Source organism: Paraburkholderia silvatlantica, assembly GCF_003096715.1.
Classification (GTDB): domain Bacteria; phylum Pseudomonadota; class Gammaproteobacteria; order Burkholderiales; family Burkholderiaceae; genus Paraburkholderia; species Paraburkholderia silvatlantica.
In genome coordinates this window covers 1-227,114 of sequence record NZ_QEOL01000006.1, presented here as the reverse complement: position 1 = coordinate 227,114, position 227,114 = coordinate 1, and the positions used below count along the sequence as shown (strand labels likewise).

Sequence of the window (227,114 nt, the reverse complement as noted above, 5' to 3'; positions counted from 1 at the left end):
GGCGGCGACAACGCCGTGGTGATCGCGCTCGCCTGCCGCGACCTGCCTTCGCAGCAGCGCATGCGCGGCATTCTGTGGGGCACCGCTGGCGCGATCGCGCTGCGCGTGGTGCTGATCGCATTCGCCGTGGTGCTGCTCAACGTGCCGTTCCTCAAGTTCGCCGGCGGCCTGCTGCTGCTGTGGATCGGCGTCCGGTTGCTCGCGCCCAGTCAACTCGAGCACGCCAACGTGAAGCCTGCCGAGAAGCTGATGGGCGCGATCAAGACGATCGTCGTCGCCGATGCGGTGATGAGCCTCGACAACGTGGTCGCGATCGCGGGCGCAGCCGAAGCGGCCGATTCGCGCCATCGCATCGCCCTGGTGATCTTCGGGTTGATGGTGAGCATTCCGCTCATCGTGTGGGGCAGCCAGCTCGTGCTCAAGCTGCTCGACCGCTACCCGGTGATCGTGACGCTCGGTGCTGCGCTGCTCGGCTGGATCGCGGGCGGGCTCATCGTCAACGACCCCGCCGGAGACCGCTGGCCGCTGCTCGATACGCCCGCGGCCGAATACGGCATGAGCGTGGCGGGGGCAGTCTTCGTCGTCGCGCTCGGGACCTGGCTCAGGCGCCGCAACGCGCGGCGCGGCACGGCGCAGGGGCCACAGTCGCACTGAGCGCATAGGGCTGTGCCATTGTGCCTGGGCCATCTGGCCGACTGCTGCGCAAAGCGAGCCGCCGATACGATCAAGACGCCTGTTCACGACTGTGAGCAGGCGTTTCTTGTTTCAGGAGCCCTGACGATGACCGTATCCGCACTTCCCATGAGCGCGCCGCCGCGCAACAGCTGCGCGTGTTTTGCCAGACTTTCGCGCATCGCAAGCATTGCCGGGCGCTGGACTGCGCACGGCTTCACGCTGATCGAACTGATGATCGTGCTCGCGATCGTCGGTGTGATCGCCGCCTACGCCATTCCCGCGTACCAGGACTACCTCGCTCGCAGCCGCGTGGGCGAGGGCCTGTCGCTCGCGGCTTCCGCGCGCCTTGCCGTGGCGGAGAACGCCGCGAGCGGCAACGCGTTCGGCGCGGGCTACACGGTGCCGCCCGCTACGCGCAACGTGCAGTCGCTGCACATCGACGACACGACCGGTCAGATCACGATTGCCTTCACCTCACGGGTGGCGCCCGAGGGCAGCAACACCATCGTGCTTGTGCCCTCGGTGCCCGACAACGCGGATGCGCCCACGGCGCGCGTCGCGCTCGCGCAGGGCAGCGTGCAGGGCGGCACGCTCACGTGGGAGTGCTTCGCGGCGGGCAAGACGGCTTCGTCCCTTGGCGCGCCCGGCGCGGGCCCATCGCCGGAGGACGCCGCGACGCTGGCGGGCAATCTCGCGCCGCCGGAGTGCCGCGCATAAGGTTTGCGCATCGGTGCGGGAGCAACCGTGAGCGCTTGCGAGCCTGGTCGCGCAGCGCATGCCGATGCGGCCCAACCGGCCGCACCCGCACAGCGGGGGAAAAGTTTTGTATAGTGCCCCGTTGCTGAACGCCCCCGCCCAACCATGCCTTCCAATTTTGCGCGTTACCTTACGTTCGTCTTGCTGGCCCTCGCGTTGACGCTGCCCTATGCGGTCGTCAGCCACACCTATCCGATTCCGACTTTCTACGCGGAATTCGTTGCACTGACACTTTATGTGCTGATGGGCGCCGCGACGTTGCTGCTCGTTCGTCCGGCGCGCGCGGGCGAGAGCTTCGCGTCGCCCACGGTCGCGCTCGTGCCGCTTTTATTCGGTCTGCTGCTGATCGTGCAGACGTTCGCACTGCCGCTCGCCGAGCCTTCGATGAACTGGCTCGGCGCGGGTTATCTCCTCGCCGCGTTCCTGGCGGCGCACGCGGGCTACACCATCACGCGGGCGCGCCTCATGCGGTCCGCGCTCGTGTGGGGGGCGTTCGCGCTGCAGTTCGGCGGCCTTTTCGCCGTGTTCACCCAGGTGATCCAGCTCTTTCACCTGGAGACAAAGGTCACGCCGCTCGTGGTGGCGTACAACATTACCGTCGATCGCCGGCCGTTCGGCAACATGGCGCAGGCCAATCACCTGGCCACGTATATTGCCTTCGCGATGGCGGGTGCGATGTACCTCGTGCTCACGCGGCGTCTGAACGTCTTGCTCTGGGGCATGCTGACCGCGATCTATTCTGGCGGTCTCGCGCTCACGGTGTCGCGCGGGCCGTGGCTGCAGATGGGCGTCATTTTCGTGGCGGGTCTGTGGATCGCGCTCACGGGCTGCCGCAGCGAAGCCGACGAGGGCCGCGGTGCGCTCGCGCAAGGCCTCGCATCGGCTGCGGGCCCGGGCCCGGGGCGCCAAGCCGGCGGCGTGCGCGCCTGGATCATCCCCGTCGTGCTCGTGCTGATCTTTTTCGGCATGAATACGTTCGTGCGCTGGGCCAACGTCCACTACGGCCTGGACCTTGCGCAGTCGGCCGCCGAGCGCATGAAAGACGCCAGCCAGATCGCGCCGCGCCTCGCGCTGTGGCGCTACGGCTGGACGATGTTTAAGTCGCATCCGGTGCTGGGCGTCGGCTGGGGCGATTTCCCGGTGCATCAGTTCGAGCTGGTGCGCTCGCTTGGCGGCGTCGAGATCGCCAACAACGCGCACGATATCTTCCTCGACCTGCTCGCGAAGACCGGCCTCGTCGGTCTTGCCATCGTCGTGATCGGACTCGTCGCGTGGTTCGTGCGCGGGCTGCGCGCGCCGCACACCGCCGAGCGCGTGTTTGGCTTCATGCTGATCGGCGTGCTCGTCATGCATGCACTGGTCGAATATCCGCAGCAGTACATGTTCTTCCTGCTGCCGGCGATGTTCGTGTTCGGTCTGCTGGAGACGAAGCCGCTGCGTGTCGTGCCGTCGCGCGTCTCGCTCGGCGTGTATGCGGTGGTCGTGTTCGGCGGCGTCGCGGCGCTGTACCCCGTGCTGCGCGACTACAACCGCGCCGAGGTGCTGTATTACGGACAGCACCCGGCGCGCGACTACGGCGACGATCCTTCGCGCCTGTTCGGCGCGTGGGGCGACTACGGCATGGCCACGCTGCTGCCGATGGATGCCGCGAGCCTGTCGAGCAAGCTTTACGCGCACCAGCGCGCCATCGCGCTGTTGCCCGGCGAGACGGTGCTGCGCCGCTACGCGGTTTTGCAGGCGCTCGACGGCGATACGGCGGGCGCATTCGATACGGTGGAGCGCCTGCGCATTTTCGCAACGGAATTGCACGACTGGCAGACGCAGCTCGCTTCGCTCTACGGCCTGCTCGACGAGCAGCCCACGCTCGCCGGCTTCAAGGCGCAACTCGTCAAGAAATACGGGACGCCGGCGAAGTCGGTCGAACAGGACGACGAGGACGATTCGGACGATTGAGCCTCAGGGCCTGTGCGCCAAGTGGCGGCGAGCCGGCTCGCCGCCGCGTTCTGAGCCGCAGCTGGTGCAATCAAAACTCGGAGTATTTCGCGGCGCTGCCTTTCGCCTTCTCCACGGGATAGCGCTGCGCGTTCAGCTTGAGCTTTTCCGCTGCCGCATCGACCAGATCGATTCCGGCGGTGTGCGCGACCAGCAAGAGGTAGATGAACACATCCGCGCACTCGTGCTTGAGATGCGTGAGTTGGGCCGGATCGGCGAGCTGTGCGTCGATCTGCGCATCGGTCTTCCACTGGACCGTTTCCAGCAACTCGCCGGCCTCGATGCTCGTGGAGACGATCAGGTTGCGCAACGTGTGAAACGGCTTCCAGTCGCGCTCGTCGCGGAAGGCCAGGACCTGCGCCAGCAGTTCGTCGAGCGTCATGGCGTCAGCGCTCCGCCACCCAATCCCCCGACTTCCCGCCGTGCTTTTCCAGCACGCGCACATCGGTGATCGTCATGCCGCGATCGACGGCCTTGCACATGTCATAGACGGTCAGCAGTCCGACCTGCACGGCGGTCAGCGCTTCCATCTCCACGCCCGTGCGGCCGAGCGTTTCCACCTGCGCCGTGCAGTGAACCCCAGGCAGCGCTTCGTCGAGTGCGAAGTCGACTTTCACTCGCGTGATGGCGAGCGGGTGGCACAGCGGAATCAGATCCGAAGTGCGCTTCGCCCCCTGGATCGCGGCGATGCGCGCAACGCCGATCACGTCACCTTTTTTCGCGTGACCGTCGCGGATCAGCGCGAAGGTTTCCGGCAACATGCGGATCGTGCCGCTCGCGAGCGCAATGCGCTTCGTCTCTGCCTTGCCGCCGACATCGACCATATGGGCGTCGCCGGCTGCGTCAAAATGCGTGAGTTCGGGCATGGTGGTTCTTCCTTGAGGGGTACCTATCTTAACAGTGCCGCACGCCGCGATTTCCATACGTCTTGCCGCGCCGCAAGGGTTGTAAGGCGGGCTACAATCGATGGGTTGGCGCAAGCGAGCAGGTGGTCCAGGTGGTCCGCACCGGGCGCGCCGCCGCGTCAGTGTTCCGTATTTCCCGATCCTGTCATCAATGCGTCTGAAACGGCTGCTTGCTGCATGGTTGTGCGCGTCGCTCGCGGTTTCGCCGCAAGCGTACGCGCAGGCGTCGAGTGCCGCCGTGCTCGATCCCGGCGTGGCACGACCGTTGGCCACGCAGCCCGCCCCGGCCCCCTCCAGCCCTGCACCGAATGCGGCCAATGCGGCCAATGCGGCGCCCCCGCTCGTCAGCGGCCCGTTCGACGACACGGCGGACCCTGTCATCCCCGCCTCGATCGCGCAGGGCGTGTTCGGCACGTACGGCGGCGCGCAGAGCCGCTTCTCGGCCTCGGCTCAATCCAGCGCATCTTCCGCGAGCGGCAACGCCAGCGTGCGCGCACCCGCCTGGGTGCCGCAGCTGCCCGATCTCGGCGATGGTTCGGGCGGCGGGCTCACGCCGCAGGCCGAGCGCCGCATCGGCGAGCGCGTGATGCGCGAGATCCGCCGCGACCCCGACTATATCGGCGACTGGCTCGTGCGCGACTACCTCAACTCGGTCGCCGCGCGCCTGGCTGCCGCCGCGAGCGCCCAGTTCATCGGCGGCTATCGCCCCGACTTCGATCTGTTTGCGATCCGCGACGGCCAGATCAATGCGTTTTCGCTGCCGGGCGGCTTCATTGGCGTGAACTCGGGGCTCATCGTCGTCACGCAAACGGAGTCCGAACTCGCCTCCGTGCTCGGTCACGAAATGGGCCACGTATTGCAGCGGCACATCGCCCGCATGCTTTCGCAGAGCGAGCGCACGGGTCTTGCCGCGCTGGCGGGCGTGCTGTTCGGCATTCTCGCAGGCGTGCTCGCGCATAGCGGGGATCTCGGCGCCGGGATTGCGCTCGGCAGCCAGGCGTATGCGGTGGACAGCCAGCTGCGTTTCTCGCGCGCCGCGGAGCACGAGGCCGATCGCGTGGGCTTCCAGCTGCTCGCGGGTGCGGGCTACGATCCGTGGGGCATGGTGGCGTTTTTCGAGCGGCTCGAGCGCGATTCGATGGAGGACACGGGCGTGCCGGCCTACGCGCGCACGCACCCGCTCACCGGCGAGCGCATCGCCGACATGCAGGACCGCGCGCGCCGCGCCGCTTACCGCCAGCCGCACCAGTCGCCCGAGTACGGTTTCGTGCGCGCACGCGTGCGGGTGCTTCAGGACCGCACGCGCAACGAGTACATCGACGAGGTTTCGCGCCTGCGCTCGGAGCTCGAGGACCGCACGGCGCTCAACGTCGCCGCGAACTGGTACGGCATGGCTTACGCACAGATGCTGCTCGAACGCTACGACGATGCCGCGGCGTCGCTCGCGAACTCGCGCGCGGCGTTCGCGCAGTTCGAGGCCGCGGACGGCAGCAAGACACGCAATTCGCCGAGTCTCGACGTGCTTGCCATCGACATCGCGCGCCGCGCAGGCCGCACCGACGACGCCGTGCGGCTGGGGCAGGCCGCGCACAAGGCGTGGCCGGGCTCCCACGCGGCCACCGATGCGCTGCTGCAGGCGCTGATCGCGGCGCGGCGCTTCAAGGAGGCGCAGACGCTCGCGCGCAGCGAAACCGAGGCCGAACCGCAGCAGGACGCGTGGTGGCTCTATCTGGCGCAGGCGAGTGCCGGACTCGGCGACGCGCTCACGCAGCATCGTGCGATGGCGGAGAAGCTGGCGCTCGACGGCGCCTGGCCCTCGGCCATCCGTCAGCTCAAGGAGGCGCGCGACATGAAGTCGGTGGGCTACTACGACCTGTCGACGATCGAAGCGCGTTTGCACGATTTCGAGGCGCGCTACAAGCAGGAGCGCCAGGACGAGAAGGATGAGGGCCGCGGCTGACTCTGCACTCTGAGTCCGCACTCAGTCTGCGGATGCAGGCGGCGCGCCGCTCGCACTGTGCTGCGCGGTCTGCGCTTCGCGCCCGGCGCGCGCCGGGCTCGTCACGAAGGCAAAGCGCGTGCTCACGTCGGCGCGCTTGACCGGCTGCAGCGGCAGCGCAGTGTCGGCGCGCCAGTGGAACGTGCCGCTGTGGGCGTCGTCCGCGAGCGTGGCGTGGTCAGCGAAGAGATCGAGGTCGTGGTCGTGCAGCAGCGCCGCACGCGGCGGCGTGCCCGCATCGGCGAAGATCACGCTGCCCGCTTCGTCGAGGTAGGCGGCCACGGGCTCGAATGCCTGGCCGCCCTGATCGGTGAGCGTCAGCGCGTCGCCGCCGCCGTCAGGACCCGTGGCGAGACGCACGATCCACGGCGTGTATTCGAGCTCGACGTACACGCGCTGCGGCCCGTTCTGGAAGTACCACTGGCCATGTTCGTCGCGCTCGTAATTGCGGTTGATGAAGCCGAGCAGCGCTTCGTGGCGGATCGCCGTGCCGGGTGCGTTCTGTGCCTGGGCGGCCTCGTCGCGCATGCGCCAGTTGCCGCGCGCGTCGAGCAGCAGCCAGCCCGTGCAATGCGGGACGTTGGGCCAGCGCGCGAGCGCTTGTTTGACGATGTCATCCATGAGAGACGAAAGGCGAGAGATAAGCGAATACGCGCTGCGAAAGCCAGTCGCTGCGGCCAGGGAACGGGCCCGTCATGAAGCCGACGTGGCCGCCGTGCGCGGGCTGATCGAGCTCGACGGCGGCGCTCACTTCGTGGCGCGCGGGCAGCGCATGGTCCGGCAGGAACGGATCGTTGCGCGCGTTCAGAATGAGCGTGGGGACGGCGATTTCGCCGAGCTTCGGGCGGATCGTCGCCTGGGTGTAGTAGTCGTGGGTATCGCGAAAACCGTGCAGCGGCGCGGTCACGACATTATCGAATTCGTACATCGTGCGGCTGGCGAGCACGGCTTGCGCGTCGAACAGGCCGGGGTACTGCTCGAGCTTCTGGAGCGCCTTCACCTTCAGTGTCTTCAGGAAGCTGCGCGTGTAGACCATGCCGAAGCCCTGCGTCAGCATCTCGCTGCCTGCATGCACATCGAGCGGCGTGGAGATCGCGGCGGCGGCGGCGACAATCGCGGCGTCTTCGCGACGCTGCGCGAGCCAGTGCAGCAGCACGTTGCCGCCGAGCGACACGCCCGCGACGACGAGCGGCCCTGGGTGGCGGGCGGCGAAGCGGCGCAGCACCCAGTCGACTTCGGCAGAGTCGGCCAGATGGTAGAAGCGCGGCAGCAGGTTCAACGGACCGCTGCAACTGCGAAAGTGGGGGATCGCCGCATGCCAGCCGCGCGCCTGCGCGGCGGCGGCGAGCGCGCGCGCGTAGTGGGAACTCGAGCCGCCTTCCAGACCGTGGAACAGGACGAAAAGCGGGGCGTCGGGGGCGTTGTGTGATTGCGCACCGGCAAGCCTCGCGTCGAGCCAGTCCACTTCGATGAAGTCGCCATCCGGCGTGTCCCAGCGCTCGCGCCGGTAGGCGGGCGCGGGCAGGCGCGAGAACAGCGCCGGCACGATGGTCTGGATGTGCGCACCGGGCAGCCAGAACGGCGCGCGGTAGTCGTTGTCGTAGTGGGCGCCGAGCAGGGCAGTCTGGGCTTCGAGCGCGGCCGCGACGCGGGCTGCTTCGCCGGGCCTGCTGGTGTCGTCGGTCGTGCTCATCACTGCCCCCTGCTTTGCGCCCTTATGTCAGTGCAGCGCGCCCTGGCCGTGGCGCAATCTGGCCGAAAACTGGGTGGCTGCGTCGTCGGGCATGCGGCTCGCGTGAATGTGCGCAATGCGCCACTCGCCGCGCTCGTGAACCATCACGTAGGTCGTGAAGACCATGGCGGGAATCGCACCGGGATCGACCGGGCGGTGCGCTTCCACGATCGCGTAGACCACGGTCCCGAGGCTGTCGTACACGCGGATGTCGAGCGGCTCGATCGACACCGGCGCGGCTTCGAGCTGCGCGGCGAGGCCCGCGCGGATGCTCGGCAGGCCGTGCAGATGCGCGCCCTGCGCCGTGATGCAGCTCACGAACTCTTCATCGATCCACAGACCCATCAAGCTGTCGATGTTGACTTCCGCGACGGCCTGGTAGTACGCGTTGAGGGTGTCCGCGGCGGCTTCGAAGATGTGGGCAAAACGTGGCATGGCTCGTTGGTCTTGTGCGCTCGGTGTTGCATTCGGCGTCTACCTGGGCGCGGGTTGGCGATTGATCGGTTGCGTCGCTGCGCGGCTGTCGATGCGTGCCGCGCGTTTGCCGCGAGCATGCCGCTTTCGCGAGACAGGCCTGTGACGTGCTCCGATGCGGCGCTTCGGTCCCTCGCGCGCCTCGATGCCTCTATTGGGCGCGCGCAACGCGCATGGCGTCCGTTGCGTGGCGCACATCCGTTGGTGTGCGCGATGTTTTCAGCGTGGCGGGCGGCACATAGCCGCCCAGCGCTGCCGGCGATGTCCGTTGCTTATCGCTGGCTTATCGCTGCCCGAGCAGCATGCCGCGCAGATCGCCGAAAACCTGCTCCGGGCTCAGTTCGCGCAGGCAGTTCAGATGCCCGAGCGGACACTCGCGCGCAAAGCAGGGACTGCATTCGAGATGCAGCCATTGTACCTTTGCAAGCTCGGACAAGGGCGGCGTGTGGCGCGGATCCGTCGAACCGTACAGCGCGACGAGCGGCCGGCGCAGGGCGGCGGCCACGTGCATCAGGCCCGAATCGTTGGTCACCACGGCGTTCGCGCGCGAGATCAGTGCGCACGCCTCGCCGAGCGCGGTTTGCCCGCACAGGTTGCGCACGTTCGGCGCGCGATCGGCAATGGCCTGGGCGAGCGGGGCGTCCTTCGGCGAGCCGAGCGCGACGATCTGCGTGTACGGGAACGACTGGCCCACCATCTTCGCGAGCGCCGCGAAATGCTCGGGCGGCCAGCGCTTGGCAGGGCCGTACTCGGCGCCAGGGCAGAACACGAGCAGCGGTACGCGCGTATCGAGGGTAAAGCGCGCCGACACGCGCGACGCCTCGTTCGGGTCCGACTCGAGGCGCGGCATCGGCAGATCGTCGGGCACGGTCGCGCCGGGCGCGTAGGCGAGCGCGGCGTAGTGCCTGACCATCGGCGCTCGCTCGTCCTTCGGCGGATTCGCATGGCGCACGTTCAAGAGGCCGTAGCGGTTCTCGCCCGTGTAGCCGATGCGCAGCCCGACATTGGCGAGCCACGGGATCAGCGCGGACTTGAGCGAATTGGGCAGCACGTAGGCGGCGTCATAGCGCTCGGCGCGCAAGTCGCCCGCGAGCTGCCAGCGGCGCAGCAGTTGCAGCTTGCCGTGGCCGAGGTCGGTGGCGTAGACGTCGCGGATCTCGGGCATGCGCTCGAGCACGGGCGCAACCCAGGTTGGCGCGAGCGCATCGATCTGAATGCGCGGGTGCAGTTTCACGAGCCGCGAAAAAAGCGGCTGCGCCATCAGTGCGTCACCGATCCAGTTCGGTGCGATTACCAGCGCGCGGCGCATCGGGAGTCAGGGTCCGGAGAGGGTAAAGGTTGCACGTGCGGCTTGCCCGCCTGGGCCCGGCTTGGGGCCGGCCTGGGGACGTAGTGGGCCGCGCGCGGAACACGGTTGGGAAAAGGGCGACGCGCCGCGCGCCGATCAACGGGCGGCGGCACATCAAGACGCGCCGCCGCATGCACGGCGGCGCGCCGCGAGTCAGGCGAAACGCGTCAGTGGCCGTGGACGACCTCGCCCGCGCGCAGCTTGTAACGCGTGCTGCAGTACGGGCACTTCGCTTCGCCGTGCGTCACGTCGAGGAACACGCGCGGGTGGTTGCTCCAGCGCGGCATCGACGGATTCGGGCAGTAAGCGGGCAGATCCTTGGCCGACAGTTCGACCAGCGGCATTTCCTTGATTTCGCTCATGAGGACGATTCTCTGTGTAGCTGTGGGGTCCGGGCGAAAGAGCGCCCGGACCTTTATGTCTTAGACCTTCGCGAGCCAGTGCGCGTACTTCTCGCTCTTGCCCGAAACGACGTCGAAGAAGGCCGATTGCAGCTTCTCCGTGACCGGGCCGCGCGCGCCGTTGCCGATGGTGCGGTTGTCGAGCTCGCGGATCGGCGTGACTTCGGCGGCGGTGCCGGTGAAGAACGCTTCGTCGCAGGTGTACACCTCGTCACGCGTGATGCGTTTTTCGATCACCGGAATGCCCATGTCGCGCGCGAGCGTGATGACCGTGTCGCGCGTGATGCCGTCGAGGCACGACGAGAGGTCCGGCGTGTACAGCTTGCCGTTGTTCACGAGGAAGAAGTTTTCGCCCGAGCCTTCCGAGACATAGCCGTCCACGTCGAGCAGGAGCGCTTCGTCGTAGCCGTCGGCGGTGGCTTCCTGGTTGGCGAGGATCGAGTTCACGTACCAGCCCGACGCCTTGGCGCGCACCATCGACACGTTCACATGATGGCGCGTGAACGACGACGTCTTCACGCGGATGCCCCTGGCGAGGCCGTCTTCGCCGAGATAGGCGCCCCACGGCCATGCGGCGATGGCCACGTGAATGGTGTTGCCCTTGGCCGAAACGCCGAGCTTTTCCGAGCCGACCCAGATGATCGGGCGGATGTAGCACGACTCGAGCTTGTTCGCGCGCACGACTTCGAGCTGCGCGTCGGCGAGCGTCTTCGCGTCGAACGGCACGTCCATCTGGAAGATCTTGGCCGAATTGAGCAGGCGCCTGGTGTGCTCGGCGAGGCGGAAGATGGCGGTGCTGCCGTCGGCGGTCTGATAGGCGCGTACGCCTTCGAAAACCCCCATGCCGTAGTGCAGCGTGTGGGTCAGCACGTGAATGTTGGCGTCGCGCCAATCAATCAGCCTGCCGTCCATCCAGATCTTGCCGTCGCGGTCGGCCATTGACATACGATTCTCCAGACAAGTGCAGTAAATATCGGGCTTATAGAGGGGCTTCGCCGCGCGCCGCATGGCTGCGGTTGGCAAAGAGAGCTATTTTAGCGTCATTTGATGCCTTCCAGCGCGCCCGCGGGCACGTGGGGCGGGGTTTTCGGGCGATTTTAGGGTCGTTTCGCGCCGCTTCTGGCCGAATTTTTTTCAGCCTGAGCGTGTGCTGCTGCGCAGCAAATGGCGGGAACGCCCGCCCGGCGAGCAGCGGCTGCCCAAATACGGGAGATTCGCCTGAACACGTCTCAGATCGTCCTGGCTATCAGCTAAAATACCGATCTCGCAATTCGATGCCGGCTCGTGCCAGCGACGCGCAGCGACATGGCGGCCCGGGACAGTCGCACCGGATCCCGCGCCGTGCCGTTGAGCACGTCTTGCCGCGCCAGAACGAGGCCCGCGGCGCCGCATCGCCTTGCCACTGCCTTCCCACCATCAAGATGACATGCCCATGAACAAGGTTCTGCGTCTTTCCGCTCTGATCTCCGAAGGCAAATTGAAGGGCAAGCGCGTATTCATCCGCGCCGACCTGAACGTGCCGCAGGACGACAACGGCAACATCACCGAAGACACCCGCGTGCGCGCCTCGGTGCCTGCCATCAAGGCCGCACTCGACGCCGGGGCGGCCGTCATGGTCACCTCGCACCTGGGCCGCCCGACCGAAGGCGAATTCAAGCCCGAGGACTCCCTCGCGCCGGTCGCGAAGCGCCTGGCCGAACTGCTCGGCCGCGACGTGCCGCTGGTCGCGAACTGGGTTGAAAACGGCGTGGCCGTCGAGCCGGGCAACGTGGTGCTGCTCGAAAACTGCCGCGTCAACAAGGGCGAGAAGAAGAACTCGGACGAGCTTTCGCAAAAGATGGCGAAGCTCTGCGACATCTACGTGAACGACGCGTTCGGCACCGCGCACCGCGCCGAAGCCACGACCTACGGCATCGCGAAGTACGCGGGCGTCGCCTGCGCAGGCCCGCTGCTCGCGGCCGAACTCGACGCGCTCGGCAAGGCGCTCGGCGCGCCCAAGCGCCCGCTCGTGGCGATCGTGGCCGGCTCGAAGGTCTCGACCAAGCTCACCATCCTCAAGTCGCTGGCCGAGAAGGTCGACCAGCTGATCGTCGGCGGCGGCATCGCCAATACGTTCATGCTGGCTGCGGGCCTGAAGATCGGCAAGTCGCTTGCCGAAGCCGATCTGGTGGACGAAGCGAAGGCCATCATCGAAGCGGCGCGCGCACGCGGCGCCTCGGTGCCGATCCCGACCGACGTCGTGACCGCCAAGGAATTCTCGCCGACGGCCAAGGCCGAGACGAAGAACGTGGCCGACGTGGCCGACGACGACATGATTCTCGACATCGGTCCCGTTACCGCCAACGCGCTCGCCGCGCAACTCGCGCAGGCCGGCACGATCGTGTGGAACGGTCCGGTCGGCGTGTTCGAGTTCGACCAGTTCGGCAACGGCACGAAGACGCTCGCCGATGCGATCGCCAGTTCGGGCGCGTTCTCGATCGCCGGCGGCGGCGACACGCTCGCCGCCATCGCGAAGTACCACATCGCCGACAAGGTCAGCTATATCTCCACCGGCGGCGGCGCCTTCCTCGAATTCCTCGAAGGCAAGAAGCTGCCGGCGGTCGAAGTGCTCGAAACGCGGGCGGCTGGTTAAGTGGCGCCGCGAGTCCCGGGCGCGAAATCGGCAAACGCCGCCGCCATGAGCAAACTTCCTCGTGCAAGCGCACAGAAGCCGCGCAGCGCAGCCGGGGCCGCAGCAAAACAGAAGGGGCGCGCAGCGCCCCAGGCAGGAACGGATAAGGCGAGGGCGGACGCGACGCCCGCCGCCGCTGTCGCTGCTGAAACGGACCTTGCGGCGACGCAGTCGACTGCTGAATCGACAGCCGCACGGAATCCGGCAGGGCGCCCAGCCACGCCCGCATCGAATACGACTACGCATGAAAAAAGCGCCGCAACGGCTCAGGTGAGCCCCGCGGCGCCCTCCAAGAAAGCGACGCCGGGCTCACCCGGTGCGCGTTCCGGCGCATCCGCACCCGCGGCGCAGCCGGCCAGCACTTCTCGCAGCAACGGTTTTCCCAGCGATCCTATCCAGACGAGGAGACTCATGCATCGCGCCACCAAGATTGTCGCCACCATCGGTCCGGCTTCCAGCACGCCGGACATCCTGCTGAAAATGATCCGCGCAGGACTGGACGTGGTGCGCCTCAACTTTTCGCACGGCACCGCCGACGACCATCGTCAGCGTGCTGAAATGGTGCGGGACTGCGCCCGCCAGGCTGGCCGCGAAGTCGCGATCATGGCGGACCTGCAGGGCCCGAAGATTCGCGTCGGCAAATTCGAGAATGGCAAGACGGTGCTCGAGCCGGGCCATCCCTTCATCCTCGACGCCGAATGCGAGCTTGGCAATGACGAGCGCGTCGGTCTCGACTACAAGGACCTGCCGCGCGACCTGAAGCCGGGCGACGTGCTGCTGCTCAACGACGGTCTGATCGTGCTCGACGTTTCGCGCGTGATCGGCAGCGAGATTCATACGGTCGTGCGCGTGGGCGGCGACCTGTCGAACAACAAGGGCATCAACCGCCAGGGCGGCGGCCTCACGGCGCCGGCGCTCACCGCGAAGGACATGGAGGACATCCGCACGGCCATGTCACTGGGCGCGGACTTCGTCGCCGTGTCGTTTCCGAAGAACGCTACCGACATGGAAATGGCGCGCCAGCTCGCCAACATCGCGGGCGCACCGTACGGCATCAAGCCGAAGATGATCGCGAAGATCGAGCGCGCCGAAGCGATTCCGGCGCTGCAGGAAATTCTCGATTCGTCGGACGGCGTCATGGTCGCGCGCGGCGACCTGGCCGTGGAAGTGGGCAATGCCGCCGTGCCGGCGCTGCAAAAGCGCATGATCCGCATGGCGCGCGACTCGAACAAGCTTGTCATCACGGCCACGCAGATGATGGAGTCGATGATCCACGCGCCGGTGCCCACGCGCGCCGAAGTCTCGGACGTCGCCAATGCCGTGCTCGACGGCACGGACGCGGTGATGCTTTCGGCCGAATCGGCGGCGGGCAAGTACCCGGTGCAGACCATCGAGGCCATGGCCGCGATCTGTCTGGAAGCGGAGAAGTCGGAGCAGTCCGAGCTGGACAAGGATTTCCTCGACCGCACTTTCACGCGCATCGACCAGTCGATCGCCATGGGCGCGCTGTTCACGGCCTACCACCTCGGCGCGAAGGCGATCGTCGCGCTCACCGAGTCGGGCTCGACCGCACTCTGGATGTCGCGTCACTGGACCCATGTGCCGATCTTCGCGCTCACGCCGCGCGCGGGCAGCGAGCGCGCCATGTCGCTCTACCGCAATGTCACGCCGCTGCACCTCGACACGAGCAGCGACCGCGACACGGCGCTGCAGCAGGCCATCGAGGTGGTGGTGAGCAAGGGCTACGCGGCGCGCGGCGACATGGTCGTGCTCACCGTGGGCGAGCCGATGGGGCAGCCGGGCGGCACGAATACGCTGAAGATCGTGCGCGTGGGGGATGTGCTGTAACTTCGGTGCTGTAACAGCGGTGCTGCACGTTCTGTCTGTATTCTCGCGGCGATTTTTTTCGCCTTATTTTCGCGACTCCCGAAAATAAATGCGGCCGGCGCCGACTGGTATCACACTGGTATCGGATCGGCGCCAGATCGGTGCCATTTAGAGGTCTTTTCCCCGCAATTGCAGCCCGTACGCCGTGGAAACGGCGCGCGGGCTGTCAACTCTTTTTGCACCTTCTCGCGCTTTTGACGCTCCGATACGCCAATTTCATGCCAGTTACGTGCCTGGCGCCGGGAACGGACGCGCTTCGCGATAAAATCACGCCATCGAGCCCGCGGCAGGTCACGCGGGCGGCGGTTGCCAGGCCGCCCTCGACCGGCTGCGCAAGACAGCCGGCGGCAGAAGCATTTCGTTTCAAATCAAAGGAGTAGCAACAATGCCTCTCGTATCAATGCGTCAACTGCTCGACCACGCGGCTGAACACGGTTATGGCCTGCCGGCGTTCAACGTGAACAACCTGGAACAGGTCCAGGCGATCATGGAAGCCGCGGACCAGGTCGGTTCGCCGGTGATCATGCAGGCATCGGCCGGCGCGCGTAAGTACGCGGGTGAGCCTTTCCTGCGCCACCTGATCGAAGCCGCGGTCGAGTCGTATCCGCATATTCCGGTCGTGATGCACCAGGACCACGGCCAGTCGCCGGCGGTCTGCATGGCGGCGATCCGCAGCGGTTTCACCAGCGTGATGATGGACGGGTCGCTCGAAGCCGACGGCAAGACGGTCGCATCGTACGAGTACAACGTCGAAGTCTCGCGCAAGGTCGTCGAAATGGCGCACTCGATCGGCGTGACGGTCGAAGCGGAACTGGGCGTGCTCGGTTCGCTGGAAACGATGAAGGGCGACAAGGAAGACGGTCACGGCGCCGAAGGCACCATGACGCGCGAGCAGCTCCTGACGGACCCGGAGCAGGCCGCCGATTTCGTGAAGCTCACGCAGTGCGACGCGCTGGCCATCGCCATCGGCACCTCGCACGGCGCGTACAAGTTCTCCAAGAAGCCCACGGGCGACATCCTGTCGATCCAGCGCATCAAGGAAATCCACGCGCGCATTCCGAACACGCACCTCGTGATGCACGGTTCGTCGTCGGTGCCGCAGGAACTGCTGGCCGAGATCCGCGAATTCGGCGGCGACATGAAGGAAACGTACGGCGTGCCGGTGGAGGAGATCCAGGAAGGCATCCGTCACGGCGTGCGCAAGATCAACATCGACACCGACCTGCGCCTGGCGATCACGGGCGCGATCCGTCGCTATATGTATGAAAACCCGTCGAAGTTCGACCCGCGCGACTACCTGAAGCCGGCTCGCGAAGCCGCGAAGAAGGTGTGCGTGGACCGCTTCCTCGCGTTCGGCTCGGAGGGCCAGGCCGGCAAGATCAAGCCGGTCGCGCTCGACAAGATCGCCGGGAAGTACAAGTCGGGCGAATTCGCGCAGATCGTTCGCTAAGCGGGCTTCTGCGTCGGGCGCGCTGCACCGCCGCGCCTGAAGTTGTCAAAACGTCGCCGTTTCCGCCTGTTTTGGGGGAACGGCGATGGGTTTTTCCGGGAAATTTGCCAGTTTTTGGTTTACCCTCGCATTACCTTCGGTTTTACGGTTTCCTGGCGCGGTGGGAGCCGCGATGCTGGACCGAACCCGCCTCCGTTTCGATTGTCCTTTTAGCGAATCACGACGATGTCTACCCTCTACGAATCCACGCTCCGCTCGCTGCCGCTTCTCGGCCGCGGCAAGGTCCGCGACAACTATGCCGTGGGCAACGACAAGCTGCTGATCGTCACCACCGACCGTCTGTCGGCGTTCGACGTCATCATGGGCGAGCCGATTCCGCGCAAGGGCGAGGTGCTCAACCAGATGGCCGACTTCTGGTTCGAAAAGCTCAAGCACGTCGTGCCGAACCACCTCACGGGCGTGGCGCCCGAGACCGTGGTCGCCGCCGACGAAGCCGATCAGGTCAAGGGGCGCGCCGTGGTGGTGAAGCGCCTTGAACCGATCCTCGTCGAGGCCGTGGTGCGCGGCTATCTGGCCGGCAGCGGCTGGAAGGACTATCAGGCAACGGGCGCCGTGTGCGGCGTCGAACTGCCGCCGGGCCTGCAGAACGCCCAGAAGCTGCCCGAGCCGATCTTCACGCCGGCGGCGAAGGCCGAAATGGGCCATCACGACGAGAACATCACATACGAAGAAATGGAGCGCCGCATCGGCACCGAGCTGTCGCGCACCATCAAGGAAATTTCGATCAGGCTGTACAAGGAAGCCGCCGACTATGCGGCCACGCGCGGCATCATCATCGCCGACACGAAGTTCGAATTCGGTCTCGACAATCACGGCCAGCTGTATCTGATGGACGAGGCGCTCACCGCCGACTCGTCGCGCTTCTGGCCGGCCGACCAGTATCAGGTGGGCTCGAACCCGCCGTCGTTCGACAAGCAGTTCGTGCGCGACTGGCTCGAAACCCAGGACTGGAAGAAGGAGCCGCCGGCGCCGAAGCTGCCCGACGACGTGATCGCCAAAACATCGGCGAAGTATCAGGAGGCGCTCGAGCGTCTCACGGGTCAAAAGCTCGCGTGAGCGAGAAGAGGGAAGAAGGAAGCACAATGAGCGAAGTTCAGACGGCTCACCAGCATGCGGCACCGCTCGTCGGCGTGTTGATGGGCTCCAGCTCCGACTGGGACACGATGAAGCACGCGGTCGCGATCCTGCAGGAGTTCGGCGTCGCGTACGAGGCCAGGGTCGTCTCGGCACACCGCATGCCCGACGAGATGTTCGAGTACGCGGAAAAAGCGCGCGAGCGCGGCCTGCGCGCGATCATCGCCGGCGCGGGCGGCGCGGCGCATCTGCCGGGCATGCTGGCGGCCAAGACCACGGTGCCCGTGCTGGGCGTGCCGGCGGTCAGCAAGTATCTGAAGGGCGTGGATTCGCTCCACTCGATCGTGCAGATGCCCAAGGGCGTGCCGGTCGCGACCTTCGCCATCGGCGAGGCGGGCGCGGCCAATGCGGCGCTCTTCGCCGTCTCGATCCTGAGCGTGACCAACACCGAATACGCGAACAAGCTCGCGGCTTTCCGCGTGCGCCAGAACGAAGCGGCGCACGCCATGGCGCTGCCCCCGCTTTGATCGCCCCGCTTTGATTGTCCCCACGCGCCGCGGCCATCCCGCGGCCGACCACGAAGATGACTCCTGACAATTCACCGGTTTCACCGATTCTGCCCGGCGCCTGGCTGGGCATGGTGGGTGGCGGCCAGCTCGGCCGCATGTTCTGCTTTGCCGCGCAGGCGATGGGCTACCGCGTCGCCGTGCTCGATCCCGACGCGACGAGCCCCGCGGGCACCGTGGCCGACCGCCACATCTGCGCCGCATACGACGACGAAGCGGCGCTCACCGAACTCGCGCGCCTGTGCGCGGCCATCTCGACCGAGTTCGAGAACGTGCCCGCGGCGAGCCTCGACACGCTCGCCAGGTCGACCTTCGTGAGCCCGGCCGGGCGCTGCGTGGCGGTGGCGCAGGACCGCATCGCCGAGAAGCAGTTCATCGCGGCGGCCGGCGTGCCGGTTGCGCCGCACGTGGTGATCGAGTCGTCGCAGGCGCTCGCCGGCATCGACGACAAGGCGCTCGCCGCCGTGCTGCCGGGCATTCTCAAGACCGCGCGCATGGGCTACGACGGCAAAGGCCAGATTCGTGTTTCCAACGCGGATGCAGTGCGCGAGGCGCACGCGTCGCTCGGCGGCGTGCCGTGCGTGCTGGAAAAGCGGCTGCCGCTGAAGTTCGAGGTGAGCGCGCTGATCGCGCGCGGCGCGAACGGCGCGGCCGCGGTCTATCCGCTCGCGCAGAACACGCACCGCAACGGCGTGCTTTCGCACACCATCGTGCCCGCGCCGGACGCAAGCCCCGCGCTCGTGCAGCAGGCCCAGCAGGCGGCGATCCAGATCGCGGCCAAGCTCGGCTATGTGGGTGTGCTGTGCGTGGAATTCTTCATCCTCGAAGACGGCTCGCTCGTCGCCAACGAAATGGCGCCGCGTCCGCACAACTCGGGCCACTACACGACCGACGCGTGCGCGACGAGCCAGTTCGAGCAGCAGGTGCGCGCCATGACGGCCATGCCGCTCGGCGACACGCGCCAGCACTCGCCGGCCGTGATGCTGAACATTCTCGGCGACGTGTGGTTCCCCTGTGCCGTCGGCGAGGCCAAGCCCCAGAAGGGCGCCGCGCCCGTCACGCCGCCGTGGGACCAGGTCGCCGCGATGCCGGCTGCGCGCCTGCATCTGTACGGCAAGGAGGAGGCGCGTCCGGGCCGCAAGATGGGCCACGTGAACTTCACCGCGCCGACGCTCGACGAAGCGCGCACGGCCGCCCGCGACTGCGCGCGCCTGCTGCACATCGTCACGAGCTGAGGTTGGGCCCGAAGTTGAGTCATGCCATGTCCGATCAGCAGAACGCGCCGCACGACGGCACGCCGTCTCTGAGCGCAGCCGACATCGAGCACGCCGCCGCGCTGCTCGACGCGGGCGAACTGGTCGCCTTCCCGACCGAGACCGTCTACGGTCTGGGCTGCGATGCGGCGAGCCCCGCGGCGGTCGCGCGCATCTATGCGGCCAAAGGACGGCCGGCGAACCATCCGGTGATCGTGCACTTGCCGCCCGGCGGCGATCCGCAGTACTGGGCCGCAGCGTGGCCGGAAGCGGCGCAAAAGCTCGTCGACGCGTTTTGGCCAGGCCCGCTCACGCTGATCGTGAAACGCCACGAACGCATTCCCGACGCCGTGAGCGGCGGGCAGGATTCGGTGGGGCTGCGCTGCCCGTCGCATCCGGTCGCGCAAAAGCTGCTGGCAGCGTTTTCCGCGCGTCGCGGCGGCCACGGCGGCGTGGCGGCGCCGTCGGCGAACCGCTTCGGCCATGTGAGCCCGACCACGGCGCAGCACGTGCGCGACGAATTCGGCGCGGCCGTGCATGTGCTCGACGGCGGCGCATGCGACGTGGGCATCGAATCGACGATTCTCGACCTCTCGCGCGGATTTCCCGCGTTGCTGCGGCCCGGCCACGTGACGCCGCACGACATCGCACGCGTGCTGGGAGAGGCGCCGCGCTTGCCAGACGGCTCGGACGCCACGGCGCCGCGCGCCTCGGGCACGCTCAAGGCGCACTACGCGCCGCGCACGCCGCTCGCGCTGCTGCCGTTCGAGGCGCTGGAGCCGCTGCTCGCGGCAGCCCGCGATGCGGGCGAAACGGTCGCGCTCGTGGCGCGCGCCTCGCGCGCGGGCGTTTGGGCGCAGGCCCAGGGCGTGCATTTCGTCGCCGCGCCGGAAGAGCCGCAGGACTACGCGCGTGAGCTGTATGGCTTGCTGCGCGCGCTCGATCGCGCGAATGTCTCGCGCATTCTCATCGAGAAGCTGCCGGAGACGATCGAGTGGATCGCGGTCAACGACCGGCTGGGCCGGGCCGCGGCGGCGTTCGAGGCGCAGCGGTAGGGCCGGCACGGTTTCCCGCGTTCAATGAAAAACACCCCGCGAGCCTGACGGCGCGCGGGGTGTTGTTTCGTGCACTGGAAGATCCGGTGCAAGCGACGCGTACCAGGGATCAGGGCGCCTTGCCGATGCCCGCAGCAGCGAGCTGCGTTTCGACGTACGTCGCGAATTGCGAGTGCAGTGCCGTGGTCGGGTGCACGAGATCCGCGAACATGTAGGTCGTGGGCGCGTTGGCCGTCGTCAGCGTTTGCGGCGAGCAGAACAGCGACATGCCGAAGCTTTGGCCGTAGGCCGCGGCATACGCGTTGATGGTGGCTTGCGGCGTCGTGGCCGGGTTCAAGCCGAGCGTTGCCTGCGGGTTGGCGAGCGCGTAGTTGGTCGCGCTGTTCGTCATGGCCGTGAGGTTGCAGGCCGTATCCGTGTTCGTCACGGTGAAGCCGAGGCTTGCCGCGTTCGCGATCGACTGGTCGAGCCACGAGAACGTATCGACCAGCACGACCTTCTTCGCCTGCACGTCGGCTGCGCTCGCCTGGATCAGCGTCAGGTTGTACATGGCCGAAATGAGCGAGAGCGCCTGGTCGGCCGAGGCCGCGGAGCCGGGCGTCGCGCCGACGGCAGCATCGGCCTTCAGGGCTGCCGGCGTCTTGCCGATGTCGGGCACCGTGACGAGGGCGATCTTCGGATTGCCGGGGACGATGTCCGCATGGACGAGCGCGCCCAGCGTGCCCGCTGCCGTGATGACCGAGGCGATCGACGAGAAGGCGGCCGGATTCGCCTTATAGAGGCCAAGCGCAACGGCCGCCGGCGCGAGTGCCGTGGCCTGGGCCTGGGTGAAACCTTCCGCCATCAGGGTCGCAACGGCAGTGGGGCCGTTCGCGGCGACAGCGGCCGAGAAATTGTTCGCAACGAGTGCCGCGCCGAACAACGCCAGTTTCGTCGGGCTGCCGTCGGCAGGCACGTCCAGCAGGTTCAGGATTTCATTCGAGCCGCCTTCCACGAGCACGAGCTGATTCGAGTTGAAGCTGCCGTGCTGCGCCAGATACTGCTGGAGCTGCCACGTAACCGGCTGCTCGCTCGCGGCGGCAATCACGGCGCTGGTATTCGCAACGCCGCCGCCCGTCACCAGCGCGCCGCCCTGCGCATAGTCGAGCCCGCCCGTTGCCGTGAGCGGCAGACCGAAGCCGCCTTCGAAGGCCGGCGACAGCGTGTTGCCGAAGTACTCGGACACATGCTGCGCCCAGACTTCGCCCGGGTTGGTCGTGAAGCGTCCGCCGCCGAAGCCCGGCAGAATCTGCTCCGAATACGTGCCCGCGTCGGTCAGGCTCGTGCCGAACGCCACCACCTGCATGTTGACGCCCGACGGCGGCGGCGTGCTCGCGTTGTTGTTGCCCCCACTGCCGCCACCGCAAGCGGCGAGCAGCGCAAAGGCGGCGCTCGCGGCAGCGATCTGGGTGGCGCGCAACAGCGTACGGTGTCTCGGTCCTTGATGCTTCATATTCACTTCATCTCCTCTGTGTGTGGCCTTTGATGCCATGCTTGCCTACTCATGCAACGGCTGCTCGCGGCACGAGCAGCCGTTGTCGATGTTGTTCTCTATCGCCGGCCTTGCATGCACCCCCCTGCATGCGGTTGCTCCAGGGTAAGCGCCAAGGCCGACAGACTACGCAATCTCTCAGCGACTGCGCGACCCGAACTCACCCTCAGTGTTGTTTTCCGGCACGCAGTGGCGCTCGCACCAATCGGGCGGCGCGAACAGCGCGGCGAGACGCGAGCGGGAGTCGGGCATGCGCGCAAAATCCCGCGCCATCGCGAGCCATTCATGAAATGTCGCCTTGAGCGGATTGCATGATGCAAGCGGCTTGACGATGCCGTAATCGGGCGCGTCCTGCGCGTCTTCGTCGACATAGCTGCCGAACAGGCGGTCCCAGATCGCGAGCACACCGGCGTAATTGCGATCGACATAGCGCGCGTTGCGCGCGTGATGGACGCGATGCATCGACGGCGTGTTGAACACGTATTCGAGCCAGCCCAGCTTGCCTACTGCCTGGGTGTGCACGAAGAACTGGAACGCGAGATTGACGAGCACGATCGCGACGATCTGCTCCGGCGCGAAGCCGAGCATGGCGAGCGGAATCCAGAATACCCACATGCCCGCCACGGGATACATGAGGCTCTGGCGAAACGCCGTGGAAAGGTTCAGGCGCTCCGACGAATGGTGGACGACGTGCGCGGCCCAGAGCCAGCGCACGCGATGGCTCGCGCGGTGAAAGACGTAGTAGAGCAGGTCCTGCGCGATAAAGAGTGCGAACCACGCGACGAGCCCCGGCTGCCACGAAACGAGCCGGAAGTGCCGGTGGACATAGGCATAGACGGGCACCGCCAAGAGCCACGCAAGCTTGTCGGCGCCCTGGTGCATGAGCGCGAGCGCGGCGTTGCACAGCGTGTCGGACCAGGCATAGCGGGCGCTGTCGGGGGTGTCGTTCGATGCAGCGCGCGGCCGCGTGCGGGAGAGATGCCACGCCTCCCAGCCGATGCAGGCGAGAAACACGGGAGCGAGGGCGAGCAGCAGCCATTGCGCATCGAACTGCACGAACGTCGTCCTCCTTGTCCCGTGGGCGGCGCTGGCGGGCAGCGCGGCGGTTGTCGTCTCATGTCTCGTCGGCCGCGTTGGTGCGCAATCGTATGTGTTCGTACGCGCGCGCGGCTCGATTGCCGTGCGCGTATGACAGATTTTTATGACGCGCCTTCGGCCTTTGCCCGTCAGCGTACACGCCTCGCGCCCAGGACGGGCGGCGCTTTGCTAGAGGAAAACTTCGAGCCCCGCGCGCGGCGGCGGGCTCGGGCGAGCCGCACGGGGGCAGGTCCGCGGCGCCCGCCCGACGTGCACAGAGCGTGTTCGCCGCGTGCAATCGGCGTGCGCTCAGCGCATGGTCAACGTGTGGTCAATGCGCGCCGCGTTGCCGGGGCGGCGCCTTGTGCGTGGCCTTCGCGAACTTCGACGCCTTTGCCGCGCGCCTCGGATGCGGCTCGACGTACACGGGCTTTTCTTCGGGCATGCCCTTGTAGACCCACTCGAGCAGCGCGTCGTGCGCGGCGCGTGCGGCTTCGGCGTGCGGGTCGTTGATGAGGCTCGCCACGATCCAGCTCTCGCCGTTCTCTGCCGCCACGTAACCGGCGATGGCACGCACGTCGCGCAGCGTGCCCGTCTTGATATGCGCGTTGCCTTCCACGCCCGCGTTGGTGAGGCGGTTGCGCATCGTGCCGTCCACGCCGACGATCGGCAGCGAGTCGATGAACACCTGCGCGACCGGGCTCGCGTTCGCGTTCTGCAGCAGGTTGGCGAGCGAGAGCGCGCTGATGTGCTCTTCGCGCGAGAGGCCGCAACCGTTGTCGAGCACGAGCTCGGGCATGTTCAGGCCGCTGCGCCGCAGGAACGCATTGACGGCCGTGGCGGCCTTGGCCGTCGTCGCAGGCGGTTTGCCCTCGACGGCGCCGAGCGTGAGGAACAGATTGCGCGCCATCACGTTGTTGCTGAACTTGTTGATGTCGTGCACGACGTCCGCGAGCGGTGGGCTCTGGTGCACGGCGAGAAGACGCGCGCGCGGCGGCACGACCCCTTCGCGCACCGCGCCGGCCGGCGTGGCGAAGAGGCTGCCGCCCGTTTGCTGCCCGGTTTGTTGCCCGGTTTGTTGCCAAAGCGCGAGGAAGCCGTCAGCGAAGAACGTGCTGTGGTCCACGGGCGCGGCCATGTTGAGCGTGCGCTCGCCGCAGCGCATGGCGTAGCTGCCCGCGAAGCTCGCCGTGACGACGCCGTTGCCGCCGGGCGAAACCTGCGGGCTCGGCAGCAGGCCGCCGCACGCGCCGGCGCGCTCGCGGATCTGGTTGTCGATCTGCCACTGCGCAACGGGCGGCACCACGTCGATCGACACCCCCTCGCGGGAGGGCGAGAACGTGAACGAGACCGACTTGAACGCGTACATCAGCGGATCGGGCCCGACGTTGTAGGGCGCGCTGTCGTCGCCGTCGAACGAGGGCAGGTCGCGCGTGGACGGATCGAACTCGCTCTTGTCGAGCACGAGCGAGCCGTCGATGCGCGCGACGCCCGCTGCGCGAATCTTCTGCACGAGGTCGATCAGCTGTTCGGGCACGAGCTTCGGGTCGCCCGTGCCCTTGATATAGAGATTGCCGTGCAGCGTGCCGCTCGCATCGACTTCGCCGTCGGTATAAGCGCTCGTTTTCCAGCGATAGTCGGGACCGAGCATCGCGAGGCCGCTCCACGTCGTGACGAGTTTCATCGTCGAGGCGGGCATCATCGGCTGGCCGGCATTCACCGCGACGCTGGGCTGGCGGTCGCCGACCTTTTCGATCACCACGCTGACCGACGAGAGCGGCACGTGCGCGCGCTCGAGGCCCGCCATCACAGTGGGCGGCAGCACGGTCGTCACGTTGACCGTGGGAATGCGCGCGCCTGCGGGCTGCGCGTACGCGGCGGGCGCGGCGGCGAAGCTCGCGGCGAGCGTGGCGCAGGCCAGTGCGAGGGCGAGCGGTCGAGGCAGGCGCGGTGTGGCGGCGAGGTGCGTGCGGTCGGTGCGCGAGGCAGGCAGTCTGAACAAGGAGCGTAGGCGGGACAGCGAAGCGGGCGGCATGAAAAGCGTTCGGGCGAGTGCAGGGGCGGTGCTTGGGCCGGGCGCGGCGCTCGGCAAGCGGGGACTCGCCGGTGCTGCGCGCGGGCGCGAAAATCAGGGCGGCGTGTGATTCGTGGCGCGCTCACGATGCGCTCGCTTGAACGTACCGTACCAGCCTGCACGTGCGCATCGCGGCCGAATCACGAGTCTTGCGCCGCAAAAGCGCACATTGTAAAGACCTCGCGCCGCATGCGCGCATTGCAGCAAGAAAACGTTGCACATTGCGTGGCGTCATTTAAACACCGCCCTCAACGCCCGCCACTGCATCGCGGCCGGCTGCGCGCCGCAGCGCCGCGGCGCCCCTGTTCAGGCGCTAGAATGCTCGCATCGTCATCCACTTACGCAGCGCGGCGCAGCACCGCCGCCCGGCCAACATTACGATGCGCATACTGCTAGTCGAAGATGACCGCATGATCGCCGAAGGCGTGCGCAAGGCGCTGCGCGGCGAGGGCTTTGCGGTCGACTGGGTCGAAGACGGCGACGCCGCCCTCTCGGCCGCGAGCGCGGATTCTTACGATCTCATGCTGCTCGATCTCGGATTGCCGCGACGCGACGGTCTCGACGTGCTGCGCACACTGCGCGCGCGCGGCGCGGCGCTGCCCGTGCTGATCCTCACCGCGCGCGACGCCGTGGCCGACCGCGTGAAGGGGCTCGACGCCGGCGCGGACGACTACCTCATCAAGCCCTTCGATCTCGACGAACTGGGCGCCCGCATGCGCGCGCTGATCCGCCGCCAGGCGGGCCGCAGCGATTCGACCATCCGCCACGGCTCGATCACGCTCGATCCGGCTTCGCACCAGGTCACCCAGGACGGTTCGCCCGTTGCGCTCTCGGCGCGCGAATTCGCGCTGCTCGAGGCGTTGCTCGCGCGTCCGGGCGCCGTGCTCTCGAAAACCCAGCTCGAAGAGAAGATGTACGGCTGGGGCGAAGAGATCGGCAGCAATACCGTCGAGGTCTATATTCACGCGTTGCGCAAGAAGCTCGGGGCCGATCTGATCCGCAACGTGCGCGGCCTCGGCTACATGATTGCCAAAGACGCATGAAGCAGGAAATCAGGCGCGGCCCTGCATGGGAGCGGACTACGTGCCACAGCGCTAACTCCGGATCGACAGGGAGACCCCTTTAGCCGATGAGTTCCATCCGACGACAACTGCTGTTCTGGCTGCTCGCGATCATGGTCGCGGGCGTGGGGCTCGCGGGCTGGCTGATCTATCGCCAGGCGCTCGCCGAAGCCAACGAGCTGTTCGACTACCAGCTGCAGGAAATCGCCGAGGCGCTGCCCTCCGAGCCATTCAACGAGATCCTCAGTTCGCGCGACACGGGCGACGAAGGCATCGTGCTGCAGATCTGGAATCGCAACGGCGTGCTCATGTACTACTCGCATCCGCGTGCGCCGCTCGCGCCGCGCGCGGAACTCGGCTTTTCGACAGAGCGCACCGATCGCGGCGACTGGCGCGTGTATGGCGCGATCGTCGGCGACAATGTCGTGCAGCTCGCGCAGCCCGTTTCCGTGCGCAACCGGCTCGCCGCGAACGTCGCGTTGCGCACGCTCTGGCCGCTCATCGTAGTGCTGCCGTTTCTCGGCATCGCGGTCTGGATCATCGTGGGGCGCGGGCTCAGGCCGCTCTCGCGCGTCGCGCGCGCGCTCGATACGCGTCATCCCGAAGCGCTCGACCCGATGCCTGAAGAGCGTCTGCCGCGCGAGGTCACGCCGCTCGTGCATGCGTTGAACGCGCTGCTCGAACGCCTCGCGCAGGCCATCGACACGCAAAAGGCCTTCGTCGCCGATGCCGCGCATGAGTTGCGCACGCCGCTGGCGGCCGTGCAGATCCAGGCGCAACTCGTTGCGCGCGCAAAGGATGACGAAACGCGCCGCGAAGCACTCGGCGATCTGCAGGCGGGCGTGACGCGCGCCACGCGGCTTGCCGAGCAGCTGCTCGCACTCGCGCGTTCCGAGCCCGACGGTCATGCGCGCGCGCAGAACATCGATCTGCATGCACTGCTCGATGATTGCGTGCTCAACTATGCGCCGCTCGCGCAGCAGCGCGGCGTGGATCTCGGCATCGAGGAAAGCACGGCGGCGAGCGTGTTCGGCGACGCCGATGCATTGCGCGTGATGTTCAACAACCTGCTCGACAACGCGACCAAATACACGCCCGCGGGCGGGCGCGTGGACGTGAGCCTCGCCGTCGTCGACGGGCGTCCGCGCGTGCGCATCGCGGACAGCGGGCCGGGCATCCCGGAGGACGAGCGCGCGCGCGTGTTCGATCGCTTTTATCGCGTAGGCGCGGGCGCGGATCGCGCGCGCACCGATATCGCCGGCACGGGCCTCGGGCTCGCTATCGTGCGACGAATCGCGGATCAGCACGACGCGACCATCACACTCGGCGATTCGCCCGCCGGCGGCCTGCTCGTGGACGTGCGGTTGTGACCTTGCATCGCCCGCAAATGCCCGCCGCGCGGGCGTTCGCGCGATTATTGCGATTTCCGCCTGCTTAAGACTCCTTTAAGCGACACGGCTTACTCTTCGGTACGTCGTGATGAGTACCCCGCGCAAGGAGTCCGCAATGAATACCAAAGTTCTTTCCCGCAGTGCCGTGGCAGCCGCCGTGGTCGTCGCATTGTCGGCGGGCTACGTAGCAGGGCACCGCGATCTGCCTGCTCCGCAGGTCATTTCGCAGGCACAGGCCGCAGCGATGATGCCCGCCGAAGCCGCAGCCAAGACCGGCATTCCCGACTTCTCGGGTCTCGTGGAAACCTACGGGCCCGCGGTGGTCAACATCAGCGCCAAGCACGTCGTGAAGCAGACGGCGCTGCGCAGCGGCGGCAGCGGCCCGCAACAGCTGCCGATCGATCCGAGCGATCCGTTCTACCAGTTCTTCAAGCACTTCTATGGCGGCGCGCCCGGCATGGGCGGCGGCGACAATGGTCCGCAGGCGGACCAGCCGAGCGCGAGCCTCGGCTCGGGCTTCATCATCAGCCCGGACGGCTACATTCTCACGAACGCGCACGTCGTGGACGGCGCCAACGTCGTGACGGTGAAGCTGACCGACAAGCGCGAATACAAGGCGAAGGTCGTCGGGGCGGACAAGCAGTCGGACGTCGCCGTGCTCAAGATCGACGCGAAGGATCTGCCGACCGTGAGGATCGGCGACCCGCGTCAAAGCAAGGTCGGCCAGTGGGTGGTGGCAATCGGCTCGCCGTACGGTTTCGACAACACGGTGACCTCGGGCATCATCAGCGCGAAGTCGCGTTCGCTGCCGGACGAAAACTACACGCCGTTCATCCAGACCGACGTGCCGGTCAATCCCGGCAATTCGGGCGGCCCGCTCTTTAATCTGCAGGGCGAAGTAATCGGCATCAACTCGATGATCTACTCGCAAACGGGCGGCTTCCAGGGCCTTTCGTTCGCCATCCCGATCAATGAGGCAATCAAGGTCAAGGACGAACTCGTCAAGACCGGCCATGTGAGCCGTGGGCGTCTCGGCGTCGCGGTGCAATCGATGAACCAGACGCTCGCCAACTCGTTCGGCATGGACAAGCCGCGCGGCGCGCTGGTGAGTTCGGTGGACGCGAGCGGTCCGGCGGCGAAGGCGGGTCTGAAGCCCGGCGACGTGATCCTGTCCGTGAACGGCCAGGCCGTGGACGATTCGTCCGATCTGCCTTCGCTCATCGCGGGCATGAAGCCGGGCACGAAGGCCGATGTTCAGGTGTGGCGCGACAAGAGCACGAAGGACCTTACTGCGACCATCGGCACGCTGGGCGACGCGAAGGTGGCTTCGAACGACGCACCGCAGGCGCAGATGCAAGGGCGCCTCGGTGTCGCGGTGCGCCCGCTCACGCCGGAAGAGAAGAGCAACGGCTCGCTCGACCACGGTCTGCTCGTCGAGCAGTCGGGTGGGGCGGCCGAGAATGCGGGTGTCCAGCCCGGCGACGTGATTCTCGCCGTGAACGGCCGCCCGGTGACGAGCGCCGATCAGCTCAAGCAAATGGTTTCGAAGGCTGGCAACAGCATTGCGCTCCTGATCCAGCGAGACGACGCACAAATTTTTGTGCCCGTCGATCTCGGCTGATCCCTGCTGTCGCGAATCCGGCTCCGTGCGCCGGATTCGCGGCGAGAGCAGGTTTCATCACGTTGTACCTGTGCTGCCGCCGTTGGCCCTGGGCCCCGGCGGCAGCGGTTTTTGGGGCGCACAAGCCTTCGGCGCGCGTTGATCGGGCATGTCCCTTGCTGAAGGAGGGGATCGGACTCACTGAAAGGAGCGATCGATGAAGCGTTTGCACAACTCGCGCCCCATCCATACGACGGCTTACGCGACGATCCTCGCGGCTACGCTCGCTCTCGGCCATGCGGGCGGCGCGGCGGCGCAGGAGGCCGATGCCTCCGGCACCGTCGGCGGCACGACCACCGACACTACGAGCGCCGGCAACACCAATGGCGGCGGCATGCCGCAAGTCCAGCAGCAGGGCGACGTGTCGTTCGTCTCCGGCGGCGTGGGCCTCGACGAATCCAGGGCGCTGCTCAGCGCGCAGCGGGAGTGGCCGCTTGCGCTGCGCTTTACCCAGCGCGGCGGCGAGTACGTCGCGGACGTGCGCGTGCAGATCACCGATTCGCACGGCGCAAGCGTGCTCGATACGACTTCGCGCGGGCCCTATATGCTCGTCAGGGTGCGTCCGGGCCGCTATAGCGTGCACGTGAGCCATGCGGGCGTCGACAAGACGAGCACCGTGACGGTGGGCTCGAACGGCGGCGCGCGGGCGGCGTTCATCTGGTAAGGCGCCTTGCCGGGCCAGGCCGCCTTTGGGCGCTGCCCCACGCGCGCCGCGCAGAAGATTCACGCAGCCTGGCCAAGTTTGGCCGATAATAAAGCCGAGGCAAGGCGCCGCAGGCGCCGCCGACCAACAGGGGAGCCGAACATGGCGGTCGAACCGGATGCGGACCATCGCATCGAACTCGTCGCGAACCGTCACCGCGTGCGCGTGATTCATGGCGGCATCACTATTGCCGATACGCTGCGCGCCGTCACCCTTTGCGAAACCGGCTACCCCGACGTCTTCTACTTTCCGCGCGCCGACGTGAACATGGCGCGGCTCGAACGCTCCGGACAGACCTCGCATTGCCCGTTCAAGGGGGAGGCGACGTATTTCCATTTGCGTACCGAAGACGGGCGCGTCGACGACGCGGCCTGGAGCTACGAAGCGCCGCTCGATGACGCACGCGGCATCAAGGGGTATCTGGCTTTCCACGCAACTCGCGTGGACCGGATCGACCAGACCTCCTGAAAAGGCCGGTAGCTTGCAAAGGGGAGCCGCCATGGAACTGAACGATGCGCTGAGAATTCCGCTCGAACCGGCCGCCGTCTGGGCGGCGCTGCAGGACGTGGCGCTCGTGCGCGCGAGCATGGAGCATTGCGAGTCGTTCAGGCGGCTCGGCCCCGGCGAATACGCGATCACGCTCACGGTGCCGCTCGGGCCGCTGCGCGCACGCTACGAGGTGCGCGCCCACATTGCCAATGATACGGCGCAGGTGCCGCTCACGCCCCGGCGTGTGCTGAGCTTTCGCGCCCGCGCGGACGGCATCGGCTCGCTGCGCGGCCAGATCGACGTCGCGCTGCGCCCCGAAGAGCGCGCTGCGACGAGGGAGCCGGGTACGGGCAAGGACGTGGACACGCGGATCGACTACTCGGTGTGGGCCACGCTCACGGGACCGCTTTCCGAGTTGCCTGCGCGCCAGATCGAGAATGCGCTGCACGAACTCGCCGACGACTTTTTTACGGAGTTCTGCGCCGTGGTTGCGGTCAAGCATGGCCAGGCGCCGAACCGCGTGGCGGGCGAGCCGCCGCGCCGGCAGCATGTCTTCCTGCGGCCGATCAACCTCGCCGGTCTTGCCCGGCGCGCGCATATCCTGCCGCAGCACCATGCGGGCGGAACACTCTCGGGCCGCGCCGCAAGCATGCTGAATCACGAGCCGCCGCCGCACGCCATGCCGTATTGGGCGTGGGCCGCGATGATCTTTTTCGTCGCGCTGCTTCTGTATGCGGCGCGCTGGTTTACTGCGGCCTGATTACCGCGACCTGAATTCGGCGGCGGGTGGCGTGCCGCCCGCCGAACCGCCCGTCGAAACCGCTCACGCCCCTCGAAACTCCCGCCGCCACGCCGACGGCGAAATCCTGAACGCCTCCACGAAATGCTGACGCAGCGACGCGGCCGAGCCGAAGCCCGCACGCTGGGCGATCGCGTCGATCGGCTGATCGGTGCTTTCGAGCAACTGCTGCGCGCGGGCGAGGCGTTCGCCGAGCAGCCACGCGCCCACCGTCGTTCCCGTCGTCGAGCGGAACTGGCGCGTGAAGGTACGCCGGCTCATCAGAGCGCGCTGCGCGAGCGAGTCGAGTGTGTGGGGCGCGTCGAGATGGGCGCGAATCCAGTCGAGCAGACCCGGCAGCCGCTCGCCGCTCCCCGCCGCCGCGAGCGGCTGTTGCACGTACTGGGCCTGATTACCCTGGCGATGAGGCGGCACGACGAGCCGCCGCGCCACGTAGTTCGCGGCGCCGGAGCCGCACAGGCGCCGCATGAGATGCAGGCAGCAGTCGAGTCCCGCCGCCGTGCCCGCCGAGGTGAGCAGGTCGCCGTCGTCGATGTAGAGCACGCCGGGATCGAAGCGCACGGCCGGAAAGCGCTGCGCGAAGTCGTCCGCGGCGGCCCAGTGCGTGGTGCCCGGGCGGCCGTCGAGCAGGCCCGCATGCGCGAGCACATAGGCGCCGAGGCATAACCCGACGAGGATCGCGCCGCCCGCGTGCGCTTCGCGCAGCGCGTCGCAAAGCGCGGCGGGCGGCGCTTCGTGGGTGTCGCGCCAGCTCGGCACCACGATCACGTCCGCGCCGCGCAGCCCCTCGAGGCCCTGCGGCGCGCCGATCGTAAAGCCTGCCGTGGTCGTGAGCGTGCCGGGCTCCGCCGCGCAGACGGCGAGTTCGAACGGCGGCACGCCGCCTTCGCTGCGGTCTTCGCCGAACACGACGCAAGGCACCGAGAGATGGAACGGGCTGATGCGGTCGAAGGCGATCACGGCGATGCGCAACGGGGCCGGTGAAGGAGTCTGACGGGGAACGGCGGCCATGACGAGTCCCGAAGATGAATGGCCCGATTCTAGCGAAAGTTGTCATTCGGGCCACTGTTGCGTGGGCGCCTGCGGCGCCACAATCCCGCCATCGACTTCGCGTCTTCGGACCGGTCGGTTCCTTTCAACCCCTGGAGGCATGCCATGTCCGCGAATCCGCGCCGGGCGCTCGTCGTGATCGACGTGCAGAACGAATATGTCAGCGGCGATCTGCCGATCGAATATCCCCCCATCGAGACGTCGCTCGCCAATATCGGCCGCGCGATGGACGCCGCGCGCGCGGCCGGCGTGCCGGTCGTGGTGGTGCAGAACTTCGCCCCGGCGGACTCGCCGCTCTTCGCGCGCGGCAGCGCGGGCGCCGAACTGCATCCGGTCGTGGCCACGCGCGAGCGCGATCACTACGTCGAAAAAGCGCTGCCGAGCGCCTTCGCCGGCACCGATCTCAAAGCCTGGCTGGCCGGTCGCGGCATCGACACGCTCACGGTGGTCGGCTACATGACGCACAACTGCGACGCCTCGACGGTGTTCGAGGCGACTCACGCGGGTCTTGCCGTGGAGTTTCTGGCCGATGCGACCGGTTCGGTGCCGTATGCGAACGAGGCGGGAACGGCTAGCGCCGAGGAGATCCACCGCGTGTTCGGCGCGGTGATGCACACGCGCTTCGCCGCGGTCGTGAGCACGGATGCCTGGCTTGCCGCCGTCGAAAAAGGCGTGCCGCTCGCGCGCGACAACATCTACGCGTCGAATCGACGGGCCCGCGCGAACCGCGTGCCGGCCTGAGCGGTCAGGAAAAAGGCGGCCTCGTCAGCGGGCCGCCTCGATCGATCCGGGATGCGCGCGCAGTAGTCAGGCGTCCGGCTCGCTCGCGCCGACGCGCAGCGACGGGCTGAAGCGCAGCGCGTCGAGCATCGCGTCGACGTGCCGTTCGGCGTTGCTCGCCACGTCGAACACGTCCGGCAGGATCGCCATATCGCGCAGCGCGCCGCCTATGAACGAATGGAGCACGCGCGAAGCGCGCTTGGGGTCGAGGTCGACAGGCAACTGGCCCTTCGATATCGCATTGCGCAAACCCTGCTCGATGCTCGCGAGACCCTCGCGCATATCGGTCTGATGGCGCGCCATCACGGGGCCCATCTCCTCGACGAACTCGCACTTCAGGAACAGGATCTCGAACACGCGGCGGCGGCGCACGTCGGTTGCCGTATTGCGCAGACACAGAATGCAAAGATCGCGCATGCGCCCGAGCGGGTCGGGCTCGCCGGGATCCGTCGACGCCACCTTCAGCTCGTCGAGCGGCAGCACCACGCGGTCGAACATGGCCGTGAACAGGTCGCCCTTGTTCTCGAAATGCCAGTAAATCGCGCCGCGCGTCACGCCCGCGGCCTGGGCGATATGGGCCAGCGAAGTGCGCGACACGCCCTTCTCATAGAAGACGTGTTCGGCGGCGTCGAGGATCCGGTTGCGCGTCTCCAGCGCTTCCTCTTTCGTTCGGCGGACCATTTTGTAATATGAATGCGTTGCAGCGGGTTAGGGGGAATCAATGTATTTGGGGTGCGAACCGTAATGTATTGATTTGTAATATAGAGACGATGCGTGGATCGCTCCTGAAGTACCCACCAACGGTTACGTAACGTCCTTTTACATTCGTTCGCGAATGTATCTATAATAGCACCCCACCACTTGGGTGCCTCAAGTGGTGATGTCCGGTTAATATCCGTCCTTGGCCAAGTGGTCGTAGAAACCCCAATGCGCGACGCCCCTCGCGGCGGCGCGCGGCAGTATCGCCCGGACGGATGTGCAGACCGGAACGCGCCTTTCTAGAAGAAGTACCGGGTTTATCCGTCAGGTATTGGCCAGATGCTGGCGTGCGTGGTCGTCCTCCTCGTTGCAGGACGCCGCACGCTTTTATTGTCAGTTATAGACAGAGGTCGCTCCATGCGCGTCGAACGGGTTCCATTCCGCCTAATCAGTGTCGCGACGGCTGCCATCGTGCTCGCAGCCTGCGGGCAAAAGCAGTCGGCGCCGCCGCCGCAAACTCCCGAAGTGGGTATCGTTACCGTCCAGCCGACCGCCGTGCCGGTCGTCTCCGAGCTTCCGGGCCGTACCAGTGCCTATCTCGTCGCGCAAGTGCGCGCCCGGGTGGACGGCATCGTCCTGCGCCGCGAGTTCACCGAAGGCGCGATCGTGAAGGCCGGTCAGCGGCTCTACAAGATCGACCCCGCGCCGTATATCGCCGCGCTCAATACCGCCAAGGCCACGCTCGCCAAGGCGCAGGCCAACCTCGTCACGCAGAACGCGCTGGTTTCGCGCTACAAGGTTCTGGTGCAGGCCAACGCCGTGAGCAAGCAGGACTACGACAACGCCGTTTCCGCGCAAGGCCAGGCGGTAGCGGACGTCGCCTCCGGCAAGGCCGCCGTCGATACGGCGCAGATCAACCTCGGCTATACCGACGTCGTTTCGCCGGTCACGGGCCAGGTCGGCATCTCGCAGGTCACGCCGGGCGCCTACGTGCAGGCGAGCGCCGCGACGCTCATGTCGACGGTTCAGCAGCTCGACCCGATGTATGTCGACGTCACGCAGTCGAGCCTCGAGGGCCTGAAGCTGCGCCGCGCGATCCAGGAGGGCCGCCTGTCGACCAACGGCCCGAATGCCGCGAAGGTCTCGCTCGTGCTCGAAGACGGCCGCGTGTACGCGCAGAAGGGCAAGCTCCAGTTCAGCGACATCACGGTCGACCAGACTACCGGCTCGGTGACGGTTCGCGCGCTCTTCCCGAACGCCGACCGCGTGCTGCTGCCGGGCATGTTCGTGCGCGCGCGCATCGAAGAAGGCATCAACAACAACGCGTTCCTCGTGCCGCAGGTGGGCGTGCTGCACGACCAGAAGGGCCAGGCTTCGGTGTACGTCGTCGGCAAGGACGACAAGGTCGTGCCGACGCCGATCGTCACGTCGGGCACGCAGGGCCAGGACTGGGTCGTGGAGAGCGGCCTGCAGGCCGGCGACCGCGTGATCGTGCAAGGCGCCGACAAGGTCAAGCCGGGTGTGCAGGTCAAGCCTGTCGCGGCGCAACTGCCGCCGCCGCCGCCGCCGGGCGCGCCTTCGGCCGACATGGCGACCGCTTCGGGCTATGCGAACGCTGCCAGCGCCGCGTCGGGTCCCGCTGCGGGCAAAGGCGGTGCCTCGGCTGCGCCTGCCGCCTCTGCCGCGCAATAACCGGGAGCCTGCTTCATGGCAAAGTTCTTTATTGATCGCCCGATCTTTGCATGGGTGATCGCCATCATCCTGATGCTGGCGGGCGTGGCATCGGTGTTCACGCTGCCGGTCGCGCAGTATCCGACCATCGCGCCGCCTTCCATCCAGATCAGCGCGAACTATCCGGGCGCGTCGGCCAAGACGGTGGAAAACACGGTCACGCAGGTGATCGAGCAGCAGATGAGCGGTCTCGACCACCTGCTGTACATCTCGTCGACTTCCGACGACTCGGGCACGGCTACCATCACGCTGACCTTCGCGGCGGGCACCAACCCGGACATCGCGCAGGTGCAGGTGCAGAACAAGCTGCAGCTCGCCACGCCGATCCTGCCGCAGGTGGTGCAGCAGCTCGGTATCAGCGTGACGAAGTCGAGCAGCAGCTTCCTGCTGGTGCTCGCGTTCGTGTCCGAAGACGGCAGCATGACCAAGTACGACCTCGCGAACTACGTGGCGTCGAACGTGAAGGACCCGATCAGCCGGATCGACGGCGTGGGTACGGTCACGCTGTTCGGCTCGCAGTACGCGATGCGCGTGTGGCTCGATCCACACAAGCTCACGAACTTCCAGCTCACGCCAACCGACGTCACAGCCGCGATCACCGCGCAGAACGTGCAGATCGCGGGCGGCCAGCTGGGCGGCACGCCGGCGGTGGCGGGGCAGGCGTTCCAGGCGACCATCACCGAGTCGACGCTGCTGCAAACGCCTGAGCAGTTCGGCAACATCCTGCTGAAGGTGAACCAGGACGGCTCGCAGGTGCGCCTGAAGGACGTGGCGCGTATCGGTCTGGGCGGCGAAAACTACAACTTCGACACGAAGTACAACGGTGCGCCGACGGCCGGTCTCGGCATTCAGCTCGCGACGGGCGCCAACGCGCTGCAAACGGCGAAGCTCGTGCGCCAGAAGATCGACGACCTCTCGAAGTACTTCCCGCACGGCCTCGTCGTGAAGTACCCGTACGACACGACGCCGTTCGTGCGCCTGTCGATCGAGGAAGTGATCAAGACGCTGCTGGAAGGCATCGTGCTGGTGTTCCTCGTGATGTACCTGTTCCTGCAGAACCTGCGCGCGACGTTGATTCCGACGATCGCGGTGCCGGTGGTGCTGCTCGGTACGTTCGCGATCATGGCGGCGGTGGGCTTCTCCATCAATACGCTGTCGATGTTCGGCCTCGTGCTCGCCATCGGCCTGCTGGTGGACGACGCGATCGTGGTCGTGGAGAACGTCGAGCGGGTGATGGTGGAAGACGGCCTGGGGCCGAAGGAGGCCACCCGCAAGGCCATGGGCCAGATCACCGGCGCACTGGTGGGCGTGGCGCTCGTGCTCTCCGCGGTGTTCGTGCCGGTGGCGTTCTCGGGCGGCTCGGTCGGCGCGATCTACCGGCAGTTCTCGCTTACGATCGTGGCGGCGATGGTGCTGTCCGTGCTCGTCGCGCTGATTCTCACGCCGGCGTTGTGCGCGACCATCCTCAAGCCGATCCCGAAGGGCCATCACGAGCAGAAGAAGGGCTTCTTCGGCTGGTTCAACCGCACGTTCGAGACGAGCCGCGACAAGTACCACAACGGCGTGTACCACGTGATCAAGCGCTCGGGCCGCTGGCTCATCATCTATCTCGTGGTGATCGTCGCGGTGGGCATGCTGTTCGTGCGCCTGCCGAAGTCGTTCCTGCCCGATGAAGACCAGGGCACGATGTTCGTGATCGTGCAGACGCCCGTGGGCTCGACCCAGGAAACGACGGCACGCACGCTCGCCAACATCCAGAACTGGCTGCTCAAGGACGAAGCCAGCATCGTCGATTCGGTGTTCACGGTGAACGGCTTCAGCTTTGCGGGCCGCGGCCAGAACTCGGGTCTCGTGTTCGTGCGGATGAAGGACTACAAGCAGCGTCAGCACGCGGACCAGAAGGTCCAGGCGCTGGTGCGGCGCATGTTCATGCACTACGCGGGCTACAAGGACGCGATGGTGTTCCCGGTGAATCCGCCTTCGATTCCTGAACTCGGTACCGCGTCGGGCTTCGACTTCGAACTGCAGGATCGCGCGGGTCTCGGTCACGAGAAGCTGATGGAAGCGCGCAACATGCTGCTCGGCATGGCTGCGAAGGATCCGACGCTCGCACTCGTGCGCCCGAACGGCCTGAACGACACGCCGCAGTTCACGATCGACATCGACCGTGAAAAGGCCGAGGCGCTCGGTGTGACGGCGGCCGCGGTCGACCAGACCTTCTCGATCGCCTGGGCGTCGGCCTACGTGAACAACTTCCTCGATACGGACGGCCGTATCAAGAAGGTGTACGTGATGAGCGACGCACCGTTCCGCATGACGCCGGAAGACTTGAACAACTGGTATGTGCGCAACAGTGCGGGCGGGATGGCGCCGCTCGGCTCGGTCGCGAGCGGCCGCTGGACCTTCGGTTCGCCGAAGCTCGAGCGCTACAACGGTATCTCGGCCGTGGAAATCCAGGGTCAGGCGGGCCAGGGCAAGTCGACCGGCCAGGCCATGACGGCGATGGAGCAGATCGCGGCGAAGCTGCCCGCGGGTATCGGCTACGAATGGACGGGCCTGTCGTACCAGGAACGCCAGTCGGGCTCGCAGGCGCCGATCCTGTACGGCATCTCGATCCTCGTCGTGTTCCTGTGTCTCGCGGCGCTGTATGAAAGCTGGTCGATTCCGTTCGCGGTCATCATGGTGGTGCCGCTCGGCGTGCTCGGCGCGCTGCTGGCGGTGACCTTGCGCGGCCTCGAGAACGACGTGTTCTTCCAGGTGGGTCTGTTGACCACCGTGGGTCTCTCGGCGAAGAACGCGATTCTGATCGTGGAGTTCGCGCGCGACCTGCAGGCCGAAGGGAAGATGGGACCGATCGAGGCGGCGCTCGAAGCATCGCGACTGCGTCTGCGGCCGATTCTCATGACGTCGATGGCGTTCATTCTCGGCGTGCTGCCGCTCGCGATCAGTAACGGCGCGGGTTCGGCTTCGCAGCACGCCATCGGCACGGGCGTGATCGGCGGGATGATCACGGCCACGTTCCTCGCGATCTTCATGATCCCGATGTTCTTCGTGGTGATTCGCGCGAAGTTCGCCGGCGAGAAGGAAGACGCGGACACGGCGCTTGCACACTACGAAGAGCACCACGCGCACGACCACGACGAAGACAACGGCGCGAATGGTGGCGGCGCCGGTGGCCAGGGCGGCACGGGTGGCAACGACCGTGGTCGCGAAGGTGGCAACGGCGGCGGCAGCAACGGCGACGGCCCGGGCAAGGAAGGACATTGAGATGCATAAACTATCCGTAATTGCAGCGGGCGCCGCTGCGTTGGCCGCCGCGCTTCTCGCGGGCTGCACGATGGAGCCGTGGTACCACCGGCCCGAAGCGCCGGTGTCGCAGAGCTTCCCGCAAGGCGGCGTATACGCGACTCAGCCAGTCGCTGCGGGGGCGAATGGTCAGAACGGCCAGCCTGCCCCCAGCGCCAACGGCGCCCCGGCGACCGACATCGGCTGGCGCGAGTTCTTCGTCGATCCGCGCCTGCAACAGCTCGTGGACATCGCGCTGAAGAACAACCGCGACCTGCGCGTCTCGGTGCTCAACGTCGAGGCGGCGCGCGCGCAGTATCAGATCGTGCGCGCCGAGCTGTTCCCGGCGATCAACGGCGTGGGCACGGACACGCGTACGCGCGTGCCTCGCGACCTGCAGACCGCGCCGAACAATCCGTACAGCGTCTACAACGTGGGCGTGCAGGCGTCCTGGGAACTGGACTTCTGGGGGCGCATCCGCAGCCTGAAGGACCAGGCGTTGGCGCAATACCTCTCGACGGCGTATGCGCGCAAGGCGGCGGAGATCACGCTGGTTTCGGAAGTCGCGGACCAGTACCTGACCATGCTCTCCGACGACGACCTGCTCAAGGTCACGCAGGAAACGCTCAGGACAGCGCAGGACTCGTACAACATCACGAAGGCGCAGTTCGAGACGGGCACCGGCACCGAGCTCGATCTGCGTCAGGCGCAAACGGTGGTCGAGAACGCGCAGGCCAACCTGCAGGCGCAACTGCGGGCGCGCGCCCAGGCCGAGAACGCGCTCGTGCTGCTGATCGGCGAGCCGCTGCCGGCGGATCTGCCGCAAGGTCTGCCGCTCGACGGCCAGGCCCTGCTCAACGACATCCCGGCAGGGCTGCCTTCGGATCTGCTCACGCGTCGTCCGGACATCATGCAGGCCGAAGAAGCGCTGCTCGCGGCAAACGCCAATATCGGCGCGGCGCGTGCGGCGTTCTTCCCGAAGATCTCGCTCACGGCGGCGTTCGGCACCGAAAGCCTGTCGCTCGGCGGGCTCTTCAAGGCCGGCACGGCGGCGTGGAGTTTCGTGCCGCAGATCACGCTGCCGATCTTCGAAGGCGGGTCGAACATCGCGAATCTGCAACTCGCGAATGTCGAGAAGCGCATCGAGATCGCCAGCTACGAGAAGTCGATCCAGTCGGCCTTCCGGGAAGTGGCCGATGGGTTGGCCGCGCGCGGCACCTACGACGAGCAGATCGCGGCGCTCGAGCGCAGCACCTTCGCGAGCCAGCGCTCGCTCACGCTTTCGGAGTTGCGCTACAAGAACGGCGTGGACAGCTATCTGCCGGTGCTCACCGCGCAGACGAGCCTCTACACGGCGCAGCAGTCGCTCATCACGGCGCGCCTCGCGCGGCTGACCAACCTCGTCGATCTGTATCGCGCGCTGGGTGGCGGCTGGATCGAGCACGCGGGCGAGACGCCGCGCGCGCCTGACGCGCCGGTCGATTACGGCGCGGCCAGCGCGCCGGCGGCGGCTTCGGCTGCAACGGCGGGGTAAGCAAGCGGCGTCACGGCTTGCGCAGCAGGAAACAGGAACGCCACGGGAGACCGTGGCGTTTTATTTCGCGAGTCAGAAGAAGGGCGAAAAGCGGGCAAAAAAAGCGCCATGGTTTCCCATGGCGCCGAACCAGCAAAAGACCCCTCCCGCATGTGTGCAGATGAACACCTGCGAGCGGGACACCTCTCGCGTCAACTCAATACGTTCAAACCCGGTTCGATTACCTCAGTGAGATCGACTCAGTGCGCGGCCGAGCGCGGCATTTCGTGGCCCGCCTGCGGCGCCTCGCCTGCATCCGGACGGCCTTCGAGATCGTGCCCGGCGCGGCGGATGGCGCGCTCGGCGGCTTTCTCGCTCTTCGCACCGTTGAAGATCAGGTTCAGCACCACCGCCGAAACCGAAGCGAGCAGGATGCCGCTGTGGAGCAGCGGCGAAAGCGCGGGCGGCAGCCTGGCGAAGAAGTGCGGCGACACGACCGGCACGAGGCCGAAACCCACGCTCACGGCCACGATGAAGAGGTTGTGCTGGTTCCTCACGAAGTCCACGCGCGAGAGTACCTTGATGCCGTTCGCCGCCACCATGCCGAACATCACGATGCCCGCGCCGCCCAGCACGAAGGCGGGCACGGAGGCGACCATCTGCGCCATCTTCGGAAAGAGGCCGAGCAGCACGAGGATCACGCCGCCCATTGCGCACACATAGCGGCTCTTCACGCCCGTCACGCCGATGAGGCCCACGTTCTGCGAGAACGACGTATGCGGAAACGAATTGAAAATGCCGCCGATCATCGTGCCGAGACCGTCGACACGCAGGCCGCGCACGAGCGTGGCCTGATCGACGGGGCGCCCGACCATATCGCCCACGGCGAGGAACATGCCCGTCGATTCGATGAAGGTCACGAACATCACGATCACCATCGTCGCGATCGGCAGGATGTGGAACTTCGGCATGCCGAAGTGAAACGGCATGACGATGCCGACCCACGGCGCGCTCGCCATGCCTTCGAGGTTCACGCGGCCGAGCGCAAGCGCGATGGCAAAGCCCGCGACGATGCCGAGCAGCACCGAGATATTGGCGATGAAGCCGCGCCCGAACTTGTTGATGAGCAGGATCAGCATCAGCACGAGCAGCGAGAGGCCGAGGTAGATGGGGTTGCCGTAGTCGGGGTTGCCCACGCCGCCCGCGGCCCAGTTGATGCCCACTTCCATCAGCGAGAGGCCGATCACCGCGATCACGGTGCCCACCACGACAGGCGGGAAGAAGCGCAGCAGCTTGCCGATCATCGGCGCGATCACGATGCCGATCGCGCCCGCCGCGATGGTCGAGCCGAAGATGTCGAGAAGGCCGAGCGAGGGATGGGTGCCGATGGCGATCATGGGACCCACCGAGGCGAACGTGCAGCCCATGATCACGGGCAGGCGGATGCCGAAGATCCACAGGCCGAGCGTCTGGATCAGCGTGGCGATGCCGCAGGCGAACAGGTCGGCGCTGATGAGGAAGGCGACCTGGTCCTTCGGCAGCCCGATCGCGCCGCCGACGATGAGCGGCACGGCCACCGCGCCTGCGTACATCACGAGCACGTGCTGGATGCCGAGTGTCAGCAACTGGCTAAACGGCAGGCGCTCGTCGCAGGGGTGGACCTGCTTGTGCCCAGATCGCTGGGCGGCCTGGTCCTCAATGCCCTTGGCTTGCATGTCGTCTGTCTCCGTCTCTCTGTTTAAGGATATGGCCTCCAAGGTATGCGGTAAGAAAACAGGCAACAAGACCGCTGGAGACTATTCCGTGCTTTCCGGCGACGATATGCACCCTTCGGGATGGCCGGGCCACATAAGGGTAGGATCGGCGCGCGTGGCGCCATCATGATGGCCACGCCAGGCGCCGGTTCGGACCGCGCGCGCCGCGGTGCAACGCGGCTAGCCCCCTGTTTGCGGTGGCTGAGCGCCTGCGCGCGGTGAGCGCCGCGGCGCGGGCGTGGCGGTGCGGCGCCGCGACGGAACGTGTGCGGGCAGGTCGAGCCCAGGCTGGCGATGCCCAGCGGGCCATGCCGCATATGGCAGCGCCGTTATGATTTCTATTTCGAATGCGGAATGTGAGCCGTTTTGCATCGCGCGCACACGCACCGGGTTAACCCGCGAACAGGCGGTTTTCGCGTCGAAATCGGCTATGTTGCGCGCGGATTTGCGGCAGGTGCGCCAAGCCCGCTTAACGCGTATTCGGTACCGCGCATCTCGCCCTTATGATGGCTTTTTCCGTCCTCACCCACCTCGTACACCGTTTCCCATGAGCCCATCGCAGACGCGTTTCCTCGGTATCGACCTCGGCACCGGTTCACTCAAGCTTGGCGTCATCGATGGCGACGGCGTCGAGCGCGCCGCCGCGAGTGTGGCCTACGCGCTCGAAACACCGCAGCCCGGCTGGGCCGAGATCGCCGTGGACCGCTGGTGGGACGCGCTCGTCGCGGCCTGCGCGCGGCTGCCCGAGAGCGAGCGCGCGGCGGTGCGCGGCATCGGCTTTTCCGGACAGATGCACGGTGTCGTGCTCACCGACGAAGCGGGCCGCGCGTTGCGCCCCGCGATGCTCTGGCCCGACACGCGCGCGCATGCGCTGCTCGTTGCCTGGCCCGACGACGCCGGGCATGCGCAGCCCAACCCCGTTGCGCCTGGCATGGCGGGGCCGTTGCTGCGCTGGGTCCTGCAGCACGAGCCGCAAGTCGGACAAGCCGCGCGCTGGGCACTGCAGCCGAAAGACTGGCTGCGCGTGGCGCTGGGTGGCGCAGTCAAGGCCGATCCGTCGGACGCGTGCGCGACAGCGCTCGCCGCACCCGACGGCGCGTGGGATTTCGCGCTGATCGGGCGGCTGGGATTGCCGGCGCGGTGGTTCGCGCCGCCGGCCGCGTCGCACGAAGCGAGCGGCACGCTTGGCGCGCAAGCCGCACAGGCGCTCGGGCTGCCGGCCGGCATCGTGCTCGCGACGGGCGCGGGCGACACGCCTTGCGCCGCCTTCGGCAGCGGCCTGGCCGACGACGGCGACGCGCTCCTCACGACGGGCACGGGCGGCCAGATCGTCGTCACCGCGCGCAGCGAGCCGCCCGCGCGGCGCGGGCTGCATCGCTACCGCTCGGCGACGGGCGGCTGGTACACCATGGCCGCCATGCAGAATGTGGGCGTGGCGCTGGAAGCGGCACGCGGCTGGCTGGCCTACGACTGGGCTTCTGCTTACGCGGATGCGTTCGCCGTGCCGCCATCGGCGACGCTCGCGTTCCTGCCTTACCTGAGCGGCGAGCGCTCGCCGTGGCTCGACCCGGCGGCGCGCGGCGGCTGGCTCGGCGCTTCGCTTGGCGACTCGCGCGGCTCGCTTATGCGCGCGGCGTTCGAGGGCGTCGCGTTCGCATTGCGTGCGGGCCTCGACGCCGTGCGCAGCACCCATGAAGCCGCCGCTGGGGGCACGCGGGATGCGCGCAGTGTGCCGACGCTCAAGCTCGCTGGCGGCGGCTCCGTGGACGCGCGCTGGCAGCAGTTGCTCGCCGACACGCTCGACGCGGATCTTTACGCGATCGACTGCCCGAACGCAGCGGCGCGCGGCGCCGCGATGCTGGGCGGCCTCGCCTGCGGGCACTGGCGCATGAGCGACCTCGCGGCGCTTGCGCCGGCCGCGACGCGGGTGGCGACGCCGCGCGAGGACGCCGCGCTCGCGCAGCGCTATGCGCGCTTCATCGATCTGTACGGCCGCGTGCGAACCTGGTTCCCACCGGCGTCGTGATGCGGTGTATCAGCAAAAAGGCGTCGCCACCGCGCGGGGCAACGCCTTTTTCATGGCGCGTACAGCGTGCCAGCGCAAGCCCGTTATGAAAGTGAACAGGCCCTAGCGACGCCCGATCAGACTCGCGCCGTAGACGAGCGCGGCGAGCGCGGTGATCCAGAAGCTGGTGGGCCAGTCGGTGTAGAACGCGAGCGTCACGCCGAGCCATGCCTGCACGAGCGCAAGCAGCGCGGCGAGCACGAGGCCGGTCGAGAGGCGCGTGGTGAGATTCTGCGCGGCGGCGGCGGGACCGACCATCAGCGTAAAGACGAGCAGCACGCCGACGATCTGCGTGCACGCGGCCACCGCGAGCGCGGCGATGGCGAGGAACAGCATCGAGACCGCGCGCAGCGACACGCCCTTCGCTTCGGCGAGTTCGGGTTGCAGCGAGGCGAACAGGAGCGGCCGCATGATGGCGGCCAGCGCAGCCAGGCTCGCCACGGCGAGGGCGGCCAGCACCCCGAGCGTCTCGCGGTTCACGCCCAGCACGTTGCCGAACAGCAGCGCCGTGACCTGCGTGGCATACGACGTGAAGAAGTGCAGAAACAGCAGGCCGAAGCCGAGCGCGAGCGAAAGAATCACGCCGATCGCGACATCGCGGCCCGCGAGCTTTTCGCCGAGCGCGCCCATCGAAAGGCCGGCGGCGAGCGTGAAGCCCACCATGCCCCACATCGGCGAAACGCCAAGCAGCACGGCGCCCGTCGCACCCGTGAAACCCACGTGCGAGAGCGCGTGGCCCGCGAAGGTCTGACCGCGCATCACGAGGAAATAGCCCACCACGCCCGCGAGCACCGCGACGATGCCCGACGCCGCGAAGGCGTTCACCATGAAATCGTATTCAAGCATCGTGCGTGTGGCCGTGTGTGTTGTCGTTGTTGTTGCCGTGGGCCTCGCCATGACTGTGGCCGTGATCGCCGTGGTCATGGGCATGGTCGTGCTCATGCTCGTGGTCGTGCTTTTCGACTTCCACGTCGCCCGACATCACGAAGATGCGGCCCTTCATGCGCATCACGTCGATCGGCGAGCCGTAGAGGCGCGAGAGCACGGGCGCGGTAATGACTTCATCCACGCTGCCGAGCGCGGCCACGCCGTTGCCGAGATAGAGCACGCGGTCGAGCGCGTTCAGGAGCGGATTCAGCTCGTGCGCGGAGAACAGCACCGCGATGCCGAGTTCGCGCTGCACGCGGCGCACGAGTTCGACCACGCCGCGCTGGTGGTTGGGGTCGAGGCTGATGAGCGGCTCGTCGAGCAGCAGCAGCTTCGGGTCGCCGAGCAGGCATTGCGCGAGCAGCAGGCGCTGGCGCTCGCCGCCCGAAAGCTCCGAAAGCGGGCGATCCGCAAGCGCGCTCGCACCCACGAGATCCAGCACGCGCGCAACGTCGGCGCGCGTGGCGGCGTCGGCGCGCGGCAGACCCCAGCGGTGGCCGTCGGCGGCCATCGCCACGAAGTCGCGGCCGCGCACGCGGCGGCTCGCGAGCGCCGTGCGCGTTTGCGGCATATAGCCGATTTTCGCGTTACCGCGCGCGACCGGCTCGCCCAGCACGCGGATCGCGCCGTGCGAGGCCGGCACGAGGCCGAGAATCGCACGCATGAGCGTGGTTTTGCCCGCGCCGTTCGGTCCGAGCACGCCGATGAATTCGCCCTGGTTCACCGCGAAGTTCGCGTCGCGCAGGATCGTGCGTTCGCCGAGCGCCAGCGTCACGCCCGCCAGCGTGAGCACAGGCGTGGGCGCGCGGTGCGCGCCGTTGTGCTGTGCGTTGTGCGATGAAGCGATATCGGTGGGCGAAGGCCCGGCCCCGGTCATGACGTCTGTCCTTGCTGAATACGGTTAGTGTTGCCCTGGTGTTCCCATTGCCAGCGCCTTGTCGAGCGAGTCGAGCTGCGCGAGCATCCACTGCTGGAAGTTCACGCCGGCCGGCTGCGTCTCGGTCACGCTCACGGACGGCACTTTCGACTGCTTCGCCAGCGCCAGCATGCGCCGCGTGAGCGCCTCGGTCGCCTGGCTGTTATAGATCAGCACGCGCACGCGACGCTCGCGCAGGTCGCGCTCGAACGCGGCGATGTCCGAGGCGCTCGCCTCGGTGTCGTTCATCGTCGCGAGCTGGAAGCGCAGGTTGCGCATGTCGAGGCCGATCGCATCCGACATATAGCCGAACACCGGCTCGGTGGCCGTGACGGGCTGCCCCTGGTAGCGCGCACGCAGTGCCGCGACCTTGGCGTCGACCGGCTGCAGCGAGGCGAGGAACGTTGCCAGGTTGGCATCGTACACGCTCTTGTGCGCGGGGTCCGCTGCGCCGAGCGCGGCGCTCACGGCGCGCGCCACGGCGGGCATGGTCTTCGGGTCGTACCAGAGGTGCGGATTGTCGCCCGCTTTCTTGCCGACGAGGTCCGCCGCGACGATCGTCGTGCGGCTGGTGCCGCTGGTGCCGCTTTTGCTGGCCCCGGTGGCGCCGAGCAGCTTCGTCATCCACGGGTCGTAATCGGCGCCGTTGTACACCACGACGCGCGCATTCTGGAGCGCGCGGGCGGTCTTCGGGCTGGCCTCGAAGAGGTGCGGATCCTGGTCGGGGTTGCTCAGGATGCTCGTCACGTCCACGTAATTTCCGCCGATCTGCCTGGCGACGTCGCCGTAGAAGTTCTCCGCCGCAACGACGGCAATCGTGGCGCTGCCCGCCTGCGCCGCCAGGGCCGCGCTCGCGCCGCCGAAAGTGGTGCCCAGCGCGAGAGCCAGCCCGGCCGCGAGGCGCGCGAGCGTGAAGCGACGGCGCGCGAGCGTTGCGGCAGCCCGGGGCGAGCAGTTGGCGCGGCTGAACGTGATCATGGTTCTATCCTTGTCTATGGGGATATAGGGAGCCTGAAGGCGGACGCGGGCGCGGGCGCGTCGGCGTCGCGAAGGCGAGATGATATAACGTATCACTCCGGTTGGCGAGTCAGCTCGACATCCGGTCAAGGGGCTGGATCTCCAGGGCGCAGCCAGTCGAGGCTTGCGCGTCGCACCATCGAAATCTCGCCCAATCGCGTTTGTTCGCCTTGACAGTCTCCGACTCGTATCCGATCATTCGATCAACAACAGAGCAAATGCTCACATGTCGGGCGATCGCTCAGCGGCTCCTCTGGAGTGTCTGCCGGGCCCGCCCCACACGAACGAAATTGGAGACAACCTGTGGCACACACCGCGACCCCAGCGGCCGGACGTTTGCAGGACAAGGTAGCCGTGCTGACCGGCGCGGCGAGCGGCATTGGCGAGGCGGTCGCCCAGCGCTATCTGGACGAAGGCGCGCGCTGCGTGCTCGTCGACGTGAAGCCCGCCGGGTCCGTCGCCCCAACGCTCGCCGCCGCATACCCCGAGCGCGTGCTCGCGATCTGCGCCGACGTCACGCGCCGCGAGGACATCGATCGCATCGTGCAGAGCGCGGTCGAACGCTTCGGCCGCATCGACATCCTCTTCAACAACGCGGCGCTCTTCGACATGCGCCCGCTCCTCGACGAATCCTGGGACGTGTACGACCGCCTCTTCGCGGTGAACGTGAAGGGGATGTTCTTCCTGATGCAGGCCGTGGCGCGCCGCATGGTCGAGCAGGGCCAGGGCGGCAAGATCATCAACATGTCGTCGCAGGCGGGCCGCCGCGGCGAAGCGCTCGTCTCCCACTACTGCGCAACCAAGGCCGCCGTGCTGAGCTACACGCAGTCGGCGGCGCTCGCGCTGGCGCCCCATCGCATCAACGTGAACGGCATTGCACCGGGCGTGGTCGACACGCCCATGTGGGAGCAGGTCGACGCGCTCTTCGCACGCTACGAGCATCGCCCGCCCGGCGAGAAGAAGCGCCTCGTGGGCGAGGCGGTGCCGCTCGGGCGCATGGGCCTGCCCGAAGATCTCACGGGCGCCGCGCTCTTTCTCGCCTCCGCCGACGCCGACTACATTACCGCGCAGACCCTCAACGTCGACGGCGGCAACTGGATGAGCTGATTTTTCCCGCAACCCTCGCCGCAACCCTTGCGCAACGCATCACGACAGCAGCACGGCTGCAGCAAGACATAACGCAACGAACAAGGAGACAACGTCATGAAGCCAGCAATGAAGACCGCCGCAAAGTGCATAAGTCGAGCGCTGAGTGCGGGTGCGCTCGTCGCCGCGGCGAGCGCCGCGCACGCGCAGACCGTCACGATCGCCATGTTGAACAACCCGGACATGATCGAGCTGAAGAAGCTCTCGCCGGCCTTCGAAAAGGCCAATCCGGGCATCAAGCTGAACTGGGTGATTCTCGAAGAAAACGTGCTGCGCCAGCGCGCGACGACCGACATCACGACCAACAGCGGCCAGTTCGACGTGATGATGATCGGCACCTACGAGGCGCCGCAATGGGGCAAGCGCGGCTGGATCGTGCCGATGACGAACCTGCCTGCAAGCTACGACCTCGACGACGTGGTGAAGACTGCGCGCGACGGCCTGTCATACAACGGCACGCTCTATGCGCTGCCGTTCTACGTCGAAAGCTCGATGACGTATTACCGCAAGGACCTGTTCGACAAGAAGGGCCTCAAGATGCCTGAGCAGCCGACCTATGACCAGATCAGGGACTTCGCCGACAAGCTCACCGACAAGTCCGCCGGCACCTACGGCATCTGCCTGCGCGGCAAGGCCGGCTGGGGCGAGAACATGGCGTACGTGACGACGGTCGCGAACACCTTCGGCGGCCGCTGGTTCGACGAGAAGTGGCAGGCGCAGCTCACCTCGCCCGAGTGGAAGAAGGCGGTGAACTTCTACGTCGACATGCTGAAGAAGGACGGCCCTCCGGGAGCCAGCTCGAACGGCTTCAACGAAAACCTCACGCTGATGTCCTCGGGCAAGTGCGCGATGTGGATCGACGCGACGGTGGCCGCGGGCATTCTCTATAACAAGCAGCAGTCGCAGGTGGCCGACAAGATCGGCTTCGCGGCCGCGCCGACCGAGGTCACGCCCAACGGCGCGCACTGGCTGTGGTCGTGGGCGCTCGCGGTGCCGAAGTCGTCGAAGTCGCAGGACGCCGCGAAGAAGTTCATCGAATGGGCCACGTCGAAGGAGTACGTCCAGATGGTCGCGCAGGACGAAGGCTGGGCCTCGGTGCCCTCGGGTACGCGGATTTCGACCTATCAGAATCCCGAGTACAAGAAGGCCGCGCCGTTCTCCGACTTCGTGCTGAAGGCGATCCAGACCGCCGATCCGAATCATCCGACCGCGAAGCCGGTGCCGTACACGGGTATCCAGTTTGTCGGGATTCCTGAGTTCCAGTCGTTCGGTACGGTCGTGGGCCAGAGCGTTGCGGGCGCCGTGGCGGGGCAGATGAGCGTCGATCAGGCGCTTGCCGCCGGTAACGCCGCTGCCAACCGCGCCGTGGCGCAAGCCGGGTATCAGAAGTAACTGCGAGAAGTCACTGCGAGAAGTCAGACTGCGCCGTTCAGGCAGTCGATGTCGTAGCGCGAGCGCGCGCCGTGCCACCCGGCGTGGCGCGCACCCTCGCGACAGCCGATGCCGCGCCGTGCCCCCGCACAGGCGCGCAACCGAGAAGGGTGGTCCTCATGCGTCATCTCCATCTCCCCATGCCTATATTCAATCGAGCGCGCACGCCACAGAAACCGCAGCAGGTCGAATCGCGCCGCTCGGCCTCACGCTGGCTCGTGACGCCGTCCGTAGCGGTGCTGCTGCTGTGGATGACGATCCCGCTCGCGATGACGATCTGGTATTCGTTCACGCGATACAACCTGCTCAACCCCGATCTCAAAGGGTTTGCGGGCTTCGACAACTACAGGTTCCTCGCTACCGACCCCTCGTTCGTGCCGTCGATCGTGCACACCATCGAGTTGATCGTGGCGGTGCTCGTTATCACCGTGGTCGGCGGCGTGCTGATGGCGGTGCTGTTCGACCGCAAGTTCATCGGTCAGGGCGTGGCACGCCTGTTCGCGATTGCGCCGTTCTTCGTGATGCCCACGGTGAGCGCGCTGATCTGGAAGAACATGATCCTGCATCCGGTGTACGGCCTCGTGGCCATCGCGATGCGCTCGATCGGCATGACGCCGATCGACTGGTTCGCCGTTTATCCCCTTACTGCGGTCATCATGATCGTGGCGTGGCAGTGGCTGCCGTTCGCGTTCCTGATTCTCTTCACGGCGATCCAGTCGCTCGACCAGGAGCAGAAGGAGGCCGCGAAGATCGACGGCGCCGGCCCGATCGCCTTGTTCTTCTATATCACGCTGCCGCACCTGCGGCGCGCGATTGCCGTTGTCGTGATGATGGAAACCATCTTCCTGCTCTCGATCTTCGCCGAGATCTACACGACCACGGGCGGCGGTCCCGGCAACGCGACCACCAACCTCACTTACCTGATCTACTCGATGGGCCTGCAGCAGTTCGACGTGGGCATCGCTTCGGCTGGCGGCATTCTCGCCGTCGTGCTGGCGAACATCGTGTCGTTCTTCCTCGTGCGCATGCTCGCGCGCAACCTCAAAGGGGAGTACGAAAAATGAGCCAGATTACCGCTACGCCCGCGCAATCGCCCGACGCGGTCAACCATTCGTCGCCGCTGCAGTTCGTCGGGCGCGTGCTGCCGGGGCTCCTTGCCTGGCTGATCGCGATCGCGCTGTTCTTCCCGATCTTCTGGATGGCGATTACGGCGTTCAAGACCGAGCAGCAGGCCTATATCCCGACGATCTTTTTCGTGCCGACACTCGAGAGCTTCAGAGAGGTGTTCGCGCGCAGCAACTACTTCGCGTTCGCGTGGAATTCAGTGCTGATCTCGGCCGGCGTGACGATCGTCTGCCTCATTCTCGCCGTGCCCGCAGCCTACGCGATGGCGTTCTTCCCGAACAAGCGCACGCAGGGAATTCTGCTGTGGATGCTCTCCACGAAGATGATGCCTTCGGTGGGCGTGCTCGTGCCGATCTATCTGCTGTGGAAGAACTCGGGGCTGCTCGATACCGTGAGCGGACTGGTGATTGTCTACACGCTCATCAATCTGCCGATTGCCGTCTGGATGGCGTACACGTACTTCAACGAGATTCCCAAGGACATTCTCGAAGCCGGGCGCATGGACGGCGCGGCCACCTGGCAGGAAATCGTCTATCTGCTCATGCCGATGGCCGTGCCGGGGCTCGCTTCCACCGCGCTGCTGTTGATCATTCTTTCGTGGAACGAAGCGTTCTGGAGCATCAACCTCTCCAGTTCGAACGCCGCGCCGCTGACGGTGTTCATCGCGTCGTACTCGAGTCCCGAGGGGCTGTTCTGGGCGAAGCTCTCCGCGGCATCCTTGCTCGCGGTCGCGCCGGTGCTGATCGTCGGCTGGCTTTCGCAGAAGCAACTGGTGCGCGGCCTTACCTTCGGGGCAGTCAAGTAATGGCGAATGCGATGGCCATTCAAGCCCTGATCTGCGATTGCGACGGCGTGCTGATCGACAGCGAAGCCGTGGCGGCCCGCGTGCTGGTGCGCGAACTCGAAGCGCGCTGGCCCGGCGTCGACGCGGCGCCCGTCGTCATGCCGCTGCTCGGCCAGCGTATCGAGCGCGTGCTGGGCGGCGCAGGCGCAGCGCTCGGGCGCAGCCTCACCGCCGCCGACGTCGATGCGATCCGCGTGGCCGCGGAGGCGCAAGCGCGTGAGGCGCCGCTTTTCCCGGGCGTCGTGGCGGCGCTGGAAGCGGTGGCGCTCACCAAGGCCTGCGCGAGCAACAGCTACACGCAGGTGGTGCGCGAGGTGCTGGCGCGCAACGGACTCGATCGCTTCTTTGGCGCGCGCGTGTACTGCGCGGATCTCGTCGCCCGGCCGAAGCCCGCGCCCGACGTGTATCTCGCGGCGGCGCAGGGCATGGACGTCGCGCCCGCCGCGTGCCTCGTGGTCGAGGACAGCGTGACGGGTGTGAGTGCGGCGTGCGCGGCCGGCATGACGGTGCTCGGCTTCGTGGGCGGCACGCACGTGGGCGGCGACGCGCACGCGCACGAGTTGCGCGAAGCGGGTGCAATTGAAATCTTCGACGACATGACGACGCTGCCCGCTCGGGTGGCGCACTGGATGAACCAGGCGCAAACGCGTTCGAACTGAACCGGCTTAGGCAGATTTAGACAGAAACGGAGACACATCATGGCAAGCGTGATTCTTAGAGACGTACTGAAGCGCTACGACGACAACGAAGTGCTGCGCGACGTGAACCTCGACATCGGCGACGGCGAATTCGTCGTGTTCGTGGGCCCGAGCGGCTGCGGCAAGACCACGCTCATGCGCATGATCGCGGGGCTGGAGGACATCAGCGGCGGCGACTTGACGATCGACGGCACGCGCATGAACGACGTGCCGCCGGCCAAGCGCGGCATTGCGATGGTGTTCCAGTCATACGCGCTGTATCCGCACATGACGCTCTACGACAACATGGCGTTCGGCCTGAAGCTCGCGGGCGCGAAGAAGCCCGAAATCGACGTGGCCGTGAAGAACGCCGCAAAGATCCTGCATATCGACCATCTGCTCGACCGCAAGCCCAAGCAGCTCTCGGGCGGCCAGCGCCAGCGCGTGGCGATCGGGCGCGCGATCACGCGCAAGCCGAAGGTGTTCCTGTTCGACGAACCGCTCTCGAACCTCGATGCCGCGCTGCGCGTGAAGATGCGCCTCGAATTTGCGCGCCTGCACGACGAGCTCAAGACGACGATGATCTACGTGACGCACGATCAGGTCGAAGCGATGACGCTCGCCGACAAGATCGTCGTACTCTCGGCGGGGAACGTCGAACAGGTCGGCAGTCCGAACCGCCTGTATCACGCGCCGGCCAATCGCTTCGTGGCGGGCTTCATCGGCTCGCCGAAGATGAATTTCCTCGACGGCACGGTGCAGCAGGCCGGCAGCGACGGCGTCGTCGTGCGCTACGAGACGGGCGAGACGCAGAAGGTGGCCGTCGAGCCGGGCAAGGCTCGCGAGGGCGACAAGGTGACGGTGGGCATCCGCCCCGAGCATCTGCACATCATGACGGGCGCGGAAGGCGTGAGCGCGAAGGCGATGACGGTCGAGTCGCTCGGCGACGCCGCTTACCTTTACGCCGAATGCGCGGTTGCGCCCGATGGCCTGATCGCGCGCATTCCGCCGCTGGAGCAGCACGAGCGCGGCGAGGCGTTCAAGGTGGGCTCGACGCCCGACCATTGCCATCTCTTCGACGCGAACGGCCAGGCGTTCGAGCGTCGCTTCGCGCAGCAACTCGCTGCGTGAATTCACTGGCTTGCCGGACGCACCGCCTCGAAGGAGGGTGAGGCGGTGTCTTGTGTGGCGAGGTACCTGAGGTTGCCTTTGTTAGCCCGCTTCGTGCGGGCTTTTTTTCGCCTTGCGCAGGTCTTGGCGTTCGATCGCAGCGCGCGCGCACAGCTCGTCGGTGACGAGCCCGGAGAGCCAGCCGCCGTTGAGCGCCGCGATCACCGCTTCGCGCTTGCGCGCGCCGCCGGCGAAGCCGATGGTCGGGCGGCGTGGCGGCGAATCGAGGTACACGCTCGTGACGCGGCGGCCCGTGGTCGAATCGACGCGCTTGCCGGCCGCGTCGATCGGCAGGCCGAGCATTTCGGCCACGGCGCCCCGGCCCATCAGTTCGCGCACTTCGTCGGAGGTGATGAAGCCGTCCTCATGCAGCGGGCAATGCTCGCCGATGTTGCCGATGCCGACGAACGCGACATCGGCCTCGCCCGAAAGCGATTCGACGATGCGATAGAGCCGGTGATTGCACCACTGCGCGCGCTCGGCCTCGCTATCCGCGATGAGCGGTGCAGGCAGCAGAAAGTGCTTGCCACCCGTCTTCTCGGAGATATGCAGTGCGACGTCGTAGCGGTTCGACGAGCCGTCCTGGGCGATCGCGCCCACCATCGAAACGAGCCGGTGCTGGGGCCGCTCCAGTTGCGCGATCTGATCGACCGCGGCCTTGAGCGTGCGCCCGCTGCTCACGGCCACCACCATCGGCCGCTCTTCAGTGAGGTAGCGCTCCATCACCTGCGCGCCCGCGACCGCGAGCTTGCGGTCGATTTCCTCGGGCGTGTCGTTGTCCACGGGCACCACTTCGCAAACCGAAAGGCCGTAGCGCTTCGAAAGCGCGTCGGCGAGCGCGAGGCAGTCGGCGAGACGATGATCGACGCGCACGCGAATGAGGTTCTTCTCGACCGCGAACGCGACGAGGCGCTGCGCGACCGGGCGCGACACCTGCAGCTTCTCGGCGATTTCGTTCTGGGTGTTGCCGGCCACGTAGTAGAGCCAGGCTGCGCGGGTCGCGAGATCGAGTTTTTCGGTGGACTTGGGCACGGTGGGGGTCGGAGCGGGAATCGAGGCCGAAGTTGACTTGACGGACGCTATCGCACGACCTACGCGAGGCGCTCGCGCGAGGGTTCGAAGAGCGGGCGCACGTGGCGGTACAGCGCGCGGTAGGCGGTGAGCCGCTCGCGCAGCGCCGCGTGGCGCGCGGCATTCGGCGCGTATTCGGCCACCACGGGCGGCTTGGTCAGCACGTCGCGCGCATTGCCGCCCGCCGCGAGCCAGCCGAGGCGCGCCGCGCCGAGCGCCGCACCGGTCTCGCCGCCGCCGTGCTGGCGCGTGGGCGTGTTGAATGCGTCCGCAACCAGTTGCGCCCAGTAGCCGCTGCGCGCGCCGCCGCCCAGCATCGACAGCGCGCCGACTTCGGTGCCGGCCGCCGCGAGCGCGTCGAGACCGTCGGTGAGCGCGAGCGTCACGCCTTCGAGCACGGCGTAGCCGAGCAGCGCGCGATCGGTCGCGTGCGTCATGCCGAAGAACACGCCCTGCGCATACGGGTCGTTGTGCGGCGTGCGCTCGCCCGAGAGATACGGCAGGAAGAGCGGGGCTTCGGCGACGGTTTGCGCTTCGAGCTGTTCGACTTCGGCGAGCAGCGTGGGCTCGTTGGTGCCCGTGAGCTTGCAGACCCAGCGCAGGCAGCTCGCCGCCGAAAGCACGACGCTCATCTGGTGCCAGCGGTCGGGAATCGCGTGGCAGAACGCATGCACGGCCGAAGCGGGATTGGGCCGGAAGCGGTCGCCCACCACGCACAGCACGCCCGAGGTGCCGAGCGAGACGAAGCCGTCGCCGGGCTGGGTGGCGCCGATGCCGATGGCGCTCGTTGCGTTGTCGCCGCCGCCCGCTGCCACGACCACGTCCTCGCGCAGACCGAACTCGCGCGCGAGCGCGGGCAGGAGCGTGCCGGACGGCGCGCTGCCTTCGGCGAGCGCGGGCATTTGCGCGCGCGTCATGTTGCAGGCGTCGAGCAGCGCGTCGGACCAGTCGCGTTTGGCCACGTCGAGCCAGAGCGTGCCCGCGGCATCCGACGGATCGGAGACCTTGCCGCCGGTGAGTTGCAGGCGCAGATAGTCCTTCGGCAGCAGCACACAGGCCGTTGCGCGAAAGATCTGCGGCTCGTGGCGCGCGACCCACAGCAGCTTGGGCGCGGTGAAGCCCGGCATGGCGAGATTGCCCGCAATGCGATGCAGCTGCGGAGCGCGTGCTGTCAGCTCGGCGCACTCGTCCACCGCGCGCATGTCGTTCCAGAGGATCGCGGGGCGCAATACGTTGTCGTGCGCGTCGAGCAGCACGGCGCCATGCATCTGCCCCGAAAGGCCGATGCCGCGCACCTGCGCGAATTCGTGCGGATGCGCCTCGCGCAGCGCGGCGAGCGCGCGGCGCGTGCCGTCCCACCAGTCGGCCGGATTCTGCTCGGACCAGCGCGGGTGGGGGCGCGAGACGGCGAAGGGCGTGCCGGCAGTGCCGACCACGCGGCCGTCGGGCGCGAGCAGCAGGACTTTCACTTCGGAGGTGCCGAGGTCGATGCCGAGATACATAGGCGCGCTGAAGTCGTGAAGAGAGTTGCGCTACTTTAGCCGCGCGCCGGGCGCGGCGCCATGCGCGCCGACCCGGAGGGCGCGCGTGGCGCGGGTGTGATGGATGACGCCGCGGGATGGCTTCAAACGCTGCAGCCGCGCGAGGCGAGCCACTGGTCGACGCGCGTGAGCGCGCCGCGCACCGCGCCGCCCAGGGTCGGATTGCCGGCGAGGCCGCCCCACAGCAGCTTGTCGCCGAGAAAGGCCGAAACGGGGTCGCCGCTGTCGAACATGCGGTGCACCGCGGCTTCGTCCATCACGCCGTCCTGGTAGCGGTAGGGCAGCGTGCCCTTGTGCCAGCGTTCCAGAAAGCGCAGGAAGAGCGCGGGCAGCATGGCCGTGGCGGCGGGCGTCGCGCCCCCGGCAATGCGTTGCGCGAGCGTGGGCGCGATGAAGCCGGGGATCTTCGAGTAACCGTCGGCGGCCACGCGCTGGTTCGTGTCCTGGATGTACGGATTGCTGAAGCGTTCGAGCACGACGTCGCGATACTTCGCGAGATCGAGCGGGCTGGGCGTGAGGCAGGCAATCACATCTTCGCTCACGTATTCGCGCGCGAAGGTGCGGATGTCGGCATCGTGGGTGCCTTCGTGGATGAAGTCGAGCCCCACGAGCGTGCCCGCCCACGCAATGCAGCTGTGCGTGGCGTTGAGGATGCGGATCTTCGCCTCCTCGTAGGGCATCACCGATTCGACCATCTCGGCGCCTGCGCGCTCCCAGGCGGGCCGCCCCGCGCAGAAGTGATCCTCGATCACCCACTGGATGAACGCCTCGCCCATCACCGGGCAGGCGTCGTCCACGCCGGTTGCGGCCTTCACGCGCTCGCGCACGTCGGGCGTGGGGCGCGGCGTGATGCGGTCGACCATGGAGTCGGGGCAAGCCGTGTTCGCGTCGAACCAGTCGCGCAGATCCGTTGCGCCGCGCAGCGCGAGGAACTCGCGCATGCCCGCGTGAAAACGCTTGCCGTTGCTGCGCAGGTTGTCGCAGGTCTGCAGCGTGACGGCGGCCCTGCCTTCGCCGGGGTTCTGTGCCATGCGCGCTTCGAGGATCGCGGCGAGCGCGCCGTAGATCGTCGTGCGGCCGCCCTTGAGGTCGGCGGCGAGGTCGGGGTTCGCGGTGTCGAGGCGGTCGTGCTCGTCGAGGTAGTAGCCGCCTTCGGTCACCGTGAACGCGATGATCTTGCAGTTCGAGTCGGCGCCGGCGTCGATCAGGCTCGCGAGATCGGCGGACCACGGCAGCACGCGCGTGATCGAACGGATCGTCTCGTACGCGCGCTCGCCCTGCGGCGTGACCGTTTCGAGCGTGTAGGCGCCGTTCTGCGCGGCCAGCGCGTCCATCACGGCGTTCATGTCGGAGCGGATGTTGCCGACAGTGAGCGACCATGCGGCCTCGTCGGGCTTGCGCGTGAGGTTCACGCGATGCAGGTACCACGCCTGATGCGCCCGGTGAAACGACCCGGCGCCGATGTGCAGGATCACGTTCGCATTGCTGCGTTCGGTGTTCATTCGGTGTCTCCTTACTCAAAGCGGCCGATCGGCTCAAGCCTGAGCAATTGCTCTAATGATGAACGAATGATCGTATCCGGTCGAACGAAAGTCAAGCGGGCGAGGGCGGATTTCGGTGGCGCGCTGCGGCGGGCGATTGCGCGTGCGCAGCGCACGGACGTGCGCCGCCTGCGGGCTGAGCGGGGATGCTGTGGCGCACAAAGGCGCCCCGGGGGAGAAAGCGGGAAAAAGGGGCAGGGGGGCAGCGGCCTCAGCCGCCGATCTGCGCAACCGCCGCGACGGCCTGTGCGCCCGCATCCTGCGCGCAGCAATCCACGACGATGCGCTCCGGCATCGCGCGCAGCCACGTGAGCTGACGCTTGCAGAGCTGGCGCGTGGCGAACACGCCTTTGTCGCGCATGGTGTCGTAATCGACCTCGCCGTCGAGGTACTCCCAAACCTGGCGATAACCCACGCAGCGCATGGAGGGCAGGTTGGGGTTCAGGTCGCCGCGCGCGCGCAGCGCCTTCACCTCGTCGATGAGACCGCCTGCGAGCATCGCGTCGAAGCGCGCTTCGATGCGCGCGTGCAGCACACCGCGATCGGACGGCTCGAGCGCGACGGGCACGAAGCGGTAGCGCGCCGCTTCATCCTCGCGCGTGGAGGGCGTGGCGAGCAGCACCGACATCGGCTGCCCGCTCAGCATGAAGATTTCGAGCGCCCGCTGGATGCGCTGGGAGTCGTTCGGGGCGAGGCGTGCGGCCGTGGCCGGGTCGACTTGCGCGAGGCGGGCATGCATGGCGGGCCAGCCGTCGCGCGCGGCTTCGGCGTCGAGTTGTGCGCGCACGGCCGGATCGGCCGAGGGCAGGTCATTCAGGCCTTGCGTGAGCGCCTTGTAGTAGAGCATCGTCCCGCCCACGAGCAGCGGCACGTTCCCGCGCGCGACGATCTCGCCCGTCACGCGCAGTGCGTCGGCGCGAAAGTCGGCGGCGGAATAGGCATCCAGCGGATCGACGATGTCGATCAGATGATGCGCGGCCGCCGCGCGTTCCTCGGCGGTCGGCTTCGCTGTGCCGATATCCATCTCGCGATACACGAGCGCCGAATCGACGCTCACGATCTCTACTGTGTGCCCGCGCGCCGCCGACTGCGCGGCATAGGCCAGTGCCGCGGCCGTCTTGCCGGAGGCCGTTGGGCCGAGCAGACACGCGACGGGCAGTGCTGCATCTGCTGGTTTCGCGGACTGCGTCATTGACCGCGCATGAAGAGCCGATCGAGATCGGCGAGCGTGAGCTGGTACCAGGTCGGCCGGCCGTGGTTGCACTGGTCGGCGCGCTCGGTGGCTTCCATCTGGCGCAGGAGCGCGTTCATTTCGTCGAGCGTGAGACGCCGGTTCGCGCGCACCGCGTGATGGCACGCGAGCGTGCCGAGCATCTCGTGCTGGCGCTCGGTGAGCACGCGCGAGCCGCCGTATTCGTGCAGGTCGGCGAGCACGGCGCGCGCGAGGGCCTGGAGATCGGCATCCTTGAGAAGCGCGGGCACCGCACGGATCGCGATCGAGGTGGGCGAGAGCACGGCGAGATCGAAGCCCAGCGCTTCGAGCGTGGCCTTTTCTTCCTCGACAGTGCCGGTTTCGACGGGATCGGCCGTCATCGAGATCGGGATCAGCAAGGGCTGCACGGCGAGCGAGCGTTCGGCGAGGGCCTGCTTGAACTGCTCGTACAGGATGCGCTCGTGCGCGGCGTGCATGTCGACGATCACGAGGCCGCGCGCGTTCTGCGCAAGCACGTAGATGCCGTGGACCTGGCCGAGCGCGAAGCCGAGCGGATGGTCCTCGCCGGCTTCGAAGGCGGCGTGCGGGGCACCGGCGGCGAATGCGCCGGCTGCGCCGTCTTGCGCCTGCGGCACGGTCGAACCCTGCGCCGTGCCGGCGCCGACATCTTTGCGGCCGAACAAGGCGTCATAAAGCGCGAGCGGCTGCGCGACAGGCAGGCTGCCCTGCGTCATGCGCGACTGGCGCAGCCAGGTGTTGCCGCTGCCCGCGCCGGCACCGCCTGGGTTTGCAGAGCCAAAACCAGAAGCACGCGAGAGCGCGCCACCCGCGCCGCCGCCGAAGCTGCTCGCCACGCTCGCGGTGCCGAACTTGCCGTCGGCGCCGAAGCCGGGCGCCGCGCCTGCGCGTGCGGAGTCGGTTGCGCCCGAAGCCAGCCCGACCGAGGCGCCCAGCACCCCGGCGCCAGGCAGCGCCCGCGGCTCGATGAGCGCGGCGGCATGGCCACCCGAGGTGGTCTCGGGCGAGGCGCCCGCGTGGCGCGCGAGCGCGCGCTGCACGGCATGAAATACGAACTGGTGAATCGAGCGCGAATCGCGGAAACGCACTTCGATCTTCGAAGGGTGCACGTTCACGTCGACGGCTTCGGGCGGCAGGTCGAGGAACAGCACGTACGACGGATAGCGGTCGCCGTGCAGCACGTCCTCATAAGCCGAGCGCACCGCATGCGTGAGCAGCTTGTCGCGCACGAAACGGCCGTTCACGAAGAAGTACTGCTGGTCGGCACGGTTGCGGCTCGCCGTGGGCAGACCCGCACAACCGTACACGGCGAGCGGCCCGGCGCGCTCGTCGAGCGGCAGATGCGCCGTGGCGAACACTTCGCCGAGGATCTTCGAGACGCGCGTGGCCGGATCGCTCGCGTTCCAGTGCTCGACCGCGCGGCCGTTGTGCAGCACCGAGATTGCGACGTCCGGGCGCGCGAGCGCGCTGCGGCGGATCATCTCGAGGCAGTGGCCCAGTTCGGTCTGCTCGCTCTTCAGGAACTTGCGGCGCGCGGGCGTGTTGAAGTACAGCTCGCGCACTTCGATGGTCGTGCCCTGGCCGCCCGCAGCCGGCGAGATCGCGCCGGTGTGCCCCTCGATCTTCACGGCGTGCGGCGCATCGGCGCTGCGGCTCGTGATCGACATCTCGGCTACCGAGGCGATCGACGCCAGCGCTTCGCCCCGGAACCCGAGCGTCGCGACGCTCTCCAGTTCGGCGAGCGAGCGGATCTTGCTCGTGGCGTGGCGCATGAGCGCGAGCGGGAGTTCGGCTTCGGGAATGCCGCAGCCGTCGTCGGCGATGGAGATGCGCTTGACGCCGCCCTCGTCGAGCACGATGCGCAGCGTGCTTGCGCCTGCATCGAGTGCGTTTTCGAGCAGTTCCTTGACGACCGAGGCGGGCCGCTCGACCACTTCACCCGCGGCGATCTGGCTGATGAGCTGGTCGGGCAGCGCCTGAATCGCGCGCGCGGGCTGCGCGGCGCGCGACGCGGCTGCGGCGCCTGTCGTCCTTGCAATGTCCGCGGCGTTGGCGGAATCCGGCACGGCGCCGATGGGTTCGGAATTCGAAGACATGCGCGCAATTATAGCGAGTCGGCGCGGCGCGACCCGATGCGCAACTGCGCCCCTAAAACCGCCATCCAGGGCCTGTTATTGGCGTGAACAGGCCCCGGCGGCGCTTTGTGCGCCAATTCACCGAAATTGGCGGGATTTTTTCGTGGCGGTGTGGCACTTTCGGTATCATGGCGCGGTCAATCCGGCTTCTCGCGCAACGCTGGGCGAACGCGCTTTTTCAGGCGCGCGGCCCACGACCAATAAGGGACACTTTTGGATACGCTTCTGCAGTTCGTCAATCTTGTCTTGCACATCGACAAGTTTCTCGGTGTCTTCATCCAGCAATACGGCGGCTGGGTCTACGCGGTGCTGTTCCTGATCGTGTTCTGCGAAACCGGCCTCGTGGTGCTGCCGTTCCTGCCCGGCGACTCGCTGCTCTTCATCGGCGGCGCGTTTGCCGCCACGCATGAAATGAATCTCGGCCTGCTGATCGTCCTGCTGCTCGTTGCGGCGGTGCTCGGCAATACGGTGAACTTTCTGATTGGGCGCGCCATCGGGCCGAAGGTGTTCAATACGCACATTCCCGTGCTCGAACGTTTTCTCGATCGCGCAGCGCTGCAGAAAACGCACGAATTCTACGAGCGCCACGGCGGCAAGACCATCGTGCTCGCGCGCTTCATTCCTGTCGTGCGTACGTTTGCGCCGTTCGTGGCGGGCGTCTCGCAAATGCCTATGCGGCGCTTTCAGTTTTTCACGGTCACGGGTGCGCTGTTCTGGGTGTTGCTGCTCGTGCTGCTCGGCTACTTCTTCGGCAACATTCCGTTCATTCGCCAGTACCTCAACGTGATCGTGCTCGTCGGCATCGGCGCGGCGATCGTGCCGATCCTGATTGGCGGCGTGTGGAAGATGCTGCGCAAGAACTCGCGCGGCGGCGCCGTGCGCAAGCCCAACGGCGGTTGAGCGACCGGCGCTTTCAGGCCGCAACGCAATGAAAAACGGCATCGCCTGCGAAGGCGATGCCGTTTTGTTTTGGGTGCGCGTCGAACGCGGCGCGCTAGGTGCCCACGCGGCGAATGATCGAGGGCGTTTCGGGTGTCGGGTAGCCCGCCTCCTTGAAGGTTTCGACGATCGCGCGGTTGGTGTCGAAGTACACCTGCCAGTAGGTGTCGTTGTTCGTGTAGGGCCGCACGGCCAGCAGCGGGCCTTCGGGCGTGAACGAGAGAATCTCGACGTCGGGCGGCGGTTCCTGCGAAACGTTCGGAATTCTCGCGATGGCGGCGCGCAGGCGGCTGGCGGCATCGACGGGATCGACGCCGTTGGCGATCTTCGCGGTCAGCTCCACGCGGCGCACGGGCGTCGCGCTGTAGTTCGAGATGGTGTCCGAGAAGATCTTGTTGTTGCCGACGATGTTGACCACGTTGTCCGGCGAGATGATGGTCGTGCCGAAGATGCCGAGCTCCTTCACGGTGCCCGTCACGCCCCCGGCCGTCACGAAGTCTCCCACCTTGAACGGGCGCAGCACCTGCATGAACACGCCCGCCGCGAAATGCGCGAGCAGGCCGCCCCACGCCGTACCGATGGCGAGGCCGAGACCGGCGAGGAGCGCCGCGAACGAGGTGGTCTGCACGCCGAACACCTGCAGGATCGCGAGGACCAGCAGCAGGTTCAACACGGCGGCGAGGATCGAACTGAGGTAGTGCGCGAGCGTGGGGTCGACGCGCTCGTTGCGCGCGAGCACCTTGCGCAGCACCCCGGCGACGAGGTTGATGGCCCAGCGCCCGATGATCCACAGGACGATCGCCGCCACGACCTTGGTCCCGAAGTCGATGCCCCGGGTCATGATGAATACGCGGATGGTTTCGAGATCCAAAATGCCCTCGCTTGTGTCGTTGATTGAGCCTGGAAGACGTGCAACTGACGTCGGCGGGAGCATGACGGGCGCCGTGGTTCGCGCCGTCTGTCCCTTGGCGCATTTATAGGCGAAGCGGCGAAAGCGTGCATCCAGCGTGCCCGGCGGTCTCAGGGTTGGCCCTGCGCACGGTGCGTGCGGTCCTCGTTCGCTTGATGCGGCATGCATGGCCGATCGGCTGTATCGTTGCGCGATCGATCCCGACACGAACCGACACTAAACAGGCCCGCCATGAACCTTCCGAACACCGATCTCCATCTCATCACCGTGAAGCTCGACGAACTGCGCCCCACGCAGATCACGGTGGGCTTTCGGGAGGTGAACGCCAAGCGCGCGCACTGGCAGGCGCTCGACAAGAAAGGGCGCGCGGCGGCGATCGACTCGCACTGGTTTCCCGCCGTGCTCGGGCCGAAGTCGCGCTACTACGTGGTCGATCATCACCACCTCGGCCGCGCGTGGCTCGAAGAATCGGTGGAGAGCGTGCGGGTGACTGTACTCAAGGATCTCTCGTGGCTCGAGCCCACCATCTTCTGGCGCATGATGGAGCACAACCAGTGGGTGCATCCGTTCGATGCGGCAGGCGAGCGCTGCGAATTCGAGCGGTTGCCGAGGCAGCTTCTCGGTCTTGCCGACGACCCGTATCGCAGCCTCGCGGGCGAGCTGCGCACGTCGGGAGGTTACGCGAAGGACACGACGCCGTTCAGCGAATTCCTGTGGGCCGACTATCTGCGTCGTAAGGTATCCGAAACGCGCCTGCGCAAGGACTTCGACGCGGCGCTCGCCGATGCGCTTGCGCACGCGCACGATCCCGATGCGCGTTATCTGCCGGGCTGGTCGGGCGTGGTGCCTGCCACGCCGGCAGGAGCGCCGATGGCGGCGCCGGCCAAGGCGGCCAAGGCGGCCAAGGCGGACAAGGCGGACAAGGCGGACAAGGCGGACAAGGCGGACAAGGCGGACAAGGCGGACAAGGCGGACAAGGCGGACAAGGCGGACAAGGCGGACAAGCCTGCCAAGGTCAGGAAGGGCTGAAGCGATTCAGGCGTGCGCGGATTGCGTGCGTACAACGCGCACGCGCATCGCTCACGCGCCAAATCAGCGGGCGTCGGGCAGCAGCGCCTGCGGCGGCGTGCCTTGCGTGAGGTAGTGGCAGAGCCACTCGCTGGCGGGGCCGCGCGCCGCGTCGGTGCGATGGATCAGCGAGATGTTGTAGCTGACCGAGCGCCGGTCCGCGAGCGCGACGCGCACGAGCCGCCCGGCTTCGAGATCGGCTTCCACGAGGTGCCTGGGCATCGATCCCCAACCGAGGCCGGCGAGCAGCAGCCGGTGCTTGGCGCCGAGGTCGCCGAGCTTCCACGCGCGATTGCTGTACACGCCGAAGTTCTGGCCTTCCGTGAGGCGGCTGCGGTCGGTGAGTACGAGTTGCGTGTGCTCGCGTGCATCCGAAATGCGCACGGGATGCTGCGCCTTGGCGAGCGGATGGCAGGGGGCGGCCACGAGTACGAGTTCCACGGTGCCGATCGACTGGGCCTCGATCACGTGCGGCCAGTTGTGGTTCGGTCCGCTGATACCCACCGCGCAGTCGCCGTCGAGCACGAGCTTGAGCACGCCGCCAAGCGCTTCCATGGTGAGATTCAGGGCGACGGTGGGAAACGTGAACGCGAACGCCTGCAGGGCCTCGACGAGGCGCTGCGACGGAAACATTACGTCCACGGCCAGCGAAACCTCGCCCTCGAGCCCCCTCTGCAGGCCGGCCGCCTTGGCGTTAAGCTGACCCATGAGCAGATCGAGGCGGCGCGCGTCGGCGAGGATCGCGCGGCCTGCGGCCGTGAGTTCCGGCTTGCGCTTGCCGCGCTCGAACAGCGCGACGCCCAGCAGCGCCTCGAGATTGGCGATCGTATAGCTGACCACCGACTGTGCGCGGTCGAGCTGGCGCGCCGCCGCCGAGAAGCTGCCGGTTTCGGCGACGGCGATCAGCGCGCGCAGCTGCTCGAGGCTAGGGGAGCGGTCCGAGGTGCGGTCCACGAGAAACGGTCCTTTTCGATCTATCGAAAAAGTGGATGATAACCATCCATTCTAGACGATTGTTTGAATAGGTTTGGCCGGGTAAAGTGCACACCTCGAATATTGGAGTCGTATGCCGATGAACCCTACCGTCAAGCCCGCCGGCCGCTATAACGGCGTTGCCATGCTGCTGCACTGGCTGATCGCCGCGCTGATCGTCTGGGGCTTTGCGCTCGGCTGGGTCATGACCGACATTCCCGGCATCACGCCCACCAAACTGCGCTACTTCTCGTGGCACAAGTGGATTGGCGTGACCGTGCTCGCGCTTGTGCTCGTGCGCATTCTGTGGCGCGTCACGCACACCGCGCCCGCGCTGCCTGCCTCCATGCATGGCTGGGAACGGCTTGCCGCGCACCTGGGCCACACCGCGCTTTACGTGCTGATGGTCGCGATTCCGGTGACGGGCTACCTCTATAGCTCGGCGGCCGGCATTCAGGTCGTGTACCTCGGCATCTGGCCGCTGCCCGTGCTGATCGGCCCCGACACCGCGCTCAAGGGCGTGCTGCGCCTCGTGCATATCTCGCTGAACTACACCTTGCTCGCCGTGGTCGTGCTGCACGTGCTCGCCGTCATCAAGCACCAGTTGATCGACCGCCAGAACATCCTCGCGCGCATGCTGCCGTTCGGCACGCCGCGCGACTGACTTTGCGGCGCGCATGCACCGTATCCATTTCCCGATGCCTTCCACCTTGGACCGACTGCCCATGATCCAGCGTCTTGCCCATACCGCTTCCGTCGTCGCGCTCGGCGCGTCGCTTGCCGCCGGCGCGGCTTTTGCCACGACCTTCGCCACGAGCGCCAACGCCGCGGCCGAAGCCGCGAAGAACTCCGTGAGCGCCGTGTTCAAGCAGATGAACGTGCCGGTTGAAGGCCGCTTCAACCACTTCACCGCCGACGTTCGCTTCGATCCGGCGAACGTTGCGGCATCGAGCGCGAAGCTCGACGTCGAGGTGGCGAGCTTCGACCTCGGCGCGCCGGAATACAACAAGGAAGTCGCCGGCGACGAGTGGTTCGACGCCTCGCATTTCCCGCACGCGACCTTCGTCTCCACGCAGATCAAGCCCGGCGCGAACGGCGCGTTCACGGTGGCCGGCAAGCTGACTATCAGGGGCAAGACGACGGACGTCGTCGTGCCGGTGCAGTACCGCAAGGATGGCGCCAACCAGGTGTTCGACGGCACGCTGCCCATCAAGCGCCTCGCGTACGGCATCGGCTCGGGCGAGTGGAAGGACACCTCCATCGTCGCCGACGACGTGCAGATCAAGTTTCACATCGTGTCCGCCGCGCACTGACGCGCGAACGGCATCGCTTTTTCACCCCGTTTCTTTCGCACCAGGAATCGATTCATGAAGACCACGATTTTCGCCGCGGCCGTTGCCGCCTCGCTCGCCGCTTTCGTCGCTACGCCCGCGCTCGCAGCCGCCACGACCTATAACCTCGACCCGATGCACACGTATCCGAGCTTCGAAGCCGATCACTTCGGCGGCGTATCGGTGTGGCGCGGCAAGTTCACGAAGAGCTCGGGCACGGTCACGCTCGATCGCGCGGCGAAGACGGGCACGGTGGACGTGACGATCGACGCATCGTCGATCGATACCGGCAATGCGAAGCTCGACAAGCACGTGAGCTCGGCTGAGTTCCTCGACACCGCAAAGTACCCGACGGCCACCTACAAGGGCACGTCGATCCGCTTCGACGGCGACAAGCCCGTGGAAGTGATCGGCACGTTCACGCTGCATGGCGTGACGAAGCCGCTGAACCTGAAGATCGACTCGTTCAAGTGCTTCCAGAACCCGATGCTCAAGCGTGAAGTGTGCGGCGCGGACGCATCGGCGCAATTCGACCGCGCGGACTACGGCGTGAACTGGGGCCAGTCGTATGGCTTCAAGACGGCTACGACGCTGCAGATCCAGGTGGAAGGCATCAAGGCGGACTGAGTTTGCGCGCGGCATGGGCCGCGCGTCGCTCGATGCGAAGCCCGTGCGCTGTCAGGCACACGGGCTTTTTTTGCTTCTGGCAGCGATAAGGATGACGAAGTGTCGTCAGTGAATCGGCGACGTTGCGTGCGTGCCGCGCGGCGACAGCGCGACATCGACGACATGCGAATGCCAGATGCCGCAGGTGGCCTTCACGGGAACCCAGGCGTACTTGCCGCGGACTTTGGCGAAGGCGCGCAGGTGGATTAGCGTGTCGATGGACGGGACCGGTGTGAGCGAGTCGCTTGCGGCGGGTGCGGGCGTGGCATCGACGGGCGCGGGCTGCTCGATCTTCGCCGAGAGCGCGCGCCGGTCGGGCACGAGCAGCGAGTCGTAGCGCTGCGCCTTGTGCACCCACTGGTCGAGCGCGGCAACGCAATTGACGACGGCGTCCGGCACGCGAATGCGGCGCAGGTATGCGTAGTCCTCGGGTGGCGGCTGGATTTGCGCCTGAACGCGCAGACTGAGCCAGAAAAGCGCGAGCAGGGCGCAGGCAAGGGTCGTGAACTTCATGATGACGTGGCCTGTGCAGCGGGGGATAGGACGGCGGGGGAGGACGCAGTATACATGCTGGGCGCAGGCTCGCGTGTCGTACGCTGCAAAGCAAAAAGCCCAGTCCGAAGACTGGGCTTTTCTGATTCTTTGGTAGGCCGTACGGGATTCGAACCTGTGACCAACGGATTAAAAGTCCGCTGCTCTACCAGCTGAGCTAACGACCCAAAAGAGAAGCGGGATTATAGCGGCGAGCGGTCAATACGTCAACCTTTGCCGTCATAAAACCGATGGAAGCGCCCGGAGCACGCCGTGCCCCGGGCCTTCCCTGTACGCGAGAGGCGCATTTTGCGGCGCTGGCGACACGCCGGCGCCCGTCACGCCAAAACCAGCCAGCAGCGCTTATTTGAGCTGTGAAAGCTTGCTCTGCGCCGTCTGGGCAACATCCGAGTTGCCGTACTGCGAAACGACCTGCTCGAGCGTGCGTTTGGCCGCAGCCTTTTGCCCCTGCTCGATCTGATTGTTCGCAATGGCCAGCAGCGCCTCGGGGGCGCGCGGATGCTGCGGATATTTGTTGACGACGTTCTGCCACGTCGCGGTCGACCCCTTGTAGTCCTTAAGCGCATAGAGCGCGTTGCCGAGCCAGTACTGCGCGGTCGGCTGGTAAGGACTCTGCGGGAACTTCGCGATGAAGCTGCGGAACGATGCAGCCGCGTTCTTGAAGTCGCCGTTGCGGAACTGCTGCGAAGCGGCGTTGAACGCGTCCATCTCACCCGGCTGAACCGTGCCTTGCACGCCGTCTACGGTCTCCTGCTGCGGCTCGAACTTCTTGAGTCGCGTGTCGAGATCCGTGTAGTAGTCCTTCTGTTGCTTCTGCAGGGTCGCCAACTGGTTTGCCATGTCCTCGTTCTGTCCGCGCAGCGTCGCGACCTGCTGGTTGAGCTGGTCGAGATGGTTGGACTGATCGAGGATCGTGCGTTGAGCGGCGGACAGCTGGCTGGACAGGCTGTCCGTTTTCGCGCGCAGGTCGAGAATCGCCTGGCGCGCCTGATCGTCATCGAAGATACCGGCGTGGGCCGGCAGCGCCGCGAAGGCGACGCCAGCCACGCAGGCGGCTGCGGCTGCGCGCAGCGGGGAGAAACGGTGCGACATACGCCCCTTCATCCAATGCTCAATTACTGTTGATACACGAGGTCAGCACGGCGGTTCTGTGCCCACGATGCTTCGTCGTGGCCCGTTGCGACCGGCTTTTCCTTACCGAGGCTCACAGCTTCCATTTGCGAATCGGGCACACCCATCAGCGAGAGGGCGCGACGGACCGCTTCAGCACGCTTTTGACCCAGCGCCAGGTTGTATTCGCTCGTGCCGCGCTCGTCGGTGTTGCCCTGGATCAGGACGTGACGTTCCGGGTGCGTCTTGAGGTACTGTGCGTGAGCTTGCAGCAGCGACTGGTAGTCGTCCTTGACGGCGTAGCTGTCGAAATCGAAGTACACGCTGCGCTTGGCGAGCGGGCTGTTCGGGTTGTTCAGCTCATCGACGTTCACCTGGGCGACCGCGTTCGGGTTCGGCTGGGTGTTCATCGCACCGGCGTTCGGGTTCGTTTCCTTGACCCCCGACTTGCACGCTGCCAGTGCACCGATCATCAAAACGGCCAAGGCCAGGCGTACTTTCTTCGACATCATTTTTGCTCTCCTGAAGTGTTATTGCATGAAAGGACCCCAGGACGGCTCGCGTACGCTGCCGCCCTGAACGGACAGGATTTGCCGCGTACGACCGTCGGTCGATACAGCGGCCAGCACGCCACGGCCGTTCACCTGTGTGGCGTAAAGAATGTACTGACCGTTCGCCGCGAAGCTGGGCGATTCGTCATGTGTCGTGTCAGTGAGCGCCGTGGCGACACCGGACTGCAGATCCTGAATGTACAGCTTAAATCCGCCGCCCGTGCGTGAGATGTACGCCAGTTGCTTGCCGTCCGGGCTGACCTTCGGGCTCGTATTGTAGTTGCCGGTGAACGTCACACGCTGTGCCGCGCCGGCGCTTTCGCCCTGGGCCGGCATCTTGTAGATCTGCGGCTGGCCGCCGCGATCGCTCGTGAAATAAATCCAGCGTCCGTCAGGAGAGTAGTTGGGTTCGGTGTCGATCGTCGTGCCTTGCGTGAGGCGGTGCAGGCCGGAGCCGTCGGCATTGACGGCGAAGATCTGCGTGTTGCCCGTGCGCGACAGTGCCACCGCGAGCGTGCGGCCGTCGGGAGACCAGGCCGGCGCCGAATTGTTGCCCTTCTGGTCCGAAATGATCACGCGGCGACCCGTCGGCAGGTCATGCACGTAGACGATCGGCTTCTTCTTTTCGAAAGATACGTAAGCGACCTTGGTGCCGTCCGGCGACCAGGCCGGCGAGATGATCGGCTCGGGACTTGACAGCGCGATGTGCGCGTCTTGTCCATCGGAGTCCGAAACCTGCAACTGGAAGCGGCCGCCCGTCTTGATCACGTACGAAAGACGGGTGGCGAACACGCCGCGATCGCCGAGCAGCTTCTGATAGATGTAGTCCGCAACCTTGTGCGCGCTCATGCGCAGACCGCTTGCCGGGCTCGTGAGCACGAGCCCGCCGAGGCTTTCGCCCTTCACGGTGTCGTAGAGCTTGAAGCGCACTTCGTACTGGCCGTTGGCGAGCTTGTTCACGCTGCCCGCAACGAACGCATTGGCGCCCTTGGCTTTCCAGCTGCCGAGGTCGACGGAGTCGTTCTCCGAGATCGGTGCGCTGCCGGCGTCGATATTGGTGAATTTTCCGCTGCGTTGCAGGTCAGCGCGCACGATAGCCGCGACCTGCTCGGGCGAATTCGCTTCACCGGCAAAGTTAGCCGTGGCGATGGGGAACTGGGTGGAGCCCACGCCGGTGACGAGGACGTTGAGTTGTGCGTTCGCCGCGCCGCCCGCCGTGATCAGGCAGGACGCGACGAGGGTTCGCAGGCCAAGCTTCGTCATCAATGTCATGCTGTGATATTTCCTGAAAAAAGCAATTTTGTCATAACGCGCAACAGCAGACTGACCCGAAAACGTTCGAATCGTTCCTTTTTTTAGCCACTGTTGCGCGCCGGCTTTCCTCAACCTTTCCGCGCCTTGCGCTCTCCATTAGCCTGCCGGGCGCAAGGTGATCTTGAAGCTCGAAGGCGTTTTGCCATCGGTATCGACCGGCATCGGATCCGAGCGCTGGACCGCCCGCAACGCGGCGTCGTCCCACGACGAGTTGCCGCTGCTGCGCGTAATCGTCGCCGAAAGCAGTGTGCCGGTCGGCGAGCAACGCACCGCGATCTCCGTCTCGAGCCCCGACGTTTCGCCCGACCACACGATGTTCGGGCGCACGCGGCGGCGCACCTTGTCCGCATATCCCGGCGACGTTGCGTTGCCGCCCGAGCCGCTGCCCGTGCCGCTCTTCGCAAGACCGTTGCCGCTCGTGCCTTCGCCGCCGCCCATCGCGCCTTGCATCTGCGCAATGCGGGCGCGGCGTTCCGCGTCGAGCTTCTTCGCCTGGGCCTCAGCCTGGGCCTTCGCCTTGGCGGCCTTCTCGGCGTCGGCTTTCTTCTGCGCGTCGAGCTTCGCCTGTTTCTGCTGCTCTTCTTCCTGCTGCTGCTTCCTGAGCGCGTCTTGCTGCTGTTGCTGCTTTTGCTTCTCTGCCGCGGCTTGCTGCTGTTCCTGCTGCTGCTTGAGCTTTTCCGCCTTCTGCTGAGCCGCGAGCTGCGCAGCCTGCTGGGCCGCGAGCTGCTGCTGACGCTTCGTTTCGGCTTCCTGCTGGGCTTTCAGACGCTGCTGCTCGGCCAGTTGCGCCTCGCGCTGCGCTTCCTGCTGCTTACGCTTTTGCTGTTGCAGCGCGATGTCGGCTTCCTCGGTTTGCGGCGGCGGCGGGGCAGGGGCGACCGGCGCGGGCGGCGGCAGCGGCTTGGGTGTCGACAGGTCCGGCACCTCGGTCCACAGTTCCGCCTCTTCGCCCGCCGGCGTGCTGTTCTGCCAGTGGATGCCGTGATAGAGGAACAGGCCGAGCAGCACGTGCATGAGCACCGCGAGGGCGATAGCACGTCCCGTGCCACGCTCTCGCGGAGGCTGCAGCGGATACGAATCGTTCTTGCGGATCATTGCGATTTGACGAGCAGTCCGACACGCTTGACGCCATGCGACTTCAGGTCGGACATCACGTTCATCACCGTCTCGTATTTGACGGACTTGTCGGCGGCGATCACGACGGGCTGGTCGGGATGGCTTTGCTCGCGATCGGCGACGAAGCCGTTGAGATCGGCGCGCGTCATGGTTTGCTGCTGCGTGGCGCCGGAGTCATCCTTATAGCGTACGCTCAGATTGCCGTCGGGGCGAATATTGACGACGACGGGCGGAACCTGCTGCTGCTGCGACGCGCCGCCGACGGTCGGCAGATTGACGATGGACGGCGCCACGAGCGGCGCGGTCACCATGAAGATCACGAGCAGCACCAGCATCACGTCGATGTACGGCACGACGTTGATGTCGGCCATCGCACGGCGCGAGCGGCTGCCTCGCATGCTCGAACGGACTGAGCCTCCCATCTTCGACTCCTGGCTTCCTGAAGATTAGTGGGCCTGACGCTGCAGGATATTCGAAAACTCTTCGATGAAGGTTTCGAAGCGGATCGCCAGACGGTCGATGTCGTGCGCGTAGCTGTTGTACGCGACGACCGCCGGAATGGCGGCGAACAGACCGATAGCGGTCGCCGTCAGCGCTTCGGCGATGCCGGGCGCGACGTTCGCGAGCGTGGCCTGTTGTACGTTCGCGAGACCGCGGAACGCGTTCATGATCCCCCAGACCGTGCCGAAAAGACCAATGTACGGGCTCACCGAGCCGACCGAAGCGAGGAACGAGAGGTTTGCCTCGAGCGCGTCCATTTCGCGCTGGAAGGCGGCGCGCATCGCGCGGCGGGCGCCGTCGAGCACGAGGCTCGGATCGTTCAGGCGCTTCTCTTTCGCCTTCAGGAATTCGCGCATGCCCGACTCAAAGATACGCTCGAGCGCGCCGATCGTGTGACGGTTGTTGGCTGCGCTCTGGTAGAGCGCCTGCAGGTCGCCGCCTGACCAGAAGTCGCGCTCGAAGCGCTCTGTCTGGGACCGCGCCCGGCGGATCGCAAACCACTTGCGGAAGATGAAAGTCCAGGAAATCAGCGACATGAGCAGAAGAAGCCCCATCACCGCCTGTGCCAGTATGCTCGCATTAAGAACGAGAGAAATGATCGACAGATCTTGTGTAGTGTTCATATAGGTTCGTTGTGACGTCCCGAAAGGGGCGAGCGGCTGCAAGACAACGCAAAGCTTCCCGTAGGCGGTTGGGAAGCTCCCGCGCCGTCGCGGCCGAACCCTGCTTGGTCCTGCATTGACCGGCGCGAGTTCACTGGCGTCGTATCAACGGTAATTACTGCACTGCCGTTGACACGGCGTACAGATCTTTCTGGGGTCCACGCTGCAAGGCTTCATGAACGGGGGCCGGAATGGGTGCGGGCCGCATGGCCGTGCTGTCGACGCAGGCGACACGAATGGTGCCCATGGCGAGCAGCGTATTTTCGCGCCACGCTTCCTGCATGAAGTCGACCGAGGCGCGGCCCAGCTTCTCGACGCGGCTCACGGTGGTGACGACGTCGTCGAGGCGCGCGGGCGCCCGGTAGTCGAGCGCGGTGCTGCGCACGACGAAGAGCACGCCCGTTTCCCCGGCGAGCCGACGCTGATCGACGCCGCACGCGCGCAGCCATTCGGTGCGCGCGCGTTCGAAGAACTTCAGGTAATTCGCGTAAAACACGATGCCACCGGCGTCGGTGTCCTCGTAGTAGACGCGCACCGGCCACGTAAAGCCGCGCCCGGCCGGTGACGACGCCGCACCCGGCTTGCTGGTGGAATTTTCCATGCCGCGCATTCTACCGGAACGCGAGGCCCCTACGTCTTTCGTACGACTGACGCAAGTATTAAATTTGTAAGGTAATTTTAGCCGCGGTGGATACTGGTGCCGGCAAACGTCTGGGCAACGGGCATCAGTTCGATCGTGTTGATGTTGACGTGCGCGGGGCGCGTGGCGATCCAGTAGATCGAATCGGCGATGTCCTCGGCCGTGAGCGGCTGCACGTCCTTGTAGACGCTGGCCGCCCTGGTGTCGTCGCCGCGAAAGCGCACGTTCGAGAACTCGGTGCCGCCGCACAGGCCCGGCTCGATGTCGGTCACGCGCAGTGCAGTGCCCGCGAGGTCTGCGCGCAGGTTCAGGCTGAACTGACGCACGAAGGCCTTGGTCGCGCCGTAGACATTGCCGCCAGCGTAGGGCCAGCGGCCCGCCACCGAGCCGAGATTGAAAATGTGGCCGCGGTTGCGCTCGACCATGCCGGGTAAAAACGCGTGAGTTACCTGCACGAGGCCCGTGCAGTTGGTGTCGATCATGGTTTCCCACTCGTCGAGGTCGGCCTTCTGTGCCGGCTCGACGCCGAGCGCGAGGCCGGCGTTGTTGACCAGCACGTCGACGCCGGCGAACGCGGGCGGCAGCGCGCCGGGCGCGGCTTCGACCGCGGCGCGGTCGCGCACGTCGAGTTCGACGGGCAGGAGGGCGTCGCCCAGTTCGGCGGCGAGGGCGTCGAGGCGGTCCTTGCGGCGGGCGGTGGCGACGACGCGATGTCCGCCCTTCACGAAGGCCCGGGCGATGGCGGCGCCGAATCCCGCGGACGCGCCGGTGACGAAAACGATCATGGTGGCTCTCTGGTTGGTAGAAGGCGAGGAAAGGGAAGAGCCTACTTGCAATGCCGCATTGCGGCAAGAAAGGGACAGTACGCGCGCGGCCCGCGTGACCGGGGTCACTGCCCGTCGCGCCACAGGCCGCAGGGCGCCCGAGTGCGCTGGGGGCGGGCGGTTGCCTATTCCCTGCCGTTCCAATACACTAACGCGCTCAATCCCTGCGTGACTGGCGATAGGGTCCCGGAATGGCGGCATTAGCGGTAGCAATGCGTTCGTTATTGGGGATCCAAGGTGGAACAACCCACCGTGAAGCGCAGGGTGCCGTTTTGCCGTTCGCCTGGGCAGCCTGATTTCGCGCGCTTTCGTTAGCGCTGCCGGGGCTGTCCTGCCTCGCGTGTGCGGCACCTCCTTTCGCCACGTCAAGGCTGGCCTCTTCGCCAGCAGCGCCGCGTACCCGCTACGCGTTCCGCGCGAGACCCGGTCAACCTGAACACACTTAACGGAATCCGTATGTTTGACAGAGCCGAAAGCACCATCGCCAACGTCGATCCCGAACTCTTCAAGGCGATCGAACTCGAGAACCGCCGCCAGGAAGAGCACATCGAGCTCATCGCGTCGGAAAACTACACTTCGCCCGCGGTCATGGCCGCGCAGGGTTCGCAGCTCACCAACAAGTACGCCGAAGGCTACCCCGGTAAGCGCTATTACGGCGGCTGCGAAAACGTGGATATCGTCGAGCAGCTCGCGATCGACCGCGTGAAGCAGCTGTTCGGCGCCGAAGCCGCGAATGTCCAGCCGAACTCGGGCTCGCAGGCCAACCAGGGCGTGTTCTTCGCCGTGCTCAAGCCGGGCGACACCATCATGGGCATGAGCCTCGCCGAAGGCGGCCACCTCACGCACGGCATGGCGCTGAACATGAGCGGCAAGTGGTTCAACGTCGTGAGCTACGGCCTCGACGCCAAGGAAGACATCGACTACGACGCGCTCGAAAAGCGCGCGCACGAAACGAAGCCGAAGCTGATCATCGCGGGTGCGTCGGCATTCGCGCTGCGTATCGACTTCGAGCGCATCGCCAAGGTTGCCAAGGCGGTAGGCGCGTACTTCATGGTCGACATGGCGCACTACGCCGGCCTGATCGCCGCGGGCGTCTACCCGAACCCGGTGCCGCACGCCGACTTCGTCACCACGACCACGCACAAGAGCCTGCGCGGCCCGCGCGGCGGCGTGATCCTGATGAAGGCGGAATTCGAGAAGCAGATCAACTCGGCCATCTTCCCGGGCATTCAGGGCGGTCCGCTCATGCACGTCATTGCCGGCAAGGCCGTGGCGTTCAAGGAAGCGCTCTCGCCGGAATTCAAGACCTACCAGCAGCAAGTGGTCGAGAACGCGCGCGTACTGGCGGAAACGCTGGTCAAGCGCGGTCTGCGCATCGTTTCGGGCCGCACGGAAAGCCACGTGATGCTGGTGGACTTGCGCGCCAAGCACATCACCGGCAAGGCAGCGGAAGCCGTGCTCGGCGCCGCGCACATCACGGTGAACAAGAACGCGATCCCGAACGATCCGGAGAAGCCGTTCGTGACGAGCGGCATCCGTCTCGGTTCGCCGGCCATGACGACGCGCGGCTTTGGCGTGAAGGAGGCCGAGCAGGTGGGCAACCTGATCGCCGACGTGCTCGACAATCCGGAGGACGCCGCGACGATCGAGCGCGTGAAGGCGCAGGTCGCCGAGCTGACGAAGCGTTTCCCGGTTTACCGCTAAGCCACGCGATAACCCATGCGCTGCCCCTTTTGCCGGCATGAAGACACGCAGGTCGTCGACTCGCGCGTGTCCGAAGACGGAGCCGCGATCCGCCGCCGCCGCCGCTGTCCGGCCTGCGACAAGCGTTTCACGACGTATGAGCGGGTCGAACTGGCGATGCCGGCGGTCGTCAAGAAGGACGGCAGCCGCACGGAATTCGACCGCCGCAAGATCGTGGCGAGCATGCAACTGGCGCTGCGCAAGCGCCCGGTTGCGGCCGATGCGATCGACGCGGCGGTTGCCCGTATCGAGTATCAATTGCTCGGCAGCGGCGAGCGCGAAGTGCGCAGCGAGCGCCTTGGCGAGCTCGTCATGGGCGAGTTGCGCGAACTCGACAAGGTCGCGTTCGTACGGTTTGCTTCGGTGTACCGACGCTTCGAGGACGTCTCCGAATTCGAAGACGTGATCGAGGAATTCCGCCGCGCGGGTGCTGCCAACAACCACGCGAAAAAGCGCTGAGCGCATTCGCATTTTTCTTCCCCCCTGCCAGGCCGCTGTCGTTACGCTTGCATTCTCGCGAGCCGACGCTGCGCGCACCAGCTAGCCGTTCGGCTAATTGTTTCGTTTCGCTTTCGTCCGTAGATTGATGACAATCCGCTCGAACTAAGGATTGCTCATGAAGTACGGAGGATTCACGCTCATTGAGACGATGGTCGTCATCGTCCTGCTGGCGATCTGCGCAACGGTTTCCACGCCCGTTTTCACCGCGTGGCGTGTGCGCGATCAGGTCGACGCGCGCGCCAACGCCATGCTCGGCACGCTCGCCTATGCACGCAACGAGGCGATACGGCGCAGGTCGCGCGTTACCGTTTGCCGCGTCGACGCCGCGCGCAATTGCCTCGAGGCGGCCAAAGCGTGTCCGTCCGGCATTGCCGACTGGTCCTGCGGCTGGGCCGTAATGATCGAGCGCGCCGGAGCCGCTATCCCGTTGCGCATCCAGCCGGCGCTCGAGGCGATTTCCGTGGCGTCGGGGCTCACTGCCATCACGTTTTCGCCGCCGGCAGGGCAGACCATCGGCAGCTTGCGCAACTTCGAGATTGCCCCGCGGGCGCCATCGGCGGCACAGCGCGGCGCGGGCTGGCGTCGCTGCATACGCATCGCGCAGGGGGGCCGGGCACGCATCAGCGACGGCGCATGCTCGGGGGCGTCATGAGCTGCGCCAGCGAGCGCAGCGCGTGCGGGTCGACGCTGCTGGAAGTCGCCATTGCGCTCGGAGTCATGGCGGTGTGCGGGCTCGGCCTGATGAGCACGCAGCTCGGGCTGGTCCGCCACGCGCAACTGGCGGCGGCGCGCGAGCGCGCGGTGTTTGCCGCCGACGCCATGGCCGAAGCTGCACGCGCGGCAGGGGCAACGCCCGTCGCGATTGATCGATGGAAGGCGCTGACGGCGAGCGTCGTGCCCGATGGACGGCTAACTACGTCGAGCGCGGGTGGCGACGCATCGATCGCATCTGTGAGTTGGGCGGCGACACCGCTCGGCGCAGCGTCGGGATCGACCGCGGTTTCGCGGGTTGCGCCGTGTCTCGATGTCGCGGCGGCCGCCGGGCGCGCCTGCGTCGCCCTGGCGTTTCTGCGATGAACAAGCGTTTCGCCCACGTGTGCCAGCAGGGCGGCCACACGCTGCTCGAACTGACGATCGCCGTGGCGCTGGGCCTTGTGGTGACGCTTGGCGCGCTCTCGGTTTATCGCACGCAGCGTCAGGCCTACGCGCAGGCGAGCGACGCCGCGCGCATCCACGAGGCCGGCATGAATGCGTTGATGCTGATCGGCGAGCAGATCCAGATGGGCGGCTTCGTTGCCGCGGACGCGCGCTCGCCGTTGGGCGGCCCAGCGATCTTCGGCTGCGCTGCGGGGCGCCCGACCGGCACCGACGCGGCGCTTGGCTGCGAGCCGCTGTCGAGCCGCTCCGACGGGTTAGCCGTGCGCTATCAAGGCGACAGCGTCTCGACGTGGCCCGCCGCAAACGGCCAGGTTACCGACTGCCTTGGGCAGGCGGTTGGCGTGGCAGGCGTGGAAATCGTGAACCGCTATCACGCCAGAGTGAGCGGGTCGACCGGCGAGAGCGAGCTTTACTGCGAGGGCTCCGGCAAGGTCGGCACGGCGCAGCCGCTCGTCGAGGGCGTCGAGCGTTTACGGCTGCGCTACTGGACGGCGGGCGCGGCGCAGGCGGCCGAGGCTTCGGCGCTCGCGCGCGATCAGTGGGCGTCGGTCGTGGCGGTCGATCTGTGCGTGCAGGTGCGCGGGGCGGCTTTTGCGCGGCGCACGCGCTATGTCGATTGCGACGGGGTGCAGGTGGTCGGCACGGATGGGCGAGCGCGACAGGCGTTCTGGCGGCACATCGTGCTGCGTAATGTTTGGCCGGCAGCGCCATGAGAACGAGCCTGTGCGGGAGGCGTTGCACGCGTGTCGCACGTCGCGGCGTGGCGCTCCCCGTCGTGCTGCTTGTCGTCGCGATGATGCTCGTGACCTCGGCGGCGTGGTTCGAGGCCGCGCTGCTGGCGCGGCGCAACGCAGATGTCGTCGCCGATCATCTGCAGTCCTTCCATGCCGCCGACGCGGCTCTCGTCTTGTGCTCGCGTGCGCTGACGAATGGCGCGCTGGCCGTGCCTGCAGAGGCCGCGCAATTCGGCGAGCCGCAAGTCTGGCGGCGGCAGGACAGCTTCGAGCGGCAGGCGATCGCGCCCGTTGCCGCGTGGCCGGGGTACGTGCGCTCGCCGCAGTGCATCGTCGAGGCCTGGCGCATCGAGAGCCGTCCGCTGATTCGCGCGTATCTCGTCACGGCGCGAGGGTTCGGCGCATCGGAAGACACGCAAAGCTGGCTGCAGGACCTGTTGGTTTTCGACGCCGCGGATGACGCGACACGCGCCGAGCATCACTGGCGTCGCGTCGTCGCGAGGCCCTTTTGACGAAGCAAACGGGAGGAAAGGTGAAGAGCAACCGGGACAACGCGTTCACACTGCTCGAACTGGTCATCGCGCTGGCGGTGGCCGCTGTCGTCGCGGCCTTCGCGTTGCCGGGGTGGAGCGCGCAGATCGCGCGGGGACATCGCATCGACGCTGTCGCCGCGCTCTATCGCGCAGCGCAACTCGTCGATGCGCAGAGCGCGTCGATGGCGTCTTTGCCTACGGGATTCGATCAGGCTCCGCCGACGGGAACACCCGTCTACCGCTTGCGCCTCATGCCCGCCAGCGATTCCAACGGCGGCTACGCCCTCATAGCCGATCCGGTGGAAACCGGACCAATGCGTGGCGACGCTTGCGGCGCTTTCGTACTCGACGCAACCGGCGCGCGTAGCAACCACGCTGGGGACGGCGGCGCTGTCGCGGCGGCTATCCAAATGTGCTGGAGGGACAGGTGAACGCCCAGGCGCGCGAAACGGTCGGCGGTCAGCCCGTGAGGTCGTCTTCGTCGGACCTGTCGCGGGCAGGCGGGGTCGCCGAGGCGCCGCGCTGGCGTCGCACCTGCTGCCATACGCGATACGCTTCCCACGCCGTAAAGGCGAGGCCGCCCCACTTGATGACGGGGCGCGCAGCCGAAACGATGCTCGTACGCAGCGGCTTCGCCACGATGAGCGAGATGAGCGAACTGACCAGCGGATATTCCTTGAGCAGGCTGCCGAGACCGGAAGCCACACCGCCGCGCGCACCAGAGCGGCCGAATCCGGGTACCACGAAGCGCAGCCAGCTGAAGTTCGTGACCGTCGCGCGGATGTCCACGAGCGCTTCGGCCATTTCGGCGCGCTCCACGCTCGCTCGCACGAGCAGCAGTTCCTTGCGCAGCGCGCGCAACTGCGGCGTCGAGAGGTCGTGCGAGCGGCCACGGGGGGGGCGAAAGGCGGTGTCCGGTCGGGGTTGGTTCATGGCGTCGGCTCGCGGCTAGGGGTGGCGCAGGGCGTCTCGGTCTTTCTCGAATTCCTCGAGCGTCGCCTGGAAGACGAGCGGCGCGGTGTGTAGCCCGCGACGCGCCTTCAGACCGCAGAAAATCGCCGCGATCGCATAGACGATCGTGAGACCGGCGAGCGCCTCCCAGCGGTACGTGTCCCAAAAGGCGATGGCAACGAGCGCCGTGAGCGCGATCAGGGCGAGCATCGCGAACATCATCCCCGCGAGGCCGAGGAAGAGCACGCCGATGAGGCGGTCCTTCTCCTCCGCGAGTTCGATGCCGATCAGTTCTAGCCGCGTCTGTAGCATCGCGGACGCGGAGCCGAGCAGTCGGCGCAACGGCCCGTGTTCGTGTCGCTGCGAGTGGGTGTCAGTCGTCATGGCGATGGCAGGTAGCGCAGGCGGATGCCCGAGCAATGCGCAAGAAAAAACGGCGGGCTGGAGCGCCCGGCGAGACCACTCAGTGCGGCGGGCCGCGTCAGCAAAAAGCTTTCAGCCACCCGCTGCCAGCGGCTGCTCGTGCGCGCCGCGCGGGGACGCCCAGCCCACCCGCGTGGCGCGGCGAGCGCGGACTTATTTGCGGTTGATCAGCAAACCGACCAGCACGCCCACGCCGGCGGCGATCCCGATCGACGCCCACGGGTGCTCGTGGACATAGTCGTCGGTGGCACGCGCGGCTTTCTTGCCTTTCTCGACCACGACCACCTGGACGTCGGCGGCCTTCTCCTTTGCCTGCTTCAGACGCGAGAGTGCCGTTTCGCGCAACTCCGAAGCGCGCTCGCCCGTAGCGCTCGCTGCCTGCTTGAGCAGATCCTCTGCATCCGCGAGGACGGTTTTGATATCGGACATCAGCCTCTCCTTGTTGACCTCTGACATTGACTGGCTCCCATCGTGTCACATCACGCGTGAATCGTAACAAAGATACGGGCGCTGGCAAGCGTGACGCGCCGCCACGACCTGTAAATCCGCACGATCCGTTCCTGCAAGCGTGCATGAACGGGGTTCTGCATCCTGTTCACAAAAAAATCGCGGGTTGAGAGTCATTGATTTGATCCGGCACCTAAAGTTTCCTCCAATCGGTTCAAAATTACAAAAACTCATACCGGTGTGAGGCAATGTTTGTTCGCGGGGCGCGACCAGGGCCTGTATGCTTGAGTGTTGTAAACGCCCACTGGATCAACGGGCCGCGCGCACCGTTTCGATCAAACCTCATTCACCTCGTCCAAAGGAACCGCACCATGAGTCTACGTCTTGGCGATATCGCACCCGACTTCGAGCAGGATTCGAGCATTGGCCGCATCAAGTTTCACGAGTGGCTCGGCAATAGCTGGGGCGTGCTGTTTTCACACCCGGCCGACTTCACGCCGGTCTGCACGACCGAGCTTGGCCTGACCGCGAAGCTCAAGGACGAGTTCGAGAAGCGCAACGTGAAGACGATCGCGCTTTCGGTGGACAGCGCCCAGTCGCACAACGAGTGGATCAAGGACATCAACGAGACGCAGGCCGCGAACGTCGGCTTCCCGATTCTCGCGGACGGCGACCGCAAGGTGTCCACGCTGTACGACATGATCCATCCGAATGCGAACGAGACGCTCACCGTGCGCTCGCTCTTCGTGATCGATCCGAACAAGAAGGTGCGCCTCATCATCACCTATCCGGCGAGTACGGGGCGCAACTTCGACGAAGTGCTGCGCGTGATCGACTCGCTGCAGCTCACCGACAACTACCAGGTCGCGACGCCCGGCAACTGGAAGCAGGGCGACGACGTCGTGATCGTGCCGTCGCTGAAGGACGAAGAAGTCCTCAAGCAGAAGTTCCCGAAGGGCTACAAGGCCCTGCGTCCGTATCTGCGCATGACGCCGCAGCCGAACAAGTAAGCCGTTCGGCTAACGTCCACGCGAGACGGGCGCCAAAACAGAAACGCCGCACGAAACGAATCGTGCGGCGTTTTTTGTGCGCCGGCGACGCCGGGCAGGGCGGCGATCAGAAGAACGCCTGAATGCCCGTTTGCGCGCGGCCGAGGATCAGCGCGTGGATGTCGTGCGTGCCCTCGTAGGTGTTCACCACTTCGAGGTTCACGAGGTGACGCGCCACGCCGAACTCGTCGGAAATACCGTTGCCGCCCAGCATGTCGCGGGCGAGACGTGCGATGTCGAGCGACTTGCCACACGAGTTGCGCTTCATGATCGAGGTGATCTCGACGGCCGCCGTGCCTTCGTCCTTCATGCGGCCAAGACGCAGGCAACCCTGCAAGCCGAGCGCGATCTCCGTTTGCATGTCGGCGAGCTTCTTCTGAATCAGCTGGTTCGCGGCAAGCGGGCGGCCGAACTGCTTGCGGTCGAGCACGTACTGGCGCGCGGTGTGCCAGCACGATTCCGCGGCGCCGAGCGCACCCCAAGCAATGCCATAGCGCGCCGAGTTCAGGCAGGTGAACGGACCGCGCAGGCCCTTCACGCCCGGCATGATGTTTTCTTCCGGCACGAACACTTCGTCGAGGACGATTTCGCCGGTGATCGAGGCGCGCAAACCCACCTTGCCATGGATGGCCGGCGCCGAGAGACCCTTCCAGCCCTTCTCGAGGATAAAGCCGCGGATGTCGTCCCTGCCGTCTTCCTCGAGCTTCGCCCAGACGACGAACACGTCGGCGATCGGCGAGTTCGTAATCCACATCTTCGCGCCCGAGAGCGAGTAGCCGCCGTTCACCTTCTTCGCACGCGTGACCATGCTGCCCGGGTCAGAGCCGTGGTTCGGCTCCGTAAGCCCGAAGCAGCCGATCCATTCGCCGCTGGCGAGCTTGGGCAGGTACTTCTGCTTTTGCGCTTGCGAGCCGAATTCGAAGATCGGCACCATCACGAGCGACGACTGCACCGACATCATCGAGCGATAGCCCGAGTCGATGCGCTCCACTTCGCGCGCGATCAGGCCATAAGCCACGTAATTGAGGCCGGGGCCGCTATATTGCTCGGGGATCGTCGGGCCGAGCAGGCCGACTTCGCCCATCTCGCGAAAGATCGAGGCGTCCGTCTTTTCGTGGCGGAACGCTTCCAGCACGCGCGGAGCGAGTTTGTCCTGAGCGTACGCGGCGGCGGCGTCGCGCACCATGCGCTCCTCTTCGGTGAGCTGCTGGTCGAGCAGAAGCGGGTCTTCCCAATGGAACTGGGCATGTGCGGCCATGGTGTCTCTCCTTTCCTCAAATCCTTGAAATGGGCGAATTTGCGCTTGACGCGAGTTCCGCTAAGCGGAACAATGTTTTGCAAATTGACTTGAGTGTAGCACCAAGGCGTCCATGTCCGCATCCGGAATGACTATGACTTCATTTTTTTCTTCTTCGCTGGCCGAGGGGCCGATCGACGAGCGCAAGTTCGTCGTGGCGCTCGCCCGCGGGCTCGACCTGCTGCGGGCGTTCCGTCCCGGCGAAACGCTGCTCGGCAACCGCGACTTCGTGGAGCGCACGGGCCTGCCCAAGGCGACCGTGAACCGGCTCGCGTACACGCTCACCGTGCTCGGCTACCTGCGCTTTGACGAATCGCTCGGCAAATATGCGCTCGACGCCGGGGTGCTGTCACTCGGCTTCGCGCTGCTATCGGGCACGGACACGCTCGAACTCGCACGCCCGCATATGCGCGCGTTCGCGCGCGAGGTGGGCGCCGCGGTGTCGCTGGGGTGCCGCGACGGCCTCGACGTGATCTATCTCGAGACGATCCGCAGCGAGACCGCGCTCACGCTCGGCCTCGCGTCGGGTTCACGGCTGTCCATGCTCACGAGCTCGATGGGCCGCGCGTATCTGGCCGTGCAGCCCGTCGATGTGCGTACGGCGTTGTTCGCGGAACTGGAGAAGGCAGCGGGCACCGAAGGGCCGGCGTTGGTGGAGGCCGCGAAACGCGAGATCGAGGTGTTCGGCAAGGAGGGGTGCTGCTATTCGTTTCGCGACTGGCACGAAGATGTCAACGCCGTGGCGGTGCCGTTTCGCGAGCCGCGCGAGCGTCGCTGGCTCGTGCTCAGTTGCAGCGGCCCGGCTTCGTCGATGGGGCCCGAGGTGTTTCGCGAGCGCGTGGCGCCGCTTTTGAAGTCGCTGGCGCGTCGTCTTGGCGAAACGGTGTAATGCGCGGGCCGCGAGCCGCGGCAGGCACAAAAAAGCCGACCTTCGGGTCGGCTTCTTCATGATGGCGTAGGCGAGGCTCAGTGGTTCAAGCGGCCGAGCAGCAGGAACTCCATGAGCGCCTTCTGCACGTGCAGGCGGTTTTCCGCCTCATCCCAGACCACGCTCTGCGGGCCGTCGATGACCTCGGCGCTCACTTCCTCGCCGCGGTGCGCGGGCAGGCAGTGCATGAAAAGCGCATCGGCGTTGGCGCGGGCCATCATCGGCGCGTCCACGCACCAGTCTGCGAAGGCCTGCTTGCGCGCTTCGTTTTCGGCCTCGAAGCCCATGCTGGTCCAGACGTCGGTCGTGACGAGGTCGGCGCCGTCGCAGGCGTCGTGCGGGTCCTCGAACACTTCGTAGAACGGCTTGCTTTCCGGCGCGACCAGCGCCGGATCGAGCGGATAGCCCGGCGGCGTGGAGATGCGCAGCCTGAAGCCGAGGATCTGCGCGGCTTCGATCCACGTGTAGAGCATGTTGTTGGCGTCGCCGACCCACGCCACGGTCTTGCCGCGGATCGGGCCGCGGTGCTCGTAGTACGTGAAGATGTCGGCCAGCACCTGGCAGGGGTGGTACTCGTTCGTCAGACCGTTGATGACCGGCACGCGCGAGCTTTCGGCGAAGCGCTGCAGGATGTCCTGGCCGAACGTGCGGATCATGATGATGTCGACCATGCGCGAGATGACCTGCGCCGAATCTTCGATCGGCTCGCCGCGGCCGAGCTGCGTGTCGCGCGTGTTCATGAACACGGCGTGGCCGCCCAGCTGGAAGATACCCGCTTCGAACGACAGGCGCGTGCGCGTGGAGCTCTTCTCGAAGATCATCGCCAGCGTGCGGTCGTGCAGCGGGTGATAGGTTTCGTAGTTCTTGAACTTGCGCTTCAGGATGCGCGCGCGCTCCAGCACATATTCATATTCGTCAAGGGAGAAATCCTTGAACTGCAGGTAATGGCGTATGGTCCGGGAGGTCATGAAACAAAAACGGCGCCCGACACGGCCTCGAACTGCAGGATTGGGCCGGCGACGCCGCTGCGGTTGGTGGTAAGTCAAAGCAGCATAAAGGATTTTGCGCATTTTGACGAGTTGCCCAAAATTTAGGCAGGGTGCTTTGGCGCATGGCGGGCGGCGCATTTGCGACGGCTTTTGTGACGGGTTCGCGGGCATCGCAAGGGCCCGGATCCAGCCTTTCAAGTGCCTTGTGTGCACTGCGTCAAAACGGTCAGTGCGCTATAATCTCAGCGATTTCTTAGGCACGACAAACGGGCCCTGAACGTGCGCGATGGCAAGGTGGGCAACACCTCGCGGCCGCGGCAGGCAAGCCCGCGGGCGCGGCCTGTGCGCTGACTGGCAGTGCGCCGCGAAGTCGTCCTGTCGATCCCGTTGCGAGGCCTGCTTGTGACACGCGTCGGCGGCGATTTTCGAGACTTCACGCCAGGCGGGGTGCGCGGCAGCCGTTTCCTGGCCATCGGACTGTCCATGCGTGTGGCGGCGGGCGACCCCCGCGGCCGGTGTTCCGCGGTACCCGCGCGGGCGCAGCGCTCGTGCCGCCGTTACACGCTGCAAACGCACCCAGCAGCTACACACACAGGTACTCCTGCATGGCCGACGAAGCTCCAACCGAATACTTCATTCAAGGCATCACCAGCACGGGGAAGAAGTTTCGTCCGAGTGACTGGTCGGAGCGCCTCGCCGGGGTGATGTCGAGCTTTGGTCCGAAAGCGTCGGCCAATGCTCGCGGCCCGAACGCCTATCTGCGCTACTCGCTCTATGTGCGTCCGACGATGATCGGCGACCTCAAGGTCGTCGTGCTGGATTCGCGCCTGAAGGACGTCGAGCCGATGGCCTTCAATTTCGTGATGAACTTCGCGAAGGACAACGACCTCGTTGTGACCGAGGCGTGCGAACTGCCTCACGACCACGCCACGCAGCAAGCCAACGTGCGCTAACGGCACGGCAACGGGCGGACCCGCTTCGGCGGGTCTTTTTATATCCGGCAGGAACAAAAAAACCCGCCGAAGCGGGTTTTTTGTGGTGCAGCTCAAAGAGTCGACTGCCAGCCGTGGCCGGCGTCCGAATCTTTACTGCGCGGCTTGCATTGCCTTGACGGCAGCAGCCAGGCGGCTCTTATGGCGAGCGGCCTTGTTCTTGTGAACGATCTTCTTGTCGGCGATGATGTCGAGCGTCTTGCCCGATGCCTTCAGAACTTCGGCAGCCTTTGCCTGGTCGCCAGCATCGATTGCCTTGCGAACAGCCTTGATGGCGGTGCGGAACTTCGAACGCAGTGCCGAGTTGTGCGAGTTTGCCTTCGCGGCCTGACGGGCGCGCTTGCGTGCTTGTGCGGAGTTTGCCATTGCGATTCCTTGTGATTGCGGAGCGCGGTCCTACCGACGCTCTTTGCCTGGATTCGAACGACCGGCAGCGATGCCTGAGACGTTCAAAACGGTATTTGCCGGCTGAGTTTTGCTCCTGAGTCTTGCTCTGAGTTTTACCCAACCAGCCGCGCCTTTTGTGCCGGAGCGGGTTTCTGCCCCTTTTTGCCCCCTTTCCAAGACGCGTTTCGAGCCCCTGAGAGAACTCGAATCTATAAGTATAGCAACAGAGTCATGCGGCTGGCAATCACAGTGCGATAGCGAAGACAAGCGCTGCCGTACGTGAACGCCTTTCACATAACACGGTCACAATCAGCGCGCCTTCTCTTGCCTCCCGCTCGCCTGCGCCGTCGCGCGGGGTTGTGCGCCGACCTTTGCGCTGCGCATCCGCGATGGAGCGGACGACGCCCGTATAATGACCGCCCCATGAATCTATTCCGAGCCCTGCTGACAGTCAGCGGCTTCACGCTGCTGTCGCGCGTGACCGGTCTGGCCCGAGAAACGCTGATTGCACGCGCCTTCGGTGCGAGCCAGTACACCGACGCTTTCTACGTCGCGTTTCGTATTCCCAACCTGCTGCGCCGCATCTCGGCGGAAGGCGCCTTTTCGCAGGCGTTCGTGCCGATTCTGGCGGAGTTCAAGAACCAGAAGGGCCACGACGCCACGCGCGCGCTCGTCGACGCCACTTCGACCGTGCTCGCCTGGGCGCTCGCGGTCCTCTCGCTGATCGGCATTTTCGGCGCGTCGTTCGTCGTGATCGTGGTCGCTTCGGGCTTGAAGAGCGACGGGCAAGCGTTTCCGCTCGCCGTCACGATGACGCGCATCATGTTCCCCTATATCGTGTTCATCTCGCTGACGTCGCTCGCGTCGGGCGTGCTCAACACGTACAAGCAGTTCTCGCTGCCCGCGTTCGCGCCGGTGCTGCTCAACGTGTCGTTCATCACGGCGGCCGTGGCCTTCGCGCCGCATATGAAGCAGCCCGTCTACGCGCTCGCGTGGGCCGTGATCGTGGGCGGCGTGCTGCAGTTCATCGTGCAGTTGCCGGGCTTGAAGCGCATCGACATGATGCCGCGCATCGGCCTGAACCCGCTCAAGGCGCTTGCGCACAAAGGCGTGAAGCGCGTGCTCGCGAAGATGGTGCCTGCCATGTTCGCCGTCTCGGTCGCGCAGATCAGTCTCATCATCAACACCAACATCGCCTCGCGTCTGGGGCCCGGCGCGGTGTCGTGGATCAACTACGCCGACCGCCTGATGGAGTTCCCGACGGCGCTGCTCGGCGTGGCGCTCGGCACGATCCTGCTGCCGAGCCTCTCGAAGGCGCACGTCGATGCCGATCCGCACGAGTACTCGGCGCTGCTCGACTGGGGCCTGCGCGTGACGTTCCTGCTCGCCGCGCCTTCGGCCGTCGCGCTCTTTTTCTTCGCCGAGCCGCTCACGGCCACGCTCTTTCACTACGGCAAGTTCGACGCCACGTCCGTCGTCATGACGGGCCGCGCGCTCGCGGCGTACGGAGTGGGGCTCGTCGGCCTCATCCTCATCAAGATCCTCGCGCCCGGCTTCTATGCGCGCCAGGACATCAAGACGCCAGTCAAGATCGGTGTGGGCGTGCTCATCGCCACGCAGATCAGCAACTACATCTTCGTGCCGATCTTCTCCCACGCGGGCTTGACGCTCTCGGTCGGCCTCGGCGCCTGCATGAACGCGCTGCTGTTGTTCATCGGGCTGCGCCGCCGCGGCATCTATATGCCGTCGTCCGGCTGGACCACGTTCTTCGTGCAGCTGCTCGGGGCATGCCTCGTGCTGGCCGGGGCGATGCACTGGTGCGCCACCAGCTACGACTGGATCGCGCTGCGTCACGAACCGCTCGCGCGCATCGCCTTGCTCGGTGCGTGCCTCGTGCTGTTCGCGGCGCTATATTTCGGTATGCTTTGGCTGATGGGCTTCAAATACGCGTACTTCAAGAGGCGGGCGAAGTGACCACGATGACTACGCGGGTTCTGGATTATTTCAGCGCGCTCGTTGCCGACGACGAGAGCCTGCCGCTCACCGAGGCGGCGCTGGCGATCGCGCAGGACGCTTATCCCGATCTCGATCTGCAAGGCACGCTTGCCGAGATCGACGAACTCGCGCTGCGCGTGCGCCGCCGCATGCCCGAAGGCGCGGACGTGCGCCAGCAGGTTGCCGTGCTCAACCGCTGCTTCTTTCGCGAGATGGGGTTCGCGGCCAATCTCAACGACTTTCTCGACCCCGAAAACAGCCACCTGAACGCCGTGCTCAAGCGCCGGCGCGGCATCCCCATTTCGCTCGCGGTGCTGTATCTGGAAATGGCGGCCCAGCTCGGTCTGCCGGTGAAAGGCGTGTCGTTTCCGGGGCATTTTCTGTTGCGCGTGGCGTTGCCCGAAGGCGACGAGATGCTCGATCCCACCACGGGCCGCACGCTCACCGAGTCCGACATGGTGGAGATGCTCGAACCGTTCGTGGCCAACGCCGGCGATTCCGTGGCGCGCGCGCTGCGCATGCTGCTCGAGCCGGCCACGCGCCGCGAGATCGTCGCGCGCATGCTGCGCAACCTGAAGTCGGTCTATCTGCAGACGGAACGCTGGCAGCGCCTGCTGGCCATCCAGCAGCGGCTCGTGATCCTGCTGCCGCAGAACGTCGAGGAAGTGCGCGATCGCGGCTTCGCTTATGCGCGGCTCGACTATCTGCGCCCGGCGCTCGAAGACCTCGAACACTATCTCGACGAGCGTCCGGACGCGGAAGACGCGACCGTCGTCGAGTCGCAGCTGCATGAGTTGCGCCAGCGCACGCTCGATAACGACTGAAGCCTGCGGCCGTGCCGCAAACAAAAAGAAGCCCGTGACGAAAATCGCGGGCTTCTTTTCTTGCGCGCGGGGCGGGCGCGCCGTTACTTCGGCTGCATGCGGATCGCGCCGTCCAGGCGGATCACCTCGCCGTTGAGCATCGGATTCTCGACGATCTGCTTGACGAGCATCGCGTACTCATCCGGCTTGCCGAGGCGCGGCGGGAACGGGACCATCGCGCCGAGCGCATCCTGGACCTCTTTGGGCATGCCGAGCAGCATCGGCGTTTCGAAGATGCCGGGCGCGATCGTCATCACACGGATGCCGCTGCGCGAAAGGTCGCGCGCGATCGGCAGCGTCATTGCGACGACGCCGCCCTTCGACGCGGCGTAGGCCGCCTGGCCGATCTGGCCGTCGTAAGCGGCCACCGAAGCCGTGTTGACGATCACGCCGCGCTCGCCGCCCTCGCTCGGCGCGCTCTGGGCGATGGCGGCCGCCGCGAGGCGGATCATGTTGAAGGTGCCGATCAGATTGACCGAAACGGTCTTCGAGAACGTGTCGAGCGGATGCGGGCCGTCCTTGCCTACGGTCTTCACGGCGGGTGCGATGCCCGCGCAGTTGACGAGGCCGCGCAGCGTCCCGAGCGCGGTTGCCGCGGCCACGGCGCGCGCGCCGTCGTCCTCGTTCGCCACGTTGCACTTCACGAACGCGCCGCCCAGTTCATTCGCAAGCGCGTGGCCAGCGTCCTCGTTGAGGTCGGCGATGACGACCTTGCCGCCTTCGGCCTCGATCAGACGCGCGCTGGCCGCGCCAAGCCCCGACGCACCGCCGGTGATGAGAAATACGTTGCCGCGGATCTGCATCTTTCGTCTCCTGTGTTGTGGCCGTGCCGTCTCGCGCGCAGGGGAAATCGGCGCGAGGCTCGGCAAAAACAGAACGGGCCGGCTGGCGCCGCGTCCCGAAACCGCTCGGGAGTGCGGCGCCAGCCGGCCCGCAGGCAAACCGGCAAGTGTGCCGAAACCGGCTTCGGGTCGGATTTCGACCCGCTTACTTGAGCGCTTCGAATGCGCGCTCGCGAATTTCGTCGACGCTGCCGAGGCCCGAGATGGCGCGATACTGCGGCGCCTTCAGGCCGTTTTCCTCGCCGCGCTTCGCCCAGTCGCTGTAGTAGGCGATGAGCGGCTTGGTCTGGGCGACGTACACGTCCAGACGCTTGCGCACCGTTTCTTCCTTGTCGTCGTCGCGCTGGACGAGCGGTTCGCCCGTCACGTCGTCCGTCATGTCCACTTTCGGCGGATTGAACTTGACGTGATACGTGCGGCCCGAAGCCGGGTGCATGCGGCGGCCGCTCATGCGCGTGATGATCTCGTCGAACGGCACGTCGATCTCGAGCACGTAATCGATCGCGACGCCCGCCTGCTTCATCGCTTCGGCTTGCGGCAGCGTGCGCGGGAAGCCGTCGAACAGGTAGCCGTTCTTGCAGTCGGGCTCCTGGAGGCGCTCCTTCACGAGATTGATGATGAGCTCGTCGGTCACGAGTTCGCCGGCGTCCATGAATCGCTTCGCTTCGAGGCCAAGCGGCGTACCGGCCTTGACGGCCGCGCGCAGCATGTCGCCCGTCGAGATTTGCGGAATGCCGAACTTTTCCTTGATGAAGGTTGCCTGGGTTCCCTTGCCCGCGCCCGGGGCGCCCAACAGGATCAAACGCATGTGAACAATCTCCGATCTGTGTGAATTCTTGCGGCGCGGCGGCTGCCCCGCACGCGCGGTGGGGCGGCATCGTCGTGCGTCTCCTCGCCCGTTCGCTCACGGCCATCGAGGCAGTGCTGGCGGAGGCGACGGCGTGTCCCGCGCAGCTTTCGCCCGGTGTTCATGACTCGCACTGGACACGGGGTGGCGCTGCAAGACGGTGCCGAAAAGCGGGGAAACCCCGACGCACAAAGGCTTTAGACGGCTCGCGCAAACAATTGATTATGCCATGGGATTTTTGCCCCACGGACGGAATTAAGGCCGGTATAACGCCTGCACTCGGGCGAGGTCGGCGGGCGTGTCGACGCCCGGCGCAGGTGCCTGCGCCGTCACGAGCACCGCGATGCGCTCGCCGTGCCACATCGCGCGAAGCTGTTCCAGCGCCTCGACCTGCTCGATGGGCGAATGCGCGAGCGAGGGGTAACTGCGCAGGAATTTCGCGCGGTACGCGTACAGGCCGATGTGGCGATAAACGGTCGCGGGAGCCGGCGGGGCGGGCATTGCGCCGAGATCGAGGCGCGCCGGCGACCAGTGCGGCTGCCATGCGTCGCGGGCCCAGGGAATGGGCGCGCGCGAGAAGTAGAGCGCAACGCCGCGTGCGTCGAGCACGACCTTCACGACGTTCGGGCTGAAGATTTCGTCGGGCGCCGTGATGGGATGTGCGGCGGTGGCGATCGCGCATTCGGGATGCGCGGCGAGGTGCGACGCAACGTCGCACACGAGCGCGGGGTCGATCAGCGGCTCGTCGCCCTGGACGTTGACCACGATCGTCTCGTCGCTCCAGCCGTAGTGCTCGGCGACCTCGGCGAGGCGGTCGGTGCCCGACGGGTGATCGGCTCGCGTGAGCACGGCCTCGAAACCGTGGGCGCGGGCCGCGTCGAGCACGCTCTGGGCGTCCGAGGCGATCAGCACCTGCTGCGCGCCCGAATCGCGCGCGCGCTCGGCCACGCGCACCACCATGGGCTTGCCGCCGATGTCGGCAAGCGGTTTGTTGGGCAGCCGCGTGGACGCGAGACGCGCCGGGACGACGGCGATGAAGGGTTGCACGGGAGCGGTCATGGCCAGTTGGAGCTAGGGCAGGAAAGGGGATGGGGGAAGCCGTTTCAGGAGACCCCGCCTTGGGGGACGCACCGGGGGCGGCGCGAGTGACCCGGATTCGAGCCGGGAGGGCGAGGTGAGTGGCGTAAGCGGCGCGAGCGGCATAAGCGGCATAAGCGGGGGCGAGTGAGCGCGATCGCGGCCACCCGGCACCGCCCGCGCGCCTTACGCGGCGCTGGGTCCGTGCGGATCGACCGGCGTGCCTTCCACGGTTTGACGCGCTTCGTCGACCAGCATGACCGGAATGCCGTCGCGGATCGGGTAGGCGAGCTTGTCGGCGTTGCAGATCAGCTCCTGCGCGGCGCGGTCATAGCTGAGCGGGCCCTTGCAGATCGGGCAGACCAGGATTTCAAGCAGACGAGCGTCCACGGAGTTTCTCCACAACCAGGGTAATAAGGCGATGATCGAGCGCGGCTTCGACGGGGACGGCCCAGATGCGCGCGTCGTTCCAGGCCCCCAATTTTACTGCATCCTTTTCGGTGACCAGGATCGCGTCGGCGCTGACGTCGGCGAACGGGTTGGTTGCGTAGGCGTAGTGGTCGGGCAGCGGCAGGGTTTGCGGCGCGAGGCCGGCCGCGCGCAGCGTCGCGAAAAAACGCTCCGGCGAACCGATGCCGGCCGCCGCTACGACGCGCAGCGCGCCCTGCGATTCTTGCGTGAGTGCGCCTTGTCCCGGTGCGGCCGCGCCCGCGCTTGCGGCAAACTGCGCGAGCGGACGGCGCAGCGCCGGATTGGCGAGATGCCAGGCGTCGCCGGGTTCGAGTTTTAGCGCGAACGTATTGGGCCAGGCCGGCAGCGCCCGCTCGAACGGATTGTTCACCAGCGTGGCGTCGCGCCGGCGCGAGAGCGGCTCGCGCAGCGGGCCCGCAGGCAGCAGAAAGCCATTGCCGCCCAGACGATGGTCGAACACCACGATCTCGACGTCGCGCACGAGGCGGTAGTGCTGCAGGCCGTCGTCGCTCACGATCACGTCGACGTCGGTATGGGCGCCGCACAGTGCCGTGGCCGCCGCTACCCGGTCGGGCGAGACCCAGACGGGCACGCCCGTGCGGCGGGCGATCAGCAGGGGTTCGTCGCCGCAAAGGCGAGCGGGCGTATCCGCGGTGACGGGCGTGGGGCGGCCGATTTTCGCGCCGTACCCGCGCGAGACCACGCCCGGCGAGAAGCCCGCGGCGCGCAGCGCCTCGACGAGCGCGATCACCGTGGGCGTCTTGCCGGTGCCGCCCACGGTCACGTTGCCGACCACCACCACGGGCACGCCCACGCGCACGCGCTTGAGCCAGCCCGCCGCAAAGGCGGCGCGGCGCGCACCGCTCACGGCGGCGAACACGGCGGCGAGCGGCGTGAGCGCCCACGCGAGCGCGCCGCGGCGTTGCCAGGCGTGCGCAAACTGCGCTTCGAGGCGTTCCTTGAGACTGGAGACGGGGCCGCTCATCGGCAATTTGCGCGCGAAGCGCCGCACGCGGCATGCGGCAAGCAGACAGGCAGGGCGGGCATCGGGTCGGTTCTCCGGTTCGAGGTGAGCGACAAGCAAGACGGCAGACGAATGACCTGCGCATGCGAGCGCCCGGCGCTTCGCGTGATACGGCACAGGCGCTCGTGAACCCGGCACTCTAGCGCGGGTAGGCGTTAAGCGGCAAGTTGCCGGGCCGCACGCAACTGTCGGTTGCCTGCAAGGCGCGCGAAATGCCCGAATGCCAGAAAAATCGACGCCTGTGGATAACTTTGTGGAGAAGTCGGTCCCGGGAAGGCGCAAAGGCCCATTCTTCGGCCTCTCCATCGGCCTGTAAGGATGTTATATCGATAAAAAACATATAAAAATCAACGGGATGAGCTGTTTTTTCAGCGTTTGCGGGCCGGCTGCGGTCATCATGCCGCATGACAGCGCCGATGTGGACACTTCGCGGGGCTTGCGGTCTGGGTCCCATTCGTGCTGGACTACCGCCCCCCGAACGGTCTATCGTCTGTCCGGCCAAGGTTCCTCCACACCCTTTCGCATGCTATCCGACCGCTTCTCCGCTTCCTCCGCGCCTTCGGGCGACGTCGTCGTGCCGGTCTCGGCGCTCAACCGGGCGATCGCCTCGATGCTCGAGCGCACGTTCCCACTTGCATGGATTTCCGGCGAAGTTTCCAACTTTACGCGTGCCGCGAGTGGCCACTGGTATTTCTCGATCAAGGACGCCCAGGCGCAGATTCGCTGTGTGATGTTCCGCGGCCGGGCCCAGTACGCCGAATTCACGCCGCGCGAAGGCGACCGCATCGAAGTGCGCGCGCTCGTCACGATGTACGAGCCGCGCGGCGAACTCCAGCTGAACGTCGAGGCCGTGCGGCGCACCGGCCAGGGCCGGCTCTACGAAGCCTTCCTGCGGCTGAAGGCGCAACTCGAGGCCGAAGGGCTCTTCGACCCCGGGCGCAAACGCGCGCTGCCCTCGCATCCGCGCGCCATCGGCGTGATTACGTCGATGCAGGCCGCCGCGCTGCGCGACGTGCTGACCACGCTGTGCCGCCGCGCGCCGCACGTGCCGGTGATCGTCTATCCCGCGCCGGTGCAGGGCGCGGGCTCGGCGGAAAAACTCACCGCGATGCTGGAAACCGCGAACGCGCGCAACGAGGTGGACGTGCTCGTGCTGTGCCGCGGCGGCGGCTCGATCGAGGACCTGTGGTCGTTCAACGACGAAGCGCTTGCACGCGCGATTGCGGTCAGCGCCATTCCCGTGGTGAGCGGCGTGGGGCACGAAACCGATTTCACGATCGCCGATTTCGCCGCCGACGTGCGCGCGCCGACGCCAACTGGCGCGGCTGAACTCGTCAGTCCGCAGCGCACGCTGCTGCTGCGCGACCTCGACCAGCGCCATGCCGCGCTCGCACGCGATTTCGGCCGTCTGCTCGAGCGGCGCGCGCAGCAGCTCGACTGGCTGGCGCGCCGGCTCGTTTCGCCCGTCGAACGGCTTGCGCAGCAGCGCACGCACTTGCGCCAGCTGACGCTACGGCTCGCCTCGGCGGGCTCGCGTGCCAGCGCCGAGGCACGAGCACGCCTGAACGTCATGCAGATGCGCTGGCAGCGCGCGCGGCCCGACCCCGCCGCGCAGCGCGCCCAGCTGGAGTCGCTCGGACGGCGTCTGGACGGCGCCTTCGCGCGAGCGCGCGAGCGCGAAGCGGCGCGCCTTTCGGAACTCTCGGCGCGCCTCGAGGTGTTGAGCCCGCGGCGCACGTTCGAGCGCGGCTATGCGGCGCTGCTCGACGCGCAAAGCGGCGCAGCCGTGCGCTCGCCCGCCACGCTCAAGCCGGGCAAGCGCCTCACCGTGCATCTCGCCCAGGGCAGCGCCGACGTCGCGCTTGCCGATGTCCAGCCGCGCCTCGCCGACGGTTTCTGACCTGGGCTCGCAGCCGGCCTGTCGGGCCCGTCGTTTGCTGCTCAGTCAGGCACCGGCGCAATCGTCCGATTGCTTCGCCTCGACAATGAGTCGTGGCGGCGAACGATTGTTGCAGTCCCGTTGCAGGACGTTTGCATGCCGATTTCACGGAGATTGCAACGCGATTGCAGCCGTCTTGCCTGCGCGCGAAGCGGGCATGGAAAGCGCGGCATGGAAAGCGTTGTTCGGGCGCCGGATCGGCGAAAAACCGCACGTCGGTTCGTTCGGAAAAGCCCCGCGCAAGCGATCTCCGGCATAAAGGCCGCTCGTTTGCGGGGTTATTCCAACTCGCCTACAATCGAGTGCTCCATGCCGGCGAATTTGTAGAACTTCACGCAGAACTCCCCATAACACGACGAAGGAACCGCATCATGTCATTTACGCTCCCGCCGCTGCCGTTCGCGAAGAACGCCCTCGCTCCGCACATGTCGGAAGAGACGCTCGAGTTCCACTACGGCAAGCACCACCAGGCTTACGTCACGAATCTGAACAACCTGATTCCGGGCACCGAGTTCGAAAAGCTCTCGCTCGAAGAGATCGTCAAGAAGTCGTCGGGTGGCGTGTTCAACAACTCGGCGCAGATCTGGAATCACACGTTCTTCTGGAACAGCCTCTCGCCGCAGGGCGGCGGCGCACCGTCGGGTGCGCTCGGCGACGCGATCAACGCGAAGTGGGGCTCCTACGACGCGTTCAAGGAAGCCTTCACGAAGGCTGCCGTGGGCAACTTCGGTTCGGGCTGGACGTGGCTCGTGAAGAAGGCTGACGGCTCGCTCGACATCGTCTCGACCAGCAACGCCGCCACGCCGCTCACGACCGACGCGAAGGCGCTCCTCACGATCGACGTGTGGGAACACGCTTACTACATCGACTACCGCAACGCGCGTCCGAAGTTCGTCGAAGCGTTCTGGAACATCGTGAACTGGAACTTCGCAGCGCAGAACTTCGCGTGAGTTTCGCGTGAGTTTCGCGTGGGTTTCGCATAATACGAAGCCCTGTTCGCTGCGCCGCACTGGCTGCGGCACATGCAAAAAGCCCTCGATGTGAATCGAGGGCTTTTTGTTTTGCGCGAAGCGTTTTACACAAACGGACTTACGCAAACGCGGCGATGGCTTCCTGCGTCGAGCGCACGTGGCCCATATGGCGGAACATTTTCTCGAACGCGAAGCGATGCATCTCTTCACTGAGACCCGACGTGGCGTCCTCGACGAACACCAGTTTGAAGCCGAGATCGAACGCCGCGCGCGCGGTGGATTCGACGCCGAAGTTCGTCGCGATGCCGCCGATCACGATGGTGTCGATGCCGCGGCGGCGCAACTGCTGCTCGAGGTTGGTGCCGTAGAACGCGCCCCATTGGCGCTTCGCGACGATCACGTCCTCGGGTTGCGCGCCGATTTCGGGCACGAGTTCGGAGGCTTCGGCCGGCGCGGGCGGCGTATCGGGCGTGCGGCCGGGCGCGTCGGCGGGCAGCGCGAGCAGTTCGTTCAGGAGCACGTGCACCCAGACGACGGTGCCGCCCCTGGCACGCAGGGCGTCGGCGAGCGGTTTGGCGTTGGCCACGACCTGCGCGCCGCTATAGGGCGCGATCTGGCGGCCTACGATGCCGTGCTGAAGGTCGATCATCACGAGCGCCGTGGTGCGCGCGTTCAGTGAAAGTGCTTGCGTCATGGTTCACCTATATGTGAGGATGGCTTCACATCATCATACATGAATGTGAAGGAGGATTCAGATATGGCGGCGGACCCGCTCGCGCGCAAGGAGGCGCAAAAGGAACCGGCACGCGAAAACGCCCGGCGCGTGCCGCGCCAGGAGCGCGCGGCGCGCACGGTCGGCGCACTGCTCGAAGCCGCGGGCGATGCCTTCGCCGGGCGCGGCTTCGAAGCGGCGACGATGACCCAGATCGCGCAGCAGGCGGGCGTTTCGGTCGGCGCCGCGTATCAGTACTTTCCGAACAAGGAGGCACTGGCCCTTGCGCTGCGCAAGCGCTACGGCGACGAGATGGACGCACGCTGGAGCGCGCTCATCGCCGCGCACGACGATGCAGGCAAGCTGCCGCTCGCGCAGCTGGTCGAGCGTCTGTTCGACCTGATGGTCGATCTGATGCACGACTATCCCGCGTACTTGCCCCTGCTTTCCGTGCCGCTCGGCTTCAGGCGCGACGCGGCCGTGCGCAATCTGCTGCGCCAGCGCTTCACGGCGCTCTTCCTGCGCTATCAGCCGGCGCTTGCGTCCGACGAGGCCTATCGCGTGGCCGAAGTCATGCTGCAGGTCATCAAGAGCCTCAACCCGCTATACGCCGCGGCGAAGCCGAAGGAGCGCAAGCTGCTGGTCGCCGAGTACAAGGGCGTGCTGGCGGCGTGGCTCGCCGTGCGGCTCGCGTGAAGCCGCGAGCCGCCGACACCGCGCCTTAGCGCAGCAACGGGTCGTCGCGCGACTCGAGCACGCGGTCGATCAAGCCGTACTCGGCGGCCGCCTCGGCCGACATGAAGTTGTCGCGGTCGCTGTCGTGCGCGATCTGCTCGATGCCGCGTCCGGTACGCGCGGCGAGCATCGCGTTCAGGCGCCCGCGCAGGTACAGGATCTCGCGCGCCTGCAGCTCGACATCGGCCGCGGTGCCCTGACCGCCCCCCGAAGGCTGATGGATCATGATGCGTGCGTTAGGCAGTGCGAAGCGTTTTCCCTGCGCTCCCGCGGCGAGCAAAAACGACCCCATGCTCGCGGCGAAACCCGTGCACAGCGTCGAGACATCGGGCTTGATGAACTGCATCGTGTCGTAAATGGCGAGTCCGTCGTAGACCGAGCCGCCCGGCGAGTTGATATAGAGGCTGATGTCCTTGTCCGCGTTTTCCGCTTCGAGAAAGAGCAGTTGCGCGACCACGAGACTGGCGCTTTGTTCGGTCACCGGGCCGACGAGGAACACGATGCGCTCGCGCAAGAGGCGCGAGTAGATGTCGTAGGCGCGCTCGCCGCGCCCCGAGGTTTCGATCACGGTCGGGACGAGATTGAGCGCGCTCGGCGGTAATGCTGCATGATTCAGTGCGAAGGATGGCATGACTGGCCTCGTGTTTTTTCCGTTGACGGCGCGATTGCACCGCTGCTGCCATGACGTCCGGCGCAGCCCGCGCGTGACGCAAATATTTTTGCGTGCGACTGTCACGCCGGCCGCGTGCCGAACGTCATGAGGGAAACGGGCGAAAGCGAACGCATGGCGAAGGAGCGAAGCGAATGACGCGGGCGATCGACACAATCGAAGGAACGAGTCTGGCGGGCGCCGGGCGCAATGAGGCTGCGACCCCAGTGAGCGGCGAGGCCGGGCCCGGCGCAGCAGCCTGGACCGACGCGCGCCGCGCCGCCGCCTTCGGCGAGGCGCGCGGGCGGCTCATTGCGCTGGCCGCACGCGTGCTGGGCAGCCGCGCGGAGGCCGAGGACGTCGTGCAGGACGCGTGGTTTCGCTGGCGCGACGCCGATGCACAAGCGTTGCGCGCACCGCAGGCATGGCTTGCCACCGTCACCGTGCGCCTCGCGATCGACCGGCTGCGGCGCTTGCGTCGCGAGCATGCGGGCGAACACGAGGCCGCATGGCTCGACGACGCGTCTCCGTCGGCGGAAGAGGCGGGCTTGCGCGCGCGGCGCTTCTCGGACGCGCTGCTGCTTCTGCTCGAAAGGCTGGGACCGCTCGAGCAGGCGGTGTTCGTGCTGCGCGAGGCCTTCGACTGCGACTACGCGCAGATCGGCGCGCTCACCGGCTGCACGAACGAGCACTGCCGGCAGATCGTGCGGCGTGCCCGGCTTCGGCTCGCCCGCGAGGCTGCGCCGCAGGCGATGCCACCCGACAAAGTGCAGCACGCGCGCACGGTCGAGCGTTTGCGCGATGTGCTGCACGCACAGGATCGCGCGGGATTGATGGACTTGCTCGGCGTGACGGCAAACGCGCTGGTTGCGGCGAGCGTGGGCGAAGCGGCTCAAAATCAGGCCCCGCAAGAAGCACCCGCCGCGCGCGTTCTGCGCGCCGAAGCGCTTGCGCTGGACGGCGAGCCCGGCGTGGCGCTCGTCGCGCAGGACGGCGCGCTCGCGGCCTGGCTGCATGTGCGCGACGACCGCTGCGGGCTGCCCGAGCCGGTCGTTTGTATTGCGGCGATGGAAGAGGGGAGCGCGGGGCCGGCCAACCGGCTCCAGGCGGTCAACCGGGCTTTCGGCGGCGACGCGGTGCGCAAGATGCTGGCCCGGCTCGCCTCGAGCGATGGCGCGGCGTGCGTGTCCACCCTCGGCGTCACCGTTCGCGCGTCCACCGCTCACGGCTGCGCGACGCTGTTCGCACAGCCGCTCGTCCTCGCGTGAGCCTCAGCCTGAACGCACGCTAGCCGCGCAGGGCGGCGTCCCAGTTGATATCGACGCACAGCACCTGTACGCCGTGTTCCGTCTGCAATGCGACCGACGCCGTGACGCACAGGTGCGCCTCGTTGATCGACAGATAGGGGGGCGTGAACTGCACGCGGCCCGGCGCCCTCATCGCACCGATGAAGTACGGGCGCCGCTCCCAGCTCGCGCCTTCCGAATGCAGCAGCGGCCGGAAGCGCTTGGCGCGCTGCGACGTGCGGCCGTCGGGCAGCACGTTGTCGCCGATCTGGCGGCCCGAGCCGTCGAGCAGGAAGCAGCGCGCCGTGTCGTCGAGGCCGAGCAGCGGCAGCGTGGCGTCGCTCATGTTCGCGCCTTCGGCCAGCTGCTTCGCCGCCGCTTCGATGGCGCTCACGTACGGCGCGAGACGCGCCGACTGCGCACGCTCGCGCGCGGCCACGCGCTCGCGCAGGCGAGCCGAAAGATCGTCCATGAGCTGCGCGGCCCTGGCGGGCGGCACCGGCTCGACGTCGGGCCGCGCGAAATACGCGCCCTGCACGAAATCGGCGTTGCTCTCCAGCGCGATCAGCGCGTCGCGCTCGGTCGAAAGGCCGCCCACGAGCACGAGCTGTCCCGACTCGTGCAGCATCGAGACGAGCCCCGGCAGCACGCGCTCGATATGCGCATGGCGGCTCGCCTGGGCAAGCAGGCTGCGATCGAGCGTGACGATGTCGGGCCGCAGCTGCCACACGCGGTCGATGTTCGAATGCTTGGCGCCGAAGCCATCCAGCGCGATCACGAAGCCTGCCTTGCGCAATCCGTCGATGATTTCCGCGAAGCGCGAATTTTCGCCGCCCGCCTGTTCCGACACTTCCAGCACCACGCGCTGCGGCTGCAGGCCGAGCGCCTTGAGGCCGGCGAGCAGGGCGTCGCCGTAGCTCGTGTCCATGAGCGCGGCGGGGTGCAGGCTCAGAAAGAGCCATTCGTCATGCGAATCGAACGCGTTGAAGTTGCCCAGATGCAGCGATTCCGCGAGGCGCCCCAGTTCGAGCAGGTCGCCGCGGCGCGCCGCCTGCGTGAACACCTCCTGCGAGGGCGCCTGCTGCCCGTGCTCGTCATGCGCGCGCAGCGACGCGTGATAGCCGATCGCGCGCCGGTGCGCGACCGAAAACACGGGCTGGAACACGCTGAAGACGGTGTAGCCGCCGTACAGCACGGTGCGGCGGGCACCTTCTTCGCCGGCGATGGGGCGAGACTGGAAGCCGGGGGGATCGAGGTCGATCATGCTGGTCATTTTCGTTTCGATGTCGCGCGGGACGGACGTGACGGACGGGACGCGTGAGCGTCAAGTTTACAGGATAGGACAGCAAAAAGTATGCGAGTCCCAAGTCCCGTGGCCATTTGCCTGTGCGAGGGCGCACGCTGTTTCGGGATGGCGTGCGGATTGGTGCGCGAACCCGGCGCGAACCCGGGCGACGCACGGCCGCGAGGCGCGCCGCACCTTTGCGGTGCGCGCGCCGGCGGCGAAGATGCAGCCGCAACGACCGCCGCAAGGGCTGCGGCCCCCGGCTTGTCAGGTCCGCTGTCAGGTCCGCTCGGACGGATCGGTCTTCTTCGCGGTGCGGCGCAGGTCCGGGGAGAGCTGCGCGAAGATCCACGACGACCCCGCCGTGATGATGCCCACGCAAATGAAGGTCGCGTGGAATGCCGGAATCACGTTCTCGCCAGTCTTGTGGCCGATGATGCCCGTGAAGGTGGTGAGCAGCGCGCCCGCGACGGTCACGCCGAGGCTCATCGAGAGCATTTGCACGAGCGAAAAGAGGCTGTTGCCGCTGCTCGCGCCGCCCGTGCCGAGATCCTTGAGCGTGAGTGTGTTCATCGCCGTGAACTGCATCGAGTTCACGGCGCCGAATACCGCCAGTTGCGCGATGCGCATCCACAGCGGCTCATTGGGCGTGGAAAGCGCGAAGCTCGCCATCATGAGGCCCACGAGCACCGTGTTCGAGACCAGCACGCTGCGGTAGCCGTAGCGCATGATGAGATACGTCACGAGGCGCTTGGAGAACATGCCCGCGGCGGCCGTGGGCAGCATCATGAGCCCGGCCTCGAAGGCCGTGTAGCCGAGCGCGACCTGAAGCAGCAGCGGAATCAGATACGGCATCGCGCCGCTGCCGATACGCGCGAACAGGTTGCCGAGCAGGCCCACGCTGAACGTGTGGATCTTGAACAGATCGAGCGAAAAGATCGGCCGTGGCGTGCGCACCGCGTGCAGCCCATAGGCCACGAACGCGGCAAGCGAAAGGATGAAGAGCACGAGCACCGTGGCGTGCTGGATGCCGAACTCGCTGCGGCCGTCGAGCGCGAATGAAATCGCGAGCATGCCGATGACGAGCAGCAGGTAACCCGGCAGGTCGAAGCGCGGCGTGTCGGGGTTGCGGCTGTCGGGCATGAAGATGAAGGTGGCGACGCAGCCCACCACGCCCACCGGCACGTTGATGAGAAAGATCCAGTGCCACGAGGCGATCTGCACGAGCCAGCCGCCGAGGGTCGGGCCGATGAGCGGGCCTATCAGCCCCGGAATCGCCACGAACGAGAGCGCGGGCAGATAGCGATCGGCGGGAAACGTGCGCAGCACGGCAAGACGGCCGACCGGCAGCAGCATCGCGCCGCCCACGCCCTGCGCGACGCGCGAGACTACGAGCTGGTTCAGCGTATGCGCGCTCGCGCACAGGAGCGAACCGACCGTGAACACGAAGATCGCGCCGAGGAATACGCGACGTGTGCCGAGCTTGTCCGCGAGCCAGCCCGATACGGGGATCATCACCGCCATCGTGAGCGAATACGCGATGACGACTGATTGCATGCGCAACGGTAGTTCGCCAAGGCTTCTCGCCATCGCCGGCAATGCCGTGTTGACGATGGTCGAATCGAGGGTCTGCATGAAGAAGCCCGTGGCGACGAGCCACAGCATCACGGACAACGAGCGGGGCGAAGGCGTGGTGCTGGACGCAGCGATGGATTCGGACATGGGCGAAGAGAGGGGCGCGCAGGCAAGCGCCATTGTAGGGAAAACGGCGTGCCCATGCAGACAGCCGGGCCCGCCGCCGCGCATGTGGCGCAGGTGGCGCAGGTGGCGTACGTGGCGCGTGCGCCGGGGCGGGCGGCGCCTGCGCGTTCATCCGGGCAGACGCGCCGCCGCCGCGAAGAATGCCTGGGCGCGCGGGTCGAGCGTGAGCGCCACGTTGATGCGGATCCACGGGCTCGTCTCGCCTTGCGGGCGGAAGTGGCTGCCCGGCGAGACCGCCACGCCGAGCGGCTCGCCGCAGGCTGCGAGGCGTGTGGAATCCTCCACGTGCGGCACGCGTGCCCAGACGAACTTGCCGCCCGTTTGCGCATAGCCGCGCGCCGCGCTCGCCGCGGTCGACGACGACGCCGAAGCAACGCTGCCGAACAGCTCCCACCCATGCGCTTCGAGTGTGCGCGTGGCGGACCCTTGCGCTTCGGCGATGCGCCGGCGCAGCCGTTCGAGATATTTGCGATACGCGCCGCGCTCGAGCAGCGTGGCGGCCACGGCCTGCGTGAAGCGCGAGCCGCTGATGGTGGTGAGCGCCTTGATGGCCGCGAGATCGCGCACGATCGCCGGGCTGGCCACCACGTAGCCCACGCGCAGCGCCGAGGAGAGCGTCTTCGAGAGGCCGCCCACGTACACGACGTGCTCGAACTGGTCGAGCGCCGCGAGGCGGTCGGTGGGGTCGGCCTGGAAGTCGGCGTAGATGTCGTCCTCGACGATCGTGAAACGGTGCTCGCGCGCGAGCTGCAGCAAGCGGAACGCGACAGGCGGCGAGATCGTCGAGCCGGTCGGGTTGTGGAACACGGTGTTGACGAAGAACGCGCGCGGATGGTGCTCGGCGAGCATCGCGTGCAAATGGTCGAGATCGGGACCGCTTGCCGTGCGGCGGATGCCCACGAGGCGCACGCCGTGCAGTTTGAGCAGGCCGTACAGGTTGTAGTAGCCGGGGTCCTCAACGAATGCCGTGTCGCCGGGCTTGAGCATGTAGCGCATGAGCAGGTCGAGGCCTTCGCTCGCGCCTTCGGTAATGAGGATCTGCTGTGTCTCGGCGGCGATGCCAAGCGGCGCGAGCCGGTTGCGCAGATGCTCGCGCAGCGTGGCGTCGCCTGTTGGCGTGCCGTAGTCGACGAGGCTCGCGGGGTCGCTGCGCGACACATGACGGATCGCCTGGCCGAGCGCGTCGATGTCGCGCCACGCCTGCGGGATCGAGCCGCTGTCGAGCTGCAGCAGCTCGCCCTCGCGTTCGAGCTGGCTGAGCAGATGGCCCGATTCGTCGGCGGCGTTCGAGAGGTCGCAGGTGCCCATGCCGGAGAGTCCCGCGCGCGCGTGCTCGCTCACGTAAAAGCCCGAGCCGTGGCGCGAGTCGAGATAGCCGAGCGAGACGAGCCGGTCATAGGCCTCGATCACGGGAAAGCGGCTGATGGCGTAGTCGGCGGCGAACTGCCGGATGGACGGCAGGCGCGAGCCCGGGTGCGCCGCGCGCGAGCGGATCCACGTCTGCACGCCGGTGACGATCTGGTCGGTGAGCGGCACATCGCTCGCGCGGTCGAGTTCGAGTTTCATCTGGGTCTCGCTGGGTATGCCGCCTGGGTTTGCCGCCTGGGTTTGCCGGTTGAGGCTGCGGTTCGAAACGGCAGTGACTGTCCGGTTTTTTGGCTGCACAGTTCCAGATGAACTGTTCGGAACTGTACATGGGATCGGGTGTCACTGACCGCAATAATGCTCCTACCGGGAAGGCGCTTCAAGTCCTTGTCAGCCAGCCTTCCTGTGGCCGTCCGAGGGGACTCGGCGGCCGGTCTGCAAGGAGCACGGCAATGCGCGAAATCCGAATCTTCGAACTGGAACATGGCGAGCCCGTCGAAACCTGGCGGCTCGCGCAGCCCATGCAATTGCATGTGAGCGAAGGCGAACTCTGGCTCACGATCGCGGGCGACGCCGGCGACTACTGGCTGCGCGCCGGCGAGTCGATCGGGCTCGCCGCGGGCGTGCGCGTGCATGTGAGCGCGGGCCGTGAAGGGGCGCGTTTCGTGCTGGCGCTGGGCGGCGCAACCGCCGCTGCGCCAGCGTGGACGGTGGCGCCGGTCGACGTGGAACGCGTGCGCGCGGCGGGTGCGAGCGGTGTCGCGGCGCGCATCGGCGAGGCGTTGCGCGGCTGGGTGCAGCGCGGGCAGTGGGGTGTCCGGGCGGCGGGTTGAGCCGGGTCGACCCGGGTTGACGCTGCCGTTCGTGCTACGCGATGTGCCGCGCGGCATGCGCCGTATCGCTCGCCATTTCCCCCACGTAGCGTGCGCGCGGACGGATCAGCCGGCCGTCGGCGGCCTGTTCGAGCGCATGCGCGATCCAGCCCGTTACGCGGCCCGCGGCGAACAGCGTGAACGCCGCTGCGCGAGGCAGCCCCAGTACGCGCTCGATGGCCGCAAGCGCGTAGTCGAGCGTCGGCCGCGCGCCGCTCGTCTCGGCCACGGCCTGGGCGAGCGCGTCGACTTCGTCCATGGGCGAGCGCGCCGGCGCGCGTTGTGCGAGCAGGTCCAGCAACAGGCGCGCGCGCGGGTCGCCAGCGGGATAGAGCGGGTGGCCGAAGCCGGGGAGCGGCACGGCCGCGCCGAGTTCGTCGGGCGCGAGACGCTCGGCGAGATAGCGATGCAGGTCGTCGGCGCGCGCGGCTTCGTCGAAGAGCGCAGCCACACGCGTGGTTTCGCCGCCGTGGCGCGGCCCGGCCAGGGCGGCGAGGCCACCTGTCGCCGCGCCGAACAGATGCGTGCCGGTCGAAGTGATGCAGCGCACGGTGAATGTCGACGCGTTCAGTTCGTGGTCCGCGCACAGCACGAGCGCGGCGCGAAGCAGGTCGGTTTGCGCGCGCGAGCGCACGCCCCACGCCTCGCCTAGCTGGCGGTGCAGCGGCTCGCCCGACGGTGCGGCGGAAACGAGCGCCGCCGCGAGCAGGCGCATGAGCATCGCACCGGTGTCGATTTGCGCGTCGCGGCCCTGCGCCCAGATGCGCGGCATCTGCGCCGCGGCGGCGGGCAGCAGCACGAGCGCACGTTCGAGCGGGGTGTGCCCGCTCCAGAACTTCAGCCATGCCGACCATTGCGCGGCCGCGATGGGCGCCTCGGGCGCCTGCAGCACGCGGCGTGGCGCGCATTGCCACAGCAGCGCCGCGACCTCTTCGAGCGAGGCCTGACGCGCGAGCGCGATGGCGTCCTCGCCGCGATAAAAGAGCTTGCCGTCGGCGATCAGCGTGATCGACGATTCGAGCACCGGCACGCCCCAGTCGAGCACCTTCTGCGCGATCTTGCCCGCGCGCTTGCCGTCGGCCTTGCGGCGCGCGAGGCGGCGCACCTCGGCGGCGTCGTAGCGGTTGTGGCGGCCATGGGGCGAGGGCGCCGAGGCGATGAGTCCGCGGCTCACATAGGCGTAGAGCGTGGCGCGGCTGATGCCGAGTTCGGCAGCGGCTTCTTCCGCGGTCATATAGCTGGACATGGTGGCCCGCCTCCTGAAACCGGAGAAATCAATCTATGTTGATCATGATAATCAAGATTGATCGGGGATTCGAGCGGCGCGACGATGCGTGACATCGCTTTGTCTCGTTTTCTCCTCGCTTTGTTCGCACAAGGACTGCACGCCATGACGCCACGCGACGCGCTCGAACACCTCTGGATGCTGGCGGGCTGCGACCCGTCGGCGCTCGACTGGCTCGACATGGCAGGCGCCGATCCGGGCCTGCCGTCGATCTTTCGCGTGGGCACGCTCGCGGCGGCGAGCATTGGCGCGGCAGGGCTCGCGGCGGCGCAACTGCACGCGCTGCGCACGGGCCGCCAGCAGCGCGTGGCGATCGACGTGCGCCGCGCGCTCGCCGCGTTTCGCAGCGAGCGCTATCTGAGCGTGGACGGCAAGCCGCCCACGGAACTGCGTCACCCGGTGACGGGCCACTTCCCGACCGGCGATGGCCGCTGGATTCAGCTGCACGCGAACTTCCCGCATCACCTCGCGGGCATCCTGCGCGTGCTCCAGTGCGCGGACGACCGCGACGCCGTGGCACGCGCGATCCTTGGCTGGGAAGGCGCGGCGCTCGACGACGCGCTCGCCCAAGCGGGCCTGTGCGCCGCGCTCGTGCGCGCGCCGCGCGAATGGGCCGCGCACGAGCAGGCGAAGGCGGTGGCGAGCCTGCCGCTGTTCGAGATCGAGCGTATCGGCGACGCACCCGCCGAGGCGCCGCGAGCGGGCCCGGCAGTGGCCACAACCGCGCGCCCTCTGGAAGGCGTGCGCGTGCTCGACCTCACGCGCATCATCGCGGGGCCGGTGGCGGGGCGCACGCTCGGCCAGCACGGCGCGGACGTGCTGCTCATCAACGGCCCGCATTTGCCGAACATCGCGCCGCTCGTGATCGACAACGGCCGCAGCAAGCGCTCGGCCACGCTCGACCTGCGTGACGCAGCCGCGTGCGAGCAGTTACGCGCACTGGCGCGCGACGCCGATGTGTTCGTTCAAGGCTATCGGCCGGGCACGCTCGCCGCGCGCGGTTTCGCGCCCGCAGCGCTCGCACAGGTGCGGCCCGGCATCGTGTGCGTGTCGATCAGCGCGTATGGGCATCGCGGGCCGTGGCGCGAGCGGCGCGGCTTCGATAGCCTCGTGCAGTCGGCGAGCGGCATCGTGTGGGCCGAGAGCGCCGCCGCAGCAAGACATGGCAACGGCGCAGCAGGTGGGCAGCCGTTCGCCACGGCCCGCCCGCTGCCGTGCCAGGCGCTCGATCACGCTACGGGCTATCTCGCCGCGTTCGGCGCGATGGTCGCGCTCGCGCGGCGCATGCGCGAAGGCGGCAGCTGGCACGTGCGCCTTTCGCTCGCGCAAACGGGCCGCTGGCTGCAGACCATGGGCATGCTCGAAGACGGCCAGCAGGCGCCCGAGGTGCGCGCTGCCGATCTCGCCGATTGTCTGGAGGAAATGGATTCGCCGTTCGGGCGCGTGCGTGCGGTGGCACCCGCCGAGCGGCTCGAACTCACGCCTGCGTTCCATGCGCGGCCGCCGGTGCCGATCGGCCGCGACGCGCCGGTATGGAACGACTAGGCGTTGCCGCGTTTTCGCGCGCTACTTGCGCAATTCCGCGACGAAATCGTAATAGTCGTTACGGCAGTAGGTATCGGTGAGTTCGATGGCGTGCTGATCGGCGGTATAGCCCACGCGCGTGATGAGCAGCAGCGCGTCGTTGGGCGCGATGCTCATCTGCCGCGCGATTTCCTCGCTCGCGTTCACCGCGCGAAAGTGTTGCAGCGCGCGCACGATCGAAAGCCCGCGCTGTTCGAGAAAACTGTAGAGCGAGTCGCCGATTGCATTCGGGTCGGGAATCAGCGCCGCCGGGAAGGTGGAGTTCTCGACGGCCATGACGATGCCGTCGGCCAGACGCAGGCGCTTTAAGCGCGTGACGGCCGCTGCCGGCGAGAGCCCGAGCTGGATCACCTCATCGCGGCTCGCGGGCTGGATTTCGCGCGAGAGCCAGCGCGAGCTCGGCGTGAAGCCGCGCTGACGCAGCATCTCGCTGAAGCTCGTGAGGCGCGAGAGCGGGTCTTCGATGCGTGGCGTGATGAAACTGCCCGCGCCTTGCGTGCGGCGAATCAGGCCCTGCTCGACGAGCAGCGCGATCGCCTTGCGCGCCGTGATGCGCGAAACGCCGAGCGATTCCGCGAGTACGCGCTCCGAAGGCAGGGCTTCGCCCGCGTTCCAGCGATTGTCGTGAATGGCAAGGCTCAGCTTGCGCGCGAGCTGCAAATAGAGCGGCGTGTCGTTGTCCGGGTCCGGGCGCAGGTCGCGCCAGCGGTCTTCCGTGGGTGCGTTCATGGGAGGCAGGCATGAAAGGCGAACGGCAATTTTATGTCATCGATGCGCGATCGCGGAAATGAACGGCTTGCGAGAGTGCGTATGACCGCATTGCGCGCGAGGCGATACACTGGCCGTTCTTTGCCAGTCAGCGCCGTTGCAGCGCGCAGAGGGAGATCATGACGACCGATATCGCAAGCGTGGCGTTGCCGGACGGCGAACGCATTCCGAAGCTCGGGCAGGGCACATGGGAAATGGGCGAGCGCAGCGCGCACCGCGCGGCGGAAATCGCCGCGCTGCGCGAAGGCGTGGCGCTCGGCATGACGCTCATCGACACCGCCGAGATGTACGGCGACGGCGCGACCGAGCGCCTGGTCGGCGAGGCCTTGCAGGGCCTGCGCGACGAGGTGTTTCTCGTGAGCAAGGTGTATCCGCACAACGCGAGCCGCAGCGGGGTCGCGCGTGCGTGCGAGGCGAGCCTGAAACGCCTGGGCACCGACCGGCTCGATCTCTATCTGCTGCACTGGCGCGGCGGGGTACCGCTCGAAGAGACGGTCGAAGGGTTCGAAGTGCTCGTGCGCGCAGGCAAGATCCGTCACTGGGGCGTGAGCAACTTCGACACCGACGACATGGAGGAGCTGTTCGCCACGCCTCGCGGCGACGCGTGCGCGACCAACCAGATTCTCTACAACATCGCGCGGCGCGGCGCGGAATTCGACCTGCTGCCGTGGAGCGCGGCGCATCGCATGCCGGTGATGGCGTATAGCCCCGTCGATCACGCGCGCTTGCCGAGGCGTTCGCCGCTCGACGACATCGCTCACGCACACGGGGTGTCGGTCTATCGCGTGGCGATGGCGTGGGTGCTGGGTCAAAGCGGGGTCTGTGCGATTCCGAAGGCCGCTCGCGTGGAGCACGTGCGCGACAACCGCGCGGCGCTCGATCTCGTGCTTGGCGCCGAAGAGCATGCGGCGCTCGACGCGTATTTCAAGCCGCCGCGCAGCAAGCGTGAGCTGGAGATGCTGTAGGGCGTGAGTGGGGCACGCTGCTCGCGCGCGGTCATGGTTCGCGCCGGCGTATGGCGAGCGGACAGCCGCGGTGGCCGCCTGGGAACGCCACGCGCATCGCGCATCGCGCATCCGGCGACCGGCCCACGGCGGCGGTGCCCGGCCGGGGGACCGGGACGCCGCCGCCGACGCCAGGACTGGCGCGCCTGGCCGTCGCGCCAGATCGGAGTGGCTGCAGCGGTTTGCCTGCACCGCCGTACAGGTTCAATGGCCGCTGCCATGGCCGCCACCGTGTCCGCCGCCGTACCCGCCGCCCGGGCCGCCCGACGGTCCACCTTTGCCGAATCCTCCTCCGAAGCCGCCGCCGAATCCGCCGAAACCTCCGCCGAAGCCGCCTCCGAATCCGCCTCCGAATCCGCCCGAAGGGCCGCTTGCCGATCCACCGTGGCTGCCGCACCCACAGCCGCCTGAACTGCCGCCGCTGTTGCTTCCGCCACCGCTGTTGCCACCGCCGTTATTGCCGCCGCCGCTGTTGCTTCCGCCACCGCTGTTGCTTCCGCCACCGCTGTTGCCACCGCCGCTGTTGCCACCACCGCTGTTACCACCACCGCTGTTGCTACCACCGCTGTTACTACCGCCGCTGTTACTACCACCGTTGTTGCCACCGCCGCCACCTTTCCCACTGCCGCCTTTCCCGCCGCCGGAGTTGCTGGAACCGCCTCCCGAACCGCTCGGTCCCGTCCCTCCCACGCCAGAGCTGCCGCTGCGGCCGAGCCCTCCCACGCCAGAGCTGCCGCTGCGGCCGAGCCCTCCCGTGCTGGCCGTCGCGGCGCCCGCGCCGCTGCTGCTGCCGCTGCTGCCGCTCGACGAACCCGAGCCGCCATGGGCGCCGCCGTTGCCCCGGAAACACGCGCCGCCCGCACGGCTGATGCAATCGTGCGGCGCGAACACCGTAGAAATGTCGCTCGCCAGCGTCGCTGAATCGGACTCCGAATCAGTTGTCGACAGGGTGCCTGTGGCAGGCGATTGCGCAGCAGCCGGCGCGCTGAAGGCTCCGAAGCCCTCGGCCCCGCTCGCCGGCAAAGGTGCATCGGCGAGCAGGATCACCGGATTGATGACATCGCCTGCGGCGTGCGCCGCGATCGCGGGGAACAACACGCCCGCGCCCACGGCACACATGCCTGCTCCCCGTCTGATCAAATAGCAGTACCGGTAAATACTGGTCTTTTTCATCTTGTTCTCCCCGCAGGGCGGCAGCGTGATGCGCTGTCGTCTCCCGTGCTCCCGCGCAGGCCGCACGCCTTGTGCGCATGCGCCGACTCCGTCAGGCTCTCCACTCGCTTCGCGCCGGCATGTCAGGTTCGATCCAGCTGAAGCGGTACTCGCCAAACAAAAGGCACCCGGTCAGGCCGCGCGCAAGACGACCGGTTTGTGCAGGACTGCTTGTGGATTGTCGGAACCCATCGCGTGGGACGGCAGATTACAAGCGCGTCGAGCGGCCGGTCATTCGTCCGCCCGGTGCGGCGACCCGCGCGTGACGGGGCCGATTGCACTGAATGCACTGGATTGCAGCGGCCGGATGCCTGATGCCGATGTAGCCAGTTTTGTGCCATCGGCGGGGGAAGGGCGTGCGGGGTGGACTTGACAATCGATGCGTCGCCCGCGTGGCAGAAAAAGCGCGGAAAACGTTACGGCGTTGAAACGCGCGTGCTGAATGGCGCGCTTCTCGTTGCGAAAGCGGACAACGCGGACAACGCAACGAAGCCCGATGCGATATGCGCGCTATCGCACCGTCAGGTCGCCGCTTGTGTGTCTTTGGTGGCGCTCTGTTGTGCGCGCAATTCGTCTACGGGAATGTGGCAGAGAATGCGATGGCCGCCGCCTGCGTCGGCGAGCGGCGGGGGCGCTTCGTCGCAAATGGCGCCGAGCTTGCGCGGACAGTGCGCGCTGAAAATGCAGCCGCGCACCGTGGCTTGCGCGCCGTTGGCCGTTGCCGCGCCGAGCGCGCGCGCGGCCAGCAGCGTTTCTGTATATGGATGCCAGGGGCCGTCGAACACCGCGCCAGCCGGGCCGCTTTCCACCACGCGGCCCGCGTAGAGCACGACGATGCGATCGGCGAGATAGCGCACGACATCGAGGTCGTGCGAAATGAACAGGTAGCTCACGCCGCGCTCGCGCTGCAGGCGCGCGAGCAGGTTGAGAATCGCCGCCTGCACGGAGACGTCGAGCGCCGAGGTGGGCTCGTCGCAGATCACGATGCGCGGCTCGCCCGCGAACGCCTGGGCAATCGCCACGCGCTGCTTGAGCCCGCCCGAAAGCTGCCGCGCGCGCGCCACGAGATAGCGCGCCGGCACGCGCACGGCCTCGAGCAGTCCCGCGATGCGCGATTCGTCCGAGGCCAGGCGGGCTGCCGACGCGTCGTCGTGCGGCCGGGACAGCGCGCGCGCGATCAGCCGCTTCACGGGCAGCGCGCGATTGAGTGAGGCGTCCGGATGCTGGAACACGACGCGCAGCGCCGCACGCTCGTCGGCTCGGCGCCGTGCGACGTGGGCGTGCAGGCGCTTGCCGTCGAGCTCGACGGCGCCGCCCGCATCGGGCGCATACAGGCCGAGCAGCATGCGCGCGAGTGTCGTCTTGCCGCTGCCCGATTCGCCCACGACGCCGAGCGTCTCGCCCGCATGCAGCTCGATCGATACGCCGTCGAGCGCGCGGACGGCTTGCGCGCCGTGTCCGAAGGTGCGCGAGACATCGAGCGCCCGCAACACGACGCGCGCTTCGGCCTCGCCATTCGACGGGCCATCGTTCGAGATCTGCGAACCGTCGCCGCCTCCGATCAGATTCCCGAACGGCAATTCGAGCGCGCGTTCGTGATAGTGGCAGCGCGACATCTGCTCGCCGTGCGGCGACGTCATGCGATGCGGCGGCGGCGCTTCCACGCGGCAGCGCGCGTCGGCGAGGCGACAGCGCGGCGCGTAGATACAGCCGGGCGCACTCGCGCCAGGTGCAGGCAACTCTCCCGGTATCGTGTCGAGCGCGCCCGCATGCTTGTTGCGCCCGTGCGCCGGCAGGCAGCGCAGCAGGCCGACCGTGTAGGGATGGCGTGCGCGCTCGAACACGTCGCGCGTCGCGCCTTCCTCCACGAGCCTTCCCGCGTAGAGCACGCCCACGCGCTCGCACATGCGCCCGATCACCGCGAGGTCGTGGCTGATGAGCAGCACCGCCATGCCCAGTTCCGCACGCAGCTTTGCGATGAGGTCGAGCACCTCGGCCTCGACGGTGGCGTCGAGGCCCGTGGTCGGTTCGTCGAGAATCAGGAGCGCGGGGTTCGACGCGAGCGCCATCGCAATCACCACGCGCTGCTGCATGCCGCCCGAGAGCTGATGCGGGTAGCTCGCCAGCACGCGGCCCGGATCGGCAATGCGCACGCGTTCGAGCATCGCGTGCGAGCGCGAGCGGGCCACGCTCGCATCGGCGCCCGCGGCTTCGAACGCTTCGTTCAGCTGGCGGGCAATCGTGAGCGTGGGGTTGAGCGCGCTGGCGGGGTCCTGATAGACCATCGAAACGGCGTTGGCACGCAGCGTGCGCAGGCCGTCGGCGTCGAGCGCGAGCACATCGTCGCCCGCGATCGCGATGCGCCCGGCCTTCACGCGGCCGTTGCGCGGCAGATAGCGCAGCGCGGCGAGCGCGACCGTCGACTTGCCGCAGCCCGACTCGCCTACGAGCCCATACGCTTCGCCGCCCCGGATGCGCAGCGAGACGTCGGTGAGCACGTCGCGGTCGCGCCCGCGCACGCGGTAAGCGACGGTGAGGCCGACGAGCGCGAGCGCGTCGTCGTCGCGCGGTGCGCTGAAAGTGGCGAGAGCGGGCCGCGAAGAAGCGGGGCGGTTCACGATTGGAGCACCTCGCGCAGGCTGTCGGCGATCAGGTTCACGGCCACCACGAGCGAGGCGATGGCGAGCGCGTCGAATGCCACGGTCCACCATGCGCCGCCCGCGAGCAGCGTGTACGACTCGGCGAGCGCGAGCCCCCAGTCGGCGGACGGCGGCTGGATGCCGAAGCCGAGGAACGAGAGCGTCGCCACCGCGAAGATCGCATAGCCGAGACGCACCGTCGCCTCGACGGCGATAGGCGGCCAGACGTTCGGCAGAATCTCCGTGAACATCACGGCGAACGCATTCGCGCCGCGCAAGCGGGCCGCCGCCACATAGTCGAGATGGCGCTCGGCGAGCACCGCCGCGCGCACCGTGCGCGCGATGAGCGGCGCGAACGTGATGCCGATTACGAGCACCACGGCGAGATTCGAGGCCCCCACGGCCGCGAGCACGAGCAGCGCGACGATCACGAGCGGCAGCGCGAGCACGGCGTCGAGCGTGCGCGCGACGAGCGTGCCGAATGCGCCTTCGAAGTAGCCCGTGACGAGCCCGAGCGCCGCGCCTGCGAGCGTGCCGACGAGCGTGGCGAGCGGCGCGATCGTCAGAATGTCGCGCGCGCCCACGATCACGCGCGAGCAGATGTCGCGGCCGAGCGCATCGGTGCCGCACCAGTGCGTAGGGTCCGGCGGCAGGAGCGAACTGAGCGGATCGGACGCGTAGGCGTCGTGCGGCGCGAACCACTGGCCCGCGAGCGCGCAGACGATCCACCACAGGAGGATCAGCGCTCCCGCGACGAACGAGGGCGAGCGCAGCAGCAGATGCAGCGTGTCGCGCACATGCGTGCCGGCGAGCGCTTCTGCGCCAGGTTCGCCCGGCGGCCGCGCATCAGGCGGTTCGCCGCCCGGGGAAATTGCTTCGGAAGCCATATCGTTTATCCACCTCCCGGCGAACGCAGGCGCGGGTCGAGGAACGCGTGCAGGGCGTCGGCGGCGAGATTGGCGAGTGTGTAGACCGCGCCCACCGCGAGCACGCCCGCTTCGAGCAACGGGAAGTCCTTGGCCTTCGCGGCGTTGAAGATGAGGGAGCCCACGCCCGGATAGCGGAACAGCGACTCGACCACGACGAGCCCGCCGATCAGATAACCGAGCTGCGTGGCCGCTACCGTCACGCTGGGCAGCAGCGCATTGCGCAGCACGTGCCGCACGATCACGACGTGGCTCGGCAGCCCCTTGAGAATCGCCGTGCGCGTGTAGTCGGCGTCGAGCGCCGTGATGGTGCCCGCGCGCGCGATGCGCGCGAGATAGCCGAAGAACACGAGCACGAGCGGCAGCACGGGCAGCACGAGATGCCGCAATGGCTCGAGCACGCCCGCGCCGCCGGGCGCGGTGGCCTCCGCGGTGGCCTCGATGGGCAGCCAGCGCAGCCACACGCCGAAGATGAGGATCAGCACGATCGACGAGACGAACTCCGGCACGGCGCTCGCGCACAGGCCGCCCGTGCTGATCGCCCGGTCGATCAGGCGGCCTTCGTGCAGCGCCGCCCATACCCCGGCCGCAATGCCGAGCGGCACCACCACCACGAACGCCAGCAGGCCGAGCTTCGCTGACTGCAGGAGCGCGTCGCCCACGAACGGAGCCACGGGCTCTTTGTAGCTCCACGACATGCCGAAGTCGCCGCGCAGCGCATGCGTGATCCACGAGACGTACTGGTCGAGCACCGGCCGGTCCGCGCCCAGCTCGTGATTGAGCGCGGCCACGGCGCGCGCGTCGGCGAGCGGGCCCAGCACGGCGCGGCCGATGTCGCCGGGCAGCAGCTGGCCGCCCGCGAACACGAGCACCGAAAGCAGCCAGAGCGTGAAGATCGCCCAGGCGGCGCGCTGGCCGAGAAAGCGCGCGATGCCCGCGCGCGGGGCGAATGCGCGTGCGGCGCCGGTCAGATTCGATATGGGCGGGTGCTCAGTAGCCATCGGACCTCCGTTTCGGGAGCGCTAGCCTCGCGTGCCGGTTCAGGCGGCGAGCGTCGCGCGGTCGAAATAGAGCTGGGCGAGCGCCGTGAAGCGCACGCCCGAAAGCGCGGCGCGCTGTGCGATCAACTGGTCGTAGAAGTACGGGATGATCACGGGCGTCTCGTCGAGCAGCAGCGTCTGGATCTGCCTCGCCACCTGCTTCTGGGCCGCCACGTCGAGCGTCGCCGCGAACTGCGCGACCAGCTTGTCGTACTGCGCGTTGCGAAAGTGCGCAGCATTCCACGTGCCGCCCGAAGTGAGCGGCGCGTTGAGAAACACGTTCGGCACGCCGCGGTGCCCATAGTCGGTCATGCCGAGTGGCGAGTCGAGCCAGTCCGATTTGCCGAACGTGCCCGCACCGTAGTATTGCGACTGGCTTTCCACCTTGAGCGTGATCCGTATGCCGACCGCCTTCGCCGCGTTCTGCACGACCACGGCGAGGTCCGGTATCTCCATGTACTTCTCGGTCGTGAGCGTCACGTCGAAGCCGTTGGGCATGCCTGCCTGCGCGAGCAACTGGCGCGCCTTCGCGACATCGATTTTGCGCTGGGGGACGTCGGTTGCCGTGGAGGGGAAGATGGGCGCGAACGGACTGTCGTTGCCCACCACGGCGCGGCCCTTGAACAGGCCGCGCACGAGCACGTCGCGATCGAGCGCAAGCGCGAGCGCCTGGCGCACGCGCTTGTCCCTGAACGTGGGCGAGTCGTTGCGCATGTGGATCTGGCGGTGCGCGCTCGAGCGCACGCCGAGCACCTTGAAGTCGGGATTGTTCAGGACACCGATGCCGCCCTGCACGGTGAAGGTGCCCATCACGTCGGCCTGGTGGCCTTGCAGCGCGAGCAACTGCGCCTGCTCGTCGGCGTAGAAGGCGAACTCCACGCGCGCGGGCAGCGACTTGCCGCCCCAATAGTCGGGATTGCGCACGAAGCTCACGCCGCGCCGCGCCTCGAATTTGTCGAGCTTGAACGGCCCGGTGCCGATGAAGCTCTTTTCGTAATTGCCCGCATAGTTCGCGGGCAGCATCACGGCGTTGTAGTTGTCCGAAGAAACGTAGTAGGCAAAGTTGCCATTGGGCGCATCGAGGTGGAACTCGACCGTGTGATCGTCGACCGCCTTCGTGCCGCCTTTGGAGAGCACGCCCTTGAGCACCGAGAGCGCCGCCGAGCCGGTTGCCGGGTCGGCGAGGCGATCGAAGGTCGCCACCACGTCCTTCGCGCCGAACGCCTGGCCGTCGTGGAATTTCACGTTGGGGCGCAGCTTGAACGTCCAGACGTCTGCTTTGGCGTTGGCTTGCCACGAGAGCGCGAGGGCGGGTTGCAGATGGCCTTGCGCGTCGTCGTTGGCGAGAAATTCGCCGGTCTGGTTCAGGAGACACAGCGCGCCCGCATCGGTCACGGTGAGCGGATCGACGGCGCCCGCGGGCATCAGATGCGCCACACGGATCGTCTGCTCGCCGGGTTTCGCCGCGCCCTGGGCGAGCGCGCCGCGCGGCACGGCGAGTCCTGCAAACGCAGGCAGTGCCGTGAGGCCCACCGCGCTTGCATAGCGCAGCAGCTCGCGGCGCGTGAGGCGGCCGGCAGCGAATTCGTCGAGTGCGTGGTTGCCGTGATCGCCGGCCTCGCGCCGCAGCGCTTCGAGGCGGGACGGGTCGGAGACGTCAAGCGGACGGCGGGACTGCGGTCGTTTCATCGGTGCGGGTTTCCGTGCGATTCCGTTCAGGGGACGCGCGAGGCCCGGGGGGGCGCGCGACGGCGGCATGCGGTACGGCAGACGACGAATGGGTGCAGCAAGGTGAAACGATTGACGGGGCTATCGGACGCACCCGGGGCGCATCAGGAGCGCAATAGCTGGGCCTAGTTTACGCGCTTTCGGCAAACGAGGCGAAGGGTAGGGTTTCGCGGGGTTGCGCGCGCGTGGCGCGCCGTGCAGTCGTCAGCGGGGCGCGAGTGTGCTAGCGGCCCGCGGCAGGCCGGCGCCAGCGATGGAACAGCACCGAGCCGATCCAGCAGGCAATGAACGCCGCGACGATGCCGTAGCCCAGCTCGCCGAAGCGCTCGTTCAGGCCGGCGATGAGCGTCCATGCGCCGCCGCTCGCCCCGAGCTTGCCGGCGATGAGTCCGAGCGCTTCCACGCCGCCGATCACGATCGCCACGAGCGCCGAGACGAACGTGATGCTCGCGTTGTAGTAGAGCTTGCGCCTCGGGTCGTCCATGGCCCAGCCGTAGGCGTGGACCATCAACACGTTGTCGGTGGAATCGACGAGGGTCATGCCTGCTGTGAAGAGCGCAGGGAACACGAGAATCGAATAGAGCGGCAGGCCCTTGCCCGCTTCGGCGGCGGCGATGGCGAGCAGGCCGATTTCAGTGGCCGTGTCGAAGCCGAGGCCGAACAGCACGCCCACGGGGTACAGGTGCCAGCTCTTCGTGACGAGCGCGAAGAGCGGCCTTAGCGCGCGCGAGAAGAGGCCGGCGGGCGCTGCGGCGGCGAGTGCTGCGTCGTCGCCTTGCTGCGCGCGGCGGTAACGCAGCCACACGTCGCGCAGGATCACGAGATTCACGCCTGCGAGCACGAGCAGGAACGTCGACGAAACGAGCGTGCCGATGGTCGCGCCGATTTCGTGGAACCGCTCGAAGCGGCCATGCAGCGAGAGCGCCGTGAGCGCGATGCCGAGCGTGGCGACGATTACGACCGTCGAATGGCCGAGCGAGAACGCGAGTCCCACGCCGAGCGGGCGCTGCCCCTGCTGCATGAGCTTGCGCGTGACGGCGTCGATGGCGGCGATGTGGTCGGCGTCCACCGCGTGGCGCAGGCCGAAGCCGTAAGCGAGCGCCGCCGTCCCGAGCAGCAGCGGATAGTGGCGAAACGCGATCAGCGCCCACGCCCACGCGCCGAGATTGGCGGCGATGAGCGCGGCATAGAGCGCAATCAGGCGGGCGCGGAGCGGGGCTGCGGGTCTCGTCATCGTGTCGTCATTGCGTCGTGGAAGGCGGTATGGGCGGCCGGGCGCTCAATGGCCGTGCGGATGACGGTGGATGGGGTCGACCCAGTACACGGTTTCCGGGGCTTCGACGGCGTCGATGTTCAGGTTCACCACGACGGCCTCGTTGTCGCTGCGCACGAGCACGCATTCGAGCGGATCGTCGGTGCTCGCGTTGATCTCCTGGTGCGGTACGTAGGGCGGCACGAAGATGAAGTCGCCCGGACCGGCCTCGGCCGTGAACTCCAGATGCTCGCCCCAGCGCATGCGCGCGTGACCGCGTACGACGTAGATCACGCTTTCCAGCGCGCCGTGATGATGCGCGCCGGTCTTCGCGTTCGGATGGATCGTCACCGTGCCGGCCCAGATTTTCTGCGCGCCCACGCGCGCCGCGTTGATCGCGGCCGCGCGGTTCATGCCGGGCGTTTGCGCCGTGTTCGTGTCGAGCTGATCGCCGCGTATCACCTTGACGCCGTTTTCGCGCCAGTCGACGGGCGCGTCGTCGTGCGGATGGTCGTGGTCGTGACTCATCGTCGTGTCTCCTTGACAGTGGGCCTCGCAGCGTTATCGCCGCATTGTGGCATGGTCAAAATTGCATCGCGCGCCTGCAAAAAAGCCCGTCCGCGGGGGACGGGCTTTCGTGCGCACAGCAACGCCTGCAGGTCGCCTGCAGGTCGCCTGCGTGTTGCCTCCGCTACGCCTTCTTCGCGTTGATCACCGCTTCGGCCACGTTCTGCGGGGTTTCTGCGTAGTGCTTGAACTCCATCGTGTAGGTGGCGCGGCCTTGCGTGAGCGAGCGCAGCGACGTGGAGTAGCCGAACATCTCCGAGAGCGGCACTTCGGCGCGCACGATCTTGCCGCCGCCGCCCGCGATGTCCTCCATGCCCTGCACGATGCCGCGACGGCTCGACAGATCGCCCATCACGTTACCCATGAAGTCTTCGGGCGTCTCCACTTCCACGGCCATCATCGGTTCGAGCAGGATTGGCCTGGCCTTGCGCATCGCTTCCTTGAAGGCCATCGAGCCGGCCATGCGGAAGGCGTTTTCGTTCGAGTCCACGTCGTGGTACGAGCCGAACGTGAGCGTGACCTTGGTGTCGACCACCGGGTAGCCCGCGAGCACGCCGGCCTTCAGCGTTTCCTGGATGCCCTTGTCGACCGCCGGGATGAACTCGCGCGGAATCACGCCGCCCTTGATGGCGTCGACGAACTCGTAGCCCTTGCCGGGCGCCTGCGGCTCGAGCGTGATGACCGCGTGGCCATACTGGCCGCGTCCGCCCGACTGCTTGACGAACTTGCCTTCCACATCTTCGACCTTGTTCTTCACGGTCTCGCGATACGCGACCTGCGGCTTGCCGACGGTCGCCTCCACGCCGAACTCGCGCTTCATGCGATCGACGAGAATTTCGAGGTGCAGCTCGCCCATGCCCGAGATGATGGTCTGGCCGGACTCTTCATCGGTTTGCACGCGGAACGACGGGTCTTCCTGCGCGAGGCGATTGAGCGCGATGCCCATCTTTTCCTGATCGGCCTTGGTCTTCGGCTCGACGGCCTGCGAGATCACCGGCTCCGGGAAGATCATCCTTTCGAGCACGATGGCATGCGCCGGATCGCAGAGCGTGTCGCCGGTCGTCGCTTCCTTCAGGCCCACCGCGGCCGCGATGTCGCCCGCGCGCACTTCCTTGATTTCCTTGCGCTCGTTCGCGTGCATCTGCAGGATGCGCCCGAGGCGCTCCTTCTTGTCCTTGGTCGCGTTGAGCACCGTGTCGCCCGAATTCACCACGCCCGAATAGACGCGGAAGAAGATCAGCTGGCCGACGAACGGGTCGGTCATGATCTTGAAGGCGAGCGCGGAGAACGGCTCGTCGTCGCTCGGGTGGCGTTCGATTTCCTTGTCGTGGAGGTCGTGGCCGAGAATCGCGGGCACGTCCACCGGCGAGGGCAGGTAGTCGATGACGGCGTCGAGCATGGCCTGCACGCCCTTGTTCTTGAACGCGCTGCCGCAGAGCATCGGCACGATCTCGTTGGCGATCGTGCGCTTGCGCAGGCCGCCCTTGATTTCCTCTTCGGTCAGGCTCTCGTGGTCGTGAAGATACTTCTCGAGCAGCGTTTCGTCGGCTTCGGCGGCGGCCTCGACCATCTTCTCGCGCCACTCGTGCGCGAGCTCGACGAGATTCGCGGGGATGTCCTCGTACTCGAACTTCACGCCCTGGCTCTCGTCGTCCCAGACGATCGCCTTCATCTTCACGAGATCGACCACGCCCTGGAAGTGATCTTCCGCGCCCACCGGAATCTGGATAGGCACGGCAACGCCCTTCAGACGCTCGCCGATCTGCCGCTGCACGCGGAAGAAGTCCGCGCCCACGCGGTCCATCTTGTTGACGAACGCGATGCGCGGCACCTTGTACTTGTTCGCCTGACGCCACACGGTTTCCGACTGCGGCTGCACGCCGCCTACGGAGTCGTACACCATGCACGCGCCGTCGAGCACGCGCATGGAGCGCTCGACTTCGATCGTGAAGTCCACGTGCCCGGGGGTATCGATGATGTTGATGCGGTGTTCGGGGTAATTGCCGGCCATGCCCTTCCAGAACGCAGTGGTCGCGGCCGAGGTGATCGTGATGCCGCGTTCCTGTTCCTGCTCCATCCAGTCCATGGTCGCCGCGCCGTCGTGAACCTCGCCGAGCTTGTGATTCACGCCGGTGTAGAAAAGGATGCGCTCGGTCGTCGTGGTTTTGCCGGCGTCGATGTGAGCGCTGATCCCGATGTTGCGATAGCGCTCGATGGGGGTCTTGCGAGGCACGGTGATCTCCTTGGAATGACGCGCCATGGAAGCTGCCGGGCGGCACGCGGCGCGGCCAGCGCGCGGCCCGATGCGCCGCAGGCGCGCGCCTTGGTGGCACGCGTCATGCGGGGGATTTATAGGATAGCGCTTGCGCGCCGGTTTTGCAGGGTGCATGCCGCGGCGCGGGAAGAGGCGGCAGCGCTGCGGAGCGGCGCCAGGCGGCGCGCTGGCGGGCAGGTGGGCTTGCGCGTTTCGCGCAGCGCGCGAATCGCGCGCGCCGGGTCACCGCGCGCTTACTGCAGCGGCGGCAGTCCCTGAATCACCATGCCGGGCTTGATGCCCTTCGCCGTGAACCAGCCCTTGGGCATTTCGAGTGCAAAGACGCCGTTATTGCGCGGGCAGTGGTTGTTGGTCGTTTCGGCCTGCATCTCGTCGATGTCGGTGATCGTGCCGTCGGCGCGAATGAACGCGATCGACAGCGGGATCAGCGTGTTCTTCATCCAGAAGCAGTGCACGGCGTTTTCGCCGAACACGAACAGCATGCCTTCATTGGGCCCAAGCCGCGAGCGGTACATGAGGCCTTGTTCACGGTCCGCGTCGTTTGCGGCGACCGCCGCGTCGATCACGAACATGCCCGCCGTGAGCTTCACGCGCGGAAATTCGCCCGGCTGCTTCGCGCCCGGCGGTATCTGCTGCGCCTGCGCGATGCTCGACGTGGCCGTCGCGGTGAACATGAGCGCCGCGAAAGCGGCCATTGGCAATGCGACGACAAGCGTGCAGCGCACGAACAACGAGCGCAGGGAAAATCGCACGAGAGACTCCTTGCTGTAGGGTAATCCGCGCATGTTACGCGACCAGGTCAGAGCGGGTCAAAATGCGCGGCGCGGTTCACGTCATCGACGTGATGCGGCGAGCGTGCGTGTCAAAAAGAATGGCTAAAAATCGGGCAGCCAAATTATCAGGCAGCCAAACAAAAAGGCAGAACGCCTTGCGGCGCTCTGCCTTTCGTCGCGCTGAAGAGCGGCAACGAATGCCGCTTCTTCATGCGTCTTACAGCAAGCTTACTCCGAAGCTGCCGAAGCGGCTTCAGCCTTCGCTGCCTTCTTGTGCGACGACTTCTTGTGAGCCTTCTTGTGCGACGACTTGTGAGCAGCCGAAGCAGCAGCAGCCGGAGCAGCCGAAGCAGCTTCCGGAGCCGAAGCTTGTGCGAATGCAGCCGATGCGAAGAGACCAGCGACCAGAGCAGCGATCAGTTTGTTCATGTTGTGAATCCTCAAGCTTGAGTTGATTAACCAAGTGACCCGGTTTTTGGAGTCAGGTCGGTAAACGTGCCATCCACCTTTCGGTTGACAGTCGCTTTCGACAAATTCGCCTGAATTTGATTTCTGCGTCTGCCAGCGGTCGGGACCGTACATTGCTGCGAGGACCCAGAAGGCTGAATGCCGGATAGCTTCTGGCGGCATCTGCGTCGGATAACGCATCGTCTCGCGAGACGGTTGACGCAAACTTTTCATTTGCTTCGTAACGAGACGCAACAGAAAGGTGAGGGGCGTGCCGCGTCATTCGAAAAAAATCGATCGGCACGCGAAAAATGCTTGCACAACAATCACTTGTGTTTGTGAGATGTGTTTTGCCAAGGGGCATTGGCGGGTACGTCGATGCTTTCGCCGGGCGCGAGGCCAAGCGAAAAAATATCGAGCGCGCCGATCGCGACGCGTACGAGCCGCAACGTTGGATAGCCCACGGCCGCGGTCATGCGTCGCACCTGCCGGTTCTTGCCTTCGCTGATCGCAATCTCGACCCACGTCGTGGGTATGGACGCGCGATAGCGAATCGGCGGATTACGCGGCCACAAATTTTCGGGCTCGACAATGATTCTTGTTCGACACGGCTGCGTCACGAAGTCACCAAGATCGATGCCGCGTTCGAGTGCGGCAAGCGCTGCCGCATCGGGTTCGCCTTCCACCTGCGCCCAATAGCGCTTCACGAGCTTGCGTTTCGGTTCGGCAATGCGCGCTTGCAATGCGCCGTCGTCGGTGAGGAGCAGGAGCCCTTCGCTATCGGAGTCGAGCCGGCCCGCGGGATAGACGCCCGGCACCTTCACCCAGTCCGCGAGGGACTGACGTGTTTCGTGCGGCGAAAACTGACAGATCGTGCCGAACGGTTTATTGAGGGCGATCAAACGCATGACAGGGCGGCGGGTACGAGTGGATAGCTGGCTGGCGCCGAGATCTTAATGCATATTGCGTTTCGCCGAGTTCTGCATCTTATATAAGACATAAGACACGAGCGGACCGGATCATCCCTTGGCGGTGCGCGGCACGCGAGCGCGAGGCGTGGGCTAGAATAGCCGCCAGACCCTCACGCCGACGGACCGTCCGCGCTGCCAGGCGGGCCGCCCGGTATGCTGCTTACTGCGCTGTGTTGCGCGCCGTGCGTCGCGTGTCTCTGGACAGTCTTGCTGCGAATATCGACCGCGCCGGTGGTCGGGAAGCCGCCACGGCGAGATGCCTTTCTCGCCGGGCGAACAGGCTTCGCCGCCGCCGCGAGGCGCCGAGCGCCGCGTCACACCCGCTACAACAGCCTTGCCCTTACTGGAGTCGATCATGCCGTATCAGCACATCGTGGTTCCGACCGGCGGTGAAAAGATCACCGTCAATCCGGACTTCTCGCTCAACGTCTCGGACCAGCCGATCATCCCGTACATCGAAGGCGACGGCACGGGCGTGGACATTACGCCGGTCATGCTGAAGGTGGTCGATGCGGCAGTCGAAAAGGCCTACGGCGGCAAGCGCAAGATTCACTGGATGGAAATCTACGCGGGCGAGAAGGCGACCCGGGTGTACGGTCCCGACGTGTGGCTGCCCGACGAAACGCTCGATGTCGTGAAGGAATACGTGGTGTCGATCAAGGGGCCGCTCACGACGCCGGTTGGCGGCGGCATCCGGTCGCTGAACGTCGCGCTGCGCCAGCAACTCGACCTGTACGTGTGCCTGCGCCCCGTGCAGTACTTCAAGGGCGTGCCCTCGCCGGTGCGCGCGCCGGAGAAGGTCAACATGGTCATCTTCCGCGAGAATTCGGAGGACATCTATGCGGGCATCGAATGGCCCGCGGAATCCGAAGGCGCGAAGAAGCTCATCAAGTTCCTGCGTGAAGAGATGGGCGTGGCGAAGATCCGCTTTCCGGACAGCTCTGGCGTCGGCGTCAAGCCGGTGTCGCGCGAGGGCACCGAGCGTCTCGTGCGCAAGGCGATCCAGTATGCGATCGACAACGAGCGCCGCTCGGTCACGCTCGTGCACAAGGGCAACATCATGAAGTTCACCGAAGGCGCGTTCCGCGACTACGGTTACGCGCTCGCGCAGAAGGAGTTCGCAGCGGAACTGATAGACGGCGGCCCGTGGATGAAGATCAAGAATCCGAAGACGGGCGGCGACATCGTGATCAAGGACGTGATCGCCGATGCCTTCCTGCAGCAGATCCTGCTGCGCCCGGCCGAATACGATGTGATCGCCACGTTGAACCTGAACGGCGACTATATTTCCGACGCACTGGCGGCGCAGGTGGGCGGCATTGGCATCGCACCGGGTGCGAATCTTTCGGACTCCGTGGCGATGTTCGAGGCGACTCACGGCACGGCCCCCAAGTATGCCGGGAAGGACTATGTCAATCCGGGCTCCGAAATTCTCTCGGCGGAAATGATGCTGCGTCATCTCGGCTGGGTCGAGGCGGCTAACCTCATCATTGCTTCGATGGAGAAGTCGATTCTGCAAAAGCGCGTGACTTATGACTTCGCGCGTTTGATGGAAGGGGCGACGCAGGTGTCGTGCTCTGCCTTCGGGCAGGTGATGATCGAGAATATGTAGGCGGAACGCGACGCATCGCTGTCCCAGTGGAAAAAACCGGCAGACCGAAAGCGCTGCCGGTTTTTTTTATCCGGCTCGCCGTCAGTCCGTCGTGAACCGTCGTAAATGGGTCGGCTATCCGACTTCGGTCGGCCCATGCGCTATCATCACAACGGTCAATCGGGTTCATCCGTGGTTTCGTTCAACGTGCCAGTCGTCTATCGCTTCCTTCTCGTCTGCCTGCTCGCGCTCGTTTCCATGCGCGGCGCGATGGCGTGCGGGCATGCGCAGCACGATGCACTGACTGCGCACGCTGCACCCACGCCGCACGTTGCGCTCAGCGATCGTTGCGCCGGGACGCGCACCGGCAGTCACGGCTCGCATTCCAGTTGCGGCGCGAGTGGCTGCGTCGCTGGCTGCTGCGCGCATTGCAGCGTGCCCTCCGTCGTGAGCGCATTCGACGCGCAAGCCGGCGCACGTTCCACGCCTGTCGTGCTTCCCGCAGCCATGCGCGCCGGCATTACGCACGCGCCTCCTTTGCCTCCTCCAATCGCCTGAGCCGGGCCGCTCGCTCCGGGCGGCGTACTGCGTTCGCGCTTTGCGCGAGCGAAACGAATCTCGCGCGCACGGTGTGCGTGTTATCGCGCGCCGCGTGCCCAGGCATGAATGAGGGATGAGGACTTCATCGATGAAACGAAGAGCATTTCTATCCGGCGCGCTGAGCGCCGCCACCGCGACCCTGTTTGCGCGCCGTGCATTCGCACAGGATGCGGGCGATGCGATGCACGGCATGACGGACATGCCGGCGATGTCGGGCGGCATGATGCAGGCGCAAGGTCCGCTCGCGGCTGCCGATGCGTTGCCCGCCGGCGCGCCGCTTGCCGCGCTGCGCACGCTCGCCAGCCAGAGCCGCGAGCCGGGCCAGTTTCGCGCGACGCTCGTCGCGCAGCCTGCTGCGCGTGCGCTGCTGCGCGGAAAGCCGCAAACGGTCTTCTGGCAATACGATGCGCTCGACGCGCTCGCGGCGACCGCCAACGACGGCCCGGTCATCGGCCCCTTGATCGATGTGCGCGAGGGCGACACCGTCGAAATCACGTTCGTGAACCGGCTGCGGCAGCCTTCGACGATTCATTGGCACGGCCTGCCCGTGCCACCCGATCAGGACGGCAATCCGTCGAAACCCGTCGCGCCAGGCGAGCGGCACGTTTATCGCTTCACGCTGCCGCAGGGGAGTGCGGGCACCTACTGGTATCACCCGCATCCCCACATGCTGAGTTCGGAGCAGGTGTTCCGCGGGCTGGCGGGGCCCTTCGTCGTGCGCGCCGCCGACGATCCACTCGCGGCGTGGCCCGAGCGGCATCTGTTCGTGTCCGACCTGAAGCTCGCGGCAGACGGCACGATTCCCGCGAACGGCATGATGGACTGGATGAACGGCCGCGAAGGCCAGTACGTGCTCGTCAACGGCGCTCGCCAGCCGCACATCGAGGTCGTGCGCGACGAGCGCTGGCGCGTCTGGAATGGCTGTAACGCGCGCTATCTGCAACTCGCCTTCGACGACGGCCGCGCCTTCACGCAGGTGGGCACCGACGGCGGGCTGCTGGGCGCGCCGCGCGGGGGCGTCACTTCGCTCCTGCTCGCGCCGGGCGAACGCGCGGAACTGATCGTGCACGTGGGGCAGGGCGCCTCGCGTGCGTCGCTGATCGCCGCGCAATACGACCGCCACAAGATGGCGATGACGCACGGCAGCTTGCCCGCGGGGCCGTCGCTGATCCTCGCGAACGTTGGCTTCGCACCGGCAGGCGCGGAACAATCGGCACTGCCGTCGCGCCTGCGGCCGATTGCGCCACTCATTTCGTCAGGTTCTCTAACGGTTCCGGAAAAAAGCGTGGTGTTCGGCGAAGCCATGGACATGAAAGCGATGCACGCACCGGGTGCGTCCACGCAGCCCACGCCGCGCGGTATGCGGTTTATGGTGAACGGCGCGGTATTCGATCCGGCGCGCGTGACGCTGGCGAGCCGGCGCGGGCAAGTCGAGCACTGGACGATAGCAAACGGCACGGACATGGATCATCCGTTTCATCTGCACGGCACGCAATTTCAGGTGCTGGCGCGCGAGCGCGGCGGTGTGCGCAAGGAGGAAGAGCTGCTGGCATGGCGCGATACGGTGAACGTGCAGCACGGCGAAACGGTGCACATCGCAACCGTTCAGCACGAGGCGGGCGATCGCATGTTTCATTGCCACATCCTCGAGCACGAGGACCTCGGCATGATGGGTACGTTGCGCGTGAGTTAGCGCGCGAACGTTAAAAAACCATGACGCCAAAAAGAAACCCGGCCGAAGCCGGGTTTCCAAGGTACGGGTACCGAACGGATCAGGCTGCTGCCTGAATGTTCGATGCCTGTTTACCCTTCGGGCCTTGCACGACCTCGAAGCTCACCTTTTGCCCTTCTTTGAGGGTCTTGAAGCCATTCATTTGAATAGCCGAAAAGTGAGCGAACAGGTCCTCGCCGCCTTCATCCGGCGTAATGAACCCGAAACCCTTCGCGTCGTTGAACCACTTGACCGTACCGGTTGCCATACCAACTTCCCCTGTAACTCATGTCACTACCACGAGCAGTTCGAAAAGCTAAACGATCGCGGTGCGATCGCCCCCTCCTCACAAGCTCACCAACGGCATTTTTTCGAATTTAAGGCGGTTGAAAAAAGTGCCAGCTTGATTGTTGGGGGTCTTTAATCTGCTGTCAAGAATATTTTGAGACGCTTCTTGACACGTTGTAAAGAGCGCATTTCCAGGGTTTTTCCTGCTTTTCGCCGACGCTGAGCGCCGGTGCATAAAGCAACTGCAGGAGGGCGTCTTGAAAAGCCGCGCAGGTGACGCATATGCGATGCACCGCACCATGGAATCTGGCACTGAGCGTGCGGGCGCCTACAGTCGCTTCCCACGGCAACGTCAAGGTTGTGCGATACTCGATTCAACGGTGGCGTGAAAGCTGCTCAGAGCAGGATTGTGTACCGGCCCCGCAGCCGGTCGAAGGGATCGGGGCCGGGCCAGGGCGCATGAATTGCTTGCAGCGGGTCGCAGGTCGGGAGCGCCGGGTTCACCGGCCGGCCGGTCAGGTTACGGCAGGATTGCGGGCCTGTCCGAGTTGTTTAGAATGGGTGTATGGCGATTATCCCGGACAAGCAGGATTCAACCGTACTGGAGCGGCAGGAGCAAAAGGTCAAACCGCCCTCCATGTACAAGGTCGTGCTAATGAACGACGACTACACGCCGATGGAATTCGTCGTGATGGTCGTGCAGGAATATTTCAATAAGGACCGCGAGACCGCAACGCAGATCATGTTGAAGGTCCATCGCGAGGGCAGGGGTGTTTGTGGGGTCTATACGCGGGACATCGCGTCGACCAAGGTTGAGCAAGTCGTTACCCATGCACGGCAGGCCGGGCATCCGCTGCAGTGTGTGATGGAGGAAGCATGATTGCCCAGGAACTGGAAGTCAGCCTGCACATGGCGTTCATGGAAGCACGTCAGGCGCGGCACGAGTTCATAACGGTCGAGCATCTGCTGCTGGCGCTGTTGGACAATCCAACAGCGGCGGAAGTGCTGCGCGCGTGTGCCGCCAATATCGAAGACCTGCGACAGAACCTGCGCAACTTCATTCACGACAATACCCCTACGGTTCCCGGCACGGATGACGTCGATACGCAGCCGACGCTCGGGTTCCAGCGCGTGATCCAGCGCGCGATCATGCACGTTCAGTCCACTTCCAACGGCAAGAAGGAAGTGACGGGCGCGAACGTGCTGGTCGCCATCTTCGGCGAGAAGGACTCGCACGCGGTGTACTACCTGCAGCAGCAGGGCGTCACGCGTCTGGATGTCGTGAATTTCATTTCGCACGGTATCGCGAAGACGGGCAGCAGCGAAGCCGCCAAGGCCAGCGACGCGAACGCCGAAGCCGAAGACGCCGCCGGCCAGAAGGAAACGCCGCTCGCCCAGTTCACGCAGAACCTGAACCAGATGGCGAAGGACGGCCGGATCGATCCGCTCATCGGCCGCGAACTGGAAGTGGAGCGCGTGGTGCAGGTGCTGTGCCGCCGCCGCAAGAACAATCCGCTGCTCGTGGGCGAGGCCGGTGTGGGCAAGACCGCGATCGCGGAAGGGCTCGCCTGGCGCATTACGCGCGGCGAAGTGCCGGACATTCTCGCGGACGCCCAGGTCTACTCGCTCGACATGGGCGCACTGCTTGCGGGCACGAAATACCGCGGCGACTTCGAGCAACGCCTCAAAACGGTGCTGAAAGAACTGAAAGAGCGTCCGCACGCGATTCTGTTCATCGACGAAATTCATACGCTGATCGGCGCGGGCGCCGCGTCGGGCGGCACGCTGGATGCGTCGAACCTGCTCAAGCCGGCGCTCTCGTCGGGCACGCTCAAGTGCATTGGCGCGACGACGTTCACGGAATACCGCGGCATCTTCGAGAAGGACGCGGCGCTGTCGCGGCGCTTCCAGAAGGTCGACGTGGTCGAGCCGACCGTCGAGCAAACCGTGGCGATCCTGCGCGGTCTGAAGTCGCGCTTCGAAGAGCACCACGGCGTGAAGTATTCGTCGGGTGCGCTGAACGCGGCCGCCGAGCTGTCGGCGCGCTTCATCACCGACCGTCACTTGCCCGACAAGGCAATCGACGTGATCGACGAAGCGGGCGCGGCCCAGCGCATCCTGCCGAAGTCGAAGCAGAAGAAGACCATCGGCAAGAGCGAGATCGAAGAGATCATTTCGAAGATCGCGCGCGTACCGGCGCAAAGCGTGTCGCAGGACGATCGCAGCAAGCTGCAGACGCTCGACCGCGATCTCAAGGCCGTGGTGTTCGGCCAGGATCCGGCCATCGATGCGCTCTCGGCTTCGATCAAGATGGCGCGCGCGGGTCTCGGCAAGACGGACAAGCCGATCGGCTCGTTCCTGTTCTCGGGACCGACCGGCGTCGGCAAGACCGAAGTGGCGCGCCAGCTCGCCTTCACGCTCGGCATCGAGCTGATCCGCTTCGACATGTCCGAGTACATGGAGCGCCATGCGGTGAGCCGTCTGATCGGCGCGCCGCCGGGCTATGTCGGGTTCGACCAGGGCGGTCTGCTTACCGAAGCCGTCACGAAGAAGCCGCACTGCGTGCTGCTGCTCGACGAAATCGAGAAGGCGCACCCGGACATCTTCAACGTGCTGCTGCAGGTGATGGACCATGGCACGCTGACCGACAACAACGGCCGCAAGGCGGATTTCCGCAACGTCATCATCATCATGACGACGAACGCGGGCGCCGAGGCGATGAACAAGTCGACGATCGGCTTCACGACCCGGCGCGAGCAGGGCGACGAGCTGGCCGATATCAAGCGCCTGTTCACGCCCGAGTTCCGCAACCGGCTCGATGCGACGATCAGCTTCCGTGCGCTCGATGAGGAAATCATCATGCGCGTGGTCGACAAGTTCCTCATGCAACTGGAAGACCAGCTGCACGAGAAGAAGGTCGACGCGGTCTTCACCGACGCGCTGCGCAAGCATCTGGCCAAGCACGGCTTCGACCCGCTCATGGGCGCGCGGCCGATGCAGCGCCTGATCCAGGACACGATCCGCCGTGCGCTCGCCGACGAACTGCTGTTCGGCAAGCTCATGAACGGCGGCCGCGTGACCGTGGACGTCGATGCGGAAGACAAGGTGCAGCTCACGTTCGACGAGCAGCCGGCGCCGCGCAATCCGGAAGCGGTGGAAGTGGAATAAGCCGCGGTAGCGCTACTGCGCAAACAGCCTTCAGGCAAGACGGCGCAGTCCGAAAGGACTGCGCCGTCTTTCTTTTGGGGCGGACGGCAAGTCCAGGTGTTGCGCCGTGACGCGCAGCCGCGCCAGCCGTCAGCCGGTAAAATGCGCGTTTGTCCGCCGTCGGCGTTTTCTTGATGCGCAGCGCTTAAGTCGCGTCTCGCGCGAAGCAGGGGTGTAACAGTGGTACCACGTAAATCGGGCGCGTTCGAAGCCATCGTCGAGCGCGAGCAAGGGCTGCGTCAGGGCTTGTCCGCCGGGCAGATGACGATGATCGCCATCGGCGGCGCAGTCGGCACCGGGCTCTTTCTCGGCAGCGGTTTCGCGATCTCCTTTGCCGGGCCCGGTGTGCTCATTTCCTACGCGATCGGCGCGCTGATCGCCTTGCTGTTGATGGGCGCGCTCGCCGAGATGACCGTTGCGCACCCTGTATCGGGTTCGTTCGGCGCCTATGCCGAGCATTACATCGGGCCGCTCGCCGGCTTCGTCGTGCGCTATGCATACTGGTCGGCGTATGTGCTGGCGGTGGGCACCGAGGTCGCCGCCATCGCCGTCTACATGAAGTTCTGGTTTCCCTCCGTGCCGGGACTCTACTGGATCATCGGATTTTCAGCAGCGCTGATCGTTGTGAACGCAATGAGCGTGCGCGCGTACGGCACCATCGAATATCTGTTTTCGAGCCTCAAGATCGCGGCCATCGTCGCGTTCATCGTACTGGGCGCATGGTTCGTGTGGCGCGCGCCGGCCGCCTCCGGCGTGGGCTTCGCGAACTACACGTCGCACGGCGGCTTGCTGCCGAGAGGCTGGTGGGGCGTGTGGGTCGGGACGATCGTCTCGCTCTTCAGCTACCTGGGCGTGGAGACGATCGCCGTGGCTGCCGCCGAGGCGCAGGACCCGCAGCGTGCCGTCACGCGGGCGTTTCGCGCCACCGTGCTGCGCCTCGTGCTGTTCTACCTGCTTACGCTCGCGCTCATGCTCGCCATCGTGCCGTGGACCCAGGCGGGCGGCAACGAGAGCCCGTTCGTGAAAGTCATGGCCGCAACCGGCGTGCCCTACGCGGCGGGCGCGATCAACTTCATCGTGCTCGTGGCGGCGCTCTCGGCCATGAACAGCCAGCTCTACATCACCACGCGCATGATGTTCAGCCTCTCGCGCGCGGGTTACGCGCCGGCGGCGTTCGGGCGTCTCACGCGTCACGCTGTGCCTACGGCGGCGCTTTCGCTGTCCACCATCGGCATTGCGGTGGCGGCCGTGCTCAACGCGCTCTGGCCGCAGGCCGCGTTCACGCTGATGATGTCGATTGCCATGTTCGGCGCGATGTTCACGTGGCTCATGATCTTCGTCACGCAGATTTTTTTCCGCGTGCGCCAGGCGCGCGAAGGCGGCGCGCGGCTCGCGTTCCGCATGTGGGGCTTCCCGTTCACGAGCGTGCTGGGCGCGCTGCTGATGCTCGGCATTCTGGCCGGTACGGCGTTCACGCGCGAATTCCGCATGACGCTGGCCTACGGCCTCGCGTTTCTCGCGGTGCTCGTGGCGGTGTATTCGCTCTGGTATCGCCGGCGTCCCGGCGCGGCGCGGCGAACCGAAGCTTCCGTCTAAACGCCAAAAAGCACGCCAAGGCGTGCTTTTTTGTTGACCGCGCAACCGCCAGGCTCAGTGCTTGCCCGTGCTGCCGAAACCGCCCGCGCCACGCTCGCTTGCCTCGAAGTCGTCGACGATGTTGAACTGCGCCTGCACGACCGGCACGATCACGAGCTGCGCGAGGCGCTCCAGCGGGTTGAGCGTGAAGGTGGTGTGGCCGCGGTTCCAGGTCGAAATCATCAGCTCGCCCTGATAGTCCGAGTCGATCAGGCCGACCAGATTACCGAGCACGATGCCGTGCTTGTGGCCAAGGCCCGAGCGCGGCAGGATCAGCGCCGCGTAGCCGGGGTCGGCCACGTGGATGGCGAGGCCCGTAGGCACTAGCTTCGTTTCGCCCGGTTCGAGCGTGATCGGCGCGTCGAGGCACGCGCGCAGGTCGAGGCCGGCGCTGCCCGGCGTGGCGTAGTGGGGCAGCTGGTCGCGCATGCGCTCGTTCAGGATCTTGATGTCGATTTTCATGAAGTCAGGGTGATGGGGCGGTGGTGGATCGCTCAGGCGCGAGGCAGCTGGAACGCCTCGGCGAGAAGTTCGTAAGAGCGCAGACGAGCCGCGTAGCTGCCCGCAACGGTCAGCACGATCAGTTCGTCGGCGCGGAAGTTGTCCTTGATCGCGAGAAGGCGCTCGGTGACGCTCTCGGGCGTGCCGATGACGCTGCGCGGCTTCTCGCGGTCGATCACGATCTGCTCGCGCTCGCCGTACTCCTGCGCGCGCCCCTGCTCGAGGTTCGGGATCGGCGCGTTCAAGCCGTAGGCCATCTGCACGCGGCGCAGGTCGACGGCCTTTTCGAGGTCGGCGGCCTCGGCTTCGGTGTCGGCGCAGATCGCGAACACGGCGCACGCGAGATACGGCTTCGCTTCGTGGCCCGGCTTGAAGCGGTCGAAATACGCCTCGGCCACGAGATGTCCGAAATGCGCGTTGATGAAGTGCGCGAACGAGAAGCGCAGCCCGAGCTGTGCGGCGAGGATGCCGCCGAAGTCGCTCGAGCCGAGCACCCAGAGCTGCGGGCGCGTCTGGATCTGCGGCTGCAGCACCACGCCGCTCGCGAGATGATCGGCGGAGAGCGTGCCGTCCATGATGCCGACGAGATCCTGCACCTGCTGCGAGAACTGGTCGCCGCGGTTGTACGTGCCGGCGGCCACGGCCTGCGCGGTGCGCATGTCGCCGCCCGGCGCACGCCCGACACCGAGGTCGACGCGCCCCGGAAAGAGCGCTTCGAGCATCATGAACTGCTCGGCGATCTTGAAGGGGCTGTAATAGGGCAGCATGATGCCGCCCGAGCCGATACGGATGCGTTTCGTGACGCTGCCGAGGCGCGCGAGCATGACTTCGGGGCAGGGGTTGCACACGCCCAGCAGGCCGTGATGCTCGGCGCACCAGTAGCGCGTGTAGCCCAGGTCGTCGGCGAGCTGGGCAAGCTCGATGGTGGCGGCGATGGCGTCCGCCGCGCTGTGCCCGGCGATGACGGGCGACTGGTCGAGTACGGAAAGCAGTGTCATGGCAGTACTGCTCCTTGCCTGGGTTCGCGGCACGCAACGCCGGCACACGGGTGCGCCGGCGCGCGCGTCACGAGATGATGCTCGGGTCCGGCAGACGCCGCGCGATTTCGGCGACGAGCGTCTGCGCGAGCGCCTGCTTGGCCGCACGCGGCAGCGGCGTGCGGCCGCCCGCCTCGAACAGCACGACTTCATTGTCGTCCTGACCGAAGGTGAGCGGGCCGAGATTGCCGATCAGCAGCGGCACCTTCTTGCGCGCGCGCTTTTCTTCGCCGTGCACGTCGAGGTCGCCGCTTTCGGCGGCGAAGCCCACGCAGTACGGCGGGTTCGGCAAAGCCGCGACCGAGGCGAGGATGTCCGGGTTCTCGACGAACGTGAACGTCGGCATACGATGCTCGGCGGTTTTCTTGATCTTGTGCTCGGCGACATGATCGACGCGCCAATCGGCCACGGCCGCCACGCCGATGAAGACATCGGCGTCGGTCGCGGCGCGCATGACCGCGTCGTACATCTGCCGGGCGGTCTGGACGTCTTCGCGATACACGCCCCACGGCGTTTGCAGCGCGACCGGGCCCGCGACCAGATGCACCTCGGCGCCCGCCTGCTGCGCGGCGCGCGCGAGCGCGAAGCCCATCTTGCCGCTCGAGCGGTTGGTGATGCCGCGCACGGGATCGAGCGGCTCGAAGGTCGGGCCGGCGGTGATCAGGAGCTTGCGGCCCGCCAGTATCTTCGGCGCGAAGAACGAGACGATCGCCTCGTACACGGCCTCCGGTTCGAGCATGCGCCCGTCGCCGATCTCGCCGCACGCCTGCGGGCCGGAATCGGGACCGAGTGTTTCGATGCCGTCCGCGCGCAGTTGCGCGACGTTGCGCTGCGTGGCCGGGTTTTGCCACATTTGCCGGTTCATCGCGGGCACGACGAGGAGCGGGCAGTCGCGCGCCACGCACAGCGTGGCGAGCAGGTCGTCGGCGAAACCGTGGGCGAGTCTGGCGAGGAAGTCGGTCGAGGCGGGCGCGATGACGATGGCGTCGGCCTCGCGCGAGAGATCGATGTGCGCCATGTTGTTGGGCACGCGGCCGTCCCACTGGCTCGTATAGACGGGGCGGCCCGAGAGCGCCTGCATGGTGACCGGCGTGATGAACTGCGTGGCCGCCTCGGTCATCACGACTTGCACGGTCGCGCCGGCCTTGGTCAAGAGGCGCGTGAGCTCGGCGATCTTGTAGCAGGCAATGCCGCCCGTCATGCCGAGCACGAGGTGGCGGCCGGCCAGTTCGCCTGGGTTTGCAGCGGACGTGTTCAAGTCACAGCTCCTATAACCGTGCAGCCCGCATGCTCAGCGCGCGCCGCGCACGCGCCGCAATTCGTCGAACACCAGCAGCACCGCGCCGATGGTGATCGCGCTGTCGGCGAGGTTGAACGCCGGCCAGTGCCAGCCGCCCACGTGGAAGTCGAGAAAGTCGATCACGTGGCCGTACAGCAGGCGGTCGATCACATTGCCGAGCGCGCCGCCCATGATGAGCGCGAGCGCCGTGCAAAAGAGCTTCTGCGTAGCGTGGCGCTTGAGCAGATAGCAGATCACGAGCGCCGCCGCCACGCCGAGCGCCGTGAACGCCCAGCGCTGCCAGCCGCCTGCGGCCGACAGGAAGCTGAACGCCGCGCCCTTGTTGTAGACCAGTACGAGGTTGAAGAACGGCGTGATCACGCGGCCTTCGCCGTAGCTGAACACCTTGTTGACGGCGATTTTCGTCAGCTGATCGGCGAGGATCACGATCACCGCGACTCCCAGCCACGGCGCGAGCGTGCCGCCCGCGCCATTCGTCCTGGACTGCTTCGGCAGCGTTTTTGCCATTATGCCGCGCTCCGCTGTTCACCGTCGCCGAACAGATTCGCAACGCAGCGGCCGCACAGGCCCGGATGCTCCGCGTTCGCGCCCACGTCCTCGCGGTAGTGCCAGCAGCGCTCGCACTTGAGGTACTTCGAGGTGACCACTTCGACGCCTTCCTCCGCTTCGCCATCGACCTTCACGATTTCCGCCGCCGAGGTGATCAGCACGAATTTCAGGTCGTCGCCCAGACTTTCGAGGGCGGCATGGCGCGCGCCGCTCGCGAGAATGCGCACTTCGGCCTGCAGCGACGAGCCGATCTGGTTCGCCACACGCGCCTCTTCGAGCGCCTTCGTCACGTTGCCGCGCACTTCGCGCAGCAGCGTCCACTTGGCGATCAGGTCCGGCGCGCCTTCGATGTCCGGGAAGGCGTGGAAGGTTTCGGTGAAGATGGTTTCGCTTTGCGGCTGGAACACCTTCCACGCTTCTTCGGCCGTGAACGAGAGGAACGGTGCGAGGATGCGCAACAGGCTATGCGTGATGTGATGCAGCGCCGTTTGCGCGCCGCGACGGGCCTTCGAGTCTGCCGCGCTCGTGTAGAGGCGGTCCTTCAGCACGTCGAGGTAGAAGCCGCCCAGGTCTTCCGAGCAGAACGTCTGGAGCTTGGCCACGACCGGGTGGAACTCGTAGCGGTCGTAGTGGGCGAGCACGTCGTTTTGCAGCGTATGCGTGAGCGCGACGGCATAGCGGTCGATCTCGAGCCATTCGCTCGCGGGCAGCGCGTGCTTCCCGAAGTCGAAGTCCGAGAGGTTCGAGAGCAGGAAGCGCAGCGTGTTGCGGATACGGCGATAGCCTTCCGTCACGCGCTTGAGGATCTCTTCAGAGATGGCCAGCTCGCCCGAGTAGTCGGTCGAGGCGATCCACAGGCGGATGATTTCCGCGCCCAGACGGTTCGCCACTTCATGTGGGTCGACGCCGTTGCCGAGCGATTTCGACATCTTGCGGCCTTCGCCGTCGACGGTGAAGCCGTGCGTGAGCAGCGCGTTGTAGGGCGGGCGGCCGTCGAGCATCGAAGCCGTGAGCAGCGACGAGTGGAACCAGCCGCGGTGCTGGTCCGAGCCCTCCAGGTACAGGTCGGCCGGGAACTGCAGTTCATCTTTGTGCGAGCCGCGCAGCACGTGCCAGTGCGTCGTGCCCGAGTCGAACCACACGTCGAGCGTGTCGCGGTTCTTCTCGTACAGGTTGGCGTCGTCGCCGATCAGCTCGCGCGGGTCGAGCGTTTGCCACGCTTCGATGCCCGCCTTTTCCACGCGCTGCGCCACCTGTTCGAGCAGCTCCAGCGTGCGCGGATGCAGCGCGCCGGTTTCCTTGTGCACGAAGAACGCCATCGGCACGCCCCATTGGCGCTGGCGCGAGAGCGTCCAGTCCGGGCGGTTGGCGATCATCGAATACAGGCGCTGCTTGCCCCACGAGGGGTAGAACGCGGTCGCCTCGATGCCTTCGAGCGCCGTCTCGCGCAGCGTCTTGCCGCCGTCCGCAGGCTGGACGTCCATGCCCGCGAACCACTGCGAGGTGGCGCGGTAGATGATCGGCGTCTTGTGGCGCCAGCAGTGCATGTAGCTGTGCAGGTACTTTTCGCTGCGCAGGAGCGTGCCGGCGGCGTCGAGTGCGTCGACGATCTTCGGGTTCGCCGCCCAGATCGAGAGGCCGCCGAAGAGCGGCAGCGATTCGATGTAGCGGCCATCACCCATCACCGGGCTGATGATGTCGGAGTCCGCCATGCCGTGCGCCTTGCACGACACGAAGTCTTCCACGCCGTAGGCGGGAGCAGAGTGCACGATGCCCGTGCCGGTGTCGGTCGTGACGTAGTCGCCGAGATAGACCGGCGCGGTGCGCTTGTAGCCCGGGTGCGCCGAAGCGAGCGGGTGATTGAAACGCAGCAGCGAGAGCTTTTCGCCCTTCGTCGTGGCGACGATCTTGCCCTCGAGGCCGAACTCCTGCATGCACGCTTGCACGCGCTCGACGGCGAGGATCAGCAGGCCGCGCTGCGTGTCCACGAGCGCGTAGTCGATCTCCGGGTGCACGTTCAGCGCCTGGTTCGACGGAATCGTCCAGGGCGTGGTGGTCCAGATCACGATGCCGCCTTCCTCGCGCGGCAGCGCGGGCAGGCCGAACGCGGCCGCCGTTTCGGCGGGTTGCGCGAACGTGAACAGCACGTCGATGGTCGGGTCGGTCTTGTCCTTGTACTCGACTTCGGCTTCAGCGAGCGCCGAGCCGCAGTCGAAGCACCAGTTCACGGGCTTCAGGCCCCGGAACACATAACCCTTCTCGATGATCTTCGCGAGTGCGCGGATCTCGCCGGCCTCGTTCGCGAAGTTCATCGTCCGGTACGGATTGTTCCAGTCGCCGAGCACGCCGAGGCGCTTGAAGCCCTTCTTTTGCGTCTCGATCTGGCCGGCCGCGTACTCGCGCGCCTTCTGCATCACTTCCTGGGCGGGCAGCGACTTGCCGAACTGCTTTTCGATCTGGATTTCGATCGGCATGCCATGGCAGTCCCAGCCCGGCACGTAGACCGCGTCGAAGCCCGCGAGATTGCGCGCCTTGACGATCATGTCCTTGAGGATCTTGTTCACCGCGTGGCCGAGGTGGATGTCGCCGTTCGCATACGGCGGGCCGTCGTGCAGGATGAACTTTTTGCGGCCCTTCGAAGCCGCGCGGATCTTCTCGTAGACCTGCTTCTCTTCCCATTCCTTGACCCATTGCGGCTCGCGCTTCGGCAGGTCGCCGCGCATCGGGAACGGGGTGTCGAGCAGGTTGACGGGGTATCGGGATTCGGACTTCTGCGGCTTGCCGGAGGATGCTTTCTTGTCGCTCATGGTGAGATCACGTGGAATTCGGGGGATGCATGGCGTCAGCGTTGCGGCCGATGCCGCGCAACCGTCGCCTCGGGCGCTGCATGCCGTGCCTTGTGCACGCGGCGCCTGGGGGCGGGGCAGCCCGCGCATGCGGGCCGCGGGTCACCTAATTCGGTCGGTGGCCGAGGTGGCGAAGCCGGTGGATGCGCCGCCGGCCACGTCTGCGCCCGCTGCGGCGAACCACGCGCGGGTGTTCGCCACGTCGCGAGCGATCGCGGCGGTGAGCGTTTCGAGGTCGGGAAACTTCTCCTCGTCACGCAGCTTCTTGAGAAACTCGACGCGCACGAGCTTGCCGTAGGCGTCGCCGTGCCAGTCGAGCAGATGCACTTCGAGCAGCACGCGGCCCGAGTCGTCCACGGTCGGGCGCAGGCCGAGGCTCGCGACGCCCGGCAACGGATGATCGGCAATGCCATGCACCATCACGACGAAGATCCCCTTGAGCGCCGGCCGCTTGTGGCCGATCAGCAGGTTCATCGTGGGGAAGCCCAGATCGCGCCCGAGCTTCAGGCCGTGCGTCACGTGCGCGCTGATGTGATAGCCGCGGCCAAGCGAGGCGCGCGCGGCGTCGAGGTCGCCCGCGTGCAGTTGAGCGCGCACGGCGGAGCTGGAGATGCGCACGCCCGAAGGGTCGGCCACGGTCGCCATCTGCTCGACTTCGAAGCCGTGCTGCGCGCCCGCGGCCTGCAGCGACGCGAAGTCGCCTGCGCGTTTTGCGCCGTAGCGGAAGTCGTCGCCGATCATCATCCAGCGCGCGTGCAGCCCGCCCACGATGATGCGCTCGACGAACGCCTCGGGCGACTGGCTCGCGAACGTGTGGTTGAAATGCTCGACCACGACGCGGTCCACGCCGTTCTCGCGCAGCGCTTCGAGCTTGTCGCGCAGCATGGCGATACGCGGCGGGGCGCTGGCCGGGTTGAAGAACTCGCGCGGATGCGGCTCGAAGGTCATCACGCAGACGGGCAGGCCGCGCGCGTCGGCTGCCGCGCGCACGCGCGCGAGCAATGCCTGATGCCCGCGGTGGACACCGTCGAAATTGCCGATGGTCAGCGCGCAGGGCGCGCGGCTTTCGGCATTGGGAAGACCGCGGAAGACTCTCACGATAGCGGAACCTGGTGGAACCTCGAAAAGCGCGCTGGCGCAGCACGCGTGCTAATGATCGACTGCTGACCGGCTGACCTGGCCACTCGCGGCCCAAGGACCGCGACGAAACAGAAGATTATAAACGCACGAGGCGACGATCGCCGCCGCACGAGCGTTGAGCACGTCCCCCGATGATAAAATCCGCGGATGAAAAATCTCGTCATCCTGATTTCGGGGCGGGGCAGCAACATGGAAGCCATCGTGCGCGCTTGCGCGCAGGAAGCCTGGGGCGCGCGTATCGCCGCCGTGATTGCCAACCGTCCTGACGCCGCGGGCCTCGCGTTCGCGGCTTCGAGGGGCATTGCCACGGCGGTCGTCGATCACCGCCGGTTTCCCGATCGCGCCAGCTTCGACGCGGCGCTCGCTCAAGTCATCGACGGCTACGCGCCGGACCTCGTCGTGCTGGCGGGCTTCATGCGCGTGCTGACCGAATCCTTCGTCGGCCATTATTCGGGTCGGATGCTAAATATCCATCCCTCGCTGCTGCCGATGTTTCCGGGCCTCAAAACGCATCAGCAGGCGCTCGACGCCGGTTGCCGCGTGCACGGCGCGACGGTGCATTTCGTCACGCCTACGCTCGATCATGGTCCGATCGTCGCGCAGTCGGCGGTGCCGGTGCGCACGGGTGACGACGCCGCGGCGCTCGCCGCGCGCGTGCTCAAGACCGAACATGTGATGTATCCGCGCGCGGTGCGCTGGTTCGTCGAAGGGCGCCTCGCGCTCGACGGCGAACGCGTGACACTCACGCCGGCCGAGCCTCAGTGGCTCTTCTTTGACGACTCGCAAGCCGCCGGGGAGGGCGCATGAGACTGCATGGTTTTCTGATTGGACAGACCGAAACGTTGCTCGCCGACGTCCTCAAATTCACGGGCCCGGCCGACGCCGTGACGAGCCGCTTCTTCCGCGAGCATCCGAAGCTCGGCCACGCCGAGCGCGGTGTGATCGCCGAGGCCGTGTTCGCGGTGCTGCGCCGGCGCATGGAGTTCGCGCACCTGGCCGAAAGCGGCACGGGCAGCCCGACGCGCCGTCTCACGCTGCTCGGCCTCATGGCGACGGCGGGCCGCTCGGCGATCCGTCCGTTCGTATCGGACGCCGAGGCGACCTGGCTCGAGCACGTCGCGAAGATCGACCCGGCGAGCCTGCCGCAGCGCGTGCAGCTGAATCTGCCGGAGTGGATCGTCAAGGCGCTGGAAACGCGCTTTGAGCCCGCCGAACTCGCGCAACTGGCCGCCGCGCTCAACTATCCGGCGCCTTTGGATTTACGGGCCAATCCCGTCAAGGCGAATCGCGACGAGCTGATCCGCGCGCTGTCCGAATCGGGCATCGAAGGCGGCGAAACGCCGTTCGCGCCGTTCGGCGTGCGCGTGACCGGCAAGCCCGCGCTCGCGAAACTCGACGCGTTCAAGAACGGCTGGTTCGAGGTGCAGGACGAGGGCAGCCAGCTGCTGTGCACGCTGCTCGCGCCGCGCCGCGGCGAGATGGTGGTGGACTTCTGCGCGGGCGCGGGCGGCAAGACGCTGGCGCTCGGCGCGATGATGCGCTCGACCGGCCGCCTCTACGCCTTCGACGTGTCCGACCGGCGCCTCGCCAAGCTCAAGCCGCGCCTCGCGCGCAGCGGTCTTTCGAACGTCAATCCCGTGCTGATCGACAGCGAGCACGACGCCAAGATCAAGCGGCTGATCGGCAAGATCGACCGCGTGCTGGTGGATGCGCCGTGCTCGGGCCTCGGCACGCTGCGCCGCAACCCCGACCTCAAGTGGCGCCAGACGCCCGAGTCGGTGGCCGAGCTCGCGCCCAAGCAGCTTTCGATTCTCACGAGCGCGGCGCGCCTGCTCAAGCGCGGCGGCCGTCTCGTCTACGCGACCTGCAGCATTCTCGAAGCCGAGAACGAAGCGGTCGTGAAGCAGTTCCTCGAGGCGCATCCCGAATTCGTGCTGGTGAGCGCGCGCGACGTGCTGGCCGAGCAGCGCGTGGGCCTCGACACGGGCGACTACCTCTCGCTGTGGCCGCACCGCCACGCCACCGACGGCTTCTTTGCTGCCGTGCTGGAGCGCCGCGGCGAGGCCGGGTCCAGGACGAAGGCGGCGGGCGCGCAGACCACGCCTGAAGAGGCCGCAGCGGAGCAAGAGGCGTCGGAGGCGATCGCGAAGGCGCAGGAAAGCGAAGCGGCCGAGCCGGACGCCGCGCTGGAGTAAGACACGCGGCGGGTGCGGGAATTGCGGGCCGGTATGGTCGCGGTGAAAGACTAGATGGGGCCGGATATCATGGAAAGGGCCAGTCGGGGTGCGGCAAAGCGCCTCGAAATGCCCTTCAGACGTTGACGCCGTCACCATTAAAGAAAAAAATCTCCCTTTGTTACAAACACTTGGAGCGGTTCTAGTAGAATGCCGTCCAACCGCATCTCGTCGCTTTCACTTTCTTGACACCGGCGCCTGGCTGAAAGGCCGACGCGCTTCGCTTCACAGGTAAATGCCTTGTTGAACTCCTTGCTTGATTTCCTCGCCCACGGGGTGCTCCATTTCTCGTGGTGGCAGATCGTGCTGTTCGCGGCGGTGGTCACCCACATCACGATCATCGGCGTGACGGTGTACCTGCACCGCTGCCAGGCGCACCGTGCGCTGGATCTGCATCCCATCGCGAGCCACTTCTTCCGCTTCTGGCTGTGGATGACCACGGGCATGCTCACGGGCCAGTGGGCCGCAATCCACCGCAAGCACCACGCCAAGTGCGAAACGGAGGAAGATCCGCACAGCCCGCAAACGCGCGGCATCTGGAAGGTGCTGCTCGAAGGCGCCGAGCTCTATCGCGCCGAAGCGAAGAACGAAGAAACGCTGCGCCGCTTCAGCCACGGCACGCCCAACGACTGGATGGAGCGCAACGTCTACACGCGCTACCCCATTCTCGGCGTGAGCATCATGATGGTGATCGACGTCGCGCTGTTCGGCGCAGTCGGCCTCACCGTGTGGGCCGTGCAGATGGCGTGGATTCCGTTCTGGGCGGCCGGTGTCGTGAACGGCCTCGGCCACTTCTGGGGCTACCGCAACTTCAATTCGTCCGACGCGAGCACGAACCTTCTGCCGATCGGCATCATCATCGGCGGCGAGGAACTGCACAACAACCACCACACGTTTGCGACTTCCGCGAAGCTCTCGAACAAGTGGTACGAGTTCGACATCGGCTGGATGTACATCCGCATGATGCAGGCGGTCGGCCTTGCCAAGGTGAAGAAGGTCGCGCCCACGCCGCGCCTCACCAAGGGCAAGCTGGTGCCCGACCACGAGACGCTGCAGGCCGTGCTGTCCAACCGCTACGAAGTGATGGCGCGTTACGCCAAGGCCGTGAAGCAGGCTTACCGTCAGGAGCTCGCGCACCTCAAGGAAGTGGGCGAGCGCGAGAAGTACAAGGTCATGCGCGGCGCGCGCAAGTGGTTCGACAAGGAAGAAGCCAGCCTGAACGAGCCGCAGAAGCGCCAGCTTCCGCAAATCTTCGCGAACAGCCAGAAGCTGCGCACGTACATCGAACTGCGCAACGAGCTCGCTGCAATCTGGGAGCGTTCGAGCGCCTCGCGCGAACAACTGCTGGCGCAGCTCCAGGATTGGTGCCATCGCGCTGAACAAAGCGGCATCAAGGCGCTGCAGGAGTTTGCGTCGCGCCTGCGCCGTTACGCCTGATCGGCTCGAGCCGATTTTGGCCCCTCGGTGGGGCGCAGGAAAATCCTTTAGAATGACGAGACGTCACAAAACCCCGCGCTGGCGGGGTTTTTCTTTTTGGGCCGCAAAAAAGCCGGAGTCCCCACAATGGCTTCAATGGCGCGGCGATCGGTAGGGGCAGGAGATGATGAGTCAGGCGATCAGGAAGGTCGAATATGATCGGCCGCAGGGCGCCGTCTGCAGCGTTGGACAGGCTTGGGCGCGCGTGCCCGATGCGCCGTCCGCGGCAGAGCGCGTGGCATTGAAGGAGCGGATTCGTGCGTTGCTCAAGCGCGAGAAGGCCGTGCTTGTCGCGCACTATTATGTGGATCCTGAATTGCAGGAGCTCGCCGACGAAACTGGCGGCTGCGTGGCCGATTCCCTCGAGATGGCGCGCTTCGGCCGCGACCACGAGGCACAGACGCTCGTCGTGGCGGGCGTGCGCTTCATGGGTGAGACCGCGAAGATTCTGAGTCCGAACAAGCGCATTCTCATGCCTGACCTCGACGCGACCTGCTCGCTCGATCTCGGTTGCCCCATCGACGAATTCTCGGCGTTTTGCGACGAGCATCCGGACCGCACCGTGGTCGTCTATGCGAACACGAGCGCGGCCGTGAAGGCGCGCGCGGACTGGATGGTCACGTCGTCCATCGGTCTCGAGATCGTCGCCGACCTGCACGCGAAGGGCGAAAAGATCCTGTGGGCGCCGGACCGGCACCTGGGCAGCTACATCCAGAAGAAGACCGGCGCGGACATGCTGCTGTGGCAGGGCTCCTGCCTCGTGCACGACGAGTTCAAGGGCATCGAGCTCGACCTGCTGCGCGCCGAATATCCGGACGCCAAAATTCTCGTTCACCCCGAATCGCCCGAGAGCGTGGTCGCGCTCGCGGACGTGGTGGGCTCGACCACACAGCTGATCGACGCCGCCGTGAAGCTCGACGCGCAACGCTTCATCGTCGCGACCGATCTCGGCATTCTGCACAAGATGCGCCTCGCGGCGCCGGGCAAGACCTTCATCGAAGCGCCCACGGCCGGTAACAGCGCCACCTGCAAGAGCTGCGCACATTGCCCGTGGATGGCCATGAACGGTCTGGCGAATCTCGCCGACGTGCTGGAGCGCGGTCACAACGAGATCCACGTCGACAGCGCGATCGGTGAGCGCGCGCGTCTGCCGATCGATCGCATGCTGGCGTTCGCGGCAGAGCACAAGCGCCGCGTGCAGGCGAGCGGCGACCTCGCGCGCGACACCGCGCTGTTCTCGCAAGTGGGGGCGGCGTAAATGGGCGCACTCGAATTGCTCGCAGTCGATGCCGTTGCACCGGTGCTCGATGAAGTGCGCTCGCAGTACGGCGCGGCGTTCGACGCCGCGATCGCACGCAACGTGGCCGACGCGCTCGCGGAAGACGTGGGCCCTGGCGACCAGACCGGCCGTCTCGTGTCCGCCGACGAAATGCGCGACGCGCGCATCATCGTGCGCGAAGACGCGGTGCTGTGCGGCGTGCTCTGGTTCGACGGCGTGGTGAAGCAGGTCGATCCGCGCATCGAAGTGCGTTGGCACTATCGCGAGGGCGAGCGCATGGCCGCCGGCACGACCGTCTGTTCGCTGCGCGGTCCGGCGCGCTCGCTGCTCACGGCCGAGCGCAACGCGATGAACTTCCTGCAGCTGCTTTCGGGCGTGGCGAGCGTCACGCGCCGCTACGTCGACATGATCGCGCACACCCGCGCGCGCATTCTGGAGACGCGCAAGACGCTGCCCGGCCTGCGCCTTGCGCAGAAGTACGCAGTGCGCGTGGGCGGCGGTGCAAACCAGCGTCTTGCGCTTTACGACGGCATCCTGATCAAGGAAAACCACATTGCTGCGGCAGGCGGCGTGGGCGCGGCGATGGACGCTGCGCTCGCGCTCGATGCGGGCGTGCCGATCCAGGTCGAGGTCGAGACGCTCGAGCAGCTCGAAACGGCGCTCGCGCACGGCGCGAAGTCGGTACTGCTCGACAACTTCTCGTTCGACATGATGCGCGACGCGGTGAAGCTCACGGCGGGGCGTGCGGTGCTCGAAGTCTCCGGTGGCGTGAATTTCGACACGGTGCGCACGATCGCGGAAACGGGCGTGGACCGCGTATCGATTGGCGCGCTGACGAAGGACGTGCGCGCGACAGACTTCTCGATGCGCATCGTCTGAAGCCGCAAGTTCGCCGAGCTGAACCAGAACGAAAAAGGCCGCCTCGCGATGAGGCGGCCTTTGTTTTTTTGCGACTTTGCGACGTCCCTGGTTCGCCGGGCTCAGGAAACCGTGCGATTGCGTACGCGCTCCGGCGCGAGCACGGTCGGCAGCGCCTTGGGCAGCGAGTTCGGCCAGTCGCGGCTGTAGTGCAGGCCACGGCTCTCGCGTCGCGAGCGAGCACTTTCCACGATCAGCGAAGCGACGTCGACGAGGTTGCGCAATTCCAGCAGGTCGCGCGTGACGCGGAAATTCGCGTAGTACTCGAGGATTTCATCGCGCAGCAGGGCGATCCGATGTTGGGCGCGCTCGAGCCGCTTGTCGGTGCGCACGATGCCGACGTAATTCCACATCAGCCGGCGCAGCTCGTCCCAGTTGTGGGCAACGACGACTTCCTCGTCAGAATCGGAGACGCGGCTTTCGTCCCAGTCCGGCAGCGGCGCATGCGCGCCCGCGCTGAAGCCTTCCGCCTCGATCGCCTCGGCCGCCGAGCGGCCGATCACGAGGCACTCGAGCAGCGAATTGCTCGCGAGGCGGTTCGCGCCGTGCAGGCCCGTGTACGAGGTCTCGCCCACGGCATAGAGGCCCGCGAGGTCGGTGCGCCCGGCGAGATCGGTGACGACGCCGCCGCAGGTGTAGTGCGCGGCGGGCACCACGGGAATCGGCTCCTTCGTGATGTCGATGCCGAATTCGCGGCAACGCGCGAGGATGGTCGGGAAATGCTCTTCGAGAAACGCCGGCGGCTGATGGCTGATGTCGAGATGCACGCAGTCGATGCCGTGCCTCTTGATCTCGAAGTCGATCGCGCGGGCGACGATGTCGCGCGGCGCCAGTTCGGCGCGCGCGTCGTGTGCGGGCATGAAGCGGGTGCCGTCGGGCAGGCGCAGCACGCCGCCTTCGCCGCGCACGGCCTCCGAAATCAGGAACGACTTGGCGTGCGGGTGGAAGAGGCAGGTGGGGTGGAACTGGATGAACTCCATGTTGGCCACACGGCAGCCCGCGCGCCACGCCATGGCGATGCCGTCGCCGGTGGCCGTGTCAGGGTTCGTCGTGTACAGGTAGACCTTGCCCGCGCCGCCCGTGGCGAGCACCGTGTGCGGCGCCTGGATCGTCACCGTGCGGTCGTTCTTCAGATCGAGCGCATAGAGGCCGTGGCAGCGACGGCCCGGCAGGCCGAGCCGGTCGGACGTGATGACGTCGATCGCCTGATGGTCTTCGAGGATCGTGATGTTCGGGTGCGTGCGTGCGCGCTCGAGCAGCGTTTGCACGACCGCGTGGCCGGTGGCGTCGGCGGCGTGGATGATGCGGCGATGGCTGTGGCCGCCTTCGCGCGTGAGGTGAAAGCCGAGTTCGGCGGCGGCGTCCTTCGTGAACGGGACGTCCTGGCCGATCAGCCATTCGATGGCCTCGCGGCCATGCTCGACGATGTAGCGCGTGGCTGCCTCGTCGCACAGGCCGCCGCCGGCGACGAGCGTATCGTCCACGTGGTTCTCCACGCTGTCGGCCGAATCGAGCACGGCGGCAATGCCGCCTTGCGCGCGGTCACTCGCACCTTCGGTCATCGCGCGCTTGGCGATGATCACGACGCGGCGCGAACCGGCGAGATTCAGCGCGACGCTCAGTCCTGCGAGGCCGCTGCCGACGATCGCTACATCGAAATTCATGATCCTGCTTCTCCGTCTCTCTCGTTCTACGCTTGCTGGCCGCCGCGGTCCTGCGCGGTCATGGCCGCGGTCATGGCATATGACACGCGTGTGGCAGCCGGTATAAAGCGGGAAGCATACTCCGAGAGTGGAGCGAACGGATAGCGCCAGTTTGGGCGCTGCCGCTAAAACACTGTTGCAGGTGGCGAGCCGAGGCGCGGTGGGTCCATCTATGGCTCGCAAAAAGAAAAACCCCGCGGACAAGCGGGGTTTTTCTGTCTTCGTCAGGCTCGAAACCCGATCAATTACTTGATCTTGGTTTCCTTGTACTCGACGTGCTTGCGAACAACCGGGTCGAACTTCTTGATCGACATTTTTTCCGGCATGTTGCGCTTGTTCTTCGTGGTCGTGTAGAAGTGACCCGTACCTGCGGTCGATTCCAGCTTGATCTTGTCGCGGACGCCCTTGGCCATGATTTACTCCTTACAGTTCGCCGCGTGCGCGCAGGTCTGCGAGCACGGAATCGATGCCGTTCTTGTCGATCAGGCGCAGGCCTGCGTTCGAGATGCGCAGACGCACCCAACGGTTTTCGCTTTCAACCCAGAAACGGCGGTTTTGCAGATTCGGGAGGAAACGGCGCTTGGTTTTGTTGTTAGCGTGGGAAACGTTGTTGCCGCTCATCGGCGCTTTCCCAGTGACTTGGCATACACGTGCCATGAGTGCACTCCTACGGAAATTCTGAGTTCGAGAGCCGCTTAAGTTTCCCAGGCGAGAAATGGCCGGAAAGGAGCGCTCACGTATGGATGAGAGACAACCTCGAACCCAGCGCATATTTCCCCTGGAATGCCGCGACGGGCTTCGGAACAGGGTTGGAAATAGGCAAACCATAATTCTAGCAGAAAAAACCCAGGAAAATCAAACCCGATTTGCGCATGCTGTTGTTTGCCGCTGCGCCGGGCGCCTGTACCGCCTCAGCTCCAGCCATGGCGCGCGAACGAAAACGTTTCCCGTGTGCCGATGACCAGGTGGTCGATGAGTTGAACCTCCACGAGCGCCAGCGTTTCGCGCAACACCCGCGTGAGGCGCCGATCGCTCGCGCTCGGCTGCACCGCGCCCGAAGGGTGATTATGGGCGACGATCAGGCTCGCGGCATTGAGCGTCAGCGCGCGCCGCACGATTTCGCGAGGATACACCGCCATGCGCGTGAGCGAGCCGCGCGAGCTTTCCTCCGAGCGGATCAGCCGATGACGCACGTCGAGAAAGAGGCAGACGAACACCTCGTGCGGCCGCCCGCCGATCAGGAGGCGCAAATAGTCTTCGACCGCACCGGGGGAGTCGATGAGCGGCTTGTCGTCGAGCGCTTGCGCAAGCGCCCGCCGCGCGAGTTCCGTGACCGCTTGCAGCATCGACGATTTTGCGGGCCCAATGCCGCGCAGGGCCTCGAATTCTTCGTGCGGCGCGTCGAGCATGGCGCGCAGCGAGCCGAATTGAGCCAGGAGCGTGCGAGCCACCTCGAAGACATCGTGCCCCGGCAAGCCAAAGCCGAGCAGGATCGCGAGCAGTTCCACGTCCGAGAGCGCGGCCGCGCCGACCGTGCGCAATCGTTCGCGGGGCATGTCCATGTCACGGCGTGGTGCCGCAGGCGCCGCGCCGTCGCGGGTCGGGGCCGAAGGCGCAGCCGGCACGGGGAGGGTGCCGCCGCCGCGGGGGCCGCGCTCCGCGCAGCCTGGAGCGGGCAGGCGGACGGCGAGCGCGCCGCCAACGGTAATGGGTGCCGTGTCCGGCAGGCAGACAAGTTCCGTCATGGCAATCTCCACAGACAAATAAGGCGTGCGCGGCGCACGCGAGTGCGGGCGTTGGCGGTGCACAATCGTGCCGCGACCGCCTCGGCCAAGTGGCTTACAATAGATGTTTTCCGGCCGCCGGAGGCGGGCCGGACCGGCGCCTCGCGGCGCGCACGCGCGAAGCGCGCGTTACGACGAAATGAGTTACGCATGAGCATCATCGACATCTCCGAAGTGAAATCCGGTTCCCACGTGACGCTGAATTACCGGCTTTCACTCGCCGATGGCACCGAAATCGTCAATACCTTTGTCGACCGTCCCGCTACCCTGCTGATGGGCGCCGGCCAGCTTGCGCCGCCGCTGGAAGAGATTTTGCAGGGCCTGAAAGTGGGTCACCACTCGACCTTTCAGCTAGAACCCGGCGTCGCTTTCGGCCAGCGCAACCCCGACCTGATCCAGCGCGTGTCGCTCAAGACCCTGCGCGAGAACGGCATGATCGGCGAGGAGTTCAGCCCGGGCGACCTGATCGAATTCAATGCCCCCAACGGCGGGCGTTACGCGGGTGTGCTCAAGGAAGTGAACGAGACCTCCGCGCTGTTCGATTTCAACCACCCGCTCGCTGGCCAGGCGGTTGCGTTCGAAGTGCAAATCATCGGAATCCTTTAAAGCCCATGACCAACACGGACACGTCCCTCATCGCAGAACTGGCCGACGCGGAAATCCTGCTCGCCCAGCCGCGCGGCTTCTGCGCCGGTGTCGATCGGGCCATCGAGATCGTCGAGCGCGCCATCCAGCTTCACGGCGCACCGATCTACGTGCGTCACGAGATCGTCCACAACGCTTATGTCGTCGAAGACCTGCGCAAGAAGGGGGCGATCTTCATCGAGCAGCTCGAAGAGGTCCCGTCCGGCAACACGGTGATCTTCAGCGCGCACGGCGTCTCCAAATCGGTGCGCGCCGACGCCGAGGCGCGCGGCCTGCGCGTCTACGACGCGACCTGCCCGCTCGTCACGAAGGTTCACGTGGAAGTCGCGAAGATGCGTGACGAAGGGCTCGACATCGTCATGATCGGGCACAAGGGCCATCCGGAAGTGGAGGGCACCATGGGGCAGGTGGCCGAGGGCATGTACCTCGTCGAGGACATCGCCGATGTCGAGGCGCTCAAGCTGCGCGATCCGCAGCGCGTGGCGTTCGTCACGCAAACCACGCTCTCGGTGGACGACGCCGCGGAAATCATCGCGGCGCTCAAGGCGCGCTTCCCGGCCATTCGTGAGCCGAAGAAGCAGGACATCTGCTACGCCACGCAGAATCGCCAGGACGCCGTCAAGTTCATGGCGCCGCAGTGCGACGTCGTGATCGTGGTGGGCAGCCCGAACAGTTCGAATTCGAACCGCTTGCGCGAAGTGGCCGAGAAGCGCGGCATTCCCGCCTATATGGTGGATGCGCCCGAGCAGATCGATCCCCAGTGGCTCGCCGGCAAGCGCCGGATCGGCCTGACGGCCGGCGCATCGGCTCCCGAAGCGCTCGCTCAGGAGATCATTCGCCGCCTGCACGAACTTGGTGCGCGCAACGTGCGTGCACTCGAAGGCATCGAGGAGAACATTGCGTTCCCCTTGCCACGAGGACTCGGCCAGCCGGTCTGAAGCTGCCCGCTCCCGCAAAAAACGCGCCCATCCGGCGCGTTTTTTTATGCCCGCGACGCATGCAGGTATCAATAAAAAAGGGTCATATTACGAGAAAGGGCAGGTTAACTTCTCATTGGCCGGGTGCTCCTATCAGTATTTTCGCTAGCGTGCGGCATCGAATCACGTGGTATGACCCCGAATTTTGAGGGCGATTGACACGCTTCCGGCACGAATGCACCGCGCCGGGGCGAGGTTATTATGTTCTCCCTTAAATATCGTTCATTTGACCCAATGCCCGCCCGACAAGGCATTGCGGCCATTATCTGCAACACATGATGCGAAAGCTGTCGATTTTTGGTGCAACTGGTGCACAAAAATGCGGCGCAACCCGCGGTGCAACCCATCTCGTGCGGTTATCTAAAAATATGGTTGCAATGCAGGAAAACCCTGCCGGTTCAACAATATTGCCCGTCGCATAATTGGCGTTACAATGCGCGCGTTCTGAAGGCTGGACACCCCATGAGAAGGCCATCAGGCAAGCATTTCGGAAGGCGCAGGAGACCTGATTAATGCAATTCAAGCCGGCTTTTGCCGCGTCATCGGTAAATGCGGTTGCGCCGTGCCACGTGTGGCACAGCCGTAATGTCGGGACGGGCACGAGCGCAACATTGATCATTCCTGGCATGCAGATTGCTTTTGCATGCATCGGCGTTGTCATGCCGGTTTGCCGCCTGGGTGCGACGGATCTCGCAGCTGAGATCCCGCAGCGCACAGGTGGCCGGGGAAAGGAAGTCATGGCGTTTGACGCATGCGCGTTTGCCGGCCGCAAGGCTCGCCGCGAATACGCCAACGTGAATATGACGCGTAGTTGATTGAACCCGACGGCACCGAACCATCCGACGGTGCCGTTTTTGCATCCGCTTTTGGCGAGCCTGCCGCTGCAACACAGCGGCAACGCGAACCAGGGCGGCCAACCGTTACCGGTTTTTACTTCAATACCCGAAAGTGTCGTTGCGGTTCCGTAAAACATCGCCCACCGGCCGATGACGAGCGCGAATCCGGTTGCACGGGCTAAGGAGCATTAAATGGATATTTTCATCCAGCAGATCCTGAACGGGCTGGTGCTTGGCAGCATTTACGCCATCATCGCTCTGGGCTACACCATGGTGTACGGGATTCTGGGCATCATCAATTTCGCGCACGGCGATGTGCTCATGGTGGGCGCCATGGTCGCGCTTTCCGCGATCAACGTTCTCCATAACCACTTCCCGGGCCTCGGGAACATTCCCACGCTGTGCATCGCCCTTGCCGTCGCCGCGGTCGTGTGTGCGGCCGTCGGGTACACGATCGAAAAGGTCGCGTACCGGCCGCTGCGCCGCGCGCCGCGCCTCGCCCCGCTGATCACCGCGATCGGTGTGTCGATCCTGCTGCAGACGCTCGCCATGATCATCTGGGGCCGTAACCCGCTCGCGTTCCCCCAGCTCATCTCGACCGATCCGATCAACGTCATCAAGCCGACTGAAACCGGCGTGGGCGCCGTGATCTCGATGACGGAAATCGTCATCATCGTCGTCGCGTTCCTCGTGATGGCGGGTCTCCTGCTCCTCGTGCACAAGACCAAGCTCGGCCGCGCCATGCGCGCCATCGCCGAGAACCCGAACAATGCCTCGCTGATGGGCGTGAACCCGAACTTCGTGATCTCGGCCACGTTCATGATCGGCTCGGCGCTCGCAGCGCTGGCCGGCGTCATGATCGCCTCGGAATACGGCAACGCGCACTTCTACATGGGTTTCATCCCCGGCATGAAGGCCTTCACGGCCGCGGTGCTGGGCGGTATCGGCAACCTCGGCGGCGCGATGGTCGGCGGCGTGGTGCTCGGCCTGATCGAGCAGCTCGGCGCAGGCTACATCGGCAACCTGACCGGCGGGGTGTTCGGCAGTAACTATCAGGACGTCTTCGCATTCATCGTGCTGATCGTCGTGCTCGTGTTCCGTCCGTCGGGGCTGCTGGGCGAACGTGTCGCGGACCGCGCATAAGAGGGAGTAACACAACATGACTTCAATTCAACCGATCGAGCCGTCGACGACGCTCATCCCCGAAAAGAACATGACGAAGACCCTCACGGTCGGCATCGTGACGGCCATCGTCGTGGCTGCGCTGCCCTTCGTGGTGGGCGCCGCGGGCGGCAACTACTGGGTGCGCGTGCTCGACTTCGCGATGCTCTACGTGATGCTCGCGCTGGGCCTGAACGTGGTGGTGGGCTTCGCCGGCCTGCTGGACCTGGGCTATATCGCGTTCTACGCGGTGGGCGCCTACACGGCCGCGCTGCTGACTTCGCCGCACCTTGCGAACCAGTTCACGTGGATCGCCAACATGTTCCCGGGCGGGCTGCATACGCCGTACTGGATCGTGGTGCCGTGCGCCATGGCGCTCGCGGCGATCGCGGGTATCCTGCTCGGGGCGCCGACGCTGCGTCTGCGCGGCGACTACCTCGCCATCGTGACGCTGGGTTTCGGGGAAATCGTTCGTATCTTCATGAACAACCTCGACCGTCCGGTGAACATCACCAACGGGCCGCAGGGCATTACCGGCGTCGCGCCGCTGCAGGTGTTCGGCTTCAATCTCGCGCAGCCGCACGAGATCCTCGGCTTCACGTTCACGTCGGTCTACATGTACTACTACGTGTTCGTGATCTGCGCGCTGCTCGTGATCTGGGTGTGTACGCGTTTGCAGCACTCGCGCATCGGCCGTGCATGGGCCGCGATCCGCGAAGACGAAATCGCCGCCAAGGCCATGGGCATCAACACCCGCAACGTCAAGCTGCTCGCGTTCGCGATGGGCGCGTCGTTCGGCGGTCTGTCGGGCGCGATGTTCGGTGCGTTCCAGGGCTTCGTGTCGCCGGAGTCGTTCACGTTCTGGGAATCGGTCGTCGTGCTCGCCTGCGTGGTGCTCGGCGGCATGGGCCACATCCCCGGCGTGATTCTCGGCGCCGTGCTGCTCGCCATTTTCCCCGAGTTCCTGCGCTCGACCATGGGCCCGCTCCAGCACATGCTGTTCGGCCACGAAGTCGTCGATACGGAAGTCATCCGTCAGCTGCTCTACGGCCTCGCCATGGTCATCATCATGCTCTATCGCTCGGAGGGCCTGTGGCCCGCGGCGAAGCACGAAGACAAGATCGCGAAGATCGCCAAGCGCGCCAGCAAGAAGCCGATTCGCGCATAAGGACAGGGAGAACTACACATGAGCAACAAACCCATCCGTCTGTCCGTGAAGGGCGTGAACAAGCGCTTCGGCGGCCTGCAGGCGCTGTCCGACGTCGGCCTGCAGATCGAGGAAGGCACGATCTACGGCCTGATCGGGCCGAACGGCGCCGGCAAGACCACGTTCTTCAACGTGATTACCGGTCTCTACACGCCTGATTCGGGCGAATTCAAGCTCGACGGCACGGCCTATACGCCGACCGCCGTTTATCAGGTGGCGAAGGCGGGCATTGCGCGTACCTTCCAGAACATTCGTCTGTTCGGCGGCATGACCGCGCTCGAAAACGTGATGGTCGGCCGCCATGTGCGCACGAAGCACGGCTTGCTCGGCGCCGTGTTCCAGACGCCTTCGGAACGTCAGGAAGAGCGCGAGATCAAGGAACGCGCGATCGAACTGCTCGAATACGTGGGCATCGCGCAATACGCGGACTACACGTCGCGCAATCTCTCGTACGGCCACCAGCGCCGTCTGGAAATCGCGCGCGCGCTCGCGACCGATCCGAAGCTGCTCGCGCTCGACGAGCCGGCGGCCGGCATGAACGCGACCGAGAAGGTCGAACTCACGCGCCTGCTCGACAAGATCCGCGCCGATGGCAAGACCATCCTGCTGATCGAGCACGACGTGAAACTGGTGATGGGCCTGTGCAACCGGATGACAGTGCTCGACTACGGCAAGGTGATCTCCGAGGGGCTGCCGCAAGACGTGCAGAAGGACCCGAAGGTGATCGAGGCATATCTGGGTGCGGGGGTTCACTGATGGCTACATCGGTTCTGAAAATCAAGGGTCTGCAGGTCAACTACGGCGGGATCCAGGCGGTCAAGGGCGTGGACATGGAAGTACGCCCTGGCGAACTCGTCACGCTGATCGGCGCGAACGGCGCGGGCAAGACCACGACGATGAAGGCCATCACGGGCCTGAAGCCGTACTCGGCGGGCGACATCGAGTACATGGGCCAGTCGATCAAGGGCGTGCCGGCGTATGAACTGCTCAAGCGCGGTCTCGCCATGGTGCCGGAGGGCCGCGGCATCTTCGCGCGCATGTCGATCCTCGAAAACATGCAGATGGGCGCGTACCTGCGCAGCGACAACGACGGCATCCAGAAGGACGTCGACCGCATGTTCGGCTTTTTCCCGCGCCTGAAGGAACGCGCCACGCAGCTCGCGGGCACGCTCTCGGGCGGCGAGCAGCAGATGCTGGCCATGGCGCGCGCGATCATCAGCAAGCCGAAGCTTCTGCTGCTCGATGAACCTTCGATGGGTCTCTCGCCGATCATGGTGGAGAAGATCTTCGAAGTGGTGCGCACGATCTCGTCGGAAGGCATCACGGTGCTGCTCGTGGAGCAGAACGCACGTCTCGCGCTGCAGGCGGCCAATCGCGGCTACGTGATGGACTCGGGCCTCGTGACGATGGAAGGCGAGGCCAAACAGATGCTCGACGATCCGAAGGTGCGCGCGGCTTACCTGGGTGAATGAGTGGGCGAGTAAGCTGCACCGCATTGCGGTCCTTGCGGCCGCATCAAAACAAAAGCCGCATGGTGCGAAACCCATGCGGCTTTTTTCATGGCGCCGGCCAGGCAGGCTCAGACGAGCGCTTCGGACTCCTGCGCGGCGAGCCGCTTGCCGAGACTCACCACGGCATCGGCGCGATAGCCGAGCCGCTCGTAGAACGCGAGCACCTCGGCCTTGTCGGTGAGCACCTGAAGGTTGAGCTTCATGCAGCCCAGCGCGGCGAGCGCGTTCTCCGCATGGCGCACGAGCCGCGTGCCGAGGCCATGGCGCCTCGCTTCGGGCGCAACGGCAACCGAATAGAGCCAGCCGCGATGCCCGTCGTAACCGGCCATCGCCGTGCCGACGAGCGCGCCGTCGACCTCGCGCGTGGCGACGAAGAAAAGCTCCGGCTGGGTGCCGAGCTTGTTCGCGATCGACAGACGCGGATTGCGATGCGGCCGGCTCGCATCGTTGTACTCGGGAAACGCCTGCAGCCAAAGCGCGATCACCGCTTCGGTATCGGCTTCGCTGAACACACGGATCGTGACGGACATCGCTCGCGGTCCGCCCGATTACAGCGAGTCGAGGATCGTGCGCAGCATCGCCATCATCTGGTCGATTTCCTGCGTCGTCACGTTCAGCGCCGGCATGAAGCGCAGCAGGTTCGGGCGCGCGGCGTTGAGCAGCAGGCCGTCCGGCTGCATGAGGCGCGCCTTCTCGACGATCTCCGGCCCGATGTCCTTGCCGAGCAGCAGCGCGCGCAGCAAGCCTTCGCCGCGCTCGCCCTGGAAGCCGCGTTCGGCCGAAAGCTCGAGCAGCTTTTCGCGCAGATACTCGCCGCGGGCGCGCACGCCTTCGAGGAAGCCGGGCGCAACCAGTTGCGAGATCACCGAATAGCCCACGGCGGTCATTAGCGGGTTGCCGTTGTACGTGCCGCCCTGGTCGCCCGCTTCGAACACGGAGATTTCCTTCTTCGCGAGCAGCGCCGCGAGCGGGACGCCGCCGCCAATGCCCTTGCCGAGCGTCATGATGTCCGGCTCGATGCCCGAGAGTTCGTAGGCGAAGAGGGTGCCCGCACGGCCGCAGCCGCTCTGCACTTCGTCGACGATCAGCAGGATGCCGTGTTGCTTTGTGAGCGCGCGCAGTTGCTGCATGAATTCGCGCGTGGCGGGAATCACGCCGCCTTCGCCCTGGATCGGCTCGAGCATCACGGCGACGGTCTTCGCGTTGATGAGCTTTTCAACCGAGGCGATGTCGTTCAGGTCGGCCTTCGGGAAGCCCGGCACTTGCGGTGCGTAGATCGTGTCCCAGCCCGGCTTGCCGCTCGCCGACATCGTCGCGATCGTGCGGCCGTGGAAGCTGTGGTCGAACGTGATGATCTCGTAGGCGCCGTCGCGATGCTTCCTGCCCCACTTGCGCGCGAGCTTGATCGCGCCTTCGTTGGCTTCGGCGCCGCTGTTGGCGAAGAACACCTTGTCGAAGCAGCTGTGCTCGGTGAGCAGGCCCGCGAGCTTCGCCATCGGCTCGTTGTAGAAGGCCGGCGACGGGTTGATGAGCAGGCGCGACTGCTTCTCGAGCGCCTCGATCATGCCTTCGTTGCAGTGCCCGAGGCTGTTGACGGCCCAGCCCTGGATGAAGTCCAGGTATCGCTTGCCTTCGTTGTCGTAGAGCCACGACCCCTTGCCATGCGTGAAAACGATTTCGGGCCGGTTGGTGATGTACATCAGCGACTCGATCGGGTACTCGGAATAATTCATGGCAACGGGCTCCGCGTTGGGGCTGCTAAAGGGTTGAGAAACGGGGTTGAGAAACGGGGGTTGAGAAACGAGGTTGTAAAAAAAACGGCGGAAAAACAAAAAGCCACGGACCGGCCGTGGCTTTCGTGATTCGAACTTGCTGTGCGTTGAGAAGTACAACGCGCGTCCGCGAGTAGCCAGGCCCTAAAGATGGGGCGAGCGGCGACGTCGGAGGGCGGACAGGATGCAGTTCATGGGCGCAAGAATACGACAAGCCGAATGGCGATGTAAACCGTCAATGTGCCGAATTTTTCCAGGCGGCCGAAGAATTTTTCGTGACGGCCGCCTGAATGGGTCGACGCGGGTCGAGGCATTGCACACGCAACGACCCTTCCAGGCGAGCGTCAGACGGCGTTCGCGAGGTCCGCGGCGCTCGTGAACGAGTCCGCGTAGAACTCGTCTTCAGGCAGGCCGTGGTGCTGCGTGAAGTCGCGCTGCGCCGACTCGACCATCACCGGCGCGCCGCACGCATAGACCTGGTAGCCCGAAAGGTCGGGCAGATCCTCGATCACGGCGCGGTGCACGAAGCCCGTGCGGCCGGTCCAGTTGTCGGCGGCGGCGGGTTCGGAGAGCACCGGCACGAAGCGGAAGTTCGGAATGTCCTTCGCCCATTGTTCGGCGAGATCCATCAGGTACAGGTCCTTCTTCTGGCGCGCGCCCCAGTAGAGCGTCATGGGGCGGTTCAGGTTCTTGTGGACCGCGTGCTCGACGATCGCCTTGAGCGGCGCGAAGCCGGTGCCCGAGGCGAGCAGCACGATGGGCTTGTCCGATTCCTCGCGCAGGAAGAAGGTGCCGAGCGGCGCCTCGAAGCGCAGGATGTCGCGCTCCTTCATCTGCGAGAAGACGTGGTCGGTGAACTTGCCGCCGGGCATATGGCGGATGTGCAACTCGATCGGGCCTTCCTCGTGCGGCGCGCTCGCCATGGAATAGCTGCGGCGCGTGCCGTCCTTGAGGATGAATTCGAGGTACTGGCCAGCGAGGTACTGCAGGCGCTCGTTGGCGGGCAGTTGCAGCTTGAGGACGACGACGTCGTCTGCCTTGTGCTCGATGGCGGCGATGCGGGTAGGCAGCTTGCGCACCTGCACGTCGCCCACGCCCGCCACTTCGCGGATATCGATTTCGAGATCGGTTTGCGCCGTCGCACAGCAGAAGAGGGCCATGCCGCGCGTTCTTTCGTCGTTGGACAGCGCCGAGGCCGCGTGGGCGCGCTGCTCGATTTCGCCGTTGCAGACCGTGCCCTTGCACGAGCCGCACGCGCCGTTCTTGCAGCCATACGGCAGGCCGATGCCCTGACGCAGGGCCGCGTTGAGAATGGGTTCGTCGGGTTCGACCTGGAATTGCCGACCGCTTTGCTTGAGCGTTACGTTGAAAGCCATGTTCAGGGAAGCGTAAGTCTGTATCCGAGGGTTGATTGCGGGGCGCGGGTCGCTTTGAGCAAGTTGCCGCGTTTGCTTGCCGGCCTTCGCCGCGAGGCCCGGGCCGCTAAAATGGTTCCACCATGATTGCCACACGAACCTTGCGCCGTGCGCGCATCCTGATCGTCGGTTGCGGCGACGTCGGCCTGCGCGGCGCCGCCCAGTTGCGCGAGCGGCCCGACCGCGCGCGCGTATTCGCGCTCACGCGCCGTGCCGAGCGCGCAGACGCGGTGCGGGCCGCGGGCGCAACGCCGGTGCGCGGCGACCTCGATTCCCGCAGGAGTCTCGCGCGGATCGCGGGCCTGGCGGGCACCGTACTGCACCTCGCGCCGCCGCAAAAATCCGGCGATGACGACCTGCGCACGCGCCGCCTGATCGCAGCGCTTGCGGCGCGGCGTCGCGCGGTGTCGCGCCCTGCGCTGGCAGGTGTGGCGCCGCGCGCATTGCGGCCCCCATTGCATTGCCTCGTGGACCGCATGCGCCGCAGCGCTGTCGGCGATGCCGCAGCCTTTGGCGCCTCCGTTATTGTACCCGAGCGCATCCGGCGGTTTTCCCGCGCCCGGCGCAAGCGCCTCGAACGCCCGAGGCTCGTCTACGCGAGCACGACGGGGGTGTACGGAGATTGCGGCGGCGCGCGCATCGACGAAACACGCACGGTGCAGCCCGCCAACGCCCGCGCCATACGCCGGGTGTCGGCAGAACGGCAACTGCGCCGCGCCACAGCGCGCGGCGCGCTCAGCGCCACGATCGCGCGCATTCCCGGTATTTACGCCGCGAACCGCCTCCCGCTCGCGCGGCTCGAGAAGCGCACGCCGGCGCTCCTGGCGAGCGACGACGTCTACACGAGCCACATCCATGCGGACGACCTCGCGGCGATTCTCCTGCGCCTCGCCACGCACGGCCGCCCGGGGCGCACGATCCACGCGGCGGACGACAGCGAACTGAAGATGGGCGAGTATTTCGACCGCGTAGCCGATGCCTTCGGCCTCGCGCGCGCACCGCGCGTGAGCCGCGCCGAGGCCGAGCGCGAACTCGAGCCCGTCTTGCTGTCGTTCATGCGGGAGTCGAGACGGCTCGCCAATACGCGCCTGAAGCGCGAACTGCGCGTGCGTTTGCGTTATCCCGACGTCGATGCGTTCCTGCGCACGCTGCCGCCGCACCCGTGACTCCGGGCGGGCGACGCGGCGCAAAGCGTGCCGTTCACGTGATGGCCGGCAGCGCTTCGAGCAGGAGGAAGCACAATAGCGCTCCGATGAGCGCCCCGATGAGGTTCGGATGATACTGATGTCGCATATGCATCGACGCGAGCAGGCCCCCAATCAGAACCGCCCCAAGCGCCATGAATGCCATCAACACGAATGAGATTTCGAATGAGCCGTTGATGATCATGATGCCCCTCCTTGCAACTTGTAATCGTTCTTTAGACGAGTATAGGGCGGAAGCCCGGCAAGGACATGCTGCGGCGCGGCGAAAACGATGCCTGTTTGCAAGCATCGGTGCGTCAACGTACTGAGCGGCGGCCGCTCGTGCCGCCGGTGGTGGTTTACCCGTTGCTGCGCAACGCGTCGAGCGCTGCGGCGTCGAGCCATTGCCACGCGCCCGGTGCCAGACCGGCGGGCAGGGAAAAGCCGCCGATGCGCTCGCGATGGAGCGCCTCGACGCGGTTGCCGGCCGCGGCCACCATCCGTTTGACCTGATGATATTTGCCTTCGAGCACGGTCAGTTCCAGCTCGTGACCGGCGCGCGCGTTGGCTGCGACGGCGGCAATCGGCTCGCGCTCGCCGTGCAGCAGCACGCCTGCACGCAGGGCATTGAGCTGGGTGGCGTCGAGCGGATGGCGCATGCTCGCCACATAGACCTTCGGCACCTTGCGTTTGGGCGACGTGAACGCGTGGACGAACTGGCCATCGTCGGAAAGCAGCAGGAGACCGGTCGTATCCTGATCGAGGCGGCCCACGCACTGCACGTTGCGCTGCGCGAACTGCGGCGGCAGCAGATGAAACACGCTCAAGTGATGCTGCGGATCGCGCGAGCACTCATAGCCCGCAGGCTTGTTGAGCGCAATGTAGGCGCGCTCGTGGAACGGCCACGGCGTGCCGTCCACGCTGAAGACGAGGCCTGCCGTGTCGAACGTTGCGAGCGGGTCGCTGCACGGCTCGCCGGCGACGGCGACACGCGCGTCGGCGATGAGCGCGCGGCATTGGCGGCGTGAGCCGAAACCCTGGGTGAAGAGAATGCTTTCGAGATTCATGACGGACGGCGAACGGCGTAGAGCGGGGTATTTTATCCGCGGCGACGTGATTCGCTCCCCCGTGCCCGCCGCCTGCGCGCCGTGCGCGGCTTGACTGCGCATTTCGGGCGGATGGCGTAACGTAGCGCGAGGTACTGGCAGGTCCGGCGCGGTTACAGGGCCTGGACGCCTGAATACCCCCCAATTTTCTTCTCGCGCAGCGCCCGGCTTCGGTGCGCGCGCTGCGCCATATGGCTCACGTGGAGAACACTATGGCGAAGACGATAGCGGATCATCTGGCGAAAACGCTCGAAGCAGTTGGCGTCGAGCGCATCTGGGGCGTGACCGGCGACAGCCTGAACGGTTTGTCGGCGAGCCTGCGCAAGCTCGGCACGATCCGCTGGATGCACACGCGGCACGAGGAAGTCGCCGCCTTTGCGGCGGGCGCCGAAGCAGCGGCAACCGGCCGGCTCGCGGTGTGCGCGGGCAGTTGCGGGCCTGGCAACCTGCATCTGATCAACGGTCTCTACGACTGCCATCGCAACCGCTCGCCGGTGCTCGCGATCGCGGCGCACATTCCATCGACGGAAATCGGTCTCGGTTATTTCCAGGAGACGCACCCGACCGAGCTCTTTCGCGAGTGCAGCCATTACGTGGAACTGGTGACGAACGCCTCGCAGTTCCCGCGCGTGCTCGACACCGCGCTGCGGACCGCGATCGACCAGAAGGGCGTCGCCGTGATCGTGCTGCCCGGCGACGTGGCGCTTCTGGACGCGTCCGACGAGGAGCCGGCATGGGCCCAGGCGGCGCGTCCGGCGACCTTGCCTTCGTCGGCGGATATCGACCGGCTCGCCGTGCTGCTCAATCGCTCCGAGGCCGTGACCCTGCTATGCGGCAGCGGCTGCAAGGGCTCGCACGACGAAGTGGTGGCCTTCGCGGACGCGCTCGGCGCGCCGACGGTGCATGCGTTGCGCGGCAAGCAGTACGTCGAATGGGATAACCCATACGACGTGGGCATGACCGGGCTGATCGGCTTCAGTTCGGGCTACCACGCGATGATGTCGTGTGACACGCTCGTCATGCTCGGCACCGACTTCCCGTATCGCAACTTCTATCCGCAGCACGCGAATATCGTGCAGATCGACCGCGACGCAGCCGCGCTCGGCAAACGCGCGCCGCTCACGCTCGGGCTCATCGGCGACGTGCGCGAAACGTTGCGCGCGCTCACGCCGAAGCTCACGCGCAAGACCGACCGGCGCTTCATCGAGCATGCGCGCGAGCACTACGCGAACGCGCGCAAGGGACTCGACGAACTCGCTCGCCCGGCCGCTGCCGGCAAGCCGCTGCATCCGCAGTATGTGGTGTCGCGCGTGGACGCGCTCGCCGAGGACGATGCGATTTTCGCGGTCGACGTCGGCACGCCCACGCTCTGGGCCGCGCGCTACCTGACGATGAACGGCCGGCGCCGCCTGCACGGCTCGTTCAATCACGGCTCGATGGCGAACGCCATGCCGCAGGCGCTCGGCGCGCAGGCGGCGCACGCCGGGCGCCAGGTGGTCTCGCTCTCCGGCGACGGCGGCCTTTCGATGCTGCTCGGCGACATTCTCACGGCGCGTCAGCTCGATTTGCCGATCAAGATCGTTGTCCTGAATAACAGCTCGCTCGGTTTTGTCGCGATGGAGATGAAGGCCGGTGGCTACGTGGAGACGGGCACCGATCTGGCGGCCACCAACTTCGCGGATATCGCGAAAGGCGCGGGCCTCTTCAGCGTGCGCGTGGAGACGTCTGAAGCGCTCGATGAAGCGTTGCGCGCGGCGTTCTCGCACGCAGGGCCGGCGCTCGTCGACGTGGTGACGACGAAGCACGAACTGGCCATGCCGCCGAAGCTGCAGTGGGCCCAGGCGAAAGGGTTCAGCCTCTACATGCTGCGTGCGGTGCTGAGCGGACGCGGCGACGAGGTGGTGGAGCTGGCGCAGACGAATTTGCGTTGAGGCTCGTGTGGCGGACCTGCGTCAGTCGGTGATCGAGACGCAGGTGTTGTCCTCGGGCCACGTACGAAATTCGTCGACCCGGCCCGCGCGCACGTCGAGCAGCAGCCGGTCCAGCGCTTCGAGCCTGGCGGACCTGTCTGCGCTCGATCGGATCAACGTTGCGGCGGGGCGTCCGGAGACAGACTCGTGGGCTTCGATGAGGATGCGTATGGCTTCCTCTCGCGTCATGAAAATACGGTCCATTGTGCGCTCCCGGTTTGCTATCTCAATAACTTCGACAACGATAGCAGTGGGGCTGCGGCGTGCCGTGCGACATCCGCAGGCCGCTTGATCTTCGTCCAGGGAAGGGCGTGCCGGATTGAGGCCGGCAACAAAAAACCCGCGAAGCCTTGAGCTTCCGCGGGTTTCAGGTTTCCGGCGGCAATTGCCGGAAAGCATTCTGGTGCCTCGGGCCGGAATCGAACCGGCACTCCTTTCGGAACCGGATTTTGAGTCCGGCAGCCTCCTATAGCATCGGACTACGCTGGAACCTGCTAAGCCTTGCTGGGCTTGGTTTTCCAAGAGGTTAGTCCCGTCTAACCTTACGCCTAGACCAGACCGATTGCGGCACATTTTCCGATGCCGTGGCTCCTGGCTGGTTCCTGCGTTCGATCTCGAACTAGGAGGCGTCATGGCCAAGATCAAGCTCACAAAATCCGCTGTTGATGCGGCTGAAGTCACCGGCAAAGATTACGAACTGCGGGACACCATTGTCCCCGGATTTCTCTGCAAAGTCACCGCCCACGGGCGCAAGGTCTTCATGCTCCAGTACCGCACGAACTGGGGCGAGCGCCGCAAGCCGAAAATCGGCCAATTCGGCGAGTTGACCGTCGAGCAGGCCCGCTCGATCGCGCAGGACTGGCTGGCTGATGTGCGGAAAGGCAACGATCCGAGTGCCGCGAAACTGGCTGCGCGTATGTCGCCTACCGTCAAAGAATTGTGTACCCAGTTCATGGAGGAATACTCCAGACCTCGCAACAAGCCGAGCACCGTTGATACCTACCAAGACCAGATCGACCGTTTCATCGTGCCGATGTTGGGCAAGCTCAAAGTGCCTGACGTAACCCGACAACATATAACGACTCTGATGCGCGATCTGGCGAGAATCCCGGTCACGGCCAACCGGGTTCTGTCCTGCATCCGCAAGATGCTCAACATGGCCGAGGTATGGGGCTACCGGCCCGATGGCTCCAATCCTTGTCGCCATGTGCCGAAATACCCCGAGAACGGTGAAACGCGATACATCGTCAACGACGAGCTGGCGCGCCTCTACGCCTATCTTGACCGTGCGGATGCGGAAGGGCTGGAACATCCGACGTTGACGCTTGCGGTTCGCCTGCAATTCGAGTTTTCGGCGCGCATGTCGGAGATTCGATTGCTCGAATGGTCTTGGATTGACTTTGAAAACCGTCGCATCGTCTGGCCTGATAGCAAGACCGGCGATATTTCCAAGCCGATGAGCGAGGTAGCCTACCAATTGTTGTCCAACGCCTGCCGTATCGACGATTCGCCTTATGTGTGTCCGGCCATCTTTGACAGTTCGATTCCGTTGCCCGAAAGCACTTATTACAACGGCTGGAAGCGAGTCCTGAAACGTGCGAACGTGGTTCATGTCGGTACGCACGGCATCCGTCATCGGGCTGCGACCGACATTGCCAACTCCGGGATTCCGGTCAAGGTCGGTATGGCACTTACGGCACACAAGACCGTATCCATGTTCATGCGGTACGTGCATGCCGAGGACGATCCGATCCGGGCGGCCGCTGAGAAGGTGGCCAATCTGCGACGGGATACAATCGACAACCGTGCGCCAATGATGCCGGCTGCGTCGCCGGCGGCGAATCCCGCCGACACGGACAGCAACAAGACACTCACGAGCCGAGGGAATTACCGCCCCTATCGGCACCGCAAGGAAAACAGCCGTGCCGTGCCGCCGGGAAGCAAGCGAGCCGTAATTTCAGAGGAGGAAGCGGCATGAGCCCCCCGTCGTCCAAGCCACCGTCCCGGCGCTCCAAGGCCGCCAACCCGGCCTCAGAGGTTGACGCGCAGAGCTATTCCGCTTTCGTCGGTGACCTGAAGCGGAAGATCGCCGAGGCGCGTCACCGTGCCAGCTTGTCGGTCAATCGCGAGCTGATCCTGCTCTATTGGAGCATCGGACGCGACATTCTGGCCCGGCAAGAGCGCGAGGGTTGGGGGACCAAGGTCATTGACCGGCTGGCGGACGATCTCCGCCGAGCCTTCCCCGAAATGACCGGGCTTTCAGCTCGAAACCTGAAATATATGCGTTCGTTCGCCGAAGCCTGGCCCGACGCCGAATTTGTGCAACGGGTCGTTGCACAATTGCCCTGGGGGCATAATGTCAGCCTGCTAGATACAGTCAAGGTGGCCGAGGAGCGCGCCTGGTACGCCCGCCAGACGATCGAGCATGGCTGGAGTCGCCCTGTCCTCGTCCACCAGATTGAGAGCCAGTTGTTCGTTCGTCAGGGCAGCGCGCTGACTAATTTCTCGCGGACCTTGCCCACTGAACAGTCCGATCTTGCCCAGCAACTCCTCAAAGACCCCTATACCTTCGATTTCCTCGCACTCGGCCCCGACATACTGGAGCGTGACCTGGAGCGCGGCCTTATCGAGCATCTGCGCTCACTCATTCTCGAACTCGGCAAGGGCTTCGCTTTCGTCGGCAGCCAGTACCATCTCGAAGTCGGTGGCCAGGACTACTACCTCGACCTTCTTTTCTATCACCTGCGGCTGCGCTGCTTCGTCGTGATCGAGTTGAAGATCGAAGACTTCAAGCCCGAGTTTGCGGGCAAGATGAACTTCTACCTCTCCGCCGTCGATGACCAGCTTCGGCACAAGGACGATCAGCCGACCATCGGTATTATTTTGTGCAAGGGCCGTAATGAGGTGATCGTCGAATATGCCTTGCGCGACTCCAGCAAGCCGATGGGCGTCGCCCAATACCGGCTCTCACCGGCGCTGCCACCGCAGTTGCAGCAGGCGCTGCCAACCGCCGAGGAGTTTGCGCGCGAGTTTCCGCTGATGTCCGTCGTCAAGTTGCGAATTGAGATCGAGCGGATCTTACGGGATATCCTATCCGACAACGGTCTTGCGTCGAAGGCGCCCGCCGGCATTGGCAATGTGCTGCGCGAATTGCATCAACGTGGCCTCGTGCCGGCCAGCACGGAACGATTTCTTGAATCCCTCCGCGTCATGAATTCGGCCGTGCATGGCGTGGATGTAGACCCAATGAGCGCGGAGCAGGCCGTGGAAATCGGCACGGCATTTTTGGCGGAACTTAGAGGCATGCGGTGACGGCACAAATTGCCCCTTTCGACTCCCAGCATCTCGAAGCAGCCTGCCGAGTGTTGGCCGACACGGCATATGGGCTGACGGGCACGCAGATCGAGCGATTGCTCCAGGAGATCAATGTCGCCGACGTTTCTCCAGACATCACCAAATGGAAGCGGTTGTTCAATGCACTAGCAATGGCGCAGAACCAGCACCAGGTCGGCAACCATCTCATCATGTTCATCAATCGAGCGATGAATCCGGTCAGCTATGCCCGTGATACTGGGACGTTTGCTTGGCGGCGCGATGAACTCAATGTCGTGCTGGCCTTCTCGGGTTTCTACGTGCGCGAGGATGGCAAGGTTGGTCATGCCGACAAGGCAACAACTTTGGATGCCGCCCGCGCCCGCGCAGGGCGGCTTAAAGCCGCCTTGGAAAACCGGGCGGTGCATGCCGAAGTGCTGAACTACTGCCGGGTCGAATTGCTGGATGAAAACTATTTCCACGCGGTTTTCGAGGCGACCAAGGGGGTTGCCGAGCGGATTCGAGGTCTGTCGGGTTTGAGCGGCGATGGGGCTGACTTGGTGAATAAGGCTTTTGCCGGTCAGCAGCCTGCCTTGGTGTTGGGGCCGCTGACCACGGAGTCCGAGAAAAGCGAGCAGAAAGGATTCGCCAATCTCCTGATCGGCTTGTTCGGCGCCGTGCGCAATCCGCTGGCTCATGCACCCAAGACGAATTGGTCCATGTCCGAGCAGGATGCGCTCGACATCCTCACGCTAGTATCGCTGATCCATCGAAAACTCGATCACGCGCAGAAAGCAGCGTTCACTCCGCCCTGACTAATTACCCTGCTTGACTGTCTGTGAGATCGATAGCTTTGGATTATCGGGCGTTGGCGCCAGTTGAAGCGTCGCGGTGAAGCCAGCGCCCTTTCTTTGCGCTTCCTCTTCCCGGGCTGCATCAAGCTCACCTAGGGTTCCGCGTAGAGGTTCGCTGGATTGACCTGCCGGTGCCAATAACGAGAGGCCTTTTTCTGCTTGATTGCACAGGCCGCTCAGTTTGTGAAAGCGATAAGGGAAGACTTGTAGAGTTGTTGTCTGTTCCAATGTCCAGTCATTTGGGTTCATTGCTGCAAGACCCTCCACATCTGCTTCGAGTTCGTCTCGGTAAGTTGCGCATGTAGCCGCTGTGCTGGCGGCGCCATCACTACCGCCATGTGACAGCATGGCTAATTTGTCCGGGGAGAGCTTGAGATCGGGCAGCTTTGTCCTTCGTATGAAGTCAAATTCTAGGCTTCTTATGCGGTCCTTTGCTTCGGGTTGTTTCTTCTCTGCATCAAGGAACGCTCCGATAAACGTGCCCGAAAGATCAGCGTCTTGTGCGAGAAGCTGTACCTTGTCGCCCAAGTCGGCCACGACGGCTTGAGCACCCGCCACGTCGGATAGCTTGGCTCGTTTATCCGCGACATAGGCAATATAGGACGCTACCGATGTGGCCACGAGGCTGAATACCGAGATCGCGATAGCCCACGCCGCTAATCTATCGGAGCGTATCCATTGCTTCTTGGGCTCGGAAGCGCCGTTCCCACGATCGGGTTTGTTATGACTCGGCGGGAGTGCTCGAACAGTGTTTTCTGCTGTAGGTTGTGCTGGCGTTTGATCGGGCATGCTTGGGCTCTGCTCATTTTGCAATGATTCTGTATGGCCTCGATGGGCCACAGTGTCGTAGCCCATCGTCATTGTTGCGATATCTCCCCTCACGACTTCCTTCCCGGTCAGATTCAGGACTCCATGTTTGGGTATGCCGTAGCGTGCTGGATCGGGGGAGCCAGGAACAGGGAACGGCAGTATGGAGAGTGATTTGCCGTTTGATGCCTCGTCATGCGGCTTGGACGGCAACGGTACCTGAAAAACTTCGTTGCCGTAGCCAAGCACCAGGAAGGCGTATGGAACATCCGTAACGTGCGACTTCCTGCGCAACACGAGAGCTGCAATGAGATCATTCGGCATCGGACCAGGCTGGAAGGTGTAGATCACCGGACATTGATCGGCGAACGGTTTGCTGTTATCGGTACATCGGACCCACGCCATGAGGTGCTGGAAATTTGCTACCTCACTGTCCGGCATCAAGGTCAAGCCGATCTTCATGAAGGCTTTGAGCACAGCGACGGGGGTGTAGGCATCTCGTCTCAGCCTGAACGTGATCTTCCTGTCTTCTTCGTTTACTTCGAAGATCGGATCGTTTTCGTAAGCGGTGACGTTGAGGATTCCTTGATCAAACTCGACTCGCCATCCTTGCCCATCACCGCCTTTTTTCAAGGTCGGTACACCACTTTTACCGCGAATGCGTACTAGGGTTCGTGTCGGCTTGGACCAGTTACCGAGATCGTTTTCAATGCCGTTGCCAAACAGTTCGTTACACGTATCGCACTCGTAAGCGCTCTCGATGCTTTTGTTTCCAAGCGACTCCGGGATGGCATGAGCGACTTTCTTGAAAGTCACTTCGGGAGGGGTTTTCCCACAGAAACGACACCGTCGGTTGGACTTGTCGCCTAACATTACTTTATCGCCAGGCCGTAGCAGCCATTGCCCAATGATGTCGTAGTGCGTGTCGTAGAAATGGATATTTTCTTCTTGTGAGGTCACTGGCATCCCCGCTTACTCCCCATAGATCGATTCTTCTAAATATTTATGCGGCGTCTCAATGTGTTGCCGTTAGGCGCAGGCTGTGCACCGTGCTTTGAGCCGGATTGTTGCTACCCGGTTTGATCTTCGCACCCTCGCTCCTCGGCCCAGCATCAAGTGTCGAGCATGTCCCAATCATCACCCAGCATCCATCGGATCGCGGACAGCTTACCGTTAATCATTCCCCACTCGAAATCGCTCCACGGACCAACGCCGCCCGGACCGAGTTCGTCCTCTGCACGCTTGGCCGATGCTAAAGCCCCTTCCCAGATGGTATCAACGATGGTGTTGTGCCTTTTCTTGGGTGGTAACTTTTCCCATTCCTCGTGGCTGACCAGTTTTTGCTTGCCACGCTCAATAGCAATGCGCCGGTTCCAGTGCCGGTTGTACCAAACTTGCGTGGTAAGCCTATGTTCGGCCTCCAGCAGCTCGGATAGTTTGCGCGGCTCTTGATTGAATTCCCGTTCAAACTTGATCTCTTCCAGCAGGTCTTCGGCGAACTCGCCTAACAACGGTCCAAGACTTGTCGCATATCGGGAGCTACTGCTGTCGAACATTCCAGCCAAATCTGGATGCGGCAAGCGCGTGTCACCACCTCGATCGCTGAAGTCGTGGATGTTGTGGGTCACAAAACCGTACACGTCGTCAGTATTGGATCTGGCGGCAAGTGCATCGATGTAGGTTTCGATGATAATCGTGTCGTCTATGCCATTGCGTTGCCGATGAAATGGGGCAATTTTTGCGATGGCCCGATCTGCCGCTCGGGCCTTGACGGCATCCGTAAGGGTGATGTGATCGGTGGATGCGAATATCTTCTCGACGATCCCGATTGCATCGTTCACGGCCTCGCCGCCCGTCGCTATCCGATGATCGACTTCATTCAATTTTTGCAACGCGGCGTCGCGACCTTCTTCGGGGGAAAACTTCAACATGGCTTCTCGAACCAGCTTGAAGTGACTCGATAGGCTGCGCTTGCTATCCGAAATGATCCGATCTTTGTTTCGATCGAACTCTTCTACCAAAATTTTCGGGAGGATGATTTCGAGGTCGCCAGACTCCTTCATGGCGAGTACGGCATCAAGGAGCGGAAGTTGCCGATAGTCTTTAGCCAGATCCAGCCAGACACATGTATCGATTAGCAGGTGAAGCTTCAAGACCCTCTCCAAAGTTTTATCATTTTCGTCAATGCGACCGAGAGCTGTGACCTATTTAAATTCATTATTGCGTCCACGAATCCAGTCGTGGTCGGGAACGACCAATGATCCAACAATGCCGGTTGCCCGTCGCGCCAAACCCTGTTCGTGCTGCGAAATCGAAAGGGCAAGCATTTGGACCGACGACCTGGCAACACGTAAAGCGCGCACTGCTTCCTGCGCAAACAGATCCCGTTGATGACGTTCGATTTCAGGTGCCTGCCTGCTCCGTGTTGGATCTCCAAAGTCATGCAGCACCACAAATCGGTGTGTGCCCGCATTGCGGAGGTCCTTTTGAGAACGCAGGATACCCGCGCTGCTGTCGTAGTCCTCGGCAAGCTCCACGAGGCCATAGAGCGCATTGGCGCCCCCGCGAATTGCGGCTTCAACCTTTTCGACAAGGGGGCGCACGCCGGTCACCTTGTCGAGGCTTCCTCGCCATAGTTTGCCAAAGTAGACTTTATCCGGCGATTGCCCAAGCTCGAAATAATGGTTCGCCGTTACCGCGATCTTGTCGAGCAGATCGAGGGCAGTACGGTGCGCCAAGATAAGCGCCGACGCATCCGGGCCATAGGTGGCGTAATCAAGGGTGTCGCCAAATCGCCCCGTCGCTGGCCAGACGCTCTCATCGAGCGCTCGCCATGCAAGATCACGCGCGAGGATGAAGTCGCTCTTGAGCACATTGAACATGGCGAACACAGGTGGCGGCATCCCGATTGCGCCCGATTCACGCTCCCGAATCCCGGGGAGCACGAGCCAGTCCAGCTTACCCAGGGTGGGGTCGACGAGTTCGACGGCTGGTGCCAGCGTCAGGCGTTCGCGCTCGACCCACGCAATGAATGGATCCGGGTGGGGTGATCGCGGTGGAGGATCTTCCAATTCGCTGGCGAACGCGGCGATCTGCTCTGCGGCCTGCGCGCCAGCGTATTGGATAACGCGATCCTGATGCCGATGTGCAATCTTGGCCAACATGACTGCCTCGACACGGGTAAGGTCTGAACAGCCGCCTTGTTGATAGAGCCACAGCAAATTACGGGCTGCGGAACTTGCCGCAACGCCGTTCTCCGGATCAATCTCTAGTGCGGCAAGCCACGCATCATGAGCTTCGCCAAGCCGATAGCTGCTGCTGAACTGGTTGGCAAGGTTCGTCCAGGCTTGGGTTCTCAGCGCTGGATCGGCATCCGGGTCCTGCGCCACTTTCCAGAAGCATTGTCGTGCTTCGATGCGAAGCTCTCTCGTGCGTTCCTGATGATCCAGCCAGTTCGGACCACGAGGTGGATTTCCCGTCGAAGCGACCAACCCGTTCGCCAGGTTGTAGGTGATATCGGCCGTTGGGAATTGACGATGCAACTCACGAAATAGCGCGAGCCCTTCCTCAATCGCATCCTGCTGCCGAGTCAAGACGCCGCCATCCACCAAGGCCGCCGCCCGCAGGCCCATCCGATTGAAGCGCTCAGGTTCCGGGATATCAAGATTGATTTCCCGTGCCTGTTTTACCGCCTCGGCAGGGTCGTTATTCAGCAAGGTATTCAGATGAGCCGATTGCTCGTAGAACCGGTCCTGCATTGACGACATAACTAGGCTCCTTGCCTTATTTGATCGCCTAATCGCTGAGAAGCTTAGACGCTTTACCGCATATTGAACCACGGTGGCATCCTCGGCCAGATGGCCGATCGCGCTGTCGTGCTGCGCATCGAGCCTCGCCGCGCGAGTCTCGCCCCATCTGGGCTTCCATCGCTCGCGCCTTCGGCCCGGCTCTGCGATCCGGGCCTGCGCGCTTCGCTTGCGTGGGTTCGGCGCCGACAGCGGCCGTTGCCGCGTGATCCGCCTTTCCTGACTTCATCACCTTGTCCGCGACTGTAGCCCGCGGCCGTGCGCCGTCAAGGCGCGCCGGGCCGTGTCCTCGGCTGCGCCTGCGGGCCGCACCCATCCGGCGCTTTTCTCCTTGACGGCACCCGTCCGCGCGCTCCTGACCGTCGCGGGCGATGAACTCAGGAAAGACGGTGGCAACGAGGCCGGCCCAGGTCTCTGCGCCAACCCCACCGGAAGTCCAAAGCGGGCTCCGAATCTAGGAATCCGGTGGGGTTTTCAACAGCCAACCCTTGTCAGGAGAAAGACCATGCAACTCGCTTCCCGTTTCGCTTCGCGCTCCCCGGTGTTGCGTTCCGAACATCCCTTGTCGGACGACCAAATCCGCGCCGTGGCCCCGTCCATCTTCGCGGACGCCCCGCACGAAAGCCGCTCGCAACCACGCCCGCACAACCCCAGCGCTACCTCACCAACGACGAAGCCGCCGAGTACCTACGACTGTCACCGCGCACGCTCGAAAAGCAGCGCGTGATCGGCAATGGGCCGAAGTTCCGCAAATTCGGCCGCCGTGTCATGTATGCAGCCGCCGACCTCGACGCCTGGGCCGACCAGCGCAGTTACGAAACCACGTCCGATCCTGAATACGCCGAGCACCACTCGGCGGACAATCGTGCGCGCTGACGGCCGACTCGCCGGTGGCCACCACCATATCCAGCCCATCGCGGGAGCGGGAACAGCTCGACCTGTTCCGCGCCTTGCCGGGCGATGGGATAGCGCCGCGCGACAGCCAGGACTTGATGGCCTTTCCGTTCTTCTCGCTGGCGAAGTCACGGCGCACAGCGCCGATAGACTTCCGTGCCGGTGGCGTCACCGTGCGCGTGGAGGGAACGCAGGAGCACGGCATCGCCACGATTTGGGACGCGGACGTGCTGATCTGGGCGGCCTCGCAGATCGTGGAGGCGCGCGACGCGGGCCTGCGGCCGTCGCGACTGATGCACGCCACGCCCTACGAGATCCTGCGCTTCATCGGGCGCGGGGTGTCGCTGCGCGACTACCAGCGCCTCAAGGCCGCGCTCGACCGGCTGCAATCGACCACCGTAGCGACTTCCATCCGCGAGACGACCGGGCGGCGACTGCATCGTTTCTCGTGGATCAACGAATGGAAGGAGCGGGCCAATGCCCGGGGCACGCCGCTGGGCATCGAGCTGATCCTGCCGGACTGGTTCTATGCCGGCGTGCTCGACGCTGCCCTGGTGCTGACCATCGACCCGGCGTATTTCCGACTGACCGGCGGCATCGAGCGGTGGCTGTATCGCCTGGTGCGCAAACATGGCGGCAAGCAGCCCGGTGGCTGGCAATTCGACTTCCGGCACCTGCACAAGAAGTCGGGCAGCACGGCGAAGCCCTACGACTTCGCCTGCGACCTGCGCGCGCTGGTCGCGCGGCAGTCGTTGCCCGGCTATGTGCTGGGCATCGAACGGACGCTGAATGCCGGCGAGGAACTGCTGACCTTTCGACCCGTGCCGTCCACGGCCCGGGGATAACTCAGGGAAAACTTGTGAACGGCCTCGTGCTATTAGGCGTGCCAGGTATCGTGCTATCAGGCGTGTCCCTATCGTGCTATCAGGCGTGCAAAATCGCCGAGAATCCAGTAGCGACGCGGGTTTCGGCGTGCTCTAACTTCCCTAACTCAAATACTCTAACTTTTGATAAGAGCGCGCCGTTGCGGTGGACAACCGCGAAACGGCACTGCGCGCAACTGCGAAAGCGTGGCTTCCCCACACGGAGGGCCACGCCATGATCGTCGCGTTGCTCAACCAGAAAGGCGGCGTCGGCAAGACCACGCTCGCCACCCACATCGCCGGCGAACTGGCAATGCGCGGCTCGCACTTCATCCTGCTCGATGCCGACCCGCAAGGCTCTGCACTGGACTGGACGCAGCGCAGAAGCCAACAGGGCTTGCCGCGCCTGTTCAGCGCCGTGGGCCTCGCCCGCGAGACGCTGCATCAGGAAGCGCCGGAGCTGGCCCGCCGCGCCGATCACGTCGTCATCGACGGCCCGCCGCGCATCGCCGCCTTGGCGCGCTTTGCGCTGCTGGCGGCCGAGCGTGTGCTGATTCCCGTGCAGCCCAGCCCCTACGACTTGTGGGCCTCGGCGGAGATGGTGGCACTGATCCGCGAGGCGCAGGTGTTCCGGCCTGCGCTGCGCGCGGCCTTCGTCGTCAACCGGCGCGTCAGCACCACCATCATTGGCCGGGAAGCACGGCAGTCGCTGGCCGAACAGCCGCTGCCGGCGATGCGCTCGGAAGTGCATCAGCGCATTGTGTTCGCCGACAGCGTGGCCGCTGGCCGGCTCGCACGCGAAACAGCCCCTGACAGCGCCGCTGCGCGCGAGATCGCGGCGCTCACCGACGAGTTTCTGCGGTGGCCGGCATGAGCCAGCGCAACGGCAAACGCATCGCCATCGGCGCGCGTCCGCCAGCGAACGCGCACGCCGAGGCGTGGGTTCGCCAAGGCGACGCCGACGGCATCCAGAAAGGCGACTTCTACACCGCGCGCCTGACCCTCGACATCACGCCCGCCATGCGTGCCCGCATCAAGGTGTCGGCGTTCACGCAAGGCGTGACCGTAGCCGAACTGCTGCGCGCGCTGCTGGAACGCGAGTTCCCGGAGAAGACCTCATGAACGCATCCGATCTGGCGGCCACGGCTTTACCGCCGCCGTCGCTCGCGGCGCTCGACGGCCAAGCCGGCGGCGCGCCGCTGACCCGCGTATCGCTTGCCTACGTCGAGCAACGCATCGACCTGTATCTGCGCTTCGGCGAACCGTCGCGCATCGTCCGGCTCGACCGCTGGCGACGTGTCGCGGTGTTCCAACCGGGCGCGATTTTCTGCCGCATCCGCTGGCACGCCAACGATTACGGGACGATCCGCTGGCAGCTCATGGTCATGCAGGCATGCACGCCGCTGGATGCGGCGCAGCGCATCCCCGGCGTGTTGCCAGGCGCGCGCCTGCTGCTGCACGCCGAGGGCGAAGCCGCCGTGCGTGCCGTGCTGACGCAGCTCGACGCCATCGACGCACAGGGCATCGCGCCCGCCGACGTGTCTTCGGCGTACTGGCGCACGCTCGGCAATCGTCTCGCTGCACGCCTGGCGCTGCCGGCATACACCGCCGAGCGGCATGCTGCCTGGCTGGCCGGGAGGATGCTGCCATGACGACCATTTCCTCAACCGGCAGCATGCCACATCCTCGCTCGCGCGTGCGCGCTCGCATCGTGCTGGCCGGTCTATCCGCCTGCGGCTGCGCTGCGCTGGCCTGGGCGTCCTTCGTGTCGCCGCTGACGCGCCTGACATACAACCCATCAGACAGCGTGGCGGTCGGCTGGTATCGCATCGACCCGTTCGATCCGCACACCGCCTCGCCGCCACGTCCGTTGTCCGTGGACAGCATCGTGCTGGTGCCGCTGCCGGCTAAAGCTGCCGCGCTGGCTGCGCAGCGCGGCTACCTGCCGACGCGGGTGCCGCTACTCAAACGCATTGGAGCGGTTGCGCCGCAAGAGGTATGTATCCTCGGTCGCAGCGTGCGCGTTGACGGCATGCCGGTGGCCGCCTTGCTGACCGCCGACCGCGTGGGCCGACCGCTGCCATCCTGGCAGCAATGCCGCCGTCTCGTGCCGGGCGAGCTGTTCCTGTTGAGCGTGACCAATCCGGCGTCGTTCGACAGCCGCTATTTCGGTCCGGTGCGCACATCCGATGTGCTCGGCGTCGCGCATCCGGTCTGGCTGGAGACACGTCGATGATGGCCGCCGATTCGCTGCGCTTCATCGTGCCATCCGGCGTGTCGTCCTGCTGGCCGTCGTCGTGTCGTTGCGTGTGTCGTGCGGGCGCATACCCGATCGGCGCCGTGGTGGAGGTGAAAGGCGCGGCCGACGTGCGCGCCGCTGCGCCAAGAAGCTGAGGCCGCCGCGGGGTCGTCGGTGTTCTTCTGCACCAGCAATCAGACGGGTGGCCAGCATGCAGCGGTTGCATCGACCGCATCGGCGGCAACGCCAGCGGCGGGGAATCTCTCGGCCTTCGATCCGCAAGCAGCAGGCCCCGCCTCGACGGCGGCGCAACCGAATGATCCGACAGCCGTGCAGAACCGGCAGAGCCAGAAAGAAGCGTTCATGGCCAAGGGTGGCGATAGCGCAACGAGCAACAGCGGCACCTTGCAGACGCCGGCCTCGCCGTACACCGTGATGGCCGGCACCGTCATTCCGGCGGCGCTGGTGACGGGCATCAATTCCGATTTGCCGGGGTCGATCATTGCCGAGGTCACGCAGCCGGTCTACGACACGGCGACAGGGAAGTATCTGCTGATCCCGCAAGGCTCGCGACTGATTGGGCGCTACGACAGCCAGGTGGCGTTCGGACAGCGGCGCATGCTGCTGGTCTGGCTGCGTCTCGTGTTGCCCGATGCCTCGTCGATCGCGCTCGACAAGCTGCCTGGCATCGATCCGGCCGGCTACGCGGGCCTGGAAGACGGGGTGGACTGGCATTGGGGCCGCATCCTGGCTGGCGCGGCCTTGTCCACGATGCTCGGCGTCAGCTCCGAGATGGCCATGTCGAATCAGGGCAATCTCAACAACGGCAATACCGTCCTTGCGCTGCGCGATAGCGCGCAGGACACGGCCAATCAGGTCGGCCAGGAAATCACACGCCGCAACCTCAGCGTCCAGCCGACGCTTACTGCTCGGCCGGGCCTGCCGGTGGAGGTGATGGTGAACAAGGACATGGTGCTGCGACCGTACCAGCCGCTGTTCTTCCAGCGTGGGAGTTCACGATGAGCACGACGCGCAAGCTGCGCTTGGGGCCGCTGCCCCGAACCGAGAGCATCAAGCTGACCTTCGCATGTCCGGCCGGCTTGAAAGCCGATCTCGACCGCTACGCAGCGCTGTACGCGCAGACCTACGGCGAGGCGGTCGATGCCACGGTGCTGATCCCCCACATGCTGGAAATGTTCATGGCCGGAGATCGCGGGTTCAAGCGCCGTGGAAAGAACGAGAAAGCCGCTCCTGCGTGAGGTGACTGGGCACCATTGTCAAATACCAAATCTCCGTGCGAGTTCATCTACTCTCATAAACCTATGATCCTGACGCAGATTAGGTGCAGCTTGACCGATGGCTTCGAGGCATTGGCGCAGCTCTGGCGACAGCCATGACGGCTGATTGCCCAAGATGGTGAATAGCAGTTGCAGTGCGTCTTCAGGAAAACGGGCGCACAGACCGGATTCCCGCAACTGATGAATTACGTAGTCGGGGTGCTGGACCTCGCGCAACCAATTTCCGAGCACTGCCATCGCCGATGGGAACTCACCGCCTGCCGCGACGCACAGGCGAGCCAGCGATTCGCCGTTGGCGCTCGATGCCTGATCATTGGATTTCGGCCAGATCTTTTCCCAAAACGGCAAGATCCGGTTTTTCCAGTAATCCTCTCGCTGATCACCTGCGCCTTCCAGCGCCCGCACCAAAGCCTGGGCTGATTCGCTCAGGCCATCCGCAGGAAGTGCGCGGATGGCAGTGGCCAGTTGCGTTATGGTGAAAGTGTCGCCGGGGTCGAGCGCCGCGAATGTAAGGAACGCCGCGAACTGTTTATTGTGCTCGCCCAACTGTGCGTAGTGATTGACCGTGTCGAGGAGGGCGGGCTTGATTGCCTCCATCAACGGGCGATACAGCCGAGGTGACCAAAGGAAACCTTCCCAGACCGCCTGTGCTTCGGCTTCGGAACGATTCCAGTCGAGCAATGGCAGAAGGTGCTGCTCAGACCAAGCCTTATCCACCCGGAATAACGAGAGAGTGTGGGCTACCAGCAATACTCGAGCGTGCCTGAACTTGGCGATCTGCGTATCACAAAGCTCCGTGAAGATGGACTTGATAGATTCCGGAAGCCCTTGCCCATCGTTTGGTTCTTGGCGGTACCACCAATCCAGCAACGCCTGCGTCACATGACCGACGGGATGATTGATAGCGCGGGAGACGGGATCGCTAGCGTCGCCGGCGTCCTCGAAATCCAAGCGCAAGATGCGCTTGGCCAGCGTCAGGAAGTGATCTTCGTGACCCTTCAAGGTTTTCGCCACGGCTTGCAGCCACCAACCGATGCCATGAGACAAGGCTTGCGCCACGTCATCAGGGGCATCGACGACAACTGGAGCCATGAAGTGCCACGAACGGTCGCGCAGCTTTTCTTCCGCCCAGGCTTGCAGCGCATCGCGCCAGCGTTCGACCGGCCACTTGTTCTGCTGCGCGAGCCTGCACAAGGCGTAGGCCGTCGCCTGAAACATCTCCGAGCACAGCTTGCGCCAGTCGTCTTGCTGCGAATCTTCCAGAACGGGATGCGCCAGCAGATAGTCCAATACGCCACGCCTCGTGCGCGGAATAGGAGTGAACGGCTTCCACGGATCACGATCGCCGACCCAACCGCCTCCCATCCAGATGGGAAATTCGTCACTCTCATCCGCTGCAAGCTGCCATCGGTATTGTGCGGAGAGCGCATCGAGCCGCGATTGTCCCGCTTCGCTGAGCGTTGTGCCCGTTTGGGCCATTTTCGCAAGCCGCAGCCATACGCCGTGATCCACAATGTTGTTCCAAACATCGGGCTCGATATCGGCGCGGTACAGGTCGCGGGGTGGCCCAGAAAGAACGGCCTGCTCCAGTTCAGCCCGCATCGCTGCGTCCAGTTGCGGTGCCAAAGAAACCAGCAGGCGCAAGGTTTCGCGTCTTGTTTCCTCCGACCAGAGCCACCGCCGCCTATCCGTCAACAGCCAGTCGAGTGCCCGCCGAAGCGGAATGACACGCCCCTGTGCGGCGGCAAACAGCGCGAGCCGTCGAAATACCGGATACGGTCCGTGCGCCCAGGTCTCGGCAATGACTCGCGCCCGTTCCGGCGACTTCGTGACGGTGGCCAACCACGCATCGCGGGCCAGTTCGATCAGCGCCGTCCAATCGTGGAAGTCCTTGTTCTGCGAGTGATCTGAAATCGAAGGTTGATGGACATACGAGTGATCGCTCTCGCTGTCCACGCCGCCAAGCTCACGCATCAAGTCAAGCGCGTCGCGCAGCAAGGCGCTGAAATCGTCCAGTAATTCCGGCAATGCTGCCGTCCACCATTCATCTTTGGGCAGGTCGCGCAGGCCGGAATGGACGTGATCCGATGCCAGCACGACTTCCCATGCCACAATGTTCTTGATGCGATCTCGCGCTTCGTTGTCATCGTCCGCGTCAGACCAGCGGAAGGGCTCGCGCAATGACAGGCAAGGTGTCAATGTTTTCCGAAGAGCCAGGCGCACGCTGGCGGTCAACCCATCGTGCTTGAATTGATCGCGCCAACGGTAGAGGCTTAGGTCATGCGGTCCAGATCTCGCATGGCCGTTGAGTAGCAAACGCCAGAGCGTTCGCATCGCGGGACGAGGAAAAGCGTTGGGTGCATTTGCCCGAATGCGCCCCAATTCGGTGGCGTCACCGCCGTTTGCGAGCTTGTCCAGTTCGTCGAGACGACGTTCGATCAACCAGATCAATTGGTCGTGCAGTTGGCCACCGCGCTTGATCAGCCAGATCAACAGCTTTGGGTCGTCGAGGTGACGGAGCAGCCAACGGGCCAGTTGGAACATCACCGCATCCCAGCCGCTGTTGCGATGCCCGGCGTCGACAATCCTCATCCACGGTGCGAGCGGATATGGGGTGGGCCTGCTGATCAAGCTGTAGGCGAGTTTGTCGTCCACGGCAGTTTGGGGCGGCACGCTAAATCGTCCCAGGTCGGCATGCCGATAGAGTGCCTCACTCAACGGCTCCAGCCAGTCCAGTGACGGTACGGGGTCGAGTTCCGCGAACCGCTTTGCGGGCAAGCCGCCCGGATCGCTCAACGCCCACAGCATCCGCCCGACGAAATCGTCCTGCTTCGTGCTCGCTAACGGGCGGGCGATAGCGCATTCAACGACGATACGTTCCTTGCCGCGCACGCCGTCGCGGTAAGTGTTGGCCCAAGCACGCAGGGTCTTGTGTAAATAGGCGTGATGCTGGTGCTCGCGATAGAGAATGGGTGTGACGTTCTTCGCCTTCCATTCGCTGGCTCGATCCACCTCCTTACCTTTGGAATAGCTGCCGAAGGCGAACATTTCCGGCGGAGACTCCCCCAGCAGACGGTCGGCGGCCAACGCATCCATCATGTAGCGCAACACTGGATCGTTGATGCTATAGCCGACGAAGCAGACAGTGAAGTTGCGGAATAACTCGCTGACGAAACGGGCGGCCCAGCGTTCGGTCAGGTAAGCCAGCCCGAAGTCACCGCTAGAAACGACCAGCCGATCCAGATCGCCCGCCGTTGGTGTAACGGGTAACAGGCCATGCAGATACACCAAGCCGTCCCATCGGGTCTTCGGTACAGGGAGTAGTGGGGCTTTGAAGTCTGGGAGTAAAAACGATCTCGCTATCCTGACTTCCTCGAACAGGCGATCGAAGTTGGTGGTGATGAGCCGAGTGCGGCCCTCGCGGTTCTGCGCCAGTGTCAGCAGGGCTTCGTGTGTGGCTGTCGCGTTCGGGGCCGTGAGGTTAGGCGTCAGGATCGTTGCCAGTTCACTGCGCACTTTTCCTCGACCACCGACGACATCCGCTTCCAACAGGCCAATGGCGGTGTCGAACTGCCCGGCCTTGATCGCGGACTGTTGTACCGGATTGGGCGTGACCGAAAGGGCTTGATAGAGCCTCTCCACCAGACCGGAAAAGCCGGGCAACCGCGCGGGGTAGGAAATGCCCGCGCCGCAGAAGAAAACTACACGCCCGTCTTCGTGCGCCTGCAACAGACGTTCGGGAATATCAGGACCGTGACGGACAAACTGCATTTAGCGGTATCCAGTAAACACTCGTTCTGGCGAGCGTGGTGGAGATGCCTGCTGCGTAGATGTGAAAAAGCCGCCTCTGCATGAACAGAGACGGCTTTTGAATTGGTGCCCGAGGCCGGAATCGAACCGGCACGCCTTGCGGCGGGGGATTTTCTTCCCACTTCGGCTTTCGCCGCCGTCCTGCACAGGGCAGAACGTTCGTGGTCTGGAGCACGCCTTCACCATAGCCTTGCGGCCGTAGGTGCCCGCCGTCTGCTCTCTACACCTTCCCTCGAACCTTTCGATTCGAGGGCTTGGCTCGGCATTAGCTCGGACTTGCGTCCAGGGCCTTCACCGAGTTTGACGGGCTTCACCTCTGGGGTTTCCCCCGGAGGGCTCAAATTATGTGATCTGAGTCCCCTGCGTCTACCAATTTCACCACTCGGGCGTGACGCGCATGATACTTCAACTACTGACTACGACCCAGCCTGCGTCGCTCTGGCTCCTAGCTGGCCCCTAGTGAGAAAAACAGATTTTTCCACCGGAAGTCGCTTTTTCCTGAAAACCCTTGTGTGACATGGCTTTGCGGACGATGAACCCAAGCTAACCATAGGTACAAGTACCTATTTTTGAGTCCGGCGCGTCTACCAATTTCACCACCGAGGCGTGTATCTGGGTGCGTTTGTGCTTTTGCCCATGTTTGTGCTTTTGCCCATTTTTCGCACCCGAGCGCAGACATGCAAGCGCTCGAAGTAGCCGGTGATTATGACGCAAATCGGCCGCCCAGGCAACTACGCGGCGCCCGCAAGCCGTCAAATCGTCCGCGAGAACCGTTCGGCCTGCTGTGCGCTGAGATAGCGGTCGAACACCATCGCGATATTGCGCACCAGCATGCGCCCGGCGGGCAGCACCTCGAGGCGCTCGGCGCTGCGCGCCACGAGCCCGTCGCGTTCGAACTCGCGCAGCCGGTCGAGTTCGGCCGCAAAGGCCGCCGGAAAACGAATGCCGTAGGCAGCCTCGAACTCGTCGTAGCGCAGTTCGAGATTGCACATGAGCTCCGTGATGATGTCGCGGCGCAGACGATCATCGGCCGTGAGGCGCACGCCCTTCGCGGTCGCGAGCTTGTCCGCGCCGATCGCTGCGCCGTAGCCGATCAGGTCCTTCGCGTTCTGCGCGTAGACGTCGCCGACCTTGCCGATTGCCGAGGCGCCAAAGCCGATCAGGTCGCAGTCGGCGCGCGTGCTGTAACCCTGGAAATTGCGGTGCAGCGTGCGTTGCGCCTGGGCGCGTGCGAGTTCGTCGGTGGGCAGTGCGAAATGATCCATGCCGATGTAGACGTAGCCCGCTTCGGTGAGCTGTTCGATCACGAGCCTCAGCAGCGCCATGCGCTCCGCGGGCGAGGGCAAGGTCGTTTCGTCCATCTGACGCTGCATCTTGAACAGATGCGGCATGTGCGCGTAGCCGAACACCGAGATGCGGTCGGGCGCGAGCAGCAACATCGTCTCGAGCGTGCGGCCGAATGTTTTGACGTTCTGGTGCGGCAAGCCGTAGATCAGATCGACACTGATCGATTCGAAGCCGTTCGCACGCGCGGCGTTCATGACGTCGACGGTCAGCTCGAGGGGCTGGATGCGGTTGACCGCCTTTTGCACGACCGGATCGAAGTCCTGAACGCCCAGGCTCAGCCGGTTGAAGCCGAGCGAGCGCAGATGCGCAATGGTCTGCGCCGTGGCTTCGCGCGGGTCGATCTCGATCGAGTATTCGCCGGTGTCGTCGGGCTGCAGCGCGAAGTGTTCGCGCGTGGCGGCCATGAGCGCGCTCATTTCGTCCAGCGAGAGAAAGGTGGGCGTGCCGCCGCCCCAATGCAGCTGCGAAACGGGGCGCTTCGTGTCGAAGAGCGCGGCTTGCAGCTCCACTTCGCGGATCATCTGCGCGAGATAGGGTCTCGCGCGGCCGCGGTTCTTCGTGATGACCTTGTTGCAGCCGCAATAGAAGCAGACGGTGTCGCAGAACGGAATGTGGAAGTACAGCGAGAGGTCGGTTTCGCTCGCGCCCGGATCGGCCGCCGCGCGGCGGTAGTCGGCGGGATCGAAGTCGTCGCGGAACTGCAGGGCTGTGGGGTAGGACGTGTAGCGCGGGCCGTTGGCGCCGTATTTGGCAAGCAGGTCGGGGCGAAAGAGCAGGTCGGCGTCGCTCATGCAAAGCTCACTGGGAAGGGCGGCGCACGGGTGGGCAGCGTCCGGCGCCGCGGGAAGCCGCGCACAGGTGGCCTGTCCCTTGTCCTACAGCGCCAGATGGACAAAGTGTACGAGCGCGTAGGAAGAAGCGATTGTGTAAAAAGGTCGCACGCGAGCGATGGCACAATGCCGTCTGGTCCGCCGCCGCGCGGACACGATTTGTGAGCGTTCCAGGAAGCCGAAGTGAGTACCGTTTTCCCCGCCGATGCCTCAGGGCATGCCTGCCGTCCCGGTTGCGGCGCGTGCTGCATCGCGCCGTCCATTACGAGCCCGATTCCCGGCATGCCTCAAGGCAAGCCGGCCGGCGTGCGTTGTGTTCAGCTCGGCGAGGACCTGCGCTGCCTGATCTTCGGCTCGCCATTGCGGCCGGCGTGCTGCTCGGGGCTGCAGCCGCAGCCCGAGATGTGCGGCGAGTCGCGCGACGAGGCCATTGTCTGGCTCACGCATCTCGAGGCGCAAACTCGGCCGCAAACCCGGCCACGAGTGCCAGCCGCGCGCTGAACCCGGCGCACACTGCGTCGGCGAGCCGCCATGCGCCAGAATGACGGCGCGCCAATCGGCCCAACACAATCCCGGCCCAACAAGGAGATTTCGCATGGCCCACACCGCAACGCGCGTTTCCCGGCGCGCCTTCCTGTTCACAGCCTGCGCTGCGGCGGGTACGGCGATGTCGCTCGGCGCGTGTGCGACGGGGATCTTCCCGTTCATTCCCGATCACTACACGTTCTCGCAGCAGCAGGTGCAGGATGCGGTGCAGCGCAAGTTTCCCTATCGCCGCTCGATGCAGCAGATTTTCGACGTCTCGCTCGCGAACCCGGTCGTGACGCTGCAGCCCGATCGCAACCGCGTGGCGGTGCGGCTCGACGCGCACCTCGAAAGCCCGTTGATGCAGCAGCCCGTGAGCGGCGCGTTCACGGTGTCGAGCGAACTCGCCTACGACAGCGGGAGCCGCTCCGTGGTGCTGCGCTCGCCTTCGGTCGATGGCGTCGACATGGCGGGCAACGCCGCCGCCTACGCGCCGCAGGTGAGCGCGGTCGCCGCGCTCGTCGCCACCCAGCTGCTCAACAATTACCCCGTCTATACGTTCAAGCCCGACCAGCTCCAATTTGCCGGCGTCAACTACGAACCCGGTACAATCACCATCCTTACAAATGGCATACGCGTGCAGATCGTCGAGAAGTAAGCCGGCGAAACCCGGCGCACGCGGCCGTCGCCGGTCGCGTGGCGCGGCATGCGCTGTCCTGACGCTCAAAGAAGAGGGGAAAAAAGGGATGGACTGGATTTTGACCTGCAAGGCCTTGATTCTCGGCATCGTCGAAGGGTTGACGGAATTTCTGCCTGTTTCGAGCACGGGGCATCTGATCGTCGCCGGCAGCCTGCTCAATTTCGACGGCGAGTATTCGAAGACCTTCTACGTGGTGATCCAGTTCGGCGCGATTCTCGCCGTGTGCTGGGAGTTCCGGCGCAAGATTGGCCAGGTGGTCGTAGGGTTGCCCTCGCGGCGCGATGCGCGGCGTTTTACGCTCAACGTGATCGTCGCCACCATTCCGGCCGTCGTGCTCGGTCTGATGTTCGAGAAGGCGATCAAGTCGGTGCTCTTCGCGCCGGTGCCGGTGGCGTTCGCGCTCGTCGTCGGCGGCCTCGTCATCCTGTGGGTCGAAAATCGCCTGCGTGGCCCAAAGGGACTGCCGGTCGCCGAGCAGCGCAGCGCGCGCGTGAACTCGATTGACGAGATCACGCCGCTCGACGCCTTCAAGGTGGGCTGCGCGCAGTGCTTCGCGCTGATTCCGGGCATGTCGCGTTCGGGCTCGACTATCATCGGCGCGATGCTGTTCGGCCTCGAGCGTCGCGTCGCGACCGAGTTCTCGTTCTTCCTTGCGATTCCCGTGATCTTCGGCGCGACCGTTTATGAGCTGTACAGGAGCTGGCACGAGCTTTCCGTGGACGGGCTCGGGCTCTTCGGCATCGGCTTCGTCGCCGCGTTCGTGAGCGCGTTCGCCTGCGTGCGCTGGCTGCTGCGCTTCGTGGCTTCGCACGATTTTACGGCCTTCGCCTGGTACCGGATCGCTTTCGGGCTCGTGATCCTGCTGCTCGGCTATGGCGGTGGGCTAGGCTGGGACGACTGAAAACGCAACGGGCGCCGTGTGACATCACGGCGCCCGTTCTTCAATAAGGTTCCCGGTTTCAGTCTGCGCGGCGGCGGAACACCAGATCCCACACGCCGTGACCGAGGCGCAGGCCGCGGCGCTCGAACTTCGTCACCGGGCGGTAGTCGGGGCGCGGCGCGTAGTCGGCGGCCGTATTCTCGAGCGCGGGCTGTGCGCTGAGCACTTCGAGCATCTGTTCGGCGTAGTTCTGCCAGTCGGTCGCGCAGTGCAGGTACGCGCCCGGCTTCATGCGCGAGACGAGATGGGCGACGAACTTCGGCTGGATCAGGCGGCGCTTGTGATGGCGGGCCTTGTGCCACGGATCGGGGAAGAAGATGTGCACGCCGTCGAGGCTCGCCGGCGCGATCATATGCTCGAGCACTTCGACGGCGTCGTGCTGGATGATGCGGATGTTCTCCAGATGCTGCTCGCCGATCAGCTTGAGCAGCGCGCCAACGCCAGGTTCGTGGACCTCGACGCCGAGGAAGTCGTCTTCGCGGCGCAATGCGGCGATTTCCGCCGTGCTCGCGCCCATGCCGAAACCGATCTCCAGAATGCGCGGTGCGCGCCGTTCAAACACGGCGTCCCAGTCGGCAACTTGCGGCGCATAGGGCACGACGAAGCGCGGGCCGAGTTCGTCGATCGCGCGGCGCTGGCCGGTCGAGACGCGGCCGGCACGCGTCACGAAGCTGCGGATGCGGCGGTGGTGCAGCGCGTCGCCGGCGGCCGTCCCGGATTGCGCGTTCGTGCCGGAGGCGGCGTCTTGTGCGTCGGACTGCGTGGCGCCGGGACGGGCGTCGTCGTTGGGGTCGTGATTCATCTTCGCGAGTGGGTGTGAGAGCGGCGGATGTCGCGGCTGTCGATAATGGAGGCGGGCTGCGCCTTCGGCTCGGTGCGAGCCATGCCGGCTATTCGGGGCGACGCGGTGCCGCAGGCTACGCGGGCCGGTGTGGCCGGACGCCTTGTCGGCCGTTTTTGCGTTCGCCGGAATTGGTGCCGGCCCTTGGCCCGGCAGGCGGGCGCGGCGCGCTCGAAGCATGGCGGCTCCGAAGCCGTCGCGCATTATATCAGCGCGCTCGCATGGCTCTGGCGGCCAAGGCATGGCCGCGGCGCCTCGCTGCGCCCCGGGCCGCGCAGCGATCCGCGCCTCAATCGGATGAAATGACGACTCGCATGCGCGCAGGTTCGTTCAATTCGAACGCGTTCACACGCCCGGCACGGACGTCGAATAGCAGGCGCGTGAGGTCGGCGGCCGCGGCGCGCAGGCGCTCGGCTTCGGTCGATGGGCGATCGTCGGCGTCGGCGAGAAGGGCTTTGTGCGAGCGCACGATCAGGCTGATCGCGCTCGGCCGGGACATGAAAAATTGATCCATCGGAGACGGGTGCGCCAGAGGGCGCGCAGCGAGTCGTTATGTGGCAGTCGAGCGAAATACATGTCGGCGGACCTGCTCGCGGCGCGTGCGGGAGGACCCGAGAAGCGCCAGAGTGCATTGTGCAACAGAGGAATTCAGGTCGTGCCCGGCGTGTGCCGGTCGGGCGGGCATGGCGTCCCGGGGGATGTCCTGGCAGGGGCGTTGTTCGAAAGCCAGGCCTCGAAGAGAGGTCGGCAAACCGACGTGGAGCGGGCGATGGGAATCGAACCCACGTCATCAGCTTGGGAAGCTGAGGTAATGGCCATTATACGACGCCCGCAGAGCGCGCTATTTTACGCGTTTTTGGCCTTCTTGCGCAATGACGCGCTCGAGCGACGCGGCGCGCCAGGCACGCCGCCGCGTGCACCGATGCGTCCTCAAATCCCAAACAGCGTGAGCGAAACCGCCGCGCGGGTGACCACCATCAGCAGCACCTGCACGATCACGAAGAGCAGGATCGGCGAGAGGTCGAGGCCGCCCAGGTTCGGCAGGATGCGGCGCAGGGGGTTGAGGAACGGCGCCGTCAGCTGGAACAACACGGGCATCGCCGCCGAGCGCGGGTTGAGCCACGAGAGCAACGCCATCAGGATCGTCAGCCAGATCAGCAGGTTGAGCGCCCATTTCACGAGCGTGAGCACGGCGACAATGAGCAGCGTCGGCAAAAGACCCAATGGGTCCACCCCCGCGATCCATACCATCAGCAGCACGTAGGCAATGGCCGCGACCAGCGCGGCGACCACGCTCGCCCAGTCGATGCCGCGCACGCCGGGAATCACGTGCCGCAGCGGCAGCACCAGCCAGTTGGTGACCTGCTGGATCGCGTGGGTCACGGGGTTGTACGGCGGCACACGCACGTACTGGAGCCAGGCGCGCAGCAGCAGCGCGGCGCCGAACAGCGTGAAGACCGTATTGAGCAGAAAGCGGGCGATATCGCCGAACATCGGTGTTGTTTCCTTCTTGTGTGGGTGGCGGCGTGCCTGGCGTGTGGCGGCCGATAAAGGTCATGCCGGGGTTGCGCTCGCCCCGTTCAACCACGCGGAGCACGTCAGACGGACACCTTGACCTCGCTGATCAGAATGGTGCCATTTCCGCCGTCGGTATAGTTGGGAATGTCGTCGAGGAGTGTGTCGGCATGCGGCTGAAACACCGCGTAGAACGCCTCTACCGTCTCGAACAGGAAGTGTCCGGCCGCGACGTACGGCGGCGGTGTGCCCGGCGGCCCGGCATTGATGCCGATGTCGACCGACCAGCCCTTGAGCGAGTCGCCAAAGAGCTTCGCCGCGAGCGGCATGTGGTGCGTGCAGTAGTACCCGGTGTCGAAACGCCCGTTCTCGCGATAGGGATAAAGGATGCTGACCTTGATCATTGTGCGTGCTCGTCGGTGAGTCCCATGGGCGCGCTCCGTGCCGTTGCGATGCGCGCGCCGTCGCCACATTACCACGGCTTACGCCTCGCCAGTATCCGCGATCGATGCTGCTGCGGGCGCCCAGCGCGCGTCGGCGGCCGCGGCTTCCGGCGTGCGCGCCGCGCAAAATGGCTGCGCTCGCGGCAGGCTTCTCCGCGAACGGCTACAGTGATTCAGACAGACCGCGCCAGTCAGGCGCCGCACGGCCCGAGTGTTGCGCCACCGCCGCGCGGCGCAGGAAATGTTCGCTTTCGTACCGATCACCCGCCGGCGGTGCGGCTACAAATGACTGTGTCGGGCGCGTTGTCGCACCGATGGCCTGACGCGGCACAATTTCTGCTGCTGGCTGGCGGCGCATCGATGCGCTGCAACTCAGATCCAGCATGGGGAAGCCGCAACGAACAGTGTGCTGTGCATATACGGCGCTCGTGAGGCTATCTCGCAACACTGCGATTTTTGGCGCGGAATCTGAGCACAATACTTTTCATCGTTTCGGTTTCGTTGTTGCAGTCGTGCAATTGGGTTTGTTCCTGTCGGTAGTCCGATTCGGGGAGTTCACCATGAGCATCTTCGCTTACCGAAAGCATCTGCGGTTTCTCACGCCCTTTCAACGCCGCCGCTGGTGGGATCAGAAGAAGCGCCTGACGCCACGTGTGCGCATCAGCGGCGCCTATGTGCCACCGAACGTCACGCGCGAGTTCACCTACGTGAAGGTCGGATAGCGCAGAGTCGGTTCAACGTGGCCGACGGTTTGTGCGCCGCCGGCTGGTCGAATGAGATGCCCGGTCCCCCCGACCGGGCATCGTCGTTTACACTTCGCTGCGCGTCGCGTCAGCGACCCGAACGTCGTCCCGGTCAACCAATTTGTAATCAAACATTACCGGGAGACCTGCCTCGCGATACCCTCGCGCCGGTAATAATGACGGCGCCCCGGTTTTTGTAACGAATGGCGTCGCGACCGGGCGCGGATACGGCGATTTTTCTCGGCACCCGCGCCCACCGGGCTTGACGCGCTATTAAGCGCCCCCAAAACAGGATTGCAATTCGAAACAAATGGCTACCAATGAGGGCCGCTGTTTTCGATACATTGAATGTGTGGGCAGTGCCCGTTATATGCGCGTCGCCGCTGGTGGCCGCCAGGAGAAGAGAAGTGAAAAAGACCGTATCGTTCATCGTTGCCGCTGCGCTGGGTGTGGGGTTCGTCAGCGCGGCCCAGGCGCACGTCTCGGTGGGTATCGGCATTGGCATTCCGGTTGCCCCGGCTTATCCCGTCTACGCTGCGCCGGTCTACGCACCGCCGCCCCCGCCCGTGGTCTATGCGCCGCCGCCGGTGGTGTACGCGCCGCCGCCCGTCGTCGTAGGCGGCTACGGCTACGGCTATTACGGCCGTCCGTACTGGCATCACGGCTACTATGGCCACGGTTACTACGGCCGCGGCTACTACCGTCATTGAGCATGAGGGGCGGCCTACGCCGCTCCTGCGCAGGTTTCACGAACGGCGCAACGCCGGCTCACGCCGCGTTGCGCCGTTCGTTTTTGGCGTTCGCTTTCGCCGCCTGTACGGCGCGCTAGCTTGACACGCAAGCCGGTCGGGAGGCAGGCGCGCTTCGCGCCCGACACGGGTTACGACGCGCTCCCGCCTTGCAGGATCAGGTCGTGATAGCCATGCACGATCACGCTGTACGAAAAGTACGCGAACAGCAATGCCGAAAGCACGTGGCAGGCGCGCAGCAGGCCGGTGCCGGCGCGTTTGCGGCCATGACTGGCCAGTCCGCAAATAAACAGGGTCCAGCCGAGCCCGCCCGCGAAAAAGCCCAGCAGAAAAAGCGATGCGGCGCCAGCGCTCGTCGCCCCCGACTTTGCGATGAGCGCGCCGCCGACGGCCGCAAACCAGAGAATCGCACTCGGCGACGAGAGCGCGAGCAGCACGCCGCGCCCGAAGCTGCGCCAGGGGTTGGGCAGCGGTGCGGCGTTATCGGCTTCGCCTTCCACCGGCGGCGCCGATGCCGGATTGAGCGCTTCGCGCGCCATCTTCCACGTGAGCATGAGCAGCAGGGCGGAGCCGCCGATCCACACGATCCAGCGCACGGCCGAAAACTGCAGCAGCGCGGCCATGCCCGCAAGCGCGAGTGCGGCATAGATGAGATCGCCGAAACACGAGCCGAGCCCTAGCCAGAAGCCCGGGCGGAAGCCGTGCGTGAGCGTGAGCGAGATGATGGCGACGTTGACGAGACCGATGTCGAGGCAAAGCGAAAGGGACAGAAAAAAGCCGTCGGAAAGCAGGGAAACGTGCGACATGAAAACGATTTCTTGTTGGTATGGATTGCATGCCGCGCACGCCCGCCTTTTGAGGAAGCGGGCGCACGCGGCTCAAACGTGCTTCAAACGCCGATGCACAGGTACTTCAGTTCGACATATTCGTCGATGCCGTACTTCGAACCTTCGCGCCCGAGACCCGACTGCTTCACGCCGCCAAACGGCGCCACCTCGTTCGAGATGAGTCCGGTGTTGATCCCGACCATACCGTACTCGAGCGCTTCCGCCACGCGCCAGACGCGGCCGATGTCGCGGCTGTAAAAGTACGAGGCGAGGCCGAATTCGGTGTCGTTGGCGAGAGCGATCACTTCGGCTTCGTTGCTGAAGCGCAATATCGCCGCGACCGGGCCGAACGTTTCCTCCCGCGCAATCAGCATGTCGTGCGTGACATCGGCGAGCACGGTGGGTTCGACGTAGCGCCCCGAGCTGACCTTGCCGCCCGCCACGAGCTTCGCGCCCTGGGCGGTCGCATCGCTGATGTGCTGCGCGACCTTGGCGACAGCCGCGTCGTCGATCAACGGCCCCTGGTTCACGCCATCCTCGAAGCCGTTGCCCACCTTGATCTTGCGCGAGGCGGCGGCGAGCTTCTCGACAAAAGCGTCGTACACCTTGTCGTGCACATAGAAGCGGTTCGTGCAGACGCAGGTCTGGCCGGCGTTGCGATACTTCGAGATCATCGCGCCTTCCACGGCGGCATCGAGGTCGGCGTCGTCGAACACGATGAAGGGGGCGTGGCCGCCGAGTTCGAGGGCGATTTTCTTGACCGTCGGCGCGCACTGCTGCATGAGGATGCGGCCCACCGGCGTCGATCCCGTAAATGAGAGATGGCGCACGATGTCGCTCTCGCACAGCGCCTTGCCGATTTCGATGGAGTTCGCGGAGTCGGCGGTCAGCACGTTGAACACGCCCTTGGGCACGCCCGCTCGCTGCGCCAGTTCGGCGAGCGCGAGCGCGCAAAGCGGCGTCTGCTCGGCGGGCTTCACGACGATCGTGCAACCCGCGGCGATGGCCGGCGCGACTTTGCGCGTGATCATCGCAACCGGGAAATTCCAGGGGGTGATCGAGGCGCACACGCCGATCGGCTGCTTGAGCACGACGAGCTTGCGGTCGCTGGCGGGGCTTGCGAGCACGTCGCCGTTCACACGCTTGGCCTCTTCGGCAAACCATTCCAGGAAGGACGCGCCATAGATCACTTCGCCGCGCGCCTCGGCAAGCGGCTTGCCTTGCTCGGCGGTCATGATCGCGGCGAGGTCGTCGGCGTGCTCGATCACGAGGTCGAACCAGCGCCGCAGGATGGCGGCGCGCTCCTTGCCTGTCTTTGCGCGCCACGCCGGCAGCGCGGCGTTCGCGGCGCCGATGGCGCGATGCGCCTCGTCGGCGCCAAAGTCGGGCACGCTCGCGATCTCGGCGTTGTCGGTGGGGTCGAGCACGGCGAACGTGGCCGCGCCGCCGCTCCATTCGCCGTCGATGTACGCACGGGTCTTGAAGAGGGCGGGATCGTTCAGTTGTGTCAGGCGCTCCGATGCGGACAAGCTCATCTTCGAGTCTCCTCAGGGTCACTGGCGCCGCGGCTCATGCCATGCACGAGGCGTGACGCGGTAAGCGCGGCGTCGCGATAGGCGTCGCGGATGAATCGGCCGGCGCGGTGCCCGAGGCTTCACGCCGGGTTGCCCCGGGTCCGCGGGGCGCGGCGCGTCAGCTGCGGCTGAAGCCGAGTTCCCCGTAGAGACGGTCGACGCGCGTCTTCACGGCTGCGTCCATTTCGATTGCGCGGCCCCATTCGCGGTCCGTCTCGCCGGGCCACTTGTTGGTGGCGTCGAGCCCCATTTTCGAGCCGAGGCCGGCCACCGGCGAAGCGAAGTCGAGGTAGTCGATCGGCGTGTTCTCGACGAGCACGGTGTCGCGCGCCGGATCGATACGCGTGGTGATCGCCCAGATCACCTCCTTCCAGTCGCGGATGTCCACGTCATCGTCGACCACGACGATGAACTTTGTATACATGAACTGGCGCAGGAAGCTCCACACCCCGAACATCACGCGTTTTGCGTGCCCGGCGTAGCTCTTCTTCATCTGCACGATCGCCATGCGATAGCTGCACCCCTCGGGCGGCAGATAGAAGTCGGTGATCTCGGGAAACTGCTTCTGCAGCAGCGGCACGAACACTTCGTTGAGCGCTACGCCGAGCACCGCGGGCTCGTCGGGCGGCTTGCCCGTGTATGTCGAATGGTAGATCGCATCGCGGCGCATGGTGATGCGCTCGACTGTGAAGACAGGGAACCACTCCTGTTCGTTGTAGTAGCCCGTGTGGTCGCCGTAGGGGCCTTCGAGCGCGTGTTCGTACGCGGCGCCTGTGCCCCTGGCGGGGCGCGGCGGTGCGCCGGCGGGCGCCGGGCCGGGCTCGCCCGCCTGCGGGTAGATGAAGCCCTCGAGCACGATCTCGGCGCGCGCGGGCACCTGGAGCGTGTCGACGCCGGGCGTCAGGCACTTCGCGAGCTCGGTGCGGGCGCCGCGCAACAGGCCCGCGAACTGGTATTCGGAGAGCGTGTCGGGCACCGGCGTGACGGCGCCGAGGATCGTCGCCGGGTCGGCGCCGAGCACGACTGCCACCGGGTACGGCTTGCCGGGGTGCTTCAGCGCGAACTCGCGGAAGTCGAGCGCGCCGCCGCGATGCGCGAGCCACCGCATGATGAGCTTGTTGCGGCCGATCAGCTGCTGGCGGTAGATGCCGAGATTCTGGCGCGTCTTGTTCGGGCCGCGCGTGACCGTCAGGCCCCAGGTGACGAGCGGGCCGGCGTCGCCGGGCCAGCAGGTCTGGATCGGCAGCTTCGCGAGATCGACGTCGTTGTCTTCCCAGACGATCTCCTGGCAGGGCGGCGCGCTCACGGTCCTCGGCGCCATGTCCCAGACGGCCTTGGCGAGCGTGAGGAGCTTGCCCGCGTCCTTCAGGCCGCGTGGAGGCTCGGGCTCCTTGAGCGCCGAGAGCAGGCGCCCCACGTCGCGCAGCGAGCCGAGCGCGGCGCCGTCGCCGCCGCTTTCCGGCGCGTCGATGCCCATGCCGAGTGCGACGCGCCGGGGCGTGCCGAACAGATTGCCGAGCACCGGGAACGCGTGCGTCGAACGGTTCTCAAAGAGCAGGGCCGGGCCGCCGGCGCGCAGGACGCGGTCGCACAGCTCGGTCATTTCCAGCACCGGAGAGACAGCTTGCGGGACGCGGCGCAATTCGCCGAGCGTCTCCAGGCGACCAACGAAGTCGCGCAGGTCTTTGTATTTCATTGGGGGGCCAGTCTTTGGCAACGCTGTGAGCAGCCCCGCTGGCCGGCTCGCGCGGCCGGCTCGGGGCCGGGTTGGACGACGGCGCGACGGTTGCAGGGCAGTTGTAGTCCGCGGCCGGCGCCCGAAGCCGGACGAAACGCGGCGTAACGATTGTCGATTTTACCTGTGTTGGTTGGCACACGCTGGCAGCCAATCCGCATAACAAGCCGCAGAGGCACTTGGCACGTGGTTTTCGGCGGATTGAACGGTGTTCATCATTACAATTAGTTATAGATTTGACAATCTATAGTATTGACGATCTATAACAGGCTGCTAGAATCCGTCCACACTGGTTGCAGGGTTTGAAATTTTTAACCACCTTCCCGGTCCTTCAGACGCAACGCGTCGCCGTTTTGCCGAACCCCTGCACGGCTTGCATACGGTCTAGATTGGTTGTCCTCGTCAGCGCCCCTACGCGCTGGCTTTTCGCGTGAGAACTCCCGGCGCGCACATTGCGTGCCTGTTGCCCCAAAGGAGTTCCACCCACGGCGAACTTGCCGTTTTCCCGACACCGCTGTCGCACCAGCCAGGGCGCGCGGTGTCTTGATCCTGCGATTGGCTGTCTGCCTCGTGCCGACCCCTGAGCCGGATCATGCAACATGGGAGATCTGTAGATGAATACCTGGTTATCGTGGTGGCGCGCCGACGAGCGTGTAGCGCTTGGCCTGCGTGCGCTGCTGCGTCGCGGCACGCGCCTTAGCCATCACCTGTTCAGCATTGTTGGCGGCTGTGCCGTTCTGTTCGCTGTTGCCGTCTGGCTCATGCCCACGTTGCGTGGCACGCTTGCCGCCCGCGTGATGCCGTTCGTCTCGGCGGCGGTGCAGGCCGGCCCGGCACGTCTGCTGCAAGGCAACCCGCTGCCCTCGTTCGCGCCCCCCGGTGTAATGAACAACGACGGCAACGCCGACGGCGCGATGCTGCCCACGGCCCTCGCACCGGATGCCGGTGCGGCCGGCCCTGCCGGCGCCACGGGCATTTCGCCCGCGGGCTCTGGCGGCACGGTCGCGAAGGTTGCGAACTCGGTGTCGAACGGCGGCATCGCCACGCTCGACGCCGTGACGCTCAACGGCCTCGATCCGCGTGCCCTGCCGACCAGCGTCGGCTCGCTGGCGCGCATGATTCCGCCCCAGCGCGTCACGCCCGACGCACGCGACGACCGTGTGCTCGTCTCGGCACGCGAACAGGCGCTCGTCGCCACCTATCTGGCGCGCCGCTACCGTGTGGCGCAGGAGCCTGTCGGCGAACTCGTGAAAGCGGCGTTCGACACCGGCCGTGAAGTGGGGCTCGATCCGCTGCTGCTGCTCGCCGTGATGGCGATCGAATCGGGCTTCAACCCGTACGCCGAAAGCGGCGTGGGCGCGCAAGGCCTGATGCAGGTCATGTCGAAGGTGCACTCGGACAAGTTCCAGTACTTCGGCGGTCAGCGCGCGGCGCTCGATCCGCTCGCGAACATCAAGGTCGGTGCGCTGGTGCTCAAGGATTGCATCGCGCGCGGCGGTTCGCTGCCGGGCGGCCTGCGTCTCTACGTCGGATCGAGTTCGCCCGACGACGGTGGCTACGGCGCCAAGGTGATGGCCGAGCGCGGGCGTTTGCGCGACGTCGCACGCGGCCGCAACGTGCCGATCAACGCACCGCAGGCGCCCGTCACCACCACGGCCAGCACGCCTGCGCCGCAGAAGGTGGCGAGCATCAACGGCGAGAAGCGCGTGCACGTGACGCTCGACAACGCCCACGCGATCGTCGAGAAGTCGTCGTCCGCGAGCAGCGGTTCCGCTCAGGACGACGCCAGCACCAGCACGACGGTCCAGAAGCACGGTTCGTCCGAATTGGGCGCCTGAGTATCGGGCTAAAAGACCGGACAAAACGAAAAAGGCACCCTCGGGTGCCTTTTTCTATTTCCCGCCCACTGCGGATCAGCGTCCGAAGAGCCCATGCAGCCGGTCGACGGCTTCCTCCAGGCGCTCGTACGCCGTGGCATACGAGAGCCGCACGTACTGGTGCGGCGCGGCGACGCCGAAGTCCATGCCGGGCACCATCACCGTGCCCGCGTCGTGCAGCATTGCGCGGGTGAGCGCGTCGCTGTCGCCGGCGCAGGGGTGCGCGACGTTCGAGCAGTCGGCATAGACGTAGAACGCGCCGTCGGGCATCACCGGCACCGTGAAGCCGAGCGACTCGAGCGCCGGCGCGATGAAGTCGCGGCGGCGCTTGAATTCGAGCCGCCGGCCTTCGTAGAGCTCGAGCGTGTCCGGCTCGAAGCAGGCGAGCGCAGCATGCTGCGCGAGCGCCGACGCGCAGATGAACAGGTTCTGCGCGAGCTTTTCAAAGGCGCCAACCAGCGAGGGCGGCACCACGAGCCAGCCCAATCGCCAGCCGGTCATGTTGAAGTACTTCGAGAAGCTGTTGACGGTCACCACGTCGTCGCCGAACGACAGCGCGGAGACGGGCGGCGTGTCGTACGACAGGCCCTGATAGATTTCGTCGACGATCGTGAAGCCGCCGCGCGCGCGCACGCTTTGCACGATGCGCCTGAGTTCGTCGGGTTCGATCGAGGTGCCGGTGGGGTTCGACGGCGAGGCGAGCAGCACGCCGCGCGTGCGCGGCGACCACAGGCGCTCGACATCGGCGGCGGTGAGCTGGAAGCGCGCTTGCGGGCCGCTCGGCACGAGCACCGGCTTGCCTTCCGCGGCGGCCACGAAGTGGCGGTTGCACGGATAGCAGGGGTCGGGCATCAGCACTTCGTCGTCGCGGTCGACGAGCGCGGTGCAGGCGAGCAGGAGCGCCGCCGAGGCGCCGGCCGTCACGACGATGCGCGCGGGGTCGACCGCGAGGCCGTACGCGTGCTGATAGTGCTCGGCGATCGCCTCGCGCAGCGCGTGGATGCCGAGCGCGCTCGTGTATTGGGTGACGCCGCGGCGCAGCGCGGCGGCGGCGGCCTCGACGACGGGCTCGGGTGCCGTGAAGTCCGGCTCGCCGATCCCCATGTGGATGATGTCGCGTCCAGCACGCTCGAGCTTCGCGGCTTCCTTCGCCAGTTCCATGACGTAGAAAGGCTGGATCTCGTCGACGCGCGCGGCTAGCCGCAGCAGCGGTTCGGCAACGGTGTTCATGCGGGTCTTTCCAGTGCTGACAGATCACGCGGCGCGCGGGGCGGGGCGCTCAGACGCACCCGCTTGCCCCGGCGGCTCGCGTTCTTACGACTTGCGGGCGTTTTGCGCTTCGGCGGCGCGCAGTTGCGCCGCGAGCTTGTCGAGCACGCCGTTCACGTACTTGTAGCCGTCCGAGCCGCCGAAGGTCTTCGTGAGCTCGACCGCCTCGTTGATCACGACGCGGTACGGAATGTCGACGTGATGCTTGAACTCGTAGGTCGCGACGAGCAGCACCGCGCGTTCGACGGGCGAAAGCTGCTCGATCGGACGGTCGAGGCACGGCGTGATGGCGGCGGACAGTTCGTCCGACTCGCGGATGACGCCGTGCAGGATCGCGTCCAGATGCTCGTGATCGGCCTTGTCGTAGCCCTGCGAACCGCGCAGTTGCGCGTCGATCTCGCCGGCGGGCACACCCGACAGCAGCCACTGATACAACCCCTGCGTGGCCAGTTCGCGGGAGCGGCGGCGCGCGCTCTTCATTGCTGCTCCTCTTCGTCTTCCTCGTCTTCTTCTTCGTCGTCGCCGCCGTCGAGCTGCTCCAGCGCCACCGTCAGGTTCGCCATTTCCACGGCGACGCGCGCGGCGTCACGACCCTTCTCGGTCATGCGGGCCACGGCCTGCTCGTCGTTCTCGGTGGTGAGTACGGCGTTCGCGATGGGCACGTTGAAGTCGAGCGAAACGCGCGAGATGCCCGCGCCGCTTTCGTTCGAGACGAGTTCGAAGTGGTACGTCTCGCCGCGCACGACCGCGCCGAGCGCGATCAGGGCGTCGAACTGGCCGCTTTCGGCGAGCTTTTGCAGCGCGAGCGGGATTTCGAGTGCGCCCGGAACGGTGACGAGCAGCACGTCTTCGCCCGTCACGCCGAGGCGTTCGAGTTCTTCGATGCAGGCGTCGGCGAGGCCGTTGCAGACGGGTTCGTTAAAGCGCGACTGGACGATGCCGATGCGCAGTCCGTCGCCGTCGAGGTTCGGTTGGTATTGTCCGATTTCCATGTGGTGTCCGTAAGTTCGGTTGAGCGTGGTGACGCGTGAAAAGAGCGCGATGCGACTTCAGGCGCGCGACGAGGCAGGGTCGGCGGCATCCGGCGGGCAGGGCGCTTGCGCGCTGCCGCCGGGCATCGGCACGAAGCCGGTGACCTCGAGACCGTAGCCCGACATGCTGCCGAGGCGGCGCGGCTTCGAGAGCACCTGCATGCGGCCCACGCCGAGTTCGCGCAGGATCTGCGCGCCGATGCCGTAGGTCTTGAAGTCCACCGGCCGGCGCGAGAGCGCTTCCGCGCGTTCTTTCTGGTCGAACGCCTTGAAGACGTCGATCAGGTGTTCCTTGGGTTCGCCGCAGTTGAGCATGACGATCACGCCGACGTCGCGCGAGGCGATCTCGCGCATGGCGGCGTCGAGCGTCCACGAGTGCGTGGACGAACCCGTTTCGAGCAGATCCAGCACCGAGAGCGGCTCGTGCACGCGCACGGGCGTATCGACGTCGGGCTTCGGCGTGCCGCGCACGAGGGCGATGTGCGGCGTGCGCGTGGGGTGATCGACGTACATGACCGCGCGGAACGGGCCGTGGGCGGTTTGCATGGTGCGTTCGGCCACGCGCTCGACGATCGATTCGGTGCGGCTGCGGTAGTGGATCAGGTCCGCGATGGTGCCGACCTTCAGGCCGTGCTCCTGCGCGAACTCGATGAGGTCGGGCAGGCGTGCCATCGTGCCGTCGTCCTTGATGACTTCGCAGATCACCGAGGCCGGCGTGAGGCCGGCAAGCGCCGTGAAGTCGCAGCCTGCTTCGGTGTGGCCTGCACGCACGAGCACGCCGCCTGGCTGCGCCATGATCGGGAACACGTGGCCGGGCTGCACGATGTGCTCGGCGCGCGCGTCGTGCGCGACGGCCGCCTGGATCGTGCGGGCGCGGTCGGCGGCGGAAATGCCGGTCGTGACGCCTTCGGCGGCCTCGATGCTGACCGTGAACGCCGTGCCGTACTGCGTGCCGTTGCGGTAGGTCATGAGCGGCAGGTTGAGCAGCTTGCAGCGCTCCTGGGTGAGCGTGAGGCAGATCAGCCCGCGGCCGTACTTCGCCATGAAATTGATGGCCTCAGGCGTGACGAACTCCGCAGCGATGACGAGGTCGCCCTCGTTTTCCCGGTCTTCTTCGTCGACGAGGATGACCATCTTGCCGGCTTTGAGCTCGGCGATGATCTCAGGGGTGGAGGCGAGCGTCATGTTGGGATTCTGGCTGCGATTCTGGCTGGAAAGGCCACATTTTACGCCACGCGGGCGGGCGCGTCGCCCAGAACGCGGGAGGACGCAGCGCCTTTTGCGCCGATGGCGCTCGCGGCGTGCCGCTTCAGCGCAGGACCACGTCGTCGGCGAGCCCCTTCGTCAGTTCCAGCGCCTGGCGCTCGAACAGGCGCCGGTACAGGCCGTTTTCGCGGCGCACGAGCGCGTCGTGCGTGCCTTCTTCCGCCACGCGTCCGCGCTCGAGCACCAGCAGCCGGTCGAGCGCGCGCACGGTCGAGAGCCGGTGCGCGACGACCACGGTCGTGCGGCCCTCCATGAGCCGCTCCATGGCCTGCTGGATCAGCACTTCGCTTTCGCTGTCGAGGCTCGAGGTCGCTTCGTCGAAAATCAGGATCGGTGCATTCGCGAGAAACGCGCGCGCGATCGCCACGCGCTGGCGCTCGCCGCCCGAGAGCTTCACGCCGCGTTCGCCCACGAGCGTGTCGTAGCCGTGCGGCAGCGCCGCGATGAAGTCGTGGGCGCTCGCAAGCTTCGCAGCGCGCTCGATTTCGGCGTGCGTGGCGCCGGGCCGGGCATAAGCGATGTTCTCGGCAAGCGAGCGGTGGAACAGCACCGGCTCCTGCTGCACGATGGCGATCTGCGAGCGCAGCGACGCCTGCTGCACGCGCGCGATGTCCTGGCCGTCGATCGTGATGCGCCCGCCGGAAACGTCGTACAGGCGCTGGATCAGCTTGATCAGCGTGGTTTTGCCGGAGCCCGAATGGCCGACGAGGCCCACGCGCTCGCCCGGCGCGATACGCAGCGTGAGGTTCTCGTAGAGCGGCCTCGTGTCCGCGTCATAGCGGAACGTCATGTTCTCGAAGCGGATATCGCCCTGATCGATCACGATGGGCGGCGCATCGCGCTCGTCCTCGATGCCGAGCGGCGCCGCGTCGAGCGCGACGAGTTCTTCCATGTCGTTGACCGAGCGCTGCAGGTTGCGCACGTGCATGCCCACGTCGCGCAGATAACCCTTGAGCAGGAAGAACAGCGTGAGCGCGAACGTGATGTCGCCCACGCTCGCGAGACCGCGTGCCCAAAGCAGCAGCGCCGCGCCGAGAATGGCCGCCTGCATGCCCACGAGCAGCGCGCCCTGCACGCCGCCGTTGAGCGTGCCGCGCTGCCAGGTGCGCCGCGTGCGGCTGCTCCACTTCGTGACGACGCGCGCGAGCCGCGCTTCTTCGCGCGTTTCCGCGCCGAACGCCTTGACGACGGCGTTGCACGAGATGGCATCGGCGAGCGCGCCGCCCATCTTCGTATCCCACTGGTTCGCGAGCCGGGCCGAGGGTGCGACGTAAAAAAGCGACAGCGAGATCGTGATCGCCAGATACACCGCCGAGCCGAGGCCGACCACGAGGCCCATCACATGCCACTGCACGGCGAGCAGGATGGTCGAGCCGACCAGCATGACGAGCGACGGGAAGAGGGCGACGAGCAGCGTGTCGTTGAGCAGGTCGAGCGCCCACATGCCGCGCGTGATCTTGCGCACCGTGGAGCCGGCGAAGCTGTTCGCGTGCCAGTCCGTCGAGAAGCGCTGCACGCGGTGAAAGGCCTGCGTGGCGATCTCGCTCATCATGCGCAGCGTCAGCGTGATGATGTTGCGGTACGCGGCCTGCCGCATGAGCGTGCCGCCGAGCCCGAGCGCCGTGAGGGCCCAGAACGCGGCGACCGCCGCATGCCAGGCGGCGCTGCCGGCTGCGCCGCCGTGCGTGAGGGCATCGACGAGCTGGCCGGCATAGTGCGGCGTGAGCACGTCGGCGAGCGCGCCGAGCAGCGAGGCGAGCGCAACGGCCGTGACGCGCGCCGGCTGGCGCGCCCAGTGCCGGAAGGTGAAGCCGAGGACCTTGCGGAACGTTTGTCCGCCCGATTCGGGTTGGTTATTTAGCTCTGTCATGGACAGCATGCTCCGGCCGTGACGCCCGAAGACTCTCCTGAAGGAAGCATGAAGCGTTAAGACGGAAAACGGGCTTCGCACGTCCTGGCGTGCAAAGCCGGACGGCCTGACCTCGAATTCGCTGAATACGGCGCGGCGCCTGGAAACGTGCCGCGCGGGACGCGCTATGGCTGCGCTGGAAGCGGGACGGTTGCGTGACGCGACGCAACGTGCAGCATCACCCGGACCATCGGCATGGCGGCGCTCGTGTCAATCGTTGCCAACTGTGCCTCCTGGTTCGATTCGGGTGATGGGAGCGCGGCACGCCGTATGGCGTGCGCGCAGGGAAGGCTAGATTCTATCAGCGCCCCGGCGCGCGTGCTTGCGCGCGTGCGGGGCAGGCATTGCGGCGGTTCGGCGGCTTTTAATGCTGCGCGGCCGAATTCGCTGCCTTTTCGGCCGAGAGCATGCGCTCCACATACCGCGCAATCAGATCGATCTCGAGATTCACCTTCGTGCCGGCCTGAAGATGCTTGAGCGTAGTGACTTCAACGGTGTGGGGAATCAGGTTGATCGAGAATTCACAGCCGTCCGCGCGATCGTCGACCGAGTTGACCGTGAGGCTCACGCCGTTCACGGTGATCGAGCCCTTGTAGGCGAGATAGCGGCCGATGTCCGCCGGCGCGAGAATGCGCAACTCGTGCGATTCGCCCACGGGTGCGAAGCGCGTGACGGTGCCGAGGCCGTCCACGTGACCCGAGACGATGTGGCCGCCGAGGCGGTCGTTCGCGCGCAGTGCCTTTTCGAGGTTCACTTCGCCCGTCGCCGCGAGGCCTACGGTGCGATTCAGGCTTTCGCGCGACACGTCGACGTCGAACCCCGTTGCCGACTTCTCGATGACGGTCATGCACGCGCCCTGGATCGCGATGCTGTCGCCGAGCTGCACGTCGTCGAGGCCCAGGCTGCCTGCGTTGACGGCGAGGCGCACGCCTGCGTCGGCGCCCGTGCCGAGCGGTTTGATCGATTCGATGCGGCCCACTGCCGCGACGATTCCGGTAAACATCGTGCTGTTCCTTGTGTTCAGTGCATCAGTTAGGTCAGGCGTCTTGCGTTGTGACGACGCGCGCGAGGATGCGCAGGTCGTTGCCGAGACGATCGACGGAATGAAATGCGAGGCGCGTGCGCTCGTCGAGCGTCGCGGGAGCCGCGATGTCGATCATGCCGAGCGAGTTCGTGCCGAGCAGCGACGGCGCCACGTACACGAGCAGTTCGTCCACGCAGCCTTCGCGCAGGAGCGACCCGTTGAGCTTGTAGCCGGCTTCCACGTGCAGTTCGTTGACGCCGCGCGCAGCGAGTTCCGCGAGCATGGCCGGCAGATCGACCTTGCCTTGCTCGTTGCCGAGCGCAACGATTTCGGCGCCGCGCACGCGCAGCGCTTCGGCGCGTTCTTCGTTGCTCGCGTCGAGTGCCGCGCAGAACACGAGCGTCGGCGCGCCGACGAAGATCTGCGCGAGCGGCGAGGCGTCGAGCCGGCTGTCGATCAGCACGCGCCTCGGCTGGCGCGGCGTGTCGACGGCGCGCACGGTCATGCGCGGATCGTCTTCCTTCACCGTGCCGATACCCGTCAGGATGGCCGAGGCGCGTGCGCGCCAGGCGTGACCGTCGGCGCGTGCGGCTTCACCGGTGATCCATTGGCTTTCGCCCGAGGGCAGGCCCGTGCGGCCGTCGAGCGATGCCGCCACCTTCATGCGCACCCATGGGCGCTTGCGCGTCATGCGCGAAACGAAGCCGATGTTCAGCTCGCGCGCCTCGTTGGCGAGGAGGCCGCAACGCACGTCGATCCCGGCGTCGCGCAGGATCGACAGGCCGCGCCCGGACACGAGCGGATTCGGGTCTTCCATCGCCGCGATTACGCGCCCGACCTTCGCTTCGATCAACGCATTCGCACAAGGCGGCGTGCGGCCGAAGTGGCTGCACGGCTCGAGCGTCACATAGGCCGTCGCGCCGCGCAGGTCGTGGCCGCGCGCGCGGGCGTCCTTCATCGCCTGGATTTCGGCGTGATCCTGGCCAGCCGGCTGCGTGTAGCCTTCGCCGATCACCACGCCGTCCTTCACCAGCACGCAGCCCACGCGCGGGTTCGGGTCGGTCGTGTACAGGCCGCGCTGCGCGAGCGCGAGCGCACGCTCCATGTGGACGAAATCGGATTGCGAAAACATCGTCGGGCTTTCTCCCGGGCGGCGGTCGGATGGGGGCCGGCGAGGCGCGCGCTGCGCCGGCGGTCGATGGCGTAATGCCTTATTGCGTCACGTTTTCAGCCGCGGCTTCCGCTGTGAACGCGCTGCGCGCCGCGCCGATCGTCTCGTCGAGGATCGTGTCGTCGTGGGCGCTCGACACGAAACCCGCCTCGTAGGCCGAAGGCGCGAAGTAGACGCCCGCGTCCAGCATGCGGTGGAAGAAGCGGTTGAAGCGCGCGATGTCGCTCTTCGTGACCTCGGCGAAACTGCCCGGCACCTTGTCCGCGAAATAGAGGCCGAACATGCCGCCCACCGAATCCGCCACGAACGGCACCTTCGTTTCGCGCGCGGCGGCCGTTAGCCCCTTCGCGAGACGTGCGGTCTTCGCGGTGAGCTGCTCGTAGAAGCCGGGCGCCTGAATGAGCTGCAGCGTCTTCAAGCCCGCCGCGACGGCGATCGGGTTGCCCGAGAGCGTACCTGCCTGGTACACCGAGCCGTTGGGCGCGAGGTGATCCATGATCTCGCGGCGGCCGCCGAACGCCGCCGCCGGCATGCCGCCGCCGATCACCTTGCCGAGGCACACCATGTCGGCCTCGACGCCGTAGAGCGCCTGCGCGCCGCGCAGGCCGACGCGGAAACCGCACATCACTTCGTCGAAGATCAGCACGCTGCCGTGCTTCGCCGTGAGGCTGCGCAGCGCGCCGATGAATTCGGGCGTGGCCTTCACGAGGTTCATGTTGCCCGCGACCGGCTCGACGATCACGGCGGCGATCTCGTCGCCGAACGCCTTGAACGCTTCTTCGAGTGCGGCGACGTTGTTGTATTCGAGCACCGTGGTGTGCTTCGCGATGTCCACCGGCACGCCCGCCGAAGTCGGGTTGCCGAACGTGAGCAGGCCCGAGCCCGCCTTCACGAGCAGGCTGTCGGCGTGGCCGTGGTAGCAGCCTTCGAACTTCACGATGCGGTCGCGCTTCGTGAAACCGCGCGCGAGGCGCAGCGCGCTCATCGTGGCCTCGGTGCCGCTCGACACCATGCGCACCTGCTCCATCGACGGCACGATCTTGCAGATTTCCTCGGCGATCTCGATCTCGGCCTCGGTCGGCGCGCCGAACGAGAAGCCGTTCGCGAGCACGCGCTGCACGGCGTCGAGCACTTCCGGATGCACGTGGCCAACGATCATCGGGCCCCACGAGCCGATGTAGTCGATATAGCGCTTGCCCTCGGCGTCCCAGAAGTACGGCCCCTGCGCGCGCTCGATGAAGCGCGGCGTGCCGCCGACCGAGCGGAACGCGCGCACGGGCGAATTCACGCCGCCCGGGATGGTGCGCTGGGCGCGTTCGAAGAGGGCTTCGTTACGGTTCTGGGTGCTGGGCTGGGTGCTGGACATGAGTGCTGGACCTGCGAAAGTGGTGTGGCGCGCGGCGCTGACGAAAGGGGCCGGCGTACGGACCCAGGCGGCGCCGCAAGGGCGCGGGCGATGGGGCTGTGCTCCCGAAATTGTACCGGAGTCGCGCGGATCGGGCCGGCGCCCCGGGTTGGCTTGGGCGTTCCCGGGCGGCCTGATTCAGCGCGCTGGTTCCTTGCGTTTGCGTGTTGGCGGCAGCGCGAGGGGCGCCGCCGTCTCGCGCGGATCGACTTTCACGGCGGCTCGTTTGCGCGCGGGCCGGGTTACGCCCGGTGCGGATCCGTCTTGCGCCGCCGATGCCATGCGCGCGTCGTGCCACGCCTGCATGGCCGCGAGCGCCGGCGCCGGCATCGGCCGCCGCCCTGTCAGCTCCGCCCAGCGCTTTTCCAGCGCGCCTTCGGCGACCGGCTTGATGACCGTGCCTGAACTCTGCGCGTCCCACGTCTGGATCGAAAACGGGTGCGGCCGCAGATCGTCCCGCGCGACGACCACTTCTTCGCCCGCATCGACGAGCCAGTCGTAGACGAAGTCGATGCACAGCCGGTAGCCGCGCTTGTACGCGGCGTCCGGCACCTCGTAAGGCGCGCGCGTGACGTAGCCGGACCCGAAGAGCCCGCGCGGCTCGCTGGCGACGCGGTGCAGGAACACCCGGTCGCCCGGCAGGATGCCGCGTGCGAAGCCGCATCCCCAGGTGTCGGCGACGGCTTCCCCTGCGCGCACGCGGCGCGCGAAGTCGGGCAGTTCGGGCCAGGGCCACTTCTTGGGGCTCCAGATGAGCAGGAAGGCGGTCATATCGGCGACGCGGCAAGTTGAGCGAAAGCGGGCAGCTTAGCGCAAAGCCGCGACGCCGCCGCATGTGAGGCCGCGCATGGCGGGCGAGGGGCGTCAGGTACAATTCGGCGGCACCGCGTTGCCGTTTCGTCCGCTTTCGTCCGCTCCCGCAGCGACGGATGAATCGGCCCATGACATCGAGACCGCGCGCGCCGCGCGCGCTCCGCCGCCCTACACACCATGTCCCATTCCCCGCGCCGCCGGCCCGATGGCCGGCTGATCCTGTTGCTGGGCGCACTCGCCGCCTGCGGCCCGCTCGCCACCGACATGTATCTGCCGAGCCTGCCCGCCATCGCGCAGTCGTTCGGCGTGAGCGCCGCCGCCGCGGCCTCGACGCTCACGAGCTTCATGGCCGGCTTCTCGATCGGCATGCTGCTGTACGGCCCGGTTTCCGACGCGTATGGCCGCCGCCCCGTGCTGCTCGGCGGCATCGCGCTCTTCACGCTCGCCAGCATTGCCTGCTGGCTCTCGTTCTCGGTGGGCGAGCTCGTGATCGTGCGCTTTCTTCAGGCGCTCGGCGCGGGCGCGGCCTCGGTGCTGTCGCGGGCCATCGCGCGCGACGCCCACGAGCCTTCCGACGCGGCCAAAGTCCTCTCGATGGTCGCGATCGTCACGGCGATCGGGCCGCTGCTCGCGCCGCTCATCGGCGGACAGCTGCTGCTGATCGGCGGCTGGCGCGTGGTGTTCGTCGCGCTCACGCTCTTCGGCCTCGCGTGCGCCGTGGCCGCCTACCTGCGCGTGCCCGAAACCTGGCCGCCGGAAAAGCGCGAAAGCGCAGCCGTGCTGCGCTCGTTCGCGGCCTACGGACGCCTGCTGCGCGATCCGCTCGTGTGGGGGCACATGCTCTGCGGCGGCATGGCGTTCGCCGCGATGTTCACCTACATTTCGGCCACGCCGTTCGTCTATATCGAGTACTTCCACGTCTCGCCGCAGCACTATGGGTTCTTCTTCGGCGCGAACGTGTTCGGCATCATGCTCGGCAACTTTCTGAACACGCGCTTCATCGGGCGGCTCGGCACGCTTCGCATGGTGTCGATTGCGTCGGGCGTGAGCGTTGCCGCGTCGCTCTTCGTCGCGCTCATGTGCGTGACCGGCTGGGGCGGCCTGTGGTCGATCGTGTTCGGCCTCTTCTTCGTGGTGAGCGTGGTGGGACTGCTCGGCGCGAACTGCGCAACCGATCTCATGTACCGCTATCCGAAGAACGCGGGCGCGGCAGCGGCGGTGTTCGGCGCGACGCAGCTTGGCCTCGGCGCGCTCGCCAGCGCCGTGGTCGGCTGGTTCCCGGGTATCTCCCCGTTCGGCATGGGCGTGACGATCGGCGTGTGCGGCCTGCTCACGTGGGTGGGGCGCGCGCTCGTCGTGAAGTGGCACGGCACGCCGGCACCGGAGGCGGTGCAAACGGCCACGCCGTGAGCGCGACGTGGCGCGCAACGAAAATGGGACGCCGAGGCGTCCCATTTTTTTCATCGATCGAGTAAGCGGACTTCAGTCGCGCGCCGTAGGCGAAGCGCCGTGGCTCAACCAGTCCAGCACGGCCGATGCGTCGTCGTCGGCATGCTCGCGCGCCTTTTCGACGGCGTCGCCGAGATCCGCATCGGGCGAAGCACGGCGAATCGCGACGCCCACCGCGAGGATGTCGATCATCAGCAGATGCAGGATGCGCGAGATCATCGAAAGCTGCGATTCGCGCATTTCGATGTGATCGGTTTCGAGCGCAACGGTCGCGCGTCTCGCGAGCGGCGTGTTGCTCGACGTGATCGCGATTACCTTCGCGCCCGCCTGCATGGCGACGTCGAGCACACGCAGCAGTTCCGGCGCGCGGCCCGACTTCGAGACGGCCACGATCACGTCGCCCTTGCCGAGCAGTGCGGCGGAAGCGGCCTGCATGTACAGGTCGCCATAGGCGATGGTCGGGATGCCGAAGCGGAAGAACTTGTAGTGCGCGTCCTGCGCGACGATGTGCGAATTGCCGAGGCCATAGAACTCGATGCGGCGCGCGCCGTTGAGCAGCGTGATCGCATTCTCGACCTGCTCGAAGTTCAGGTGCTCGCGCAGTTGCAGGATGGCCGACACGGTGTTGTCGAGCACCTTCGCGCCGAAGTCGGTGGCGGTGTCGCCCAGGTGCACCTGGCTGTGGCTCACCGGAATCGTGCCCGTGAGGCCCGTGGCGAGCTTGAGCTTGAAGTCTGAGAGGCCCTGGCAGCCGAGCGAGCGGCAGAAGCGGATGACCGTGGGCTGGCTCACGTCGGCCTTGCGCGCGATATCGACGATCGGATCGTTGATGATCGAGCGCGGATGGTTGAGCGCGAGGTCGGCCACGCGGCGTTCGGCGGGCGTGAGCGCATCGCGCATCTGGCGAATGCGTTCGAACACGGCCGACGAGCCGCCGCCCGCGCGATTCGACAACTGCTCCGCGAGAATGGCCGACACGCCGAGGAACGCCGGATACTCCGCCGTGATCACGTAAGTGGGCACGTTCGAGAGATACGTGTCGAAACGGCCCTTCGCCTCGAAGCGCCGGCGGAACGACGAGCGCGTGAAGAGCTCGCCCAGGCGCGGCACCACGCCGCCGCCGATGTAGATGCCGCCGAGCGAGCCGAGCGTCATGGCGATGTTGCCCGCGAAGCTGCCGAGAATGCCGCAGAAGCATTCGACGGTCTCGACCGCGAGCGGCTCGCCCTCGTGGGCGCGTTTCACGACTTCGGCCGTGCCGAGGTCGGCGGGCAGCTTTTTCTTGTCGCGAGCGGCGAGCGCGCGATAGATCAGTTCGAGGCCAGGCCCCGCGCACACGCGTTCGAACGACACATGCGGCCACTTCGTGCGCGCGAACTGCAGCACGATGTCTTCGCGCTCGTCCTGCGGCGAGAAGCTCGCGTGGCCGCCTTCGCTGCCGAGCGCGATCCAGCGGTCGTCGGCGGGAATCAGGCCCGAGACGCCGAGACCCGTGCCCGGCCCGAGCAGGCCGATCACGCTGTTCTGGCGGCGCTGGCCGCCGCCAACCTGCACGCGCTGCGAGTCGGTCAGGCCGGGCAGCGCCATGGCGAGCGCGGTGAAGTCGTTGACGACCAGCAGCGTGTCGAAGCCGAGCGAGCGGCGCGTCGCTTCGATCGAGAAGGTCCAGTCGTGATTGGTCATGCGCACCTGGTCGCCGTCGACCGGATTCGCAATCGCGATGGCCGCATGATTCACGCGGCCGATCTTGTTGTCCTTCAGGTACTGCTGGATCACTTCCGCGACGCCCGGATACTGCGCGCACGGATACACGCGCACCTGGCCGATTTCGCCCGGACCCGTTTCCAGCGCGAAGCGCGCGTTGGTTCCGCCGATGTCGGCGAGCAGCCTCGGACCGTCGGCGTGCTGGCCTGCGCCAGGGGCGTTTTTATTAGGCGCACCAGTAGACATCGAGTCTCACTCCCTTGTCGTTCGCCAGCTTCGAGATGGCGTTGTTTTGTTCGGCCGCGGCGGCCTGTTGCAGCACTTCGAGCTTGCGCTGTCCCGCGATCAGCAGGAACAGCCGGTCGACCTGGCGCAGCGCCTGCATCGACCACGAGACGCGCGCATGGGGCGCTGCCTGCGGATGCACGGCCACGAACGGGCGCGCCGTGGTGATGGCTTCGTGCCATTCGGGGGCGTCGGCGAAAATCGAGGCCGTGTGGCCGTCCTCGCCCATGCCGAGCACGGCGACGTTCGGCAGCTTGCGGGCCGGGTCGGCGTTGAGCGCGGCGACATGCGCGTCGAGGTCCTGCGCCACGTCGACGAGCGGCAGGAAGCGCGCGCCGGCCGCTTCGTGCGTGAGCAGCGTCTCGCGCGCGAGACGCGCGTTGCTCGCGGAGTCGGTGTCGGGCACCCAGCGGTCGTCGACGAGCGTGACGTCGATGTGCGCCCAGTCGAAACGGTGCGTCGAGAGGGCCTCGAGGAACGGGCGGGGGCTCGTGCCGCCGGAGACGGCGAGCGTGGCCCGGCGCGCGGCAGTACCGGGCGCCGCCTGCTGAGCGGCGAGCGACGCATGTAGCGCGTCGCCCACGGCTCGCGCCAGCGCGTCGGATTGGACGCGCGGGTCGTCGAATACGTGAAGCTCGATCACTTCTCCTCCATGCTGCTTTTTTGTAGATCTACGGGGTAGTTCATCTGTCCGGTCCGGCGTCGCGCTCGCTGAGCGTACCGCCATGCAATCCCATCAATTCTCTTCTTCGAGCCAGCAGGTGCCATGCTGCGCGAGCATCGCGCTCGAAGCCGCCGGACCCCATGTGCCGGCCGCGTACGGCTTGGGCGCGCGCGGCGTTGCCGCCCACTCGTTGAGGATCGGCTCGACCCACGTCCATGCCGCCTCCTGCTCGTCGCGGCGCACGAAGAGGGCGAGGCGCCCGTTGATCACGTCGAGCAGCAGGCGCTGGTAGGCCTCCATCTGGCCTTCGCGGAAGAACTGGTCGAACGCGAGGTCCAGATGCACGCTCGCGAGATTCATGCCTTCGCCGGGCTGCTTCGCGAGGCAGTAGAGGCGGATGTTCTCGTTCGGCTGCAGACGGATCACGAGGCGGTTCGCGCCCGGGCGCAGCGCCGGCGCACCGAGCGCCGAATGCGGCACCGGACGGAAGTTCACGACGATCTCGGCCACGCGGTCGGCAAGGCGCTTGCCGGTGCGCAGGAAGAAGGGCACGCCCGCCCAGCGCCAGTTCTCGATCTCCACCTTGAGCGCGACGAAGGTTTCCGTGTGGCTCTCGGGCTTCACGCCATGCTCGGTCGCATAGCCCGGCACCGCCTGGCCGCGGATCACGCCCGCATGGTACTGCCCGCGCACGGCGACCTTGCTGATGTCGAGCGGATTGATCGGCTTGAGCGCGCGCAGCACGCGCAGCTTTTCGTCGCGCACCGAATCCGAATCCATCGAATGCGGCGGCTCCATGGCGACGATCGAAAGCAGCTGCAACAGGTGATTTTGCACCATGTCGCGCAGCGCGCCAGTGTTGTCATAAAAGTCGCCGCGCGCTTCGACGCCCAGTTCTTCGGCAATCGTGATCTGGATGCTCTCGACCCATTCGCGACGCCACAGCGGCTCGAAAAGCGCGTTGCCGAAACGCAGCGCGAGCAGGTTCTGCACCGGCTCCTTGCCGAGGTAGTGGTCGATGCGGTAGATCTGGCCTTCCGCGAAGATCTCGCCCACCGCGTCGTTGATCGCGTTGGACGACTTGAGGTCGTAGCCGAGCGGCTTTTCCAGCACGATGCGCGAGTTTTCGTTCAGGCCCACGGCGGCAAGCGCGCGGCAGATCGGCACGAACAGCGACGGGCCCGTCGCCAGATAGAACACGCGGATGCCGGGCAGCGACGCGATGCCGTCGCGCAGATGCGTGAAGTCTTCGGCGCGCGAGAGGTCGAGCTTCACGTAGACGATGCGCTCGAGGAAGCTGGCCCAGGCGTTGTCGTCGAAGCCGCCGTTCTTCTTCACGTGCGGCTTGACGTGCTCGTCGACCCACTGGATGTACGCGGCGCGATCCTCTTCGTGGCGCGCGACGCCCACGATCTTGCCGGACTCCGCGAGCATGCCTGAACGGTGCGCTTCATACAGGGCGGGGAGGATCTTGCGCATCGACAAGTCGCCGGTGGCGCCGAAGAGCACGAACGTGAAACCTGAATCGATCTGGGTTTGCATGAGTCTCAGTCAGAATCCTGGGGGGCCGCTGCAGGGTACAACGGGTGTCCGTCTGCGTGGGCGATCGGGCGGCCGTAGTCCGATAAAATTTTTTTTGACACTGAATTGTAGTTTAACTACAATCCAAATCAAGAGGTAACGTTCATTCGATGAAAAAAGCGTGGAACGCAGCCAGCAAGGCGGTTTGCGCAGTTTCGCGAGCGGACGGAATGCCCCTCATGTTAACGGAGAACAACGCGGGACTCAGCCCGGCTTGCCAGTGAGCCGCGCGCCCGGTTCCCCGGCGTGCGGAGGCTTCAAGGCTGCGTGACGCAAGCGGCGCCTCGGCCGGCCGGGTGGCCGGTGAAAATCAAAAGAGGAGACAGTCAAGTTGCATTCCGAACCACTCATCTCTTGAGCGTCCTGCGGCCGGTAACCGGCACGCGGCCCGCGCGCATCCAATGAAAAGCACGCGCGCGCGGCACTCCGGCGCCCGTCCGTCCAGTGTTTTGCCTGTTTTGCCTGTTTGACCAACCACCGCACCCTGGCGATCAGGGGCCAATCGTTTTTTGTTCAGGTGTCTGGAGGAGATAAGCAATGAAATTCCGCGCGATCATGGGCGCCCTGTGCGCAGCAGGTCTGTTGGGCGGCGTCGCCACGGCGCAAGCAGCCGAGTCCCTCGAAGTGCTGCACTGGTGGACTTCGGGCGGCGAGTCGAAGGCCGTTGGCGTGCTCAAGGACGACATGACGAAGCAGGGCTATGTGTGGAAGGACTTCGCGGTCGCCGGTGGCGCGGGTGCGGCGGCCATGACCGCACTGAAGACCCAGGTGATCTCGGGCAACGCACCGACGGCCGCCCAGATCAAGGGTCCGCTGATCCAGGAATGGGCCGACCAGGGCGTGCTGGTGAACGTCGACTCCGTCGCCGGCGACTGGAAGGCCAATCTGCCGCCGCAGATCGACAAGATCATGCACGCCGAAGGCCACTACGTTGCCGCGCCGTTCTCGGTGCACCGGGTGAACTGGGTGTGGATCAACAAGGCGGCGCTCGACAAGGTGGGCGGCAAGGTGCCGACCACGTGGCCGGAATTCTTCGCGCTGGCCGACAAGATGAAGGCCGCAGGCATCCAGCCGGTCGCCGCTGGCGGCCAGCCGTGGCAGGACCTGACGCTGTGGGAAGACGTGGTCCTCTCGCAGGGTGCGGACTTCTACAAGAAGGCGCTCGTCGACCTCGACCAGAAGACCCTCACGTCGCAGCAGATGGTCGGCGTGTTCGACACGGTGCGCAAGATCGAGTCGTACATGGATAACGGCCGCACGGGCCGCGACTGGAACCTCGCCACGGCCATGGTCATCAACGGCAAGGCCGGCATGCAGTTCATGGGCGACTGGGCCAAGGGCGAGTTCGCGAACGCGAACAAGCAGCCGGATACGGACTACGTTTGCGCAGCCGTGCCCGGCACGGCGAAGGCCTACACTTTTAACGTCGACTCGTTCGTGTTCTTCCAGCAGAAGGGCCAGAAGGAGGCAACGCCGGGCCAGCTCGCGCTCGCGAAGACGATCATGAGCCCGGGCTTCCAGGAGCAGTTCAGCCTGTACAAGGGTTCGATTCCGGTTCGTCTCGGCGTGGACATGAGCAAGTTCGACGCATGCGCGAAGAAGTCGTATGCGGATGAGCAGACCGCGATCAAGGCCGGCGGCTATGTGCCGTCGCTCGCTCACGGCATGGCTCAGCCGGACGCAACGGCCGGTGCGATCACCGACGTCGTGACGAAGTTCATGAACTCGAACCAGGATTCGAAGAGCGCGGTGGAAGCGCTCGCGAAGGCTGCGAAGACGAAGTGAGCGTAGCAGGTTAGTGCTGTAAGACGGGGGCGCCATACGTGGCGCGCCCCGGGCATGACGGTTCGCCCTCTGAACCCCATCATCGTGCGAAGGCTGTTTTCGCACCGTACCAGGAGTTGCGCAGTGACTGCTTCTCTTAGCGGCAACGGCAAGGCGGCCACGCCTGCTACCCGCCGCGCGTCGCCCATGGCGGCGCTCGCAGACCGCTGGATCCCGAAGCTGGTGCTTTCGCCCAGCATTCTGATCAGCCTCGTATTCGTCTACGGCTTCATTCTCATTACCGGCTATCTGTCGCTCTCGACCTCGCGGCTGATGCCGCGCTATGAATTCGCGGGTCTCGACCGCTATCGCGAGCTGTTCTCCAACGACGTCTGGTGGACGTCCGCGCAGAACCTCGGATGGTTCGGCATCCCGTTCATCGCGATCTGCGTGGGGCTCGGGCTGCTCCTCGCGATCCTGCTCGACCAGCAGATTCGCCAGGAAGGCGCGCTGCGCGCGGTGTTCCTCTATCCGATGGCGCTCTCGTACATCGTGACGGGCACGGCATGGCAGTGGATCTTCAATCCGGACCTCGGCATTCAGCAGGTGATGCACAGCATCGGCTGGATGAGCTTCCACATCGACTGGCTCAACGACCCGGACAAGGCCATTTTCTGTATCGTGGTCGCCGCCGTGTGGCAGTCCACGGGCTTTTGCATGGCGCTGTTCCTGGCCGGCCTGCGCGGTGTCGATAGCGAGATCTTCAAGGCGGCCCAGGTGGACGGCGCGACGCTGCCCACGATCTACCGCAAGATCGTGATTCCGAGCATGCGTCCGGTGTTCTTCTCCGTGCTGCTGATCCTGTGCCACATCACGATCAAGACGTTCGACCTCGTCGTTGCCTTGACGGCCGGTGGCCCGGGCACGTCGTCGTCGCTGCCCGCCATCTTCATGTACACGTTTTCGTTCAACCGCGGGCAGCTCGGCGTCGGCGCAGCTTCGTCGATGATGATGCTCGCCACTGTCGTGGCCGTGCTCGTGCCGCTCATGTATCTGGAATCGAGGAGCACGCGCAATGCAGCCTAAGATGAACGTGAGCCGCGTGGTCATCTATGCGGCGCTGATCCTGTTCGCGTTGTACTTCCTGTTCCCGCTCTACGTGATGCTGTCGACATCGTTCAAGTCGCTCGACCAGATTCACACGGGCACCATGCTCTCGCTGCCCACGAGCCCGACCTTCGCGCCGTGGATCAAGGCGTGGAGCGAAGCCTGTACCGGCGTGCGCTGTGACGGCATGCAGCCGTTCTTCATGAACTCGGTGAAGATGGTGATTCCGGCCGTGCTGATCTCGTCGATCATCGGCGCGTTCAACGGTTACGTGCTCACGCACTGGCGCTTTCGCGGCGCGGACGCGCTCTTCACGATGCTGCTGGTGGGCTGCTTCATCCCGTTCCAGGCCATCTTGCTGCCGATGGCGCGTCTCGAAGGCTTCCTCGGCCTGTCGAACACGATTGGCGGTCTGGTGCTGGTGCACGTCGTGTACGGCATTGCGTTCACCACGATGTTCTTCCGCAACTTCTACGTGAGCGTGCCCGCTGAACTCGTCAAGGCCGCGCGCATCGACGGCGCCGGTTTCTTCATGATCTTCACGCGCATCATGCTGCCGATCTCGCTGCCCATCTTCATGGTGTGCCTGATCTGGCAATTCACGCAGATCTGGAATGACTTCCTGTTCGGTATCGTGTTTTCGGGCGTCGATTCGATGCCGATCACGGTGGCGCTGAACAATCTCGTGAACACGTCCACGGGCGTGAAGGAATACAACGTCGACATGGCCGGCGCGATCATCGCCGCGCTGCCCACGCTGCTCGTCTACGTGATCGCCGGCCGCTACTTCGTGCGCGGCCTCACGGCGGGCGCGGTGAAGGGTTAAACCCGCATTCGATTAAAAGGATTCATAGCATCATGGCAAGCCTTTCCATTCGCGACGTCTACAAGACCTACCCGAACGGGGTTCCCGTCCTCAAGGGCGTGAACATCGATATCGAAGACGGCCAGTTCCTGATTCTGGTCGGCGGCTCGGGTTGCGGCAAGTCGACGCTGCTCAACATGATCGCGGGTCTCGAAACCGTGACCAAGGGCGAGATCGCCATCGACGGCAAGGTGGTGAACAACCTCTCGCCGAAGGATCGCGACATCGCAATGGTGTTCCAGTCGTACGCGCTTTACCCGTCGATGACGGTGCGCGAGAACATCTCGTTCGGCCTGAACATCCGCAAGGTGCCGAAGAACCAGCAGACGGAGATCGTCGGCCGCGTGTCGAAGCTGCTGCAGATCGAGCACCTGCTCGACCGCAAGCCGGGCCAGCTTTCGGGCGGCCAGCGCCAGCGCGTGGCCATGGGCCGTGCGCTCGCGCGCGACCCCGTCATGTTCCTGTTCGACGAGCCGCTCTCGAACCTCGACGCGAAGCTGCGTATCGAAATGCGCTCGGAAATCAAGCTGCTGCATCAGCGCGTGGGCACGACCATCGTCTACGTGACGCACGACCAGATCGAGGCGATGACGCTCGGCGACCGCATCGCGGTCATGAAGGACGGCATCGTGCAGCAGTTCGGCGCGCCGCAGGAGATCTACGACTCGCCGTCGAACCTCTTCGTGGCGGGCTTCATTGGCGCGCCGCCGATGAACTTCATCAACGGCAAGCTGGTGGAGCAGGGTTCGGGCATCGGTATCGAACTCGACACGGGCGTGGCGCGCAGCGTGCTGAACCTGCCGTTCGAAGCGAACAAACTGCGCGGCCAGATCGGTCAGGAAGTGGTGCTGGGCCTGCGCCCGGAGCGCATCACCGACGCGCGCAGCTCGCACGACGGCCACGGCCACGAACTGCAGCGCCACTCGGTGAAGGTCGACGTGATCGAGCCGACCGGTCCGGACACGCTCGTGTTCGCGCAGGTGAACGGCAAGCGCATCGTGAGCCGCGTGCACCCGGGTGCGAACCCGCAGCCGCTCAACAACATGGAACTGCTGTTCGACGTTTCGAAGGCCGTGTTGTTCGACCCGAAGACGGAAGAGCGCCTCGCCTGATCGTCGCGCGCCGGTTTGCCCGGCGCAATGAAAAATCCCGTTTTGCTGCGCAAGCAGCAACGGGGTTTTTTCATATCGACACGCCGATGCGCGGTTCGGTCAGGGCGAGTGTGAATGATGCTGTCCGTGCCCGACCGGGTGCGGCTGCAACAGCACGAGCACAGCGCCCGCGCCGCCGTCGTGCGGCCGCGCCTGGCAGAACGCGATGACTTCTTCCTTCTGCACGAGCCACGCGCGCACCTTGCCCTTGAGCACCGGTTCCTTGCCGACGGAGCCGAGACCCTTGCCGTGGATCACGCGCACGCAGCGCAGCCCGCGCTTGCCCGCTTCACGGATGAAGTTCTGCAGCGCCTCGCGCGCTTCCTCGCGGCGCATGCCATGCAGGTCGAGCTGTGCCTGCACGATCCACGTGCCGCGCCGCAGCTTCTTGACGACCTCCTCGCTCACGCCGGGGCGGTGGTAGTAGAGCGAGTCGTCGGTGTCGAGAAAGGCTTCCGGGTCGAATTCGTCGGAGATCGCTTCGTGCAGCACGGCCTGCTCGTCGAGCTGCGTTTGCAGCGGCAGCGGCACCGGTGCCGCGCGGCGCGGCTGCGCGCGCGCAGGCTGCCTGAGCGGCGCGACCTGGCCGATCTCGCGGCGAAACAGGTCGCTGTCGGCGGCGGCTTCGACGCGCGCCGCCTGCGCGGCCGCGCGTTCGCGCTCGCGCTGGCGGGTTTGCACCTTGAGCGCGTCGCGCAGGCTGCCGAGGCCGGCGAAGCCAGAAGCCGTCTTGCCGGCAGCGGCTTCGTCCGCTGCCGGAACAGGCGTGGGCGCCGGAGCAGGGCGAGCCGTGGCGGGGCGCCTGGGCTCGCCCGGGTGGGGCACGTTCTTGGGCATGGCGAAGGACGCTGGGTGAATCTGCGCTCGTCCGGCTTAGCGGTCGGCTTCGGCGCTCATCACGTGCGCCTGGCCCAGCTCGTTGACGGTTTCGAGGTAGCGCTGCGCGTCGAGCGCGGCCATGCAGCCCGTACCGGCGCTCGTGATCGCCTGGCGATAGACGTGATCCTGCACGTCGCCGGCCGCGAACACACCCGGCACGCTCGTGCCGGTGGCGTTGCCGCTCAGGCCGCCGTTCGTGATGATGTAGCCGTTCTTCATCTCGAGCTGGCCTTCGAAGATGTCCGTGTTCGGCTTGTGGCCGATCGCGACGAACAGACCCTGCAAGTCGAGCTCGGTGGTCTCGCCCGTCTTCACGTTCTTGATGCGCAGGCCGTTCACGCCGCCTTCGTTGCCCTTCACTTCGTCGAGCACGTGATCCCACTTGATCTCGACGACGCCTTCCTTTTCCTTTTCCAGCAGGCGGTCGATCAGGATCGGCTCGGCGCGGAACTTGTCGCGGCGGTGAATGACCGTGACCTTCTTCGCGATGCCCGAGAGGTAGAGCGCTTCTTCGACGGCAGTGTTGCCGCCGCCGACCACGGCGACATGCTGGTTGCGGTAGAAGAAGCCGTCGCAGGTCGCGCAGGCCGACACGCCGCGGCCCATGTACAGCTCTTCGCTCGGCAGGCCGAGGTATTGCGCCGACGCGCCGGTCGCGATGATGAGCGAGTCGCAGGTGTACTCGCCCGAGTCGCCGATCAGGCGGATGGGCTTTTCGTTCAGCCTGGCCGTATGGATGTGATCGAACACGATTTCCGTGTTGAAGCGTTCGGCGTGCTCGAGGAAACGCTGCATCAGTTCGGGGCCTTGCACGCCGTTCGGGTCTGCGGGCCAGTTTTCGACGTCGGTCGTCGTCATGAGCTGGCCGCCCTGGGCGAGGCCCGTGACGAGCAGCGGCGCAAGGTTCGCGCGCGCCGCATAGACGGCAGCCGTGTATCCGGCGGGGCCGGAACCGAGAATCAGGACTTTCGCGTGTTTGGTTGCAGACATGATCGAATTCCGTAGAAAGACGCTGCGTGGCGCGTAAGGCAGGGCGCCCGGCAAGGGCCGCCCTGCGTTGCGGCGGGGCTCACGCATGAAGTTGGGCATCAGCCCGCAATTATAAAGGCGGGGGGAGTTCGCCGCGCGATGAAGCTTCCTCATCGGCGCGATAGCCTGGGCTTGCGGCCGGATGTCGCCCTGCGGCGCTTGCGCAGCGTTGTCAGTTACCGTCATTTACAGCGAGGGGGCGCCGGGGCAGAAACAACGCGTTTACAATAGGCCGGATCGGACGACGGCGGCCGCGCCCGTCTGCCCGGGGTTTTCGGGCATACGGCAGGACTGGCGGACCGCAAACGCATCAAGAATCAGCCCAGGATTCAATGGCCAAAGCTCCCTATTCCGCGCAGGCGCAGGCATTGCCTCACCGCATGTCGCGCCTTTTCACCGAAATTCGCTGGATCCTGCAGGTCGCGCTAGGCGTGTTCCTGCTGATGGCGCTCATCAGCTATAGCCGCCACGACCCGAGCTGGACGCACGCGGCCCAGGTCGACCACATCTCGAACTGGGCGGGGCGCGTCGGCGCGCGCGTCTCGGACATCCTGCTGCTGCTGTTCGGCCTTTCCGCCTACTGGTGGATCGTGCTGCTCGCGCGCCTCATCTCGGCGAACTACCAGCGCATCACGCGCCAGGAAGCGATTGCCGAAGATGACGACGACAAACCGCGCGACATCAGCTGGGTTGCCGAAGCCTTGTCGTTCGTGCTCGTCATGCTGTCGAGCTGCGGCATCGAAGCGCTGCGCATGTGGTCGCTCAAGGTGCAGCTGCCCCAGGCGCCCGGCGGCGTGGTGGGCGGCGCGGTTGCGCGCGGCGTTTCGCACGCGCTCGGCTTCACGGGCGGCACGCTCGCGCTCCTGCTCGCGCTCGCCATCGGTCTTTCGCTTTATTTCCGCTTTTCGTGGCTCTCGGTCGCCGAACGGGTCGGCGAATCCATCATCAACGCCGTGACCATGGCGAGGCTGCGCCGCGAGGCGGGCCGCGACCGCAAGCTCGGCGAAGCGGCGGCCGTGAAGCGCGAGGGCAAGGTCGAGCGCGGCCGCGTGAAGATCGAGGAACACGAGCCGGTCACGATCGTGCCGCCGGTGGTCACGCCGCAGCGCTCCGAGCGCGTGGAGAAAGAGCGCCAGGTGCCGCTCTTCAAGGACCTGCCGGGCGACTCCACGCTGCCGGCGATCTCGCTGCTCGACCCGGCGGCGGCCACCCAGGAAACCATCTCCGACGACACGCTCGAATTCACCTCGCGCCTGATCGAGAAGAAGCTCAAGGACTTCGGCGTGGACGTGGCCGTGGTGGCCGCGTACCCGGGCCCGGTCGTCACGCGTTACGAGATCGAACCGGCCACGGGCGTGAAGGGCAGCCAGATCGTGAACCTCGCGAAGGATCTTGCGCGTTCGCTCTCGCTCGTCTCGATCCGCGTGGTGGAAACGATTCCGGGCAAGAATTTCATGGCGCTCGAGCTGCCGAACCAGCGCCGCCAGACCGTGCGTCTTTCGGAAATCCTCGGCTCGGCGGTTTATGCCGACGCGCCTTCGGCGCTCACCATGGGCCTTGGCAAGGACATCGGCGGCAAGCCGGTTTGCGCCGATCTCGCGAAGATGCCCCACCTGCTCGTGGCCGGCACGACCGGCTCGGGCAAGTCGGTGGGGATCAACGCGATGATCCTGTCGCTGCTCTACAAGGCGAGCGCCGAGCAGGTCCGCATGATCCTGATCGACCCGAAGATGCTCGAAATGAGCGTCTACGAAGGCATTCCGCATCTGCTCTGCCCGGTCGTGACCGACATGCGCCAGGCCGGCAACGCGCTGAACTGGACCGTGGCCGAGATGGAGCGCCGCTACAAGCTCATGAGCAAGCTGGGCGTGCGCAATCTCGCGGGCTACAACAACAAGATCGAAGAGGCAAACAAGCGCGAGGAGAAGATCCCGAACCCGTTCAGCCTCACGCCGGACGATCCGGAACCGTGTCAGAAGCTGCCGCATATCGTGGTCGTGATCGACGAACTCGCCGACCTCATGATGGTGGTCGGCAAGAAGGTCGAAGAGCTGATCGCGCGCATCGCACAGAAGGCGCGCGCTGCCGGCATCCATCTGATTCTCGCGACGCAGCGGCCTTCGGTGGACGTCATCACTGGCCTCATCAAGGCCAACGTGCCGACGCGCATCGCGTTCCAGGTCTCCTCGAAGATCGACTCGCGCACGATTCTCGACCAGATGGGCGCCGAGTCGCTGCTCGGCATGGGCGACATGCTCTACCTGCCGCCGGGCACGGGTCTGCCCGTGCGCGTGCACGGCGCGTTCGTGGCCGACGACGAGGTGCACCGCGTCGTCGAGAAGCTCAAGGAGCAGGGCGAGCCGAACTATATCGAGGGCATTCTCGAAGGCGGGGTGGGCGGCGAGGGCGACGAGGGCACGGCTGCGGGAACCAGCGGCACCGGCGACGAGTCCGATCCGCTGTACGACCAGGCCGTCGAAGTGGTCATCAAGAACCGCCGCGCGTCGATTTCGCTCGTGCAGCGGCACTTGCGCATCGGCTACAACCGCGCGGCGCGGCTGCTCGAACAGATGGAGCAGTCGGGGCTCGTTTCGGCGATGTCGTCGAGCGGCAACCGCGAGATCCTCGTGCCCAACCGCGGCGACGCCGAATAAGCCACGCTGGCCGCCGCTTCGTGCAGCGGCTGCGGCAACGGCCCGGCCACGGCTCCCGGCAACCCGGCGGCCAAAGACACACCTCTTGGAGAATGATAGATGCAGTATCCGGCTGGACTTCCGACCCGCTTTGCGCGCATCGCGCGCCGCGCCCTCTTCGTTGCGCTCGGCGCGTCGGTCCTGATGGTGTCGCAGGCATATGCGAGCGGCACCGATCAACTGAAGCAGTTCGTCTCGCAGGTGCACGCCGCGCGCGGCAGTTTCGTCCAGCGGGAACTCAAGGCGCCCTCGGGCGCGAAGAACGCCAGCGACGCCATCGCCACGGCCACGATGAACGCCAGGACGTCGAGCGGCACATTCGTGTTCGCGCGGCCCGGCAAGTTCATCTGGACGTATGAGAAGCCATATCAGCAGGTGCTGCAGTCGGACGGCGACAACCTCTACGTCTACGACAAGGACCTTAACCAGGTGACCGAGCGCAAGCTCGGCGGCGCGCTCGGCGCGAGCCCGGCGGCGATCCTGTTCGGCAGCAACGATCTCGACAAGAACTTCACGCTCTCCGACGCGGGCGTGAAGAACGGCATCGACTGGCTGGAGCTGATTCCGAAATCGAAGGACACGCAGTTCAAGAGCGTGGGCATCGGCTTTCGTGACGGCAATCTCGAAGCCATGGAACTGCACGACGTGTTCGGCAACGTGACGCTGCTCACGTTCTCCAACATCGAGAAGAACCCGTCGCTGCCGGCTTCGACCTTCAAGTTCGTGCGGCCGCAGGGCGCCGATCTGATCACGGGCGGCTCGAATTAAAGCGGTTCACTCGCGCTCCACGTAAAAACGGGCGGCTCCTTGCGGACCGCCCGTTTTTCTTGATACGGCGCCGTCGATTCTCAGGCCGTGAAGCGGATCACGCCGTCCGCGCCGGTCGCGCGCGTGAGCTTGCCCGCGAGCCAGAGCAGGTTCAGGTGCGCCAGCGCCTCGCCCATCGCGAAGGTCATCTGGTGGATGTCGAGCTCGCGCCTGAACATGATCGGCACGATGTCGGCGGCGCTTTGCGGCGCGCGTTCGCACGCTTCGATCACTTCGGCAAGACGCGCGTCATGGTGCGCGCGCAACTGCGCGATGCGCGTGCGCACGCCGCGAAACGGCTTGCCGTGCGAGGGCAGCACGAGCGTGTTCTCGGGCAAGGTTTCGTAGCGGCCGAGCGATTCGAGATAGAGGCCTAGCGGATTGCCTTCCGGCTCCATGTCGAACACGGAGACATTGGTCGAGATGCGCGGCAACACCATGTCGCCGGAGATCAGCACGCCGGTTGCGGCGCAGAACAGCGCGCAATGCTCGGGCGAGTGCCCGTAGCCCGTGATGACGCGCCAGTCGCGCCCGCCGATCGCCACCGTGTCGGCTTCGCGCAGCCGGCGGTACTGCGTGGGCAGCGCGGGTACGAGGCTGCCGTAGTAGCCGTGGCGGTTGCGCAGCTTGTCGAGCGAAGCTTCGTCGGTGAGCCCGTGACGCGCGAAATGGCGCGCGGCGCCTGCGCCGCCCGCGTTCGAGCCGTCGCCGGCCGCCATCACGCGGGCCTGCATGTATTCGCCGAGCGTGGCCCACAGGCGCACGTCCCAGCGCGCCTTGTCTCCGCCCGCGCAAATCCAGTGCGCAAGGCCGATATGGTCGGGGTGGCAATGCGTGACGAGCACGCGAAGCACCGGCAGGCCTTCCAGCTGGTTCTCGAACACGGCTTCCCAGCGGGCCTTGATGGTGTCGTTGGTGATGCCGCAGTCCACCACGGTCCAGCCTGGCTGGCCGTCGATCTCGTCGCGCAGCAGCCAGAGGTTGATGTGGTCGAGCGCGAACGGCAGCGGCATGCGCAGCCATTTCACGCCGGGCGCGACGTCGAAGGCGAGGCCGGGCTCCGGCAGGGTGTCGGCGTAGGGGTAGTCGAGCTGGTGTTCGAGGGCGTTCATCGGGGGTGTCTTCTCCTGTGCGGGTCGGCGTTGGCGCTTGAGCGTCTCGTCCGGCCCCATGCAAAGCGCGTCTTGCGCGTCGCTCCTGCCGGTTGCGTAACCGCGTACTTGACGATAACGTAAACGTCGATTCTATCGTCCCTCGCGTTGTCGTGCAGACAACAGCCGGGCCAGCCGCCTTTCGCACACCATGACGACCCAGTACACGATTACCGAACTCGCCCGGGAATTCGACGTAACGCCGCGCGCGATCCGCTTCTACGAGGACCAGGGCCTCCTCGCGCCGAGCCGCGAAGGCGCGGGCGGCCTGAAGCGCGTCTTTTCGGGGCGCGATCGCACGCGGCTGAAGCTGACGCTGCGCGGCAAGCGCCTCGGCTTCACGCTCTCGGAGATCCGCACGCTGCTCGACCTCTACGAGTCGCCGACCGACACGCTCCCGCAGCTCCAGGCGTTCCTCGACACCGTGGTGCATCACCGCGAGATACTCGAGCGCCAGCGCGCGGACCTCGACGCGACGCTCGAAGACCTTGCGCAGTACGAGGCCCAGGCGCGCGCCCTGCTCGACAGGAATGCGGCGCACGAGGGCGAGACGTACGAAAGCGGCGCTCCCGCCGCCGCTCGCGCGAAACCCTGACGCTCGCGCAACGGGCATGGCGGCCATGAAACACTTCCCGAAACTGCTTTCTTCGCAGATCGGCTTCGATGTCGCGCAGACCATGCTCGACGGCTTCAACCGTCACTACCACAACTTCTGCGACGCGGCGGCGAGGGCGCGGACGTTCTTCGAGGCAGCCGACTGGCGCGCTCTGCAGCAGCTCGCGCGCGAGCGCATCGCCTCCTATGACGATCGCGTGAAGGAGTGCGTGGCCGCGCTCGAGGACGAATACGGCGCCGAGAGCATCGACGACGAAGTCTGGCAGCAGATCAAGCTGCACTACATCGGCCTGCTCACGACGCACCGGCAGCCCGAATGCGCGGAGACGTTCTTCAACTCCGTGTGCTGCAAGATCCTGCACCGCTCCTACTTCAACAACGATTTCATCTTCGTGCGGCCCGCCATCTCGACCGAATACATCGAGAACGACGAGCCCGCCGCGAAGCCCACCTACCGCGCGTACTATCCGGGCAAGGACGGCGTCGCGGCGACGCTCGAGCGCATCGTCACGAACTTCCAGCTGGAGACGCCGTTCGAGGATCTCAGGCGCGACGTCGACTGCATCATGCAGACGATGCTCGGCACCTTCGGCGTGGTCGAGCCCAAGCCGAACTTCCAGATTCACGTGCTGTCGTCGCTGTTTTTCCGGCATAAAGGCGCGTATATCGTCGGGCGCATCATCAACGGCGATCTGCTCGCGCCGTTCGTCGTGCCGATCCGTCATGTGGAGTCGGGCAAGCTTGCACTGGACACGGTGCTGCTGCGCACGGAGCAACTGCTCGTTCTCTTCAGCTTCTCGCACTCGTATTTTCTGGTGGATATGGAAGTGCCGTCCGCCTATGTGGAGTTTCTGCGCACCATCATGCCGCGCAAGGCCAAGGGCGAAATCTACACGTCGCTCGGCTTGCAGAAGCAGGGCAAGAACCTGTTCTATCGCGACTTGCTGCATCACCTCTCGCATTCGAGCGACCGGTTCATCGTCGCGCCAGGCATACGCGGCATGGTGATGATCGTGTTCACGCTGCCTTCGTATCCGTACGTGTTCAAGGTCATCAAGGACAGCTTTCCCGCGCCGAAGGAGACCACGCGCGAGCAGGTCGAAGCGAAGTATCAGCTCGTGAAGCGCCACGACCGGCTAGGGCGCCTTGCCGACACGCTCGAATATTCGAGCGTGGCGCTGCCCATCGCGCGGCTCGACGAGGCACTCGTGCGCGAACTGGAAACGCTTGCGCCCTCGATGCTCGAGTACGAGGGAGACAACCTCGTGATCCGTCACGTCTACATCGAGCGGCGTATGGTGCCGCTCAATCTCTATCTGCAGAACGGCAGCGACGCCGAAGTCGAGCATGGCATACGCGAATACGGCAACGCGATCAAGGACCTGCTGCGCGCGAATATCTTTCCGGGCGACATGCTCTACAAGAATTTCGGCGTGACGCGCAACGGCCGCGTGGTGTTCTACGACTACGACGAGATCGAATATCTCACCGATTGCAACGTGCGCGCCGTGCCGCCGCCGCGTAATGAGGAAGACGAATTATCCGGCGAGCCGTGGTACCCCGTCGGCCCACGCGACATTTTCCCGGAAACGTACGGCACCTTCCTGCTCGGCGATCCGCGCGTGAAGCGCGCCTTTCTCGCGCATCACGCGGACTTCTTCGAGCCCGGGCTCTGGCAGGAGAGCCGCGCGAGGCTCATCGCGGGCGAAGTGCCGGACTGTTTTCCCTACGACGCATCGATTCGTTTCAGCGTGTGTTACCCCGAACGTTTTGTACGCGAAGAGGCGCCGGCCGTGCGCGTTGCCTGAGCGCGCGGCCAGGGGTTGAACGGATTCAAGCGAATTCAAACGAATTCAAACGGATTTATCAAGGAGCACAAACATGAGTGAGACGCAAAAGCAGGACGCCATCGTGATCGTTTCGGCGGCGCGCACGCCGATGGCGGGTTTTCAGGGCGATTTCGCGGCGCTCACCGCGCCGCAGCTCGGCGCGGCCGCGATCGCGGCGGCCGTCGAGCGCGCGGGGTTGAAGCCCGAACAGATCGACGAGGTCGTGATGGGCTGCGTGCTGCCCGCGGGGCAGGGCCAGGCGCCCGCGCGCCAGGCGGCGCTCGGCGCGGGGCTGCCGCTCGCAGCGGGCGCGACGACCGTCAACAAGATGTGCGGCTCGGGCATGCGCGCGGCGATGTTCGCGCACGACATGCTGCTGGCGGGCTCGGCCGGCGTGATCGTCGCGGGCGGCATGGAGAGCATGTCGAACGCGCCTTATCTGTTGCCGAAGGCGCGCGCCGGCATGCGCATGGGCCACGGCCAGGTGCTCGACCACATGTTCCTCGACGGCCTCGAAGATGCCTATGACAAGGGCCGCCTGATGGGCACGTTCGCGGAAGAATGCGCGGGCGAGTACGACTTCTCGCGCGAGCGTCAGGACGCGTTCGCGATCGAGTCGCTCAAGCGCGCGAAACGCGCCAACGAGGACGGCTCGTTCGCATGGGAGATCGCGCCGGTGAAGGTGACCTCGCGCGCAGGTGAGGCGACCATCGAGCGCGACGAGCAGCCGTTCAAGGCCAATCTCGACAAGATCCCGACGCTCAAGCCCGCGTTCAGCAAAACCGGCACGGTGACGGCAGCAAATTCGTCGTCGATTTCGGACGGCGCGGCGGCGCTCGTGATGATGCGCGAATCGACGGCGAAGCAGCTCGGCCTTACGCCGCTCGCGCGCGTGACGGGCCATTCCACCTTTGCGCAGCAGCCCGCGAAGTTCACGACGGCGCCGGTGGGCGCGATCCGGAAGCTGTTCGAAAAGACCGGCTGGAAAGCGAGCGACGTCGATCTCTACGAGATCAACGAGGCCTTTGCCGTGGTCACGATGGCCGCGATGAAGGAGCACGATCTGCCGCACGAGAAGGTCAACGTGAACGGCGGCGCGTGTGCGCTCGGTCACCCGATCGGCGCTTCGGGTGCGCGCATTCTCGTGACGCTGATCGGTGCGTTGCGAGCACGCGGCGGCAAGCGCGGCGTGGCGACGCTGTGCATCGGCGGCGGAGAAGCCACGGCGATGGGCGTCGAACTGCTGTAGGCTGGCGCCAGAACAGGCGCGCCGCTTTGCAAGGCGGACAGGCGGCGCGCCGCAGCGGTTTCAATGCACAGACAAGCAAGGTGACGAGATGAAAACAGCGTTGATCGTGGGCGCGTCGCGGGGCCTGGGTTTCGAGTTCGCGCGGCAGTATGCGAAGGCCGGCTGGCGCGTGCTGGCCACGGCGCGCGGGCCCGAAGCGCTCGAAGCCCTGCGCGCAATCGGCGCGCAACCCTTCCAGCTCGACATCGCGCGGCCGGAGGAAATCGCCGCGCTCGGCTGGAAGCTCGACGGCGAGCGGCTCGACGTGGCGCTCGTCGTCTCCGGCGTCTACGGCCCGCGCACCGAGGGCGTGGAGACCATCACGGCCGAAGACTTCGAATACGTGATGAACACCAACGTGCGCGGCCCGATGCAGCTGATCCCCATCCTGTTGCCGCTCGTCGACGACGCCCACGGCGTGCTTGGCGTGCTGTCGAGCCGTATGGGCAGCATTGCGGAGACCACGGGCACGACGGGCTGGCTCTACCGCGCGAGCAAGGCCGCGCTCAACGACGTGCTGAAGATCACCTCGCTGCAAACGCGCCGCGCCACCTGCGTCGCGCTGCATCCGGGCTGGGTGCGCACCGACATGGGCGGCGCGCACGCGGCGATCGACCCGGCGGCGAGCGTCGCCGGCATGCGCGAGGTGGTGGCCGAGGCGGCTGCCGCGCGCGACGTGTTCAACGGCCGCTTCTTCCAGTACGACGGCACCGAGCTCGACTGGTAAAGCGCCGCCTGTCTGCGCTACGCTTGCGGCCTCTCGCAACGGAGCCCTGACCCATGAACGCCGAACCCGCGCGCGTTGTCCTGCCCGCCACCCGGCCCGCCGATTGTCCCTGCGGCGGTGCCGCGCCCAGCCAGAAGGCGCCGGCGAGGGCGCCGCGCTACGCGCAATGCTGTGGCCGGTTCATCGACGGCGCAGCGATCCCCGCCACGGCGCTCGAACTGATGCGCTCGCGCTACACGGCCTACGTAGTCCGTCCTGAACAATTCGGCGCGCTTGCCATCAGCGTTACGCCAGCACGTCGGCGGTGCAGCAGTTGGACAGGGCAGCGAGAACGAAGACAC

At 65.8% G+C, this 227,114-nt stretch carries 205 protein-coding genes, 3 tRNA genes, 5 pseudogenes and 1 riboswitch (1 of these 214 running past the window's edge); of the genes and pseudogenes, 103 read left to right on the top strand and 110 right to left on the bottom strand.

Going from position 1 to position 227,114, the window contains the following annotated elements:
- The 3 genes from C7411_RS10985 to C7411_RS10975 form a co-directional block, all read left to right on the top strand.
- On the top strand, positions 1-654 hold the 3' portion of the coding sequence (locus C7411_RS10985; RefSeq protein ID WP_110384338.1) for a TerC family protein. 69 nt of this gene lie to the left of the window's left edge; only the last 654 of its 723 coding nucleotides appear in the window; the start codon falls outside the window, past its left edge; it ends in the stop codon at positions 652-654.
- Between the two features lie 126 nt (positions 655-780).
- Complete coding sequence (locus tag C7411_RS10980; protein ID WP_110384337.1) at positions 781-1,392, top strand: pilin; 612 nt, start codon at positions 781-783, stop codon at positions 1,390-1,392.
- 144 nt (positions 1,393-1,536) lie between these two features.
- Positions 1,537-3,384, top strand: a complete 1,848-nt coding sequence (locus C7411_RS10975; RefSeq protein WP_110384336.1) for a PglL family O-oligosaccharyltransferase — start codon at positions 1,537-1,539, stop codon at positions 3,382-3,384.
- A 70-nt stretch (positions 3,385-3,454) separates the two neighbouring features.
- On the opposite strand, the gene C7411_RS10970 is transcribed toward C7411_RS10975, so the two are convergent.
- On the bottom strand, positions 3,455-3,805 hold the full coding sequence (locus C7411_RS10970; protein ID WP_110384335.1) for a nucleotide pyrophosphohydrolase: 351 nt from the start codon (positions 3,803-3,805) through the stop codon (positions 3,455-3,457).
- A gap of 4 nt (positions 3,806-3,809) precedes the next feature.
- Positions 3,810-4,289: a cyclic pyranopterin monophosphate synthase MoaC gene (gene moaC, locus C7411_RS10965; protein ID WP_042266308.1), complete on the bottom strand. Its 480-nt coding sequence runs from the start codon at positions 4,287-4,289 to the stop codon at positions 3,810-3,812.
- 190 nt (positions 4,290-4,479) lie between these two features.
- Between moaC and C7411_RS10960 the strand changes: the two genes are divergently transcribed.
- Positions 4,480-6,288: a M48 family metalloprotease gene (locus C7411_RS10960; RefSeq protein ID WP_110384334.1), complete on the top strand. Its 1,809-nt coding sequence runs from the start codon at positions 4,480-4,482 to the stop codon at positions 6,286-6,288.
- Between the two features lie 21 nt (positions 6,289-6,309).
- Here the strand turns inward: C7411_RS10960 and C7411_RS10955 are convergent, their stop codons facing one another.
- The 6 genes from C7411_RS10955 to C7411_RS10930 all read right to left on the bottom strand — a co-directional run bounded on the left by C7411_RS10955 (position 6,310) and on the right by C7411_RS10930 (position 11,227).
- Positions 6,310-6,948 carry a DUF2946 family protein gene (locus tag C7411_RS10955; RefSeq protein WP_110384333.1) on the bottom strand — a complete coding sequence of 213 codons (639 nt, stop codon included), beginning with the start codon at positions 6,946-6,948 and terminating at the stop codon, positions 6,310-6,312.
- Positions 6,941-8,020 (bottom strand): YheT family hydrolase, encoded by a 1,080-nt coding sequence (locus tag C7411_RS10950; RefSeq protein WP_110384332.1) that lies wholly within the window; start codon positions 8,018-8,020, stop codon positions 6,941-6,943. The genes C7411_RS10955 and C7411_RS10950 overlap by 8 nt, the downstream gene beginning before the upstream one ends.
- Positions 8,021-8,047: 27 nt before the next feature.
- Entirely contained in the window at positions 8,048-8,494 is a 447-nt protein-coding gene (locus C7411_RS10945; protein WP_110384331.1) for a nuclear transport factor 2 family protein, read from the bottom strand.
- A 322-nt stretch (positions 8,495-8,816) separates the two neighbouring features.
- The gene (gene waaF / locus C7411_RS10940; protein WP_042266300.1) at positions 8,817-9,842 is read right to left on the bottom strand and encodes a lipopolysaccharide heptosyltransferase II; all 1,026 of its coding nucleotides are present in this window, start codon (positions 9,840-9,842) and stop codon (positions 8,817-8,819) included.
- Positions 9,843-10,048: 206 nt separating this feature from the next.
- On the bottom strand, positions 10,049-10,243 hold the full coding sequence (locus C7411_RS10935; protein WP_028205950.1) for a zinc-finger domain-containing protein: 195 nt from the start codon (positions 10,241-10,243) through the stop codon (positions 10,049-10,051).
- Positions 10,244-10,303: 60 nt separating this feature from the next.
- On the bottom strand, positions 10,304-11,227 hold the full coding sequence (locus C7411_RS10930; RefSeq protein ID WP_110384330.1) for a branched-chain amino acid transaminase: 924 nt from the start codon (positions 11,225-11,227) through the stop codon (positions 10,304-10,306).
- Between the two features lie 487 nt (positions 11,228-11,714).
- On the opposite strand from C7411_RS10930, the gene C7411_RS10925 reads away from it, so the two are divergent.
- On the top strand, positions 11,715-12,914 hold the full coding sequence (locus C7411_RS10925) for a phosphoglycerate kinase (protein WP_110384329.1): 1,200 nt from the start codon (positions 11,715-11,717) through the stop codon (positions 12,912-12,914).
- Positions 12,915-13,219: 305 nt separating this feature from the next.
- Here the strand turns inward: C7411_RS10925 and C7411_RS37415 are convergent, their stop codons facing one another.
- Positions 13,220-13,366, bottom strand: coding sequence for a hypothetical protein (locus C7411_RS37415; RefSeq protein ID WP_165822779.1), 147 nt, complete (start codon positions 13,364-13,366; stop codon positions 13,220-13,222).
- Between C7411_RS37415 and pyk the strand changes: the two genes are divergently transcribed.
- The 6 genes from pyk to C7411_RS10895 all read left to right on the top strand — a co-directional run bounded on the left by pyk (position 13,365) and on the right by C7411_RS10895 (position 20,298).
- Positions 13,365-14,801 (top strand): pyruvate kinase, encoded by a 1,437-nt coding sequence (gene pyk, locus C7411_RS10920; protein WP_110384328.1) that lies wholly within the window; start codon positions 13,365-13,367, stop codon positions 14,799-14,801. The genes C7411_RS37415 and pyk overlap by 2 nt on opposite strands.
- A gap of 424 nt (positions 14,802-15,225) precedes the next feature.
- The gene (fba, locus tag C7411_RS10915) at positions 15,226-16,290 is read left to right on the top strand and encodes a class II fructose-bisphosphate aldolase (RefSeq protein WP_110384327.1); all 1,065 of its coding nucleotides are present in this window, start codon (positions 15,226-15,228) and stop codon (positions 16,288-16,290) included.
- A 225-nt stretch (positions 16,291-16,515) separates the two neighbouring features.
- On the top strand, positions 16,516-17,406 hold the full coding sequence (locus C7411_RS10910; protein ID WP_110384326.1) for a phosphoribosylaminoimidazolesuccinocarboxamide synthase: 891 nt from the start codon (positions 16,516-16,518) through the stop codon (positions 17,404-17,406).
- A gap of 26 nt (positions 17,407-17,432) precedes the next feature.
- A complete protein-coding gene (gene purE, locus C7411_RS10905; RefSeq protein ID WP_110384325.1) occupies positions 17,433-17,951 on the top strand; it encodes a 5-(carboxyamino)imidazole ribonucleotide mutase in 519 nt (172 codons plus the stop codon).
- A gap of 56 nt (positions 17,952-18,007) precedes the next feature.
- The gene (locus C7411_RS10900) at positions 18,008-19,225 is read left to right on the top strand and encodes a 5-(carboxyamino)imidazole ribonucleotide synthase (RefSeq protein ID WP_110384324.1); all 1,218 of its coding nucleotides are present in this window, start codon (positions 18,008-18,010) and stop codon (positions 19,223-19,225) included.
- 26 nt (positions 19,226-19,251) lie between these two features.
- Positions 19,252-20,298, top strand: a complete 1,047-nt coding sequence (locus tag C7411_RS10895; protein WP_110384417.1) for an L-threonylcarbamoyladenylate synthase — start codon at positions 19,252-19,254, stop codon at positions 20,296-20,298.
- Positions 20,299-20,407: 109 nt separating this feature from the next.
- Here the strand turns inward: C7411_RS10895 and C7411_RS10890 are convergent, their stop codons facing one another.
- The 3 genes from C7411_RS10890 to dacB form a co-directional block, all read right to left on the bottom strand.
- On the bottom strand, positions 20,408-21,790 hold the full coding sequence (locus C7411_RS10890; RefSeq protein WP_110384323.1) for an SGNH/GDSL hydrolase family protein: 1,383 nt from the start codon (positions 21,788-21,790) through the stop codon (positions 20,408-20,410).
- A 177-nt stretch (positions 21,791-21,967) separates the two neighbouring features.
- Positions 21,968-22,885, bottom strand: a complete 918-nt coding sequence (locus tag C7411_RS10885; RefSeq protein WP_110384322.1) for a sterol desaturase family protein — start codon at positions 22,883-22,885, stop codon at positions 21,968-21,970.
- A gap of 352 nt (positions 22,886-23,237) precedes the next feature.
- Positions 23,238-24,941, bottom strand: a complete 1,704-nt coding sequence (dacB, locus tag C7411_RS10880; protein ID WP_110384321.1) for a D-alanyl-D-alanine carboxypeptidase/D-alanyl-D-alanine endopeptidase — start codon at positions 24,939-24,941, stop codon at positions 23,238-23,240.
- A gap of 419 nt (positions 24,942-25,360) precedes the next feature.
- On the opposite strand from dacB, the gene C7411_RS10875 reads away from it, so the two are divergent.
- The 6 genes from C7411_RS10875 (at position 25,361) to C7411_RS10850 (ending at position 31,044) form a co-directional block, all read left to right on the top strand.
- Positions 25,361-26,023, top strand: coding sequence for a response regulator (locus C7411_RS10875; protein WP_028205939.1), 663 nt, complete (start codon positions 25,361-25,363; stop codon positions 26,021-26,023).
- 86 nt (positions 26,024-26,109) lie between these two features.
- Positions 26,110-27,411 (top strand): ATP-binding protein, encoded by a 1,302-nt coding sequence (locus C7411_RS10870; protein ID WP_110384320.1) that lies wholly within the window; start codon positions 26,110-26,112, stop codon positions 27,409-27,411.
- A gap of 136 nt (positions 27,412-27,547) precedes the next feature.
- Complete coding sequence (locus C7411_RS10865; protein WP_110384319.1) at positions 27,548-29,053, top strand: DegQ family serine endoprotease; 1,506 nt, start codon at positions 27,548-27,550, stop codon at positions 29,051-29,053.
- A gap of 196 nt (positions 29,054-29,249) precedes the next feature.
- Positions 29,250-29,756, top strand: coding sequence for a carboxypeptidase regulatory-like domain-containing protein (locus tag C7411_RS10860; RefSeq protein WP_243413119.1), 507 nt, complete (start codon positions 29,250-29,252; stop codon positions 29,754-29,756).
- A 141-nt stretch (positions 29,757-29,897) separates the two neighbouring features.
- On the top strand, positions 29,898-30,263 hold the full coding sequence (locus C7411_RS10855; protein WP_110384318.1) for a DUF427 domain-containing protein: 366 nt from the start codon (positions 29,898-29,900) through the stop codon (positions 30,261-30,263).
- 31 nt (positions 30,264-30,294) lie between these two features.
- On the top strand, positions 30,295-31,044 hold the full coding sequence (locus tag C7411_RS10850; RefSeq protein WP_110384317.1) for an SRPBCC family protein: 750 nt from the start codon (positions 30,295-30,297) through the stop codon (positions 31,042-31,044).
- Between the two features lie 63 nt (positions 31,045-31,107).
- On the opposite strand, the gene C7411_RS10845 is transcribed toward C7411_RS10850, so the two are convergent.
- Positions 31,108-32,094, bottom strand: coding sequence for a helix-turn-helix domain-containing protein (locus tag C7411_RS10845; RefSeq protein WP_110384316.1), 987 nt, complete (start codon positions 32,092-32,094; stop codon positions 31,108-31,110).
- A 144-nt stretch (positions 32,095-32,238) separates the two neighbouring features.
- Here C7411_RS10845 and C7411_RS10840 point away from each other — a divergent pair, with 144 nt between their 5' ends.
- On the top strand, positions 32,239-32,874 hold the full coding sequence (locus tag C7411_RS10840; protein ID WP_110384315.1) for a cysteine hydrolase family protein: 636 nt from the start codon (positions 32,239-32,241) through the stop codon (positions 32,872-32,874).
- A 66-nt stretch (positions 32,875-32,940) separates the two neighbouring features.
- On the opposite strand, the gene C7411_RS10835 is transcribed toward C7411_RS10840, so the two are convergent.
- Complete coding sequence (locus C7411_RS10835; RefSeq protein ID WP_110384314.1) at positions 32,941-33,594, bottom strand: TetR family transcriptional regulator; 654 nt, start codon at positions 33,592-33,594, stop codon at positions 32,941-32,943.
- A 435-nt stretch (positions 33,595-34,029) separates the two neighbouring features.
- Between C7411_RS10835 and C7411_RS10830 the strand changes: the two genes are divergently transcribed.
- From C7411_RS10830 to C7411_RS10820, 3 genes are read left to right on the top strand one after another with little or no spacing between them, the layout of a single operon-like run.
- Positions 34,030-35,304 carry an efflux RND transporter periplasmic adaptor subunit gene (locus C7411_RS10830; protein WP_110384313.1) on the top strand — a complete coding sequence of 425 codons (1,275 nt, stop codon included), beginning with the start codon at positions 34,030-34,032 and terminating at the stop codon, positions 35,302-35,304.
- Positions 35,305-35,319: 15 nt separating this feature from the next.
- Positions 35,320-38,610 (top strand): efflux RND transporter permease subunit, encoded by a 3,291-nt coding sequence (locus C7411_RS10825; RefSeq protein ID WP_110384312.1) that lies wholly within the window; start codon positions 35,320-35,322, stop codon positions 38,608-38,610.
- Between the two features lies 1 nt (position 38,611).
- Positions 38,612-40,162: an efflux transporter outer membrane subunit gene (locus C7411_RS10820; RefSeq protein WP_110384311.1), complete on the top strand. Its 1,551-nt coding sequence runs from the start codon at positions 38,612-38,614 to the stop codon at positions 40,160-40,162.
- Between the two features lie 239 nt (positions 40,163-40,401).
- On the opposite strand, the gene C7411_RS10815 is transcribed toward C7411_RS10820, so the two are convergent.
- Positions 40,402-41,856, bottom strand: coding sequence for a nucleobase:cation symporter-2 family protein (locus C7411_RS10815; protein ID WP_110384310.1), 1,455 nt, complete (start codon positions 41,854-41,856; stop codon positions 40,402-40,404).
- Between the two features lie 586 nt (positions 41,857-42,442).
- On the opposite strand from C7411_RS10815, the gene C7411_RS10810 reads away from it, so the two are divergent.
- Entirely contained in the window at positions 42,443-43,921 is a 1,479-nt protein-coding gene (locus C7411_RS10810) for a xylulokinase (RefSeq protein ID WP_110384309.1), read from the top strand.
- 102 nt (positions 43,922-44,023) lie between these two features.
- Here C7411_RS10810 and C7411_RS10805 read toward each other — a convergent pair whose 3' ends face one another.
- Genes C7411_RS10805 through C7411_RS10795 form a run of 3 tightly spaced genes read right to left on the bottom strand, consistent with a single transcriptional unit; the run spans position 44,024 to position 46,781 of the window.
- Positions 44,024-44,806: a metal ABC transporter permease gene (locus tag C7411_RS10805; RefSeq protein ID WP_110384308.1), complete on the bottom strand. Its 783-nt coding sequence runs from the start codon at positions 44,804-44,806 to the stop codon at positions 44,024-44,026.
- The gene (locus C7411_RS10800; RefSeq protein WP_110384307.1) at positions 44,799-45,764 is read right to left on the bottom strand and encodes an ABC transporter ATP-binding protein; all 966 of its coding nucleotides are present in this window, start codon (positions 45,762-45,764) and stop codon (positions 44,799-44,801) included. Before C7411_RS10800 ends, C7411_RS10805 begins: the two co-directional genes overlap by 8 nt.
- A gap of 24 nt (positions 45,765-45,788) precedes the next feature.
- Positions 45,789-46,781 carry a metal ABC transporter solute-binding protein gene (locus tag C7411_RS10795; protein ID WP_110384306.1) on the bottom strand — a complete coding sequence of 331 codons (993 nt, stop codon included), beginning with the start codon at positions 46,779-46,781 and terminating at the stop codon, positions 45,789-45,791.
- A 342-nt stretch (positions 46,782-47,123) separates the two neighbouring features.
- Between C7411_RS10795 and C7411_RS10790 the strand changes: the two genes are divergently transcribed.
- The 6 genes from C7411_RS10790 (at position 47,124) to C7411_RS10765 (ending at position 53,174) form a co-directional block, all read left to right on the top strand.
- A complete protein-coding gene (locus C7411_RS10790; protein ID WP_243413118.1) occupies positions 47,124-47,927 on the top strand; it encodes an L-iditol 2-dehydrogenase in 804 nt (267 codons plus the stop codon).
- A gap of 96 nt (positions 47,928-48,023) precedes the next feature.
- On the top strand, positions 48,024-49,358 hold the full coding sequence (locus C7411_RS10785; RefSeq protein WP_110384304.1) for an ABC transporter substrate-binding protein: 1,335 nt from the start codon (positions 48,024-48,026) through the stop codon (positions 49,356-49,358).
- 158 nt (positions 49,359-49,516) lie between these two features.
- Positions 49,517-50,461, top strand: coding sequence for a carbohydrate ABC transporter permease (locus C7411_RS10780; RefSeq protein ID WP_069262827.1), 945 nt, complete (start codon positions 49,517-49,519; stop codon positions 50,459-50,461).
- Entirely contained in the window at positions 50,458-51,327 is an 870-nt protein-coding gene (locus C7411_RS10775; protein WP_110384302.1) for a carbohydrate ABC transporter permease, read from the top strand. The genes C7411_RS10780 and C7411_RS10775 overlap by 4 nt, the downstream gene beginning before the upstream one ends.
- 11 nt (positions 51,328-51,338) lie before the next feature.
- Positions 51,339-52,025: an HAD family hydrolase gene (locus tag C7411_RS10770; protein ID WP_243413117.1), complete on the top strand. Its 687-nt coding sequence runs from the start codon at positions 51,339-51,341 to the stop codon at positions 52,023-52,025.
- A 39-nt stretch (positions 52,026-52,064) separates the two neighbouring features.
- On the top strand, positions 52,065-53,174 hold the full coding sequence (locus C7411_RS10765; RefSeq protein ID WP_110384300.1) for an ABC transporter ATP-binding protein: 1,110 nt from the start codon (positions 52,065-52,067) through the stop codon (positions 53,172-53,174).
- Between the two features lie 81 nt (positions 53,175-53,255).
- Here C7411_RS10765 and C7411_RS10760 read toward each other — a convergent pair whose 3' ends face one another.
- The 5 genes from C7411_RS10760 to mutL form a co-directional block, all read right to left on the bottom strand.
- Positions 53,256-54,245 (bottom strand): sugar-binding transcriptional regulator, encoded by a 990-nt coding sequence (locus tag C7411_RS10760; RefSeq protein ID WP_110384299.1) that lies wholly within the window; start codon positions 54,243-54,245, stop codon positions 53,256-53,258.
- Positions 54,246-54,304: 59 nt separating this feature from the next.
- On the bottom strand, positions 54,305-55,786 hold the full coding sequence (gene xylB / locus C7411_RS10755; protein ID WP_110384298.1) for a xylulokinase: 1,482 nt from the start codon (positions 55,784-55,786) through the stop codon (positions 54,305-54,307).
- Between the two features lie 122 nt (positions 55,787-55,908).
- Positions 55,909-57,327, bottom strand: a complete 1,419-nt coding sequence (gene dalD / locus C7411_RS10750) for a D-arabinitol 4-dehydrogenase (protein WP_110384297.1) — start codon at positions 57,325-57,327, stop codon at positions 55,909-55,911.
- 250 nt (positions 57,328-57,577) lie between these two features.
- Complete coding sequence (gene miaA, locus C7411_RS10745; RefSeq protein WP_110384296.1) at positions 57,578-58,558, bottom strand: tRNA (adenosine(37)-N6)-dimethylallyltransferase MiaA; 981 nt, start codon at positions 58,556-58,558, stop codon at positions 57,578-57,580.
- The gene (gene mutL, locus C7411_RS10740) at positions 58,555-60,693 is read right to left on the bottom strand and encodes a DNA mismatch repair endonuclease MutL (protein WP_110384295.1); all 2,139 of its coding nucleotides are present in this window, start codon (positions 60,691-60,693) and stop codon (positions 58,555-58,557) included. The genes miaA and mutL overlap by 4 nt, the downstream gene beginning before the upstream one ends.
- Positions 60,694-60,945: 252 nt before the next feature.
- Between mutL and C7411_RS10735 the strand changes: the two genes are divergently transcribed.
- The gene (locus C7411_RS10735) at positions 60,946-61,632 is read left to right on the top strand and encodes a DedA family protein (protein WP_110384294.1); all 687 of its coding nucleotides are present in this window, start codon (positions 60,946-60,948) and stop codon (positions 61,630-61,632) included.
- Between the two features lie 94 nt (positions 61,633-61,726).
- Here C7411_RS10735 and C7411_RS10730 read toward each other — a convergent pair whose 3' ends face one another.
- On the bottom strand, positions 61,727-62,542 hold the full coding sequence (locus tag C7411_RS10730; protein WP_110384293.1) for a mechanosensitive ion channel family protein: 816 nt from the start codon (positions 62,540-62,542) through the stop codon (positions 61,727-61,729).
- A 270-nt stretch (positions 62,543-62,812) separates the two neighbouring features.
- Between C7411_RS10730 and C7411_RS10725 the strand changes: the two are divergent.
- Positions 62,813-63,433, top strand: a pseudogene (locus C7411_RS10725) (ParB-like protein); the annotation flags it as partial.
- Positions 63,434-63,673: 240 nt separating this feature from the next.
- Here C7411_RS10725 and C7411_RS10715 read toward each other — a convergent pair.
- Positions 63,674-64,603, bottom strand: a complete 930-nt coding sequence (locus tag C7411_RS10715; RefSeq protein ID WP_110384292.1) for a LysR family transcriptional regulator — start codon at positions 64,601-64,603, stop codon at positions 63,674-63,676.
- Between the two features lie 118 nt (positions 64,604-64,721).
- On the opposite strand from C7411_RS10715, the gene C7411_RS10710 reads away from it, so the two are divergent.
- From C7411_RS10710 to C7411_RS10700, 3 genes are all read left to right on the top strand, one after another.
- The gene (locus C7411_RS10710) at positions 64,722-65,285 is read left to right on the top strand and encodes a cytochrome b (RefSeq protein ID WP_181431327.1); all 564 of its coding nucleotides are present in this window, start codon (positions 64,722-64,724) and stop codon (positions 65,283-65,285) included.
- 61 nt (positions 65,286-65,346) lie between these two features.
- Complete coding sequence (locus C7411_RS10705; RefSeq protein WP_110384290.1) at positions 65,347-65,934, top strand: YceI family protein; 588 nt, start codon at positions 65,347-65,349, stop codon at positions 65,932-65,934.
- A 54-nt stretch (positions 65,935-65,988) separates the two neighbouring features.
- Positions 65,989-66,579 (top strand): YceI family protein, encoded by a 591-nt coding sequence (locus C7411_RS10700; RefSeq protein ID WP_110384289.1) that lies wholly within the window; start codon positions 65,989-65,991, stop codon positions 66,577-66,579.
- A gap of 105 nt (positions 66,580-66,684) precedes the next feature.
- Here the strand turns inward: C7411_RS10700 and C7411_RS10695 are convergent, their stop codons facing one another.
- The 10 genes from C7411_RS10695 to ydfG form a co-directional block, all read right to left on the bottom strand.
- Complete coding sequence (locus C7411_RS10695) at positions 66,685-67,131, bottom strand: BspC domain-containing protein (RefSeq protein ID WP_110384288.1); 447 nt, start codon at positions 67,129-67,131, stop codon at positions 66,685-66,687.
- Between the two features lie 130 nt (positions 67,132-67,261).
- Positions 67,262-67,337: transfer RNA gene (locus tag C7411_RS10690), tRNA-Lys, on the bottom strand.
- Positions 67,338-67,512: 175 nt separating this feature from the next.
- On the bottom strand, positions 67,513-68,262 hold the full coding sequence (gene ybgF / locus C7411_RS10685; protein ID WP_110384287.1) for a tol-pal system protein YbgF: 750 nt from the start codon (positions 68,260-68,262) through the stop codon (positions 67,513-67,515).
- Positions 68,263-68,285: 23 nt separating this feature from the next.
- Positions 68,286-68,792 carry a peptidoglycan-associated lipoprotein Pal gene (gene pal, locus C7411_RS10680; RefSeq protein ID WP_042266217.1) on the bottom strand — a complete coding sequence of 169 codons (507 nt, stop codon included), beginning with the start codon at positions 68,790-68,792 and terminating at the stop codon, positions 68,286-68,288.
- 18 nt (positions 68,793-68,810) lie between these two features.
- Positions 68,811-70,103, bottom strand: a complete 1,293-nt coding sequence (gene tolB, locus C7411_RS10675) for a Tol-Pal system beta propeller repeat protein TolB (RefSeq protein WP_110384286.1) — start codon at positions 70,101-70,103, stop codon at positions 68,811-68,813.
- Positions 70,104-70,241: 138 nt separating this feature from the next.
- The gene (tolA, locus tag C7411_RS10670; protein WP_110384285.1) at positions 70,242-71,240 is read right to left on the bottom strand and encodes a cell envelope integrity protein TolA; all 999 of its coding nucleotides are present in this window, start codon (positions 71,238-71,240) and stop codon (positions 70,242-70,244) included.
- On the bottom strand, positions 71,237-71,683 hold the full coding sequence (gene tolR / locus C7411_RS10665; RefSeq protein WP_035513412.1) for a protein TolR: 447 nt from the start codon (positions 71,681-71,683) through the stop codon (positions 71,237-71,239). Before tolR ends, tolA begins: the two co-directional genes overlap by 4 nt.
- Positions 71,684-71,707: 24 nt before the next feature.
- A complete protein-coding gene (tolQ, locus tag C7411_RS10660; RefSeq protein ID WP_028205324.1) occupies positions 71,708-72,385 on the bottom strand; it encodes a protein TolQ in 678 nt (225 codons plus the stop codon).
- A 154-nt stretch (positions 72,386-72,539) separates the two neighbouring features.
- Positions 72,540-73,034, bottom strand: a complete 495-nt coding sequence (ybgC, locus tag C7411_RS10655) for a tol-pal system-associated acyl-CoA thioesterase (protein ID WP_110384284.1) — start codon at positions 73,032-73,034, stop codon at positions 72,540-72,542.
- Between the two features lie 68 nt (positions 73,035-73,102).
- Positions 73,103-73,849, bottom strand: coding sequence for a bifunctional NADP-dependent 3-hydroxy acid dehydrogenase/3-hydroxypropionate dehydrogenase YdfG (gene ydfG, locus C7411_RS10650; protein WP_110384283.1), 747 nt, complete (start codon positions 73,847-73,849; stop codon positions 73,103-73,105).
- Positions 73,850-74,046: 197 nt separating this feature from the next.
- Positions 74,047-74,184, top strand: a riboswitch (ZMP/ZTP riboswitch).
- Positions 74,185-74,344: 160 nt separating this feature from the next.
- Between ydfG and glyA the strand changes: the two genes are divergently transcribed.
- The 7 genes from glyA to C7411_RS10615 all read left to right on the top strand — a co-directional run bounded on the left by glyA (position 74,345) and on the right by C7411_RS10615 (position 78,988).
- On the top strand, positions 74,345-75,592 hold the full coding sequence (gene glyA, locus C7411_RS10645) for a serine hydroxymethyltransferase (protein ID WP_110384282.1): 1,248 nt from the start codon (positions 74,345-74,347) through the stop codon (positions 75,590-75,592).
- 15 nt (positions 75,593-75,607) lie between these two features.
- On the top strand, positions 75,608-76,090 hold the full coding sequence (gene nrdR, locus C7411_RS10640) for a transcriptional regulator NrdR (RefSeq protein WP_110384281.1): 483 nt from the start codon (positions 75,608-75,610) through the stop codon (positions 76,088-76,090).
- A 157-nt stretch (positions 76,091-76,247) separates the two neighbouring features.
- Complete coding sequence (locus C7411_RS10635) at positions 76,248-76,784, top strand: GspH/FimT family pseudopilin (protein ID WP_110384280.1); 537 nt, start codon at positions 76,248-76,250, stop codon at positions 76,782-76,784.
- Positions 76,781-77,209, top strand: a complete 429-nt coding sequence (locus C7411_RS10630; RefSeq protein WP_133253635.1) for a type IV pilus modification PilV family protein — start codon at positions 76,781-76,783, stop codon at positions 77,207-77,209. Before C7411_RS10635 ends, C7411_RS10630 begins: the two co-directional genes overlap by 4 nt.
- Entirely contained in the window at positions 77,206-78,003 is a 798-nt protein-coding gene (locus C7411_RS10625; protein WP_110384278.1) for a PilW family protein, read from the top strand. Before C7411_RS10630 ends, C7411_RS10625 begins: the two co-directional genes overlap by 4 nt.
- Positions 78,000-78,536 (top strand): pilus assembly PilX family protein, encoded by a 537-nt coding sequence (locus tag C7411_RS10620; RefSeq protein WP_110384415.1) that lies wholly within the window; start codon positions 78,000-78,002, stop codon positions 78,534-78,536. The genes C7411_RS10625 and C7411_RS10620 overlap by 4 nt, the downstream gene beginning before the upstream one ends.
- 20 nt (positions 78,537-78,556) lie before the next feature.
- Positions 78,557-78,988, top strand: coding sequence for a type IV pilin protein (locus C7411_RS10615; protein WP_110384414.1), 432 nt, complete (start codon positions 78,557-78,559; stop codon positions 78,986-78,988).
- Between the two features lie 28 nt (positions 78,989-79,016).
- On the opposite strand, the gene C7411_RS10610 is transcribed toward C7411_RS10615, so the two are convergent.
- The 3 genes from C7411_RS10610 to C7411_RS10600 all read right to left on the bottom strand — a co-directional run bounded on the left by C7411_RS10610 (position 79,017) and on the right by C7411_RS10600 (position 80,387).
- Positions 79,017-79,490 carry a DUF3318 domain-containing protein gene (locus tag C7411_RS10610; RefSeq protein ID WP_110384277.1) on the bottom strand — a complete coding sequence of 158 codons (474 nt, stop codon included), beginning with the start codon at positions 79,488-79,490 and terminating at the stop codon, positions 79,017-79,019.
- 15 nt (positions 79,491-79,505) lie between these two features.
- Positions 79,506-79,892 (bottom strand): phage holin family protein, encoded by a 387-nt coding sequence (locus C7411_RS10605; RefSeq protein ID WP_042266199.1) that lies wholly within the window; start codon positions 79,890-79,892, stop codon positions 79,506-79,508.
- 192 nt (positions 79,893-80,084) lie between these two features.
- On the bottom strand, positions 80,085-80,387 hold the full coding sequence (locus C7411_RS10600; protein ID WP_007584918.1) for an ElaB/YgaM/YqjD family protein: 303 nt from the start codon (positions 80,385-80,387) through the stop codon (positions 80,085-80,087).
- Between the two features lie 362 nt (positions 80,388-80,749).
- Between C7411_RS10600 and C7411_RS10595 the strand changes: the two genes are divergently transcribed.
- Entirely contained in the window at positions 80,750-81,388 is a 639-nt protein-coding gene (locus C7411_RS10595) for a peroxiredoxin (RefSeq protein WP_028205314.1), read from the top strand.
- Between the two features lie 106 nt (positions 81,389-81,494).
- On the opposite strand, the gene C7411_RS10590 is transcribed toward C7411_RS10595, so the two are convergent.
- Positions 81,495-82,685 carry an acyl-CoA dehydrogenase gene (locus C7411_RS10590; RefSeq protein ID WP_110384276.1) on the bottom strand — a complete coding sequence of 397 codons (1,191 nt, stop codon included), beginning with the start codon at positions 82,683-82,685 and terminating at the stop codon, positions 81,495-81,497.
- Between the two features lie 133 nt (positions 82,686-82,818).
- On the opposite strand from C7411_RS10590, the gene C7411_RS10585 reads away from it, so the two are divergent.
- Positions 82,819-83,613 (top strand): IclR family transcriptional regulator, encoded by a 795-nt coding sequence (locus tag C7411_RS10585; RefSeq protein WP_181431326.1) that lies wholly within the window; start codon positions 82,819-82,821, stop codon positions 83,611-83,613.
- Positions 83,614-83,690: 77 nt separating this feature from the next.
- Here C7411_RS10585 and argF read toward each other — a convergent pair whose 3' ends face one another.
- Positions 83,691-84,620 carry an ornithine carbamoyltransferase gene (gene argF, locus C7411_RS10580; RefSeq protein ID WP_110384274.1) on the bottom strand — a complete coding sequence of 310 codons (930 nt, stop codon included), beginning with the start codon at positions 84,618-84,620 and terminating at the stop codon, positions 83,691-83,693.
- Between the two features lie 626 nt (positions 84,621-85,246).
- Here argF and C7411_RS10575 point away from each other — a divergent pair.
- Positions 85,247-85,594, top strand: a complete 348-nt coding sequence (locus C7411_RS10575) for a DUF3579 domain-containing protein (RefSeq protein ID WP_042266190.1) — start codon at positions 85,247-85,249, stop codon at positions 85,592-85,594.
- Between the two features lie 132 nt (positions 85,595-85,726).
- Here the strand turns inward: C7411_RS10575 and rpsT are convergent, their stop codons facing one another.
- Entirely contained in the window at positions 85,727-85,999 is a 273-nt protein-coding gene (gene rpsT, locus C7411_RS10570; protein ID WP_069262794.1) for a 30S ribosomal protein S20, read from the bottom strand.
- 444 nt (positions 86,000-86,443) lie between these two features.
- Here rpsT and murJ point away from each other — a divergent pair, with 444 nt between their 5' ends.
- Positions 86,444-87,994: a murein biosynthesis integral membrane protein MurJ gene (gene murJ, locus C7411_RS10565; protein WP_110384273.1), complete on the top strand. Its 1,551-nt coding sequence runs from the start codon at positions 86,444-86,446 to the stop codon at positions 87,992-87,994.
- A gap of 5 nt (positions 87,995-87,999) precedes the next feature.
- The gene (locus C7411_RS10560) at positions 88,000-88,839 is read left to right on the top strand and encodes a SirB1 family protein (protein WP_110384413.1); all 840 of its coding nucleotides are present in this window, start codon (positions 88,000-88,002) and stop codon (positions 88,837-88,839) included.
- A gap of 83 nt (positions 88,840-88,922) precedes the next feature.
- Here the strand turns inward: C7411_RS10560 and C7411_RS10555 are convergent, their stop codons facing one another.
- The 5 genes from C7411_RS10555 to lpxK form a co-directional block, all read right to left on the bottom strand.
- A complete protein-coding gene (locus C7411_RS10555; RefSeq protein WP_110384272.1) occupies positions 88,923-89,681 on the bottom strand; it encodes an SDR family NAD(P)-dependent oxidoreductase in 759 nt (252 codons plus the stop codon).
- Positions 89,682-89,865: 184 nt separating this feature from the next.
- Entirely contained in the window at positions 89,866-90,528 is a 663-nt protein-coding gene (adk, locus tag C7411_RS10550) for an adenylate kinase (protein WP_042266185.1), read from the bottom strand.
- Positions 90,529-90,822: 294 nt separating this feature from the next.
- Positions 90,823-91,626, bottom strand: coding sequence for a 3-deoxy-manno-octulosonate cytidylyltransferase (gene kdsB / locus C7411_RS10545; protein WP_110384271.1), 804 nt, complete (start codon positions 91,624-91,626; stop codon positions 90,823-90,825).
- Between the two features lie 204 nt (positions 91,627-91,830).
- A complete protein-coding gene (locus tag C7411_RS10540) occupies positions 91,831-92,034 on the bottom strand; it encodes a Trm112 family protein (protein WP_042266182.1) in 204 nt (67 codons plus the stop codon).
- Positions 92,015-93,100 (bottom strand): tetraacyldisaccharide 4'-kinase, encoded by a 1,086-nt coding sequence (gene lpxK, locus C7411_RS10535; protein ID WP_110384412.1) that lies wholly within the window; start codon positions 93,098-93,100, stop codon positions 92,015-92,017. Before lpxK ends, C7411_RS10540 begins: the two co-directional genes overlap by 20 nt.
- Positions 93,101-93,662: 562 nt before the next feature.
- Here lpxK and xseA point away from each other — a divergent pair.
- Positions 93,663-95,039: an exodeoxyribonuclease VII large subunit gene (xseA, locus tag C7411_RS10530; RefSeq protein WP_110384270.1), complete on the top strand. Its 1,377-nt coding sequence runs from the start codon at positions 93,663-93,665 to the stop codon at positions 95,037-95,039.
- Positions 95,040-95,449: 410 nt separating this feature from the next.
- Positions 95,450-96,028: a superoxide dismutase [Fe] gene (sodB, locus tag C7411_RS10525; protein ID WP_042266176.1), complete on the top strand. Its 579-nt coding sequence runs from the start codon at positions 95,450-95,452 to the stop codon at positions 96,026-96,028.
- Positions 96,029-96,167: 139 nt separating this feature from the next.
- Here sodB and C7411_RS10520 read toward each other — a convergent pair whose 3' ends face one another.
- Positions 96,168-96,743: an isochorismatase family protein gene (locus C7411_RS10520; RefSeq protein ID WP_110384269.1), complete on the bottom strand. Its 576-nt coding sequence runs from the start codon at positions 96,741-96,743 to the stop codon at positions 96,168-96,170.
- A gap of 63 nt (positions 96,744-96,806) precedes the next feature.
- Here C7411_RS10520 and C7411_RS10515 point away from each other — a divergent pair, with 63 nt between their 5' ends.
- The gene (locus tag C7411_RS10515; protein WP_110384268.1) at positions 96,807-97,457 is read left to right on the top strand and encodes a TetR/AcrR family transcriptional regulator; all 651 of its coding nucleotides are present in this window, start codon (positions 96,807-96,809) and stop codon (positions 97,455-97,457) included.
- Positions 97,458-97,482: 25 nt separating this feature from the next.
- Here the strand turns inward: C7411_RS10515 and clpP are convergent, their stop codons facing one another.
- The gene (clpP, locus tag C7411_RS10510) at positions 97,483-98,127 is read right to left on the bottom strand and encodes an ATP-dependent Clp endopeptidase proteolytic subunit ClpP (RefSeq protein ID WP_110384267.1); all 645 of its coding nucleotides are present in this window, start codon (positions 98,125-98,127) and stop codon (positions 97,483-97,485) included.
- Positions 98,128-98,300: 173 nt separating this feature from the next.
- Between clpP and C7411_RS10505 the strand changes: the two genes are divergently transcribed.
- Positions 98,301-99,413 (top strand): sigma-70 family RNA polymerase sigma factor, encoded by a 1,113-nt coding sequence (locus tag C7411_RS10505; protein WP_110384266.1) that lies wholly within the window; start codon positions 98,301-98,303, stop codon positions 99,411-99,413.
- Positions 99,414-99,432: 19 nt separating this feature from the next.
- On the opposite strand, the gene C7411_RS10500 is transcribed toward C7411_RS10505, so the two are convergent.
- The 3 genes from C7411_RS10500 to C7411_RS10490 all read right to left on the bottom strand — a co-directional run bounded on the left by C7411_RS10500 (position 99,433) and on the right by C7411_RS10490 (position 104,043).
- Entirely contained in the window at positions 99,433-100,704 is a 1,272-nt protein-coding gene (locus C7411_RS10500; protein WP_110384265.1) for an EAL domain-containing protein, read from the bottom strand.
- Positions 100,705-100,995: 291 nt separating this feature from the next.
- Positions 100,996-102,438, bottom strand: a complete 1,443-nt coding sequence (mdtD, locus tag C7411_RS10495; protein WP_110384264.1) for a multidrug transporter subunit MdtD — start codon at positions 102,436-102,438, stop codon at positions 100,996-100,998.
- A gap of 147 nt (positions 102,439-102,585) precedes the next feature.
- Complete coding sequence (locus tag C7411_RS10490; protein WP_110384263.1) at positions 102,586-104,043, bottom strand: aminotransferase-like domain-containing protein; 1,458 nt, start codon at positions 104,041-104,043, stop codon at positions 102,586-102,588.
- A 251-nt stretch (positions 104,044-104,294) separates the two neighbouring features.
- Here C7411_RS10490 and C7411_RS10485 point away from each other — a divergent pair, with 251 nt between their 5' ends.
- The gene (locus C7411_RS10485) at positions 104,295-104,675 is read left to right on the top strand and encodes a DUF2917 domain-containing protein (RefSeq protein ID WP_110384262.1); all 381 of its coding nucleotides are present in this window, start codon (positions 104,295-104,297) and stop codon (positions 104,673-104,675) included.
- Between the two features lie 34 nt (positions 104,676-104,709).
- On the opposite strand, the gene C7411_RS10480 is transcribed toward C7411_RS10485, so the two are convergent.
- Positions 104,710-105,960 carry a citrate synthase family protein gene (locus tag C7411_RS10480; RefSeq protein WP_110384261.1) on the bottom strand — a complete coding sequence of 417 codons (1,251 nt, stop codon included), beginning with the start codon at positions 105,958-105,960 and terminating at the stop codon, positions 104,710-104,712.
- Positions 105,961-106,104: 144 nt separating this feature from the next.
- Between C7411_RS10480 and C7411_RS10475 the strand changes: the two genes are divergently transcribed.
- Complete coding sequence (locus tag C7411_RS10475) at positions 106,105-107,544, top strand: CoA transferase (RefSeq protein WP_110384260.1); 1,440 nt, start codon at positions 106,105-106,107, stop codon at positions 107,542-107,544.
- A 21-nt stretch (positions 107,545-107,565) separates the two neighbouring features.
- On the opposite strand, the gene C7411_RS10470 is transcribed toward C7411_RS10475, so the two are convergent.
- Positions 107,566-108,312 (bottom strand): GntR family transcriptional regulator, encoded by a 747-nt coding sequence (locus C7411_RS10470; protein WP_110384259.1) that lies wholly within the window; start codon positions 108,310-108,312, stop codon positions 107,566-107,568.
- Between the two features lie 158 nt (positions 108,313-108,470).
- Here C7411_RS10470 and C7411_RS10465 point away from each other — a divergent pair, with 158 nt between their 5' ends.
- Complete coding sequence (locus C7411_RS10465; RefSeq protein ID WP_110384258.1) at positions 108,471-109,316, top strand: aldo/keto reductase; 846 nt, start codon at positions 108,471-108,473, stop codon at positions 109,314-109,316.
- 243 nt (positions 109,317-109,559) lie between these two features.
- On the opposite strand, the gene C7411_RS37410 is transcribed toward C7411_RS10465, so the two are convergent.
- The 11 genes from C7411_RS37410 to C7411_RS10410 form a co-directional block, all read right to left on the bottom strand.
- Positions 109,560-110,528, bottom strand: a complete 969-nt coding sequence (locus C7411_RS37410; RefSeq protein WP_110384257.1) for a hypothetical protein — start codon at positions 110,526-110,528, stop codon at positions 109,560-109,562.
- A 560-nt stretch (positions 110,529-111,088) separates the two neighbouring features.
- Entirely contained in the window at positions 111,089-113,185 is a 2,097-nt protein-coding gene (locus C7411_RS10455; RefSeq protein ID WP_243413116.1) for a dipeptide ABC transporter ATP-binding protein, read from the bottom strand.
- Positions 113,182-114,093, bottom strand: coding sequence for an ABC transporter permease (locus C7411_RS10450; RefSeq protein WP_110384411.1), 912 nt, complete (start codon positions 114,091-114,093; stop codon positions 113,182-113,184). Before C7411_RS10450 ends, C7411_RS10455 begins: the two co-directional genes overlap by 4 nt.
- Before the next feature lie 5 nt (positions 114,094-114,098).
- On the bottom strand, positions 114,099-115,133 hold the full coding sequence (locus C7411_RS10445; RefSeq protein ID WP_110384255.1) for an ABC transporter permease: 1,035 nt from the start codon (positions 115,131-115,133) through the stop codon (positions 114,099-114,101).
- A gap of 39 nt (positions 115,134-115,172) precedes the next feature.
- Positions 115,173-116,861, bottom strand: coding sequence for an ABC transporter substrate-binding protein (locus C7411_RS10440; protein ID WP_110384254.1), 1,689 nt, complete (start codon positions 116,859-116,861; stop codon positions 115,173-115,175).
- A gap of 262 nt (positions 116,862-117,123) precedes the next feature.
- Positions 117,124-118,134 carry a HoxN/HupN/NixA family nickel/cobalt transporter gene (locus C7411_RS10435; RefSeq protein WP_110384253.1) on the bottom strand — a complete coding sequence of 337 codons (1,011 nt, stop codon included), beginning with the start codon at positions 118,132-118,134 and terminating at the stop codon, positions 117,124-117,126.
- Between the two features lie 45 nt (positions 118,135-118,179).
- Positions 118,180-118,680, bottom strand: a complete 501-nt coding sequence (locus C7411_RS10430) for a cupin domain-containing protein (protein ID WP_110384252.1) — start codon at positions 118,678-118,680, stop codon at positions 118,180-118,182.
- A 163-nt stretch (positions 118,681-118,843) separates the two neighbouring features.
- Positions 118,844-120,952 carry an elongation factor G gene (gene fusA, locus C7411_RS10425; protein WP_110384410.1) on the bottom strand — a complete coding sequence of 703 codons (2,109 nt, stop codon included), beginning with the start codon at positions 120,950-120,952 and terminating at the stop codon, positions 118,844-118,846.
- Between the two features lie 275 nt (positions 120,953-121,227).
- The gene (locus tag C7411_RS10420; RefSeq protein WP_110384251.1) at positions 121,228-121,746 is read right to left on the bottom strand and encodes a DUF192 domain-containing protein; all 519 of its coding nucleotides are present in this window, start codon (positions 121,744-121,746) and stop codon (positions 121,228-121,230) included.
- A gap of 249 nt (positions 121,747-121,995) precedes the next feature.
- The gene (locus C7411_RS10415; RefSeq protein WP_028213393.1) at positions 121,996-122,196 is read right to left on the bottom strand and encodes a hypothetical protein; all 201 of its coding nucleotides are present in this window, start codon (positions 122,194-122,196) and stop codon (positions 121,996-121,998) included.
- A gap of 344 nt (positions 122,197-122,540) precedes the next feature.
- Positions 122,541-123,122: a pseudouridine synthase gene (locus C7411_RS10410; protein ID WP_110384250.1), complete on the bottom strand. Its 582-nt coding sequence runs from the start codon at positions 123,120-123,122 to the stop codon at positions 122,541-122,543.
- A gap of 418 nt (positions 123,123-123,540) precedes the next feature.
- On the opposite strand from C7411_RS10410, the gene icd reads away from it, so the two are divergent.
- The 3 genes from icd (at position 123,541) to C7411_RS10395 (ending at position 127,069) form a co-directional block, all read left to right on the top strand.
- Positions 123,541-124,797 carry an NADP-dependent isocitrate dehydrogenase gene (icd, locus tag C7411_RS10405; RefSeq protein ID WP_110384249.1) on the top strand — a complete coding sequence of 419 codons (1,257 nt, stop codon included), beginning with the start codon at positions 123,541-123,543 and terminating at the stop codon, positions 124,795-124,797.
- A 135-nt stretch (positions 124,798-124,932) separates the two neighbouring features.
- Positions 124,933-125,334, top strand: coding sequence for a hypothetical protein (locus C7411_RS36990; RefSeq protein WP_133253634.1), 402 nt, complete (start codon positions 124,933-124,935; stop codon positions 125,332-125,334).
- A 130-nt stretch (positions 125,335-125,464) separates the two neighbouring features.
- Positions 125,465-127,069 (top strand): multicopper oxidase family protein, encoded by a 1,605-nt coding sequence (locus tag C7411_RS10395; protein ID WP_110384247.1) that lies wholly within the window; start codon positions 125,465-125,467, stop codon positions 127,067-127,069.
- Between the two features lie 79 nt (positions 127,070-127,148).
- Here C7411_RS10395 and cspD read toward each other — a convergent pair whose 3' ends face one another.
- Positions 127,149-127,355, bottom strand: a complete 207-nt coding sequence (cspD, locus tag C7411_RS10390; protein ID WP_017776809.1) for a cold shock domain-containing protein CspD — start codon at positions 127,353-127,355, stop codon at positions 127,149-127,151.
- Between the two features lie 585 nt (positions 127,356-127,940).
- On the opposite strand from cspD, the gene clpS reads away from it, so the two are divergent.
- The 3 genes from clpS (at position 127,941) to C7411_RS10375 (ending at position 132,178) form a co-directional block, all read left to right on the top strand.
- Complete coding sequence (gene clpS / locus C7411_RS10385; protein ID WP_028213389.1) at positions 127,941-128,255, top strand: ATP-dependent Clp protease adapter ClpS; 315 nt, start codon at positions 127,941-127,943, stop codon at positions 128,253-128,255.
- Entirely contained in the window at positions 128,252-130,543 is a 2,292-nt protein-coding gene (gene clpA, locus C7411_RS10380; RefSeq protein ID WP_042271878.1) for an ATP-dependent Clp protease ATP-binding subunit ClpA, read from the top strand. The genes clpS and clpA overlap by 4 nt, the downstream gene beginning before the upstream one ends.
- A 219-nt stretch (positions 130,544-130,762) precedes the next feature.
- Positions 130,763-132,178 (top strand): amino acid permease, encoded by a 1,416-nt coding sequence (locus tag C7411_RS10375; protein ID WP_243413115.1) that lies wholly within the window; start codon positions 130,763-130,765, stop codon positions 132,176-132,178.
- A gap of 54 nt (positions 132,179-132,232) precedes the next feature.
- Here the strand turns inward: C7411_RS10375 and dut are convergent, their stop codons facing one another.
- The 6 genes from dut to C7411_RS10345 form a co-directional block, all read right to left on the bottom strand.
- Positions 132,233-132,679 (bottom strand): dUTP diphosphatase, encoded by a 447-nt coding sequence (dut, locus tag C7411_RS10370; RefSeq protein WP_028205273.1) that lies wholly within the window; start codon positions 132,677-132,679, stop codon positions 132,233-132,235.
- Positions 132,680-132,711: 32 nt separating this feature from the next.
- Positions 132,712-133,716 carry an LLM class flavin-dependent oxidoreductase gene (locus C7411_RS10365; RefSeq protein ID WP_110384246.1) on the bottom strand — a complete coding sequence of 335 codons (1,005 nt, stop codon included), beginning with the start codon at positions 133,714-133,716 and terminating at the stop codon, positions 132,712-132,714.
- 67 nt (positions 133,717-133,783) lie between these two features.
- Positions 133,784-135,013 carry a bifunctional phosphopantothenoylcysteine decarboxylase/phosphopantothenate--cysteine ligase CoaBC gene (gene coaBC, locus C7411_RS10360; protein ID WP_373682581.1) on the bottom strand — a complete coding sequence of 410 codons (1,230 nt, stop codon included), beginning with the start codon at positions 135,011-135,013 and terminating at the stop codon, positions 133,784-133,786.
- A 33-nt stretch (positions 135,014-135,046) separates the two neighbouring features.
- Positions 135,047-135,562, bottom strand: a complete 516-nt coding sequence (gene lspA / locus C7411_RS10355; protein ID WP_110384245.1) for a signal peptidase II — start codon at positions 135,560-135,562, stop codon at positions 135,047-135,049.
- Positions 135,562-138,411, bottom strand: coding sequence for an isoleucine--tRNA ligase (gene ileS / locus C7411_RS10350; protein WP_110384244.1), 2,850 nt, complete (start codon positions 138,409-138,411; stop codon positions 135,562-135,564). Before ileS ends, lspA begins: the two co-directional genes overlap by 1 nt.
- A 141-nt stretch (positions 138,412-138,552) precedes the next feature.
- A complete protein-coding gene (locus C7411_RS10345) occupies positions 138,553-139,548 on the bottom strand; it encodes a bifunctional riboflavin kinase/FAD synthetase (RefSeq protein WP_028205268.1) in 996 nt (331 codons plus the stop codon).
- Positions 139,549-139,737: 189 nt separating this feature from the next.
- On the opposite strand from C7411_RS10345, the gene purN reads away from it, so the two are divergent.
- The 5 genes from purN (at position 139,738) to nadC (ending at position 145,458) form a co-directional block, all read left to right on the top strand.
- Positions 139,738-140,397, top strand: a complete 660-nt coding sequence (gene purN, locus C7411_RS10340; RefSeq protein ID WP_110384243.1) for a phosphoribosylglycinamide formyltransferase — start codon at positions 139,738-139,740, stop codon at positions 140,395-140,397.
- Complete coding sequence (locus C7411_RS10335) at positions 140,394-141,785, top strand: RsmB/NOP family class I SAM-dependent RNA methyltransferase (protein ID WP_110384242.1); 1,392 nt, start codon at positions 140,394-140,396, stop codon at positions 141,783-141,785. The genes purN and C7411_RS10335 overlap by 4 nt, the downstream gene beginning before the upstream one ends.
- Before the next feature lie 279 nt (positions 141,786-142,064).
- A complete protein-coding gene (locus tag C7411_RS10330) occupies positions 142,065-143,261 on the top strand; it encodes a DesA family fatty acid desaturase (protein WP_042271896.1) in 1,197 nt (398 codons plus the stop codon).
- 166 nt (positions 143,262-143,427) lie between these two features.
- The gene (gene nadA, locus C7411_RS10325; protein WP_110384407.1) at positions 143,428-144,558 is read left to right on the top strand and encodes a quinolinate synthase NadA; all 1,131 of its coding nucleotides are present in this window, start codon (positions 143,428-143,430) and stop codon (positions 144,556-144,558) included.
- Positions 144,559-145,458 carry a carboxylating nicotinate-nucleotide diphosphorylase gene (nadC, locus tag C7411_RS10320; protein WP_110384241.1) on the top strand — a complete coding sequence of 300 codons (900 nt, stop codon included), beginning with the start codon at positions 144,559-144,561 and terminating at the stop codon, positions 145,456-145,458.
- Positions 145,459-145,559: 101 nt separating this feature from the next.
- On the opposite strand, the gene nadB is transcribed toward nadC, so the two are convergent.
- The 4 genes from nadB to radC all read right to left on the bottom strand — a co-directional run bounded on the left by nadB (position 145,560) and on the right by radC (position 148,762).
- On the bottom strand, positions 145,560-147,161 hold the full coding sequence (gene nadB / locus C7411_RS10315) for an L-aspartate oxidase (protein WP_110384240.1): 1,602 nt from the start codon (positions 147,159-147,161) through the stop codon (positions 145,560-145,562).
- Between the two features lie 284 nt (positions 147,162-147,445).
- Positions 147,446-147,613, bottom strand: coding sequence for a 50S ribosomal protein L33 (gene rpmG, locus C7411_RS10310; RefSeq protein WP_027794136.1), 168 nt, complete (start codon positions 147,611-147,613; stop codon positions 147,446-147,448).
- A 10-nt stretch (positions 147,614-147,623) separates the two neighbouring features.
- Positions 147,624-147,857, bottom strand: a complete 234-nt coding sequence (rpmB, locus tag C7411_RS10305; protein ID WP_027794135.1) for a 50S ribosomal protein L28 — start codon at positions 147,855-147,857, stop codon at positions 147,624-147,626.
- A 254-nt stretch (positions 147,858-148,111) separates the two neighbouring features.
- Positions 148,112-148,762 (bottom strand): RadC family protein, encoded by a 651-nt coding sequence (radC, locus tag C7411_RS10300; protein ID WP_243413121.1) that lies wholly within the window; start codon positions 148,760-148,762, stop codon positions 148,112-148,114.
- 372 nt (positions 148,763-149,134) lie between these two features.
- On the opposite strand from radC, the gene C7411_RS10295 reads away from it, so the two are divergent.
- From C7411_RS10295 to C7411_RS10265, 7 genes are all read left to right on the top strand, one after another.
- Positions 149,135-149,590 (top strand): FKBP-type peptidyl-prolyl cis-trans isomerase, encoded by a 456-nt coding sequence (locus C7411_RS10295; RefSeq protein WP_028205261.1) that lies wholly within the window; start codon positions 149,135-149,137, stop codon positions 149,588-149,590.
- Between the two features lie 5 nt (positions 149,591-149,595).
- Positions 149,596-150,567: a 4-hydroxy-3-methylbut-2-enyl diphosphate reductase gene (gene ispH, locus C7411_RS10290; protein ID WP_042271909.1), complete on the top strand. Its 972-nt coding sequence runs from the start codon at positions 149,596-149,598 to the stop codon at positions 150,565-150,567.
- Between the two features lie 551 nt (positions 150,568-151,118).
- Positions 151,119-151,421: a hypothetical protein gene (locus C7411_RS10285; RefSeq protein WP_110384238.1), complete on the top strand. Its 303-nt coding sequence runs from the start codon at positions 151,119-151,121 to the stop codon at positions 151,419-151,421.
- A gap of 213 nt (positions 151,422-151,634) precedes the next feature.
- Entirely contained in the window at positions 151,635-152,585 is a 951-nt protein-coding gene (locus C7411_RS10280; protein ID WP_110384237.1) for a branched-chain amino acid ABC transporter permease, read from the top strand.
- A 16-nt stretch (positions 152,586-152,601) separates the two neighbouring features.
- Positions 152,602-153,771 (top strand): ABC transporter permease subunit, encoded by a 1,170-nt coding sequence (locus C7411_RS10275; protein WP_110384236.1) that lies wholly within the window; start codon positions 152,602-152,604, stop codon positions 153,769-153,771.
- A gap of 18 nt (positions 153,772-153,789) precedes the next feature.
- A complete protein-coding gene (locus tag C7411_RS10270; RefSeq protein WP_042273186.1) occupies positions 153,790-154,566 on the top strand; it encodes an ABC transporter ATP-binding protein in 777 nt (258 codons plus the stop codon).
- Positions 154,566-155,282 (top strand): ABC transporter ATP-binding protein, encoded by a 717-nt coding sequence (locus tag C7411_RS10265; RefSeq protein ID WP_110384235.1) that lies wholly within the window; start codon positions 154,566-154,568, stop codon positions 155,280-155,282. The genes C7411_RS10270 and C7411_RS10265 overlap by 1 nt, the downstream gene beginning before the upstream one ends.
- A gap of 107 nt (positions 155,283-155,389) precedes the next feature.
- Here the strand turns inward: C7411_RS10265 and C7411_RS10260 are convergent, their stop codons facing one another.
- The 3 genes from C7411_RS10260 to C7411_RS10250 form a co-directional block, all read right to left on the bottom strand.
- Positions 155,390-155,851: a GNAT family acetyltransferase gene (locus C7411_RS10260; protein ID WP_110384234.1), complete on the bottom strand. Its 462-nt coding sequence runs from the start codon at positions 155,849-155,851 to the stop codon at positions 155,390-155,392.
- Between the two features lie 18 nt (positions 155,852-155,869).
- Entirely contained in the window at positions 155,870-157,054 is a 1,185-nt protein-coding gene (locus C7411_RS10255; RefSeq protein ID WP_110384233.1) for an acetylornithine transaminase, read from the bottom strand.
- A 383-nt stretch (positions 157,055-157,437) separates the two neighbouring features.
- Positions 157,438-158,469, bottom strand: a complete 1,032-nt coding sequence (locus C7411_RS10250) for a CDP-6-deoxy-delta-3,4-glucoseen reductase (protein ID WP_110384232.1) — start codon at positions 158,467-158,469, stop codon at positions 157,438-157,440.
- A 122-nt stretch (positions 158,470-158,591) separates the two neighbouring features.
- Between C7411_RS10250 and C7411_RS10245 the strand changes: the two genes are divergently transcribed.
- Positions 158,592-159,674, top strand: coding sequence for an NAD-dependent epimerase/dehydratase family protein (locus tag C7411_RS10245; protein ID WP_110384231.1), 1,083 nt, complete (start codon positions 158,592-158,594; stop codon positions 159,672-159,674).
- Between the two features lie 34 nt (positions 159,675-159,708).
- On the opposite strand, the gene C7411_RS10240 is transcribed toward C7411_RS10245, so the two are convergent.
- Complete coding sequence (locus tag C7411_RS10240) at positions 159,709-159,897, bottom strand: hypothetical protein (protein WP_042260822.1); 189 nt, start codon at positions 159,895-159,897, stop codon at positions 159,709-159,711.
- 154 nt (positions 159,898-160,051) lie between these two features.
- Entirely contained in the window at positions 160,052-160,759 is a 708-nt protein-coding gene (locus tag C7411_RS10235) for a pseudouridine synthase (protein ID WP_110384230.1), read from the bottom strand.
- 251 nt (positions 160,760-161,010) lie between these two features.
- Between C7411_RS10235 and poxB the strand changes: the two genes are divergently transcribed.
- Positions 161,011-162,729: a ubiquinone-dependent pyruvate dehydrogenase gene (poxB, locus tag C7411_RS10230; protein WP_042261253.1), complete on the top strand. Its 1,719-nt coding sequence runs from the start codon at positions 161,011-161,013 to the stop codon at positions 162,727-162,729.
- Positions 162,730-162,750: 21 nt separating this feature from the next.
- Here the strand turns inward: poxB and C7411_RS10225 are convergent, their stop codons facing one another.
- Positions 162,751-162,972, bottom strand: a complete 222-nt coding sequence (locus C7411_RS10225) for a hypothetical protein (protein WP_110384229.1) — start codon at positions 162,970-162,972, stop codon at positions 162,751-162,753.
- 197 nt (positions 162,973-163,169) lie between these two features.
- Positions 163,170-163,251, bottom strand: a tRNA-Leu gene (locus C7411_RS10220).
- Positions 163,252-163,399: 148 nt separating this feature from the next.
- Between C7411_RS10220 and C7411_RS10215 the strand changes: the two genes are divergently transcribed.
- From C7411_RS10215 to C7411_RS10205, 3 genes are read left to right on the top strand one after another with little or no spacing between them, the layout of a single operon-like run.
- Positions 163,400-164,746 (top strand): tyrosine-type recombinase/integrase, encoded by a 1,347-nt coding sequence (locus tag C7411_RS10215; RefSeq protein WP_110384228.1) that lies wholly within the window; start codon positions 163,400-163,402, stop codon positions 164,744-164,746.
- A complete protein-coding gene (locus C7411_RS10210; protein WP_110384227.1) occupies positions 164,743-166,080 on the top strand; it encodes a PDDEXK nuclease domain-containing protein in 1,338 nt (445 codons plus the stop codon). Before C7411_RS10215 ends, C7411_RS10210 begins: the two co-directional genes overlap by 4 nt.
- A gap of 50 nt (positions 166,081-166,130) precedes the next feature.
- The gene (locus C7411_RS10205; RefSeq protein WP_243413114.1) at positions 166,131-166,895 is read left to right on the top strand and encodes a TIGR02391 family protein; all 765 of its coding nucleotides are present in this window, start codon (positions 166,131-166,133) and stop codon (positions 166,893-166,895) included.
- Here the strand turns inward: C7411_RS10205 and C7411_RS10200 are convergent, their stop codons facing one another.
- From C7411_RS10200 to C7411_RS10190, 3 genes are all read right to left on the bottom strand, one after another.
- Positions 166,896-168,707, bottom strand: a complete 1,812-nt coding sequence (locus C7411_RS10200; RefSeq protein WP_207786528.1) for an HNH endonuclease — start codon at positions 168,705-168,707, stop codon at positions 166,896-166,898.
- 146 nt (positions 168,708-168,853) lie between these two features.
- A complete protein-coding gene (locus tag C7411_RS10195; protein WP_165822778.1) occupies positions 168,854-169,894 on the bottom strand; it encodes a PIN domain-containing protein in 1,041 nt (346 codons plus the stop codon).
- 51 nt (positions 169,895-169,945) lie between these two features.
- Entirely contained in the window at positions 169,946-171,508 is a 1,563-nt protein-coding gene (locus C7411_RS10190) for an LA2681 family HEPN domain-containing protein (protein WP_110384225.1), read from the bottom strand.
- Between the two features lie 544 nt (positions 171,509-172,052).
- Between C7411_RS10190 and C7411_RS38890 the strand changes: the two are divergent.
- The 10 genes and pseudogenes from C7411_RS38890 to C7411_RS10145 form a co-directional block, all read left to right on the top strand.
- A pseudogene (locus tag C7411_RS38890) lies at positions 172,053-172,205 on the top strand (DUF932 domain-containing protein); the annotation flags it as partial.
- A pseudogene (locus tag C7411_RS10185) lies at positions 172,181-172,423 on the top strand (helix-turn-helix transcriptional regulator); the annotation flags it as partial. The pseudogenes C7411_RS38890 and C7411_RS10185, both read left to right, overlap by 25 nt.
- A 14-nt stretch (positions 172,424-172,437) precedes the next feature.
- The gene (locus tag C7411_RS10180; protein ID WP_110384224.1) at positions 172,438-173,286 is read left to right on the top strand and encodes a replication initiator protein A; all 849 of its coding nucleotides are present in this window, start codon (positions 172,438-172,440) and stop codon (positions 173,284-173,286) included.
- A 253-nt stretch (positions 173,287-173,539) separates the two neighbouring features.
- Positions 173,540-174,178 (top strand): ParA family partition ATPase, encoded by a 639-nt coding sequence (gene parA, locus C7411_RS10170; RefSeq protein WP_110384222.1) that lies wholly within the window; start codon positions 173,540-173,542, stop codon positions 174,176-174,178.
- Positions 174,175-174,426: a chromosome partitioning protein ParB gene (locus C7411_RS10165; RefSeq protein WP_110384404.1), complete on the top strand. Its 252-nt coding sequence runs from the start codon at positions 174,175-174,177 to the stop codon at positions 174,424-174,426. Before parA ends, C7411_RS10165 begins: the two co-directional genes overlap by 4 nt.
- Entirely contained in the window at positions 174,423-174,956 is a 534-nt protein-coding gene (locus C7411_RS10160) for a DUF2840 domain-containing protein (protein WP_110384221.1), read from the top strand. Before C7411_RS10165 ends, C7411_RS10160 begins: the two co-directional genes overlap by 4 nt.
- Complete coding sequence (locus C7411_RS10155) at positions 174,953-175,540, top strand: S26 family signal peptidase (protein WP_110384220.1); 588 nt, start codon at positions 174,953-174,955, stop codon at positions 175,538-175,540. Before C7411_RS10160 ends, C7411_RS10155 begins: the two co-directional genes overlap by 4 nt.
- A complete protein-coding gene (locus C7411_RS37405) occupies positions 175,537-175,698 on the top strand; it encodes a hypothetical protein (RefSeq protein WP_165822775.1) in 162 nt (53 codons plus the stop codon). Before C7411_RS10155 ends, C7411_RS37405 begins: the two co-directional genes overlap by 4 nt.
- A pseudogene (locus C7411_RS10150) lies at positions 175,685-176,566 on the top strand (TraB/TrbI/VirB10 family type IV secretion system protein); the annotation flags it as partial. The gene C7411_RS37405 and the pseudogene C7411_RS10150, both read left to right, overlap by 14 nt.
- The gene (locus C7411_RS10145) at positions 176,563-176,802 is read left to right on the top strand and encodes a DUF2274 domain-containing protein (RefSeq protein WP_110384219.1); all 240 of its coding nucleotides are present in this window, start codon (positions 176,563-176,565) and stop codon (positions 176,800-176,802) included. The pseudogene C7411_RS10150 and the gene C7411_RS10145, both read left to right, overlap by 4 nt.
- An 18-nt stretch (positions 176,803-176,820) precedes the next feature.
- Here the strand turns inward: C7411_RS10145 and dsr1 are convergent, their stop codons facing one another.
- Both dsr1 and hemN read right to left on the bottom strand, forming a co-directional pair.
- Positions 176,821-180,612, bottom strand: coding sequence for an anti-phage defense-associated sirtuin Dsr1 (gene dsr1, locus C7411_RS10140; protein ID WP_110384218.1), 3,792 nt, complete (start codon positions 180,610-180,612; stop codon positions 176,821-176,823).
- A gap of 791 nt (positions 180,613-181,403) precedes the next feature.
- Positions 181,404-182,789 carry an oxygen-independent coproporphyrinogen III oxidase gene (gene hemN / locus C7411_RS10135; protein ID WP_110384217.1) on the bottom strand — a complete coding sequence of 462 codons (1,386 nt, stop codon included), beginning with the start codon at positions 182,787-182,789 and terminating at the stop codon, positions 181,404-181,406.
- A 222-nt stretch (positions 182,790-183,011) separates the two neighbouring features.
- On the opposite strand from hemN, the gene C7411_RS10130 reads away from it, so the two are divergent.
- The 3 genes from C7411_RS10130 to C7411_RS10120 all read left to right on the top strand — a co-directional run bounded on the left by C7411_RS10130 (position 183,012) and on the right by C7411_RS10120 (position 184,954).
- Positions 183,012-183,329, top strand: a complete 318-nt coding sequence (locus C7411_RS10130; RefSeq protein ID WP_110384216.1) for a YkgJ family cysteine cluster protein — start codon at positions 183,012-183,014, stop codon at positions 183,327-183,329.
- 94 nt (positions 183,330-183,423) lie between these two features.
- Positions 183,424-184,011: a DUF1439 domain-containing protein gene (locus C7411_RS10125; RefSeq protein ID WP_110384215.1), complete on the top strand. Its 588-nt coding sequence runs from the start codon at positions 183,424-183,426 to the stop codon at positions 184,009-184,011.
- 88 nt (positions 184,012-184,099) lie between these two features.
- A complete protein-coding gene (locus C7411_RS10120) occupies positions 184,100-184,954 on the top strand; it encodes an undecaprenyl-diphosphate phosphatase (protein ID WP_110384214.1) in 855 nt (284 codons plus the stop codon).
- Positions 184,955-185,012: 58 nt separating this feature from the next.
- On the opposite strand, the gene trmB is transcribed toward C7411_RS10120, so the two are convergent.
- The 5 genes from trmB to C7411_RS10095 form a co-directional block, all read right to left on the bottom strand.
- Entirely contained in the window at positions 185,013-185,795 is a 783-nt protein-coding gene (gene trmB, locus C7411_RS10115; protein ID WP_309147577.1) for a tRNA (guanosine(46)-N7)-methyltransferase TrmB, read from the bottom strand.
- 328 nt (positions 185,796-186,123) lie between these two features.
- Positions 186,124-186,333, bottom strand: coding sequence for a hypothetical protein (locus C7411_RS10110; RefSeq protein ID WP_133253632.1), 210 nt, complete (start codon positions 186,331-186,333; stop codon positions 186,124-186,126).
- A 259-nt stretch (positions 186,334-186,592) separates the two neighbouring features.
- Positions 186,593-186,667 (bottom strand) — tRNA-Gly (locus C7411_RS10105).
- A 97-nt stretch (positions 186,668-186,764) separates the two neighbouring features.
- The gene (locus C7411_RS10100; protein WP_042260837.1) at positions 186,765-187,328 is read right to left on the bottom strand and encodes a YggT family protein; all 564 of its coding nucleotides are present in this window, start codon (positions 187,326-187,328) and stop codon (positions 186,765-186,767) included.
- 104 nt (positions 187,329-187,432) lie between these two features.
- Positions 187,433-187,753: an EthD family reductase gene (locus C7411_RS10095; RefSeq protein ID WP_110384212.1), complete on the bottom strand. Its 321-nt coding sequence runs from the start codon at positions 187,751-187,753 to the stop codon at positions 187,433-187,435.
- Positions 187,754-188,352: 599 nt separating this feature from the next.
- Here C7411_RS10095 and C7411_RS37400 point away from each other — a divergent pair.
- Entirely contained in the window at positions 188,353-188,514 is a 162-nt protein-coding gene (locus tag C7411_RS37400; protein WP_165822777.1) for a hypothetical protein, read from the top strand.
- Between the two features lie 428 nt (positions 188,515-188,942).
- Complete coding sequence (locus tag C7411_RS10090; protein WP_110384211.1) at positions 188,943-189,245, top strand: hypothetical protein; 303 nt, start codon at positions 188,943-188,945, stop codon at positions 189,243-189,245.
- Positions 189,246-189,415: 170 nt separating this feature from the next.
- Here C7411_RS10090 and C7411_RS10085 read toward each other — a convergent pair whose 3' ends face one another.
- The 3 genes from C7411_RS10085 to C7411_RS10075 form a co-directional block, all read right to left on the bottom strand.
- Positions 189,416-190,090, bottom strand: coding sequence for a LysE family translocator (locus tag C7411_RS10085; protein ID WP_110384210.1), 675 nt, complete (start codon positions 190,088-190,090; stop codon positions 189,416-189,418).
- Between the two features lie 83 nt (positions 190,091-190,173).
- Entirely contained in the window at positions 190,174-191,646 is a 1,473-nt protein-coding gene (locus tag C7411_RS10080) for an NAD-dependent succinate-semialdehyde dehydrogenase (protein WP_110384209.1), read from the bottom strand.
- A 157-nt stretch (positions 191,647-191,803) separates the two neighbouring features.
- Positions 191,804-193,381 (bottom strand): UbiD family decarboxylase, encoded by a 1,578-nt coding sequence (locus C7411_RS10075; RefSeq protein ID WP_110384208.1) that lies wholly within the window; start codon positions 193,379-193,381, stop codon positions 191,804-191,806.
- 653 nt (positions 193,382-194,034) lie between these two features.
- On the opposite strand from C7411_RS10075, the gene C7411_RS10070 reads away from it, so the two are divergent.
- Positions 194,035-195,258, top strand: a complete 1,224-nt coding sequence (locus C7411_RS10070) for a transglycosylase SLT domain-containing protein (protein WP_110384207.1) — start codon at positions 194,035-194,037, stop codon at positions 195,256-195,258.
- 75 nt (positions 195,259-195,333) lie between these two features.
- On the opposite strand, the gene C7411_RS10065 is transcribed toward C7411_RS10070, so the two are convergent.
- The 9 genes from C7411_RS10065 to C7411_RS10025 form a co-directional block, all read right to left on the bottom strand.
- Positions 195,334-196,527: a pyridoxal phosphate-dependent aminotransferase gene (locus C7411_RS10065; RefSeq protein ID WP_110384206.1), complete on the bottom strand. Its 1,194-nt coding sequence runs from the start codon at positions 196,525-196,527 to the stop codon at positions 195,334-195,336.
- Positions 196,528-196,611: 84 nt separating this feature from the next.
- Positions 196,612-197,046 (bottom strand): transcription antitermination factor NusB, encoded by a 435-nt coding sequence (nusB, locus tag C7411_RS10060; protein WP_110384205.1) that lies wholly within the window; start codon positions 197,044-197,046, stop codon positions 196,612-196,614.
- Entirely contained in the window at positions 197,043-197,558 is a 516-nt protein-coding gene (gene ribH, locus C7411_RS10055) for a 6,7-dimethyl-8-ribityllumazine synthase (protein ID WP_042260854.1), read from the bottom strand. Before ribH ends, nusB begins: the two co-directional genes overlap by 4 nt.
- A 57-nt stretch (positions 197,559-197,615) precedes the next feature.
- Positions 197,616-198,782, bottom strand: coding sequence for a bifunctional 3,4-dihydroxy-2-butanone-4-phosphate synthase/GTP cyclohydrolase II (gene ribBA / locus C7411_RS10050; RefSeq protein WP_110384204.1), 1,167 nt, complete (start codon positions 198,780-198,782; stop codon positions 197,616-197,618).
- A gap of 124 nt (positions 198,783-198,906) precedes the next feature.
- Positions 198,907-200,733: an ABC transporter ATP-binding protein gene (locus tag C7411_RS10045; protein ID WP_110384403.1), complete on the bottom strand. Its 1,827-nt coding sequence runs from the start codon at positions 200,731-200,733 to the stop codon at positions 198,907-198,909.
- A 403-nt stretch (positions 200,734-201,136) separates the two neighbouring features.
- Positions 201,137-201,775: a riboflavin synthase gene (locus C7411_RS10040; protein ID WP_110384203.1), complete on the bottom strand. Its 639-nt coding sequence runs from the start codon at positions 201,773-201,775 to the stop codon at positions 201,137-201,139.
- Between the two features lie 34 nt (positions 201,776-201,809).
- Entirely contained in the window at positions 201,810-202,928 is a 1,119-nt protein-coding gene (gene ribD, locus C7411_RS10035; RefSeq protein ID WP_110384202.1) for a bifunctional diaminohydroxyphosphoribosylaminopyrimidine deaminase/5-amino-6-(5-phosphoribosylamino)uracil reductase RibD, read from the bottom strand.
- A gap of 79 nt (positions 202,929-203,007) precedes the next feature.
- Entirely contained in the window at positions 203,008-204,333 is a 1,326-nt protein-coding gene (gene hemL / locus C7411_RS10030) for a glutamate-1-semialdehyde 2,1-aminomutase (protein WP_110384201.1), read from the bottom strand.
- A gap of 177 nt (positions 204,334-204,510) precedes the next feature.
- Complete coding sequence (locus C7411_RS10025) at positions 204,511-205,143, bottom strand: hypothetical protein (protein WP_243413113.1); 633 nt, start codon at positions 205,141-205,143, stop codon at positions 204,511-204,513.
- 219 nt (positions 205,144-205,362) lie between these two features.
- Here C7411_RS10025 and C7411_RS10020 point away from each other — a divergent pair, with 219 nt between their 5' ends.
- Positions 205,363-206,595: a Bcr/CflA family multidrug efflux MFS transporter gene (locus C7411_RS10020; protein WP_110384200.1), complete on the top strand. Its 1,233-nt coding sequence runs from the start codon at positions 205,363-205,365 to the stop codon at positions 206,593-206,595.
- Between the two features lie 72 nt (positions 206,596-206,667).
- On the opposite strand, the gene C7411_RS10015 is transcribed toward C7411_RS10020, so the two are convergent.
- From C7411_RS10015 to zwf, 3 genes are all read right to left on the bottom strand, one after another.
- Positions 206,668-208,584 (bottom strand): bifunctional transcriptional regulator/glucokinase, encoded by a 1,917-nt coding sequence (locus tag C7411_RS10015; RefSeq protein ID WP_110384199.1) that lies wholly within the window; start codon positions 208,582-208,584, stop codon positions 206,668-206,670.
- A complete protein-coding gene (pgl, locus tag C7411_RS10010; RefSeq protein ID WP_042260868.1) occupies positions 208,565-209,266 on the bottom strand; it encodes a 6-phosphogluconolactonase in 702 nt (233 codons plus the stop codon). The genes C7411_RS10015 and pgl overlap by 20 nt, the downstream gene beginning before the upstream one ends.
- 93 nt (positions 209,267-209,359) lie before the next feature.
- Complete coding sequence (gene zwf / locus C7411_RS10005; RefSeq protein ID WP_110384198.1) at positions 209,360-210,829, bottom strand: glucose-6-phosphate dehydrogenase; 1,470 nt, start codon at positions 210,827-210,829, stop codon at positions 209,360-209,362.
- A 576-nt stretch (positions 210,830-211,405) separates the two neighbouring features.
- Here zwf and C7411_RS10000 point away from each other — a divergent pair.
- From C7411_RS10000 to C7411_RS09985, 4 genes are all read left to right on the top strand, one after another.
- Complete coding sequence (locus C7411_RS10000; RefSeq protein ID WP_110384197.1) at positions 211,406-212,653, top strand: ABC transporter substrate-binding protein; 1,248 nt, start codon at positions 211,406-211,408, stop codon at positions 212,651-212,653.
- Between the two features lie 123 nt (positions 212,654-212,776).
- Positions 212,777-213,718 (top strand): carbohydrate ABC transporter permease, encoded by a 942-nt coding sequence (locus C7411_RS09995; RefSeq protein ID WP_110384196.1) that lies wholly within the window; start codon positions 212,777-212,779, stop codon positions 213,716-213,718.
- The gene (locus C7411_RS09990) at positions 213,708-214,565 is read left to right on the top strand and encodes a carbohydrate ABC transporter permease (RefSeq protein WP_176732845.1); all 858 of its coding nucleotides are present in this window, start codon (positions 213,708-213,710) and stop codon (positions 214,563-214,565) included. The genes C7411_RS09995 and C7411_RS09990 overlap by 11 nt, the downstream gene beginning before the upstream one ends.
- A 32-nt stretch (positions 214,566-214,597) precedes the next feature.
- Positions 214,598-215,716, top strand: a complete 1,119-nt coding sequence (locus C7411_RS09985) for an ABC transporter ATP-binding protein (RefSeq protein WP_110384195.1) — start codon at positions 214,598-214,600, stop codon at positions 215,714-215,716.
- A gap of 99 nt (positions 215,717-215,815) precedes the next feature.
- Here C7411_RS09985 and C7411_RS09980 read toward each other — a convergent pair whose 3' ends face one another.
- Positions 215,816-216,592 carry a Smr/MutS family protein gene (locus C7411_RS09980; protein ID WP_110384194.1) on the bottom strand — a complete coding sequence of 259 codons (777 nt, stop codon included), beginning with the start codon at positions 216,590-216,592 and terminating at the stop codon, positions 215,816-215,818.
- A gap of 36 nt (positions 216,593-216,628) precedes the next feature.
- The gene (gene trxB / locus C7411_RS09975) at positions 216,629-217,624 is read right to left on the bottom strand and encodes a thioredoxin-disulfide reductase (protein ID WP_110384193.1); all 996 of its coding nucleotides are present in this window, start codon (positions 217,622-217,624) and stop codon (positions 216,629-216,631) included.
- Between the two features lie 371 nt (positions 217,625-217,995).
- On the opposite strand from trxB, the gene C7411_RS09970 reads away from it, so the two are divergent.
- On the top strand, positions 217,996-220,317 hold the full coding sequence (locus tag C7411_RS09970; protein WP_110384192.1) for a DNA translocase FtsK: 2,322 nt from the start codon (positions 217,996-217,998) through the stop codon (positions 220,315-220,317).
- Positions 220,318-220,416: 99 nt separating this feature from the next.
- Positions 220,417-221,124, top strand: a complete 708-nt coding sequence (gene lolA / locus C7411_RS09965; RefSeq protein WP_110384191.1) for an outer membrane lipoprotein chaperone LolA — start codon at positions 220,417-220,419, stop codon at positions 221,122-221,124.
- 80 nt (positions 221,125-221,204) lie between these two features.
- On the opposite strand, the gene C7411_RS09960 is transcribed toward lolA, so the two are convergent.
- Positions 221,205-222,275, bottom strand: coding sequence for an MBL fold metallo-hydrolase (locus tag C7411_RS09960; RefSeq protein WP_110384190.1), 1,071 nt, complete (start codon positions 222,273-222,275; stop codon positions 221,205-221,207).
- A 190-nt stretch (positions 222,276-222,465) separates the two neighbouring features.
- Between C7411_RS09960 and C7411_RS09955 the strand changes: the two genes are divergently transcribed.
- The 5 genes and pseudogenes from C7411_RS09955 to C7411_RS09935 form a co-directional block, all read left to right on the top strand.
- Positions 222,466-222,909 carry a MerR family transcriptional regulator gene (locus tag C7411_RS09955; protein WP_110384189.1) on the top strand — a complete coding sequence of 148 codons (444 nt, stop codon included), beginning with the start codon at positions 222,466-222,468 and terminating at the stop codon, positions 222,907-222,909.
- A 25-nt stretch (positions 222,910-222,934) separates the two neighbouring features.
- Complete coding sequence (gene aceK, locus C7411_RS09950; RefSeq protein ID WP_110384402.1) at positions 222,935-224,737, top strand: bifunctional isocitrate dehydrogenase kinase/phosphatase; 1,803 nt, start codon at positions 222,935-222,937, stop codon at positions 224,735-224,737.
- A 73-nt stretch (positions 224,738-224,810) separates the two neighbouring features.
- Positions 224,811-226,007 (top strand): acetyl-CoA C-acetyltransferase, encoded by a 1,197-nt coding sequence (locus C7411_RS09945; RefSeq protein WP_110384188.1) that lies wholly within the window; start codon positions 224,811-224,813, stop codon positions 226,005-226,007.
- Positions 226,008-226,095: 88 nt separating this feature from the next.
- Positions 226,096-226,773: an SDR family oxidoreductase gene (locus C7411_RS09940; RefSeq protein WP_110384187.1), complete on the top strand. Its 678-nt coding sequence runs from the start codon at positions 226,096-226,098 to the stop codon at positions 226,771-226,773.
- 53 nt (positions 226,774-226,826) lie between these two features.
- A pseudogene (locus C7411_RS09935) lies at positions 226,827-227,114 on the top strand (hypothetical protein); the annotation flags it as partial.

Coding starts and splice junctions, on each gene's coding strand:
- C7411_RS10430 (WP_110384252.1), bottom strand. CDS start 118,680: ATGAGTCACGACCACGACCATCCGCACGACGACGCGCCCGTCGACTGG.
- C7411_RS10265 (WP_110384235.1), top strand. CDS start 154,566: ATGGCTACATCGGTTCTGAAAATCAAGGGTCTGCAGGTCAACTACGGC.
- C7411_RS10610 (WP_110384277.1), bottom strand. CDS start 79,490: ATGAACCAACCCCGACCGGACACCGCCTTTCGCCCCCCCCGTGGCCGC.
- C7411_RS10955 (WP_110384333.1), bottom strand. CDS start 6,948: ATGGATGACATCGTCAAACAAGCGCTCGCGCGCTGGCCCAACGTCCCG.
- C7411_RS10125 (WP_110384215.1), top strand. CDS start 183,424: ATGGCCCACACCGCAACGCGCGTTTCCCGGCGCGCCTTCCTGTTCACA.
- C7411_RS37400 (WP_165822777.1), top strand. CDS start 188,353: ATGAGCATCTTCGCTTACCGAAAGCATCTGCGGTTTCTCACGCCCTTT.
- C7411_RS10575 (WP_042266190.1), top strand. CDS start 85,247: ATGGCCGACGAAGCTCCAACCGAATACTTCATTCAAGGCATCACCAGC.
- miaA (WP_110384296.1), bottom strand. CDS start 58,558: ATGACGCAGTCCGCGAAACCAGCAGATGCAGCACTGCCCGTCGCGTGT.
- C7411_RS10415 (WP_028213393.1), bottom strand. CDS start 122,196: ATGAACAAACTGATCGCTGCTCTGGTCGCTGGTCTCTTCGCATCGGCT.
- C7411_RS10435 (WP_110384253.1), bottom strand. CDS start 118,134: ATGACGAGACCCGCAGCCCCGCTCCGCGCCCGCCTGATTGCGCTCTAT.
- C7411_RS10085 (WP_110384210.1), bottom strand. CDS start 190,090: ATGTCGCACGTTTCCCTGCTTTCCGACGGCTTTTTTCTGTCCCTTTCG.
- C7411_RS10485 (WP_110384262.1), top strand. CDS start 104,295: ATGCGCGAAATCCGAATCTTCGAACTGGAACATGGCGAGCCCGTCGAA.
- C7411_RS10160 (WP_110384221.1), top strand. CDS start 174,423: ATGAACGCATCCGATCTGGCGGCCACGGCTTTACCGCCGCCGTCGCTC.
- xylB (WP_110384298.1), bottom strand. CDS start 55,786: ATGTATCTCGGCATCGACCTCGGCACCTCCGAAGTGAAAGTCCTGCTG.
- C7411_RS09970 (WP_110384192.1), top strand. CDS start 217,996: ATGGCCAAAGCTCCCTATTCCGCGCAGGCGCAGGCATTGCCTCACCGC.
- C7411_RS10480 (WP_110384261.1), bottom strand. CDS start 105,960: ATGTCCAGCTATATGACCGCGGAAGAAGCCGCTGCCGAACTCGGCATC.
- C7411_RS36990 (WP_133253634.1), top strand. CDS start 124,933: ATGCGCTATCATCACAACGGTCAATCGGGTTCATCCGTGGTTTCGTTC.
- clpA (WP_042271878.1), top strand. CDS start 128,252: ATGATTGCCCAGGAACTGGAAGTCAGCCTGCACATGGCGTTCATGGAA.
- tolR (WP_035513412.1), bottom strand. CDS start 71,683: ATGGGAGGCTCAGTCCGTTCGAGCATGCGAGGCAGCCGCTCGCGCCGT.
- C7411_RS10200 (WP_207786528.1), bottom strand. CDS start 168,707: ATGCCAGTGACCTCACAAGAAGAAAATATCCATTTCTACGACACGCAC.
- C7411_RS10250 (WP_110384232.1), bottom strand. CDS start 158,469: ATGGCTTTCAACGTAACGCTCAAGCAAAGCGGTCGGCAATTCCAGGTC.
- C7411_RS10935 (WP_028205950.1), bottom strand. CDS start 10,243: ATGAGCGAAATCAAGGAAATGCCGCTGGTCGAACTGTCGGCCAAGGAT.
- C7411_RS37415 (WP_165822779.1), bottom strand. CDS start 13,366: ATGAGTCTCCTCGTCTGGATAGGATCGCTGGGAAAACCGTTGCTGCGA.
- C7411_RS10155 (WP_110384220.1), top strand. CDS start 174,953: ATGACGACCATTTCCTCAACCGGCAGCATGCCACATCCTCGCTCGCGC.
- C7411_RS10285 (WP_110384238.1), top strand. CDS start 151,119: ATGCAATTCAAGCCGGCTTTTGCCGCGTCATCGGTAAATGCGGTTGCG.
- C7411_RS10255 (WP_110384233.1), bottom strand. CDS start 157,054: ATGAATTATTCCGAGTACCCGATCGAGTCGCTGATGTACATCACCAAC.
- C7411_RS10805 (WP_110384308.1), bottom strand. CDS start 44,806: ATGCTTGAATACGATTTCATGGTGAACGCCTTCGCGGCGTCGGGCATC.
- C7411_RS10830 (WP_110384313.1), top strand. CDS start 34,030: ATGCGCGTCGAACGGGTTCCATTCCGCCTAATCAGTGTCGCGACGGCT.
- ribD (WP_110384202.1), bottom strand. CDS start 202,928: ATGTTTTCGCAATCCGATTTCGTCCACATGGAGCGTGCGCTCGCGCTC.
- C7411_RS10110 (WP_133253632.1), bottom strand. CDS start 186,333: ATGTCCCGGCCGAGCGCGATCAGCCTGATCGTGCGCTCGCACAAAGCC.
- C7411_RS10070 (WP_110384207.1), top strand. CDS start 194,035: ATGAATACCTGGTTATCGTGGTGGCGCGCCGACGAGCGTGTAGCGCTT.
- C7411_RS10815 (WP_110384310.1), bottom strand. CDS start 41,856: ATGCAAGCCAAGGGCATTGAGGACCAGGCCGCCCAGCGATCTGGGCAC.
- lspA (WP_110384245.1), bottom strand. CDS start 135,562: ATGGCAAAAACGCTGCCGAAGCAGTCCAGGACGAATGGCGCGGGCGGC.
- lolA (WP_110384191.1), top strand. CDS start 220,417: ATGCAGTATCCGGCTGGACTTCCGACCCGCTTTGCGCGCATCGCGCGC.
- C7411_RS09955 (WP_110384189.1), top strand. CDS start 222,466: ATGACGACCCAGTACACGATTACCGAACTCGCCCGGGAATTCGACGTA.
- clpP (WP_110384267.1), bottom strand. CDS start 98,127: ATGCCATCCTTCGCACTGAATCATGCAGCATTACCGCCGAGCGCGCTC.
- ydfG (WP_110384283.1), bottom strand. CDS start 73,849: ATGATCGTTTTCGTCACCGGCGCGTCCGCGGGATTCGGCGCCGCCATC.
- C7411_RS10215 (WP_110384228.1), top strand. CDS start 163,400: ATGGCCAAGATCAAGCTCACAAAATCCGCTGTTGATGCGGCTGAAGTC.
- C7411_RS10260 (WP_110384234.1), bottom strand. CDS start 155,851: ATGTCCGTCACGATCCGTGTGTTCAGCGAAGCCGATACCGAAGCGGTG.
- C7411_RS10235 (WP_110384230.1), bottom strand. CDS start 160,759: ATGAATCTCGAAAGCATTCTCTTCACCCAGGGTTTCGGCTCACGCCGC.
- C7411_RS10490 (WP_110384263.1), bottom strand. CDS start 104,043: ATGAAACTCGAACTCGACCGCGCGAGCGATGTGCCGCTCACCGACCAG.
- C7411_RS10820 (WP_110384311.1), top strand. CDS start 38,612: ATGCATAAACTATCCGTAATTGCAGCGGGCGCCGCTGCGTTGGCCGCC.
- pyk (WP_110384328.1), top strand. CDS start 13,365: ATGCATCGCGCCACCAAGATTGTCGCCACCATCGGTCCGGCTTCCAGC.
- C7411_RS10475 (WP_110384260.1), top strand. CDS start 106,105: ATGACGCCACGCGACGCGCTCGAACACCTCTGGATGCTGGCGGGCTGC.
- C7411_RS10785 (WP_110384304.1), top strand. CDS start 48,024: ATGAAGCCAGCAATGAAGACCGCCGCAAAGTGCATAAGTCGAGCGCTG.
- dsr1 (WP_110384218.1), bottom strand. CDS start 180,612: ATGCAGTTTGTCCGTCACGGTCCTGATATTCCCGAACGTCTGTTGCAG.
- C7411_RS10065 (WP_110384206.1), bottom strand. CDS start 196,527: ATGAACACCGTTGCCGAACCGCTGCTGCGGCTAGCCGCGCGCGTCGAC.
- C7411_RS10620 (WP_110384415.1), top strand. CDS start 78,000: ATGAGAACGAGCCTGTGCGGGAGGCGTTGCACGCGTGTCGCACGTCGC.
- C7411_RS10445 (WP_110384255.1), bottom strand. CDS start 115,133: ATGGCTACTGAGCACCCGCCCATATCGAATCTGACCGGCGCCGCACGC.
- waaF (WP_042266300.1), bottom strand. CDS start 9,842: ATGCGCCGCGCGCTGGTAATCGCACCGAACTGGATCGGTGACGCACTG.
- glyA (WP_110384282.1), top strand. CDS start 74,345: ATGTTTGACAGAGCCGAAAGCACCATCGCCAACGTCGATCCCGAACTC.
- C7411_RS10865 (WP_110384319.1), top strand. CDS start 27,548: ATGAATACCAAAGTTCTTTCCCGCAGTGCCGTGGCAGCCGCCGTGGTC.
- dalD (WP_110384297.1), bottom strand. CDS start 57,327: ATGAACACCGAACGCAGCAATGCGAACGTGATCCTGCACATCGGCGCC.
- C7411_RS10020 (WP_110384200.1), top strand. CDS start 205,363: ATGTCCCATTCCCCGCGCCGCCGGCCCGATGGCCGGCTGATCCTGTTG.
- C7411_RS10950 (WP_110384332.1), bottom strand. CDS start 8,020: ATGAGCACGACCGACGACACCAGCAGGCCCGGCGAAGCAGCCCGCGTC.
- nadA (WP_110384407.1), top strand. CDS start 143,428: ATGAGTCAGGCGATCAGGAAGGTCGAATATGATCGGCCGCAGGGCGCC.
- C7411_RS10925 (WP_110384329.1), top strand. CDS start 11,715: ATGAACAAGGTTCTGCGTCTTTCCGCTCTGATCTCCGAAGGCAAATTG.
- C7411_RS10825 (WP_110384312.1), top strand. CDS start 35,320: ATGGCAAAGTTCTTTATTGATCGCCCGATCTTTGCATGGGTGATCGCC.
- kdsB (WP_110384271.1), bottom strand. CDS start 91,626: ATGACCGCTCCCGTGCAACCCTTCATCGCCGTCGTCCCGGCGCGTCTC.
- dut (WP_028205273.1), bottom strand. CDS start 132,679: ATGAAAATCGACATCAAGATCCTGAACGAGCGCATGCGCGACCAGCTG.
- C7411_RS10930 (WP_110384330.1), bottom strand. CDS start 11,227: ATGTCAATGGCCGACCGCGACGGCAAGATCTGGATGGACGGCAGGCTG.
- ispH (WP_042271909.1), top strand. CDS start 149,596: ATGACCAACACGGACACGTCCCTCATCGCAGAACTGGCCGACGCGGAA.
- C7411_RS10295 (WP_028205261.1), top strand. CDS start 149,135: ATGAGCATCATCGACATCTCCGAAGTGAAATCCGGTTCCCACGTGACG.
- C7411_RS10695 (WP_110384288.1), bottom strand. CDS start 67,131: ATGAAGTTCACGACCCTTGCCTGCGCCCTGCTCGCGCTTTTCTGGCTC.
- poxB (WP_042261253.1), top strand. CDS start 161,011: ATGGCGAAGACGATAGCGGATCATCTGGCGAAAACGCTCGAAGCAGTT.
- mutL (WP_110384295.1), bottom strand. CDS start 60,693: ATGTCTTCGAATTCCGAACCCATCGGCGCCGTGCCGGATTCCGCCAAC.
- clpS (WP_028213389.1), top strand. CDS start 127,941: ATGGCGATTATCCCGGACAAGCAGGATTCAACCGTACTGGAGCGGCAG.
- C7411_RS10625 (WP_110384278.1), top strand. CDS start 77,206: ATGAACAAGCGTTTCGCCCACGTGTGCCAGCAGGGCGGCCACACGCTG.
- C7411_RS10780 (WP_069262827.1), top strand. CDS start 49,517: ATGCGTCATCTCCATCTCCCCATGCCTATATTCAATCGAGCGCGCACG.
- moaC (WP_042266308.1), bottom strand. CDS start 4,289: ATGCCCGAACTCACGCATTTTGACGCAGCCGGCGACGCCCATATGGTC.
- tolA (WP_110384285.1), bottom strand. CDS start 71,240: ATGATCCGCAAGAACGATTCGTATCCGCTGCAGCCTCCGCGAGAGCGT.
- C7411_RS10975 (WP_110384336.1), top strand. CDS start 1,537: ATGCCTTCCAATTTTGCGCGTTACCTTACGTTCGTCTTGCTGGCCCTC.
- C7411_RS10465 (WP_110384258.1), top strand. CDS start 108,471: ATGACGACCGATATCGCAAGCGTGGCGTTGCCGGACGGCGAACGCATT.
- C7411_RS09945 (WP_110384188.1), top strand. CDS start 224,811: ATGAGTGAGACGCAAAAGCAGGACGCCATCGTGATCGTTTCGGCGGCG.
- C7411_RS10630 (WP_133253635.1), top strand. CDS start 76,781: ATGAGCTGCGCCAGCGAGCGCAGCGCGTGCGGGTCGACGCTGCTGGAA.
- C7411_RS09940 (WP_110384187.1), top strand. CDS start 226,096: ATGAAAACAGCGTTGATCGTGGGCGCGTCGCGGGGCCTGGGTTTCGAG.
- sodB (WP_042266176.1), top strand. CDS start 95,450: ATGTCATTTACGCTCCCGCCGCTGCCGTTCGCGAAGAACGCCCTCGCT.
- C7411_RS10560 (WP_110384413.1), top strand. CDS start 88,000: ATGACTACGCGGGTTCTGGATTATTTCAGCGCGCTCGTTGCCGACGAC.
- C7411_RS10025 (WP_243413113.1), bottom strand. CDS start 205,143: ATGACCGCCTTCCTGCTCATCTGGAGCCCCAAGAAGTGGCCCTGGCCC.
- C7411_RS10120 (WP_110384214.1), top strand. CDS start 184,100: ATGGACTGGATTTTGACCTGCAAGGCCTTGATTCTCGGCATCGTCGAA.
- ribH (WP_042260854.1), bottom strand. CDS start 197,558: ATGGAAATCGGACAATACCAACCGAACCTCGACGGCGACGGACTGCGC.
- C7411_RS10775 (WP_110384302.1), top strand. CDS start 50,458: ATGAGCCAGATTACCGCTACGCCCGCGCAATCGCCCGACGCGGTCAAC.
- C7411_RS10945 (WP_110384331.1), bottom strand. CDS start 8,494: ATGCCACGTTTTGCCCACATCTTCGAAGCCGCCGCGGACACCCTCAAC.
- C7411_RS10875 (WP_028205939.1), top strand. CDS start 25,361: ATGCGCATACTGCTAGTCGAAGATGACCGCATGATCGCCGAAGGCGTG.
- C7411_RS10210 (WP_110384227.1), top strand. CDS start 164,743: ATGAGCCCCCCGTCGTCCAAGCCACCGTCCCGGCGCTCCAAGGCCGCC.
- C7411_RS10855 (WP_110384318.1), top strand. CDS start 29,898: ATGGCGGTCGAACCGGATGCGGACCATCGCATCGAACTCGTCGCGAAC.
- C7411_RS10890 (WP_110384323.1), bottom strand. CDS start 21,790: ATGAAGCATCAAGGACCGAGACACCGTACGCTGTTGCGCGCCACCCAG.
- C7411_RS10960 (WP_110384334.1), top strand. CDS start 4,480: ATGCGTCTGAAACGGCTGCTTGCTGCATGGTTGTGCGCGTCGCTCGCG.
- C7411_RS10600 (WP_007584918.1), bottom strand. CDS start 80,387: ATGTCAGAGGTCAACAAGGAGAGGCTGATGTCCGATATCAAAACCGTC.
- C7411_RS10860 (WP_243413119.1), top strand. CDS start 29,250: ATGAAGCGTTTGCACAACTCGCGCCCCATCCATACGACGGCTTACGCG.
- C7411_RS10470 (WP_110384259.1), bottom strand. CDS start 108,312: ATGAACGCACCCACGGAAGACCGCTGGCGCGACCTGCGCCCGGACCCG.
- hemN (WP_110384217.1), bottom strand. CDS start 182,789: ATGAGCGACGCCGACCTGCTCTTTCGCCCCGACCTGCTTGCCAAATAC.
- ybgC (WP_110384284.1), bottom strand. CDS start 73,034: ATGCGCGGCATGGAAAATTCCACCAGCAAGCCGGGTGCGGCGTCGTCA.
- adk (WP_042266185.1), bottom strand. CDS start 90,528: ATGCGTTTGATCCTGTTGGGCGCCCCGGGCGCGGGCAAGGGAACCCAG.
- ileS (WP_110384244.1), bottom strand. CDS start 138,411: ATGAGCGACAAGAAAGCATCCTCCGGCAAGCCGCAGAAGTCCGAATCC.
- C7411_RS09985 (WP_110384195.1), top strand. CDS start 214,598: ATGGCAAGCCTTTCCATTCGCGACGTCTACAAGACCTACCCGAACGGG.
- C7411_RS10980 (WP_110384337.1), top strand. CDS start 781: ATGACCGTATCCGCACTTCCCATGAGCGCGCCGCCGCGCAACAGCTGC.
- C7411_RS10240 (WP_042260822.1), bottom strand. CDS start 159,897: ATGATCATCAACGGCTCATTCGAAATCTCATTCGTGTTGATGGCATTC.
- C7411_RS10800 (WP_110384307.1), bottom strand. CDS start 45,764: ATGACCGGGGCCGGGCCTTCGCCCACCGATATCGCTTCATCGCACAAC.
- xseA (WP_110384270.1), top strand. CDS start 93,663: ATGCTATCCGACCGCTTCTCCGCTTCCTCCGCGCCTTCGGGCGACGTC.
- rpmB (WP_027794135.1), bottom strand. CDS start 147,857: ATGGCACGTGTATGCCAAGTCACTGGGAAAGCGCCGATGAGCGGCAAC.
- ybgF (WP_110384287.1), bottom strand. CDS start 68,262: ATGTCGCACCGTTTCTCCCCGCTGCGCGCAGCCGCAGCCGCCTGCGTG.
- C7411_RS10870 (WP_110384320.1), top strand. CDS start 26,110: ATGAGTTCCATCCGACGACAACTGCTGTTCTGGCTGCTCGCGATCATG.
- C7411_RS10590 (WP_110384276.1), bottom strand. CDS start 82,685: ATGGCCGCACATGCCCAGTTCCATTGGGAAGACCCGCTTCTGCTCGAC.
- C7411_RS10555 (WP_110384272.1), bottom strand. CDS start 89,681: ATGCAGATCCGCGGCAACGTATTTCTCATCACCGGCGGTGCGTCGGGG.
- nadC (WP_110384241.1), top strand. CDS start 144,559: ATGGGCGCACTCGAATTGCTCGCAGTCGATGCCGTTGCACCGGTGCTC.
- C7411_RS10895 (WP_110384417.1), top strand. CDS start 19,252: ATGTCCGATCAGCAGAACGCGCCGCACGACGGCACGCCGTCTCTGAGC.
- C7411_RS10450 (WP_110384411.1), bottom strand. CDS start 114,093: ATGGCTTCCGAAGCAATTTCCCCGGGCGGCGAACCGCCTGATGCGCGG.
- trxB (WP_110384193.1), bottom strand. CDS start 217,624: ATGTCTGCAACCAAACACGCGAAAGTCCTGATTCTCGGTTCCGGCCCC.
- C7411_RS10040 (WP_110384203.1), bottom strand. CDS start 201,775: ATGTTTACCGGAATCGTCGCGGCAGTGGGCCGCATCGAATCGATCAAA.
- C7411_RS10245 (WP_110384231.1), top strand. CDS start 158,592: ATGATTGCCACACGAACCTTGCGCCGTGCGCGCATCCTGATCGTCGGT.
- purN (WP_110384243.1), top strand. CDS start 139,738: ATGAAAAATCTCGTCATCCTGATTTCGGGGCGGGGCAGCAACATGGAA.
- nadB (WP_110384240.1), bottom strand. CDS start 147,161: ATGAATTTCGATGTAGCGATCGTCGGCAGCGGCCTCGCAGGACTGAGC.
- C7411_RS10605 (WP_042266199.1), bottom strand. CDS start 79,892: ATGACGACTGACACCCACTCGCAGCGACACGAACACGGGCCGTTGCGC.
- ribBA (WP_110384204.1), bottom strand. CDS start 198,782: ATGACGCTCGCCTCCACCCCTGAGATCATCGCCGAGCTCAAAGCCGGC.
- fba (WP_110384327.1), top strand. CDS start 15,226: ATGCCTCTCGTATCAATGCGTCAACTGCTCGACCACGCGGCTGAACAC.
- C7411_RS10095 (WP_110384212.1), bottom strand. CDS start 187,753: ATGATCAAGGTCAGCATCCTTTATCCCTATCGCGAGAACGGGCGTTTC.
- C7411_RS10700 (WP_110384289.1), top strand. CDS start 65,989: ATGAAGACCACGATTTTCGCCGCGGCCGTTGCCGCCTCGCTCGCCGCT.
- C7411_RS10190 (WP_110384225.1), bottom strand. CDS start 171,508: ATGTCGTCAATGCAGGACCGGTTCTACGAGCAATCGGCTCATCTGAAT.
- C7411_RS09980 (WP_110384194.1), bottom strand. CDS start 216,592: ATGCCCAAGAACGTGCCCCACCCGGGCGAGCCCAGGCGCCCCGCCACG.
- zwf (WP_110384198.1), bottom strand. CDS start 210,829: ATGCAAACCCAGATCGATTCAGGTTTCACGTTCGTGCTCTTCGGCGCC.
- mdtD (WP_110384264.1), bottom strand. CDS start 102,438: ATGTCCGAATCCATCGCTGCGTCCAGCACCACGCCTTCGCCCCGCTCG.
- rpmG (WP_027794136.1), bottom strand. CDS start 147,613: ATGGCCAAGGGCGTCCGCGACAAGATCAAGCTGGAATCGACCGCAGGT.
- C7411_RS10770 (WP_243413117.1), top strand. CDS start 51,339: ATGGCCATTCAAGCCCTGATCTGCGATTGCGACGGCGTGCTGATCGAC.
- C7411_RS10900 (WP_110384324.1), top strand. CDS start 18,008: ATGACTCCTGACAATTCACCGGTTTCACCGATTCTGCCCGGCGCCTGG.
- C7411_RS10395 (WP_110384247.1), top strand. CDS start 125,465: ATGAAACGAAGAGCATTTCTATCCGGCGCGCTGAGCGCCGCCACCGCG.
- C7411_RS10280 (WP_110384237.1), top strand. CDS start 151,635: ATGGATATTTTCATCCAGCAGATCCTGAACGGGCTGGTGCTTGGCAGC.
- C7411_RS10045 (WP_110384403.1), bottom strand. CDS start 200,733: ATGACAGAGCTAAATAACCAACCCGAATCGGGCGGACAAACGTTCCGC.
- parA (WP_110384222.1), top strand. CDS start 173,540: ATGATCGTCGCGTTGCTCAACCAGAAAGGCGGCGTCGGCAAGACCACG.
- C7411_RS10165 (WP_110384404.1), top strand. CDS start 174,175: ATGAGCCAGCGCAACGGCAAACGCATCGCCATCGGCGCGCGTCCGCCA.
- C7411_RS10635 (WP_110384280.1), top strand. CDS start 76,248: ATGAAGTACGGAGGATTCACGCTCATTGAGACGATGGTCGTCATCGTC.
- C7411_RS10075 (WP_110384208.1), bottom strand. CDS start 193,381: ATGAAATACAAAGACCTGCGCGACTTCGTTGGTCGCCTGGAGACGCTC.
- C7411_RS10520 (WP_110384269.1), bottom strand. CDS start 96,743: ATGACGCAAGCACTTTCACTGAACGCGCGCACCACGGCGCTCGTGATG.
- C7411_RS10145 (WP_110384219.1), top strand. CDS start 176,563: ATGAGCACGACGCGCAAGCTGCGCTTGGGGCCGCTGCCCCGAACCGAG.
- C7411_RS10100 (WP_042260837.1), bottom strand. CDS start 187,328: ATGTTCGGCGATATCGCCCGCTTTCTGCTCAATACGGTCTTCACGCTG.
- C7411_RS37405 (WP_165822775.1), top strand. CDS start 175,537: ATGATGGCCGCCGATTCGCTGCGCTTCATCGTGCCATCCGGCGTGTCG.
- cspD (WP_017776809.1), bottom strand. CDS start 127,355: ATGGCAACCGGTACGGTCAAGTGGTTCAACGACGCGAAGGGTTTCGGG.
- C7411_RS37410 (WP_110384257.1), bottom strand. CDS start 110,528: ATGAAAAAGACCAGTATTTACCGGTACTGCTATTTGATCAGACGGGGA.
- C7411_RS10710 (WP_181431327.1), top strand. CDS start 64,722: ATGAACCCTACCGTCAAGCCCGCCGGCCGCTATAACGGCGTTGCCATG.
- C7411_RS09960 (WP_110384190.1), bottom strand. CDS start 222,275: ATGAACGCCCTCGAACACCAGCTCGACTACCCCTACGCCGACACCCTG.
- C7411_RS10500 (WP_110384265.1), bottom strand. CDS start 100,704: ATGACCAGCATGATCGACCTCGATCCCCCCGGCTTCCAGTCTCGCCCC.
- C7411_RS10515 (WP_110384268.1), top strand. CDS start 96,807: ATGGCGGCGGACCCGCTCGCGCGCAAGGAGGCGCAAAAGGAACCGGCA.
- tolB (WP_110384286.1), bottom strand. CDS start 70,103: ATGACATTGATGACGAAGCTTGGCCTGCGAACCCTCGTCGCGTCCTGC.
- C7411_RS10795 (WP_110384306.1), bottom strand. CDS start 46,781: ATGATCACGTTCAGCCGCGCCAACTGCTCGCCCCGGGCTGCCGCAACG.
- dacB (WP_110384321.1), bottom strand. CDS start 24,941: ATGCCGCCCGCTTCGCTGTCCCGCCTACGCTCCTTGTTCAGACTGCCT.
- C7411_RS10705 (WP_110384290.1), top strand. CDS start 65,347: ATGATCCAGCGTCTTGCCCATACCGCTTCCGTCGTCGCGCTCGGCGCG.
- C7411_RS10015 (WP_110384199.1), bottom strand. CDS start 208,584: ATGTCTACTGGTGCGCCTAATAAAAACGCCCCTGGCGCAGGCCAGCAC.
- C7411_RS10000 (WP_110384197.1), top strand. CDS start 211,406: ATGAAATTCCGCGCGATCATGGGCGCCCTGTGCGCAGCAGGTCTGTTG.
- nusB (WP_110384205.1), bottom strand. CDS start 197,046: ATGAAGAGCGCGCGCCGCCGCTCCCGCGAACTGGCCACGCAGGGGTTG.
- murJ (WP_110384273.1), top strand. CDS start 86,444: ATGAATCTATTCCGAGCCCTGCTGACAGTCAGCGGCTTCACGCTGCTG.
- C7411_RS10835 (WP_110384314.1), bottom strand. CDS start 33,594: ATGGTCCGCCGAACGAAAGAGGAAGCGCTGGAGACGCGCAACCGGATC.
- C7411_RS10335 (WP_110384242.1), top strand. CDS start 140,394: ATGAGACTGCATGGTTTTCTGATTGGACAGACCGAAACGTTGCTCGCC.
- C7411_RS10845 (WP_110384316.1), bottom strand. CDS start 32,094: ATGGCCGCCGTTCCCCGTCAGACTCCTTCACCGGCCCCGTTGCGCATC.
- rpsT (WP_069262794.1), bottom strand. CDS start 85,999: ATGGCAAACTCCGCACAAGCACGCAAGCGCGCCCGTCAGGCCGCGAAG.
- C7411_RS10275 (WP_110384236.1), top strand. CDS start 152,602: ATGACTTCAATTCAACCGATCGAGCCGTCGACGACGCTCATCCCCGAA.
- radC (WP_243413121.1), bottom strand. CDS start 148,762: ATGGACATGCCCCGCGAACGATTGCGCACGGTCGGCGCGGCCGCGCTC.
- aceK (WP_110384402.1), top strand. CDS start 222,935: ATGAAACACTTCCCGAAACTGCTTTCTTCGCAGATCGGCTTCGATGTC.
- C7411_RS10970 (WP_110384335.1), bottom strand. CDS start 3,805: ATGACGCTCGACGAACTGCTGGCGCAGGTCCTGGCCTTCCGCGACGAG.
- purE (WP_110384325.1), top strand. CDS start 17,433: ATGAGCGAAGTTCAGACGGCTCACCAGCATGCGGCACCGCTCGTCGGC.
- C7411_RS10365 (WP_110384246.1), bottom strand. CDS start 133,716: ATGACACTGCTTTCCGTACTCGACCAGTCGCCCGTCATCGCCGGGCAC.
- C7411_RS10595 (WP_028205314.1), top strand. CDS start 80,750: ATGAGTCTACGTCTTGGCGATATCGCACCCGACTTCGAGCAGGATTCG.
- C7411_RS10840 (WP_110384315.1), top strand. CDS start 32,239: ATGTCCGCGAATCCGCGCCGGGCGCTCGTCGTGATCGACGTGCAGAAC.
- lpxK (WP_110384412.1), bottom strand. CDS start 93,100: ATGAGCGGCCCCGTCTCCAGTCTCAAGGAACGCCTCGAAGCGCAGTTT.
- C7411_RS10080 (WP_110384209.1), bottom strand. CDS start 191,646: ATGAGCTTGTCCGCATCGGAGCGCCTGACACAACTGAACGATCCCGCC.
- C7411_RS10585 (WP_181431326.1), top strand. CDS start 82,819: ATGACTTCATTTTTTTCTTCTTCGCTGGCCGAGGGGCCGATCGACGAG.
- C7411_RS10850 (WP_110384317.1), top strand. CDS start 30,295: ATGGAACTGAACGATGCGCTGAGAATTCCGCTCGAACCGGCCGCCGTC.
- C7411_RS10505 (WP_110384266.1), top strand. CDS start 98,301: ATGACGCGGGCGATCGACACAATCGAAGGAACGAGTCTGGCGGGCGCC.
- trmB (WP_309147577.1), bottom strand. CDS start 185,795: ATGAATCACGACCCCAACGACGACGCCCGTCCCGGCGCCACGCAGTCC.
- C7411_RS10910 (WP_110384326.1), top strand. CDS start 16,516: ATGTCTACCCTCTACGAATCCACGCTCCGCTCGCTGCCGCTTCTCGGC.
- nrdR (WP_110384281.1), top strand. CDS start 75,608: ATGCGCTGCCCCTTTTGCCGGCATGAAGACACGCAGGTCGTCGACTCG.
- hemL (WP_110384201.1), bottom strand. CDS start 204,333: ATGTCCAGCACCCAGCCCAGCACCCAGAACCGTAACGAAGCCCTCTTC.
- C7411_RS10410 (WP_110384250.1), bottom strand. CDS start 123,122: ATGCGTTTGATCGCCCTCAATAAACCGTTCGGCACGATCTGTCAGTTT.
- tolQ (WP_028205324.1), bottom strand. CDS start 72,385: ATGAACACTACACAAGATCTGTCGATCATTTCTCTCGTTCTTAATGCG.
- C7411_RS10440 (WP_110384254.1), bottom strand. CDS start 116,861: ATGAAACGACCGCAGTCCCGCCGTCCGCTTGACGTCTCCGACCCGTCC.
- pal (WP_042266217.1), bottom strand. CDS start 68,792: ATGATGTCGAAGAAAGTACGCCTGGCCTTGGCCGTTTTGATGATCGGT.
- argF (WP_110384274.1), bottom strand. CDS start 84,620: ATGACCTCCCGGACCATACGCCATTACCTGCAGTTCAAGGATTTCTCC.
- C7411_RS10810 (WP_110384309.1), top strand. CDS start 42,443: ATGAGCCCATCGCAGACGCGTTTCCTCGGTATCGACCTCGGCACCGGT.
- C7411_RS10765 (WP_110384300.1), top strand. CDS start 52,065: ATGGCAAGCGTGATTCTTAGAGACGTACTGAAGCGCTACGACGACAAC.
- C7411_RS09990 (WP_176732845.1), top strand. CDS start 213,708: ATGCAGCCTAAGATGAACGTGAGCCGCGTGGTCATCTATGCGGCGCTG.
- icd (WP_110384249.1), top strand. CDS start 123,541: ATGCCGTATCAGCACATCGTGGTTCCGACCGGCGGTGAAAAGATCACC.
- C7411_RS10225 (WP_110384229.1), bottom strand. CDS start 162,972: ATGGACCGTATTTTCATGACGCGAGAGGAAGCCATACGCATCCTCATC.
- C7411_RS10270 (WP_042273186.1), top strand. CDS start 153,790: ATGAGCAACAAACCCATCCGTCTGTCCGTGAAGGGCGTGAACAAGCGC.